The 224,894-nt window shown below is 56.8% G+C and carries 245 protein-coding genes, 3 tRNA genes and 1 pseudogene (2 of these 249 cut by a window edge); 129 read left to right on the top strand and 120 right to left on the bottom strand.

Annotated features, from left to right (window positions below):
- Together D6851_RS02085 and gltX are read right to left on the bottom strand one after the other, a co-directional pair.
- Window positions 1–132: the start of a citrate synthase gene (locus D6851_RS02085; RefSeq protein ID WP_120323193.1), read on the bottom strand. Its footprint begins 1,155 nt before the window's first position; only the first 132 of its 1,287 coding nucleotides appear in the window; the start codon lies at window positions 130–132; the stop codon falls past the left edge of the window.
- Between the two features lie 18 nt (window positions 133–150).
- Window positions 151–1,599, bottom strand: coding sequence for a glutamate--tRNA ligase (gene gltX / locus D6851_RS02090; RefSeq protein ID WP_120323194.1), 1,449 nt, complete (start codon window positions 1,597–1,599; stop codon window positions 151–153).
- Between the two features lie 122 nt (window positions 1,600–1,721).
- Between gltX and D6851_RS02095 the strand changes: the two genes are divergently transcribed.
- Complete coding sequence (locus tag D6851_RS02095) at window positions 1,722–3,839, top strand: ComEC/Rec2 family competence protein (protein WP_238473894.1); 2,118 nt, start codon at window positions 1,722–1,724, stop codon at window positions 3,837–3,839.
- A gap of 121 nt (window positions 3,840–3,960) precedes the next feature.
- On the opposite strand, the gene lexA is transcribed toward D6851_RS02095, so the two are convergent.
- The 8 genes from lexA to D6851_RS02135 all read right to left on the bottom strand — a co-directional run bounded on the left by lexA (window position 3,961) and on the right by D6851_RS02135 (window position 12,326).
- Entirely contained in the window at window positions 3,961–4,659 is a 699-nt protein-coding gene (gene lexA, locus D6851_RS02100) for a transcriptional repressor LexA (RefSeq protein WP_120323196.1), read from the bottom strand.
- An 89-nt stretch (window positions 4,660–4,748) separates the two neighbouring features.
- Window positions 4,749–5,948, bottom strand: coding sequence for a molybdopterin molybdotransferase MoeA (locus D6851_RS02105; protein WP_120323197.1), 1,200 nt, complete (start codon window positions 5,946–5,948; stop codon window positions 4,749–4,751).
- Window positions 5,945–6,418 carry a cyclic pyranopterin monophosphate synthase MoaC gene (moaC, locus tag D6851_RS02110; protein WP_120323198.1) on the bottom strand — a complete coding sequence of 158 codons (474 nt, stop codon included), beginning with the start codon at window positions 6,416–6,418 and terminating at the stop codon, window positions 5,945–5,947. Before moaC ends, D6851_RS02105 begins: the two co-directional genes overlap by 4 nt.
- A complete protein-coding gene (trpC, locus tag D6851_RS02115; RefSeq protein ID WP_120323199.1) occupies window positions 6,415–7,203 on the bottom strand; it encodes an indole-3-glycerol phosphate synthase TrpC in 789 nt (262 codons plus the stop codon). Before trpC ends, moaC begins: the two co-directional genes overlap by 4 nt.
- Before the next feature lie 2 nt (window positions 7,204–7,205).
- Complete coding sequence (trpD, locus tag D6851_RS02120; RefSeq protein ID WP_120323200.1) at window positions 7,206–8,195, bottom strand: anthranilate phosphoribosyltransferase; 990 nt, start codon at window positions 8,193–8,195, stop codon at window positions 7,206–7,208.
- Window positions 8,192–8,791: an anthranilate synthase component II gene (locus tag D6851_RS02125; protein ID WP_120323201.1), complete on the bottom strand. Its 600-nt coding sequence runs from the start codon at window positions 8,789–8,791 to the stop codon at window positions 8,192–8,194. The genes trpD and D6851_RS02125 overlap by 4 nt, the downstream gene beginning before the upstream one ends.
- A 46-nt stretch (window positions 8,792–8,837) precedes the next feature.
- Window positions 8,838–10,346, bottom strand: coding sequence for an anthranilate synthase component I (gene trpE, locus D6851_RS02130; RefSeq protein WP_120323202.1), 1,509 nt, complete (start codon window positions 10,344–10,346; stop codon window positions 8,838–8,840).
- A 36-nt stretch (window positions 10,347–10,382) separates the two neighbouring features.
- Entirely contained in the window at window positions 10,383–12,326 is a 1,944-nt protein-coding gene (locus D6851_RS02135) for a SurA N-terminal domain-containing protein (RefSeq protein WP_120323203.1), read from the bottom strand.
- Window positions 12,327–12,539: 213 nt separating this feature from the next.
- Here D6851_RS02135 and tpiA point away from each other — a divergent pair, with 213 nt between their 5' ends.
- From tpiA to D6851_RS02150, 3 genes are all read left to right on the top strand, one after another.
- Complete coding sequence (gene tpiA, locus D6851_RS02140; RefSeq protein WP_120323204.1) at window positions 12,540–13,298, top strand: triose-phosphate isomerase; 759 nt, start codon at window positions 12,540–12,542, stop codon at window positions 13,296–13,298.
- Between the two features lie 142 nt (window positions 13,299–13,440).
- Window positions 13,441–13,821 (top strand): preprotein translocase subunit SecG, encoded by a 381-nt coding sequence (secG, locus tag D6851_RS02145; RefSeq protein WP_120323495.1) that lies wholly within the window; start codon window positions 13,441–13,443, stop codon window positions 13,819–13,821.
- A 169-nt stretch (window positions 13,822–13,990) separates the two neighbouring features.
- On the top strand, window positions 13,991–15,628 hold the full coding sequence (locus tag D6851_RS02150) for a CTP synthase (RefSeq protein ID WP_120323205.1): 1,638 nt from the start codon (window positions 13,991–13,993) through the stop codon (window positions 15,626–15,628).
- A 367-nt stretch (window positions 15,629–15,995) separates the two neighbouring features.
- Here the strand turns inward: D6851_RS02150 and D6851_RS02155 are convergent, their stop codons facing one another.
- Complete coding sequence (locus D6851_RS02155; RefSeq protein ID WP_120323496.1) at window positions 15,996–16,484, bottom strand: Hsp20 family protein; 489 nt, start codon at window positions 16,482–16,484, stop codon at window positions 15,996–15,998.
- 162 nt (window positions 16,485–16,646) lie between these two features.
- Here D6851_RS02155 and grxC point away from each other — a divergent pair, with 162 nt between their 5' ends.
- The 4 genes from grxC to D6851_RS02175 all read left to right on the top strand — a co-directional run bounded on the left by grxC (window position 16,647) and on the right by D6851_RS02175 (window position 18,451).
- Window positions 16,647–16,910: a glutaredoxin 3 gene (grxC, locus tag D6851_RS02160; RefSeq protein ID WP_120323206.1), complete on the top strand. Its 264-nt coding sequence runs from the start codon at window positions 16,647–16,649 to the stop codon at window positions 16,908–16,910.
- Between the two features lie 13 nt (window positions 16,911–16,923).
- Window positions 16,924–17,775: a carbon-nitrogen hydrolase family protein gene (locus D6851_RS02165; RefSeq protein ID WP_274379032.1), complete on the top strand. Its 852-nt coding sequence runs from the start codon at window positions 16,924–16,926 to the stop codon at window positions 17,773–17,775.
- Complete coding sequence (locus D6851_RS02170; protein ID WP_120323208.1) at window positions 17,772–18,296, top strand: DUF1178 family protein; 525 nt, start codon at window positions 17,772–17,774, stop codon at window positions 18,294–18,296. The genes D6851_RS02165 and D6851_RS02170 overlap by 4 nt, the downstream gene beginning before the upstream one ends.
- A gap of 78 nt (window positions 18,297–18,374) precedes the next feature.
- Window positions 18,375–18,451: transfer RNA gene (locus D6851_RS02175), tRNA-Arg, on the top strand.
- A gap of 810 nt (window positions 18,452–19,261) precedes the next feature.
- Here D6851_RS02175 and D6851_RS02185 read toward each other — a convergent pair.
- The 15 genes from D6851_RS02185 to D6851_RS02255 all read right to left on the bottom strand — a co-directional run bounded on the left by D6851_RS02185 (window position 19,262) and on the right by D6851_RS02255 (window position 35,216).
- A complete protein-coding gene (locus D6851_RS02185; RefSeq protein WP_183029946.1) occupies window positions 19,262–21,547 on the bottom strand; it encodes a TonB-dependent receptor in 2,286 nt (761 codons plus the stop codon).
- Window positions 21,548–21,605: 58 nt separating this feature from the next.
- Entirely contained in the window at window positions 21,606–23,057 is a 1,452-nt protein-coding gene (locus D6851_RS02190; RefSeq protein ID WP_120323211.1) for a carotenoid oxygenase family protein, read from the bottom strand.
- A 3-nt stretch (window positions 23,058–23,060) separates the two neighbouring features.
- Window positions 23,061–23,945, bottom strand: coding sequence for an alpha/beta hydrolase (locus D6851_RS02195; RefSeq protein ID WP_120323212.1), 885 nt, complete (start codon window positions 23,943–23,945; stop codon window positions 23,061–23,063).
- Window positions 23,942–25,051, bottom strand: a complete 1,110-nt coding sequence (locus D6851_RS02200) for an NAD(P)-dependent alcohol dehydrogenase (protein WP_238473895.1) — start codon at window positions 25,049–25,051, stop codon at window positions 23,942–23,944. The genes D6851_RS02195 and D6851_RS02200 overlap by 4 nt, the downstream gene beginning before the upstream one ends.
- A 4-nt stretch (window positions 25,052–25,055) precedes the next feature.
- On the bottom strand, window positions 25,056–25,559 hold the full coding sequence (locus D6851_RS02205; RefSeq protein ID WP_183029947.1) for a nuclear transport factor 2 family protein: 504 nt from the start codon (window positions 25,557–25,559) through the stop codon (window positions 25,056–25,058).
- A 43-nt stretch (window positions 25,560–25,602) separates the two neighbouring features.
- A complete protein-coding gene (locus D6851_RS02210; RefSeq protein ID WP_120323214.1) occupies window positions 25,603–27,066 on the bottom strand; it encodes an aldehyde dehydrogenase family protein in 1,464 nt (487 codons plus the stop codon).
- A 202-nt stretch (window positions 27,067–27,268) separates the two neighbouring features.
- Window positions 27,269–28,246: a MarR family transcriptional regulator gene (locus D6851_RS02215; RefSeq protein ID WP_120323215.1), complete on the bottom strand. Its 978-nt coding sequence runs from the start codon at window positions 28,244–28,246 to the stop codon at window positions 27,269–27,271.
- Window positions 28,247–28,376: 130 nt separating this feature from the next.
- The gene (locus D6851_RS02220; protein WP_120323216.1) at window positions 28,377–29,126 is read right to left on the bottom strand and encodes an SDR family oxidoreductase; all 750 of its coding nucleotides are present in this window, start codon (window positions 29,124–29,126) and stop codon (window positions 28,377–28,379) included.
- Window positions 29,127–29,188: 62 nt separating this feature from the next.
- Window positions 29,189–30,592 carry an MFS transporter gene (locus tag D6851_RS02225; protein WP_120323217.1) on the bottom strand — a complete coding sequence of 468 codons (1,404 nt, stop codon included), beginning with the start codon at window positions 30,590–30,592 and terminating at the stop codon, window positions 29,189–29,191.
- Between the two features lie 73 nt (window positions 30,593–30,665).
- Window positions 30,666–31,415 (bottom strand): carboxymuconolactone decarboxylase family protein, encoded by a 750-nt coding sequence (locus tag D6851_RS02230; protein ID WP_120323218.1) that lies wholly within the window; start codon window positions 31,413–31,415, stop codon window positions 30,666–30,668.
- A gap of 125 nt (window positions 31,416–31,540) precedes the next feature.
- Complete coding sequence (locus D6851_RS02235) at window positions 31,541–31,777, bottom strand: tautomerase family protein (protein ID WP_120323219.1); 237 nt, start codon at window positions 31,775–31,777, stop codon at window positions 31,541–31,543.
- Window positions 31,778–31,804: 27 nt separating this feature from the next.
- Entirely contained in the window at window positions 31,805–32,578 is a 774-nt protein-coding gene (locus D6851_RS02240; RefSeq protein WP_238473896.1) for an SDR family NAD(P)-dependent oxidoreductase, read from the bottom strand.
- A 28-nt stretch (window positions 32,579–32,606) separates the two neighbouring features.
- Window positions 32,607–33,683 (bottom strand): NAD(P)-dependent alcohol dehydrogenase, encoded by a 1,077-nt coding sequence (locus D6851_RS02245; protein ID WP_420797075.1) that lies wholly within the window; start codon window positions 33,681–33,683, stop codon window positions 32,607–32,609.
- Window positions 33,684–33,797: 114 nt separating this feature from the next.
- Window positions 33,798–34,706: a LysR family transcriptional regulator gene (locus D6851_RS02250; RefSeq protein ID WP_120323221.1), complete on the bottom strand. Its 909-nt coding sequence runs from the start codon at window positions 34,704–34,706 to the stop codon at window positions 33,798–33,800.
- A gap of 48 nt (window positions 34,707–34,754) precedes the next feature.
- Window positions 34,755–35,216, bottom strand: a complete 462-nt coding sequence (locus D6851_RS02255; RefSeq protein ID WP_120323222.1) for a (R)-mandelonitrile lyase — start codon at window positions 35,214–35,216, stop codon at window positions 34,755–34,757.
- A 217-nt stretch (window positions 35,217–35,433) separates the two neighbouring features.
- On the opposite strand from D6851_RS02255, the gene D6851_RS02260 reads away from it, so the two are divergent.
- On the top strand, window positions 35,434–35,877 hold the full coding sequence (locus tag D6851_RS02260) for a (R)-mandelonitrile lyase (protein WP_120323223.1): 444 nt from the start codon (window positions 35,434–35,436) through the stop codon (window positions 35,875–35,877).
- Window positions 35,878–35,973: 96 nt separating this feature from the next.
- On the opposite strand, the gene D6851_RS02265 is transcribed toward D6851_RS02260, so the two are convergent.
- The 3 genes from D6851_RS02265 to D6851_RS02275 are packed head-to-tail and all read right to left on the bottom strand — an operon-like array spanning window position 35,974 to window position 41,903.
- Window positions 35,974–37,428, bottom strand: coding sequence for an efflux transporter outer membrane subunit (locus D6851_RS02265; RefSeq protein ID WP_120323224.1), 1,455 nt, complete (start codon window positions 37,426–37,428; stop codon window positions 35,974–35,976).
- On the bottom strand, window positions 37,425–40,691 hold the full coding sequence (locus D6851_RS02270; protein WP_120323225.1) for an efflux RND transporter permease subunit: 3,267 nt from the start codon (window positions 40,689–40,691) through the stop codon (window positions 37,425–37,427). The genes D6851_RS02265 and D6851_RS02270 overlap by 4 nt, the downstream gene beginning before the upstream one ends.
- 3 nt (window positions 40,692–40,694) lie before the next feature.
- Window positions 40,695–41,903, bottom strand: a complete 1,209-nt coding sequence (locus D6851_RS02275) for an efflux RND transporter periplasmic adaptor subunit (RefSeq protein WP_120323226.1) — start codon at window positions 41,901–41,903, stop codon at window positions 40,695–40,697.
- Window positions 41,904–41,980: 77 nt separating this feature from the next.
- Between D6851_RS02275 and D6851_RS02280 the strand changes: the two genes are divergently transcribed.
- Entirely contained in the window at window positions 41,981–42,589 is a 609-nt protein-coding gene (locus tag D6851_RS02280; protein WP_120323227.1) for a TetR/AcrR family transcriptional regulator, read from the top strand.
- 248 nt (window positions 42,590–42,837) lie between these two features.
- On the opposite strand, the gene D6851_RS02285 is transcribed toward D6851_RS02280, so the two are convergent.
- From D6851_RS02285 to D6851_RS17660, 3 genes are read right to left on the bottom strand one after another with little or no spacing between them, the layout of a single operon-like run.
- Window positions 42,838–43,290: an aconitase X swivel domain-containing protein gene (locus D6851_RS02285; RefSeq protein WP_238473897.1), complete on the bottom strand. Its 453-nt coding sequence runs from the start codon at window positions 43,288–43,290 to the stop codon at window positions 42,838–42,840.
- Window positions 43,287–44,285, bottom strand: a complete 999-nt coding sequence (locus D6851_RS02290; RefSeq protein WP_120323228.1) for an aconitase X — start codon at window positions 44,283–44,285, stop codon at window positions 43,287–43,289. Before D6851_RS02290 ends, D6851_RS02285 begins: the two co-directional genes overlap by 4 nt.
- 12 nt (window positions 44,286–44,297) lie before the next feature.
- A complete protein-coding gene (locus D6851_RS17660) occupies window positions 44,298–44,690 on the bottom strand; it encodes a hypothetical protein (protein WP_183029971.1) in 393 nt (130 codons plus the stop codon).
- Between D6851_RS17660 and D6851_RS02300 the strand changes: the two genes are divergently transcribed.
- Window positions 44,667–45,779, top strand: coding sequence for an FAD-dependent oxidoreductase (locus D6851_RS02300; protein WP_238473898.1), 1,113 nt, complete (start codon window positions 44,667–44,669; stop codon window positions 45,777–45,779). The genes D6851_RS17660 and D6851_RS02300 overlap by 24 nt on opposite strands.
- A gap of 4 nt (window positions 45,780–45,783) precedes the next feature.
- Window positions 45,784–45,990, top strand: a complete 207-nt coding sequence (locus D6851_RS02305) for a DUF2149 domain-containing protein (RefSeq protein ID WP_120323229.1) — start codon at window positions 45,784–45,786, stop codon at window positions 45,988–45,990.
- 203 nt (window positions 45,991–46,193) lie between these two features.
- Here the strand turns inward: D6851_RS02305 and D6851_RS02310 are convergent, their stop codons facing one another.
- Together D6851_RS02310 and D6851_RS02315 are read right to left on the bottom strand one after the other, a co-directional pair.
- Window positions 46,194–47,768: a S10 family peptidase gene (locus D6851_RS02310; protein WP_120323230.1), complete on the bottom strand. Its 1,575-nt coding sequence runs from the start codon at window positions 47,766–47,768 to the stop codon at window positions 46,194–46,196.
- A gap of 66 nt (window positions 47,769–47,834) precedes the next feature.
- Window positions 47,835–49,649 (bottom strand): DUF885 domain-containing protein, encoded by a 1,815-nt coding sequence (locus D6851_RS02315; RefSeq protein WP_120323231.1) that lies wholly within the window; start codon window positions 49,647–49,649, stop codon window positions 47,835–47,837.
- Between the two features lie 257 nt (window positions 49,650–49,906).
- Between D6851_RS02315 and D6851_RS02320 the strand changes: the two genes are divergently transcribed.
- Together D6851_RS02320 and D6851_RS02325 are read left to right on the top strand one after the other, a co-directional pair.
- Window positions 49,907–50,557, top strand: a complete 651-nt coding sequence (locus D6851_RS02320; RefSeq protein ID WP_120323232.1) for a GntR family transcriptional regulator — start codon at window positions 49,907–49,909, stop codon at window positions 50,555–50,557.
- A gap of 153 nt (window positions 50,558–50,710) precedes the next feature.
- Window positions 50,711–52,513: an amidohydrolase family protein gene (locus D6851_RS02325; RefSeq protein WP_120323233.1), complete on the top strand. Its 1,803-nt coding sequence runs from the start codon at window positions 50,711–50,713 to the stop codon at window positions 52,511–52,513.
- A 59-nt stretch (window positions 52,514–52,572) separates the two neighbouring features.
- On the opposite strand, the gene D6851_RS02330 is transcribed toward D6851_RS02325, so the two are convergent.
- From D6851_RS02330 to D6851_RS02340, 3 genes are all read right to left on the bottom strand, one after another.
- A complete protein-coding gene (locus tag D6851_RS02330) occupies window positions 52,573–53,661 on the bottom strand; it encodes a fatty acid desaturase family protein (RefSeq protein WP_120323234.1) in 1,089 nt (362 codons plus the stop codon).
- 306 nt (window positions 53,662–53,967) lie between these two features.
- A complete protein-coding gene (locus D6851_RS02335) occupies window positions 53,968–54,585 on the bottom strand; it encodes a hypothetical protein (protein ID WP_120323235.1) in 618 nt (205 codons plus the stop codon).
- A 135-nt stretch (window positions 54,586–54,720) separates the two neighbouring features.
- Window positions 54,721–55,638 carry a LysR substrate-binding domain-containing protein gene (locus D6851_RS02340; protein WP_120323236.1) on the bottom strand — a complete coding sequence of 306 codons (918 nt, stop codon included), beginning with the start codon at window positions 55,636–55,638 and terminating at the stop codon, window positions 54,721–54,723.
- A 139-nt stretch (window positions 55,639–55,777) separates the two neighbouring features.
- Between D6851_RS02340 and astD the strand changes: the two genes are divergently transcribed.
- Both astD and D6851_RS02350 read left to right on the top strand, forming a co-directional pair.
- Window positions 55,778–57,205 carry a succinylglutamate-semialdehyde dehydrogenase gene (gene astD / locus D6851_RS02345; RefSeq protein ID WP_210210308.1) on the top strand — a complete coding sequence of 476 codons (1,428 nt, stop codon included), beginning with the start codon at window positions 55,778–55,780 and terminating at the stop codon, window positions 57,203–57,205.
- A gap of 35 nt (window positions 57,206–57,240) precedes the next feature.
- Window positions 57,241–58,533, top strand: coding sequence for an N-succinylarginine dihydrolase (locus tag D6851_RS02350; protein WP_120323237.1), 1,293 nt, complete (start codon window positions 57,241–57,243; stop codon window positions 58,531–58,533).
- A gap of 61 nt (window positions 58,534–58,594) precedes the next feature.
- On the opposite strand, the gene D6851_RS02355 is transcribed toward D6851_RS02350, so the two are convergent.
- Both D6851_RS02355 and D6851_RS02360 read right to left on the bottom strand, forming a co-directional pair.
- Complete coding sequence (locus D6851_RS02355; RefSeq protein WP_120323238.1) at window positions 58,595–60,934, bottom strand: FAD-dependent oxidoreductase; 2,340 nt, start codon at window positions 60,932–60,934, stop codon at window positions 58,595–58,597.
- A 655-nt stretch (window positions 60,935–61,589) separates the two neighbouring features.
- Window positions 61,590–61,970 (bottom strand): VOC family protein, encoded by a 381-nt coding sequence (locus D6851_RS02360; RefSeq protein WP_120323239.1) that lies wholly within the window; start codon window positions 61,968–61,970, stop codon window positions 61,590–61,592.
- An 83-nt stretch (window positions 61,971–62,053) separates the two neighbouring features.
- Between D6851_RS02360 and D6851_RS18335 the strand changes: the two genes are divergently transcribed.
- Window positions 62,054–62,551, top strand: a complete 498-nt coding sequence (locus tag D6851_RS18335; RefSeq protein WP_420797084.1) for a winged helix-turn-helix transcriptional regulator — start codon at window positions 62,054–62,056, stop codon at window positions 62,549–62,551.
- A gap of 389 nt (window positions 62,552–62,940) precedes the next feature.
- Here the strand turns inward: D6851_RS18335 and D6851_RS02370 are convergent, their stop codons facing one another.
- The 17 genes from D6851_RS02370 to D6851_RS02440 form a co-directional block, all read right to left on the bottom strand.
- Window positions 62,941–63,213 (bottom strand): helix-turn-helix transcriptional regulator, encoded by a 273-nt coding sequence (locus D6851_RS02370; protein WP_338014722.1) that lies wholly within the window; start codon window positions 63,211–63,213, stop codon window positions 62,941–62,943.
- The gene (locus D6851_RS02375; RefSeq protein ID WP_120323242.1) at window positions 63,129–63,437 is read right to left on the bottom strand and encodes a hypothetical protein; all 309 of its coding nucleotides are present in this window, start codon (window positions 63,435–63,437) and stop codon (window positions 63,129–63,131) included. Before D6851_RS02375 ends, D6851_RS02370 begins: the two co-directional genes overlap by 85 nt.
- Window positions 63,434–63,748: a hypothetical protein gene (locus D6851_RS02380; RefSeq protein ID WP_120323243.1), complete on the bottom strand. Its 315-nt coding sequence runs from the start codon at window positions 63,746–63,748 to the stop codon at window positions 63,434–63,436. The genes D6851_RS02375 and D6851_RS02380 overlap by 4 nt, the downstream gene beginning before the upstream one ends.
- Window positions 63,735–63,962 (bottom strand): hypothetical protein, encoded by a 228-nt coding sequence (locus D6851_RS02385; protein ID WP_120323244.1) that lies wholly within the window; start codon window positions 63,960–63,962, stop codon window positions 63,735–63,737. The genes D6851_RS02380 and D6851_RS02385 overlap by 14 nt, the downstream gene beginning before the upstream one ends.
- On the bottom strand, window positions 63,959–64,177 hold the full coding sequence (locus D6851_RS02390; RefSeq protein ID WP_120323245.1) for a hypothetical protein: 219 nt from the start codon (window positions 64,175–64,177) through the stop codon (window positions 63,959–63,961). The genes D6851_RS02385 and D6851_RS02390 overlap by 4 nt, the downstream gene beginning before the upstream one ends.
- A 2-nt stretch (window positions 64,178–64,179) precedes the next feature.
- Window positions 64,180–64,335, bottom strand: a complete 156-nt coding sequence (locus tag D6851_RS17665) for a hypothetical protein (RefSeq protein ID WP_183029948.1) — start codon at window positions 64,333–64,335, stop codon at window positions 64,180–64,182.
- On the bottom strand, window positions 64,332–64,625 hold the full coding sequence (gene sciP, locus D6851_RS02395) for a CtrA inhibitor SciP (RefSeq protein WP_120323246.1): 294 nt from the start codon (window positions 64,623–64,625) through the stop codon (window positions 64,332–64,334). Before sciP ends, D6851_RS17665 begins: the two co-directional genes overlap by 4 nt.
- Window positions 64,622–64,837, bottom strand: a complete 216-nt coding sequence (locus D6851_RS02400; RefSeq protein ID WP_120323247.1) for a hypothetical protein — start codon at window positions 64,835–64,837, stop codon at window positions 64,622–64,624. The genes sciP and D6851_RS02400 overlap by 4 nt, the downstream gene beginning before the upstream one ends.
- Window positions 64,834–65,100: a hypothetical protein gene (locus tag D6851_RS02405; protein ID WP_120323248.1), complete on the bottom strand. Its 267-nt coding sequence runs from the start codon at window positions 65,098–65,100 to the stop codon at window positions 64,834–64,836. Before D6851_RS02405 ends, D6851_RS02400 begins: the two co-directional genes overlap by 4 nt.
- A complete protein-coding gene (locus tag D6851_RS02410; protein ID WP_147395406.1) occupies window positions 65,101–65,847 on the bottom strand; it encodes a nucleoside triphosphate pyrophosphohydrolase family protein in 747 nt (248 codons plus the stop codon). It lies immediately after the preceding gene.
- Complete coding sequence (locus D6851_RS02415; protein WP_147395407.1) at window positions 65,844–66,032, bottom strand: hypothetical protein; 189 nt, start codon at window positions 66,030–66,032, stop codon at window positions 65,844–65,846. Before D6851_RS02415 ends, D6851_RS02410 begins: the two co-directional genes overlap by 4 nt.
- On the bottom strand, window positions 66,029–66,466 hold the full coding sequence (locus D6851_RS02420; RefSeq protein ID WP_120323251.1) for a hypothetical protein: 438 nt from the start codon (window positions 66,464–66,466) through the stop codon (window positions 66,029–66,031). The genes D6851_RS02415 and D6851_RS02420 overlap by 4 nt, the downstream gene beginning before the upstream one ends.
- Window positions 66,463–67,050, bottom strand: coding sequence for an aldo-keto reductase family protein (locus tag D6851_RS02425; RefSeq protein ID WP_147395408.1), 588 nt, complete (start codon window positions 67,048–67,050; stop codon window positions 66,463–66,465). Before D6851_RS02425 ends, D6851_RS02420 begins: the two co-directional genes overlap by 4 nt.
- A 14-nt stretch (window positions 67,051–67,064) precedes the next feature.
- Entirely contained in the window at window positions 67,065–67,202 is a 138-nt protein-coding gene (locus D6851_RS17670) for a hypothetical protein (RefSeq protein WP_183029949.1), read from the bottom strand.
- A gap of 106 nt (window positions 67,203–67,308) precedes the next feature.
- Window positions 67,309–67,623, bottom strand: coding sequence for a LexA family protein (locus D6851_RS02430; protein ID WP_120323253.1), 315 nt, complete (start codon window positions 67,621–67,623; stop codon window positions 67,309–67,311).
- On the bottom strand, window positions 67,617–67,916 hold the full coding sequence (locus tag D6851_RS02435) for a hypothetical protein (protein WP_120323254.1): 300 nt from the start codon (window positions 67,914–67,916) through the stop codon (window positions 67,617–67,619). Before D6851_RS02435 ends, D6851_RS02430 begins: the two co-directional genes overlap by 7 nt.
- Window positions 67,913–68,188 carry a hypothetical protein gene (locus tag D6851_RS02440; RefSeq protein WP_120323255.1) on the bottom strand — a complete coding sequence of 92 codons (276 nt, stop codon included), beginning with the start codon at window positions 68,186–68,188 and terminating at the stop codon, window positions 67,913–67,915. Before D6851_RS02440 ends, D6851_RS02435 begins: the two co-directional genes overlap by 4 nt.
- 140 nt (window positions 68,189–68,328) lie before the next feature.
- Here D6851_RS02440 and D6851_RS17520 point away from each other — a divergent pair, with 140 nt between their 5' ends.
- Window positions 68,329–69,210: a hypothetical protein gene (locus tag D6851_RS17520; protein WP_147395409.1), complete on the top strand. Its 882-nt coding sequence runs from the start codon at window positions 68,329–68,331 to the stop codon at window positions 69,208–69,210.
- A 38-nt stretch (window positions 69,211–69,248) separates the two neighbouring features.
- Here the strand turns inward: D6851_RS17520 and D6851_RS02455 are convergent, their stop codons facing one another.
- From D6851_RS02455 to D6851_RS02465, 3 genes are read right to left on the bottom strand one after another with little or no spacing between them, the layout of a single operon-like run.
- Entirely contained in the window at window positions 69,249–69,758 is a 510-nt protein-coding gene (locus D6851_RS02455; protein WP_120323258.1) for an HIRAN domain-containing protein, read from the bottom strand.
- Window positions 69,759–69,767: 9 nt separating this feature from the next.
- Window positions 69,768–70,205, bottom strand: a complete 438-nt coding sequence (locus D6851_RS17900; protein ID WP_210210310.1) for a hypothetical protein — start codon at window positions 70,203–70,205, stop codon at window positions 69,768–69,770.
- 11 nt (window positions 70,206–70,216) lie between these two features.
- Complete coding sequence (locus D6851_RS02465) at window positions 70,217–70,645, bottom strand: helix-turn-helix domain-containing protein (RefSeq protein ID WP_120323259.1); 429 nt, start codon at window positions 70,643–70,645, stop codon at window positions 70,217–70,219.
- On the opposite strand from D6851_RS02465, the gene D6851_RS02470 reads away from it, so the two are divergent.
- Window positions 70,644–71,048, top strand: coding sequence for a helix-turn-helix transcriptional regulator (locus tag D6851_RS02470; protein ID WP_120323260.1), 405 nt, complete (start codon window positions 70,644–70,646; stop codon window positions 71,046–71,048). The two genes, D6851_RS02465 and D6851_RS02470, sit on opposite strands and share 2 nt — an antisense overlap.
- Before the next feature lie 123 nt (window positions 71,049–71,171).
- On the opposite strand, the gene D6851_RS02475 is transcribed toward D6851_RS02470, so the two are convergent.
- Window positions 71,172–71,465 (bottom strand): hypothetical protein, encoded by a 294-nt coding sequence (locus D6851_RS02475; RefSeq protein WP_120323261.1) that lies wholly within the window; start codon window positions 71,463–71,465, stop codon window positions 71,172–71,174.
- Between the two features lie 270 nt (window positions 71,466–71,735).
- On the opposite strand from D6851_RS02475, the gene D6851_RS02480 reads away from it, so the two are divergent.
- From D6851_RS02480 to D6851_RS18160, 36 genes are all read left to right on the top strand, one after another.
- Window positions 71,736–72,179, top strand: a complete 444-nt coding sequence (locus tag D6851_RS02480; RefSeq protein WP_120323262.1) for a hypothetical protein — start codon at window positions 71,736–71,738, stop codon at window positions 72,177–72,179.
- A gap of 95 nt (window positions 72,180–72,274) precedes the next feature.
- Window positions 72,275–72,694, top strand: a complete 420-nt coding sequence (locus D6851_RS02485; RefSeq protein WP_120323263.1) for a hypothetical protein — start codon at window positions 72,275–72,277, stop codon at window positions 72,692–72,694.
- Between the two features lie 30 nt (window positions 72,695–72,724).
- The gene (locus D6851_RS02490) at window positions 72,725–73,645 is read left to right on the top strand and encodes a DUF2303 family protein (RefSeq protein WP_120323264.1); all 921 of its coding nucleotides are present in this window, start codon (window positions 72,725–72,727) and stop codon (window positions 73,643–73,645) included.
- Window positions 73,646–73,647: 2 nt separating this feature from the next.
- Window positions 73,648–73,848 (top strand): hypothetical protein, encoded by a 201-nt coding sequence (locus D6851_RS02495; RefSeq protein WP_120323265.1) that lies wholly within the window; start codon window positions 73,648–73,650, stop codon window positions 73,846–73,848.
- Window positions 73,845–74,270 (top strand): hypothetical protein, encoded by a 426-nt coding sequence (locus D6851_RS02500; RefSeq protein WP_120323266.1) that lies wholly within the window; start codon window positions 73,845–73,847, stop codon window positions 74,268–74,270. The genes D6851_RS02495 and D6851_RS02500 overlap by 4 nt, the downstream gene beginning before the upstream one ends.
- Window positions 74,267–74,767: a hypothetical protein gene (locus D6851_RS02505; RefSeq protein ID WP_210210311.1), complete on the top strand. Its 501-nt coding sequence runs from the start codon at window positions 74,267–74,269 to the stop codon at window positions 74,765–74,767. Before D6851_RS02500 ends, D6851_RS02505 begins: the two co-directional genes overlap by 4 nt.
- Window positions 74,764–74,898 carry a hypothetical protein gene (locus D6851_RS18155; RefSeq protein ID WP_274379034.1) on the top strand — a complete coding sequence of 45 codons (135 nt, stop codon included), beginning with the start codon at window positions 74,764–74,766 and terminating at the stop codon, window positions 74,896–74,898. The genes D6851_RS02505 and D6851_RS18155 overlap by 4 nt, the downstream gene beginning before the upstream one ends.
- Entirely contained in the window at window positions 74,895–75,986 is a 1,092-nt protein-coding gene (locus tag D6851_RS02510) for a DnaA N-terminal domain-containing protein (RefSeq protein WP_120323267.1), read from the top strand. The genes D6851_RS18155 and D6851_RS02510 overlap by 4 nt, the downstream gene beginning before the upstream one ends.
- 61 nt (window positions 75,987–76,047) lie before the next feature.
- The gene (locus D6851_RS02515; protein ID WP_147395410.1) at window positions 76,048–76,527 is read left to right on the top strand and encodes a hypothetical protein; all 480 of its coding nucleotides are present in this window, start codon (window positions 76,048–76,050) and stop codon (window positions 76,525–76,527) included.
- 267 nt (window positions 76,528–76,794) lie between these two features.
- Window positions 76,795–77,004, top strand: a complete 210-nt coding sequence (locus D6851_RS02520) for an HNH endonuclease (RefSeq protein WP_238473899.1) — start codon at window positions 76,795–76,797, stop codon at window positions 77,002–77,004.
- A gap of 118 nt (window positions 77,005–77,122) precedes the next feature.
- Window positions 77,123–77,539, top strand: coding sequence for a hypothetical protein (locus tag D6851_RS02525; protein ID WP_120323270.1), 417 nt, complete (start codon window positions 77,123–77,125; stop codon window positions 77,537–77,539).
- Window positions 77,487–79,301, top strand: coding sequence for a terminase large subunit (locus D6851_RS02530; RefSeq protein WP_120323271.1), 1,815 nt, complete (start codon window positions 77,487–77,489; stop codon window positions 79,299–79,301). Before D6851_RS02525 ends, D6851_RS02530 begins: the two co-directional genes overlap by 53 nt.
- Window positions 79,301–80,665: a phage portal protein gene (locus D6851_RS02535; protein WP_120323272.1), complete on the top strand. Its 1,365-nt coding sequence runs from the start codon at window positions 79,301–79,303 to the stop codon at window positions 80,663–80,665. Before D6851_RS02530 ends, D6851_RS02535 begins: the two co-directional genes overlap by 1 nt.
- A 2-nt stretch (window positions 80,666–80,667) precedes the next feature.
- Window positions 80,668–81,363, top strand: coding sequence for an HK97 family phage prohead protease (locus tag D6851_RS02540; protein ID WP_120323273.1), 696 nt, complete (start codon window positions 80,668–80,670; stop codon window positions 81,361–81,363).
- A gap of 11 nt (window positions 81,364–81,374) precedes the next feature.
- On the top strand, window positions 81,375–82,607 hold the full coding sequence (locus tag D6851_RS02545) for a phage major capsid protein (protein WP_120323274.1): 1,233 nt from the start codon (window positions 81,375–81,377) through the stop codon (window positions 82,605–82,607).
- Between the two features lie 61 nt (window positions 82,608–82,668).
- Window positions 82,669–82,884: a hypothetical protein gene (locus D6851_RS02550; protein ID WP_120323275.1), complete on the top strand. Its 216-nt coding sequence runs from the start codon at window positions 82,669–82,671 to the stop codon at window positions 82,882–82,884.
- A gap of 2 nt (window positions 82,885–82,886) precedes the next feature.
- Window positions 82,887–83,177: a hypothetical protein gene (locus D6851_RS02555; RefSeq protein WP_120323276.1), complete on the top strand. Its 291-nt coding sequence runs from the start codon at window positions 82,887–82,889 to the stop codon at window positions 83,175–83,177.
- Window positions 83,177–83,737, top strand: a complete 561-nt coding sequence (locus D6851_RS02560; RefSeq protein ID WP_120323277.1) for a head-tail connector protein — start codon at window positions 83,177–83,179, stop codon at window positions 83,735–83,737. The genes D6851_RS02555 and D6851_RS02560 overlap by 1 nt, the downstream gene beginning before the upstream one ends.
- The gene (locus tag D6851_RS02565) at window positions 83,737–84,072 is read left to right on the top strand and encodes a phage head closure protein (protein ID WP_120323278.1); all 336 of its coding nucleotides are present in this window, start codon (window positions 83,737–83,739) and stop codon (window positions 84,070–84,072) included. The genes D6851_RS02560 and D6851_RS02565 overlap by 1 nt, the downstream gene beginning before the upstream one ends.
- Window positions 84,072–84,527 (top strand): HK97-gp10 family putative phage morphogenesis protein, encoded by a 456-nt coding sequence (locus D6851_RS02570; RefSeq protein WP_120323279.1) that lies wholly within the window; start codon window positions 84,072–84,074, stop codon window positions 84,525–84,527. Before D6851_RS02565 ends, D6851_RS02570 begins: the two co-directional genes overlap by 1 nt.
- Complete coding sequence (locus D6851_RS02575) at window positions 84,527–84,931, top strand: hypothetical protein (protein WP_120323280.1); 405 nt, start codon at window positions 84,527–84,529, stop codon at window positions 84,929–84,931. Before D6851_RS02570 ends, D6851_RS02575 begins: the two co-directional genes overlap by 1 nt.
- A gap of 1 nt (window position 84,932) precedes the next feature.
- Complete coding sequence (locus D6851_RS02580) at window positions 84,933–85,400, top strand: phage tail protein (protein WP_120323281.1); 468 nt, start codon at window positions 84,933–84,935, stop codon at window positions 85,398–85,400.
- The gene (locus D6851_RS02585; protein ID WP_120323282.1) at window positions 85,397–85,726 is read left to right on the top strand and encodes a hypothetical protein; all 330 of its coding nucleotides are present in this window, start codon (window positions 85,397–85,399) and stop codon (window positions 85,724–85,726) included. Before D6851_RS02580 ends, D6851_RS02585 begins: the two co-directional genes overlap by 4 nt.
- 330 nt (window positions 85,727–86,056) lie before the next feature.
- A complete protein-coding gene (locus D6851_RS18250; protein WP_120323283.1) occupies window positions 86,057–88,075 on the top strand; it encodes a phage tail tape measure protein in 2,019 nt (672 codons plus the stop codon).
- Window positions 88,075–88,665 carry a hypothetical protein gene (locus tag D6851_RS02595; RefSeq protein WP_120323284.1) on the top strand — a complete coding sequence of 197 codons (591 nt, stop codon included), beginning with the start codon at window positions 88,075–88,077 and terminating at the stop codon, window positions 88,663–88,665. Before D6851_RS18250 ends, D6851_RS02595 begins: the two co-directional genes overlap by 1 nt.
- A complete protein-coding gene (locus D6851_RS02600; RefSeq protein ID WP_120323285.1) occupies window positions 88,666–89,286 on the top strand; it encodes a hypothetical protein in 621 nt (206 codons plus the stop codon).
- A 5-nt stretch (window positions 89,287–89,291) separates the two neighbouring features.
- Window positions 89,292–89,717 (top strand): DUF6950 family protein, encoded by a 426-nt coding sequence (locus tag D6851_RS02605; RefSeq protein WP_120323286.1) that lies wholly within the window; start codon window positions 89,292–89,294, stop codon window positions 89,715–89,717.
- 1 nt (window position 89,718) lies between these two features.
- Window positions 89,719–91,362 (top strand): phage tail protein, encoded by a 1,644-nt coding sequence (locus D6851_RS02610; RefSeq protein ID WP_183029950.1) that lies wholly within the window; start codon window positions 89,719–89,721, stop codon window positions 91,360–91,362.
- Entirely contained in the window at window positions 91,362–91,631 is a 270-nt protein-coding gene (locus D6851_RS02615) for a hypothetical protein (protein ID WP_120323288.1), read from the top strand. The genes D6851_RS02610 and D6851_RS02615 overlap by 1 nt, the downstream gene beginning before the upstream one ends.
- Window positions 91,632–91,655: 24 nt before the next feature.
- A complete protein-coding gene (locus tag D6851_RS02620) occupies window positions 91,656–92,042 on the top strand; it encodes a hypothetical protein (RefSeq protein WP_120323289.1) in 387 nt (128 codons plus the stop codon).
- Between the two features lie 40 nt (window positions 92,043–92,082).
- The gene (locus D6851_RS02625) at window positions 92,083–95,115 is read left to right on the top strand and encodes an SGNH/GDSL hydrolase family protein (RefSeq protein WP_120323290.1); all 3,033 of its coding nucleotides are present in this window, start codon (window positions 92,083–92,085) and stop codon (window positions 95,113–95,115) included.
- Window positions 95,108–95,476 carry a hypothetical protein gene (locus tag D6851_RS02630; protein WP_147395411.1) on the top strand — a complete coding sequence of 123 codons (369 nt, stop codon included), beginning with the start codon at window positions 95,108–95,110 and terminating at the stop codon, window positions 95,474–95,476. Before D6851_RS02625 ends, D6851_RS02630 begins: the two co-directional genes overlap by 8 nt.
- On the top strand, window positions 95,473–96,081 hold the full coding sequence (locus D6851_RS02635) for a lysozyme (RefSeq protein WP_238473900.1): 609 nt from the start codon (window positions 95,473–95,475) through the stop codon (window positions 96,079–96,081). The genes D6851_RS02630 and D6851_RS02635 overlap by 4 nt, the downstream gene beginning before the upstream one ends.
- Window positions 96,078–96,311 carry a hypothetical protein gene (locus D6851_RS02640; RefSeq protein ID WP_120323292.1) on the top strand — a complete coding sequence of 78 codons (234 nt, stop codon included), beginning with the start codon at window positions 96,078–96,080 and terminating at the stop codon, window positions 96,309–96,311. Before D6851_RS02635 ends, D6851_RS02640 begins: the two co-directional genes overlap by 4 nt.
- Window positions 96,308–96,655: a hypothetical protein gene (locus D6851_RS02645; RefSeq protein ID WP_120323293.1), complete on the top strand. Its 348-nt coding sequence runs from the start codon at window positions 96,308–96,310 to the stop codon at window positions 96,653–96,655. The genes D6851_RS02640 and D6851_RS02645 overlap by 4 nt, the downstream gene beginning before the upstream one ends.
- A complete protein-coding gene (locus D6851_RS18160) occupies window positions 96,648–96,779 on the top strand; it encodes a hypothetical protein (protein WP_274379035.1) in 132 nt (43 codons plus the stop codon). Before D6851_RS02645 ends, D6851_RS18160 begins: the two co-directional genes overlap by 8 nt.
- 216 nt (window positions 96,780–96,995) lie before the next feature.
- Here the strand turns inward: D6851_RS18160 and D6851_RS02650 are convergent, their stop codons facing one another.
- Together D6851_RS02650 and D6851_RS02655 are read right to left on the bottom strand one after the other, a co-directional pair.
- On the bottom strand, window positions 96,996–97,313 hold the full coding sequence (locus tag D6851_RS02650; RefSeq protein ID WP_120323294.1) for a helix-turn-helix domain-containing protein: 318 nt from the start codon (window positions 97,311–97,313) through the stop codon (window positions 96,996–96,998).
- Between the two features lie 43 nt (window positions 97,314–97,356).
- Window positions 97,357–97,536 (bottom strand): hypothetical protein, encoded by a 180-nt coding sequence (locus D6851_RS02655; protein ID WP_120323295.1) that lies wholly within the window; start codon window positions 97,534–97,536, stop codon window positions 97,357–97,359.
- Window positions 97,537–97,702: 166 nt separating this feature from the next.
- Between D6851_RS02655 and D6851_RS02660 the strand changes: the two genes are divergently transcribed.
- Window positions 97,703–98,608, top strand: coding sequence for an IS1595 family transposase (locus D6851_RS02660; RefSeq protein ID WP_120323296.1), 906 nt, complete (start codon window positions 97,703–97,705; stop codon window positions 98,606–98,608).
- A gap of 80 nt (window positions 98,609–98,688) precedes the next feature.
- Here the strand turns inward: D6851_RS02660 and D6851_RS02665 are convergent, their stop codons facing one another.
- Together D6851_RS02665 and D6851_RS02670 are read right to left on the bottom strand one after the other, a co-directional pair.
- Window positions 98,689–99,204: a hypothetical protein gene (locus D6851_RS02665; RefSeq protein ID WP_120323297.1), complete on the bottom strand. Its 516-nt coding sequence runs from the start codon at window positions 99,202–99,204 to the stop codon at window positions 98,689–98,691.
- 5 nt (window positions 99,205–99,209) lie between these two features.
- Entirely contained in the window at window positions 99,210–100,325 is a 1,116-nt protein-coding gene (locus D6851_RS02670) for a hypothetical protein (protein WP_120323298.1), read from the bottom strand.
- 503 nt (window positions 100,326–100,828) lie between these two features.
- Here D6851_RS02670 and D6851_RS02675 point away from each other — a divergent pair.
- Complete coding sequence (locus D6851_RS02675) at window positions 100,829–101,653, top strand: DNA adenine methylase (protein ID WP_120323299.1); 825 nt, start codon at window positions 100,829–100,831, stop codon at window positions 101,651–101,653.
- A gap of 22 nt (window positions 101,654–101,675) precedes the next feature.
- Here D6851_RS02675 and D6851_RS02680 read toward each other — a convergent pair whose 3' ends face one another.
- The 3 genes from D6851_RS02680 to D6851_RS02690 all read right to left on the bottom strand — a co-directional run bounded on the left by D6851_RS02680 (window position 101,676) and on the right by D6851_RS02690 (window position 103,872).
- Window positions 101,676–102,167 carry a hypothetical protein gene (locus D6851_RS02680; protein WP_120323300.1) on the bottom strand — a complete coding sequence of 164 codons (492 nt, stop codon included), beginning with the start codon at window positions 102,165–102,167 and terminating at the stop codon, window positions 101,676–101,678.
- Between the two features lie 170 nt (window positions 102,168–102,337).
- Window positions 102,338–103,627: a tyrosine-type recombinase/integrase gene (locus tag D6851_RS02685; protein WP_238473901.1), complete on the bottom strand. Its 1,290-nt coding sequence runs from the start codon at window positions 103,625–103,627 to the stop codon at window positions 102,338–102,340.
- 155 nt (window positions 103,628–103,782) lie between these two features.
- A tRNA-Ser gene (locus tag D6851_RS02690) sits at window positions 103,783–103,872 on the bottom strand.
- A gap of 180 nt (window positions 103,873–104,052) precedes the next feature.
- Here D6851_RS02690 and D6851_RS02695 point away from each other — a divergent pair.
- The 10 genes from D6851_RS02695 (at window position 104,053) to mazG (ending at window position 113,004) form a co-directional block, all read left to right on the top strand.
- Window positions 104,053–105,087 (top strand): lytic murein transglycosylase, encoded by a 1,035-nt coding sequence (locus tag D6851_RS02695; RefSeq protein ID WP_120323302.1) that lies wholly within the window; start codon window positions 104,053–104,055, stop codon window positions 105,085–105,087.
- Between the two features lie 130 nt (window positions 105,088–105,217).
- A complete protein-coding gene (locus tag D6851_RS02700) occupies window positions 105,218–106,147 on the top strand; it encodes an SPOR domain-containing protein (protein ID WP_183029951.1) in 930 nt (309 codons plus the stop codon).
- Window positions 106,148–106,182: 35 nt separating this feature from the next.
- Window positions 106,183–107,340 carry a D-alanyl-D-alanine carboxypeptidase family protein gene (locus D6851_RS02705; RefSeq protein WP_238473902.1) on the top strand — a complete coding sequence of 386 codons (1,158 nt, stop codon included), beginning with the start codon at window positions 106,183–106,185 and terminating at the stop codon, window positions 107,338–107,340.
- Window positions 107,337–107,972, top strand: coding sequence for a dTMP kinase (gene tmk / locus D6851_RS02710; protein WP_120323304.1), 636 nt, complete (start codon window positions 107,337–107,339; stop codon window positions 107,970–107,972). The genes D6851_RS02705 and tmk overlap by 4 nt, the downstream gene beginning before the upstream one ends.
- Window positions 107,969–108,934 (top strand): DNA polymerase III subunit delta', encoded by a 966-nt coding sequence (locus tag D6851_RS02715; RefSeq protein WP_120323305.1) that lies wholly within the window; start codon window positions 107,969–107,971, stop codon window positions 108,932–108,934. Before tmk ends, D6851_RS02715 begins: the two co-directional genes overlap by 4 nt.
- Window positions 108,927–110,477 carry a methionine--tRNA ligase gene (gene metG / locus D6851_RS02720; RefSeq protein WP_120323306.1) on the top strand — a complete coding sequence of 517 codons (1,551 nt, stop codon included), beginning with the start codon at window positions 108,927–108,929 and terminating at the stop codon, window positions 110,475–110,477. The genes D6851_RS02715 and metG overlap by 8 nt, the downstream gene beginning before the upstream one ends.
- Window positions 110,477–111,253 (top strand): TatD family hydrolase, encoded by a 777-nt coding sequence (locus D6851_RS02725; RefSeq protein ID WP_120323307.1) that lies wholly within the window; start codon window positions 110,477–110,479, stop codon window positions 111,251–111,253. Before metG ends, D6851_RS02725 begins: the two co-directional genes overlap by 1 nt.
- Window positions 111,250–112,017 (top strand): MBL fold metallo-hydrolase, encoded by a 768-nt coding sequence (locus D6851_RS02730; RefSeq protein ID WP_120323308.1) that lies wholly within the window; start codon window positions 111,250–111,252, stop codon window positions 112,015–112,017. The genes D6851_RS02725 and D6851_RS02730 overlap by 4 nt, the downstream gene beginning before the upstream one ends.
- Window positions 112,017–112,181, top strand: coding sequence for a hypothetical protein (locus D6851_RS17675; RefSeq protein WP_183029952.1), 165 nt, complete (start codon window positions 112,017–112,019; stop codon window positions 112,179–112,181). Before D6851_RS02730 ends, D6851_RS17675 begins: the two co-directional genes overlap by 1 nt.
- Before the next feature lie 55 nt (window positions 112,182–112,236).
- Entirely contained in the window at window positions 112,237–113,004 is a 768-nt protein-coding gene (gene mazG / locus D6851_RS02735; RefSeq protein WP_238473903.1) for a nucleoside triphosphate pyrophosphohydrolase, read from the top strand.
- Here mazG and hflX read toward each other — a convergent pair.
- The 7 genes from hflX to dusB form a co-directional block, all read right to left on the bottom strand.
- Complete coding sequence (hflX, locus tag D6851_RS02740; RefSeq protein ID WP_183029968.1) at window positions 113,001–114,326, bottom strand: GTPase HflX; 1,326 nt, start codon at window positions 114,324–114,326, stop codon at window positions 113,001–113,003. The genes mazG and hflX overlap by 4 nt on opposite strands.
- Window positions 114,326–114,916 carry an RNA chaperone Hfq gene (hfq, locus tag D6851_RS02745; RefSeq protein WP_120323506.1) on the bottom strand — a complete coding sequence of 197 codons (591 nt, stop codon included), beginning with the start codon at window positions 114,914–114,916 and terminating at the stop codon, window positions 114,326–114,328. The genes hflX and hfq overlap by 1 nt, the downstream gene beginning before the upstream one ends.
- A 123-nt stretch (window positions 114,917–115,039) precedes the next feature.
- Window positions 115,040–116,419: a nitrogen assimilation response regulator NtrX gene (gene ntrX, locus D6851_RS02750; protein ID WP_120323311.1), complete on the bottom strand. Its 1,380-nt coding sequence runs from the start codon at window positions 116,417–116,419 to the stop codon at window positions 115,040–115,042.
- 22 nt (window positions 116,420–116,441) lie between these two features.
- Window positions 116,442–118,589: a sensor histidine kinase gene (locus D6851_RS02755; protein ID WP_238473905.1), complete on the bottom strand. Its 2,148-nt coding sequence runs from the start codon at window positions 118,587–118,589 to the stop codon at window positions 116,442–116,444.
- A gap of 191 nt (window positions 118,590–118,780) precedes the next feature.
- A complete protein-coding gene (locus tag D6851_RS02760; RefSeq protein WP_120323313.1) occupies window positions 118,781–120,193 on the bottom strand; it encodes a sigma-54-dependent transcriptional regulator in 1,413 nt (470 codons plus the stop codon).
- A 14-nt stretch (window positions 120,194–120,207) separates the two neighbouring features.
- A complete protein-coding gene (locus D6851_RS02765; protein ID WP_238473906.1) occupies window positions 120,208–121,278 on the bottom strand; it encodes a two-component system sensor histidine kinase NtrB in 1,071 nt (356 codons plus the stop codon).
- Window positions 121,275–122,291 carry a tRNA dihydrouridine synthase DusB gene (dusB, locus tag D6851_RS02770; protein ID WP_120323314.1) on the bottom strand — a complete coding sequence of 339 codons (1,017 nt, stop codon included), beginning with the start codon at window positions 122,289–122,291 and terminating at the stop codon, window positions 121,275–121,277. The genes D6851_RS02765 and dusB overlap by 4 nt, the downstream gene beginning before the upstream one ends.
- A 77-nt stretch (window positions 122,292–122,368) precedes the next feature.
- On the opposite strand from dusB, the gene D6851_RS02775 reads away from it, so the two are divergent.
- The 3 genes from D6851_RS02775 to D6851_RS02785 are packed head-to-tail and all read left to right on the top strand — an operon-like array spanning window position 122,369 to window position 124,559.
- Window positions 122,369–123,520 carry a bifunctional 2-C-methyl-D-erythritol 4-phosphate cytidylyltransferase/2-C-methyl-D-erythritol 2,4-cyclodiphosphate synthase gene (locus tag D6851_RS02775; protein WP_120323508.1) on the top strand — a complete coding sequence of 384 codons (1,152 nt, stop codon included), beginning with the start codon at window positions 122,369–122,371 and terminating at the stop codon, window positions 123,518–123,520.
- Window positions 123,521–123,528: 8 nt separating this feature from the next.
- Window positions 123,529–124,065, top strand: a complete 537-nt coding sequence (locus tag D6851_RS02780) for a hypothetical protein (protein ID WP_120323315.1) — start codon at window positions 123,529–123,531, stop codon at window positions 124,063–124,065.
- Window positions 124,062–124,559, top strand: a complete 498-nt coding sequence (locus D6851_RS02785; protein ID WP_120323316.1) for a CinA family protein — start codon at window positions 124,062–124,064, stop codon at window positions 124,557–124,559. Before D6851_RS02780 ends, D6851_RS02785 begins: the two co-directional genes overlap by 4 nt.
- Here the strand turns inward: D6851_RS02785 and D6851_RS02790 are convergent.
- Together D6851_RS02790 and lipA are read right to left on the bottom strand one after the other, a co-directional pair.
- Window positions 124,520–124,981: a type II toxin-antitoxin system RatA family toxin gene (locus D6851_RS02790; protein ID WP_120323317.1), complete on the bottom strand. Its 462-nt coding sequence runs from the start codon at window positions 124,979–124,981 to the stop codon at window positions 124,520–124,522. The two genes, D6851_RS02785 and D6851_RS02790, sit on opposite strands and share 40 nt — an antisense overlap.
- On the bottom strand, window positions 124,981–125,928 hold the full coding sequence (lipA, locus tag D6851_RS02795; RefSeq protein WP_120323318.1) for a lipoyl synthase: 948 nt from the start codon (window positions 125,926–125,928) through the stop codon (window positions 124,981–124,983). The genes D6851_RS02790 and lipA overlap by 1 nt, the downstream gene beginning before the upstream one ends.
- Before the next feature lie 58 nt (window positions 125,929–125,986).
- On the opposite strand from lipA, the gene D6851_RS02800 reads away from it, so the two are divergent.
- The 4 genes from D6851_RS02800 (at window position 125,987) to D6851_RS02815 (ending at window position 129,022) form a co-directional block, all read left to right on the top strand.
- On the top strand, window positions 125,987–126,640 hold the full coding sequence (locus D6851_RS02800; RefSeq protein ID WP_120323319.1) for a carbonic anhydrase: 654 nt from the start codon (window positions 125,987–125,989) through the stop codon (window positions 126,638–126,640).
- Between the two features lie 54 nt (window positions 126,641–126,694).
- On the top strand, window positions 126,695–127,399 hold the full coding sequence (locus D6851_RS02805; protein ID WP_120323320.1) for an NYN domain-containing protein: 705 nt from the start codon (window positions 126,695–126,697) through the stop codon (window positions 127,397–127,399).
- Between the two features lie 71 nt (window positions 127,400–127,470).
- Window positions 127,471–128,268, top strand: coding sequence for a DUF1206 domain-containing protein (locus D6851_RS02810; RefSeq protein WP_120323321.1), 798 nt, complete (start codon window positions 127,471–127,473; stop codon window positions 128,266–128,268).
- Between the two features lies 1 nt (window position 128,269).
- The gene (locus tag D6851_RS02815; RefSeq protein ID WP_120323322.1) at window positions 128,270–129,022 is read left to right on the top strand and encodes a MauE/DoxX family redox-associated membrane protein; all 753 of its coding nucleotides are present in this window, start codon (window positions 128,270–128,272) and stop codon (window positions 129,020–129,022) included.
- Between the two features lie 11 nt (window positions 129,023–129,033).
- Here the strand turns inward: D6851_RS02815 and D6851_RS02820 are convergent, their stop codons facing one another.
- Window positions 129,034–129,534 carry a hypothetical protein gene (locus tag D6851_RS02820; protein WP_120323323.1) on the bottom strand — a complete coding sequence of 167 codons (501 nt, stop codon included), beginning with the start codon at window positions 129,532–129,534 and terminating at the stop codon, window positions 129,034–129,036.
- Window positions 129,534–131,411 (bottom strand): DNA mismatch repair endonuclease MutL, encoded by a 1,878-nt coding sequence (mutL, locus tag D6851_RS02825; protein ID WP_120323324.1) that lies wholly within the window; start codon window positions 131,409–131,411, stop codon window positions 129,534–129,536. Before mutL ends, D6851_RS02820 begins: the two co-directional genes overlap by 1 nt.
- 178 nt (window positions 131,412–131,589) lie before the next feature.
- Here mutL and D6851_RS02830 point away from each other — a divergent pair, with 178 nt between their 5' ends.
- The 6 genes from D6851_RS02830 to D6851_RS02855 all read left to right on the top strand — a co-directional run bounded on the left by D6851_RS02830 (window position 131,590) and on the right by D6851_RS02855 (window position 137,481).
- Entirely contained in the window at window positions 131,590–132,636 is a 1,047-nt protein-coding gene (locus D6851_RS02830) for a rod shape-determining protein (RefSeq protein WP_120323325.1), read from the top strand.
- Between the two features lie 31 nt (window positions 132,637–132,667).
- Complete coding sequence (gene mreC, locus D6851_RS02835) at window positions 132,668–133,597, top strand: rod shape-determining protein MreC (protein WP_120323326.1); 930 nt, start codon at window positions 132,668–132,670, stop codon at window positions 133,595–133,597.
- 92 nt (window positions 133,598–133,689) lie between these two features.
- Window positions 133,690–134,151, top strand: a complete 462-nt coding sequence (gene mreD, locus D6851_RS02840; RefSeq protein WP_238473907.1) for a rod shape-determining protein MreD — start codon at window positions 133,690–133,692, stop codon at window positions 134,149–134,151.
- Window positions 134,152–134,160: 9 nt separating this feature from the next.
- The gene (mrdA, locus tag D6851_RS02845; RefSeq protein ID WP_120323328.1) at window positions 134,161–136,194 is read left to right on the top strand and encodes a penicillin-binding protein 2; all 2,034 of its coding nucleotides are present in this window, start codon (window positions 134,161–134,163) and stop codon (window positions 136,192–136,194) included.
- Window positions 136,191–137,309 (top strand): rod shape-determining protein RodA, encoded by a 1,119-nt coding sequence (rodA, locus tag D6851_RS02850; protein ID WP_120323329.1) that lies wholly within the window; start codon window positions 136,191–136,193, stop codon window positions 137,307–137,309. The genes mrdA and rodA overlap by 4 nt, the downstream gene beginning before the upstream one ends.
- Window positions 137,310–137,405: 96 nt before the next feature.
- Window positions 137,406–137,481: transfer RNA gene (locus tag D6851_RS02855), tRNA-Lys, on the top strand.
- A 162-nt stretch (window positions 137,482–137,643) separates the two neighbouring features.
- Here the strand turns inward: D6851_RS02855 and D6851_RS02860 are convergent.
- Window positions 137,644–138,705 (bottom strand): hypothetical protein, encoded by a 1,062-nt coding sequence (locus tag D6851_RS02860; protein WP_120323330.1) that lies wholly within the window; start codon window positions 138,703–138,705, stop codon window positions 137,644–137,646.
- A gap of 168 nt (window positions 138,706–138,873) precedes the next feature.
- On the opposite strand from D6851_RS02860, the gene D6851_RS02865 reads away from it, so the two are divergent.
- The 18 genes and pseudogenes from D6851_RS02865 to D6851_RS02945 all read left to right on the top strand — a co-directional run bounded on the left by D6851_RS02865 (window position 138,874) and on the right by D6851_RS02945 (window position 157,172).
- Window positions 138,874–139,923, top strand: a complete 1,050-nt coding sequence (locus D6851_RS02865) for a hypothetical protein (protein WP_120323331.1) — start codon at window positions 138,874–138,876, stop codon at window positions 139,921–139,923.
- A gap of 81 nt (window positions 139,924–140,004) precedes the next feature.
- Window positions 140,005–140,199, top strand: a complete 195-nt coding sequence (locus tag D6851_RS02870) for a helix-turn-helix transcriptional regulator (protein ID WP_210210312.1) — start codon at window positions 140,005–140,007, stop codon at window positions 140,197–140,199.
- A gap of 90 nt (window positions 140,200–140,289) precedes the next feature.
- Complete coding sequence (locus D6851_RS02875; protein ID WP_120323332.1) at window positions 140,290–140,799, top strand: hypothetical protein; 510 nt, start codon at window positions 140,290–140,292, stop codon at window positions 140,797–140,799.
- Between the two features lie 231 nt (window positions 140,800–141,030).
- The gene (locus D6851_RS02880; protein WP_147395412.1) at window positions 141,031–141,411 is read left to right on the top strand and encodes a hypothetical protein; all 381 of its coding nucleotides are present in this window, start codon (window positions 141,031–141,033) and stop codon (window positions 141,409–141,411) included.
- Window positions 141,408–143,228: a type IV secretion system DNA-binding domain-containing protein gene (locus D6851_RS02885; protein ID WP_120323334.1), complete on the top strand. Its 1,821-nt coding sequence runs from the start codon at window positions 141,408–141,410 to the stop codon at window positions 143,226–143,228. Before D6851_RS02880 ends, D6851_RS02885 begins: the two co-directional genes overlap by 4 nt.
- A pseudogene (gene mobF / locus D6851_RS02890) lies at window positions 143,228–145,066 on the top strand (MobF family relaxase); the annotation flags it as partial. The gene D6851_RS02885 and the pseudogene mobF, both read left to right, overlap by 1 nt.
- Window positions 145,067–145,342: 276 nt before the next feature.
- Complete coding sequence (locus D6851_RS17980) at window positions 145,343–145,978, top strand: hypothetical protein (RefSeq protein WP_238473923.1); 636 nt, start codon at window positions 145,343–145,345, stop codon at window positions 145,976–145,978.
- Between the two features lie 63 nt (window positions 145,979–146,041).
- On the top strand, window positions 146,042–146,911 hold the full coding sequence (locus tag D6851_RS02895; protein ID WP_120323335.1) for a DUF4747 family protein: 870 nt from the start codon (window positions 146,042–146,044) through the stop codon (window positions 146,909–146,911).
- A 2-nt stretch (window positions 146,912–146,913) separates the two neighbouring features.
- Entirely contained in the window at window positions 146,914–147,471 is a 558-nt protein-coding gene (locus D6851_RS02900; protein WP_120323336.1) for a hypothetical protein, read from the top strand.
- A gap of 28 nt (window positions 147,472–147,499) precedes the next feature.
- Window positions 147,500–148,150: an N-6 DNA methylase gene (locus tag D6851_RS02905; protein ID WP_120323337.1), complete on the top strand. Its 651-nt coding sequence runs from the start codon at window positions 147,500–147,502 to the stop codon at window positions 148,148–148,150.
- On the top strand, window positions 148,147–149,727 hold the full coding sequence (locus D6851_RS02910) for an Eco57I restriction-modification methylase domain-containing protein (protein WP_120323338.1): 1,581 nt from the start codon (window positions 148,147–148,149) through the stop codon (window positions 149,725–149,727). The genes D6851_RS02905 and D6851_RS02910 overlap by 4 nt, the downstream gene beginning before the upstream one ends.
- Window positions 149,720–152,278, top strand: a complete 2,559-nt coding sequence (locus D6851_RS02915; protein WP_120323339.1) for a GIY-YIG nuclease family protein — start codon at window positions 149,720–149,722, stop codon at window positions 152,276–152,278. The genes D6851_RS02910 and D6851_RS02915 overlap by 8 nt, the downstream gene beginning before the upstream one ends.
- A gap of 55 nt (window positions 152,279–152,333) precedes the next feature.
- Window positions 152,334–154,085 carry a DUF262 domain-containing protein gene (locus D6851_RS02920; RefSeq protein WP_120323340.1) on the top strand — a complete coding sequence of 584 codons (1,752 nt, stop codon included), beginning with the start codon at window positions 152,334–152,336 and terminating at the stop codon, window positions 154,083–154,085.
- A gap of 84 nt (window positions 154,086–154,169) precedes the next feature.
- A complete protein-coding gene (locus D6851_RS02925) occupies window positions 154,170–154,817 on the top strand; it encodes a hypothetical protein (protein WP_147395413.1) in 648 nt (215 codons plus the stop codon).
- Between the two features lie 2 nt (window positions 154,818–154,819).
- Window positions 154,820–155,872, top strand: a complete 1,053-nt coding sequence (locus D6851_RS02930; protein WP_120323342.1) for a helix-turn-helix domain-containing protein — start codon at window positions 154,820–154,822, stop codon at window positions 155,870–155,872.
- Window positions 155,873–156,395: 523 nt separating this feature from the next.
- Window positions 156,396–156,584 carry a hypothetical protein gene (locus D6851_RS02935; RefSeq protein ID WP_147395414.1) on the top strand — a complete coding sequence of 63 codons (189 nt, stop codon included), beginning with the start codon at window positions 156,396–156,398 and terminating at the stop codon, window positions 156,582–156,584.
- Complete coding sequence (locus D6851_RS02940; RefSeq protein ID WP_120323344.1) at window positions 156,581–156,964, top strand: DUF3768 domain-containing protein; 384 nt, start codon at window positions 156,581–156,583, stop codon at window positions 156,962–156,964. The genes D6851_RS02935 and D6851_RS02940 overlap by 4 nt, the downstream gene beginning before the upstream one ends.
- Before the next feature lie 13 nt (window positions 156,965–156,977).
- Window positions 156,978–157,172, top strand: coding sequence for a hypothetical protein (locus D6851_RS02945; RefSeq protein ID WP_120323345.1), 195 nt, complete (start codon window positions 156,978–156,980; stop codon window positions 157,170–157,172).
- A gap of 66 nt (window positions 157,173–157,238) precedes the next feature.
- Here D6851_RS02945 and D6851_RS02950 read toward each other — a convergent pair whose 3' ends face one another.
- Window positions 157,239–157,802, bottom strand: coding sequence for a nucleotidyltransferase family protein (locus D6851_RS02950; protein WP_238473908.1), 564 nt, complete (start codon window positions 157,800–157,802; stop codon window positions 157,239–157,241).
- 57 nt (window positions 157,803–157,859) lie between these two features.
- The gene (locus D6851_RS02955) at window positions 157,860–158,513 is read right to left on the bottom strand and encodes a pyridoxamine 5'-phosphate oxidase family protein (protein WP_210210313.1); all 654 of its coding nucleotides are present in this window, start codon (window positions 158,511–158,513) and stop codon (window positions 157,860–157,862) included.
- Window positions 158,514–158,764: 251 nt separating this feature from the next.
- Between D6851_RS02955 and D6851_RS02960 the strand changes: the two genes are divergently transcribed.
- Window positions 158,765–159,103, top strand: a complete 339-nt coding sequence (locus tag D6851_RS02960; RefSeq protein WP_120323347.1) for a single-stranded DNA-binding protein — start codon at window positions 158,765–158,767, stop codon at window positions 159,101–159,103.
- Window positions 159,104–159,146: 43 nt separating this feature from the next.
- Here the strand turns inward: D6851_RS02960 and D6851_RS02965 are convergent, their stop codons facing one another.
- The 5 genes from D6851_RS02965 to D6851_RS17525 form a co-directional block, all read right to left on the bottom strand.
- Window positions 159,147–159,650 carry a GNAT family N-acetyltransferase gene (locus D6851_RS02965; RefSeq protein WP_120323348.1) on the bottom strand — a complete coding sequence of 168 codons (504 nt, stop codon included), beginning with the start codon at window positions 159,648–159,650 and terminating at the stop codon, window positions 159,147–159,149.
- 9 nt (window positions 159,651–159,659) lie between these two features.
- On the bottom strand, window positions 159,660–159,956 hold the full coding sequence (locus D6851_RS02970; RefSeq protein ID WP_120323349.1) for a type II toxin-antitoxin system TacA family antitoxin: 297 nt from the start codon (window positions 159,954–159,956) through the stop codon (window positions 159,660–159,662).
- 76 nt (window positions 159,957–160,032) lie between these two features.
- Window positions 160,033–160,485, bottom strand: a complete 453-nt coding sequence (locus D6851_RS02975) for a GNAT family N-acetyltransferase (protein ID WP_120323511.1) — start codon at window positions 160,483–160,485, stop codon at window positions 160,033–160,035.
- A gap of 95 nt (window positions 160,486–160,580) precedes the next feature.
- Entirely contained in the window at window positions 160,581–162,074 is a 1,494-nt protein-coding gene (locus D6851_RS02980; protein ID WP_238473909.1) for a tyrosine-type recombinase/integrase, read from the bottom strand.
- A gap of 87 nt (window positions 162,075–162,161) precedes the next feature.
- Window positions 162,162–162,347 (bottom strand): hypothetical protein, encoded by a 186-nt coding sequence (locus D6851_RS17525; RefSeq protein WP_147395416.1) that lies wholly within the window; start codon window positions 162,345–162,347, stop codon window positions 162,162–162,164.
- Between D6851_RS17525 and D6851_RS17680 the strand changes: the two genes are divergently transcribed.
- The 6 genes from D6851_RS17680 (at window position 162,346) to D6851_RS03005 (ending at window position 167,654) form a co-directional block, all read left to right on the top strand.
- Window positions 162,346–162,486 carry a hypothetical protein gene (locus D6851_RS17680; protein WP_183029953.1) on the top strand — a complete coding sequence of 47 codons (141 nt, stop codon included), beginning with the start codon at window positions 162,346–162,348 and terminating at the stop codon, window positions 162,484–162,486. The two genes, D6851_RS17525 and D6851_RS17680, sit on opposite strands and share 2 nt — an antisense overlap.
- A gap of 59 nt (window positions 162,487–162,545) precedes the next feature.
- Window positions 162,546–162,764, top strand: a complete 219-nt coding sequence (locus D6851_RS17530; protein ID WP_147395417.1) for a hypothetical protein — start codon at window positions 162,546–162,548, stop codon at window positions 162,762–162,764.
- A 172-nt stretch (window positions 162,765–162,936) separates the two neighbouring features.
- On the top strand, window positions 162,937–163,446 hold the full coding sequence (locus D6851_RS02990; RefSeq protein WP_210210314.1) for an RNA polymerase sigma factor: 510 nt from the start codon (window positions 162,937–162,939) through the stop codon (window positions 163,444–163,446).
- A gap of 128 nt (window positions 163,447–163,574) precedes the next feature.
- Window positions 163,575–164,573: a FecR family protein gene (locus D6851_RS02995; RefSeq protein ID WP_120323353.1), complete on the top strand. Its 999-nt coding sequence runs from the start codon at window positions 163,575–163,577 to the stop codon at window positions 164,571–164,573.
- Between the two features lie 124 nt (window positions 164,574–164,697).
- A complete protein-coding gene (locus D6851_RS03000) occupies window positions 164,698–167,142 on the top strand; it encodes a TonB-dependent siderophore receptor (RefSeq protein WP_120323354.1) in 2,445 nt (814 codons plus the stop codon).
- A 92-nt stretch (window positions 167,143–167,234) separates the two neighbouring features.
- Window positions 167,235–167,654, top strand: a complete 420-nt coding sequence (locus D6851_RS03005; RefSeq protein WP_120323355.1) for a PepSY domain-containing protein — start codon at window positions 167,235–167,237, stop codon at window positions 167,652–167,654.
- 27 nt (window positions 167,655–167,681) lie between these two features.
- On the opposite strand, the gene D6851_RS03010 is transcribed toward D6851_RS03005, so the two are convergent.
- Entirely contained in the window at window positions 167,682–169,070 is a 1,389-nt protein-coding gene (locus D6851_RS03010) for an aminotransferase-like domain-containing protein (RefSeq protein ID WP_120323356.1), read from the bottom strand.
- Window positions 169,071–169,157: 87 nt separating this feature from the next.
- Between D6851_RS03010 and D6851_RS03015 the strand changes: the two genes are divergently transcribed.
- From D6851_RS03015 to D6851_RS18260, 4 genes are all read left to right on the top strand, one after another.
- On the top strand, window positions 169,158–169,751 hold the full coding sequence (locus D6851_RS03015; RefSeq protein ID WP_120323357.1) for a LysE family translocator: 594 nt from the start codon (window positions 169,158–169,160) through the stop codon (window positions 169,749–169,751).
- A 257-nt stretch (window positions 169,752–170,008) separates the two neighbouring features.
- Entirely contained in the window at window positions 170,009–170,725 is a 717-nt protein-coding gene (locus tag D6851_RS03025; protein WP_120323359.1) for a 2OG-Fe dioxygenase family protein, read from the top strand.
- A 96-nt stretch (window positions 170,726–170,821) separates the two neighbouring features.
- Window positions 170,822–171,121: an AAA family ATPase gene (locus D6851_RS18255; RefSeq protein ID WP_338014724.1), complete on the top strand. Its 300-nt coding sequence runs from the start codon at window positions 170,822–170,824 to the stop codon at window positions 171,119–171,121.
- Window positions 171,042–171,284, top strand: a complete 243-nt coding sequence (locus D6851_RS18260; protein ID WP_338014727.1) for an AAA family ATPase — start codon at window positions 171,042–171,044, stop codon at window positions 171,282–171,284. The genes D6851_RS18255 and D6851_RS18260 overlap by 80 nt, the downstream gene beginning before the upstream one ends.
- Window positions 171,285–171,599: 315 nt before the next feature.
- Here the strand turns inward: D6851_RS18260 and D6851_RS18265 are convergent, their stop codons facing one another.
- The 7 genes from D6851_RS18265 to D6851_RS03065 all read right to left on the bottom strand — a co-directional run bounded on the left by D6851_RS18265 (window position 171,600) and on the right by D6851_RS03065 (window position 181,445).
- Window positions 171,600–171,869: a YbaN family protein gene (locus tag D6851_RS18265; RefSeq protein ID WP_338014725.1), complete on the bottom strand. Its 270-nt coding sequence runs from the start codon at window positions 171,867–171,869 to the stop codon at window positions 171,600–171,602.
- A gap of 181 nt (window positions 171,870–172,050) precedes the next feature.
- Window positions 172,051–172,368, bottom strand: a complete 318-nt coding sequence (locus D6851_RS03040) for a 2Fe-2S iron-sulfur cluster-binding protein (protein WP_120323360.1) — start codon at window positions 172,366–172,368, stop codon at window positions 172,051–172,053.
- A gap of 66 nt (window positions 172,369–172,434) precedes the next feature.
- Window positions 172,435–174,690, bottom strand: a complete 2,256-nt coding sequence (locus D6851_RS03045; RefSeq protein WP_183029954.1) for an arylsulfatase — start codon at window positions 174,688–174,690, stop codon at window positions 172,435–172,437.
- A gap of 90 nt (window positions 174,691–174,780) precedes the next feature.
- Window positions 174,781–177,123, bottom strand: a complete 2,343-nt coding sequence (locus D6851_RS03050) for a TonB-dependent receptor (protein WP_183029955.1) — start codon at window positions 177,121–177,123, stop codon at window positions 174,781–174,783.
- A 79-nt stretch (window positions 177,124–177,202) separates the two neighbouring features.
- The gene (dhaL, locus tag D6851_RS03055) at window positions 177,203–178,918 is read right to left on the bottom strand and encodes a dihydroxyacetone kinase subunit DhaL (protein ID WP_120323363.1); all 1,716 of its coding nucleotides are present in this window, start codon (window positions 178,916–178,918) and stop codon (window positions 177,203–177,205) included.
- Window positions 178,915–180,246 carry a spinster family MFS transporter gene (locus D6851_RS03060; RefSeq protein ID WP_120323364.1) on the bottom strand — a complete coding sequence of 444 codons (1,332 nt, stop codon included), beginning with the start codon at window positions 180,244–180,246 and terminating at the stop codon, window positions 178,915–178,917. The genes dhaL and D6851_RS03060 overlap by 4 nt, the downstream gene beginning before the upstream one ends.
- Window positions 180,243–181,445, bottom strand: a complete 1,203-nt coding sequence (locus D6851_RS03065) for a cytochrome P450 (RefSeq protein ID WP_120323365.1) — start codon at window positions 181,443–181,445, stop codon at window positions 180,243–180,245. The genes D6851_RS03060 and D6851_RS03065 overlap by 4 nt, the downstream gene beginning before the upstream one ends.
- A 145-nt stretch (window positions 181,446–181,590) precedes the next feature.
- Between D6851_RS03065 and D6851_RS03070 the strand changes: the two genes are divergently transcribed.
- Together D6851_RS03070 and D6851_RS17535 are read left to right on the top strand one after the other, a co-directional pair.
- Window positions 181,591–182,091, top strand: coding sequence for a MarR family winged helix-turn-helix transcriptional regulator (locus D6851_RS03070; RefSeq protein WP_183029956.1), 501 nt, complete (start codon window positions 181,591–181,593; stop codon window positions 182,089–182,091).
- A gap of 220 nt (window positions 182,092–182,311) precedes the next feature.
- Window positions 182,312–182,512 (top strand): hypothetical protein, encoded by a 201-nt coding sequence (locus D6851_RS17535; RefSeq protein ID WP_147395418.1) that lies wholly within the window; start codon window positions 182,312–182,314, stop codon window positions 182,510–182,512.
- A 182-nt stretch (window positions 182,513–182,694) separates the two neighbouring features.
- Here D6851_RS17535 and D6851_RS03080 read toward each other — a convergent pair whose 3' ends face one another.
- Entirely contained in the window at window positions 182,695–183,636 is a 942-nt protein-coding gene (locus tag D6851_RS03080) for an alpha/beta fold hydrolase (RefSeq protein WP_120323368.1), read from the bottom strand.
- 93 nt (window positions 183,637–183,729) lie between these two features.
- Window positions 183,730–184,344 carry a TetR/AcrR family transcriptional regulator gene (locus D6851_RS03085; protein WP_183029957.1) on the bottom strand — a complete coding sequence of 205 codons (615 nt, stop codon included), beginning with the start codon at window positions 184,342–184,344 and terminating at the stop codon, window positions 183,730–183,732.
- A gap of 196 nt (window positions 184,345–184,540) precedes the next feature.
- Here D6851_RS03085 and D6851_RS03090 point away from each other — a divergent pair, with 196 nt between their 5' ends.
- Entirely contained in the window at window positions 184,541–185,884 is a 1,344-nt protein-coding gene (locus D6851_RS03090; protein WP_120323370.1) for an anti-phage deoxyguanosine triphosphatase, read from the top strand.
- A 215-nt stretch (window positions 185,885–186,099) separates the two neighbouring features.
- Window positions 186,100–187,593, top strand: a complete 1,494-nt coding sequence (locus D6851_RS03095; protein WP_120323371.1) for an acetyl-CoA hydrolase/transferase family protein — start codon at window positions 186,100–186,102, stop codon at window positions 187,591–187,593.
- 88 nt (window positions 187,594–187,681) lie between these two features.
- Here the strand turns inward: D6851_RS03095 and lpdA are convergent, their stop codons facing one another.
- The 4 genes from lpdA to D6851_RS03115 form a co-directional block, all read right to left on the bottom strand.
- Window positions 187,682–189,091, bottom strand: coding sequence for a dihydrolipoyl dehydrogenase (gene lpdA, locus D6851_RS03100; RefSeq protein ID WP_120323372.1), 1,410 nt, complete (start codon window positions 189,089–189,091; stop codon window positions 187,682–187,684).
- Window positions 189,092–189,153: 62 nt separating this feature from the next.
- On the bottom strand, window positions 189,154–189,534 hold the full coding sequence (locus D6851_RS03105) for an acyl-CoA thioesterase (protein ID WP_120323373.1): 381 nt from the start codon (window positions 189,532–189,534) through the stop codon (window positions 189,154–189,156).
- 4 nt (window positions 189,535–189,538) lie between these two features.
- Window positions 189,539–189,979, bottom strand: coding sequence for a hypothetical protein (locus tag D6851_RS03110; protein ID WP_120323374.1), 441 nt, complete (start codon window positions 189,977–189,979; stop codon window positions 189,539–189,541).
- A gap of 1 nt (window position 189,980) precedes the next feature.
- A complete protein-coding gene (locus D6851_RS03115; protein ID WP_120323375.1) occupies window positions 189,981–191,288 on the bottom strand; it encodes a pyruvate dehydrogenase complex dihydrolipoamide acetyltransferase in 1,308 nt (435 codons plus the stop codon).
- A 134-nt stretch (window positions 191,289–191,422) separates the two neighbouring features.
- Here D6851_RS03115 and D6851_RS03120 point away from each other — a divergent pair, with 134 nt between their 5' ends.
- Together D6851_RS03120 and D6851_RS03125 are read left to right on the top strand one after the other, a co-directional pair.
- A complete protein-coding gene (locus D6851_RS03120; RefSeq protein WP_120323512.1) occupies window positions 191,423–191,875 on the top strand; it encodes a universal stress protein in 453 nt (150 codons plus the stop codon).
- A gap of 28 nt (window positions 191,876–191,903) precedes the next feature.
- Window positions 191,904–192,545: a GNAT family N-acetyltransferase gene (locus tag D6851_RS03125; protein WP_183029958.1), complete on the top strand. Its 642-nt coding sequence runs from the start codon at window positions 191,904–191,906 to the stop codon at window positions 192,543–192,545.
- A gap of 52 nt (window positions 192,546–192,597) precedes the next feature.
- Here the strand turns inward: D6851_RS03125 and rnr are convergent, their stop codons facing one another.
- The 11 genes from rnr to dnaK all read right to left on the bottom strand — a co-directional run bounded on the left by rnr (window position 192,598) and on the right by dnaK (window position 204,398).
- Window positions 192,598–194,874 (bottom strand): ribonuclease R, encoded by a 2,277-nt coding sequence (rnr, locus tag D6851_RS03130; RefSeq protein WP_420797079.1) that lies wholly within the window; start codon window positions 194,872–194,874, stop codon window positions 192,598–192,600.
- Between the two features lie 37 nt (window positions 194,875–194,911).
- Entirely contained in the window at window positions 194,912–196,453 is a 1,542-nt protein-coding gene (gene proS, locus D6851_RS03135; RefSeq protein WP_120323378.1) for a proline--tRNA ligase, read from the bottom strand.
- Window positions 196,454–196,509: 56 nt separating this feature from the next.
- Complete coding sequence (phaR, locus tag D6851_RS03140; protein ID WP_120323513.1) at window positions 196,510–197,073, bottom strand: polyhydroxyalkanoate synthesis repressor PhaR; 564 nt, start codon at window positions 197,071–197,073, stop codon at window positions 196,510–196,512.
- 79 nt (window positions 197,074–197,152) lie between these two features.
- Window positions 197,153–198,199: an alanine racemase gene (gene alr, locus D6851_RS03145; RefSeq protein WP_120323379.1), complete on the bottom strand. Its 1,047-nt coding sequence runs from the start codon at window positions 198,197–198,199 to the stop codon at window positions 197,153–197,155.
- Window positions 198,200–198,284: 85 nt separating this feature from the next.
- The gene (locus D6851_RS03150) at window positions 198,285–198,740 is read right to left on the bottom strand and encodes an iron-sulfur cluster assembly scaffold protein (RefSeq protein ID WP_238473910.1); all 456 of its coding nucleotides are present in this window, start codon (window positions 198,738–198,740) and stop codon (window positions 198,285–198,287) included.
- Window positions 198,712–199,251 (bottom strand): CvpA family protein, encoded by a 540-nt coding sequence (locus D6851_RS03155; protein ID WP_120323381.1) that lies wholly within the window; start codon window positions 199,249–199,251, stop codon window positions 198,712–198,714. The genes D6851_RS03150 and D6851_RS03155 overlap by 29 nt, the downstream gene beginning before the upstream one ends.
- A gap of 12 nt (window positions 199,252–199,263) precedes the next feature.
- Window positions 199,264–200,631, bottom strand: coding sequence for a DNA repair protein RadA (radA, locus tag D6851_RS03160; RefSeq protein WP_120323382.1), 1,368 nt, complete (start codon window positions 200,629–200,631; stop codon window positions 199,264–199,266).
- Window positions 200,632–200,715: 84 nt separating this feature from the next.
- Window positions 200,716–200,805 (bottom strand): fructosamine kinase family protein, encoded by a 90-nt coding sequence (locus D6851_RS18340; RefSeq protein ID WP_120323383.1) that lies wholly within the window; start codon window positions 200,803–200,805, stop codon window positions 200,716–200,718.
- Window positions 200,805–201,215, bottom strand: a complete 411-nt coding sequence (locus D6851_RS03170; protein WP_238473911.1) for a low molecular weight protein-tyrosine-phosphatase — start codon at window positions 201,213–201,215, stop codon at window positions 200,805–200,807. Before D6851_RS03170 ends, D6851_RS18340 begins: the two co-directional genes overlap by 1 nt.
- Before the next feature lie 50 nt (window positions 201,216–201,265).
- Window positions 201,266–202,399 carry a molecular chaperone DnaJ gene (dnaJ, locus tag D6851_RS03175; RefSeq protein ID WP_120323385.1) on the bottom strand — a complete coding sequence of 378 codons (1,134 nt, stop codon included), beginning with the start codon at window positions 202,397–202,399 and terminating at the stop codon, window positions 201,266–201,268.
- Window positions 202,400–202,472: 73 nt separating this feature from the next.
- Window positions 202,473–204,398 (bottom strand): molecular chaperone DnaK, encoded by a 1,926-nt coding sequence (dnaK, locus tag D6851_RS03180; protein ID WP_120323386.1) that lies wholly within the window; start codon window positions 204,396–204,398, stop codon window positions 202,473–202,475.
- Between the two features lie 178 nt (window positions 204,399–204,576).
- Here dnaK and D6851_RS03190 point away from each other — a divergent pair, with 178 nt between their 5' ends.
- Together D6851_RS03190 and D6851_RS03195 are read left to right on the top strand one after the other, a co-directional pair.
- On the top strand, window positions 204,577–205,074 hold the full coding sequence (locus D6851_RS03190) for a copper chaperone PCu(A)C (RefSeq protein ID WP_120323387.1): 498 nt from the start codon (window positions 204,577–204,579) through the stop codon (window positions 205,072–205,074).
- A complete protein-coding gene (locus D6851_RS03195; RefSeq protein ID WP_238473912.1) occupies window positions 205,052–205,579 on the top strand; it encodes a vgr related protein in 528 nt (175 codons plus the stop codon). Before D6851_RS03190 ends, D6851_RS03195 begins: the two co-directional genes overlap by 23 nt.
- Window positions 205,580–205,609: 30 nt before the next feature.
- On the opposite strand, the gene D6851_RS17685 is transcribed toward D6851_RS03195, so the two are convergent.
- From D6851_RS17685 to hrcA, 3 genes are all read right to left on the bottom strand, one after another.
- Window positions 205,610–205,876, bottom strand: a complete 267-nt coding sequence (locus D6851_RS17685; protein ID WP_238473913.1) for a glycine zipper domain-containing protein — start codon at window positions 205,874–205,876, stop codon at window positions 205,610–205,612.
- 88 nt (window positions 205,877–205,964) lie between these two features.
- Window positions 205,965–206,558 (bottom strand): nucleotide exchange factor GrpE, encoded by a 594-nt coding sequence (grpE, locus tag D6851_RS03205; RefSeq protein WP_120323388.1) that lies wholly within the window; start codon window positions 206,556–206,558, stop codon window positions 205,965–205,967.
- 17 nt (window positions 206,559–206,575) lie between these two features.
- The gene (gene hrcA / locus D6851_RS03210; protein ID WP_120323389.1) at window positions 206,576–207,619 is read right to left on the bottom strand and encodes a heat-inducible transcriptional repressor HrcA; all 1,044 of its coding nucleotides are present in this window, start codon (window positions 207,617–207,619) and stop codon (window positions 206,576–206,578) included.
- 83 nt (window positions 207,620–207,702) lie between these two features.
- Between hrcA and rph the strand changes: the two genes are divergently transcribed.
- Both rph and rdgB read left to right on the top strand, forming a co-directional pair.
- Window positions 207,703–208,416, top strand: coding sequence for a ribonuclease PH (gene rph / locus D6851_RS03215; RefSeq protein ID WP_120323390.1), 714 nt, complete (start codon window positions 207,703–207,705; stop codon window positions 208,414–208,416).
- Window positions 208,413–209,042: an RdgB/HAM1 family non-canonical purine NTP pyrophosphatase gene (gene rdgB / locus D6851_RS03220; protein WP_120323391.1), complete on the top strand. Its 630-nt coding sequence runs from the start codon at window positions 208,413–208,415 to the stop codon at window positions 209,040–209,042. Before rph ends, rdgB begins: the two co-directional genes overlap by 4 nt.
- On the opposite strand, the gene D6851_RS03225 is transcribed toward rdgB, so the two are convergent.
- Window positions 209,017–209,550, bottom strand: coding sequence for a CAP domain-containing protein (locus D6851_RS03225; protein ID WP_183029959.1), 534 nt, complete (start codon window positions 209,548–209,550; stop codon window positions 209,017–209,019). The genes rdgB and D6851_RS03225 overlap by 26 nt on opposite strands.
- Window positions 209,551–209,626: 76 nt before the next feature.
- On the opposite strand from D6851_RS03225, the gene hemW reads away from it, so the two are divergent.
- From hemW to D6851_RS03240, 3 genes are all read left to right on the top strand, one after another.
- Window positions 209,627–210,778, top strand: a complete 1,152-nt coding sequence (hemW, locus tag D6851_RS03230; RefSeq protein WP_120323393.1) for a radical SAM family heme chaperone HemW — start codon at window positions 209,627–209,629, stop codon at window positions 210,776–210,778.
- The gene (locus D6851_RS03235; protein WP_120323394.1) at window positions 210,775–211,671 is read left to right on the top strand and encodes a tyrosine recombinase XerC; all 897 of its coding nucleotides are present in this window, start codon (window positions 210,775–210,777) and stop codon (window positions 211,669–211,671) included. Before hemW ends, D6851_RS03235 begins: the two co-directional genes overlap by 4 nt.
- A 111-nt stretch (window positions 211,672–211,782) precedes the next feature.
- A complete protein-coding gene (locus D6851_RS03240; protein WP_120323395.1) occupies window positions 211,783–212,520 on the top strand; it encodes a glutathione S-transferase family protein in 738 nt (245 codons plus the stop codon).
- A 157-nt stretch (window positions 212,521–212,677) separates the two neighbouring features.
- On the opposite strand, the gene D6851_RS03245 is transcribed toward D6851_RS03240, so the two are convergent.
- The 3 genes from D6851_RS03245 to D6851_RS03255 all read right to left on the bottom strand — a co-directional run bounded on the left by D6851_RS03245 (window position 212,678) and on the right by D6851_RS03255 (window position 217,239).
- Entirely contained in the window at window positions 212,678–213,997 is a 1,320-nt protein-coding gene (locus D6851_RS03245) for a serine hydrolase (RefSeq protein ID WP_147395419.1), read from the bottom strand.
- Window positions 213,998–214,018: 21 nt separating this feature from the next.
- The gene (gene parE, locus D6851_RS03250; RefSeq protein ID WP_120323397.1) at window positions 214,019–216,010 is read right to left on the bottom strand and encodes a DNA topoisomerase IV subunit B; all 1,992 of its coding nucleotides are present in this window, start codon (window positions 216,008–216,010) and stop codon (window positions 214,019–214,021) included.
- A gap of 71 nt (window positions 216,011–216,081) precedes the next feature.
- Window positions 216,082–217,239: a penicillin-binding protein activator gene (locus tag D6851_RS03255; RefSeq protein ID WP_120323398.1), complete on the bottom strand. Its 1,158-nt coding sequence runs from the start codon at window positions 217,237–217,239 to the stop codon at window positions 216,082–216,084.
- A 39-nt stretch (window positions 217,240–217,278) separates the two neighbouring features.
- On the opposite strand from D6851_RS03255, the gene rsmI reads away from it, so the two are divergent.
- The 4 genes from rsmI (at window position 217,279) to D6851_RS03275 (ending at window position 220,204) form a co-directional block, all read left to right on the top strand.
- Window positions 217,279–218,130 (top strand): 16S rRNA (cytidine(1402)-2'-O)-methyltransferase, encoded by an 852-nt coding sequence (rsmI, locus tag D6851_RS03260; protein WP_238473914.1) that lies wholly within the window; start codon window positions 217,279–217,281, stop codon window positions 218,128–218,130.
- Window positions 218,127–218,492 carry a YraN family protein gene (locus tag D6851_RS03265; protein WP_120323400.1) on the top strand — a complete coding sequence of 122 codons (366 nt, stop codon included), beginning with the start codon at window positions 218,127–218,129 and terminating at the stop codon, window positions 218,490–218,492. The genes rsmI and D6851_RS03265 overlap by 4 nt, the downstream gene beginning before the upstream one ends.
- 13 nt (window positions 218,493–218,505) lie before the next feature.
- Window positions 218,506–219,477 (top strand): glutathione synthase, encoded by a 972-nt coding sequence (gshB, locus tag D6851_RS03270; protein WP_120323516.1) that lies wholly within the window; start codon window positions 218,506–218,508, stop codon window positions 219,475–219,477.
- 106 nt (window positions 219,478–219,583) lie between these two features.
- Entirely contained in the window at window positions 219,584–220,204 is a 621-nt protein-coding gene (locus D6851_RS03275; RefSeq protein ID WP_120323401.1) for a DedA family protein, read from the top strand.
- Window positions 220,205–220,230: 26 nt separating this feature from the next.
- On the opposite strand, the gene D6851_RS03280 is transcribed toward D6851_RS03275, so the two are convergent.
- Together D6851_RS03280 and D6851_RS03285 are read right to left on the bottom strand one after the other, a co-directional pair.
- Complete coding sequence (locus D6851_RS03280) at window positions 220,231–221,442, bottom strand: exo-beta-N-acetylmuramidase NamZ family protein (protein WP_120323402.1); 1,212 nt, start codon at window positions 221,440–221,442, stop codon at window positions 220,231–220,233.
- The gene (locus D6851_RS03285) at window positions 221,439–221,975 is read right to left on the bottom strand and encodes a DOMON-like domain-containing protein (protein ID WP_120323403.1); all 537 of its coding nucleotides are present in this window, start codon (window positions 221,973–221,975) and stop codon (window positions 221,439–221,441) included. The genes D6851_RS03280 and D6851_RS03285 overlap by 4 nt, the downstream gene beginning before the upstream one ends.
- A gap of 64 nt (window positions 221,976–222,039) precedes the next feature.
- Between D6851_RS03285 and tyrS the strand changes: the two genes are divergently transcribed.
- The 3 genes from tyrS to D6851_RS03300 form a co-directional block, all read left to right on the top strand.
- Complete coding sequence (gene tyrS, locus D6851_RS03290) at window positions 222,040–223,269, top strand: tyrosine--tRNA ligase (protein WP_120323404.1); 1,230 nt, start codon at window positions 222,040–222,042, stop codon at window positions 223,267–223,269.
- An 83-nt stretch (window positions 223,270–223,352) separates the two neighbouring features.
- On the top strand, window positions 223,353–223,694 hold the full coding sequence (locus D6851_RS03295) for a PilZ domain-containing protein (protein WP_120323405.1): 342 nt from the start codon (window positions 223,353–223,355) through the stop codon (window positions 223,692–223,694).
- Window positions 223,695–223,774: 80 nt separating this feature from the next.
- On the top strand, window positions 223,775–224,894 hold the 5' portion of the coding sequence (locus D6851_RS03300; RefSeq protein WP_120323406.1) for an MFS transporter. The gene runs 161 nt beyond the window's last position; 1,120 of the gene's 1,281 nt are visible here — the first part of the coding sequence; it begins with the start codon at window positions 223,775–223,777; its stop codon lies off the right edge, out of view.

Consider the following 224,894-nt stretch of genomic DNA (forward strand, 5'->3'; position numbering starts at 1 on the left):
GTCGAAAGTGAATTTACCGGTGCTGCCGTAGAGCTTGCGAATATCGATCACATCGGGCCCGGTGCTTCCCTGCAGGACAGGAAATTCCACATCGTTACCGTCTACGTTCAGCGTTGCCTGTTTGTCAGCCAAAGCGCGTCTCCTTGTTCATTAAATATTGCTGGCAGAATCCGCCTGCGCGTCGATCCGCGCAAGGCTTTCTTCCTTTCCCAGAAGGGCCAGCACATCGAAAATGCCGGGCGAGGTTGTCTGGCCCGTCAGCGCCGCCCGTAATGGTTGTGCGAGCTTGCCAAGTCCCAGCCCGAGATCTTCGGAATGCTGTTTAAGATTGGCTTCGAGAGCCTCCGTTGTCCAGTCCGATTCACCCTTGAGCCGGGCTGAAATCACGGCGAGCCGCTCGCGTGCTTCTTCATCCAACAAGCTGGCGGCTTTTTCCGTCATTTCAAGCGGCCTTTCCTTGAACAGGAAAGCCGCTCCGTCAGCCAGTTCGATGATGGTGCGTGCGCGGGTTTTGAGAACCGGCATCGCTTCGGTGAGGAGATCGATATCGGCCTTCTCACCAATTCGTTCGGCTACCAATTTCGCCAGTCGGGCGTCGTCAGCTTCACGAATATAGTGACCGTTGAGGTTGTTGAGCTTCTTCAGATCGAAGCGCGACGGGCTGCGGCCCACGCCTTCGAGATCGAACAGCGCAATCGCTTCCTCGCGGGTGAATTCTTCCTTGTCGCCGTGGCCCCAGCCAAGGCGCAGCAGATAGTTGAACAGCGCCTCCGGCAAAATGCCCAGCTCGTCCCGATAAGCGCGCACGCCCAGTGCGCCGTGTCGTTTGGAGAGCTTGGCTCCATCATTGCCGTGAATCAGCGGGATATGCGCGTAAACCGGATCTTCCCAGCCATCTTCGATACCCTGCATGGCATGAATAATCTGCAGCTGGCGAAAGGCATTGTTCAGATGATCGTCGCCGCGGATAATATGGGTGCAGCCCATATCGATATCGTCAACCACCACAGCGAGCATATAAGTCGGTGTGCCATCGGCGCGCAGCAGGATGAAATCGTCGATTTCCGAATTGTTGACCTTCACGCGGCCCTGAACGGCATCTTCGATCACGGTTTCACCCCGTTCGGGTGTCTTGATACGGATCGTGAAAGGCGCGCCTTCGGGGGCCTCGGCAGGATCACGATCGCGCCAGCGGCCATCGTAACGCAGCGGTTTTTTGGCAGCGCGCTGTTCTTCGCGCATCTGGGCCAGTTCTTCCGATGTCGCGAAGCACTTATAGGCTTTCCCGGCATCAAGCAGCTTTTGAGCCACTGCAGCATGACGTTCGGCGCGTTCGGACTGAAAAACCGGCTCATTGTCGAATTCGAGACCGAGCCAGTCGAGCCCGTCGAAAATGACATCGATGGCTTCTTTGGTAGAGCGCGCTTTATCCGTATCCTCGATACGAAGTAGTGCCTTGCCACCATTATGCCGGGCGTAGAGCCAGGAAAAAAGCCCCGTGCGAGCATTGCCGATATGCAGAAAGCCGGTGGGTGAGGGGGCAAAGCGCGTGACGACCGGACGTTTTCCGTCTGCCGATGCTACGCTATCGCTTGCCATATTAACCTTATTCCTATCCTATAGTTATCATGGGCAGGGGGCAGCAGACACCAATCGTCCCGATGGGGGAACGGCTGACAGATGCTGCACTGCCGCGCACGCATTGGCGAAAGCGGGCGCAATTGTCCAGCTTGGGGGACTATGCTGACACATTTTTGGCCAATGCGGGCTTTGATCGCGCGCCTTGGCTTGTGGTCGCTTTCGCGGCCGGAATCGCGCTCTGGTTCGGGCTTTCCGGGCCAGTCGCGTGGGTTTGCGCTACTCTGATCGCTTTCATTTGTGCTTCGGCAGGATGGCTTGTCTGGGCAAAAAAAATTGCGCGCAACCATTTGCGTCTTGCTGTCACGACTCTGCTGCTGTGTTTCATTTTCGGAGTCGCGTGGATCTGGATACGGTCTGAAATGGTCGGTGCAGAAGCGTTGAAAAACCCTCAAATCGCTACCGTTAAGGCGCGGATTCTCGAAAGAATCGAGCAACCGGCAGCGGACCGGCTGCGTCTGGTTCTGGCTACGCGCGATCTGGGGGATGGGCAGGCCAGCAAGATCCGGGTGAATGTACCGCTCGACAAGGACGATCCGGCCCTGCGCGAAGGGGCCGTCATTCGGGCACAGGTCCGGCTTATGCCGCCTGCGCCGCCTGCCTTGCCGGGGGGATACGATTTCGCTCGCACAGCCTGGTTTCAGCGGTTTGTAGCAACAGGCAGCGTGCTGGGCGATGTGACCGTGCTCAAAAACAGCCGCAAACTTTCTTTTTTCAAGGGTTTACAGCGATTTATTTCCGGTCATGTCAGGAGTCGTCTGGAGGGGGCACCCGGCCATATTGCCGCGGCTTTTGCCAGCGGAGATCGCGGCGCGATCAGCGAAGCGGATGAAGATGCCATGCGCGATGCCGGGCTGACCCATCTCCTTTCGATCAGCGGTTTACATGTCAGTGCCATTATCGCTGCAACCTATTTTCTGGCGCTCAAGCTCCTTGGCCTCGTGCCATGGCTTGCTTTGCGCTGTCGTTTGCCTTTGCTGGCGGCCGCCATTTCTGCGCTGGCCGGCATCGGCTATACCCTCCTTACAGGAGCAGAAGTGCCCACGGTCCGCAGTTGCATCGGTGCGGTGCTGGTTTTGCTGGCACTGGCTATCGGGCGGGAACCGCTCTCCTTCCGGATGGTGGCGGTTGCCGCTTTCGTGGTGCTGTTGCTCTGGCCCGAAACGCTGGTGGGGCCGAGTTTCCAGATGAGCTTTTCCGCTGTGATGGCGATTATAGCCCTGCATAGCGCGGCCCCTATACGGCGCTTTCTGGCGCCACGGGAAGAAAGCTGGCCGGTCTGGATGGGGCGCCGTGTCGCTATGCTGTTGTTGACCGGGATCGTCATCGAACTGGCACTAATGCCGATTGTACTGTTCCATTTTCATCGCGCCGGTGTTTACGGTGCTTTAGCTAATGTCATCGCTATCCCTCTGGTAACATTCATTTCTATGCCGCTTATCGCACTGGCCTTGCTGTTCGATCTGGTCGGGCTGGGCGGTCCGGTTTGGTGGTGCGCGGGCCTTTCGCTCGACGTGCTGCTCGCCATTGCGCATTTTACGGCCGGGCAACCGGGGGCGGTGAAAATGCTGCCGGTTATGGGGACAGGTACTTTTGCGCTGTTCATTTTGGGTGGTCTGTGGCTCGGCCTGTGGCGCGGCCGGGTGCGGCTGCTGGGAAGCGCTCCGATTGCTGTCGCGACAATCATGGTGCTCTCCACGCCGAGGCCGGACTTGCTGATAACCGGCGATGGACGGCATGTCGCGATTACGGGCGAAGGAGAGCATTTGCTCAGTCTGCGCGATACGCGCAGCGATTATACGCGCGACAATCTGCTGGAACTGTCGGGTATGGATGGCGGTTTACGGCCTCTGGCGAACTGGCCGGGCAGTGAATGCAGCCGGGACTTCTGTGTCGTTAGTCTGCGCCGCGGGGATCGCGACTGGCATATTCTGATGGCACGCAATCGCGAGCAGGTTAGCGAAAGAGGTCTCGCGGCAGCCTGCGAACGTGCCGATATCGTCATCGCCAGCCGGTTTCTGCCGCGCAGTTGCCGTCCGCGATGGCTGAAAGCCGACCGGCGCATGTTGTTGCAGACGGGTGGGTTATCCATTTCACTGGATGATCGGACAATTCGTAGCGTTGCCGATATGCAGGGTCAGCATGGCTGGTCTCCCTATCGCTCCCATGCCGAAAGACCTGTCATGAAATCGTTATTTTGAAAGATAATCTAATAAAACACTTATTTACCAGTCTAATATGCTGACTTTCTATCAGGACGTATAAGGCCGGGTCTGTCCGGTTCCAGCCTGCTGGCGACGGAAAGCCGGAGAGCAGCCGTTATCAGTGATAACGGCGCAGAAGCCCTGCCAGTTTACCCTGAACATGTACTTCATCGGGCATATAGATCTGCGCTTCATAAGCAGCGTTGGCCGGGTCGAGCCGGATCTTGCCGCCGTCGCGCCGCAAATATTTCAGCGTTGCTTCTTCATTGCGCACCAGTGCCACCACGATTTCCCCGTCGCGCGCCGTATCGGTGCGCTTGATAAGAGCAAAATCGCCGTCGAGAATTCCCGCCTCGATCATGGAGTCCCCAGATACTTCCAGCGCATAATGATCGCCGCTTCCCAGCAACGCTGCCGGAACGGGAAGGGTCTGCGTATCTTCCAGCGCTTCGATCGGCATGCCCGCTGCAATGCGGCCGTGCAGTGGAATTTCGATCACGTCATTCGCAGGTTGAGGCGGTGGAGGCGCATCTGCGACATTTGTCAGAGCACTATGGCTGCCGATCGCTTTCGAAGAAGCGCTGCTGCGGGCGGCACCTGCTTCATCGAGGGGACGCAAAACCTCAAGCGCGCGGGCCCGGTTGGGCAGGCGACGAATGAAGCCGCGTTCCTCGAGCGCTGAAATCAGGCGATGCACACCCGATTTGGATTTCAGTTCCAGCGCATCCTTCATTTCCTCGAAGCTGGGCGAGATCCCCGTTTCATCGAGGCGGTGCTGGATGAAACGCAGCAATTCGTGTTGCTTGGCGGTCAGCATGAATACCGTCTCCTCATGTCGCTCATCATGTTCCAATGCGTGAACGAATGAAGAACAATTAGGCAACTTATCAGGAGCGGTCAAGCCATTCAGAGTGTATCGAGGGGAAATACCTGCACAATATCGCCGATTTTGGCCGGTTCAGCCATGGCGGGGCGTTCGATCAGCGCATCCGACCGGCTCAGTGCTAGCAAAGCGCTGCTGTCCTGCATGCCATCGACCGGCGAAATCCCCCTATCGCCATATGAACCGCGAAGAAACTCCAGGCGTTTGCCCCCTGCAGGCAGGTTCTCGGCAAGACGCATCGGCCAGCTTTGCATAAAAGGTTGCCGCGCGCCGGCCATGGCGCGTAGTAAAGGCAGAAGGAAGAAATAGGCCGTGACATAGCTCGAAACCGGATTGCCGGGCAGGCCGAGCACAATCTGGCGGCCTTTTTGGCCTACCATCAAAGGTTTGCCGGGCTTCATGGCAACGCGCCAGAAAGATAAGGTGAAGCCTGCGGCCTCCATGGCCGGTTTCAGCAGATCGTGATCGCCCACCGATGCACCTCCGCTGGTGACGATAATATCGGCCTCACCTGCCTGTTCCAGCGCGGTTTTTAGCAGATCGAGATCGTCAGGGATCGGGCCATGATAAGCGATTCGCGACGTATAGGGGCGGGCCATAGCCTGGAGCATAGCGCCATTGCTGGCTGGAATCTGGCCGGGCCCGCACTGATCGGGGCGGGCTGCAAGCTCATCTCCCGTATCCATAATCGCAACTTGCGGGAAGACATGGACCGGCAGGGTGGCGTGACCGCCCGCCAGCGCCAGAGCGATCTGCGGGGCGCCAAGCACTGTGCCTTTCTCGAGAATCAGATCGTCCTCGTAAAAATCGAAACCGGCGCGCCGGATATGGCGGGGTGTGGCAAGGCCGCCGGGAACTACATGAACGTATCCTTCAGTGATTTCGGCTTCTTCCTGCAACAATATGGCACCGGCCATGCGCGGCAGGATCGCACCGGTCGATATGCGAATGGCTTCTCCGGCCTGAAGACTGTCTGCGAAAGGGTGTCCGGCAGCGCTTTCGCCCACAAGCTTCCAGGGGCCCACGACATCGCCTGCGCGCATGGCATAACCATCCATAGCGGAAAGATCGGCCGGGGGCTGCGTCCGGCGGGCAAGAAGGGGATCGGCAAGGTAATGGCCGACAGCTTCTGCAGGGGAACGATGCTCTACAGACATCGTCTGCGCCAGTTTGATCAGTTTTGCTTGTGCTTCAGCAAGCGGAAGAGGTTGGGGCAGGCTCATCCCGAAAAATGCCAGTCACCCGATTTGCCGCCGGTCTTTTCCTGACAGAAGACCTGTTCGATAACCATCTGCTTATCGAGCGCTTTAACCATATCGTAAATTGTCAGGAGTGAGATGGAAGCCGCTGTAATAGCTTCCATTTCCACTCCAGTTTTTCCCGTAAGGGAGGCTTTCGCCGTAGCCCGTACGGCATTATCTTCAAATGTGAAATCGATTGTGACAGCATCGAGCGCGAGCGGGTGGCACAAAGGGATCAGCTCGCCGGTTTTTTTGGCTGCCATGATTCCGGCCACCCGTGCCACGGCCAGCACATCGCCTTTGGGAGTATCGCCATCGCGGATTGCAGACAATGCTTCGGCGGACATGCAAATCCGCCCTGTGGCCGTCGCACTGCGGGAAGTGGCGGTTTTGCCGCCAATATCCACCATATGGGCCTGACCCTGCTCATCGAGATGGGTAAGTTTGCTCATGCGTTCAGCAATTCCCTCGTCGCCGCTGTCACATCATTTTGCCGCATCAGGCTTTCACCGACAAGAAAACAACGTACGCCATGCTGTGCCAGACGTTCGAGATCGGCATGAGTAGCAATTCCGCTTTCACCGACCAGCAGCGAACCTTCTGGAGCCAGCGGCGCAAGCCTTTCGGTGATCGACAGATCGGTGACGAAACGGCGTAAATCACGATTATTCACACCGATCAGCCGCGATTTAAGAGTTGCAGCGCGGTCCATCTCGCTTTCATCATGGACTTCGACCAGCACATCCATGCCACGTTCCATGGCAGCGGCTTCGATTTCGGCCATCTGGCTGTCTTCGAGCGCTGCGACGATGACCAGAATAGCATCAGCTCCGATGGAGCGGGCTTCAGCAACCTGCCAGGGATCGACCATGAAATCCTTGCGCAGGACGGGCAGCGAACAGGCCGCTCGCGCGTCGATCAAATAATCCTCATGACCCTGAAAATAGGGCGCATCGGTTAGAACAGACAGGCAGGCCGCTCCGCCATCAGCATAGGCTCTGGCATGTTCTGCGGGACGAAAATCATTTCGAATCAGTCCTTTGGAGGGGCTTGCTTTCTTGATTTCTGCAATCAGGCCGAAGCCGTTCTTTGCTTTGTTCTCCAGCGCTTTGCGAAAGCCGCGAGGGGGTGAGGCTATAGCGGCCTTGCGGTCGAGATCTTCCAGTGTAGTCTGAGCCTTGCGTGTGGCGACTTCACCCCGCTTGGTGTCGCAAATTTCGATGAGTTTGTTGGTCATGGTCATTTCACCGCGTCGATCCAGCAATCCAGCAGCGCCTTGGCGAGCCCTTTATCGATCGCTTCGGCGGCTTCCTCCACACCTTCGGTCCAGCTTTCGACTTCGCCGGCAACGATAAGAGCGCCCGCTGTGTTGAACAGAACGGCATCGCGATAAGCCCCCGGCTCGCCCATGAGCAGCCTGCGCAGCGCATCTGCGTTGAAAGCGGCGTCTCCGCCCCGAATAGCTGTGATCGGATGGCAGGGTAACCCTGCATCGCGCGGTTGGATGCGTTTCATCGATACCTGATCGAGCCGTGTTTCGGCCAGTTCATTGCCACCGGCAAGGCTCAGTTCGTCCAGTCCTTCATCGCCCGAAACGACCAGTGAATGTTCGGTACCGAGGCGGCGCAGCGCTTCGGCATAGATCGGAACATAAGCAGGGCGGGCGATACCGACGAGCTGGCGCTTTACACTTGCAGGGTTGGCCAGCGGTCCCATCAGATTGAAGATCGTCCGGCGTCCAATGGCTTTGCGGATCGGCATGATCCGGCCCATCGCCGGATGGTATCTGGCGGCGAACAGGAAACAAATCCCGATATCTTCCAATGTTTCAGCCGCAGTTTCTGCGGCGCGATCGAGATCGAGCCCCAGTGCTTCCAGTGTATCGGCAGCCCCTGCCTTGGAGCTCGCCGCGCGATTGCCGTGTTTCGCGACCGGCACGCCGCATGCCGCGACCACCAGCGAAACGGCGGTCGAGACATTCAATGTATGATGGCCGTCTCCGCCGGTTCCGCAAACATCGATAGCATTGCTGGGCGCGTTCACAGGGATCATTCGTGCCCGCATCGCTTTCGCAGCTCCGGCAATTTCGCTCGCTGTTTCACCGCGATCGGACAAGGCTGTCAGAAAGGCTGCAATGTCTTCATCGGCCGGACCGCCATCGAGAATGGTTCCGAAAGCCTCTTCGGCAGCGGTTTCGTTCAGCGGAGTTGCGACAGAAGGCAAGCTCATGCCGCAGTCTCATTTGACGAGCGGCAGATATCGAGGAAATTGCGCAACAAATCGTGTCCATGCTCTGTGGCGATGCTTTCGGGATGGAACTGCACACCATGGATCGGTAAATCGCGATGACGAAAGCCCATGACTGATGTGCCGTCGAGACCAGGTGTTTCGCTGGTGGCGTTAACAGCCAGCACCTCGGGAATGTCCTCGACGATCAGAGAATGATAGCGCGTGGCCGTAAAGGGTGAAGGGATGCCTTTGAACACACCGCTGCCATCATGCGTTACGGGTGAGGTTTTGCCATGCATCAGCGCCCCCTGTTTCACTGTTGCCCCGAAATACTGGCCGATAGACTGATGGCCGAGGCAAACACCGAGCAGCGGACGTCTTGCTTGTGCACAGGCGGCCACAAGGTCGAGGCTGATGCCGGCTTCGGTGGGCGTGCAGGGGCCGGGGGAAATAAGAAAGCCTTCTGCTCCGCTGGCCAGTGCTTCGGCGGCCGTGAGGGCATCGTTGCGCACCACTTTCACTTCGGCGCCCAGTTCCATCACATAATGGACCAGATTCCAGGTAAAACTGTCGTAATTGTCGATGACGAGGATCATGGCTGTGCTGTTGTCCGTTTTGAAGCGACAATCAAGGGGTGCGGCGTCACTGACCGAAGCCCGGTTCGCCGGCAATACGTGCGGCTTCGCGGGCGGCGGCGATCAGCGCTCCGGCCTTGTGGCGGCATTCGCGCTGTTCGTAATCCGGGTCGCTGTCTGCCACGATACCGGCTCCGGCCTGAACATGCATTACACCGTCTTTCACCATGGCAGTGCGCAAGACAATACAGCTGTCCACGGAGCCATCGGGTGAAAAATAGCCAACCCCGCCAGCATAAGGCCCGCGCGTTTCGGGTTCCAGCTCCGCGATAATCTCGCAGGCACGAATCTTGGGGGAGCCAGAGACCGTGCCCGCCGGAAAACCCGCAAACAGTGCATCGATAGCATCATGATCGGGACTGAGTTTGCCCACTACGTTGCTCACAATGTGCATTACATGGCTGTATCGCTCAATCGTGAAGCTGGCCGTCACTTTTACGCTGCCTGCGGAAGAAACCCGGCCCACATCGTTGCGTCCGAGATCGAGCAGCATCAGATGTTCGGCCCGTTCCTTGGCATCGGCCAGCAGGCTTTCCTCATTGGCCAGATCTTCCTCGGTTGTCGCGCCGCGCGGGCGAGTGCCGGCAATCGGGCGAATGGTCACTTCACCATTGCGCACGCGGACGAGGATTTCGGGGCTGGAGCCTACGGCTGCAAAATCGGGCAGATCGAGGAAATAGAGAAACGGTGATGGATTGACCCGGCGCAGGGCACGGTAAAGCGCGAGCGGCGGGAGCGGGAAGGGGCATGTAAAGCGCTGCGAAAGCACAACCTGGAAAATATCGCCCGCCGTTATGTATTCCTTCGCCCGGTTGACCATGCCGGCATAATCTTCGGGCGCAATCCGTGAAATCAGCTCCATAGCAGGCAAATCGGTGCTTTGCGGGAGATCCGGCACCGGACCGGTGAGCCGTGCCAGTGTAGCATCGATCCGCTCTTCAGCGCGGGCGAGGGCTGCATCCGCAGGTGTGTCGCTGACCCAGAGCGGAGCGATGCAGAACAATTCGTCTGATAGTCCGTCCATCACCAGAAGCACGGTCGGCCGGACGAACAGCATATCCGGTACGTTGAGATCGCTTTGCGCCGCGCGCGGCAGTTTTTCGACCAGGCCAATCGTTTCATAGCCGAAATATCCCACCAGACAGGCCAGTGCCGGCGGCAATGCGGCAGGGACATCGATCCGGCAAGCCTGAGCGAGAGCGCGCAATTCGCTCAGGCTGTCGCCCGGTAAAGGCTCGAAACCGCTCTGGTCATAGGTCCAGTGACGATTGACTTCGCAGCTTGTGCCGGTGGCGCGGAAAACCAGATCGGGAGCGATGCCGAGCAGACTATATCGCCCGCGCTGATCGCCGCCCTCGACGGATTCGAGCAGGAAATCGCCGCGGCCGGGCTCGATCAGCTTGAGTGCGGCCCCGATCGGCGTCTCCGTATCCGCAACGATCTTGCGCCAGACAAGCGCCGGCTTGCCTTGAGCGATCAGATCACGGGCGGAGGCGGCGTTTTCCAGTTCTGTCATTATCGTTTTCTCGGGCCGGTCCGGCCCCGTTTATCCTCAATTGAGACGGTTATTCGCGCCGGTGAGCTGGTCTTTCACAGCTTTGATCGCCGCGGAATTACGCTCGGTCCCGATCTGTTTTTCCACGGCTTTGACGAATTGTTCGAGATATTCGTCACCGACAAGCTGACCGAGCTGGGTACGGACTTGCCCGATAGAGGGATCGTCATCATCCAGTTTGCCCGGCGTAATTGTATCGAGCTGCGCCACGAACCAGCCATTATCACCCGGTGCTTCAAGCCGCTTGGTGGTATCCTCGGCCATGCTGAAGAACAGAGCAAGGATCGGGGGCACCTGACCGCCGCGGGCAATCTCGTCGCGTGACATATCGATGGAATCGGCAGGGGGCAGAGTGGTCTTTTCGGCTGCCATAGCTTCCCTGAAGCTCTTGCCATCGGCCAGACGCTTCATAATACGCTGCGAGGCTTCCTTGGCTTTCACCGAACCTTCATGGCGACGCCATGCAGCCACGACCTGTTCGCGAATATCCTTGAGCGGAGCGGCAGCCGAAGGTGTGATTTCCTGTGCTTCGAAGATCAGGAACGTCTTGCCCGGGTCCACTTCGGCGAGCTGCGGTTTGCCTTCCTGCATCTGGAACGCCGTTGTCAGTGCGCGATTGAGCACTTCCGGAGCCTTTTCACCGGGCGTGCCATACACGTTGCCTTCAGCCGTCAGTGGCTTTGTGCTTTGCAAGGTTAAGTCGCGTTCCTTGGCGATTTCCGCAAGGCTGCGCCCGCTATCCACTTCATCTTCGATCTTCGTACTCAGATCGACCAGAGCGGCACGCTGCTGCTCTGCAGCGAGAGTGTCGCTGATTTCTCCGCGCACCTGATCGAGGCTCCGGGCCGGTGTGCTCTTCACCGAATCGACGCGCAGCAGATACCAGCCAAGACCGCCCCGGGCAGGCTTGGCAATCGTGCCCCGATCCACGGCGAAAGCGGCCTGGGCCACAGCTGCCGAGGCGTTTTGGGCCAGTTCCGACTGGGTCACAGGGCCGACAGAGGTCGTTTCAAGACCTTTGGACTTCGCTGCAGCGGCAAGCGAGCTGCCATTATTCACTTCATCGAGTACCGCTTTGGCTGCGGCTTCGGTAGGCAGAACGAGCTGCGTGAATTCGCGACTTTCGGAGGCCGCATATTGGTCTGCATCGCGTTCGTAGCGTGCCTTGATCTGCGCATCGGTGGGCGCGGGGACATCGCCCACAGCATCCGGACCGAAGGTTGTATAACGGATCACACGGCGCTCGGGGCGGATATAATTCTGTTTGTTCTGTGAATAATATTCCTGCACCTGCTTATCGGTCGGATCATCCTTGGGAGCAAAAGCCATGCTCGGAATGATGGCAATCGTTCCCTTGCGGCTTTCCCCCTGAAGCGCAGCATAGCGCTGAGCGATAGAGCGCGGCATAGTTGCGCCAAAGCCGACCGGGCGAGTCAGCTGCTGGGCAAGGAGGCCGGCCGCCAGATCGCTGCGAACAGCCGCTTCGGTCAGCCCCTGTCGCTGGAGAACTGCACGGAACATATCCTGATCGAACGATCCGTCAGGCCCGTTGAAGCTGCCGCTTTGAATGATTTCGCTATCCACCAAGCGCTGTCCGGCGCGCAATCCGTATTTGCGGGCATATTCTGCCACGGCGGTGCGCTGAAGCATTTGTTCAAACACCTGGTCGGCGCCGCCCTGCGAGACGAAAGCGTCCATAGTCAATGTCGGATTCTGCTGACGCATATTGTTGAATGCATTGGTGACATTCATCGAATATTCCGCTGTGCCGATTTTTGTGTCGCCCACGACGGCCACGCGGTCACCGCCCGAAACACCGCCGAAGGAGCCGCTACTGGCAACATCCGAACTGGCAAAGGCGATAGCAATCAGCGCAAGGAAGCCGAGCGTAAAGGCGATTCCGAGCTTGGACTTGAAAAAATTGCGGAACAGCTGAAGCATATTGGGTATATATCTTCCAAATAACACACGCAGAACGGTACGCGCCGATATGAAAAGGCGCTTTATCCGGCCTGCGGCTTGCCCGCAACAGTCCAGCGCGTCAATCTTGTGATCCGGGAGTCCGACTTTGACAAAACGTGTTTGCCGGATTAGCGCGCCTTCACTTTCGCCTTAGAGGCAGTTTTCTGGAAATAGAGGGATCAGGGATACCCGATGGCCAAGCGCCCCTATATTGTCGGCAACTGGAAAATGCATGGCACTCGCTCCATGCTGTCCGAGGCGCGCGCGATAGATCGCGCTGCCGAGCGCCTTATGAAGGCTGAAGTGGCGTTGGCTCCGCCATTCACGCTGCTCCATGCCGCGCGTAAGGAAGCCGATTTGATCGGTATCGGCGCACAGGATTGTCATGCTGCCGAAGGCGGTGCGCATACCGGTGATATTTCTGCCGCCATGATCAGGGATGCGGGCGCAGGATTCGTGATTCTGGGTCACAGTGAACGTCGTGCCGATCACGGCGAGAGCGATGCCGATATTCAGGCCAAGGCGCAGGCCGCTCTTGCAGCAGGCCTCAATATCATCGTTTGCGTCGGAGAAACCGAGCAGGAACGCGATGCCGGCAAGGCGGAAGAAATCGTGACGGATCAGCTTGTTGGATCGCTTCCGCCATGCGCCGAATCTGGCGAGAAAGTAACCGTCGCTTACGAGCCTGTCTGGGCGATCGGTACGGGGCGGACTCCGACAGTGGAAGATATTGCCGCAATGCATGGAACGATCCGGGGGAAGCTGGCAGAAATATATGGCGATGCGGCCGAAGAAATCCGGATTCTTTATGGCGGTTCGGTAAAACCGGACAATGCGGCAGAATTGCTGGCCGTCGCTGATGTCGGCGGTGCACTTGTCGGTGGTGCGAGTCTCACGGCAGATAGTTTTCTTGGTATCGTGGTGGCTGCGGCGGAAAGCGTCGAGCATTAAAAAAATGCGTCTGGCACCTGATCGGGTGCCAGACGGAATGCGCGGCTTTGCCTCATCTGCAGCCGCGCCTTGCGAATGCCGCAGCACATCGCTATCTGCGCGGCAGGTCTGATTTATTGTTTAGAGTGGTTGCTTCATGTCCCTGTTCCTCTTCCTCACCGTTGTTCAGGCGATTGTCGCCGCAGCGCTTGTCGCTCTTGTGCTGATGCAGCGGTCTGAAGGTGGTGGTCTGGGCATTGGTGGCGGCGGCAGCCCCGGTGGTCTGATGTCGGCGCGCGGTGCGGCGGATTTCCTGACCCGGATGACGAAATATACTGCAGCTCTGTTTGTCGTCCTCTCGATCGTGCTTGCTGCTCTGGCTGTGAATGTGACCTCGGGTGACGATATTGACGATACGCTTGACCGGTCGGTCGCTCCTGCCGCTCAGCAGCAGGATCCGCTGAACGCAGCCGACAGCGCCGAATCCGATGAACAGACAGCAGCACCGGCCAGCGATGATCCGCTGGCAGATGTTTCCCAGTAAAATGCAATAGCCCGGCACACAGTGGCCGGGCTTCTCTCCTTCGCCCGGTTGGAAGCCTTCGTTTTGAGGGCAGGCAGCGCTTTTGTGCTTACTCCGACTGAAAAGCCTGTGGAATGAACCATTCCGGGGCTTGCCTCGAATCCATTTATCAAAGTAAGGCCACACTCCCATGGCGCGGTACATTTTTATAACCGGCGGCGTGGTCTCCTCGCTCGGCAAAGGTCTTATGGCAGCAAGTCTTGCTGCCCTTTTGCAGGCGCGCGGCTACAAGGTCCGCATTCGTAAGTTCGATCCCTATCTCAATGTAGATCCAGGGACGATGAGCCCCTATCAACATGGTGAAGTCTATGTGACCGATGACGGGGCTGAGACCGATCTCGATCTCGGGCATTATGAGCGCTTTACCGGCGTATCTGCCCGCCAGAGCGATAATATTACATCGGGCCGGATATATCAGCAGATCATCGCCAAAGAACGGCGCGGTGATTATCTTGGCGCAACAGTGCAGGTGATTCCGCATGTAACCGATGCGATCAAGGAATTCGCCAAAGCCGATACGGAAGATCTCGATTTCGTCCTGTGTGAAATCGGCGGAACGGTAGGCGATATCGAAAGCCTGCCTTTTATCGAAGCCATCCGCCAGCTGCGCAATGAGCTGGGGCGCGATCAGACCGCGCTTATCCATGTCACGCTTGTGCCTTACATTTCTGCTGCGGGTGAGCTGAAAACCAAACCGACCCAGCATTCGGTCCGCGAATTGACCAGTCTGGGTGTGCAGCCCGATGTTTTGCTGTGTCGCTGCGAACATCCCCTGCCTGAAAGCGTACGGGCCAAGATCGCCTTATTCTGCAATGTTCGTCCGCAAGCGGTTATTCAGGCGCTCGATGCGCCAAGCATTTACGGCGTGCCATTGCAATATCATGCCGAAGGTCTGGACGCCGAAGTTCTGCGCCACTTCCGCATTGAGGATGCACGGCTTCCCGATCTGTCGCGCTGGGATGATATTATCGACCGTTATCACAACCCTGAAGGTGAAGTGACGATCGGTGTGGTGGGCAAATATGTCGGCCTGCCCGATGCCTATAAATCGCTCAATGAAGCGCTGGTGCATGGCGGTATGGCCAATCGGGTGAAGGTCAATATTCAGTGGATCGATGCCGAATTGTTCGAGAAGGACGATTCGGAAATCGTCTCCCAGCTCGAACCGATGCATGGTATTCTCGTACCCGGCGGTTTTGGTGAACGCGGTTCTGAGGGCAAAATCGCCAGCGTGCGCTTTGCTCGTGAGCGGAATGTTCCTTTTTTCGGGATATGTCTCGGTATGCAGATGAGTTGCGTGGAAGGCGCGCGTAATACGGCAGGCGTTGCGGCAGCTTCTTCAACCGAATTTGGCGAAACAACTGAGCCGGTGGTGGGCATCATTACCGAATGGATGACCGCAGAAGGGCTCGAGAAGCGGGCGGCCGGTGGCGATCTGGGTGGGACGATGCGACTCGGAGCCTATGAGGCGAAGCTGAAAACCGGCAGTAAGGTTTCCGAAATTTATGGCGGCGCAACGAATATTTCCGAACGCCATCGCCATCGTTATGAAGTGAACGGAGCCTATATCGAGCCATTGGAAAAGGGCGGTTTGATTTTTTCGGGTATGTCACCCGATGGCCTGTTACCGGAAATTGTCGAGCGCCCCGACCATCCGTGGTTTGTAGGCGTCCAGTTCCATCCGGAGCTGAAGAGCAAGCCCTTCGATCCGCATCCCCTTTTCGCCAGCTTCATTGCCGCAGCAGTGCAGCAATCGCGGCTTGTGTGATAAGGAGATGAGGTTCAGCTTTTTCAGATGCTTGCGACTATTTCGCAAAAACAACTTGCATCACAACCCCTCAACACCTTACCGGTCTTGGCTATTGTAAATTTATCGTATCAATTTCCGTTCGTGCCGCGTCAGTTTTCTTCCCTTTGAAGGAAGAGCAGTTCGGGAATCTGAGGCGTAACCGGAGCACCTGTCGGTTCCGACTTACTTTTCGGGAATGGCCATCTTCTGCGACCCGGATGGACGTTCTTGAAAGGTAAATCGGCGCGCAGCGTCGAGGGGGCGAAACCTTCTAACAGGTTTCGCCCCCGAATATGTATCACCGAATATAATGAGCGATTAGACGTCGTTTAGCGTCGATAACCAATCAGGCTGCGTTAGCCTGATCGCTATCGGAGCGATTGCTCGTATTTGTATCGACAACTTCAAGCGAGTGCTGGCCATTAAGTGGAATTTTCTTCGGCTTCATAGCTTCAGGCACTTCGCGAACAAGGTCAATCATGAGCAGGCCATCCTGCAGGTCTGCGCTATCCACCCGTACGAAATCAGCCAGTTCGAAACGGCGCTCGAAACCGCGATTGGCGATGCCGACATGGAGTAGCTCGCCTTCGGGCTGTTCGTCACGTTTTTTGCCCTGAACAACGAGCAAATTCTGCTGAGCGGTTATATCGATATCCTGCGGGCGGAAACCGGCCACGGCAAGCGTAATGCGATAGGCATCTTCACTACGCCGTTCGATATTGAAAGGGGGGTAATTGTCGCCACTATTGTTGCGGACCTGATTTTCGAGCAGATCAAACAAACGGTCAAAACCGACAGTGGAACGACGATAAGGGGTGAAATCAAGACGGTTCATGATGAAACAAATCCTCTTCTGAGCAATTTGAACAATATTGGGTCCGGTCCATCCGGCACCCTTTGCCTTCAGCCCTTTCGGCGCTGGCAAGCTGTACTTAGATAAGGGTTTGGAACAAGCTTTCAAGCACCCTTCATTTTGACGTTAAGCAAAGGAATATTCATGAGTGCGCCCAAAGTAGAAATTTACACAAAATTCGGCTGCGGTTTCTGCGTTCGGGCCAAACAACTGCTCGATAGCAAGGGGGTCGATTATGAGGAATATGACATCACGATGGGTGGCCCCAAACGCGATGAAATGCTTGAGCGAAAACCCGATGCCATGACCGTGCCGCAGATTTTTATCGATGACAAAGCCGTTGGCGGTTCGGACGAGCTTGCCTCGCTGGACCGTGAAGGCAAGCTCGACTCTATGCTGGGTATGTGAGGATAAGAGTATCGTGACGCTTGCCGAAACAACTTCCACAACACGAATTGCTCTGTTGCAGATGACCAGCGGGATTGATCCACTGGCCAATGCTCGCATCATGGCCGATGCGGCAAGCGATGCGGCCAGGGACGGTGCATCGATTTTGTTCACGCCTGAAATGTGCGGTTTACTCGACCGCCAGCGGGAGAGGGCAGATCAGCATATCGTTGAAGAGGCGCAGGACCCGGTCCTGGCCGAAATGCGTAATGTTGCAGCGAGGCACGGTATTTGGGTAGCCCTCGGCTCGCTTGCCATCCGGCGTTTTGACGGGCGCTGGGCCAACCGTTCGCTATTGCTCACACCCGAAGGCAATATCGCGGCACGTTATGACAAGATCCATATGTTCGATGTGGAACTGGCCAGTGGCGAAACCTGGCGTGAATCGGCTGCCTATGTGCCGGGTGAAGAAGTCGTGACAGCCGAAACACCGGTAGGCAGGTTAGGGCTGTCGATCTGTTATGATATTCGTTTTCCGGCTTTGTACGATGAGCTGGGGCGGCAGCATTGCGATGCGATTGCCGTTCCTGCGGCCTTTACCGTGCCCACCGGTAAAGCGCACTGGCATCTTATGCAGCGCGCTCGCGCGGTCGAGGCCAGCGCCTATGTCATCGCTGCTGCACAGGTTGGCATACATGCAGATGGACGCGAAACCTATGGTCATTCTCTGGTAGTTGATCCCTGGGGAGAAATAGTCCTCGATATGGGAGGAGACGGTCCTGGACTTGGATTTGCCGAGATTGACCCGAAACGGATCACAGACATTCGCGAACAGCTTCCGAGCCTTGCCAATCGTCGCATCCTGTCTAAAGCGATGACATCATGATTGTTTTTGATCTCGTTTGTTCCTCGGGCCACCGTTTTGAAGGCTGGTTCGGGTCGTCACAGGATTATGCCAGTCAGCAGGAGCGAGAGTTGCTGAGCTGCCCGCAATGCGGTTCTGCACAAATCGAAAAGGCACCTATGGCACCTGCTGTCCCGCGCAAGGGTAACCAGCAAAGCCATCCTATACCGCGCGAACATGCTCCAGGCGATGAAACGAAACACGCCGAAAAAGAGGGCGACGCTCTGCACGGACCATCGCAGGATGTAACGGCAGGAGAAATGCCGCCACAGGTTGCACAGGCGCTCGAAAAACTGGCCCAGGTGCAGGCCGAGGCGCTCAAAGAATCGACATGGGTTGGCAGCCGTTTTTCCGAAGAAGCGCGGGCCATGCATTATGGCGAAAAGAAAAGCGACGCCATTCATGGTCGGGCTTCGGCGGAAGAAACACGCGAATTGCTGGAAGAAGGTATTACCGTTTCGCCTTTACTTTTCCCTATTTCTCCGCCCGACGAAATGAACTGAACGCCTGCGTTCCATGATCGGGCTTTGTGATTGACGGCAGCCCATGCTGAAACTATCGCTTTCCACGAAATCCGGCACGCGCCCGTAGCTCAGCAGGATAGAGCACCAGATTCCTAATCTGGGGGCCACAGGTTCGAATCCTGTCGGGCGCACCAGTTTTTCATTAAATATCAAAGAAAAAAGCTATCAGTCGCTTACGGCAAAGTCATGCGATTTCTGTTGAGCTTATTTCTACCAAATCGACTGTCCTTTATCCTGTATGTTGCGAAGCCGAGGGGTTAGGAGACCGTGGCCGTGACACTCGCGGAGATCATGGCGGACAGCGGTCACTACAGCATCGATAGCACTACCGTTTGCGCCCACATCTCGGCAGCGGGCGGAAAAAAGGGGGCTCATTAGCGCGTTCTTGACCGCTCGCGGGATGGGTTCACCAGTAGCTTCACCGCCTGGCTGATGCTCTCCGACGACCGCTCGCCTTCCATCTTACGGTCGGCGAGGCGGCAGATCGCAAAGCCTATGAAGCCATGATGGATATACTGTTCGTGTGCGGCTCTCAAAGCCTGTGAGGCGATGCATGCAGAGGCAGATATCGCGGCAATTATTGCGGTGATTGGAAAATAGCCACCTTTTAGCGAAGCCCCGTCTGCCAAATCCGATTGCCGCTAACAGGTCTGCCACGTCCCATTTTCCTCACAGCAACGTAGGCACATGATGACAACGGGTAGGTCGCGCGGATTGAGCAGTCCCACAGCCTGTTGGGCAGCGCAGTATTCCTTGAACGTAGCGAACGCGGCGAACGCCTGTACGAACGGCGAGTAGCTGTGCCGCCCTTGTTCCAGCCGCGCTACGAGCAGCAGCATGAAGTGCAGCGAACCGGCACAAAATCGGTGCAAGTCCCGTTCAGTATCTTTCAGCCCCGGCAGAAATTGGCCGGGGCTGAAAGCCGGGTAAGCCGGAGCTGTTCTTTAGAAACGGAACTTCACCGTGCCGCCATATGTTCGCGGGGCGCGGATATTGGCGTAGAACAGCGTCGGATCCCCTCCGGCAGCGAGCGGGCGGGAGAAGGCATAGCGCCCGCCACCCGTATAGATTGCTTCATTGGTCAGATTTCGGCCCCATATCTTGATCGACAGACCCGATTGCAGCTCAAGCGTTACATCTGCATTGATCGAAAGGTAACCGTTATCCCGGCCGCTTTCGATGAAATCGGGCGAGAGATACTGACTGGAAGAAAACTGCCCGTCGGCTCCGGCGATGATGACCGTTCCGCCGCCCAGTTCGAATGTATGCTGATAGCCCATGGAGCCCGTCCATTTCGGCGCACGTACCAACGGCTTACCTGAACAATCGACCGATTGGGTGGAGTCATATTGCAAAGGGGGAATAGCGTCATTGGCGGTGTAGGGCTCAACCGGGCCGAGCGAGCATGATGTAGCATTCTCGGGATAGCTGTTGATGATCGGTGCCGTGCTGGACGGGTTATAGACCTGGTAGAGGAAGCGGTCATATTTGGTGTGAAGATATTCCACAGCGAAGTGAAAAATGTCGTTCCGCGTCGGCTTGAACTGCATATCCATGCTGGCACCATAGAGCGTTGCCTTGCCGGCATTGGTGGTCAGCAGACCGGTTGTTCCGCCTGGTGTCGCTCCCAGAAAACGTTCCTGCTTATTGTCGTATTTCCAGTAGAAGCCCTCCAGATTGAGCTGCAATGTCCGGTCGAGGAACTGGTTGCGGCTGCCCAGAGTGAAAGCCGTGAGCTGTTCGGGTTCATAGCTGTTATCGGGGTAGGGCACGCTGGGGAAGAAACCGCCCGCTTTGTAGCCCGTCGCCGCTGTACCGAAGAGCATGTTCTCAGGCCCGACATCATATTCAAAACCGGCGCGCCAGCTAACATCTTCGAAATCGCGCTCGGCAAAGTTATCGGTCTGACCCGGTGTCGGCAAGATCGCATTGGAAAGGCCCGACTGGCTTTTTTCGTCGCGAGACCAGCGTAACCCGCCGATTAGGCGAAATTCAGGGCTTATGCTGTATGTAGCTTCACCGAATAGAGCATAGGCCCGCGTGCCCAGTTCGGTCGATACGGTGCTTTGCTGGATGGGGATGGCGCGCAATTCATAATTCTGCGTCTGATCTTCATCGAAGAAATAGCCGCCCACAACCCATGTCAGCGCCTCTCCGTCATTGGCGAGCCGCAACTCTATGCTGGTTTGTTTCGAGGTTTCCGCGGTATTATAGTAAAATCCAGGCGTATAGGTGAGATAGGCTGCATCCGTATCGCGATAGGCAGGCAGGAATGTGACTGTGGCACCGCCCAGATCGACATTCAGCTCCGCGCTGACGGCCTTGACTTTCGTGTCGTTAAAGCCGTCATCCTCGATACGTGTCCCGCCCGGAATGAAAGCCGTTGGCGGCTGCTGTATGTTGCCTATGGATGGGCCTTCCCAGTGGTCTTCGGGGACAGGGGTGAACATGGAGCGTTTGATCGTTGCGGCGCCTTGGCTGTCCATATCCAGATATTCGCCCATCACGGTCAGATCGATTGTTTCCGACGGGCGGACACGCGCAATGAGCCGCCCGGCGATGCTGTCCGCGTCATTATAACCATCACTGAGATAGCCATCATGCTTGTTATACTGGATGGCTCCGCGAACAGCGAAAGTCTCGGTTCCGCCACCCGCTGCTGCGCTGATTTTCCGGGCATTGTAATTGCCGATTTCCGCGCTGACTTCTCCGGAGAACCCTGCTTCGGGCTTGCGGGTTATCAGGTTGATCGCGCCCCCTGTGGCATTGCGGCCATAGAGCGTACCCTGCGGACCTTTGAGCACTTCCACACGTTCCAGATCGAAAAAGATCGGCCCGATGCCGTTGGGGCGTGAAATATAGACCCCGTCAATATTATAGGCGATGGCGCTTTCCGCATTGGCATTGGTGGCAAAATCCCCCACACCGCGCATATAGGTCTGCACCACGCCGCCGCCCAGGCTGACGGTGAGGCCCGGCACGACCGACCCCAGGTCGGTCGCTTCGCTGACGCCTGCATCGGCCAGATCGTCTCCGCCAATCACGGCGATGGATAGCGAGGAATCCTGCACGGATTCCGATCGCCGGTTGGCGGTAACGACAATCGTATCGATTTGGCCACGATCCTGCTCAAGAGCGGCGTGATCCGTTGTGTTAGCCCGGTCCTGCGCCTGGACTTGTCCAGCTATGACAAGCGAGCCGAGGCTTGCCCCCCAAAGTAAAGTCTTCATCTCTCCCTCCATTGTATTTTATTTTTGATTTCCCGCCCCTTTTTGGGGTCTGGGAAGGTCAGGCTGAGCCTAATTCATAGGAATATTGCCCTGATTTGAGTGTTTCAGCCGGCACCCATGTGCCATGAAATGTCGAACGCACCCGCACCGGCAGTTTGATCGTCGCGACAGGGCCCGCTGCCAGATCCTGTGCATCCAGCACCACGAGATCGCTGCGATGTTCGGATATGCGGGCCACGGGAACCAGCAGCCAGCCATCCCCTTCGGGGGCATCGGGGCGACGCGGAACGAACTGGCATTCCTGCACCGTATTGCCCGGACCGGGTGAATAAGTATCCAGCCTGCCCGTTTCGAAGTCGATCCGCCCGGTAGAGCTGGACCCGTCTTTCGAGCGATAGACAATCACGAAGCCATGCTTGTAAGGCCGGCCCTGATACCGGTCATCGGTACGGGGCATTTCGCAACTCACATCGAGCAAACGATCCTTTTCGAATGTACCGTCATTACGGCTGAGATCCATCGTCAGGCGAGTGAGAAAGGGTGGTACGGGTGCCGCCTGTTCGCCTGCCGGAGAGGGGAAAAAGGGAAAGCAATTCCCTTCATACAGAACTACATCGAGATGTACCTTGTTCCCTTCATGCACTGCATTCAGCATATGGCCTGCGCTGGTGGCCGGCCCTTTGAACCATTTAATGTCTCTGGCATCGCCATAACGCGGCACCAGCGCGATATGAGTTTCCTCATCGGGCTGCCACTGGAAGTAATTGCCGCCCGCTTTCACGACATCCATGTCGGTGATGAGCGGGAAGAAGGGGAAAACGATCCATTCATCTGTAACGGCAAAATCGTGAACGCAGGCCGCGTACGGCATTTTGAACCAGACTTCGTTGATTTTTCGCCCGTTTTTGTCGAACAGATAAAAGCAGATATCCTTCGTGCCGTCGCCTTTGGCCTGATAAGCAAAAGCCAGTAATTCATTGGTGATCGGATCGACCTTGGGATGGGCGGTGAAAGTCTGCGCCGTGATCTGCCCATCCATATCGGTGCGCCCGATGGTCTCCAGCGTATCCGGGTTCAGCTCATAGGGAAGATCGTCTTCCTTCAGCGCATACAGATGCCCGGCATGGAACATCGCTGTCGTATTGGCTGTCCCCATATTGGCGTCGCGCGCTTCGGGGGCGTTGGTATAACGGTTGCGATAGCGGCCGAACAGCGCGCGGCGGGCTTCGGCCTGCATGGCATACCGTTCGGTATGGACCCAGCGACTGCGGTAGCTGACCTGTCCATTCTCGAAGCGGAACATGTGATACATTCCTTCGCCATCGATAAAGATGTCGTCGTCCCTGCCGGAAGGATACTGCCAGTCCGCACCATTTCGGTATAATGTGCCTTCCAGTCCCTCGGGAATGGAGCCTTGGATAATTTCCAGCCCCTCGATCGTCGTTTCCGTCCGCATGGGTTCGCCCCAGCCCTTGAACAGAGCGTTGTCGGAAAAACGGATAGGTTCCATGCCTTACTCTCCTTGGTTTGCGGTCTGCGCCACAAAATTGCTGATGATCGGTTCGAGCGTGGAATTCGGCGAGCCGATTTCCAGCACAGGCGAGAGGTGGTTATGTCCGGCCAGCCAGTGCATCCGGGGGAAGCGCTGTTGCTGCTCCGCATAGGCCGCGACATAAGACGCTGCCTGTTTCTGGAAATCGGTCACATCGAATTCCGAAACGGTCGCCAGCACGGGCACTTTGCTTTCGATAAGACCGTCTGTTGTCGAACAGGCCGGATAGGCTGCCGTATCGTCACCGTAATAGGCCTTGTGAAACGGATTGGCATCGGCGGCGGCGATGTCGTAAATGCAGGATATCAGCAAGGCACCGGCCAGTCCCGGTCCCGATGGCTGGTGAAAGCGTGGCTGGGCGACATAGCTGGCCACATGTACCGCGCCTGCCGACTGGCCCATCAGATAGATCTTCGCGGGATCGCCGCCATATCGGGCGATATTGGATTGTAGCCAAGCGATAAGCGTAGCCATATCTTCCGGGCCGGCGGGCCAGCGGTGATCGGGGGCGAGCCGGTAAGTCACGGTTACGCCGATCATGCCGTTACGGGCAGCGAAATCGCTTACATTATCGTAGAAAGGCAGGCCTTCCGGGGAGCGTTTGTCCCCCATGACGAAACCGCCGCCATGAATATACACCAATACGGGTGCGCTTTGCGTTTCTTCCTGCCGGACAATATCTAGCCGGTGCCTTTCATCAGGTCCGTAAGAGAGATCTCGCCGGGTCTGCGTTAGGGCGGAAAAACCAGTAAAACTGGCGGCAAAAAGTGCCTGCGTACCCTGCATCATTGTGGGTGAAAGGTCGGAGCCGAACGCTTCTATCCGTGTGCGAAGATCTGGCGTCATGCGCTTTCCCCATGTGGCATAAGCAGCACAGGCTTGATGACTTTACCGGCTTTCAGATCGGCAAAGGCCTGCCCGATCTGCTCAAAGGGATAGGTCTGGATCAGACGGTGGAAAGGAAACCGGCCCTGCTGCCAGTAGGCGATGAGCTTGGGAAGAAACAGGCGCGGTGCAGCGTCACCACCCAGAATGCCGCGCAATTGCCGCCCCCCGGCCAGTATTTGAAACATAGGCGGTGTCCATTCACCACGCGGTGCGGAAACGAAACCTGCTGTGCCGTTCATGGCGAGGCAGTCCAGCGCCAGCGTATGGACTGCGGCCGCAGTCGTGGTGTTGAGAGTATAATCCATGCCACGCCCGGTGACCTGACGAATCTTATCCGCCAGATCGTCTTCATCGGCGAGGAAATAATCGGTTGCGCCCATATCCCGTGCGAGGTCGAGCCGATCCGGTTTGATATCCACTGCCACAATCCGCAAGGCACCTGTCAGCCGGGCGGCCATAATGGCGGATAGTCCCACCGCACCCGAGCCGAAGACCGCAATGCTGTCCCCAAATCCGGGTTTCAGAGCTTCAAGCACTGCGCCTGCACCGGTAATGACGCCGCAGCCAAGCGGGGCCAGGGTATCGAGTGGCAAATCTCTCGCTACTTTAAAGGCGGTACGCTGAGGGACTACCGCATAAGTGGCGAAGCTCGACTGGCCGAAGAAATGGGAATGCACGGCTTCGCCGCCGCAGCATAAAGCAGTGGAGCCGTCAGGACGCTGTCCGCCGAAGGTTAAGGGCATCGCCCGATCGCAATAAGTGGGGTGGTTATTGAGGCAATTCGGGCACTCGCCGCAGGAACTGCCGCTCAGCAACACGTGGTCGCCGGGTTCGAAACCCTGAACCCCGTCTCCCAGCGCTTCCACCACACCCGCGCCTTCATGACCCAGGGCGATCGGAAGCGGCGCCAGCCGTCCTTCATGAGCATGAATATCGGTGTGGCAAATGCCCACGGCTGCAATGCGGATCAGCATTTCGCCGGGGCGGGGCGGTTCCAGCCGGACTGGCTCGAGGACGGGGGCTTCTGTGTCTGGCCGGCTGATGGCTGCGGTAATATCCATCATCGCCTCACTGTTCCCGCACCGGCCTGGGTGTATGTTTTGGCCGCTCCTTCATCAGAAACTCGCCTTTCCATGGCACCTGATCGGCCGCAGTCCAGGCATTCACGTGGAGAGACTGGAAACGCCAGGGGCCTTCCTTCTTCGTTACATGGTCCACTCTCGTGCCGATGCCGAAAACGAAATTGGTGTTATAGTCGGTCTGGAACTGGACGATCTGAAAGAAGCAGCGGACATCCACTTCGCCGTCTTCCGTGCGCGGTTCCATGATGAAGTGGTTCATCAGATGCTGGCGGCCATACCACCAGTGCTGCCGGTCGTTCCAAAGCGACTGGAGGTTTTCCAGAATGGCCTCATGGCCTTGCACCCGGCCTTGCCAGAGATGGTCGAACCAGGCATCTTGCGTGAAAGTGGATAAAGCCATGTCGGCATCGGCAAGATCGATACCCCAGGCATAGCGTGAATAAAGTTCCTGAATTTCGAGCCGGTCCAATGCCGTCAGTTGCCAGGTCAAATCGCTCTCCTCTCCGCGGATTGTCTTATATGCAGGTGATGTCTCAGGCCCGTTCAGGCCCATCCTTATGATAATCGTTCATAATGTCGGCGACATCGCCATGCTGGGTAAGCAGCGCTTTGCGGCGCACATATCGCAGGATTGCCTCGGGCCCGGTGCGTGAACCGCCACCAACCCCGGAGACGCCGAAACTGTTGCTGCCCACGGTGCGGTTCTTGGCGAAGGTGAGGAACGTGTCCTGCATGAAAACCGAGCCCGCATTGATGCGTTCGGCAATGGGAAGGGCTTCTTCCTCGCTGCCTGCAATTACGCTGGCGGTAAGGCCGAATTCGGTGTCATTGGCCAGCGCAATAGCTTCCTCGATTGTGCGGTAAGCCATGACCGGAAGGCAGGGGCCGAATGTTTCTTCGCGCATGATTGCCATGTCATGTGTCACGCCGGTAAGTACGGTCGGCCGCATATAGAGACCGCCATCGATATTCAGCACTTCACCGCCCGTATGGATGGTTGCGCCTCTGGCTTTGGCATCGGCCAGCTGACGGGCGACGATCTCTGCCTGCGGTGCGAAGGTAAAAGGATGAAGGTGCCCGGCGCGCGGATTATCTGCATTGAGCCTGACGTGTCCTGCTTTCTCTATCAGCAGCTTCACGAAAGCATCGTGAATGTCGTTCTGCACATAGATCCGTTCGACAGAAAAGCAGACCATGCCGTTGGCATGTGCCGCGCCGCGTAAAACAGCCGTAGCGGCGCGGTTCAGATCGGCGTTTTCGGTGACGATCACCGGGTCTTTGCCGCCCAGTTCCAGATAGCAGGGGATCAGACGCTGCGCGCATTGCACGGCAATTTTTCGTCCGGTTGGTACGCTGCCGGTGAAGCAGACGAGATCGGAAAGGTCGATCATAGTCTGGCCGGTGGCCCCATCGCCCTGCACATAGTCGAAAACGGCAGCGAGTTCGGGCACTCTGGCCACGGTTCCGAACAGGGTTTCGGCCCAGCGGGGTGTTACTTCGGACGGTTTTATAAGCACCGCACAGCCTGCAAAAAGCGCCGGAATCGCATCCAGCAACACGAGCATCATCGGTGCATTCCAGGGGCCGATTACGCTCACCAGCGGATAGGGCACGAATTGCGTACGTACATCCACCTGAGGCACGCTTCTGGATGCGCCGCAATAGCTCGCTTTTTCGAGCGCTGCTGCGGCATCCTCTATCCAGCCGCCAATATTGCCCATGGTTATAAAGCCCTGAAGATAGGATGTATGGCAGCCGCCCGTATCCTGCGCATCAGCTTCGGCAATTTCGTCTGCATGTGCGGCGACTTCGCGGAGCCAGCGCTGCATCACTTCGATCCGTTGTGACAGGCTGCGAGCGCTCCATTTTTCCTGATTTTTCCGCAGGCGAGCTGCCTTTGCAGCCACTTCTTCTTCAGATGTGACGAGTAAATTAAAGTCCACGCGGCCATTGCGCGGATTAGACACGGCTATCCTGCGCTGCTCGGCGTCAGCCATTTCTCTCTCCCTTGATCCGGCACCATTCAAACAGTGTCTCGGCTAATTGTCCGATGTCGTTGTATATTGCTTTTGATATGAGTCAAGAACTGCTTGATCGGGAGGTGATAGGCAGGAAAATGGGGACGTGTTTTATAGTTAAACGGAAGATACCTGCCTATTTTCAGGCAATTGAAAGTCCGCTCCTTAGGATTTCGAGGGCTTAAAGTGCACCAGGAAACCTTAGCAAATAGCTATATTCGCGAATAATGGCCTGTAATTGCCCGATGAAAACCGGGCGTATATTTTTCTGTTCAGTATCGAAGACAATATTCTCCGACCGGTCGACCACCGGATGCAGACTTTGCAGCACATTGCGACCTTCTTCGGTCAGATGGTAACGGCGCGCGCGTCTGTCTTGAGGGCATGGTTGCCCCGCCACCAGATTACGCCTGAGGGCGCCGCGGATAATGACGCCGCATGTCGCCGGATCCAGCCCGAAAATACGCGCAAATTCGATCTGGGTGAGGGTTTCGCGATGTTTCAGCAGATGCAGCAGAGAGAATTGCCGCAAGCTCAGATTATAGCCTTTTGTAGAGGTCAGGAACTGCGCCTGCATCAATTGCAGAACTCTCCGGCACAGAAAGCTTAGGGCCTGATCGAGCACACCTTCCTGTGGATCGCAAGCTGTGCGCCATACTGGTCCTGCGCTTTCGGGATTGGCTCCTAATCGACGTAGCATATCGATTAGCAGCGGTTTTCTGAGAGGATCGAGTGGTGCTTCCAGTTGCGTCTGCAGCGACACGAAGGACTCCGCTACCGCTGGAATCAGGGCCGAACCGGCATCCGTCAGGGCGATTAGCGAACTGCGCCGGTCTTCGGCCCGCACTTTGCGTTCGATCAGGCCGCGATTCTGAAGATTATCCAGAATGTAGGCTGTCGTGGATTTGTCCACACCTGCGGCTTCGGCAAGGGCGATCTGGATCATCGGACCGACCCGATCAAGCAACAGCAGAAATTCCGCCTGATTGAGCGTTACCGTGTCGCACAGATTGCCGAAGATGACCGTAGCGATCTGGTCGATCCGCGCCAGCAGAAAGCCCGGACGATCAAGAAACGGCCGCATCAGTTTCTTGTCGGAGACCGGATAAGGGCCTTGCAGCTCCTTGTTCCGGTCCCTTTTGCCGATGCTTTGCTTCATGTGCCTCGCCCTGCTTATCGTTCTGGCCGTATGGTTCTGCTGTATTTTGCGCAGTACTACCTGTCAAAGATAGGAGGAAAGAGTCCGTCCTTCAGGGATTTGGGCCGGCCGCATCGGTCCCGGTAGTGCTCTATCGCAATTCCAGTGCTCCGCCATCGACGCAGAGATTAGCGCCGGTGATGAAACTCGCTTCGTCGGAAGCGAGAAAGAGAACCGCACGGGCGACTTCTTCGGCTTTGCCCATGCGGCCCATCGGTACGGTATCGGTCAGCCGGTCGCGCAGCTTGTCGACATCGCTATCGGTGATGCCGGGATTGCGATAGAGCAACGGCGTATCAATCGGGCCGGGGCTGACGATATTCACCCGGATGCCTTCCGTCACCAGTTCACCGGCAATGACTTTGAGCCCGGCATGAAGGCCGCCCTTGGCCGCCGCATACATCGTGTTGCCATTCATCGCGATATGGCCGCCGATCGAGCCAGTCACGACAATCGAAGACCCTTTATCCAGCAAAGGAAGCGCTTTTTGGATAGTGAAGATGCAGCCTTTGAGATTAATGGAATGGATCTGATCCCACTGCTCTTCGGTAATATCGCGAAGGGAAGCGAACCCGCCGATACCGGCATTGATGAACAACACATCGAGTCGGCCTTCCTTGTCTTTGAGCGTCTGGAAGAGCTGCTCCATGGCCGGGCCGTCAGTCAGGTCAATCCGGTAACCGATGGCGCCGGGAACCTGCTCCATCGCTTTGTCGATTGTGGTCTGGTCGCGCCCCGTGAAATAAACCTTCGCGCCCTCCTCGGCAATAGCCGCAAGGCTCGCAAGGCCGATGCCGCTATTGCCGCCGATGACGAGGACGGTTTTTTTGCTGAAACGCATATCCATTCTCCTTCGATAAGGCAGACACATAGGATGACTACCCGTTCCTTATGCCAGACCGATCAGTTTTCTACCACCAGTGCAGGGGCTTTCATCAGGCCGCTGGCGATGATGCAGAGGGCACCGAGCAGGGACATAACGGCAGACAGGATTACAGCGGCATCCCATCCCATAAAGAGGCCTTCCCGCGTTTCTCCGCCATGCGCGATCAGGATGGCACCCAGAGTCAAGCCGACCGAGGAGCCGAGATAGCGTGCGGTATTGTTGGCACCGCTGCCCATGGCGGCCCGTTCAGCCGGGACGCTGGCAATGGCCTGTCGGCCAAGCGCTGCATTGAGGAAACCGTTGGCAGAACCTGCCAGTATCATGCCCGGCACGATGCGCAGAGCATGGCTGTCCGGGCCAAGGAAACCGATGGCTGTCTGTCCGATGGCGCAGGCTACCAGACCGATAATGATGACCCGGTGCGGAGTTGCCCAGGCAGGCAGATAGCGCGCGCCCAGCGCCGTCACCGCACTGGTGGCCGACCAGGCGAGCAGGAATATGGCCCCCATGACCGGAGAGATCCCGTAACCACGTTCGAGAACGGTAGGCACGATCGACATAATCGCCAGCACGCCTGCGCCTGAAAAGAAGGCACCTAGTGTGGCGCCGCTGAAATCGGGCCGCCGGAACAGTGCCATATCGAGCATGGGCTGGCTTTTGCGCTGTTCGACCAGTACGAAACCGGTCAGCAGTGCAGCACCGGCCAGCGCCAGAGCAATGGCGAGCGGGGCGAAGAGATTTTGTCGTGCTTCGGTCATGCCTGCCAGCAAGGTGGCCATCCCGCATCCGAGCAGCAGCGAGCCTGCCAGATCGACCGGGCGCGGTTTGTCGGCTTTCGATTCCGGAAGCAGAACGGCGCCTGTCAGCGCCAGAGCAATCGATACTGCGCCTTCCAGGCCATAGACAGCGCGCCAGCCGATGAAATGATCGATCAGCGAGGCGAAGATCGGCCCGACGGCCACACCTGCCCCCAGAGCCGCCGCCCAGATAGCCGTTGCATGAGTGCGTTCGGATATTTCGGGAAAAGCTTTGGCAATCAGCCCCAGTCCGCAGGCCATCACTGCCGCGCCGCCAACACCGTGAAGAATGCGCAGAATAGTGAGAGCCAGAGGGCTGGTGATGATAAGCCCGGCAATCAGAGTGAGCCCCATGACTGTGAGGCCCGCATTGAACACCAGCCGCCTGCCATGATCGTCTGCCATTGCGCCGCCGGGCAACAGGCCGATAGCACAGCCAAGAGGCATCGCACTGAGAATCCAGGCCTGATAGGCCGGACCTGCACTGAGCGCGGCGGAGGAACTGCCCAGAGTGGTCAGCGGGATGGTAAAGACCACCAGCACCAGAGCCGTGGCCAGAGCGACGACCGTCAGAACGGCACCCTTCCTGGGTGTTTCAGGCAGGGCATGGGAAGAAGCGGGCATTCAGTCTCATTTCTTTCAGAAAAAAAGGGCAGGGGCAGAAAACAAAGCGGGGGCACCGGGCCCCCGCAAATGGTTACTGATCCAGCTTGCCGAGCGCATTGGCGCCGGAAAAGGCTTTTGGCCACCCGGCATAAAAAGCGATATGGCCCATTACTTCACCCAGTTCCTTACGGGTCAGCCCATTTTCGAGCCCGCGCTGAACATGGAATCCGAGCTGGTCGGCATCGCCATTGGCGGTCAGCGCTACGATGGTCACAAGGCTCCGGTCGCGCGGGGCGAGATCGGGGCGACGCCACAGATCGTCAAACAGCACGCCATTGGTGAAATCGGTGAGCGAGGGTGAAATGGGGCGCATATTCTTTTCGACCGCAGAGGCGCGGGATTCGTCATTCTCGGGCGGCGGGAGCAGGTCGACTTTCGCCTGTTGCAGCTCACTTTCGGGAATGGCGCGATCACGGAACACGCCATCGGCGACTTCCACGGCCGAAACCGCATTGGGCCAGCCCGAATAGAAAGCGAGATGGGTAATGATCCCGCCGATCTCCGCAGGCGTTACGCCATTATCGAGAGCGCGTTCGAGATGGAAGCGCAATTGCGCACTCTTCCCGGTGGCGATCAGTGTGGTCACGGTTACGATCGAACGGTCGCGGGGGGAAAGATCAGAGCGTTTCCACAGATCGCTGAACAGGGTTTTCCCGGTATATTCAGCCAGGGCAGGGGCGGCGTGCTGCATGGCGGGCGGCGCGCTCACTTCACCGGCCTGTGCGGTTCCTGAAAGGGGCATGGAAGCCATGCTGGCTGCTGCGACAATACGCTTTTTCATGGACAGTCTCCTGAGATTGGCATGGGCGACGGATTTGAAGCCGCATGGCGCCGGATAACATGCGGGAAAACGGGAGCGGCGAAGCACGGTTCCGGCAAGGGCTATGCCGCTCTCCTGCCCGGCATCTAACGGGCGAGAGGTCCGTAACCGGGCCGCTTGAAAAGCGTATCTTCTTTCGGGCGGATGTCGGTTGCATAGACCTTTTCCATCCAGTCCGAAGGCGAGACATCTTCAATGCCGACCGAGATCGATTCCGGGCCGTAGCCAAGCACATCGCGTACTGCCTCTGAGATACGGTCGCTCAGCTCCTGTTTCTCGGCATTGCTGCGACCGGCATACATTTTAACAGTCACATGGGGCATGGAGCGTTTCTCCTCTGCAACGAAATATCAGCGTGCGACATAGCCGCCATCGACGGCTATAACATGACCGGCGACGAAACTGGCACCCGGGCTGCACAGCCACATGACCGCGGCGGCGACTTCTTCGGGCTGGCCGAGACGGCGAATGGGCACATCGCGCATCATCTCATCCATCACTTCGGTTTCGCGTTGCTTCATTTCGGCGACCATCGGCGTATCGATAATGCCCGGTGCCACCGCATTGATGCGGATGCCGCGTTCGGCATATTCGATACCTGCCGTCTTGGTCAGTCCGTGAACGCCGTGCTTGGCTGCATGATAGGTCGCGCGTCCCGGTACACCGACAAAGCCGCCCAGAGACGAACAGTTGACGATGGCGCCATTGCCCTGTTCGCGCATCTGGAGCAGTTCGTATTTCATGCAAAGAAACACGCCGCGTAGATTGATCCCGGTCATATGGTCGTAAGCGTCCACTGCTATATCGGCCAGTTCGCTGGCATCGCTCTGGATGCCAGCATTATTGAAGGCCATGTCGAGCCGCCCGAAAGTGTCCACCACTGTGTCGATAGCGGCTTTGACCTGCACTTCATCGGTGACATCGCAACGAATGGCCAAGGTATGGTAGCCCTTTGCGCCAAGATCTTCGGCGGCTTTGATCACCGCCTGTTCGTCAATATCCAGGAGCGCGACCTTGGCCCCGGCTTCGGCAAAGGCGGTAGTGGCTGCCAGACCCATGCCCGAAGCCGCGCCCGTTACCAGCGCAACCTGGTTGCTGAAATCATATGTTGGATTCATCATCATTCTCCCGTTTTCGGGGGAGGGAAGGCGCTCAGGCGCCCATAGTCGAATTGTCGATCACGAAGCGATATTTGACATCGCTGCGCTGCATCCGGTCGAAGGCTTCTTCAATCTCGTCGGCGCGGATCATTTCAATATCGGCCACGATGCCGTGCTCGGCGCAGAAATCGAGCATTTCCTGCGTTTCGGGAATGCCGCCGATCAGCGATCCGGCAATCGCGCGCCGACCCATGATGAGATTGCCGATATTAGGGGAAGGGTGCGGCGTGGAGGGCAGGCCGACCAGCGCCAGCGTGCCGTCGAGTGTCAGTAAAGAGGTGTAATCGTCGAGCTGATGGCTCGCTGCCACCGTGTCGAGAATGAGATCGAAACTATGTGCATGGGCTGCCATTTCATCCGCATTCTTCGAAACCACGACTTCTGCCGCGCCCAGCGCTCTGGCATCTTCGCGTTTGCTCTCGGAGGTGGTGAAGGCCACGACATGCGCACCCATCGCACTGGCGAGCTTGATGCCCATATGGCCGAGACCGCCAATGCCTACAATGCCGACCTTCTTACCCGGTCCGGTTTTCCAGTGACGCAGCGGTGAATAGGTGGTGATGCCGGCGCAAAGAAGCGGCGCCACGGCCGCAAGCTGATCTTCCGAATGGGTGATTTTCAGTACGAATTTGTCGCTGACAACGATATTTTCGGCATAGCCGCCAAGCGTATGGCCGGGTGCATCTTCGCTCGCACCGTTATAGGTCGGCGTCATGCCGTTTTCGCAGAACTGTTCGAGCCCCTGTTCGCAAGGGTGGCAATGATGGCAACTATCGACCATGCAGCCTACACCCACCACATCGCCGACCTTAAAATCGGTTACTTCCGCGCCGACTGCCGTAACATGGCCGACAATTTCATGGCCAGGCACACAGGGAAACAGCGTTCCGGCCCATTCGCTGCGCACGGTATGCAGATCTGAATGACACACGCCGCAATACGCAATGTCGATTGCGACATCGCCTGCGCCGGGCGCGCGGCGGGTAATGGTCATCGGCTGGAGCGGTTGTTTGGCGGCGGTGGCGCCATAGGCATGAGTCATCGGATAATCCTCGCTTGGAAAGGGCATGCGCCCTGCATAGCATCAAGATAGGCTCTTATCCGATGGCGACTAGCGGCGCGGCATTGCATGGCCCGGTGAATGACATTCACTCATGGCGCGGACGGGTTTGTGAGGCCGTTTTCAGGCGTTTAGCGGATCGATTTCCTTGATGAGGTCGATCAGCACCCGCAGGCCGGTCGGCAATTGTCGGCGGCTTGGGAAGTAAATGGAGAAGCCGGGGCCGGTGGTGGCATAATTTTCCAGAACGAGCGTGAGCGATCCATCGGCCAGAGCGGGTTTGAACAGGGCTTCCGGCCCGAACATCAGCCCCGTGCCGTTAATGGCCATAATGAGCATGGAGCGGCTGTCATCAAGGGTGATGGGATTGGGCGTGGCGATATCGAACTCCCCGTCCGGCCCCCTAAACTCCCAACGATAGAGCCGGTCATCGCCCAGGCGGACACCAAGGCAGCGATGATCGGCCAGGTCGGCCGGTGTAGCGGGCGTGCCGAAATGCCGGAGATAAGCAGGGGAGGCGGCTACGACCCAGCGCATATCGGGCGAAAGGCGCCGGGCGATCATATCCTCGGGGATGGTGCCGCCATAGCGGATACCGGCATCGAAACCCGAGGCCACGATATCGACCAGACGGTTGGAAGCGACGATATCCAGCTCGACATCGGGGTAACGATCGACAAAGACCGGCATGACCGGTGCCAGCAGCAGAGCCACCGCATCGCTGGCGGCATTGATCCGAATGCGCCCGGTTGGCGTGTCGCGAAAACGATTGAGTGTTTCTCTGGCCCGGTCGATACGGGCAAAAGGCTCAACAATCGCATTATGCAGCTCTTCGCCTGCTGCGGTTAGCGTGATGGAGCGATTGGTGCGATTGAGAAGCCTGACGCCGAGCCGTGTTTCCAGCCCCCGAAGCGAATGGCTGACAGCGGATGGCGTGACACCCAGCTCCACTGCGGCACGGCGGAAATTGCCGTGCCGGACAATAGCGAGGAAATAGGAAAAATCGGCGATATCGTTGCGATTGGCAGACATGAGAAATTCATGCGCCTTTCATAGCTGCTGCGCAACTGCACAGATGGCTTATTGTTCAGGCCCTGAATATTGATCATCGCTCACCGGCTCCATCCATTCGACATTTTTGCCGTTGAGCGTTTCGGTAATGGCGAGATGGCTCATGACTTCCTTGTCGGTGGCGCCGTGCCAGTGGCGAATGCCGGGCTTGGCATAAACCGCATCGCCTGCGCAGATACGCTGCACGGGTTGGCCTTCTTCCTGCACCCAGCCGCAGCCTTTGGTGACATAGAGGGTTTGCCCGGCCGGATGCGTATGCCAGTTGCTCCGCGCGCCGGGCTGAAAGGTCACGACGGCAACGCCTGCCTGCCCAGGGGCCGTCGGGCTGGTGAGCGGAAGGATTTCAGCCCGACCGGTGAAGACCTCTTCAGGTCCCGGAATTGGCTCAACCGTGTCCGAATGTACAACATCCTGCGCTTGCCCTGCCGTGGCAAGACTTCCGACAAGAATAGCGAAAATCCATTGTTTCATGACGGGCCTCTTTAATTTTTCAAAGGGGAAATCGAGCCCCCGTTTATTCTGTCCGAAAGGCACTAACGTATTAGTGAGGAAATTGTTCGATGAATCTGGCTCATCGAGGTGTGCAGCGCGTGGCGGCTGTTCATTCACCGGGAAGGGTTCACCTTATCAGGAACGATTGGTGATCCCGATCATCATTTTCATATCACGACATCGGGTAGGAAAAATCATGAGCGATAGCGACACAGAACAGCAGGACATGCAGATCATCCGCAATGGTTCGAAAGAGGCCATTAAAGGGCCTGCGGAAATATTCACAGGCGATGTCCGGCTCGATCTCGTATTCAGTCCACCCGAACCCGGTCGCGCCAGCTTCGGTATTGTGAACTTCGCACCCGGCGCACGAACAAACTGGCATACTCACCCGCTCGGCCAGGTTCTGTATGTGACGCAGGGCGTCGGCTGGACGCAGTGTGAGGGTGGCCCCAAAACCGAAATTCGCGCTGGTGACACGATCTGGTGCAATTGTGGCCGCCGTCACTGGCATGGCGCCACTGATAAAACGGCTATGCAGCATATTGCGGTGACCGAAACGCTCGACGGTAAAAATGTCGAATGGATGGAACCGGTGAGCGACGAAGACTATCTGGCTGGTCCGGTCGAAAAGAACTGAGCAACGAACAGAACGGTGCCGGAAAGACGGTTTCACAAATGAAAAAGGCGGCGAAGGTTTTGTCCTTCGCCGCCTTTTTCGTGTGGGCTGTTTCGTTTATTCGCTATCAGCCGGAGGCGCACCGCCGCCCAGTGCGATAAACAGCGTTGCTGCATTCTGATACAGCGAGCGGCGGGTCGTCAGCAACGTCTGGCGCGCGCTGAACAGGCTCCGTTCAGCATCGAGCACTTCGAGATAGTCCGCCACCCCTTCACGATAACGCAGCCGGGCAATATGGGCGATCTGTTCCTGGGCTTCGACATTTTCTTCCAGCGAAAGCACCTGCTGAGCGAGCCAGCGGCGGCCCGCCAGCGCATCGGATACTTCGCGGAAAGCGGTCTGCACGGTCTTGTCGTAATTGGCCACCGCCTCGGTTTCACGTGCCTTGGCAAGGCCCAGATCGGCCTCGCGGGCACCCCAGTCAAAAATCGGCAGATTGATCGAAGGGCCGGCGCTCCAGGTGAAGGAATCGCCTTTGAACAATCCATCAAGTTCGCTCGATGCGAAACCGGCCGAGCCAGTCAGGCTGATCGAGGGAAAGAAGGCCGCCCGGGCCGCACCGATATTGGCTCTGGCCGCGCGCAGAGTTTCTTCTGCCGAAATGATATCGGGCCGTACCAGCATCAGATCAGATGGCAGACCGGCATCGAGATAGATGGTCGGCGCCTGCTCGGCGAGCTTCTGTCCTTCGGGCATATCCTCGGGAATGGTACCGCCGACCAGTACCTGCAACTGGTTGCGAAGCTGGGCCGATGAGAGCCTTTCTGCGGCTACCTGCTGTTCGGCTGTGGTCAGCAGCCCTTCCGCCTGACGATAGGGCAATGCGGAGGTGACGCCGGCATCGAGCCGTTTCCGAGCAATTTCCAGCCCTTCGCGGCGGCTTTGCGCAGTGGCTTCGGCCAGAGCGAGCTGCTCCTGACTCTCGATAAGCTGATAATAGGTCGAAGCGACATCGCCGATCAGCGAGAGATAGAACGCCCGCTGTGCTGCTACAGTGGAGAGGTAATCTGCCCGAGCCGCTTCGCTCAGATTGGCCAGACGGCCCCAAAAATCGAGCTCGAAAGACGTGATCCCGACCCCGACATCATACCGGTTATAGGTAATGGAGTTGGGGGCATCGCCCCCTCCGCCATCGCCACTGCCGGGAATTTGCTGGCCGGTATTGATCGTGTCGAGCGGTGTGCGGGTGCGGGTTCCGCTGGCCGAGGCATCCACATTGGGATAGCGATTGCTGTCCTGAATGCGGAATTGTGCACGGGCCTGCTCGACTTGTGCCGTCGCCACCATCAGATCGCGATTATTGACGAGCGCCGTTTTGATGAGCGCTTTGAGGCGATCGTCACGGAAATAGTCGGACCAGTCGATTTCGCTGGCGACGGCGGTTCCTTCCGGGCGATCGGCCGGAAGGTAGCTGGAGGGCACCGACAATGCCGGGCGCTCATGTTCCGGTGCCATATTGACGCAGCCGGATGCCAGCAGAAGGCTGGCCATTGCGGTCAGTCTTTTGCTCATGACTGATGCTCCTCCTCACCCGGCTCGATATAGTCATGTTCGTGCATTTCAGCTGGTTCCGGTTTGGCGCGGCTGATGTAACGGCGCACCAGGAGATAGAGCAGCGGGATGAAGAAGATCCCGAATGCGGTGGCAGCGATCATTCCGCCCATCACGCCCGTACCAACGGCGATCCGGCTCGCGGCACCGGCACCGGAGGACAGTGCCAGCGGAACCATGCCGAGAATAAAGGCGAGGGAGGTCATGATGATCGGTCGCAGACGCAGATGCGCCGCTTCCTTAACCGCATCGAGCGGCTTCTTGCCATGCCCTTCCGCCTCGATGGCGAATTCGACAATCAAAATGGCATTTTTCGCAGCCAGACCGATGATCGTGATGAGACCGACATTGAAATAAATATCCGCCGACAATCCCCGCAGCATGGTGAACAGCACCGCGCCGAGAATCCCCATCGGGACGATCAGCAGTACGGAGAAGGGTACCGCCCAGCTTTCATATAAAGCCGCGAGCAGCAGGAAGACGACAATGACTGAGAGGCCCAGAAGGGCGCCGACCTGGCCGCCGGCCTGTTTTTCCTCATAACTGATGCCGGTCCATTCATAATCGAGACCGTCGGGCAGGTTGGATGCAATTCGTTCCATCTCCTCCAGCGCAGCGCCCGAGGAATAGCCTGCAGCGGACTCACCCGAAATGGTCATGGCAGGATAGCCGTTATAACGGGCGAGCTGTATTGAGGCGGCATCCCATTCGGACTGGGCGAAAGCGCTGAAAGGCACCAGTTCGCCCTGATCGTTGGGAATGCGCAGCGACTTCAGATCTTCTGCCGTTTTGCGATAATCCTTATCGGCCTGCACCATAACACGCAGGACTCGCCCGTCGCGATCGAAATCGTTCACATAGGCCGAGCCGAAATTGATCGACAGGGCATTGTTCACGTCCGACATGGACAGGCCCAGCGCCCGGGCCTGAAGCCGGTCGATATTGAGCTTGAGCTGCGGCGCAGGCGGTTGATCTTCGGGGCGGACATTGGTCAGCACCTCGCTCTGCATAGCCTGACCGAGAATCTGGTCGCGCGCCCTGGTCAGCTCTTCCCGTCCGAGCCCGGCGCGGTCTTCCAGCTTGAACTGGAAACCGGTCGCATTGCCAAGCGCGGTAATCGGCGGGGGCTGGAAAGCATAGGCAATCGCATCGCTGAGCTGCCCAAAGCGGGCCGTGGCTTCGCCCATGATCGTCAGCGAGGAATGTTCGCTGCCGGGCCGTTCTTCCCAGGGCGTGAACGGTGCGAAGATCATGCCGTTATTTTCGCCCTGACCGAAGAAGTTGAAGCCGTGGATCGTGATGAGATGGGCTACTTCTTCTTTCGACTGCCAGAAGTCACCGACTTCGTTCAGCGCTTCATCGGTGCGTTCGGCAGAAGATCCCGGAGGTGTCTGCACCACGGTCAGGAGATAGCCCTGATCCTCATCGGGCAGGAAGCCGCCGGGAAGCCGGAGGAACAGTACAGCGGTAACGGCCACAAGAGCCAGAAAGACCGCAAGGCTGCGCATCGGGCGTGACAGGACCCTGGCATTGGCCCGGCCATATTTATCCGTGGTGCGGCTGAACCAGCGGTTGAAACCGCTGAAGAAGCGGGTCGAATAGCGGCTCGCTTTTGCCATCCATGCCCGGGGACCATTGCCTTCAATCGGCTCTTCCGCAGCAGGCGAAGGCGTATCGCCGTCGCTTCCCTCCGCACCCTCATTATGGGCGTGGCCGCCTTTGGTAACGGGTTTGAGGAAATGCGCGCACAGGGCCGGGGTCAGGATCAGCGCCATCAGGGCTGAGAAGAAGATCGAGACACTGAGCGTGGCTGAGAACTGCCGGTAAATGGCCCCGGTGGAGCCGGGGAAAAACACCATTGGCAGAAACACAGCGATCAGAACCAGCGTGATGCCGATAATGGCCCCGGTAATCTGATCCATTGCCTTGCGGGTTGCAGGGATCGGATCGAGCCCTTCCTCGCTCATGATACGTTCGACATTCTCGATCACCACAATGGCGTCATCGACCAGAATACCGATGGCGAGCACCATGCCGAACAAGGTCAGCACATTGATCGAGAAACCGAAGATCCACAGGCCGAGACAGGCTCCGGCAAGCGCAATCGGCACAACCAGCGTAGGGATGAGCGTAGCCCGCCAGTTCTGCAGGAACAGGAACATGACGAGGAAGACGAGCACCATGGCTTCGATCAGCGTCTTCACCACTTCGTGCACCGAGACTTCGATGAAGGGAGTGGTGTCGAAAGGGATGGACCACTGCACATCCTCGGGCAGGCTGCGTGCTACTTCTTCCATGCGCTGATTGACACCTTCGGCGGTATCGAGCGCATTGGCGCCGGTGGCGAGCTGCACGGCGAGGCCGGCCATCGGCTTGCCGTCCAGTTCCACGCTGGTAGCATAGGTTTCCGCGCCCAGTTCCACGCGGGCGACATCGCCGAGACGGACATTGGCCGTATCGGTATCGGAGCGCAGGATGATATCCTTGAATTCCTGCACAGTAGAGAAACGACCCTGCGTGCGGATCGTGGCAGTGATCTGCTGACCGTCGGGAGAGGGCATGGCGCCGATCGAGCCGCCGGCTGATGCGGCATTCTGCGCTTCGATTTCGGCCACGACCTGCGCCGGTGATATATTATAGGAAGCCAGCTTGTCGGGATCGAGCCAGATGCGCATCGCATAGGCCGAGCCGAACAGGCGTACATCGCCCACACCGGGCACGCGCCGCAATTCGTCGATTACCTGGCTATTGGCAACGTTACCGAGGTCGGTCGCGCTCATCGTCCCGCTTTTCGAGGTCAGCGCGACAATGGCAAGAAAGTTGGAATTGGCCTGACGGATCGAAATACCCTGCTGCCGGACCGATTCCGGCAAACGCGCTTCAATCGTGGAGAGGCGGTTCTGAATCTCGGTCTGCGCGATATCGATATCGGTCCCGCTTTCGAAAGTGACCGTGATTTCCGCTGTTCCGTTGGAGCGGTTAGCTGAAGCCATATAGAGGTAACCATCGACCCCGTTCAGCTCCTGCTCGATCACTTTCGTGACGTTGTTCTCTATCGTCTCCGCATCGGCACCGGGATAGGTGACACTGATCGTCACCGAAGGCGGGGCGACTTCGGGATATTGTTCGATGGGAAGGCTGCGCAGGGCGATAAGCCCCATCAGCAGGATGAATAAGGCCACCACCCAGGCAAAGACCGGGCGGTCGATGAAAAAGCGTGCCATGGCTTACTGCTTCTCGCTTGCGGTCTTGGACCTGGAGGACTGCTTCTCGCCGCTCTTGGCGGCGGCTTCCCGATCCCCTTGTGCGTCCGCGGCTTTGCCTTTGCCCTGCTGGACAGGCTTGACCGGCATATCGGGCTGCAGCTTCTGGATATTGTTCACGATGACCTGATCGCCGGGCTCAAGCCCTTTCTCGATCACCCAGGATTTATCGACCATGGTGCCGACTTCAACCTGGCGTACCTGCACGGTGCTATCTTTGGAAACCACGAAGACGCTGGCGTTGGTGGCGCTGATAACCACGGCTTTTTGCGGCACGAGAATTCCCGCCTTACGCTGTCCGGCGATCAGCCGGGCGCGGACGAATTCACCCGGCAGCAGCAATTTGTCAGGATTGGGGAAGGTCGCGCGCATAGCGACCGTTCCGGTATTTTCATCCACGCTGTAATCGAGGAAGTCGATCACACCTTTGATGGGATAATCGGTTCCGTCTGAGAACTTCAGCGAGACTTCCACCTTGTCATTATCGTTGAGCACCACCTTGCCTTCGGTGATCGCCCGGCGAATGGCGAGCATGTCGTCGGCAGCCTGCGAGAAAGTGACATAGATCGGGTCGAGCTGTTCGATCCGGGTCATCAGCGTGCCTTCGGGCTGGCTGACGAGCGCGCCTTCCGTCACCTGTGCGCGACCGGCACGACCGGAAATCGGTGCTTCCACGGTGGTGTAGCCGAGCTGGAGCGAAGCGGCCTGCAATTCCGCCTTGATCTGCGCCACATTGGCCTTGGCTTCGCGGGCCGCAGCTACGGCAGCGTCATATTCCTGCTGGCTGATGGCGTTTTCGCCGACCAGGGGTTTGTAACGGTCCACCACCGCCTGCGCATTGGTTGCCGTGGCTCGTGCGCGGGCCAGACTCGCTTCGCTCTGGGCGTAGCTGGCGCGCAATTCAGACGGATCGATGCGGAACAAGGGCTGTCCTGCGCCGACATCGACCCCTTCTTCGTATAGCCGCCTTTGCACAATACCGGTGACGCGGGCGCGCACTTCGGCAATCCGTACCGCTTCGGTCCGGCCTGGAAGTTCGACGATATTCGGAATCTGCTCTTCCTTAATCGTCACGGTTTCGACTGGCAGGGCTTGGGGCGCTTCCGATTCGGAATTGCCGCTACATCCGGCCAAAGCGCAGAGAACTGCGGCGAGTAGGGGTCTGAACTTCACGAGCGAACTTTCATTATTGTGCAGTTGCGAAAACGTGTAATAGGCATTACATTGACCTTCGACAAGAGGGAGTGGAGATGGTCGAAGTAAAAAATCATCGGTTGGGCGACAGGCGGCAGGCTTTCCTGCATGCCGCACGCGATCTGTTTGTCCGGCAGGGTTATGAAACAACGTCACTGGCAGATATTGTGGACGCTGCCGGAGGGTCTCTGGCGACCTTATACAAGCTTTTTGGAAATAAAGCAGGCCTTCTGAACGCGATTGTCCATGAGGAGAAAGCCATAGGAGTCGGCTTTATCCGCGATGCGGCGGCGGCCGATACCGACCCGGCGACAGCGCTCTATAATCTGGCAGAGGCGGCTTTCTCCTATTACACCGATCCTGAAGCGATCCGATTCATGCGGTTGATGATTGCTGTCAGCATTGCTCATCCCGAATGCGGACAGGAATATTTCGATTGTTCGATTTCCCAGTCTTATCAGGAGATGGAAGAGCTGTTCCGCAAATGGGAAATGCGGGGCATCGTGCTCAATTACAGCCCCAGAATGCTGGCTGAAATGTTCTTTTCGCTGATTGCCTACGATCTGCAAATACAGGCCATTTCCATGCGAAAGGAGCGGCAATTGACGGAGGAAAATCTACGCAAGAGAATAGATTTTTTTCTCAAAGGCGCCGGCCTTGCCTGACAGGAAGTCTCCTTTTTTCGCCGTGCAGCAGTGGATTTTGCCAGCTCTAACTTGCACCCGTCGGTTTCATAAAATGAAAGGTTTGTTTGACGGGTGATACAGCGAAGCGGTTAACGCAGGATCTCCGGTCTGGTACGTGCGCTGCTCTATTGAATTTAAAATAATCACTATTTTACAATTATATAATTACACATATTGATCTTAGCTTGAATATTTTACGTCTGTTAAAACAGTGTGGGGGGAGGCGCCTAGCGCCTGCCCCCTTTCCACACCTGAATTTCACCCGCATCGGCATCTATTCGTACCCAGTCACCGCTGGCGATATGTGCAATCGGGTTCAGATCGCAATCGGTCATGGCCGGGACGCGCAGCACCACCGAACCGAGCGCCGCCTTGGTAGTCATGATGTTGAAGATCAACGCAATCGGTGCTTTCTGGCGCAAACGGGCCATATGGAAAATGGCTGACCAACCGGACGATCCTTTCGCGCCTGGAAAGACCAGAATCTTGCCGGCAAAGCTTTGCCCGCGCAATTCGTGACGGCTTTCGATTACCTCCCCGGTCATCGGGCTGACACCGCCCCAGCCGGAAATGGTCTGGCTGGTGACAAGCGCTTCGCCTTCGGTCACACCGCCCACAACTTTACGCCCGTGAATGATGAGGTCGGGTTTGCTTGCCGTTACGCTGGTATCCGTCATCATGCCAGTCTCCCTTCCCAGCGCCCGGTGCAGGCTGCCTCGATACATTCGGCGGTGGTGCCGTACCATCCTTCGATCCCCATGATGGCGGGCAGATAATGGGTCTGCTTGGCGCTGTCGAAAGCGGCCACTTTCGTGCCTTTCGGTATGGCCTGACTGATGGCGGAACAGGTATCGGTCATCAGTAGCGCTCCGGCTTTGCGCAGCATTTCGGCGTAACCGCTGGCTTCCGCCGTAGCTTTGACGGCGCGGCTGGTGAAGATCCACAATGCACTGTTTTCATGAACTTTACGGCCTTCGATCAGGCGTGCCGCTTCGCCGATCTGGTCGAGCGAATAATGCGGACAACCGAGCATCACATAATCGACATCGTGGCTTTCGCCCATGCTATTGAGTTTTTCGTAGACTTCGCGTCGCGCGGCATCGTCATAGCAGAAATGCTCGCCCCGCTGTGCCCCGCCAAAGGCGGTTGCGAGATCGGGCGCTTCGGGCGTGATGCCGACCATATGATACATTTCTACGCCGCCCGACGAGGCAGCGGCGGCGCCGAAATGCTTGTGACGGATCAATGAAGGATCGTGGATCGGCCCATCCAGTACAGGAATAGAATCTTCCACAGCACCACCGACGAAATAGCCCAGCAGACCCCATTCGAAAATATCGTCCACCGGGCGGGCGACGTCGACCAGATGGTGCCCTTTACGGAAATCGTCCCGATGAAAGCCCCAGTCGGGAATGCGTTTTGCCAGCATGGCGGCACTGGTGGATTCGCGGCCTTCGCAATTGGTGCGCACTTCGAAAGGCACACCCCCGGCGGCGCGAATAGCCTCTTTCACCACTTTGGCCACGCCATCGAGATGGGCATAGCATACGGCCAGTTCGGACGAGGAATTGACCACGGCGATCTTGGGTTTGAGCATATCGTCCTCGCTCAGTCCCAGAGCGAGCCACTGGGCCCGGCGAGCGGCGGAATTGGCGGACAGGCTGCGCAAAGTCATGGAATAGTCTCCTTAGGAAGCAGGAACGGGATCGGGGAGCGGTGGTGTGGTATCGGGCCGTTTGCGGACAAAATGAGCGATACCCAGGGCACAAAGCGCCAGAGTGAGAGGGCAGATGGCCAGAATGGCGAAGCTGCGCACGATCGGCAGGCCGCTGGTCAGCACATAGCCGCCGATGATCGGCCCGGCGATACCGCCGATCTTGGCGACCGAAGTGGCCCAGCCAGCGCCATTGGCGCGGATGGCAGTAGCGTAATAGACACCGGCGATGGAGAGGATGCCGAAATGCGCCCCGCCGACAAAGCTGGTCGATATTACCGTTGCGATGTCGTTGTGATCGGCGGCCTTTCGACCGGCGGTCTCGTTATCTGGATCGACCGGATGACAGACTGGGAAGGCAACCATGTCATTCAGGGTTTCGCTCGCGAGTTTATCGACCGGATGCCCCCCGCCGGAGTGGCCGGGCCGCCCGTGACCGACTGGGGCTCGCACGATCCGGACAAGGCCGCTTACTGGCGTCTGCGCACCTCTGCATTTCATGGCATCGTGACATGGGCGCCCACGCTCGATCCCGAACGGATGAAGCTCAATGCACAGGAAATGATGATCGAAGCCGGGGTGAGGCTGGTGTTCCATGCGTGGGCGGAGGAAGGCCGGGTCAACGGTGTCATCTTCGAATCCAAACATGGGCGGCAGGCCGTGATGGCCGATGTGGTGGTGGACACCACCGGCGATGGCGATGTTTTTGCACGGGCCGGGGGATCTTTCGAAGACGATATCGAGCAGGGTGATGTGCACCATTCGATGAATACGAGTTTCCTGATAGGCGGGGTGGATATGCCGCGATGGCTCGCTTTCCGGGCCGAACAGCTCGAACAGTTCAATCAGTTCACCGCGCTGGGCCGCGAAAGGCTGGGTTTCTTCCAGACACCTTATGTCACCTGGCGCGATGACATCGCGGTCTTCATGGGGCCGCGCCAGTCAGGCCTGTCTGCGCTCGATGTCGATGATATGACCGAGGTGGAAATTCGTTCGCATCGCATGATGGCGATGCACTGCGAATTCTTCCGGGCGAATGCGCCGGGATTCGAAAATGCCTATATGATGCTCAGCGCCCCGCAGCTGGGCGTGCGCCATACGCGGCGGCTGGTCGGGACGGATCGGATCGAGCGGAGGAACTGGGGCAGGGGAGAGCCGTCGCCCGATGAGATCGGTGTCAGCCCTTCGGTCAGCCCAAAATTTCCGATTGTCTCAGTGCCTTACGGGGCGCTGGTACCGCGCGAACTGGACGGTCTGCTGGCGGCGGGCAGGCATATTTCCTGCGATGCCAACAGTCATGGTTTCATGCGCGAAATTCCGCAATGCTGGCTTACCGGGCAGGCTGCCGGGGTCGCCGCAGCGCTGGCTGCCGATCGGGGTATTGCGCCACGCGCTGTCGATCCGGTGGACATTCGCCGGGTGCTTCGTCAGCAGGGCGCCTATTTGCACGATTGACATAATGGCTCCGCGGAGAGCGAAAGGGCGTGCGAGTTTCGGGCGGTGCCGGAACTCCGGGGAAGAAAATATGACCATCACGATCAGGAACGGAGAAAAGCTGAAGCGTTACACATCTGGCGACCGGATAGGGGAAGGTGGCGGTATCAAAGCCGGTACTACCTATCGATTGCCCGAGGGAAATCTGGTTTATATTCCTGAATCAGAATAATTTTTTCAAAGGTGACGCCCGGTCTGCCTAAGGGGGCCAGAGCGGCACCGAACAGGGCCAGAAAGCGGCTGAACGGGGCCAGAAGGCAATCGGACAGAGCCATAAGCGCACCGCGCTGCCTTTTTTCACCGCAACCCTCTGCAAGGTCGGTCAGGGGCGGGTGGTGCTGCCTGTCCCGCCCCGGCTCCGAACGGTCTCTCCCTTCAGGGCGCGGCCTTTTTGTAGAAATCCACCAGATCGCGGCGCAGTGCTGTCATCGCTTCGGGGCGGATATAAATCATGTGCCCGGATTTATAATAACGGAAGGTCAGATTGCCCCGCAAGGAAGGATCGAGCTGCATGTGTTTGAGATCGTATTCGGCTCCGAAAAAGGGTGTGGCCATATCGTAATAACCGTTGAGCGAAAGCACCTGCAAATGCGGATTGATCCGCATGGCGCGGGCGAGGTCGAGTGCGGTATTGGCTGCCGTCATCCTGCCCCATCCGCCATCGGGCGGAGTATGGCTCTGATCCCATCGGGAGGATATTTCCCGATAGAAATTGGGCCGGTATTGCAGTTCGGTCTTATATCCCAGTGTACCGAACAGATAGCTGTTGATGGCGGCAGTATAGGCCCCGCTGATCGCGGTATCGGCGGGGTCGTATTGCGGCCCGTCTCCGGCTTCGTCGACATCGATGCCGGTAAAGCGCGAATCCAGCCTCCCGACCGTGCGGCTCTGATCGCGCATCAGCTCCTTGCGGAAGCGGTTGAGATCGACCCGCAGATCGTTGCGCAGCAGAAATTCGGGTGAGAGGCCGGTATAGGCGGCCATCCGGCTGGCAATCCGGTTGCGTTCGGCATCGCTCAGATCGTCTCCTTTGGCCAGCGCCGCGAGATAGGGACCGCGGGCGAATTCGCGCACTTCATCGAGGAAAGGTTCCAGCCTGGCCGGGCGGTCGGCCAGCCGGTTATGATACCAGGCGGTGGCGGCATAGCTGGGCAGATAGGTGACATAGAGCCGGTCGTAACCCGGATTGCGAATGCCGTAATTGAGGATCGAGGAGAGCAGGATGACGCCATTCATCTGCACACCGCGATTTTGCAATTCGTTGACCAGCCCGGCGGCGCGCAGAGTGCCGTAGCTTTCGCCCAGCAGAATCTTGGGTGAATTCCAGCGCCGGGTAATGGACAGATAGCGCTGAATACCCTTGGCAAATGCGTCGATATCCTGATCGACACCCCAGAATTCGGGGCCTTCCGCTTTCCCCAAAGGGCGTGACAGGCCCGTGCCGATCGCATCGAGAAAGACGAGATCGGTCGTGTCGATCAGGCTTTCGTGATTGGGCCCGAGAGAGAAAGGAGCGGGCGGCTGGGCGCGGTCGGTCGGCGTATCGACCCGCACCGGACCGAAAGAGCCCATATGCAGCCACATGCTCGAGGAACCGGGGCCGCCATTGAAAATGAAAGTGACCGGCCGGTCGGAAGCTTCACCGCGATTATCGGCGGTATAGGCCACATAGAACATGCTGGCGATTGGCTCGCCCGCATCGTTGCGCAATGTCAGAGTGCCGGGCGTAGCGGTATAATCGATCCGCTGCCCTTCCACCGTGACATGGCCTTTCGAAGGCTGAGCCTGTTCTTCGATGGGGGGACGGGCCGTGTTTTCCTCTGCGCGCCGGGCCGCTTCGCTTTTCTGATCTTCCTGTTCTGCGGCCAGAACGCTGGCAGGCAGTGCGGTAGAAAGGAGCAGCATGGCGCCAAGAGCATGGCCCAGCGGGCGGATAAAGGGTGCAGTCATCCAAGAGGTCCTGAGGATATGGAGAAGAGGGGAAGGGCGTAGGGAAAAGAGGCCGGCAACCCGCCTCTATTCGCTGGTGGTTGTTTGCTCTTTTTCTTCGGAAATCCGGGCTTTTTCGCTGGCAATGAAGCGGCGCATTTCCCGTTCCAGAGTGGGCAGCGGCACCGAGCCGAGCGTCAGCAGCGTGTCATGAAACGGGCGCTGGTCGAAATCGTCGCCCAGTTCCTCTTCCGCTTCGCTTCGCAGGCGGCGAATGGTCAGTTCGCCCAGCTTGTAAGCCAGCGCCTGACCCGGCCAGGCGATATAGCGGTCCACCTCGTTCTTGATATCGAGCGGGGCGAGGGCGGTGTGGTCGGTCAGATAATCGACGGCCTGCTGGCGTGACCAGCCCATCGAATGCATTCCCGTATCGATCACCAGCCGCGCTGCGCGCCACATTTCGAATGTCTCGCGGCCGAACTCCTCATAGGGTGTTTTGTAAATCCCCATTTTCGAGCCGAGCCATTCGCAATAGAGCCCCCAGCCTTCGCCATAGCCCGAGAAATAGGTCGATTTGCGGAAATCCGGGCGGTCGGGGGCTTCCAGCGCATAGGCCGCCTGAAAGCTGTGCCCCGGATTGCATTCATGCAGTGTCAGCGCAGGGATTGCATAAAGCGGCCTTTGCGGCAGATCGTATGTGTTCATCAGGCAGCTATCGAGCCCGCCGCGCCCCGAGGTGTAGATCGGGGCAATCTCATCCGGCACGGGCAGAATGGTGAAGCGATAGCGCGGCAGGCGATTGAATGTGTCTTTCAGCCGCCCGTCCATCTTCTTGGCCACATAAGCGGAAAGAGACAGCAACTCCTTGGGCGTCTCGGCATAGAATTGCGGATCGGTGCGCAGAAATTCGAGAAATTCGCTGAAGCTGCCGTCGAAACCGGCATCCCTGATCGTCTGCTTCATATCGGCATCGATCCGGGCGACTTCTTTCAGCCCGATAGCATGGATTTCTGCGGGGGTCAGGTCGAGTGTCGTATAATGGCGAATCTGGTCCTGATAGAAGGCTTTGCCATCGGGGAGCGAATAGGCATCGATCGTGTCGCGTGCGCCGGGAATATACTCCTCGCGCATGAAAGCGAGCAGCTTCGTATAAGCCGGTACGATGGTGTTATCGATGGTTTTCAGCGCTTCGGCCTGTAACGCTTCGCGCCGCTCCGGGGCAATATTGTCGGGCATTTCGGCGAAGGCTTTATAGAACGGATTATCCTTGCCCGGCCGGGTAAAGGGAACGATGGTTTCGTCGCGCCCCTGCAAAGATACTTTGGGCACCGTATAGCCGCGTGCCAGGCCGCGGCGCATATTGGCGATATTCTCGGCAAAGAAGCGCGGAATATCGCGCATCCGCCCCAGATAGAGCGTGTAATCATCGGCCCCGGAATAGGGTGTGCGCGGATTGATCCCGGCCCAGAAAAACGTGTCGCTGTTGAGCGGTGCTTCATAGGTCTTGTATTCTATGTCCGAGACCTGTTGCCATAGCCATGTGCGGAACACATCGGCATTGATCTGCTCTTCATGCGAGAGCTGGCCGGGCGGTATGGCGTCGATTTTCTCGATCAGGCCCGCCCAGTAATCATGGCGCCGCTGCTGGCTTTCGGGGGTGACGCTGGGCAAATGGTCCGAAGGGCCGCCGCGTGAATTGTCGGGCGTTTCGGGCAGGCGTGCCATTTCCTTCATGCGCCAGGGCCATTCTGCTTCGTAAAGCGCCTTCAGTTGAAGGTCGGCGGCGGAAGACGGCACCTCACTTTGGGCCGGGGTGGAATCCTGTGCCATGACGGCGACCGGAGCAGTGCTGGAAACCAGAGTGAGTGCCAGCGCGGCGAAAAAAGTGGATCGATGCGGCATTGGGTCCTCCTGTTGCCACGGGGTCTGTCGCCCGAAAGTGCCGGATGCCCGAATCCGGAGCGTGTTTCGTTTATATACATATAATGTATACGATGAACCTTATTCATTCAAGCGGGCTTCTCAGGGTCGAAAAGGCGCTGATAGTCACGCGGCAGAAGAGGAGAATTGACGACCTCAGATCCGCTGAAACGGCATAAAAGAGCCGATCCTGCTGAATAAAGCTGCAAAAACAGCGCGAATGATACTATCTGGACAATATGAGCATTATTATACGCAACCTGTCCGATCAGCTTGTGGACCTTGTCCGCGAACGTGTGCTTTCGGGCCTTGTCCCCAATGACAGAGCGATCCGTCAGGATTCCCTCGCCGCCGAACTCGGCATTTCCAAGATCCCTTTGCGTGAAGCGCTGGCCCGGCTGGAACAGGAAGGTCTGCTGTTTTCCAAAGCCAATCGCGGCTTTTTCGTGCGCCCTCTGAGCCGCCCCGAAGCTGAGGAGGTTTTCGCGCTGCGGATCAAGCTGGAGCCCGATGCGATGGCCAAAGGGGCCGAGCGGGCCAGCGAGGAAGAACAGCGCGCGGCGCAGAATGTCTTCGCGAAACTGCATCAGCTCACCGATGGACGCGGCGAAGGGGTGGGGGCGTTCAATCGCGCTTTTCATCTCGCCTTGCTGGCGCCCAGCGGGCTCGATCTCACGGTGGATATTCTCAGGCGGCTGCATGTCCTTTCGGAGCGCTATGTGCGCAAGCATCTGGAGCCTCTGGGGCGTGACGAGCGAGCGAATGAGGAACATCGCGAAATGCTTGAAGCATGGCTGGCGCGTGATGGTGTGCGCACACGCAGCCTGACCGAAGTGCATGTGCAAAAGACGATGGACGATCTTGCCCAGCAGCTCGACGTAGAGGAATAGGCGCGGCGCTCCGAACGGCGTTTGCATGGGGCCACTGCCTGCTGCCGGTTTCTGGATACATTTTTGTAAAGAAGGGCTGGAAAACACGCGATGGCGCGATAGAGTGCCGCGCGGCGCAGGCGCTGCGCGATATCCGGACAGGGGGAATATGGCATGAAACGGGTGCTCAAAACGGTTTTGATGAGCGGGCTGGTGATGACCGCTGGCGCACCTTCGATCGCGGCATCGGGTGAACGGCTTTCCGCTGCGCAGCCGCTCGTCATCACCGATGCGATGATCTTCGATGCGACAGGCCGCGATGCGTATAAAGGCACTGTCATTATTCGGGACGGGCGGATTGCCGCGGTGGGCTCCGATATTGCTGTGCCTGCGGGAATGAAACGGATCGATGCGCAGGGCGAAGCGCTGCTGCCCGGCTTTTTCGATGTGCACACGCACTGGTCCCCGGCGGGTAAACCCGGCACTTTGCCGCAGATCGCCTCTGCCTATATCCGCAAGGGCATCACCACGGTGAACGATTTCCATCAGCAGCCCGAAGCGTTCGCCCCCAAAAGGGCCTGGCTGGAGACGCTTGCCGCACCGCATGTCAATTTCGTGGCGCGGATGAGCACGCCGGGCGGCCATGGTGCCGACTGGGCCGATGTTCACACCACCAAATGGGTCGCCTCACCCCTGTCGGCCCGGCGTGAAGTGGATGCGCTGCAACCCTATAAGCCCGACTATATCAAGGCCTTCACCGATGGCTGGCGCTACGGCATGTCGCCCGAGGAAAGCTCGATGAATTTCGAGACGCTGGATGCGCTGACCGATGAAGCGCATAAGAATGGCGAACGCGTTCTGTCGCATACGGTGACCGTGGAGCGCGGCGTGCTGGCTGCGCGGGCGGGTGTGGACGTGATCGCGCACAGCCTTCAGGACCGGGCAATAGATGATGCCAGCGTTCAGGCTATCCGGCAGGATGGTACGTTCTACGCACCCACTCTGGCGATTTACGAACCGCGTGAATTGCTGGAGAAACCCTCTGGCGATCTGACCGAGGAAGACCGGCAGCGTCTGCGCAAATGGGAATTCGCCCAGAATAATCTGCGCAAACTCTACGCTGCGGGTGTGCCGGTAGCGCTGGGCACCGATGCCGGGATCGGTCATGCCGTGCATGGCGAATCCTCGCTGCACGAAATGGAGCTGATGGTGGAGGCAGGGCTTTCGCCAAAGGCCGCTCTGCTGGCCGGGACCGCAAACAGCGCCATGGCGCTCGGCCTGCTGGATGATCGCGGCACGATCGAGCCGGGCAAGCGCGCGGATATCGTCCTGCTTGCCGGGCGGCCGTGGGAAAATATCTCCGATATCCGCAAGGTGGAACGGGTCTTCGTCGATGGCAGGCCGGTAGTGGCACCGGGCCTTCCTTTGCCTGCCGCCAATGAGGCCGAATATCTCCCGCCTTTGCCGGCGGTCGATCTGGTCGACGATTTCGAACGTTCCGATGGCCGCAGCACACTCGATACGTTGCGTCTCGCCGATATGGATGGCGGGGTGGAGCGTTCCGCAGTGGTGACCAATCTGGTGCCGCGCAAAGAGGGCGGGCAGGCGCTGCTGCTGACTGCGCATATGTCGCCCGATGACGATGCCGAGGGCGGCGTTCTCATCCCGCTGAGCCGCGGTTCGGTGCAGCCGATGGAAGCGGGCGACCATGCCGGTATCCGCTTCGAGCTGAAAGGCGAAGGAACCTATTCGCTGGTGGTCAATACGCTGCACGGGCAATGGGTTGCGCAGGTGGAAGGCAAGCCCGAATGGACAAGCGTGCAGGTGCCCTTTTCGGCGCTGGAGTCTGCCCGCTCAGGTCGCTTCGCACCGGAAACGTGGACCGGCAAAGATCTAACTGAAATCGGCGTGATTGCGCATCGCCCGGCCGGGGCCAGCGCCTGGGCCGAAATCGACAATGTCGGCTTTTATCGCTGACCTGCGCCTTGCGGTGCAAAGCCGCCGGGGAGCCGCCGGGGCGCGGGCTGCGGTGCGGCTTAGCGCCGCGGCTTGCGCATGGTGTTGACGGCGAGGCGGGCGATGACCGCGCGCAGCGAAGGATAGCTCGCCGTTTCATAAACAGAATCCTGCGTCAGAGCGCCCGAAATCCGGCGATGCGCTTCGCCCAGCGAATGATAGGGCAGCCGCGGCAGCAGGTGATGCAGCGCGTGATAGCGCAGACCCACCGGCGCCCACAGATAGGGCAGGAAACCGTCGGGCACATTCACACTGTCGAGATATTGCGCAGTGATATTGAGCGTTTCGCCTTCATTCTCCCACAAATGGGCCGCCAGCGTACGCAACTGGTTGATAACCGCCACGCCCGAGATCACGCCCATATAGATGAGAAAGGCCTTGAGCGGGAGAATACCTGTCAGCGTGGTGACGATCAGCGCGATGGCCACGCAGCTTGCGCCCAGTTCCTGCCAGCGCCATTGCTTCGCGAAATCGCCTTCCGGATCGCGCCGTTCGAAGCGCGGATTGATCTGGAGGCCCGAGAAACGGCCCACCACCAGACGCCGCAGGCGGGGTGAAAACATCGATAGCGGGCCGAGAATGCCGAAACGCAGCAGCAGGCCCACCGGCATGAGAATCGCCGTCAGCAGAAATAGCGGCAAAGACCAGGGTTTCATCAGCGCCAGCGGCAGATATTCCGGGTCTTCCACCGTACCGTAGCGCGTGCGGGTGTGATGGATCATGTGAATGCCTTCATACATGAAGGAAGGCAGCATCATCGGCGCGCCGATCACCAGATTCCAGCCGAGCCGGAAGTGAGGCAGCCGCGAATGATCCAGATGGGTAATCTCATGAATGAACAGCGTTGCCCGATACAGCGCGAGCACCGAGAGAATAGCGCAGGCCACCGCCAGCCAGGGCGAGGATACCAGAATAGCCCCGGCCAGAGCCGCATAGCCGATCGCTGCCGAACCGAGAAAATCGGTCCAGTAAATCACCGGATTGGGCGTGCTCAGATCGCGTGTCAGCTTGGCAGCCATGCGCAGCATGTCCCGATCGTCGGTGATCTTAGACAGAGGAACTGTTGCTGTGACCTTGGTCATGGGCTTGGTGTTCAACAATGTATCCATAGGAATCTACCTGAAAGCTCTGCCCGAACGGCCGGACATTCTTTCCCTTTGTGATGCTTGGCACGCTTTTGGCATTTAATGCCTGTGCAGCATTGACAAGGATCAACGCATTCAAAGTCCTAACCGGTTCTTCCTTCATCTGCGATGAATAGACATTGCAGAAAAAGAGACAGGCCGGGACAATATTTGCACAAATAAGATCATCTCGGGCAAGTGCAAGCAGACATTCGGTCCTCCCCCCTGCTTTGCTGTCGCTTTTATTCACCTGCAAAGGGCAGAAAAGCTCCGGTTTTCCGGAGCCTTTCATTACATATGATATTCGACTTTCTTCAGCAATTCACGGCGCTGGCGGCGCTGGCGGATCTGCGCCGTGCTGATGGTGAGGGGCCGGACACGCGCCCCCTTCGGCGCGCCATGATCGAAGTGAAAACTGCGAACCGCGCCGACCGGCAGACGTTCGGGGGCATAGAATGCCACGACGACCAGATCGAGCTGATGGACATCCTTGATTGCCACATCGGTCTCTTCATTGGCCTGCAACATCGTGCTGGCGATATCTTCGAAATGGCCCATATCGAGATATTGCCCGGTGCTGAGGCTTCCCTGTCCCATTTTTGACCGTGGGTCCTGGCCCAGATCGTCGGGCAATTCGTGCAGATCGGTCAAAGGCAGTTCGATTTGTCGCTCACCGATATGCAGCGTCCCGATCAGGCTGGTGACGTAAAGCGGTTCGCTGCTCATATTGGTCACAAGACAGCGGCTGCGCATCCCCCGCCCGGCGGCACGCGTGATGAGGATTGAGGATCGTCTGGTCGCCCGGAACTGGATGAACAGCAACTGGAGATAGGTTATCCACACGATGAGCATCAGGAAACTCAGCACATTGCTGGTGATGCCGCTATTTAATGAAAGCCAGTGCAGCATGGGTTGATGTCTTATATCTATCCTTAGGGGGGTGGGGCGAGCAGCCAGAGCCATGCTCAATCCCGGTGCCATGCCTAAAGGTGTCGCAGGGGGCAAGTCTCCGCAAGCACACCCATGTCGATTTATGCGATTTTTTCAGGCGATTATGTCATTCGCTTTGCCTGCGCATTCTTCATGGAGCCATTCGCGAAACAATGCGAAGGCGCGTATTTTGTGACTGCTCTCGGGAAAAGCGAGCCAGTAACTGCGATCTTCGGGCAGAGGCCGGTTCACCGGGATAACCAGTTCACCCGCTTCCAGCTCCGGGGCGATCAGAAAACTCGGCAGCAGTGCCGCCCCGCCGCCCGCTTTGACCGATTGCGCGAGCATCAGGAAATGGCTGAGCGACGGAAGATTCTGCATGTCGGGCGCGGAAATACCCGATAGCGCAAACCACCGGGCCCATGCGTCACGCCGGCGGGATTGCACCAGCAACGGCACTTTCAGAAGATCTTCCGCCCGGCTTATGGCATGTTCAGCCTGTAAAGCGGGAGATATGACCGGCACCACCTCTTCATGAAACAGCAGATCGTGTTCGGCACCCGGCCAGTCCGGTTTGCCGACATGAATAGCGGCATGAAAAGGCTCGCGCGGGAAATCGAAAATATCGACACGGGCCGCAATATTGACGACCAGATCGGGATGTCTCTGTGTCAGACGCGGCAAACGAGGCGCGAGCCAGCGCATCCCGAAGCCGGGCAAGACGGCCAGTTCGATAATATGTTCGGGTTCCGGGTCGATCATCCGGCCGGTGGCCCGGCGGATCGCAGCAAGGGCCGGTCCGATCTCTTCCAGATAGAGGCGCCCCGTCTCGTTCAGGGCCACACGGCGCCCGTTCCGGTCGAATAGCGGCGCATCGAGCCATTGTTCCAGATTGGAAATATGGCGGCTGACCGCACTCTGGGTCAGTTGCAGCGCTGCACCGGCGCGCGTGAAAGAGCCGAGCTGGGCCGCCATTTCGAAACAATGCAGCATCGCCATGGGCGGCAATCCGCGCCGGTCATCGATCTTCATCTGAAAAGCTCATGAGTAAATGCCTATTCATGGGGTTTATAAGCCTTTCAAAATCGGAAATCATAACAAAAATAGATAAAGGTGAAGCGGGTGAGTATTCCCGCCATGCCCTTTGCGCCCGTCTGAAGGAGAAGTCCGCATGACATCGACAATGCAATCCACCTGCCCCGCCACCGGAGAGATCGTGTGGGAAGGCGTGGAAGACGATGCCGCCAGTGTGAACCGCCGGCTCAGCGCCGCGCGCCGGGCCTTCGAGGGCTGGGCTGACACGTCTCCTGATCGGCGTGTAGCGATCCTGCGCGCCTATGCCGAGAAATTGCGGGACCATGCAGAAGATGTGGCGAGAACTATCGCCCGGGAAACAGGAAAGCCCTTGTGGGAAGCCCGGCAGGAAGCCGGTTCCATGGCCGGGAAAGTGGATATTTCGATCCGGGCACAGGCGGAAAGGGCCGGGTTCCGGACCGATGAACAGCCTTTCGGGCAGGCGGTTCTGCGCCACCAGCCGCATGGTGTGATGGCAGTGCTCGGCCCCTATAACTTTCCGGGCCATCTGCCCAACGGCCATATCGTGCCGGCATTGCTGGCCGGCAATGCCATTGTTTTCAAGCCTTCCGAACAGACACCTGCAACGGGTGAGCTGATTCGCTCTCTGCTGAGCGAAGCCGGGCTGCCCGACAATGTTCTGTCCGTGGTGCAGGGCGGTCGTGAAACAGGCGCTGCGCTGATCGGCGGAGAGATTGACGGGTTGCTGTTCACCGGTTCGGCTGCGACCGGAATGGTTCTGCGACGGGCTATGGTGGAGCGTCCGCATGTTATCATGGCGCTCGAACTCGGTGGCAATAATCCGATTATCGCCTGGGATGGCGATCCGGTGGCGGCGGCTTCGATTATCGCTCAGTCAGCCTTTATCACGGCCGGGCAGCGCTGTTCCTGCGCGCGCCGTCTGATCGTGCCCGAAGGCCCGGCGGGGGAGCGTATCGTCGAAGCTGTTACCGCTCTTGCCGCGCGGATGCGCATGGAGCGATGGGATGCGGAGCCCGAACCGACATTCGGTTCGCTCATTTCCGCCGGGGCGGCTCGCTATGCGCGTGAAGAAGTGGCCAGACTGACCGGTCTCGGTGCCCGCACCCTGCTTGCCGAACAGCGCGACGATGGCCTGTCCGAAGCTTTCATGGCGCCGGTGATTCTCGATGTGACCGGGATAGATGTTCCGGATCGGGAAATTTTCGCGCCCGTGCTTCAGATACAGCGTGTGCCCGATTTTGCTGCTGCGATAAAGATGGCGAATGCAACCGCTTTCGGCCTCTCGGCAGGGCTGGTTTCCGAAGATGCGGCTTTGTGGCAGCATTATCTGTCACGGGCGAGGGCAGGGGTGATTAACTGGAACCGCCCGACTACGGGGGCCAGCGGAGCCATGCCCTTCGGCGGTCTGGGCAATTCGGGTAATCACCGTCCCAGCGCCTATTATGCAGCCGATTACTGCGCCTATCCGGTGGCCAGTTTCGAAGCGGGCGAACTGGCCGATCTGTCCGGCCAGATCAAAGGGCTGGCACCCGCCGCGTCCTGAAGTGCCTGCCATTCTGAAGAGGAGTTCGCTCGCTTATGCGTGAAATTAATTTCGACGGGCTGATAGGGCCGAGCCACAATTATGCCGGGCTGTCTCTGGGCAATATTGCATCGTCCAGAAATGCCGGGGAAGTTTCCGCACCGCGCGCCGCTGCTTTACAGGGGCTCGGCAAAATGCGGCACATGCTCTCTCTGGGCATTACGCAGGGTCTGTTCCTGCCCCATGATCGCCCGGATACGGACTGGCTGCGGCAACTCGGCTTTGCCGGCGATGACGATGCTGTCTGCCGTGAAACATGGGAGCGTGAGCCTGCTCTGCTGCGGAACGCCTTGTCCGCCTCGGCAATGTGGACAGCCAATGCCGCAACGGTTTCACCGGCGCCCGATACGGCGGATGGCCGGTGCCATCTGACGGTGGCCAATCTTTCCACCATGCTTCATCGCAGCATTGAACACGGCGAGACCCTGCGGCAATTGCAGCTGGCGTTTGGCGATGATCGCTATTTCGTGGTCCACCCCGCTTTACCGGCCGGTCTCGGCGATGAAGGCGCGGCGAATTTCATGCGGATGGGGAGCAGCCATGCCGACCGCAGCCTGGAACTTTTCGTTTATGGAGAGCGCCCGGCACAGCAGGCCTTTCCAGCCCGTCAGCACCGTGCGGCCAGCGCTGCTGTGGCGCGTCGCCATGGCGTAAGCGATGCGGATCTCGCGCTTGTCCGGCAAAGCGACGAAGCTGTGGCTGCGGGCGCGTTCCATAACGATGTGGTGGCTGTGGCCAATGAGAATGTGCTGTTCGCCCATGAACAGGCCTTTGCCGATCGCGATGCCGTTTATCGCCGGATTGCGGAGCGTGTCCCCGATGCCGTTATCGTCGAGGCGCCGCGCGAGCGGGTGAGCCTCGAAGCGGCGGTCGGCTCCTATCTCTTCAATTCGCAACTGGTGACGCTGGGCGAGGGGGGCATGGCGCTGATTCTGCCACAGGAAGCGCGCGATACACCCGAAGTCTGGGCATGGTTGCAGGAGGTGCAGGCAGCGGACAATCCTATCCGCCGGCTCGATATCGTCAATGTGCGCGAATCGATGCGCAATGGCGGCGGCCCTGCCTGTCTGCGCCTGCGTCTGGCTGTGAGTGAAGAAGCCTGCGCCGCAATAGACAGCCGTTTCCTGCTCGATGAGCGACGCTGCGACCGTATCGAAGCGGTGATCGAACGGCACTGGCCGGAACGCATCGCGCCGGACGATCTCGGCGAAGCGGATCTGTGGCATCAGTGCCGTGAAGCGCGCGAAACCTTGCTGGCAGCGCTGGATTTTCCGGCAGGCATCCTGTGATCGTGGCTGCGCAGCTTCTCTGTCTCAACAGCCAACAGAGCCGCTCGCTTGTGGGAATATCCTATTCGCGACGATCGTCATGCAATCCCGGTTCGGCATGCGCTTCCTGAACGGCAGCATAGCCTGCAGCTTGCAGTTTCCGAATATTTTTCAGGGAAAAATCGTAATCGGATGACGGGGATTCCTGCTTCTTTCGTGCAAATCGCGTGATGGTTGTCGCCCCCTCATCTCCCATAAGCTGAATATATCTGGGAATATTCCGCACCTTGGCAGCCTCGGCAGGATCGAGACGACTGACGAGGTGGCCGACCAGCTTTCGATAGGCCGCAATCGTTTCGCGATGGCGCAGGTCGCTTCTGATGCTTTCCGTATAAACGATTTCTTCCCGCCGCAGCAGGACTTCCATCATATTGGCGGGCAGCGGACTGTCCCCGGCGAACAGGTCGACCACAAACACCCGTTTCCCATCCGGTCCGCAACGCTCGATCAGAATGTCGAGGGGAGAATTGCTGACAATGCCGCCATCCCAATAGGCTTTGCCGTCGATATTCGTCCAGGGAAAGCCCGGTGGAAGGCTGCCGCTGGCGAGAATGTGATCCGGGGTAAGATCGTCCACATAGCTGTCGAACAAATCGAGCTCAGCCGTTGCCACATTCACGGCGCTGAGCAGCAGGCGGACCGGGCTGCGCTTCAAAGCGGCGAAATCGACATATTTTGCGAGAAGCTGTTTCACCGGTGCGGTGTCGTAAAAACTCGTCCAGTTGAAAGGCGGGCCGTTGAGCGCAGCGAAAGGCTGCATCCAGCGGGGCTGAAAGAAATTGGGCACGCCCAGTGTGAGAATTTGCAATGCGGACAAAGCCTGCTCGCCACCTGCGAACGGCACGTCCGGCGTGAGAACGGATAATTCGCTCCAGAACGCGTCGAGCGCCGATGCGGCATCGCGCGGGTGGCTGGCAATGATCGCTCCGTTAAAGGCGCCGATAGATACGCCGGCGACGATATCGGGAAATATCTCCATTTCTTCGAGTGCCTTGACCACGCCGCATTCGAAAGCGCCGAGCGCACCGCCTCCCTGAAGAACAAGCGCGGTCTGTGTCGGTGTATGGTCGAGCTTGAAGGTCGGGTCTTTCAGCCGGTCCCTGACCGAGCCGATATTGAACCGATGCCGGATCATGCTTTCGATACGGCGGGTTTCGTCGACAGGCCGGCCCATGGAAAGCAGGGCACGCGGAATATCGTTCCTGAGATAGAACAGGGCGAAAGATTTGCTTTCGATGGCTCCGCGGCTGATCCGGTCCTGTGTTTCCCTGGGCCAGCCGAGCATATTGAAGCCGATATCCCCGATTTCGCAGAAGAAATAGGAAACCTCATCATAAGGCAGACGTCGCCCGATCATATTCCTGGCCGCAAGGCGACCCTGTTTTCCGGCATTGTCCCAATGTTCGATATGGCGGCGGCTGGCAAAAACCGGATCGTAGAAAGCAACCACATCGCCTGCGGCGAATATTTCGGGCACATTGGTGTTGAGAAGCGCATCCACTACGATGCGCCCGTCTTTCAGAGCGATATTGCTGCCGCGCAAAAAGTCGCTCGCCGGTTCAACTCCGATGCTGACGATAGCGAGATCGCAGCGAAGCTTTCTCCCGGAAACGGTTTCGACGCCCTCAACGCATTCGGAACCGTGAAAGGCGGCCGCCCTATCGTTCAGCAAAACCGTGACGCCGCGACTTTCGACATAGGTCTGGAAATAATCGGAAAGTGCGGTGGATTCGATATAGGGCAGAAGCCGGGGGCCTTCCTCGACAATCGTGACGTCGATGCCCAGCTCGACCAGCGTCATGGCCGTTTCCATTCCCAGGAAGCTGCCGCCCAGAATTACGGCATGGCGAGTGCGGGCAGTGTCGCTTCGGATCGCACTGGCATCGTTGACATTGCGCAGCGTATGAATGCCGCTGAGATCCGCTCCGGGGATGAGAAGGCGTTTCGGGTTTGCTCCGGTTGCGATCAGGAGCTTGCCGTAATGAATCTGTTCACCCTTCGCGGTCGCCACGGTCCGGTTCTCCGTGTCGACCGAAACCACTGTTGTATCGAGCTGCAGATCGATCGCTTTGTCACGATAGAATTTTTCGGAATGGATGAAAATCCGCTCTTCAATATCGGCAAGCAGCATCTTTTTGGACAAAGGCGGCCGATGATACGGGCGAACCGATTCCTGAGATAATATAAGGACAGACCCCGCTGCGCCTTCCGCCCGCAGCGTTTCGGCGGCGAACGCACTGGCGATACCTCCGCCGATCAGCAGAAAATCGATATGCTGCGAGGTTGCCTGCAGCGTGTCGACAGAGCCTGCCTGTTCCGTGGAGGCGTTTTGACCCGATCTGCGCCTGTGTCCGGAAATCATGAGGCCAATTTACAGCTAGTCTGGAACTGCACCATGCGCGCTTTCTCCGTTATCGGCGGTGCTGGCAGCGCGACTTGACGGTTCTGATAGCCAAACTGCCGTTTGCCCGGTTTGTCCCCATAAAATGGATCACATATGGCAAAATCTTCTGCGGCCATCGGGTTCCACAAGCGGGAATTGCTTACGAACCATGCGCCGCAGGGGAGGACTATCCGCCATTACCTGACAACGCAGACACTCCAATACCTCCAACCCGAAGTACAGAGCATTTTCGAATTGGATCGAGCGTGAGGCCGCGAAGGTAAGTGGCGCGATCGTCGTGGGGCTGCGCGCCTGAACCCCTTAGTCGCCGCTATTCGCCGGTGGAGGTGTGGGCTGCCGGGCCGAAGACGGCGAAACCGAGAACTCTACCTACGCCATAGTCCTCTAAAATGGCCGACGCCTCATATCGCACACGCACGTGCTCAGCTGGTCAGCTGGGTTGCAGCGGAGATCAGTTCCAGTGCCTGAACCAGTCTCCGAAACAAGGTGCGGCGAGTGAGCGCCGCAGCCCCACTCGAAAGAACGCTGCGACGATCTTGAACGACGGCCGTTGGAGAAGTATTTTGCGACTAAGCCGCACAACACGCCCCGGGTCCGGTCAGAACCTCAAACCTTAGGCGGCGCCTCCGGTCAGATCCTCAGCCAGCATCAGCGCGTTGCCGTCAGCGTCGTAGAATGTTGCGGTTTTGACCATTCCCTCAACAACATCCGTTTCGCCATCAAATCGGACATCGGCCTGTTCCAGTTTCTGCCGAGAAGAATCCAGGTCTGCGACTCCGAAGACTGGTACGCAGTTGCCGGGCGCAGGCTTTGTGTGCTCGCCAAAGCCAATGGTAACACCGGGCGTGTTCGTCCGAAGTTCTGACCAGCCTGCGTCATCAGCATGGTAGAGCACCTCAAATCCCAGCATGGTTTTGTACCACTCCGCGCTCGCACGGCGATCTTTGACCGACATGGCAATCGTGATGGTGTGATCTACGGAAACGAGTGACATGGCTTTCCTTTCGATTGAAAATATACTAACTATACTTTATGGACATTAATTTGCTTGTCAACATCACTTCGCGGGCTTGGGCAATGCCCATACTATCGAGGCTGCATTCAGGCGTCGCCGGACGGCAAGCGCCGCTGCTGGCTGCGACCGGCGCAAGCAGGACCGCCTTCGCGCAAAGTATGGATCACTTGATTGACCTTGGCCTGATTGAGCGAAACCCTGGCTACGGTCATCCATTGCGCCCGGAATTCCGGCTCACACAGTTGGGGAGGGCAGTCGCAGTCATCGCCAATAAGATTGAGGATGTCTCTGCAGAGGACGATCAGCCCTTACTGCGTCGGTCATGGACTTTGCCGATTTTAACGTCGCTCCATACACCAAGCCATTTCAGCGACATCAAGCGAAACCTGCCCACGATAACAGATCGGGCATTGTCGCAGTCATTGAAGTCAATGGAAGCAAGAAGCTGGGTGTGTAGGCGCGTCGATGGAGCCGCTCGCCCGCCTAAGCCTGTCTATTGTGCTGTGAATACTGGAGGCCTGATAAGTCAGGTCACTGCGCCGGAAGTCAACTTCACTTAGCAGAACTGTTCGTTCTCAAAATAAGACCGGTGTCAGAAAAGTCCGCATAGTCGCCATCTCCGGAATCAGCTTCGAATGTCTCTTTGCCTTGGAGTGCCCATGACCGCTTCCCCACAGAATATTGTGGTTGTGGGCGATTGGCAATGAACGACGGCGGGCGGCTGCGGCCCAGTTTTCCGTGTAAATCCGGGGGCTTATGCGGTCAGTAACAAATGGCGGAGAGTTCGGGACGAAGTTCGAACTCGGAGCCGCGCGCTCAAGTAGCGCAGAGCGCGGTAGCGCAGAAAGAGATGGCGGACAGGGTGTCCGTCGAAAAGGGCTCTTTTACTGGCTTAATTGTAAGTTTCTTAAGGGTTTCGCTTGTGTCGATACCCCCATAAATACCCGCATCAGGCCGCGCCCCGCCATTCCAGAGGGTTTTCAATCCATCGGTCTATATCGCTCTGCCGCCATGCCACTGCGTTGGCACTGATCTGGACAGATCGCGGGAATTCACCGCAATCCATCTTCCGGTAAATTGTCCGTCTGGACAGGCCTGTGGTCTCTACGACAGAGGGTAGGCGAAGCAAGCGATCGCTCATTTCCCCTTCTCCAATTCTTTGATGACCTTGGCCCGGCGATATTCTTCCGGGCTGACTATCCTCCCATCCATCGCGTGCCATGTAAGGCACCCCTTCGCGTACCAATTGTCAGGCAGCTCCATAACCCCGCCGTTTAGAAATGGCTCAATATCTTCGGGATGCTCCGCGAGGTATGATATGATCCGGCCAGCGGTCTCCATACCTCCTATACCCGCAGCGTCTGCAAATCCTTGTGACAGCGTGGCTATGTGCTTGATGAGGTCTCGTGGAGACCAGTGGGCTAAGCGTTCATCTGCGCTCATCATCCGCACTCCCGGTTGCGGATGGCATCGGCTATTTTGTGACCTGTCTCTTGCGCGGTCTGAGTGTCCCAATCGCCTGTTAATGCGCTAACTTGCATCCAACCGTCCGCCACCTTCGCGCAGGCCTCGCGCTCTTCCTCCCGCGCCTTTTGTTCGCGCGCGGCGATGTAGGGTTCTGCTGCGGCGAGTACGGATTGAGCTATCCCGCGATAAAAATCGTTATATTCCGGGTTTTCGAATGGGTTGAAATCCGCACCCCACAATGCAAAGGCAATTGCATCAGTCACTTTTTGTTCCATGTCAGCACTCTGCATCGTCTTCACCTTTCAGGATGGCGCGGAGGGTGGCGTGGCCTTTATCGGTCAGGTGTCGGGCACCAAGTTCATTGACGAATGCGTATCCGCGCTCGATCAGAAATAAACCATATTGCCCGAGGGCGAACTCTTCCGGCTGGCCATCTCCGATTGCGGCCAACTTACGCTTTTGCGCCTCACTCAGCCCGGCAGCTATTTCGCGGGGGTCGGTCATGCTTCGATCCCCTTCAATTCTTCGTGCCACCGCATCATTGCGATGACATCGCCCGAAGCAGCCGCTTTGATCGCTTCGTTGCAAGCGTGCTTCATCATGGCGATCGTCGGTTCGACCATCACGTTCGGCATTCCGCGCAGGCTTTCGTACAAAGGAATGACTTCCTCCTGCACGCGCTGGATCTGGCGGGGTAGTTCTGTTGCGAGACTGGCCATGCTTATCTCCCCAATATTCGCGCCAGAATGGACCGGCTTTCACGCGGGCGGTTCATCCATTCGGCGTTAGTGACGGCTTGCCTGCGGCGCTGTGTGGGCGTGTTGCAGGCCGGTTCGATGCGGTTGCCGCGTTGACGGGTGGCGATGGGTTTCGTCATTGGTCGCGCTCCCTGTGGCGGTAATGCTGGATACGGGTGACGTGCAGGCCGGCCATGCCGGAGCGCGCGAGCGCCCTTTGCCACTCCGCGAATTCATCCGGCGTGAGGCCATAGCGCTCAAGCGCCTCGACCAGCGTCAGAAGACCGCCATTCACGGCCGCGACGACTTCCGCTTTGCGCCGGGGAACCCAACGCCTGATATCCGGTGCGGGCAGATCCTCCATCGTAAGCGGCTTGCCCAGGGGGCCGGCGACTTGCGCGGGGCGCCCATCATCCTGACTGGCGATCATCTCTCATCATCCTCCAATCCGTCCGACCAGACGCTTTCCGCGCCGGCGATGAACTCTTCGGCCTCGGTGCTATCCAGATCGAAGCCGTGCTTCTCCATGGCCTCCTCGCTGGTCAGTCGGGCATAGGGACCCCGGTGCCGGCCCCATTCGCGGCCCATGCCGTATGGGGTCAGGTCCGTCTTCGGGATCGGGCGGCTGGCGGGGCGGGTCATTTCGAGCGCTCCCGTTCATTCATCATCTCGCGTGTTTCAAACATCGGGTGCCCAACATGAGGCTGCCAATTGGTTTGCCAATCACGCAGGTTGAAGTTGTCAAATTCGATGTCGCGGCGACAATCGGAGCAATACCAATGATTGCTGCCGTGATTATACCAATTGGCCGGCTCAGCCTGACATGATCGCCGGTTACACGCCCCGCCTTCCTTGCCTTTATTCGGCTTTTCGGGGGCGTCGAGTGGTAGATCCATGAAGGCCATCTACCCATTCCCTTCGAGTGCTGCGTTGTCGTGGTCACGGCGCTGCGAATGCTGAGGCCCAGGGGTTGTGTCGTAGACCTCCATGCTCATGAGGAAGCGAATGCACATCGCTGCCGTCTGCACCGCTTCGGTGTGAACGCCTTCCATAGTTTCCTTGTGCTTTTCGTAGGTGACTTGAAGGCAGGCTTTTGCAAGTTCGCCCGCCTCTTCGCTGACTACGTTGCCAGCGTCTATTATACGTGTCGGCCAAGTGGGAAATTTGGTGGTCGCCTTTGCGACTTCCTGAATTATCTCCGCAACAATCGGGTTAGCGACTGCATCCCGCAGCCTCTCATTCTCGGCTTGCAGGGCCTCGGTGTCTTCGCTCTGGCTGGATTGGGTGCCGAGGCAGGCAATCACCTTGCCTAAATCGACATACCTTGCAGGACTGCCTAGAATGACGACTGGCGGCGGGCTTTCGTCAATCCCGTCAGCCATTGGATTTCGCTTAAGGGAATAGGGGTTGTCGCAATCGTAGTGCGCTGTTTCGTCATCCCATACGGTTACAACGTGCCCTGCGAGTAACGGCGCGCAGCAACCGACGCATTTCCCCAAGTCTTCCGCCTGCGGATTTTCGCCACTTATTTGCTGGCCATTCCTTTCAAGATCGGCCTTCGAGAAGGTTTTCATACCGATTTCCTCCGTGCCGCTTTTGGGGCGTTGTCCCGCCATTTGTGCGGGTTCGGGGGTGATTTCCTTGCTGCTCACGCCGCATCATCCAGACCGAGTAGGCCGAACAGCGTCGGCACCGCTGCCTCACGTTCCGCTTCCGGACTATCCAGATCGTAGCCATGTGCTTCCATCGCCTCCTCGCAGGTCAGGCGGCGGTGCGGGCCTTTAAATCGAGCCCATTCACGGCCTTGCCCGTATGGGGTGAGGTCACTGGCCATCACACATGCTCCCTTTCGAAGATCGATGAAGGCGGCTGGCCAGAACGAGGCATGATGCTGAGATCGATATGTACTTCGGCGCTGGCTGTTATCGTGTAAGCCACGCGCCCGTGAGGCTTTAAAGCGGGCTGATCGTGCCAATGGCCCCAGCCTGTTTCGTCATGCACTGCTCTGGCGATTGCATTCAGCAAACGCTCCGTATTCGTAGCCTCTTCAGTCCATGGAATTGCAACGATATCGAGATCGCGCTGCTGCGAACCGTGGATAGCGAGCGCATAACCGCATTCGCGTGCCGCAGCCCGCACGGCTGGCAAGGCACGCTCGCAAAAGATGCTGATTTCGGCAGTGCGAACTGCATGCGTATAATGGCAGGCAGCATCGGTATAGTGATCGGGAAAAGTCCAGCCATTGAGACAGGGGGAGGGTGGCTGTCTCATGCCGCGTGCTCCCCAACGCCATCGCACAGCTTTGCGAGGCGCTCGATTGTGTCGAGCACTTCGGGGCCGTGGGTTTCGATCAGGGCGATGGCGCGTTGCTTTGCGGCGCTGGTTGGGGCTTTAGTGGATTCTGCCTTCCCGCTTCGGAGGCCGGCTTCCTGATAGGCCGACACCACCGGCAGCAAGTGCCTTGCCAGCAAAACTCTTTGCTCTTCGGACATGCCGGACAGGATCCAGGCAGTATCATCCTCAGTCTCGATCTTCGCTTTACGCAGTGCCTCTTCCAGATCGCCAATCGCGCTGTTCTGGCCTCCTCTGGTACGCAGATCGGCATCGGTCCATAGGTCAAGGTGGCGACATTCTGCGATCAGCGCCTTTGCGATATCTTCCCGCGCTGGATGATCTTTCATGAGCCACCATGCCGATCTGTTTTCTTCACTGAAAACCGCAGATAGCCATGATACACTGACTGTATCCTGCAACTGCTTTACGATCACGCCGCTTGGTTTGCGAAAGACGCAGCGTTGTTCCTGCAAGGTGACACCCAGCGGCTGCAACGGGCAGTTTTTCAGTATGGGGTTCATAATTCCGCCTCCGTTTACAGGGAGAGCCAGAAGGCGCGGGCGCCTGTGGCGAGGATGATGAGGACGATGGCGGCAATCGCGGCCAGCCAGCGGCGGGCGGCGCGCTTTTCCTTTGCGTCCCAGTATGGATCGGGCGGGGTGCCGTGCTGCATCACAGGGTTCCTTCCGAAATATGGGCCAGCCATTCGGCCAGCGCGAAAACCACACCGGCGGCACTGGCGCCGAGTGCGAGGCCAATGGCCGGGGCGATGCGGGCGATCATGCGGCATCCTCTCTCTTTTCCGCGCCACAGGACGGCTGGATGAAATAGAGCGGTTCGCCAGTGGCAGGGGCACGGGGTATGGCGACCGGGTGGCACAGTGCGATGGCCCGTTTGCGCATTGGCAGGCGGCGGATATGGCCTTGCTGTTCGAGCTGATCGAGAATCGGGCCTACAGAGGCCCGGCGGTGCAGACCGCAGGCATCGGCAATTTCCTGCCAGCTCGGCGGCATGCTGCCATGGGCTTCACAATAGCCAGCGATATAGGTGAGCACGCGCTGTTCGCGGCTGGCCTTTTGGGCTGGGCTCAGCATGGCGCCGCTTCCGGCTGGCGTTTCAGCAGGCGGATCGTTTCAGCGTCTTCGGCATCGGGGGCATGAGGCCGGATTTTGCGGAAGCTCTTCGCCGGATATCCGTCACAGGGGCGATCACCGGGATAATCTTCAAACCAGAGGCCGATCACGCCCGCGGGATCAGATCCAACGCGGCGAACCGTGTTTATCTCGCCTGCGTTTGGGCCTTCCGCATCGGTGCCATCGAGCAGGTTCCATCCACCATCGTGAACGCAGAGCGCCATATCGCCCGCTTTCCAGTTATGATCGCTCATGCCGCGCGACCTTTGGGGCGGGCATGGGCTTTCCCGAAGGCGCGGATATCGGCGAGGGCGCGGGCCAGAGCGGCAGCGTCTTTGTTTGCCACGATATCGATCAGCGAGGGCGGGCACGGCTGGCCGCGCCGGGCATAGGCCTTGCGGGTTTCAATCCGGCTCACCGCCGCGTGAAGGCTCAGAGACGGATGACGCTGCAGTTCGGCCGCTATCTCCTCTTCGCTGACGCCGAAGCATGGTGCGCGAGGCGGCCTTCCAGAATTGAGTGACATGATGCCTCCAGTTCGTTTCTGGAGGCTAGATAATCACAATATGTGAACTTCTGTCAACTTGAAATATTCACAAAATGTGATTATCGATTTCTGACGATTAGGCCGCAGCCCCTGCTGCGCGGGAATTTGTGAGGTTAGTGATGGTGGGTTGGTTGTTAGCGAGTATGCTGGCTGTTTCAGGTGTCTTTGGGCATGTCAGCGCAGATGTGTGGAGTGGCGGAATATTCTCTCATCGTCATAGCGCTCGAGAACTCGCTCAGGCGTCTAACCTGACAGCAAAAATACGTGGTGAAGGCGGTATTTGTCAGAGTTTCATATTTGAAAAAACCCATGATAAAAAACGGAAAGTCCGGTATTTGCTGAATGGGTATCCGTATGTTGTCGACCAATTCTCCGACAGGAATGAATTTAGTCGTGTAAAAGCAGGACTCGCAGTCTCCGAAGACTGGCCCATTTCCTATGTCCCAGCCTATTTCTACCAGAGTGGCACTGCTCCTTCCCCGATTGATTACAGTCAGTTCAAACTCCCAGTCGACGGAGAGATGATCGACAGTGTTTTGCTGAAAAACAAATTCTTGCAATCGTACGATGGCACGTTCGGCATTGAGGAACGCGAGGTGCGTTTCGGCAGCGGTCTGCGCACTCTTCATAGCGGCTTCGCTGCCCTTTCTGGTGTGTTGAGCCGCCCGGCCAGCGAAGCCGGCAGCGGCTATGGCGGAAAGCAGCGTGCCGAAGCCCAGCCATATTCCATACACAGCCGCGTTAGCGGAACGGATGGCGGCCTTCGCGCTTTCTTCTGCGGACTGCTCGGCAGTCCAATTTACAGCAGTATCTGGTTCCTCGGCCTGCCGGGATTGTGGGTTGTGTTCATTCTCCTCAGCGGCAATTACTTCAGTGACAGATCCGCGAAAGGGACTTGGACCCGCCTCACCACCGTTCAGGCTATCAGCGCTTTGTATTTCGCTCTGGGCGGCATGATGCTCATTTCCCTGCCCCTGCACCCCGGCTGGAAGTGCTATTAGGACTAGCACGCAGGCGGTAAGGAAAAGGCGAGGTATCGTCATAAAGGCCAATTGGTGGCGATCAGGGCGGTGCTGGTTAGAAAAGCGGCCGGAAGGATCATCCCGAGGCAGCCAGTGCTTGAGGTTTTTAACCGTTTTTTTACCTGCGCTTTGCGCCATGCGGCCTGATCCTCTTGCAAGGGCCGATGGCGGTGGGGTTTCTGGCCTTCCCATGCGAGAGAGATTTCACAGCCCATCGTGGGATAGTTCCGCAAGCCGCCGGTGATCTGGTGGATTTTGGCGCGCGGTATGTCGCCGCTATCGAGCAAAGGTGCCAGAATGGCCGCGTCCTCTGCGGCGATATGGGCCAGTTGCCGGTCGAGCGCGTCGAGCACTGCAATTGCGTTAGGGTCTTTAGGGTTATCCGGGTCACGCCTGAGATAAGCGGGTTCCCCCGGATCGGTGGAGAGAAGGATAGTCTGGCGGCTGGTGCCGTCGGGATTATCGAAGCTTTCGCCCACCAGCTGGAAGATCTTCTTGCGAGGGCGTTTCAGTTGCGTAGCAGCCATGAGCGGGCCTTACTTCAAGCCGAACTGGGATTTCTGGATCAGTTTGCCATCCTGAAACATGGCATTAGCATTGGCACCAAATCCGTTTTCACCATCCCACTGAACCATAATAGTGCGGATGCCGCCCAGTTCATTTTCGCTGATAACTTCGCCGGGTGAGCCCACGATGGCTTCCACCTCAGAAGGCGTCATCCCGGTTTTGATGGCAGTGAATTCAGCCGCGCTGATCCCCGGATCGTTTCGGCGGGCGGCGGGGGCAGATTGTTCGGGCGCCCCGGCGATCCGGCTATCACCAGCGCTGACGCCCGGCTGGCCGGTTTGTGCCGGCGGATCTCCGAAAAGCGCGCCGATCACGCCCAGTGCGAAAATGACACCGATGCCGACCAGCCCCCAGAACATGCAGCCGCGCTTTTTCGGCTGGCCGTTCCCGCCCAGAGATTCCGTCATATCTTCCCCCGTTATCCAACAGTTCCATTTTTGCGAACCAACGCCTGCGCTACGCTAATAAGTTGTTTGCGTTCTTCTGCAGATGCGTTGACCCAAATTTCGATAATATCGGTAGGTAAAGTGGAAGGGTCGTGTTCCAGAATGAAGCCTGGCTGGGTCTTCAATGCCGGCGCTAGGCGCCTCAACCATTTGGCTGACAATCCCCGCTCACCGCTCTCCAGATACCCTATCATGTTCTGGTTAGTGCCGACTGCTTCCGCCAGCTCCGCTTGAGACATATGGCGAAACTCTCGCCACGCGCGAAGATAGTTGGGCCCGCCATTTTTATCGTCGCGCTCTTGCATCTCCTTATTATCGCAGATTGTGAACTCAATCGCGCCACACAGATTGTGATATTTTTCAGTTGCACTTAAAATCACATTATGTGATGTTTGCGGCATGGAAAAGTTGACCTCCAGAGAAATCCGCAAAGCGACGGGGATTAGCCAGTCCTATGCGAGCATGATTGCTAACGGGAGACGAACTCCTCCCCGAGCACTGGCAATATACCTTCTTCGTCAGACCGGCTGGCGTCATCCGTCCATTGCCGACCTCACCGACAAACAAATCGATGTATTAGAATCGGTCGAGCCTTGGCAGCTATCCAAGCCGGACGATGACGACGTAGCCGCTGCCCGGTCAAAGCCCGACTGGGCGCTGAGCGATGCTGAAATAGAGGCGCTGCCGGAAAACCGGACCGTGCTGTGCGCGGTGTGCGAAACCCGGCTGGACAGCGCCGCCGCCCAAGCCTGCACCTTCGTCGATTGCCCGCATGCCTCCCTGACAGCGGAGGAGGCGGCGTGAGCGCTCCCCGGATCATCAAGAAACAGGCTATCCATACGTGGGTGGAGCGTCGACGGGATGCGCGGGAGGTTTATGCCCACCGCAAGATGCTGAACGCAATCCGCCGCAGCTTCGGCAAAGGGCCTATAGCTTTCCTTCCCTCTCTGCTCGCTTCTGAACGAGATCTTCAACCATCGCCCAGAAGTACTCCGTGTGATGGAGGAGAAGTTGAGTAGCTGGATGATAAGCCTCATTAGCCGTTTCGGCTCTCTTTTCGGCATAAGTGTCCAACTCACTGAGACTTCCGCGTGCGCACTCTTGTGCGCTTTTGACGGGATCAGGCTGAGAAGACAGGATGTTTGCCCACAAATGCAGGGTGAGATGTTCGAGCATGAGAATGTGCATGCTCGTATCAAGTTTCTTAAGCGGTTCGTCCATTTCATTCGCCTTTCGGTTGTTTCTGACATTGCAACCGTGACCGAAGCGGGGGCGGCGTCAATCCGTCCCCGTGGAGGTGTCCCACCGCAGGGCATAGCCGCCAGCCGGACGCCGCCCCATGACTGACCCGTTAGCCCTGAGAACGCCGCATAAGCGCGTTCCGGGTCGCCTGCCCGGCGGGGAACTCCCCCCTGTCCGTCTCCGCCGGGCACTTCATTCCATCCGTGTTTTGCCATGCCGACTTATTGTGCGGCGCAGCGGGGTTTGCCCATGGAAATGATGCCGGAATATTCCATCCCCAGCGTAAAACGGCTGGTTGCCGATACGTTACGCATGTTTGTGGGCCATGGCCGCCGCATTAGCTGGGCCGATCTGGCCGCGGCGACCGGCGATAAAGAGCGCAAGTTGCGATCCTATGTCGAGACGGACGGCCCGGAAATGCCGCTGGACGTGTTTATGCGGGTCTTTGCGATCCTGCCACCCGAAGCCTTTGCCCGTGTGGCCCGGCATATGGGGTTCAGCGCGGCCCCGCTGGATCTGTGCCCGGATGCAACGATGCTGCGGGCGCTGGCGCAATCAGCCCGGCTGGTCGCCGAGGGCAACGAATTTCTGGAAGATGGCGTGATCGACCACAGCGAGCGGGCCATGCTCGCCAAAAGGGCCGGTGACCTTCTTCCGATCCTGCAATCCATCGCCGGGAACGGTTCCACCTGACCGGACCGGCTGGCGGTGCGTGACGCCCTGCCAGCACCTCCGCCGATGCATCGAAGCCGCGCCGATGGGCGGGGCGGCCATAAGGAGTGAGTATCATGAACGAAAAGGCAGAAAGGCCCGATGCAACCATCGATCAGCCATCCGTGGCGGCCGATGGCGGGCATGTTCCCGGCGCGTGCAACACGCTGGGCGAGTTTGTCCGCTCTCTGGAAGACGGGCAGTTCGATGCCGATTGCTATGACGCGATCAAGGATCTGGCTGCAACCATGCAGGAACATGCGTGGAGGTCTGGCGGCAAGTCCAAGGGCAAGATCACTATCACGCTGGACTTCGTTCAGGAAGGCGGCGTCACCGAAATCAAGGCGAAGTTCAAGGCGGCCAAACCTGAGGCCAGCCGCGCCAAATCGATCATGTGGGCGACCGAAGATCATCGCATGACGCGCACGCGCCCCGGCCAGAAGCAGCTGTTCGGCATTCGTGACGTGTCAGGCAGCGCGCCGATGCGCGACGCCTGACCCCTTTACCCCTGACGAAAGGAGATCGGCATGTCCGACTTTGCACAACAGCGCGGCACGGCCGCGGAAGTCCGTGAAATCATTGAAACCTATAAAAGGCCCGAGATCGAAACGCTTGTTGAGCCGGGTACAGGCGTTGAAGCGATTGTTCAGATCAGCTCGCACGGCACGAAGGTGATCCCCAGCGAAGTGTTCGACGAATATCGCCGTGCACCGTCTCAGCGGTATGGCACGGCTTCACTGACAGCGATCGAGAGCCTGATCGACCATGTGAACCGCTTCAAGGACGCTGACAGCGTGCTGTTCGCCATCGATGATCGCACAAAGCCCTCCATCACCGCCGTACTGGATTATCACCGGGCTGGCGCAGAATCCGATCCGCGTTACGGCCTGCACCGGTCGCTGTTCCAATTCCCGCTGTCGGATGAATGGAAAGCCTGGACGAAGTATGACGGCGAGCCTTTCAAGATGGCAGAGTTTGCCGCCTTTCTGGAAGACAGGATTATTGACGTTCTGGACCTGATCCCCGGTGAGGACAGCCTGCCGGAAGATATGCAGCGTTTCGTCAATACGGTGGGCGGTTCCATTGCCAGCCCTTCCAAGCTGATCGAACTTTCCGTCGGTCTGAAAGTCAATGAACGCTCTGCGGTGAAAGAGGCGATCAACCTTTCTTCTGGCGAAGGGCAGGTTCAGTTCGTAGCAGAGCATGTGGACGATGTGGGTGCACCGCTGCGCGTGCCGGGCCTGTTCCTGATCGGGATTCCGGTGTTCAATAAGGGGCCGATTTACCGGCTGGCGGCGCGGCTGCGTTATCGCAAGACGGCGGAAGGGCTGGTGTTCTACTATCAGCTCTGGCGGGCAGACCGGACATTCGACCACAGTTTCCGCGAAGCGTGCGAGCGGGTGCAGGTTGAAACCGAATTACCCATGATGTTCGGCACGCCTGAATAATCATGGTCCAGCCGGGCACGCATGAACTGGGCCTGTTCCGATCAGAAGGAACACGGAAACAGCCGCGCGATGCGCGGGGCCGGTTCGTGCGTGTCCATTACAGTCCGGCGCGGCTGAAAATCCTAGAAACCACACGCCAGATGCGGGCCGATATGGGCCTGCCGCCCAGCCCATGGCTGGAACCTTTCGGGAAAGACAAATGAGCTATGGAACATACAGATTGCGGCGTTGTGTCGTCACGCCGGTGCAGATGCAGCGGCTGCAAGAGGTGCATGCCGCGCTGAAAAACGGCGAAGGGCTGGAAGAGCTTGCCAGCCGCACGGGCGTGAAACCGAACACTATCCGAACATCGCTGGTAAACATACTGGGCAGCAGTGCATGGCCACCCCCGATTGAAGCTGTGGAAGAGGCGTTAAAGCTGCCTGCCTGCAACCCGTATGAAAAGACCGCAAACCGGTTCGATGGCGTCGCGGTGGATTTCGATGCGGAAGAACGCGAGCTGGAGCAGCGCCGCTTCGCCGTGGAAGAGGCCCGGCTGGAACGGGAAAGGCGGTTGCTGGCCGAGGAACAGCGCAAATATGGGCTGAAAAAGCCCGGCAAGCCGATTTCGGAAATGCCTATATGAGCGCGAACCGAAAACCCATCTTCTCAGGCGGCTGGCGTCCGAAGGCTTCAAAGAGAAAAAAGAAACCCCCGCGCCCGCGCCCCGCACCGAGGCCCATTGACGATATCACCGACCTTCCGGCTGGGCCGCGCGTGATCGTGCCGTTCCCGCCGGTCGAGTTGTCACCAAACTTCCGGGGCCACTGGACCGTTAAATCGCGGGCCAAGAAGGATTATCGCCGGGCATGCTGGGCGCTGGCGCTTGAAGCCGGGCTGCAAGTACCTGGCTATGCCGGAACGGATGGCAAGATCGCTATCCGGCTGGATTTCTTTCCCCCGGACCGGGCCAGCCGCGATGATGACAATGTACCGGCGAGCTTCAAGGCCGGGCGGGACGGCATCGCCGATGCTCTGAAATGCGATGATGCGCGGTTTGTAACCACGGTTGAGATGCGCAGCGAGACGCGTTGCTGTGTGGTCGTGACGCTGATCCAGCCAGCCGACGGGAGGGCCGCATGATGCGCCAGCCCGATACCTATCTGCTCATCTATCGCGACGGCACGCGCCGGCTGGTTAAGCCGCAATCCTTCGAACGGCTGGTGAGAGGGCCGAACATTTCCGGATTCTGGCGTGTGTGGAGGCGCAAATGAGCTGGGAAACCCAGAGCTGGGCCGCCAAGCAACGCCCCGGTTCGTCTTCGGCGAAACTGGTTTTGCTGGGGCTCGCATCCTGCGCGGATGCCAATCACTGCTCTTTTCCTTCAGTTCAATGGCTCTGTGACTTCAGCGACCTTAATCGAAAAACAGTGATAACCGCTTTGCAGCGGCTGGAAGACGGTATGTTTCCCCTGATTGAAGACACCGGGGAGCGCCGGGGCCGAACCTCTCAGGTGAAGGTCTATCGGCTGGCGGCCGGAAGGGAAGGCACGCAGTCCGATCCGCCGTCTGAAACAGTACCGAAAGCGGAACAGTACCGAAAACGGAACAGTTCCGTTTTTTCCCGTAAAGAGTCCCAAAAACGGGACACGGAACCTTTTAGGGAACCTATACCCCCCTTATCAGCTAAAGCTGATAAGGCCCCCACTGCCGATTTTGATGATCGTTTGGAGAAGGGAAAACCCGCCAAGTCTGGGCGGAGTGGAAAACGGCCCTCCCGTGGAACCCGATTGCCCAGTGACTGGTCGCCACCGCCTGTCGATCAACTGCCGCCCACAGCCGGAAAGCTGGTCGAGCAATGGCCGAGCGGGGCGTATGAGGCGGTTTGCGAGACGTTTCGATGCCATTGGCACTCCGAGACCCGAGCCGTGGGCTGCAAGCGTGACTGGGATGCTGCGCTGACCAAGTGGCTGATCAGCGATCATGCAAAGATCATGCGGGATGCCAAGGCTGGCGTGAGCTTTGCTTACCTCACAACGCAGCGGTCAGCCGGCGGCAAGGGCAAGGATGTTCTTCCGCCACCCGTGGCCAAAGCAGACGAAGATGATCGGTCGGCGGCCATTCATAACGTTCTGAGGACGGAACTTGGCCAAACAGCGTATGAGACATGGATCGAACGATGCGCTCTGATTTGGGATGCTCCGGGCGTTGTGGTGGTCACGTCCAGCGAGTTTCAGCGGTCGTGGATTGAGGATCACTTCCAATCGAAAATTATGGCGGCTGCGAGGGCAGCCATCGGGTCTGGCGTACGCTGGACACGCTTCCAAGTCGAACAGCCGATAAGAAGGGCAGCTAATGGCTAGATCAGGTCGCAAAAGGAAAAACGTTAAGCGGGAGCGCAATGGGCGGGCAATTCGAGCCGGGTTGCCTCGTTATGACAAGGGCACAGAGCGGGCGCAGGCGATGCAGGCGCTATACGGTCAGGATGGATGCGACGCCATTGGCCGCGCTTATCGTGCCGGATTGCTGGGGGCAGGGTCGGAGGCAAAGGCCTTGCTCGATACTGCGCGGGCGATCAGCAATGCCTATTGGGCAGCCTATTCGACCGGCAGCTACAAGAGCCCGCTGGCAGGATCATCCTCAGGCAGTGTGATTGCCATCGATCATGCCAAGGTTTTGAAGCGGGAAGAGTGGCTGAATGAAAGCCTGTGCATGGTTCACACTCTTGGCCCGCAGATCCGCAGAGCGTTCTATCAGCTGGTCATCGATGTGCATCCAGACTGCGGCCCTGACTGGCTCGACCGGCTGCTGTTCGCTGATCGCAGAGCAGGCATACGCGCCGATGAAGACGATGTGCGTATGATACGATATGCATTGGAAGGCCTTGCGGAGATAGCGGCTTGACACATAGAACAAAAGGTGAAATGGTCATAAATAGAAAGTCCGGAGATGTGTCCGGCGAGGCCTTCGGCAACAGAGCCGCAATCATTGCCGACCAGTTTCAAGGCCATCGTCTTCGGGCGGTGGCCTTTTTGATTTCGGGAGGTCCGGCCTGTGCCTAAATCACCTCCCACAGTTACTCTCGGCATGCGGCGCAGTAAGCCTAAGCCGTGGGCAACCAGCGCTCGGGCGAGCAGACAGGCGCGTGGATATGGCCGCGCGCATGAACAGATGCGCGAACGTGTGCTTGTTGAAGAGCCGCTGTGCAGAGAATGTCAGGCGCATGGCCGTGTGTCTGCAACAGAGATCGCGGATCATATCATTCCGCTTTCTGAGGGCGGCTGCGGCGAACGCAGCAACTATCAGGGCCTGTGTAGGGATTGCAGCAATGCCAAGACCGCAAAAGAGGCTCAGAGAGCCCGCAAGCGCCGAAGGGGGTAGGGGCGGGTCGAAAGTCAGGGGGAATCCGCCGTAGGACCGGCGGGGTCCCACTTTTTTTGCGCGTGCGATTTAAGTTTTTTGGGTTGAATAAAATTTCGGCCCCGTTGCGGAGGCCAGAATGAAGCGAGGAAGGAAGGCTGAGCCGCCAGCCAGCAAGGCGGCGCGTGGCACGCTTCAGCCCTGCCGCGATGATTCCAAAATCGAGATCATTGTTGCCGATGATCCTTTGCGGATGCCGGACTATCTTACGGCGGAAGCGGAGCTGGTCTGGGAAGAAGAGCACGGGCGCGTGATGGCGACCGGGAACAGTGAGACGGACAGCAGTTTGTTTGCCCGATATTGTTCGCTGGAAGCGATGATCCGGAAGGCCTTTGCCAGCGGTGAGCCGCCCCCGGCTGCGTATCTGACCGAAGCGCGGCGGATGGCCGAACTGCTCGGCATTGCCGGGCGAAAAAGCCGTGTTGCGAGTGGAGGTGTGGTTGATGGCGGCAAAACGTCCAACCCCTTCAAGCGCAACGGAAACCGGCCACGCTAGAGATTATGCCGCCATCGCGCTCGACTATGCGCGCAAGGCGGCGAAGGACAAAAAGCAGCGCAGGCACTGCAAATATACGCGGCTGGCTGCGCAGCGCCATCTGGACGATCTGAAACGATCACGGAAGAAGGAGTTTCGATACAAGTTTTCCGCCTGGCACGCCAATGACGTGTGCGACTTCATCGAGAAGCTGCCGCATATTGAGGGCGTGTGGGACACTCCTACCATCACGCTCGAGCCAGCGCAGATATTCGTTCTCGCCGTCGTGTTCGGCTGGCGTCGGAAGGAAAACGGGCTGCGCCGATTCACGGTGGTATATGAAGAGGTAGCCCGTAAGAACGCGAAGTCGACCAAGACGGCCGGGGTATCGCTTTATTGCCTGTGCTGCGAAGATGAGGTCGGGCCGCAGGTTCTCACCGTTGCCACTACCTTCGATCAGGCGAAAAAGGTGTTTCATCCGGCCAAGCGGATGGTTGAAAAGACGCCAGATCTGCAGGAAGCTTTCCTGATTACGCCTTGGGCAAAGTCGATAACGTGTGATGAAAACGGCGGATATATGCAGCCGCTGCATGCGAAATCGAAATCGCAGGATGGCCATAATCCGCATCTTGTAACGCTGGACGAGTTCCACGCTCACAAGGATCGTAGCTTATATGACGTGATGCGGTCTGCCTTCGGGGCGCGCAAGCAACCGTTGATGTGGGCGATCACCACAGCAGGGCCGAACATTCACGGCCCTTGCTACGAAGAACGGACCTTCGCGACGAAGGTGCTGGAAGGATCGGTTGAGGCGGAGCACTATTTCGCATGTATCTGGACGCTCGACAGGGCGGAAGATTACGACGATGGCCGCAAGGTCGGTGACGATCCGTTCGATCCGGATCTGTGGTGCAAGGCAAATCCGCTGCTCGGCGCATCGGTTCAGCTTGAAGAGCTGCGACAGTATGCGCTGGAAGCGAAAGAAAATCCGGCGGCTGAAAACGAGTTTAAAACCAAGCGCCTGAATATCTGGTCGGGCGCGGCATCGGCATGGCTGAGTGTGGCGAAGTGGCAGGCGTGCGGCGATGAAACGCTGAGCATTGAAGACTTTCGCGGTCTCGATTGCTGGATTGGCGCCGACCTGTCCAATGTGGATGACTTATCCGCCTTGGTTCTGGCCGCGCTCGATGCCGATGGCAGATTGCTGGTGAAGACGTGGTTTTTCCTGCCGGAAGCCCGGCTGGGCAGCACCGACAGCAAGGTGAAGCAGGTTACAGAGCTGTATAAGCGCTGGGTGGAAGACGGCGCGTTGATCAAGACCGAGGGCGATTTCATCGACCACCGGGTTATCGAAGACACAATAAGGTGGCTGAAAGAAGAACTGAGCGTCCACGGCACAACGTTCGACCAGTGGAATAGCGGCCTCGCAATGGCGGCCCGCCTGAATGAAGATTTTGACGATGGCGGCGAACCTTTCGCGGTGCAGATGGCCAAGAAGGCCGCGAACACAACAGACCCCGCGAAAGCCATTGAGGCGCGCGTAAAGTCTGGACCGGGCCGCCTGAGGCACGATGCCAACCCGGTGATGACATGGATGGTCGGCAATACATTTGTCGATCGCAGAGTGGATGGAAGCCTGCTCCCGAAAAAGGAGCTGCCCAACAGTGCGAACAAGATCGATGGAGTGGACGCGATGATCAATGCAACCGCTCCGATGCTGGTGCCCGAGGAAGAGGGCGGTGGCGTGGACAGCTTTATTCAGGCCATGCGGGCGGCCGCCTGATGGCTAACTGGCTTTCCACCGCATGGAGTTATGTTACCGGAGACAGTTCGGCGAAGCTGAGCGGTGCGCCTGAAGATGAGCCGTCCCGCATCATGTTCAATATTAGCGGCGGTGCGGGCGGGGACCGGGTGACGCCAAAGTCCACTCTCGGCCTCTCCACCGCATGGGCCTGCATTGCCCTTAAGTCCGAACTGGTCGGATCGATGGGTTGCGGTGTCTACAGCAAGAGTGAAAGCGGCGGTCGGCGGGCGCAAGATGGCCACTGGCTGTATGACTTGCTGCATGAAAGCCCGAATGCAGACCAGACACCCAGCGAGTTCTGGGCCGGGCAGGTCGCGGCTATGGATCTGTGGGGCAACGCCTATGCGGAAAAAAGCACGCTTGGTAATCGCGTTACATCGCTGACCCCTATGCGGCCCGATCTGACCGACGTGGTGCGCAGGAACGGGCAGCGTATTTATCGCTTTCGCGACCGTGGGAAACTGGAAGAGCTTCCGGCCGAGAAGGTGTTCCATCTCCGCGGTATGACGTTTGGCGGCGATGTTGGTCTGTCAGCCGTGGAATTCGGACGGCGGACCATCGGCAGTGCTCTTTCGGCCAATCGGACGGCAAGCAATGCATTTGCAAAAGGCCTGCAAATATCGGGTTTTATGGAAACCGGCACTACCAACCTCAAGCCGGAGCAACGGGCCGATCTGATCGATATATTCGCTGAGTTCATGAACAGCCCGGAGATGGCGGGCAAAGTCATGCCTCTGGAAAAGGATTTCAAATTCGTACCGCTGCAAATGAAGCCGGCGGATGCGCAGTTGCTGGAAAGCAGGCGCTGGGATGTTGAGGAAGTGTGCCGGTGGTTCGGGATGTTGCCCATTCTGATCGGCCATGCTGCGCAAGGACAGACGATGTGGGGCTCCGGCATCGAGCAATTGCTGCTCGGCTGGCAGACGCTCCGCCTCAACCCGCTGCTGAAGAAGATTGAACAGGCTGCGAAAAAGCAGTTGCTGCCCGTGGGCGAGCGGAAAAAGGTCTACGCAGAATTCAACCGTGAAGCGGTGATGGCGACCGATAGTGCCGGTCGCGCCGCACTATATTCCGCCTTTGGGCAGAACGGCGTGATGGATCGCAACGAAATGCGTTCGCGCGAAAATCTCGATCACCGTGAGGGCGGTGAATATCTCACTGTGCAGTCAAATCTGGTGCGGCTCGATCAGCTTGGCTCGGGCGGCGCGCATTCGTCGGAGCAGCAACTGCGCAATGCTCTGCAGGATCTGCTCGGCATGAAGGGCGGCGATATCGAAGCCATGATCGAGCGCAAGCTACATTCAATGATGGGCCACAATGTCGGGCCTGATCTCGAGGACTAACCATGTATCGCAAAAGCCAGCTCAAGGTGCGCGATTTCACGCTGAGCGTGAAAGCTGCGGACGTGAAAGACGACGGCAGCTTCTCCGGATACGGTTCGGTGTTCGGTGTGGAAGACAGCTATGGCGAGGTGGTCGCGCCCGGTGCCTTCAAGGACAGCCTCGCCGAACTGGCTGCCAAGGGCCGCAAGGTGCCGATTCTTTGGCAGCACCGCACCGCTGAGCCTATCGGCATTTATGACCTGCTGGAAGAAGATGACGTCGGCCTGAAGGTGGATGGCACGCTGGCCGTCGATTTCGACAATCTGGCCAAGCGAGCCCATGGCCACATGAAGATGGGTTCGGTGACCGGCCTGTCGATAGGTTACTGGGTGCGCGAGAGCAGCTTTGACGAGAAGACCGGTATCCGGACCCTGCGCAAGCTCGACCTGGTCGAGGTGTCGCTCGTGACGTTCCCCGCAAATGATGAAGCGCGGGTTGAAGCAGTGAAATTCAAGCTGGCGCATGGCCAGCTACCAAACCTTCCAGAATTCGAACGGATCCTGCGCGAGGCAGGGTTTTCGAAAAGTCAGGCTGCGGTGGTCGCCAACCGTGGCCTGCCTCATTTGCTCCAGAGCGAGTCTGAGAGCGCGGCGAAAGACAGCGAGGCCACCAAAGGCCTTTCGGACATTCTGGCGGGTTTCAGCCTGCCCCAGCTCTGAGGATAACAACCATGAATATGATGACGCGTGGCCGTGAATTCGGCCGCAAGGAAGAGGGCGGCCAGGAGCCGCGCGATGAAAAGACCATTCAGCAGGAACTGAAGGACACGCTCGATAAGGTGAAGGGTTTTGCCGAGAACTTCGAGAAGAAGGCGAAGGAAGGCGAGGACGTCAGCCGCGAGGCGAAAAACAACGCCGATGAAGCACTGACCAAGCTGACCGAACTGCGCGGCGAGATGACCGAACTGGCCCAGAAGCTGGATCAGCGCGGTGGCGGTGACGATGAGATGGAGCATAAATCGCTCGGCCAGAAGGTCGGCGCATCGGACGAATTCAAGTCCTATCTGGACAGCGGCTGCACAGGCACGATGCGGCTGGAAGTAAAGGCAGTGACCAGCGATCCCGCATCTGCAGGGCCTCTGATCCAGCCTGCGCGCCAGCCCGGCATTGTCGAGCTGCCTCGCCAGCGCCCGCGCATTCGCGATTTGCTGACACCCGGCCGGACTACCAGTAACTCCGTGGAATATGCAAAGCAGGTAACACGGACGAACAATGCGGATGTTGTGGCCGAGGGGGCACAGAAGCCTGAATCCGATTACGCATGGGAAGTCGATAGTGCGCCGGTTCGCACTATTGCGCACTGGGTTCCGGCATCACGACAAGCGATGGACGATATCCCGCAGCTCGAAAGCCTGATCGATGGCGAGCTGCGTTATGGTCTGGACGATGCAGAAGATGCCGAACTTTTGCTTGGCGATGGCACCGGGCAGCATCTCGAAGGCTTGTACACTGTGGCGAGCGCCTATGCCGATCCTATCGGCTATGCCGATCCGACGCGGATCGATCAGCTACGCCTTGCTGTATTGCAGGTGGAACTGGCCGATTATGCGCCGGACGGCATGGTGCTGCATCCCAGTGCATGGACCAGCATCGAACTGACCAAGACGACGGATGGTGCCTATGTCTTCGCCAATCCGCTCGGAATTGCCGGGCCGGTCCTGTGGGGACGCCCTGTCGTGCCGACCAAGCGGATCGGATCGGGCAATTTCATGGTTGGTGCATTCCGCATGGCAGGCCAGATCTTCGACCGCATGGAAACGGAAGTGCGCATTTCCGATCAGGATCGTGACAACTTCATCAAAAACATGCTGACCGTTCGCGCCGAAAAACGGCTGGCTCTCGCTATCCGTCGCCCTGCGGCGCTGGTGAAGGGTGCGCTGGTCGACCTGCCGGCGGCTGCATAACCAATCGATGCAAGATGTGGGCGGGGCCTTCGGGTTCCGCCCATTCAACGGAGGTACACACATGAAGAACGCCTATGTTCTGGAAGATCATCACGGTGATAACGGCACGGTTCGCACCGGCTGGATATTGCGCGAACTCACCGACACGCGCTTTTCCGCGCTCCAAAAGCGCGGCCTGATCCGTGAAGCTACCAAGAAAGAGCTGGATGGGAAAAAAGCGAATTCGCCACCCGCGAACAAGGAAGCGCAGTCACCTTCGAACAAGGGCAAAGCCTGATCATGCAGATCTGCACCTTCACCGGAGCAAGAATGCTGGGTGCGCCGAAAGGGTGGGATCAAAAGCTTGACGGCATGTGCGGAATATTACCGGTTGCAGATGAAGTGGACGTTCAGAGCGGCCATAATTTCATGTATAGCGTGTGGAAGCCGACGCCGGAGCAACTGGAAGCCCTGAATAATGGCGGCGCTATCCGGCTGGGCATCTGCGGAGAAAGCCACCCCGTTATCAATATGGGTGTGCTGACGCCAGAAACGTGCACTGCGGCCGGTGTTGAAGTGGCTGCAGGGTGATGCGCACAGTTGCCGTCAATGAGCCCGCGCCAGTGATTACACTGGCCGAGGCCAAAGAGCATCTGCGCGTCGATAGCGATGACGAGGACGCTTTGATAACTGGCATGGTGGCGGCTGCGACTGCCCATATTTCCGGGCCGGATGGTTATCTCAATCGGGTGATAGGTGTGCAGATGTTGCAGACCTATCTTGCTCGCTTTCCCGGCAGTGCTTTCCGTCTGCCTTATGGCCCGGTCAGGACGATTACCAGTGTCGAATATCGCAATGGTGAGGTGTGGCAAGCGATCGATCAAACCGATTATGAGCTGAATGGCAATATTCTGGAGCCTGTGCCGGGCGTGAGCTGGCCGAGCTTTAGTCTTACGCGGCGCGAACATGTCCGCGTGCTTTATGAGGCTGGGTACGAGACGGCACCCTTTCCGGTCAAGGCTGCGATTTTCTTGATGGTGGGCGATCTATACGCGAACAGGGAAACGGTGGTTACCGGCACGATAGCGAGCGAAGTGCCGATGCCAACGGCAGTGAAAACCCTGCTCGAACCTTACAGGGACTACAGATAATGCTGTCTGCAGGCCCAATCCATAAGCGCATTGAAATCCATACGCAGCAATTGCTGCGCGAGGACGATTTCGGCAGCGAGATTTATGACTGGGCCGAGGATAAAAAGCGCTGGGCGCGTATCATATATGGCACCGGGCAGGAGCGCCGACAGGCAGCGCAGGAAAGCGCCACGCAGCCTGCCACCATTGTCATGCGGCATGACAGCTACACTGCAGCGATCACAACGGATGCGCACAGGCTGTTTTTCGATGGGGTGGCCTGGGACATCGAAAGTATTGTGAAGCGGAAACGCGACGGTGAAGTTTCCATAACCGCTACGTCGAGGACGGGTTGATGAAAACAAGTGTTAAGCTCGAGGGCTTCAAGGAGCTCGAGGACAATCTGTACCGGCTGAAATACGGCACTGCCAAGAGTAATACGCGCCGCGCGATGAAAGAATCTCTCGAGCCCACGGCCCGGATGATGCGTGCGAAAGCGCCGGTATATAGCGGTACTCTCAAAGAGAGTATTGCAATCAGCTCACTACAGAAAAGCGGCCGGCAGAGAGAGTTCACCAAACAATCGGGCAGCGGACTGACGATGTATATCGGACCATCAAGAGAAGGCGCGCTACAAGGGCAGATGCAGGAATTCGGAACATATAAGGAGCCCGCGCAGCCGTTTGCCCGGCCTGCATGGGAGTCCGACAAAATGAATGTGCTGGACCGGTTTTCTGTTTTTCTGTGGGATAATGTGGTGAAAGCACTGGGGCGGCAGGCCAGAAAACTGGCGCGGGCAGCAAAAAAATAATGTTGCGAGCGATGATGATCGCCGATCTGCGATCAGAGCCATCTCTTGCCCCGCTGCTATCATCTTACAAAGGTTATCCTGCAATATTCTGGATGTCACGCCCGGCGCGGTCGCAACTGCCCGGCGTGACATTGCAAAGCATATCGTCGGGCACTTTATATTCTCAAGAGGGCGCTGCAAAGCTGCGTTCGCGCAGGGTGCAGGTCGATGCATGGAGTCTGAACGTTTCGAGCGAAGCGCCTGTCGCATTCGACGCTGTTCGCAAAGTTATTGAACGCGGTTTCACTGACCGCTGGCGCGGATTCTCGCTCGATGATGAGCGGGATACCTATGAAGACCTCGATGCGGACAGGCGCATCTTCCGAACATCTGGCGATTTTATGATTTGGTATCAGGAGACTTGATATGCCTACCGATGCTGTTCTCGGTTCAGGACCCAATGGTGAGGGAACCGAGCTTTGGCTTACCAACGATCAGGGCGAACCGAAAAAGGTGGACGGTCTGATTACTGTCAATCGCCCGAATCTGACAGTGGCAAGCGAATCCAAGACCAGTCACGATTCCGGCGGCGTAAATGAATATATGGCAGGTATGATGGACCCCGGCGAGATGTCCGGATCTATGTATCATGTGCCGGACAGCGATGACGACAAGCTATTCATAGAACATATTGCGAGCAAGCAAACCAGACCAGGTTACATCAAGGAAGTGAAGAAAGATGGCACTGCGGTATGGACCACATTCGCCATTTTCCTGACACAGTACGAACCTGATGATGCGCCGGTAAACAGCCCCCGTGAAGCTGAATTTACGGCGCAGGTGACCGGCATGCCTGACTATGCCGGTAACGCACCGGCTGGATACGGCGCATGATCGGAGAAAGGCGCATCGGCGGCTATACGCTGTTTTACGATTTCGACGCTCTGTGCGAAGCTGAAAAGCTGGTCGGGCCGATGGGAGCAGCCATGGCTCTGCTGGAGCAGGGCAGCCTTACCACTATTCGGGCGCTCGCCTGGGCGGGGTTGCGACGCCATCATGCCGAAATCACCCCTGAAAAAACCGGCGAAATCATCATCAAGGTAGGCTTCCATCCATTGGCAGAGGCCATCGGTGAGGCGATGAAAGAAGTGTTCCCGGACGATAGTGGCGAGGAGAAGCCGGCGGGAAAGCCGAAAGGCCGCAAAAAACAGACTGGCTAAAGCTGTTATCAGACTGGTGTGCGGCCGGTTATCAGCCTGCCGATTTCTGGCAACAGACACCGGCAAGTTTTCATGCTGCGGTCGAAGGCGCGCAGAGGCGTATCGATTCTGAATTCCGCGCGCGGCTGGCTGTGGCGGTACAACAGGTTCGCTGGAGCGCAAGCGATCCGAAAAAGTTACCCAAGCTCACCAGTATTCTGACAGGTGGCAAAAAGGCGAAAGCTTCACCGGCCGACCGGTCGAGCAATCTCAGTACATGGGCCGCGCTTCTGCGCGCACAAGGCGAGCGGGCGGCTAGAGCAAACGGAAAATCGGTAAAGGGAGGGTGAAATGGCAAGTGTTGTCATTGGTGCCCTGCGCGCCATTTTCGGTGCTGATACCGCGGCTTTTGAAAAAGGGACAGATCGCGTTCAGCGCGAAATGTCTTCGACACAAAAGAGTCTCAACAATCTGAGCAATAAGTTCAGTAGCACCGGGAAAAAGCTGTCTCTCGGCCTCACCGCGCCCTTGGCGGGATTGGGCGCCGCGCTGACGACATCCGCCATGCGTATGGCCGATAATGTGCCCGAACTTGAACGCATGGCGATAACTGCCGGTACCAGCGTGGCGGAAATGCAAAAGCTGGCCCATGCTTCGAAATCGGTGGGCATCGAGCAGGATAAACTGGGCGATATCTATAAGGACACACAGGACAAAATAGGCGATTTCATTGCTACGGGCGGCGGTGAAATGGCGGATTTCTTCACCAATATCGCGCCGAAAGTCGGTCTGACAGCCGAGCAGTTTCAGAAGCTATCCGGCCCTGAAGCTCTGCAAGCCTACTACAATGCATTGCAGGAAGCAGGCGTCAGTCAGTCCCAACAGATTTTCTACATGGAATCCATCGCTGATGAGGCAAGCGGGCTGATCCCGCTGCTCAAAGACGGCGGTGCAGGCTTCCGGGAACTCGGCGAGGGTGCCGCAACGCTGAGTGATGAACAGGTCCAGAAGCTTAAGGATTATAAGCGCGCAACAGCGCAACTGAGTTCATCATTCCAGAGCCTGACCATATCGCTGGTCGATAGCGGTTTGCTGGAAATGGTAACGACGCTGGTGAAGCGGATAGCGGATGGAACGAGCACTTTTGCTAAAGCGCATCCGGAACTGTTTAAATTTGGCGTGGTGGCCGGTGGTATTGCTGCCGCCATCGGCCCGTCTCTGATCGGCATTGGATCGTTGGTAAAAACGTTTTCCACGCTATTGCCGATTCTGTTAAAACTGGGGCCAGCGATCAAGATTGTACGCATTGCTATGCTGGCCCTGCTTGGTAACCCAATTTTGCTGAGCGCTGCTGCTGTGATCGCCGGGATATATCTGGCCTGGAAGAACTGGGATAAGATCGAGCCCTATATCACCGCTGTAAAAGATGCGGTTGTCGGTTTCTGGAACACATACGTGTCCCCCATATTCACAGCCATAGGCGACGGTGTGAAAGCCATCGTGCGGATATTCAGCGACTATTTCCGCGACCAGCTCGGCAATATCATCTCTCTGGTTTCCAGCCTGCTAAAAGGTGATTTCGCCGGAGCATGGCAGGCGGCAAAGGATATCGTGATCCGCGCCATTGCTGCTTTGTTTGAAGTGATCGCCACGATTGCTCCGACTGTGATCCGCAATGTGAAAGCGATGTATGAAGGCGTAAAGCTGTGGGTGCAGGACAAGTTGATGAGCGTGTTCAACTGGCTGCAAGGCAAGCTTGAAGCTGTAGGCGGCTGGTTTTTCGATCTTTATGATAAGGTTGTCGGTCATTCTTACATTCCCGATATGGTCGATAAGATCGGCCAGCATATCGGGCGGCTGCAAGGCAATATGGTCGATCCGATAGAAGCGGCTAACGACAATGCGGCGCAGAGCTTTGCCAATATGGCGAATGATGTGAGCAGCAGCCTTAGTGGCCTGATCCAGAATATAAAAAGCGGCGGTGTGCTCGATATTATGGATAGCGTTTTGCGTGTGGCAGGACAGCTTGGATTTTTGGGTGGGGGAAGCAAGACAGGCCCAATCGACCTTTTGGCCGGTCTCGATTTTCGTGCCAATGGCGGGCCTGTGAGTGCCGGGCGTTCCTATATCGTCGGTGAGCGCGGCCCCGAACTGTTCACACCCCGAACGGCTGGAACGGTCATATCAAACGATAATTTCAGCGTTAACGCAACGGCTGGCGGCGAAGTTGTTGTGCGGATTGTCGACACTACGGGCCTGTTCGAAACAAAGGTGGATGGACGTATCGCTGCCGCCGCACCGGGCATTGCCTCTGCCGGCGCGGGCGGCGGGTATAATATGATGGTGCGGGCGAACGGGAAAAAGTTCTGATGGCTATTCTTCTGCCCTCGAAACCCGGCCCCGGCCCGTTCGAGCCGCAATATCGAGATTTTGGCGGGGTGATGCAGGGTGCGCTTGGCGGGGCCGCGCAGCGCAATAACAGGCTCGGCAATCGCTGGCGGATCGATGTGACCATGCCGGCGATGCAACCCATTGAAGCGGCGGAATGGTCGGTTATGCTGCCGCGTGCCGTGCGTCTCGGTGCGCGCTATCCGATCCGGCAACCGGGCCTTGCGCTGGGTTCGCCCGGTGCGGTGCGAGTGGCGGGCGCGGGGCAGGCTGGTGACAGTTTGACGCTGGATGGTTTTACCGTGGGCCATGCGATCCGTGCGGGGCAGTGGGTTTCGCTGGTCACCAATGGCCAGCGCTATCTGTACAAGTTTGCCGAAAATGCGCGGATCGGTGTGGGCGGCATGGCAAAGCTGGCCATTGAGCCGCTGCTGCGCGTGATCCCGCAGGACAACGATATCGCCGAAATTACTCAGCCTTATATCGAAGGCAATCTGACTTTCGAAGGTGGCAGTTTCGACACGGATGCACTGACGCGCGGATTTAAATTTACAATCGATGAGGCGCGATAGATGGCGGCGACCGATCCGATTATCACCACAGCCTATTTTCTGAAACTGGAAGCACCGGATGGCGATGTTCGGCTGTGCGATGGCGGCGTGCTGATGTTCGGCGGCGAGCTGTATGAAAGCCATCATCCGATTTTCGGCGCGCTGATCGAACCGGATGCACCGGAAGACGGCTTCGGCGATATGGCCGAGGACGGGCAGATCGTTTTGGGGCCCAACCCGCCCGCATCGGTGCAGGCATGGTATCGCGCGGATCTGGAAGGCTGCCGTCTCCGCATATGGGAATCCGATATCGATAGTGACGGATTAACCGCGATCAATGTGAAACAGCGCCGCGATATGCTGGTGGACACGGTGGGGCGGCGGCAGGCGGCAAACGGGCAGGATCAATTGATCCTGAGCCTGATAGGCCGCCCGGAAAAGCTGTTTCTGAAAAATGAAGGCAATGTGTGTTCGCAGCGTTTCCACCAGTCTGTTTTTGCCGGTGAGCGGGGTTTCGAAAACTGCACCGATCTGCGCGGATTCGTGGCGTGGGGTGCCGAAACACCGCCGCGCAGTGCGGGCTATACGGGGGGCAGCTATGCGGGCGGCGGCGGTTATTCGTCCAGCCAGTATAGCCGGTAAAAGCAATGGATCTGGCGACGCGCGCGATAGCAACCGAAAGGGTGCTGGAGCGCTATCGCGACAAACCGTTTAGCTGGTTCGGCGCAAACTGCATCCGCCTGGCACGGATGCAGGCGCAGGAAATGGGCCATGATGTGCCGCCCGTGCCGAATTTTCGCACCGCGCTTGGCGCGAAGCGGGCGTTAAAGAAGATGGGGGCGGGCAGCGTGGCAGGATTGCTGGACCTTTATTTTCCGCGATTGCCCGCCCCGGCATTTGGCATTGTCGGCGATCTGGCCGTTTTGCGCGGCGATGAGGATAGTGGCGGGCTGGAAGCCGTTTGCATCGTCGATGGATATGGCAATCTGTTCGGGTGGCATACGATAGTACCGGATGGGCTTTCGACCATCAAACAGGCGCAGAGCGCCATTCTGGCCTGTTGGAGATTGTAAGGTGAGCAAGGTTTCGCGCTTTGTCGGGCAGGTGGCCGGTGTGGTTGCCGGGGCGGCGCTGATCGGCAGCGGTATCGGGGCGGCGGTTGGTGCGCCGCTTGCGATATCGGGCATCGGCTCCGCTGCATCGATCGCGCAGGTGGCCGGTGCAGTGAGCGCGGTGGCCAGCATCGGCACCGCGCTGACCAGCGAGCCTGCGCGGGCGCAGGGGCAGGTGAATGACCGAATCATCGGCGCGAATAATCCGCAGCCTTATCTGATCGGGCGGACCTATTCGGGCGGAGTGCAGGTCCACGATGTGGGCTATGGCGGCAATGTCGATGATGTCGACAATCCGTATCGGTTTATCCCGGTGGTTTATAGCTGTTGCGGGCCGGTGCAGGGGCTGGAATCGGTGCAGCTCGATTTCGAAGCGGTGAGTTTCAGCGGCACGTCGGCGCTGGGATATTATTCTGATTATTTCTGGCGCGATTATCAACTTGGAGCGCGGCCCGAAGCCGATGCATTGGCGCCGCATTTTGCCGGTGCGCCGGACTGGGGCAGTGCGCATAAGCTGAGCAGTTTTGCGGCCATCGGCTATTCGCTGAAATGGAGCAAAAAGGGCAAGCGGTTCGCGGGTGGGCAATTGCCTGTGATCGGCGCGATCTGGCAGGGCGTGAAGGTTTACGATCCGCGCCTCGACAGCACCTTTCCGGGCGGCTCCGGCACGTGCAGGGCGGGTGATGAAAGTACTTATGTCTATCAGGCCAATCCGGCGACGCATTCGGGCACATATGCCTATGGCCGTTATGTCAATGGCGTGAAGGTTTTCGGGGTCGATCTGGGGGCGGCGGGCGTCAATTTTGCCGATGTCGCGGCATGGGCCAATGTGTGCGATGCCAATGGCTGGACGGTGAACGGCACGATCTACGAACCTGGCGATAAGTGGAATAATCTGAAACGCATTGCCGAAGCGGGGGCTGGTTTTCCCGTGCTGGTGGGCGGCAAGCTGGGCTTCGATTATCGCGCGCCCCGCGCAAGCCTATATACGATTACGCGCGACGATCTGGCCGATGGGGTCATATCGAGCCAGCTCAATAAGGAGTGGAAGAGCCGGCACAATGTGCTGGTGCCGAAATATCGCAGCGAAGCGCATCAATGGAGTTTCCAGCAGGCCGGGGCCGCGCGGGTGGCCGCCTTTGTAACAGCGGATGGCGAAGAAAAGTCAGACGAGAAGCAATGGGATCTGGTGACCGATGTGGATCAGGTCACCCAGCTTGCCTATTATGAACTCTATCAGCGGCGAGAAGGCGGGCCTTTTACGCTGCCGTTAAAGCCGCATATGCGCGATTATGAGCCGGGCGATTGCCTGACGCTGGGTGCGGATCTGGGCGTGCATCCATCTGGTGCGATCAAGGCCGTGGTGCGCAGCACAAGCGGCGATCCGGGCAGCGGCATCGTGACGCTGGAATTCGAACAGGAAACCGATGCCAAGCATCCGGCCGCACTTTCGGCCACCGGGGTTGCCCCGGCGGCTTTCGTCCCGCCGACCAGCGAAGAGCTGGATGGCACTTACTATTACAACAATCTCGATCCGGCTTCGGTCACTGTCGACAGCGCGACGCTGACCTGTGACACGACCGGCGAAACTGTGGATGCGCGATAATGGCCAGACAGATTATCGATACAGGATCGGTGGCGAATGACGGCACCGGCGATCCTCTGCGGGACGCGATGGATAAGGCAAACGCCAATTTCAGCGAGTTGTACGCTGATATCGTATCGCTCAACAGCGTGAAACAAACGGCCAGTGCCTCTGCACCGGCCAGCGCGACGGCGCCCGGCACGGCGGGGCAGATCGCTCACGATGCCGATTATTTTTATGTTTGCACCGCCGCCAACACATGGAAACGCGTGGCACTCGCCACCTGGTAAAACCCCGAAGCTGAAAGGAACCCCATGGCCAGCCAATGGGACGAATGGCTGCAGCGCCTGCGCGCTGCGGGCAAGGGAGGCGTGTCTTTACCGCCTGCCTTTCGCGGCGATGTCTATTCGACGCCGGTAACGATTGCCGGCGACTGGACGGGCGCCAGCCTGCGCGGCGATGTGAGCGCATCGCCCGATGCCGCAGCGCCGCTGGTGAGCTTCACGGTTTCGGAGCCGGTTTTCGATCAGGGCTATACGATTTTCACACTTTTTCTAACCGGCACCCAGACCGGCGATCTTCCGGCGGATTCCGACCTGACCGGGGCAGAGGATTTTCCTTTCACACTCTGGCTTACGCCGGATGGCGAGGCGGAAGAGGTGTTTTTCGGCGGATTACTACCACTCATGGGGAAGGCTTGAACATGGCAGGTGAATTGCAGGCTCTGGGGAAGGCTTGAACATGGCAGGTGAATTGCAGGCTCTGGTAGGCGGCCAGTATGTCGAAGTGCGGCTTGGTGAGAGCACGGCAGAGGCGAAGCGGCAGGCTGATGCGGCCCGCGCCGCAGCCGAGCAAGCGGAGGCAGCGCGTGACGAAGCCGAAGATATTATCGAAAGCGTTGTGGCAGATACGTCCACGTTTGCCTTAGTCACTGATGTGATTTCGGAAACCGGTTATTTTTATAACACTGTCGGCTCAAAAATTGCCCATCCGGACTATCAATATCGCAAAGCTAATATTTCTTCGACCGATACGATTCGATATTCGACTTTTACGCGGGGCATTTCTGCTGCTGCCGTAACATTCTTGGATGTTGATGAAAATGTGATTTCGATATTCGAAATTGGCAGTGGGGCCGAGTCTTATAGCTCAGGAATTTTACCCGCTCCGGATGGTACAGATAGTGTTGCTATCAATGGTATAGCCGGTAAATCATGCGTGCTTGAAATTCAGGTAACAGCCAATCTCCCCGATTTTATAACAAAAATAGATTACGATGTAGAGAATTTGCGGGAATGGTACGCTCCTGATGCACAATCTGTAGAGAATGGTTATTACAGCAATAATAACGGCCAGTTTATTAGTAATTCATCTTACGGAGGCATTAGGTTTGCGGTTAAGCCCGGCGATACGATAAAGGTGAGTGGAAGCACCAGTGGCGAAGAAACAAATCTTATTACATTATTTGATATCAATGGAGACTATTTGTTGTCGGTGCCGGAAACCGTAGGCACTGGATCTAACTTTATCTATAACAATTACAAATATAAAATTCCAGAATTTTGTTATGAAGCAGCCATAATAAGCCGCGTCAATGTAGCGCCATCGCAGGCAGTAATATTTGGTGTTAATCCTGATCTGCTTGAGAAAATATATAACGCATTTGATGCAGTACTCAATTGGTCTGGACAATCATCTGTATTCGACAGCGGTAATTTTTACGGTAGCGATGGCGTTTATCGTGCGAATAGTAGTATGGCCAACAGGGTGTACGAAATACCCGCTGGCACAACTAAATTAAGATGCGTCACCACAACGAGGGGAAGTGTGCAGCCGATGGCTGCGTACTACCTAGATGATCCAGACTTTGGAGCTGGCGAAGCTACATTTTTGTCAGCGGTGAATGTCAACGGTACGAATGATGCTTATCAATGGACGTACGACACGTCTGAAACTGAAGTACCTGGGACCGCAAAGTTTGTCGTCATTAATGGGCTTAAAGATGAGGCCATCGAGGCCGAATTTTTGCGTCCTAGCACAGAGCTGGTTCCCAAATCGGACTTTGCCGAATTATCGAACACGCATTTTTTGAATATGCAAAATTCAGAGAACAAGTTGCTCATCATCGGCGATAGCACATCGATGATGACCTACTATCTCAAAGGGCAGGGCTGGCTCCAACGGGCGCAGGCTGAAACGGATTTTGTGATCTATAATTATGCAGTATCGGGCGATAATGCAGCCGACCAACTTGAAGACCTGCGTAACAAAGCATCCAAATACGGTTCCATCGCAGCGAGCGACGTGGGTTCCACCCTTGCTTTAATTATTCTCGGCATAAATGACCGCAATGATTACGAGGAAGCAGTTTTTACGCAGAATATGATTGCGCTGTGCGAAACGCTGAAAGCGATGGGCATCCAGCCAATTATAAGCACACCATGGTTTAACGGCTACTCTGCCGACGGGTCTGAACGGCGCGAAACACCAGCACATCTCTATAAACAAATTGCGGAGAGCACGGGGGCGTATTTCGTAGATATATACGCAAATGTTAGGCGGATGCTGGACCCTGTCACAATTCGCAATGCAGTTGATGATCTTGATGAACGCTTTTTTTATCGAGGACATTGTGGAACTCGCACAGGTTCCATGATGACTGCACCTGTGGTTGAATTTCTGAACACACTGCAAAAACCCAAAACCGGGCTGAAATTCTATCGGGCGCGATCCGCCTTGAGTATAACGAATGCAGAAGATTTGAGATTCAATACTGATGTTCAGCGCGATCAATTGTTTTCCGAACTACTCGTTGGTGGTCGCTATATTGCTGATGCAGATGCAGGCTATTATGACGATCTCACGCCGGAAGAAGACTGGTCTACGCAAGAGGTGTTGGGGGAATATGATCTCTTGCAAAGCGGCGGAAGTGTCCAAATGGGAGACTGGTCGCTAATCGAGATAGTTGTCGATTGCATGGTGTCTGAGTGCAGCAGCATTTCCGTTGACCTCGGGGTTTCCGGGCTGTCTGCATATATCTGTGATGTCCAAAGTGGCACATATCCTCCCACCAGTGAGCCACAAGGTGAGATGGTTGCCGCTACGGTTGCGGGCAACGAAATTTCTGTTTCCGGTGATATTCTAAAGACATGCGGCAACCTTGATACGCTTTATGTCTGGGTAAATAAAACCGGCGGATTTTCTCTACAAAATCCGGAAATAACATGGGTCAGCGCGAAACGCGGCAAGCCTTACATGTATCGTAACAGGGTTTTACCGCGAGCGCGGGGAACGGAGATTTTGACCCAAACGGACGGCGGCACTGCTACCGGATGGACATCCTCTGGCACGCCTTATGTTGGACTGTCAGATGTAACACATCTCGCCTTCGGCAGCACGGGTGTTACTCGGGTCACCGATACGGCATCAATTTCGCAATCCTTCACCTATTTAACTGATGGTTACGAAGATCAGCATGCCATCCTCAGCATCGTTGCTGCGTGGGCTCCGGCACCATTCGTGCAAGGTGTCGACATATTCCCTGAAGACAGCGCGATTACATTAGATAGCTGGCCCAAAAGCTTCTTGCGTCTAACCGTGACATTGGATGCCATCGAAACGGTGCGCATGGTGCCGGTTGCTGCTTACAGCACCGAAATACGCGTCCCAATCGAGCTGCCTGTCTTGGTTACAGAGGGCGAAATAAAGCTAGAAGGCGTCGATAGCACCGGAATTGAAGTTGCCCGTGTCAGCCTGCGTTATGCCCATGCCTGAGATATTCACCCCGACATCAGACGATCAGATGGGCCGCCTCGCGCTGATCGAGGCGATCCGGGCTAATACGGATGCGGTCAATCGCCTGTCACGCCACAGCGAAATGCAGGACCGCAAGTTCGAGGAAATCACCACGGCACTGGCGCGGATCGATACGCGTCTTGCGCTTTTGGAGCGCGACGATCTGCGCAGCGATGTTGAGGATTTGCAGAGCCGTATCAAGCCGCTCGAAGATGACCGGCAACAGCGCAAAGGTGCGATGGGCCTGCTCGAATGGTGGTTCAAAAACTGGCCGGCCGTCGTCGGCTTTGTCGGCATGATTATGGTGGTTTTGATTGCCACCGGGAAGGTGGATGTATGAATGATCCGCGTAAAGTAATGTTCGATTGTGCGCGTGCCGCAGGTGGCGGAAGGCTCGACAAGCGCGATGTGGCCATGATCCATGCCGCCCTCGATTGTGCCGGGGTGCCCCGCGCTCCGGAAGTTGAGGCGCGGCGCATCGGGCCGAAAGGCATCGCACTGATTAAGCAATTCGAAGGCTGCGAGAAGAAGCGGCCGGATGGAAAGCTGGAAGCCTATCCCGATCCCGCCACCGGCGGCGATCCCTGGACGATCGGATGGGGTGCGACAGGGCCGGGCATCGGGCCGGGCATCGGGCCGGGCACTGTCTGGACACAGGCGCAGGCCGATGCCCGGTTAGAGAGTGACCTGGTCAAATATGCCAATGATGTGAGCAAGGCGCTGGGCGACGCAGATACAACTCAGGCTCAGTTCGATGCGCTGGTGAGTTTTCACTATAATACGGGGGCCATTGCCCGCGCCACGCTGACTAAAAAGCATAAGGCCGGTGATTATGCGGGCGCAGCGGCCGAGTTCGGCAAGTGGATCAATGCGGGCAGCCGGGTGATGCAGGGTCTTGTTCGCCGCCGTGAAGCAGAGGCCGATTTGTATCGGAGCGGATCGTGAAGGGCTGGGCACTCGATAAGCTGCGCGCGCGGGCGATTGCCGGTGGCGGTGTGTTTCTGCTCTCGCAGGAAATCCTTTTGATGATTTTCTTCAAGCCGGAGCTGGCGGAAAGCGATCTGTTCAAGACCATTGCGCAGGCCATCGTGGTGCAGGGGCTGATCGGTCTCGCCATGGCGTTTTATTTCACGGCCAAGGAGCGGGATCATCCGCATCGTGAAGGGGATGAATGATGGGTGCATTTCTTACAGCAAGTGGTCTGCTGGGCCTGAAGAACTGGATCTGGATTGCGATTGTCGCGGCCCTGATCGCTACCGCGTTCGTCATCGTAGCGATCGCGGATAATGCGCTCGATGGCGCTCACGCCACAGGCGTTACCCAAGGAGCTACACAGCAGCGCGAAGGCGATTTGCGCGAAACACTTGAACGAACAGAGCGAGGTAATGATGCGCGTGAGAAAGTGGAACGGGAAGCCGCTCGCGGTAGCGGCAATGCTCTTTATGACCAGTGCCTGCGCAGCAACCGCGGAGCGGCCGAAAACTGTCTCAGATTTTTGCCTGAACGCGAAGGTGATTAGGCCGAATGTTGCCCCGACATCGAGCGTGGATGATCCGGGCAATCTCTATGACAGCGATGCAACTGTAATGCAGGTGTTTTCGCATAATGCGGTTTACGATCGGCTTTGCGCGCCGGTGGGTTAAAGCCAGTCCGGAGCCAGCGCCGAAAGTGGCGGCGCCGAAGGTGCTGACAGACCCCGTGCGCTGCCCAAGCTGGATGGAGTGCTAGTCCCACCCGAGGATGTAAGGATATGCACCGAAAACACAGTCCGGCTTATCGCTGCGCAGGACTGGGCCGAGGGACTGAGCGATATTACTCAGCCTTAACATACATCAACTTCCATTTTTCAGCCAATAATGTTATTGAGGAATAGGCGCGTTATCATCCCAGTGGCCGCCTAGGATAAAGTCGGCTAATCCCAAAAGAGCAACGTCGCTGTCCCATTTGGCTGATATTTCTTTAGGCTCGCCAGCGTCTTCCCACAATTCGCGGATGGTTTCAGCTCGCTCGATAATTAGATCCTCACGCTGTCGCAGATCATCCCACGCGCCTTCCGGGACTGGCCGCCGCCCTGTGGCCCATGAATTAATTGTGTCGATACGGACACCGTGGAGTTTAGCGGCCTCTGACCGAGATAGTCCGAGGCGGGAAAGGCAGGCGGAGTAAAGAGTCTTCATTCGCAAAACTTCCCGGTTCTAACTATTGGATCAATTGGTGACATCAGATTGAGAACGCGTGCGGTGCACCAGTCTTTGTATGCAGGCCGCGAACTTCAAAATGCAAATCATCCTCATCAGCTTCTTCGAGAAGCCCGGCAGCGTATAGCTCAGGAAGGAAGTCAGCTTTCAGAACTGGGGCAATCTCAGAAATGATGGCAGCTATTTTTTCGTTGTAAGTCATTTTAAGGTCTCCTTACCTATCGCGGTTGGCCATTCCATCCGCTCTTGATGCAATCACTATGTACAAGTTTATTGTACTTGTCAACTGCTATCTGCAATTTCTGTGACGCAAATTGTGGGGGTTTATCCCCTTGCCATACGTAACGAGATATGGCATACAATGAGGCATGACAACGAAGCCTCTCACCACCGCGCAGTTCTTTCGCAAGTTTCCTAACGACGAAACCTGCCTTCAGCATCTGTTCGACGTTCGCTTTGGCGAAGGCTTCACCTGCCCCAAGTGCGAGCGGCCTTCGAAGTGGTTTCGCATCAAGGCGGAACGCGCCTATTCGTGCCAGTGGTGCGGCCATCACCTGCACCCGACCGTGGGCACCCCGTTCGAAAAGACCCGCACTCCGCTGCAACTCTGGTTCTATGCAATCCACCTGTTCACGACCACGCGCCACGGCGTCAGCGGCAAGGAATTGCAGCGCCAGCTTGGCGTGACCTACAAAACCGCATGGCGCATGGCTTCGCTGATAGGCGAACACATGGCGGACGTTGACGGTGATCGCCCCATCGGCGGCCCCGGCACAGATGTCGAAATTGACGAAACGCTCATGGGCGGCGTCAAGAAGGGCAAGCACAATCGTGGTAGTGCCGCTAAGACGGTTGTAGTGGGCGCTCTGGAGCGCGGCGGCGATGTGGTGGCCCAAGTGGTGCCGAACCAGCGCCGCGCTACTCTGGAGCCGTTCGTGACTGCTAACGTCAAGATCGGCGGCAACGTCCACACCGACGAACTGCGCAGCTACGCGAACCTTGCCGATGCCGGTTACCGCCACGCTCGCGTGAACCATGGCGCGGAAGAGTATGCCTATTACGATTACCGCCTAGCGGAGACTGTGACGGTCAACGGGATCGAGAATTTCTGGCGGCACCTCAAGTGCTCGATCAGCGGCACCCACACCAGCGTGAGCGCCAAGCACCTGAACCGTTACGTAAAGGAATTCGAGTATCGCTTCAATCGTCGGAACCGTCCGGAGACGATGCTTCCGGAGCTTCTTTCGACTTTCCGGCCATTGAGCGAAGCGTAGCTTCGAAGGCCTCACGGTCGCCAATCTCGCCTTCGCGTTCGGCGATGAACTGAGTCAGATTCCCGCTCTCTAGAGCTTCTCTAAGAGTGACCATAAATCCGCTGCCGCGCTTCCGCGATCATCACCGTCCGATTCTCCATCAAAGTGAAACGGGCCTTTGATGTTTGTAGCGCAGCACTCCTGCCATCCGTATCGTCGACCATCAGTCGGAGGGTGGCTAACCCCTTCATGTACTCTGCCACATTGCCTTTCCCCATCAATGGAGCAAGGGCCTGTGTGGCGGCGACATGCGCAGCAATGGCCTGTCTAGCCTCTCGGCGGGCTTGAGCGACCTCTTGGCCATCAAGCACATTATCGGCGAGTTCAGTGATTGCGGCATCAACCTTCGCGCCTGTCGAATTGAAATCCTGCACCGCTACAAGATATTGCTGCTGAAGGGCCGCTTCATTGTTAAGTTTGGCCGTTGCGTAGTATGTGAAAACAGCGGCGAAAAAGCCGCCGACTAGAGCGGTCGCAAGACCGCCTGCAGCAAGCTTGATCCAATTGATCAACTGCGCACGGGTCACATGTGCAAAAGGTGGCGCGGCTGTAGTCATGATAGTTATTTGCGCGCTTTCGGCACGGTTTTCAAGCTTGCTGCTGTCGTCACCTTGGCATCCTTTCCCGCTCGGGCGCACAAATCGCTCGCTTGATCGAGGCGAGCCTCGCCTAAAGCTACAGCCATATCGTTAATGCATTCCTCTATGGCAGTTCCCGCCGCATTCGAGCCGACCCCTACAGTCTTGAGTTCCACCGTTACACCGTTGTCCACGACAGTTTTGCTGTCACAACCCGATAGGGCAAACATTCCCACGAGGGCCAAGGCGAAGCCGCCCGGAGATTTCAGGACGTATGCCCCCGGCGAATTCACGTTAATCGTGAGGTCTGCAGCTTGATCGTCCGGAACCTGAGATAGACCCATCTCGTAGAACGAGGCAGGCAGCGCCCCACCACCTCCCAATCGAGATTGAAGATAGTCAAATCCGTTGAGCCAGGCGGATAGCACCGCACTATCCTCTGAGGTAAAGCGCGCCTTGCCTGTATGGAACTCGGCGACGAAATTGCCGCGGTAGACGAAATTTCGATAGGCGAGACGGTACACCTCTTCGTGCAAACTCCGCCCAATCTGGAAGACAGCGGTTTGAGTGTGCAACGCCTTGATCATTTCGCCGCTGAAGAAGCGTTTGGACTGAGCAGCTTTCCACTTCACACGTCGCCCAATGTAGGTGAATTCACCATCTTCTCCGTCCTGAGCCACAATGGTCTTGGTGTCCCAAGGCTCGTCGAGCAACTCACCAATCAAAACGTCTTTTGCATACCCCTCTACAGGAACGACGACCAAATCGCCCTTCTGCGCCTCTCCTAGCAACGCTTTCAGAAATCCAAGTCGAGTTCGGTCAGTCCGATTAATGGCTTTTGATCCCTTCGGATCATTCCCGCGAGCCCGACTTTTCAATTCCCGATCCCATCTATCGGTTGCGATCGCCTTTGCTATTGCCTGATCGGACCATGTATTCGGATGCCCGTCCAAATGGTCCAAGCCGCGCACATCCAAAAAAATCGCATTGGACCGCTTCACCTCTTTGTAGAAGCGGTATGTCTTTCCCGGCGAAACTTTGAAAATGCGATGATCGTCGGGCAAAACATAGGCATCCAATGACACGACTGGCTTAGGCATTTGATCCCCCTCGGTGATGCGGGAGGATTAAGGCTGTGTCTTCAGGGAGTCAATTCACGTATGCGAAGGGGATACACCCCAAATTGTGACATCATTGTGCCGCACTGTGCCTCAGGTTGCCGCTCTGTTCCGTTTTCGATTGACGCCCAGGCCTGCTGAAACTATCGGAAATCTCGCATTTCCTAATGCGCGCCCGTAGCTCAGCAGGATAGAGCACCAGATTCCTAATCTGGTGCACCGCACCGCTAATGGAGTAAATTTGCGCTGGCCTAATGCCTTTCACAAATGTGTCCGCCAGTTGGCAGTCGCAAGAAGGATGGCTTACGTCAGGCCATCATCATCCTTGAACATTCAAAAACAGATCATCCGCCCAGAGAGGCGGGGGATCAGGGCGCGCCAACGCCCCAATACCGACGAAGATGCGTCGTCATGTCCCAATCAGGCCCCAATTGGGTCCATCCCGCCTGCCGACTCGGCGTGTGAACAAATAGGGAACAAATGCGATGCTGTCGAATCCACAGCCACACTTTCAAGCCGTTTCACCTTGCCGCCCACCGGCGGCTTACATTGGAGGGAAGCGCAATCTCGCCAAGCGCCTATGTAGTTTGATCGAGAACACGCCGCACAAAGCCTATGCTGAGGTATTTGTAGGGATGGGAGGCATATTCTTCCGGCGGAGATCACGCCCGACGGTGGAGGTGATCAACGATTGGAGCGAAGATGTTTCTACGCTCTTTCGCGTTCTGCAGCGGCATTACGTTGCCTTCATGGATATGCTGCGTTTCCAGATCACTAGCAGAACTGGATTTGAAAAGTTAATTGCGCTCGATCCGGCTGGCTTAACCGATCTCGAGCGATCGGCCCGGTTCCTGTATCTGCAGCGGACTGCTTTTGGCGGAAAGGTGAGAGGCCGTAACTTCGGTGTGTCACCGGAAAATGCGGCTCGCTTCGATGTCATGAAATTAGGGCCGATGCTGGAAGACGTGCATGAACGACTGGCATCGGTAACGGTGGAGCGGTTGCCCTGGAGTGAATTTATCGACCGGTATGATCGTGCCGGCACTCTCTTTTATCTCGACCCTCCGTATTTCGGGAATGAAGGCGATTATGGAGCAGGGATGTTCGCCCGTGATCAGTTCGAGTGCATGGCCGAGCAACTCAAGGGAATTAAAGGACAATTCTTCCTGTCGCTGAATGATCATCCAGAAGTGCGTCGTATTTTCTCCGGATTTCGGTTTCGCGAAGAAGATGTGCGCTGGACGGTTGGCGGCAATTCAAATGCAAAGGTGGCGAAGGAAGTCATTATATCGAACACAGGTTCCGGTTGATCCCGGAGAGGCATAACGATCTTCAGGAGTTGATGTGTGCGGCCATTTTCCAGTGTCGTATCGACGAACTGAACGAGGTGCTGCGGATGTACTCCTTGTGCGTATCGGCAGGGTAGGGGTCATTGCCCAGCAGATGCCAGAACTTATCGGCTTGCCAGCTTAAGGCGATCCCACAACTGACCAGCCAGCCCAAGGCCAACCGGTGCGCGTCTGTTCGTTCGATAGGAGATGCGCTGGCTTTCTCCGCAGCATCCTCGAGCACAGAAATTGCTGAGTACGTCAGCACACTTCGGGGCGGCAGAGGGGCTCTATTCGCTCTTTTGGGATCTGGCCGATATGTTGGATGGTGCTGACGTTCAGCTATAGCGCGTGCAAAAACGAGAGCCGACTGGGCATGACGCATTGTCCACGGCTTGTATTCACCTTCTTCATAATCTCCGCCCCGCCTCAACCAAGCGATGATCGCTGCGACCTCATCGACAAATTCAACTGTTTGAAACGACTCATCTGCCATGAGTCGTTTGTTCTTCTAATGTTCTGTTTTCGTCAACTGGATTCTGCCGGTTGAGGGCAGCTGATGAAGTTTACGCATAACAGTTAAGTATTGGAAATATGAGGGTTTTTGGGAAAGAGTTTACAAGAAAATGGCTATAAATCAGCGAGAAGGCAGGAATCATAATCTGATTACCTCCGAGCCACCGTCAACAGCTCTGCTGCAGGACGCGCTCCTTCCATCAGCATATCGGCCCACTTATTAGCGAGCTGCCTGCGGCGCGGCATGAACTGGGCACGGTTGTAAGCGGCCTCCACTTTTTCCTTCGGCAGGTGGGCAAGCATCAGATCAATCACGGCTCGGTCATCGGCCCGGCCATGCTCCTTTGCCCACTCATTCATAATGGTCGAAAATGCAGCGCGCCACCCATGTGGCACGTGCCGGCCGTGCCATCCAACACGGTTATAGAGATAGCCGATAGCATTCTCTGACAGCGGCTTGTGAGCATGGCGCTGGCTAGGAAATGTGAGGGCACCGCGCCCGGTCAGCCTGTGGACGGCCCTGATCGTCTCGACTGCGGTCGGGGCGAGGGGCACAAGGTGATCGAACTCCCCTTCATCTTTGCGGGTAAGGGCCAGCTTCATCCGCTCGGCCGGGATGGTCCACAGAGCTTCAGGCGCTTCCTCATCTCCTTCCATGTCGAAACCTGAGAACTCCGACCATTGCGCGCCACGAATGACGCCAGGACGAACGGCGGTAAGTGCCAATAAGCGCGAGGCCAGCAGGGTGACGGGATAAGCGCCGCTGCCTTCGCTTTTTCTGAGCAGTTCTTGCAGCTCACTGAGATCGGTCACAGCAGCTTGCCGCCTGCTTTTTGGTTTTGGTTTAAGCGCGCTGATAACTGCTTCGGCTGGATTGTCGCGCACGATACCCAATGACTGTGCGTAGAAGAATACCCCGGATAATCGTTGGCGTACCCTCTTTGCGGTCTCGATTGCGCCGCGACGCTCAATCTTTCGCAAAACCTCTATCAAGAGGGCCTGATCAAGATCCGCGATCGGCAAGCTACCGACATGCGAGAAGACGTCGCGTTCAAGGCTATGGATGACGTCATTTGAATGGACGGGCGTCCAGCGCCCTTTGTTCAGTTCAAACCATTCGCGAGAGACGCGCTCCACACTATAGCCAGAGCTTTGGGCCACAGAGAGCGCGCGGCGCTTCTTTTCAAGCGATGGGTCAACTCCGTCACGAACTAACTTGCGGGCCTGATCGCGCTTCTCTCTTGCTTCGGCCAACGACACTTCCGGGTAAGGCCCGAACGAGAGGAGCTTTTCCTTTCCTGCGAACCGGTAGCGCATCCTCCAAAGCTTCGATCCGTTCGGTCTGACCAAAACAAACAGGCCTTTACCATCGGTGATCTTATAATCACTCGCCTTGGCCGCTGCCTTGCGCACACGTGTGTCAGATAGGTTTTCAGCCACGATACCCTCAAATCTCGAATCGATACCCCGAAATATACTCGCAGGTACCCGCATTGAGTGGCACGGCATTGCACACGATGACAATAGCGGGGTAGCGCGAATCGCGCTCTATTGGCGCTTTATGGCTTCGGCTGGCGTGTTGTGGCGTGGTGAGATGGCGGACAGGGTGGGATTCGAACCCACGGTGGGCTTGCACCCACGCCGGTTTTCAAGACCGGTGCATTCAACCACTCTGCCACCTGTCCGCTTCGGAAAAGCCCGCTAACGCCTTATGCACGGTTTGTCACGTCAAACCGTTGCAGAAACTCTTCGAGATCCGTTGTGCCGAGCGTTCTGACCCGAAAATGCCCCCGTTCCCACAGCTTTTGCGCAAATCGGAAGGATCGGGAATTCACAAGGATGTTCTGGCGTGCAAGGGTAATGCTATGCAGATTTCCAGTTTTCTTTCCCGGACCTTCCTTGCCATGAGTGCAGCACTTGGCCTGTCCACTGCTTCATGCGCGCAGGAACCGGCGGATATGTCGTTCGATTCTTATGTCCAGTCTCTCAAGGCAAAAGCGCGTGCGGAAGGCGTCAGCGATACGACTATTCGGCGCATGACTGACGGGCTTTCGATCAATCAGCGGGTGCTGGCGCTGGATACGGACAATGTTTCCTCTCCGTCGGGCGGAGGCTTCCCCTCTATGGCAAACTATATTGCCAGACATAATACAGCTTCACGGATTGCGGGAGGCAGGCGCAAATATGCGCAGATCCAGCCTCTCGCACAGCAGGTGGAGCAGCGTTATGGCGTTCCGGCCGAGATCTTGATTGCCATTTGGGGGCATGAAACCGCTTACGGCGCGGTGAAGGGCAGTTTCGATCTTTCTCAGGCGCTTGCAACGCTCGCCTGGCATGGCCGCCGTCGGACTCTGTTTGAACAGGAATTCCTCGATCTTCTGAAAATTGCCGATACCGGTATACCCCGGTCCACTTTAGTGGGGAGCTGGGCGGGCGCTTTCGGCAATTCCCAGTTTCTGCCGAGCATCTATCTGCGTCTGGCAGTGGATGGCGATGGTGACGGCACTCGGGATATCTGGAACAGCGATGCCGATACACTCTATTCGATAGCCAATTACTTTCATGACGCCGGGTGGCGGCGCGGGCAGCCCTGGGCAGTACGCGCCTATACGCCGAACAGTGTAGACCGCATGGCCATTACCACGAAAATGGATTCCCCGGTCTGCGAACGTGTCCATGGCCGCCACAGCCGCTGGCTGACAGTGGCCGAATGGAAGAAGCTGGGCGTGACGCCGCAGCAGCCGCTGGCTGACGACGTTATGGCGAGCCTGTTCGAACCCGATGGACCGGCGGCACCGAGCTATCTCTTAACTCAGAATTATAGAGTGATCCTCGAATATAACTGCTCGAACTATTACGCGATGAGTGTGGGGTTATTGGCAGATGAAATTGCGAAATAATGGCCGTTGCAGGCACCTGATAGGGTTTACGGCGGCTATCGCATTAACAGGATGTGCTCACAGCGGAACAGGCAGCCAGCCTGTTTCGACGGCAGAGTCGGCCAGAACCGGGCCAGCTGCAGACTATCCGATGCTGATCGGAGAGCCCTATCAGATCAATGGTACAACTTATCGTCCTTCGGACGCTTTGAACTACGATCATGTGGGCTATGCGGCGCTGGATAGTGTCGGCGGCACGGCGATCAGCGCTGCACATCATACATTGCCTGTCCCAAGCTATGCGGAAGTAACCTCGCTGGATAGCGGGCGGACCATTCTCGTGCGGGTTGAGCGGCGCGGTCCTATGGAGGGTAACGATCTGATTGCCCTGTCAGCGGGGGCGTTCGATCAACTGGGGGCGCAACCCGGCGTTGCCGTTCGTGTTCGCCGGGTCAATCCGCCAGAAGATCAGCGTGCTTTGCTGCGTAGCGGCCAACAGGCGCCCCTCCGCATGGATACGCCGAAGTCCCTTATTGAAGTATTGCGTCGCCGCTTGCCGCAGAATGGCTCCGCATCGCTTCAGGCTTCGGTTGAAAAAACGCCTGCCGGCTCGCAACCCTCTCCATCCGAACAGAATGCGGTTGCACCGGAGCGATCTGCTTCAGTAGCAACCAACAAGAGCACGACTTCGGCAACAAATCCGCCGCCCCTTCCTCCAGTGGCGGAAAGGCGTGCCCATCCCGATCCTGCAGAGCCGGTCGGGTCTTCCAAGGAAGGCCGTCACTTTGCTGAAGCGTTTCCTGCTGAAAAATCCGAAACTGCGGCTCAAAACATCCCGGCACCGCGGCAGCCTGTACAGAAAGATGCGGGAGGGCATTTCATGGTTCAGGCCGCCACTTTTTCAACGCAGGAACGAGCGCAGAAAGCATCGGAACCATTACAGGCCCATGTCACACCTTCGGGTCGATACTACCTGATGCAAATGGGGCCGTTCAGATCGCGTGCAGAGGCGCAGGCATCTCTCGCCAAGGTCAAAGCCGCAGGGTATAGCGACGCTCGAATCTTTACTCTTAGCAAGTAAGACCGGGCTCCTGCGGTCCGGCTATGGGAACAGCCTTGAACCGTCCAGCGCAATTTCTGGCTATGATCGGTGCAGTCACGTTGACTGTTTCACCGATCCCTTCGGTCGCGATAACTCCTGCACCGGTGCCGCGGGATATTCCGGTAGGCTTGCTGATCGATCTTTCCTCGGGGCAAACACTGTTCAAGCGCGACCCGGAAAGACGCTTCATGCCCGCTTCAACCACCAAAATTATGACCGTTTATACGGCCTTCGAACTCATTTCCCATGGCAAGCTGAAACTTGACGAAACGATCGAGATCAGCCCGGAAATTGCAGAAGAATGGTCGGGCGAAGGGTCCTCCATGTTTCTGAAGGCCGGAGATCATGTCACTATCGCTCAGCTGATGACGGGTATTACGACCGTTTCCGGTAACGATGCCTGTGTGGCGCTGGCTGTTCATGCTGCCGGCTCGCTCGATAAATGGCTCGCCATGATGAATGAGAATGCAGCCTTTCTCGGTATGAAAGACAGCCATTTTGGGTCTCCCAACGGCTATCCCGATGAAGGCAAAACCTTCACCAGCGCACAGGATCTGGCGATCCTGGCGAGTGCGCTGGTGAAGCGACACCCTGATCTGTATCAACGTTTTTTCGGTCATCACGGCATGGTCTATAATGGTATAGCGCAGAGCAATCATGATCCCATAACCGGCAAGGTGCCCGGAGCTGACGGGATCAAGACCGGTTATACCCGGCAGGCTGGTTATAATTTCGTCGGTTCAGCATTTAGGTCGGGGCGCCGGCTCATTATGGTACTGGCAGGATCTCCCACTTCGCGAATGCGCGACGAGACAGCACGCAAACTGATTAACTGGGGTTATGACGACTTCGAAAATCGGCTGCTGGTGCCGGCTCGAGCCGAGATCGGCACAGCTCGTGTGCAAGACGGGGCGTTGAACAGTGTTACATTGCGTCCGCGTGACGATGTCGTAGCCACCGTACCTGTTGGCGGAACGGTTTCACCAAAGCTCACGATCCGATATCGTGGACCGGTCAAAGCTCCGATTGCAAAAGGACAGGAAGTGGCACGTCTGCATATCGAGATTCCCGGGCAGACACCGCATGAAGTTCCTCTGGTTGCGAGCCATGCTGTGGCCAGGGCCAATATGCTGCAACGCCTGGTCAATGGTGTGGAAGGGTTCTGGTCTTGAGCAGAGGAATCTTCATTTCGCTCGAGGGTGGAGAAGGAGTAGGTAAATCTACGCAGGCTCATTTGCTGGCTGAAAAGCTGGAATCCATGGGTCATCAAACCGTGCTGACCCGCGAACCGGGAGGTACGCCGGGGGCCGAAGCCATTCGGTCTCTGTTGCTCGATCCAACTGGAGAGGGGTGGGGCAGAGAAGCTGAAGTACTGCTTTTCGCGGCGGCTCGCGCCGACCATATTGAACGACTGATACGTCCTGCCTTACAAGCCGGGAAATGGGTGATTTGCGATCGGTTTATCGATTCTACTCGAGCCTATCAGGGTGGCGGAGGCGGAATGAACGATAGGGATATTCTCGATCTGCATCGGATCGGTTGTGCTGGGCTTCTGCCCGATGCAACGCTGCTGATTGAAGTGTCGCCAGAGGAGAGTGCGCAGCGACTGGAAAAGCGCGATAAGGGACAGAGCGACCGGATCGGGGGCAGGGCAGCCGAGTATCATTCCCGTGTACATGCTGCCTTCAACGTACTGGCGAGTGCTGAGCCCAAACGCTTCCATCGCATTGATGGTATGGGCGAACCACAAGACATACATCAGCAAATCATGGTCGCTCTTTCTTCCGTGATGCGTTCTGCATGATTGAACATATCGGTCACGATTTCGCCTGGCGCGAATGGTATGCGGCGCTTGCAGGTCCTCGTATGCACCATGCCTGGTTGCTTACCGGACAGCGCGGGATTGGTAAGATGGGCTTTGCTTTGCAAGCTGCGCGTGAACTGGTGAAAGAAGAGGGGGTCCCGCAACCTGCCGCTGACCATCCCGATATTCTGATTCTCACCCATGCACCGGCCAATGCCGATGAGGAGAAGAAGCGTGCGGACGGGAAGCCCTATCAGACCAAACGTAATATTTCGGTAGACCAGATTCGTACGATGCAGCACAGGCTGAATACGCGGCCAACACTCGGATCGCGTCGTGCCATCATCGTCGATCCGGCGGACGATATGGAAAAGAGCGCATCTAACGCACTTCTCAAAAGCTTGGAAGAACCGCCTGTCGGGAGCTATTTCTTGCTGGTTTCGCACCGGCCGGGCCGTCTTCTGCCGACCATCCGGTCACGCTGTCGTATATTGCGTTTTCCAACGCTTTCCACCGCTGAGATCGATAATATATTACGCCGCGAAGCGCCCAATGCTGACGAGACAGCCCGCTCTGCAGCCGTGGCCGCCAGTGCCGGATCACCTGGTGCAGCGCTGGATTTTGTTGAACTCGAGTTGGGTAAGCTTCATCAGTTGATGGCCGATATCGCGCAGCACGGCGATCCCGATTTCACCTTACGTGGTAAACTGGCTGACTCCATGGGAGCACGACCGGACCGAAAGCGGCAGCTTGCTGCGATTGATCTTGCCCGCTCAGTAATCGGTAATCAGATGGAGAGCACAATACCACGGGCCATTCCGCGTCTGACGGAAGCTTATGCAGATCTCAACCACCTTGCCAATCAGGCGCCAACCTATAATTTTGACCCGGGATTGCTGATTATGGAAATCGGGACCTTGCTCGCATCTCTCGCGGCTCCTAGGGACATGCCCCATGGCTGAGCCCTTCTATATCACAACCGCAATTCATTATCCCAACGGCAAACCGCATATCGGCCATGCCTATGAAACCATAGCTGCCGATGTGCTGGCACGCTTCCAGAGACTGATGGGGCGCGAAGTACGCTTCCAGACCGGAACGGATGAGCATGGCCTTAAAATGGCCCAGAAAGCCCGCGATCTGGATATAACGCCACGCGCTCTTGCAGACGAAATGTCAGGTTATTTCAGAGATTTGTTTGATAAACTGAACATCTCTTATGACCGATATATTCGGACGACCGAAGATGTGCATCATCGCGCCAGCCAGGCCATCTGGCAGGCGATGGAAGCCAATGGCGATCTCTATCTTGATCGCTATGAAGGCTGGTACTCGATCCGCGATGAAGCCTATTATGATGAAAGCGAACTGATCGAGGGTGAGGGTAATGAGAAGCTCTCTCCTCAAGGGACTCCGGTAGAATGGACTGTGGAAGAAAGCTGGTTTTTCCGCCTGTCCAGATATCAGAAGCGATTGCTGGCATTATATAATGACAATCCTGACTTCATCCGTCCGGAAAGCCGTCGTAATGAAGTGATGCGCTTTGTTGAGGGTGGTTTGCGTGATTTGTCCGTTTCACGAACCAGTTTCGACTGGGGCGTAAAAGTACCCGGTGCAGATAATCATGTTATGTATGTCTGGGTCGATGCGCTGACCAACTATCTGACCGGACTGGGCTATCCTGACGAGACCGAGGATTTCAAAAAATTCTGGCCGGCAGATATTCACCTCATTGGTAAAGACATCATACGGTTCCATACGGTCTACTGGCCTGCATTTCTGATGAGCGCCAATCTAGCTCTGCCCAAGCAGGTCTTCGGCCATGGTTTCCTGCTCAATCGTGGACAGAAAGAATCGAAGTCGCTGGGAAATGTCACCGACCCGGGAGAACTGGTCGATACATTCGGTGTCGATGTTCTGCGTTATTTTCTGTTGCGCGAATTCGCTTTTGGTCAGGATGGCAGTTATTCGCCCGAAGCGATCGTAACGCGATCCAATGCCGAACTGGCTAACAGCTATGGCAACCTCGCACAGCGCGTAATGAGCTTTATTTCCAAGAATTGTGATGGCTGTTTTACCGCGAGCGCTCCGGTAGAGCCTGTTGATCAGGCATTGCGGAACAAAGTGCAGACTGCCTGCCGCGAAGAGTTGCCTGCGGCGTTCGAACGGTTGGCTTTTTCCTCAGGACTTGAAGCATGGATGCAGGCTGTTTTCGCGTGTAATGCCTATATCGATGAACAGGCACCCTGGGCATTACGCAAAACCGATCCCGAACGGATGCAGCGCGTTCTGGCAACGCTTTGTGCCTGTATCCGCGACCTCAGCATTGCTGTTTCTCCTGTAATTCCAGAAGCTTCTTCAAAAATACTCGACGCACTATGTATTCCTTCAGCTGCTCGTGACTTTGCTGCATTGGCTGAAGACCTTGCGCTTGGCGAAGTCAGAGTCGAAAATCCGAAACCAGCATTTCCTCGACTTGAACTGCCGGTGCAGGAGGAGGGTTAATGCTGATCGATAGCCATTGTCACCTCGAATATGAGGGGCTGGTGGAAGATCAGTCAGCCGTTCTGGATCGTGCGCGAGAAAGAGGCGTTGATGGTTTTCTGAATATTTCGACACGGCAGAGCGAATGGAGCCGGGTAGTAGCCACAGCCGAACGTGAGAGAGACGTCTGGGCTAGTGTTGGTATTCATCCGCATGAAGCCGATAATCATGCAGATCTCGGTGCTTCCGCTCTGCTTGAAGCAACCCGCCATCCAAAAGTCATCGCAATCGGTGAAACGGGCCTCGATTATTATTACGACAAGTCAGACCGTGCTGTTCAGCAGGCTTTGTTTCGCATGCATATCGACGTTTGTCGTGAAACACAGCTTCCGCTAGTCATTCATACGCGGGAAGCGGAGGAAGATACCGCTGCCATACTTGAAGAGGAACTGGGGAAGGGCGGTTTTCCCGCGCTGATCCATTGTTTTACTGCTTCGGCCGATTTTGGCGAAAAAATGCTGGAACTCGGGCTCACCATTTCGCTTTCCGGTATTGTGACGTTCAAGAATGCCAAGGAGCTACAGCAATTTGCTCCGTCCGTTCCGGAGGATCGACTGCTGGTAGAAACAGACAGCCCGTTCCTTGCGCCTGTGCCGCATCGAGGTAAGTCCTGTGAACCTGCCTTCGTACGTGACACGGCAGAATTTATTGCCGGATTGCGAAATGTTACGGTTGAAGAGTTAGGCGAAAAAACCTCAAATAACTTTCGGAATTTGTTCAGGAAAGCTTTTTCGTGAAGGTCCTGCTTCTTGGTTCCGGTACGTCCACAGGTGTTCCCCGTATTGGCAATGACTGGGGTGAATGCGATCCTCATGAGCCTAAGAACCGGCGCAGCCGTGTATCGATTATTGTCGAAAATGAAAATGGCGGGCGCTTGCTCGTGGACACATCGCCGGACCTGCGCAACCAGCTTCTGACGCATGATATCGATCGGTTGGACGGGATCTTCTGGACGCATGATCACGCCGATCATTGCCACGGAATCGATGATCTGCGGGTTATGCGCTATGGACGCGGAGGCCCGATGCCGGGCTTTGCTGCCGGCGAAACCGTTCGTCGCCTCCGCCAGCGTTTCGGCTATGTTTTTGCCGGTCAATACGGCTATCAGACGATTGTTCAGCTGGATACGCTGGAGCGAATGCGGATTATTGCCGGTTTCTCGGTGGGATCGACACAAATGCCGCATGGGCCGGCACAAAGCACAGCTTATTTGTTCGAAGCTGACGGTAAAACAATTGGTTACGCCACGGACTTCAACGAAATTACAGACGGCATGCTCGACCTTTTCCATCATGTCGATATTCTGGTTTGCGATTGCCTGCGCCGCCAACCGCATCCCACGCATGCACATCTTGGGATGGCGCTGGAACTCGCCGAAAAGGTCAAAGCTGGCAGAACCATTCTAACGCATCTCGATAAGAGTATGGATTACGCCACATTATCGCGTGAAGTCCCGGAGAATGTTTTTGTGGGATATGACGGGATGGAGATGATAGCCTGATGTCCGGAAGCTGGGTTTCGATAATCTGGCTCGCTGGCGCGCTGGTTTTGGCGATGAGCGCCTTGCGTTCGCACCGCATGAATGCGCGCAAGGGCATTACGATGGCATTGATCTGGGTGGCCATCTTTTTCGTTGCAGCAGCGTTCTTCGGAGCATTGGGCTGAACAATAGCATCATTAATTTAACATAATATATATTATCGATCTCATTGAGTGCTACATGAGGAACCTCGACTTCATGCCGGACCAGCTTAACCGCCTGCTCGCCATTATGGCGCAACTGCGAGATCCTGAAGATGGCTGCGAGTGGGATATTGCGCAAAACTTTGAATCGATTGCTCCTTACACAATCGAAGAGGCTTACGAAGTTGCCGACGCCATTGCTCGTAAGGATATGGATGACCTACGCGGCGAACTTGGAGATCTTTTGCTTCAGGTCGTGTTCCATTCGCGGATGGCTGAAGAAAAAGAGCATTTCGATTTCAATGATGTCGCAAGAGCTATCGCTGACAAAATGGAAGCGAGGCATCCGCATATCTTCACTTCGACCCAGCAGCGTAATGCATGGGAAGATATCAAGGCCGGAGAGCGCGAAGCCCGCGGCGAAACCAGCGCTATGGACGGTGTTGCCCGTGCTCTTCCGGCTTTACTTCGCGCAGAAAAGCTTCAGAAACGTGCAGCACGTCATGGTTTCGGCTGGCCCGACCCTTCAGGCCCCGAGGCAAAAGTGCAGGAAGAAATCACCGAGCTCGCCGAAGCCTGCAATGAAACCGAAAAGCAGGAAGAAGCTGGTGACTTGCTTTTCGCCGTAGTTAACCTGGTACGGGCTTATGGCATTGGCGCTGAAGATGCCCTGCGTGCAGCCAACGATAAATTCGAACGCCGCTACAGGGCCATGGAAGATATGGCGAAAGGGCGTTTCGACACCCTCTCGCTGGAAGATCAGGAACGGCTCTGGCAAGCTGTAAAGAAAACCGAGAAGCTTTAATCGAGCGCTTCGAAACGACCATATTCCTTGTCGGTCAGCCGTACATCAATACGCCGCAACGGGCCCTGCTGCCCTTCCCCTGCATCCTCGTCAGTCAACACATCTCCATGAGCATGCAGCCAGGCAATGCGCAGACCATCTGCTGCAGGTAAGGTGATGTGGTGAATTTGTGCTCCTGTTGTGAGCGTTTCACCTAATTTTTCAATAAGTTCATCGACACCGTAACCGGTCTGCGCTGATATCGGAACGGCATCATCACTATGGCGAGAAAGGCCAAGCAATTCCTCACGCCGTTCATCATCTATCAGATCAAACTTGTTCCAGACCTCGATAATCGGCATGGCGGATTCCCCGCCTTCTCCATCGAGAACGTCCAGATCTGTCAGAACGTCTAGCACTTGCTGCTTTTGCATAGCATTGGCGGGGTTAGCCATGTCGCGGACATGCAGAATAATTTCGGCTGCTGTAACTTCTTCCAGCGTCGCCCGAAATGCGGCGACGAGCTGAGTCGGAAGGTCGGAAATAAACCCGACGGTATCCGACAGGATCGCCTTTTCGACACCCGGCAAGCGGATGGATCGCATGGTCGGATCGAGTGTGGCGAAAAGCAGGTCTTCGGCCATCACATCAGAGCCGGTCAAGCGATTAAAAAGCGTTGATTTTCCGGCATTGGTATAACCAACTAGCGCGATTACCGGCCAGGGCGCGCGCCCTCGCCGCTTGCGATGCAATTCTCGTGTCTTGCGGACTTGTTCAAGATCACGACGCAATTTGCCCATTCGACTGCGGATCATCCGGCGGTCCGCTTCGATCTGTGTTTCACCAGGTCCGCCGAGAAAGCCGAAGCCGCCCCGTTGACGTTCAAGGTGGGTCCAGCTTCTCACCAGACGACTTGCCTGATAATCGAGATGAGCAAGCTCGACTTGTAAACGGCCTTCGGCTGTGGCTGCTCGTTCACCAAAAATTTCGAGGATCAGACCGGTTCGGTCGATCACCTTGCGCTTTAGACGCTCTTCGAGATTACGCTGCTGAATGGCCGAAAGACTGGCATCCACAATAACCAACTCTGCCTCTTCCTGCAGGCAGGTGGTCTCGATCCGTTGTATTTGCCCTTCCCCGAACAATGTAGCCGGGCGTACTTCGCGAATAGGCAACACAAAAGCTTCCGCAACGACAATGCCGATTGCGAGAGCCAGACCACAGGCTTCTTCGAGTCTGTTCTCCGGGTCCTCGCTCCGGCGCTGTCCGCGGATATCCGGGCAGATGACGAGGGCACGCGCACCGCGGGTGACCTCGCCCTCTATATCGTCATTATCAAAAATCAGGTGTCATCACCTTCTTCATCCATATCACCCGTAAGATCGACATGGGTGGCAGGCTGGATTGTTGACACGGCATGCTTATAGGCAAGCTGCACAAAGCCTTCGCGTTCCAGCAACATGCAGAACAGGTCATAAGAGGCAATTCGGCCTTGCAACATGACGCCATTGACCAGGAACATTGTCACCTGAACTTCGGCTTCCCGTACGCGAGCCAGAAAAATGTCCTGCAACAGTCGCTGCTTTTTCTGGCCATCTGCAACAACAAATTGCTCGGCATCAACCGGCTGCCCGGGCATGATCGTCGAGATAGCATGCTTGTAAACAAGCTGCGTCTGTCCATCACGGCGCAACAAAATAGAAAAGTTATCGAACCAGGTTATGATCCCCTGAAGTTTCACGCCTTTGACGAGAAACATGGTCACAGGAATCTTTTCTTTACGCAAAAAATTCAGAAACACATCCTGAAGATTTTGTGATCGGCCGGAAGATGGCGCAGGTTTGGAAGCCGGGGCGGGGGTCGGTTTGGGACGAGCGGACAAGGTGCCTTTTGTCACTGGGGCTAACTCCTTCTGTTTTTGGCGGCGGTCCATATGATGCCGCATACTGGACTCGGCTTGTTACAAACCACTGAATCCGGATGGTCGAATATGTATGACTAATGCGTTATCAGCATTCAGCGCAAATAGTTTTTTCCGCAACCTCTTCAAGCCTGTTTATTCGTCGTCCTTATTGCGCTCACCCATACCGAGCAGTTTGAGCTTCCGATGCAACGCAGAGCGTTCCATGCCGATGAAACCTGCCGTCTTGGAAATATTTCCCGAAAACCGCCGAATCTGAATACGCAGATATTCGCGTTCGAAATTTTCCCTCGCTTCGCGCAGCGGTATCCCCATCAATGAGGGGATAATTGCGGCGCTATCGGAAGAACCGCCCGTTACCTCTTCGGGCAACATATCGGGTTCGATGCTGTCCAGGCGATCGCGCGGCGCAAGGATAACGGTGCGTTCTACGACATTGCGTAACTGGCGAACATTACCTGGCCAGTCATAGGCTTGGAGCGCGGCCATAGCCTCAGTCGCGATTTCAGGCGCTTCAATCCCTTGTTCACGAGCGAACCGGGTGAAGAAATGGTCAGCCAATGCCGGAATATCGTCACGCCTTTCTGCCAGGGAGGGAATCGAAACCGGCACCACATTCAAGCGATAGAACAAATCTTCCCGGAAACGTTTTTCCGCAATTTCCTTTTCGAGGTCGCGCGATGTGGATGATACGACGCGCACATCGACACCGATCTGACGATTACCCCCGGCCCTCACAAAACTCTGATCGGTCAGGACGCGCAATATGCGCGCTTGTGTGCTGGCCGGCATATCTGCGACTTCATCGAGATAGAGCGTGCCGCCATCGGCTTTTTCCAGCAAACCGGGCAAAATGAGTTTGCCGTCCTGCTCTTCGCCAAACAGCTCCTGCTCGAAACGCTCTGGTGTAATCCGGGCCGAACTGACGGTGACAAAGGCTTTGCCAGCGCGCGGACTCCAGGCATGGAGCAGCCGGGCAGCCACTTCCTTACCCGCTCCTGCCGGGCCGGTAATCAGCACACGGCTTCCCGTCCCGGCGACTCTTTTCAACGTTGCGCGGACCTGATTGATAACAGCGGAATTTCCGGTAAACTCCTCGGTATTGACCAGGCCTTCACGCAATTGCGCATTTTCTCGGCGTAACCTCTCTGTTTCGGTTGCCTTTTCCACCAGCAAAAGAAGCCGTTCAGCTTCGAAAGGTTTTTCAAGAAAATCGACAGCTCCCCGGCTGACTGCCGACACGGCTGTATCTATGTTGCCGTGCCCGGAGAAGATTACCACGGGCAGCTCCGGCTCACGCTGTTTAATTTCGTCCAGCACTTCGAGACCGTCCATCGCGCTGCCATGGAGCCACACATCGAGCAAAACGAGACTTGGCCGCTTTTCATCAATCAGTTCCAGCGCACGGGTGCTATCCCCTGCCGTACGGCATTCATAGCCTTCATCAGACAGGACGCCGGCAACCAGTTCGCGGATGTCCTGCTCGTCATCCACAATGAGGATATCGAGCGCCATTATTGATACTCCTTGATGTTCATCATTCGGCCGCCTCCGATCCGCGCGATACAGCGGACGGATCCAGAGCGAACTGGAGGATGACACAGGTTCCGCCGCCTTCAGCAGGCAGGAAAGTCATTTCTCCGCCATGTTCTTCTACAATCTTCTTCACAATGGCCAGACCAAGGCCGGTCCCCTTTTCACGGGTCGTGACATAGGGTTCGACAATTCGCTCGCCTCCTTGCGGCAGACCCACACCGTTATCACCGATTTTCACTTCTACCCTGTCATCCACCAATCCCATATGAACGGCGATGCGTCCTCGATAGTCGTCCCCTTCCCTCTCAGCCCGGCTTTCCACTGCTTCTGTGGCGTTTTTGAGGATATTGGTCATCGCCTGCCCAAACTGATGACGGTCACATTCGATGCTCGGAATTTCGCCATCGGTCTCGAAGGAGAATTGAATATCTGGTCGGGCAACTTCCTGCAGGAAGACAGCCTGACGTGCCAGATCCAGAGGATCTTCCGAACGGAAAACAGGTTTGGGCAGGCGGGCGAAAGATGAAAACTCATCGACCATCTTGCGCAAATCACCCACCTGACGGATGATCGTGCGCGTTAGCTCGTCGAACAACTCACCGTCCTGACTGATCTGTTTGCGATAGCGACGCTTGAGCCGCTCTGTTGCGAGCTGGATCGGAGTCAGTGGATTCTTGATTTCGTGGGCGATGCGGCGAGCCACATCGGACCATGCTGCCTGTCGCTGATCAAGCAATTGCTGCGTAATATCTTCAAGCGTGATTACACATCCATTGGGGGCTGAAAAGATCTTGACCGCAAGCGTCAGCAATTCGCCCTGATGGTTATATTGCACAATTCCCGCTTTATGCCCTGCTTCGACCATTCTGGCGAATTGTGGGGCAACGTCTTTGAGTGGCATGCCGACGGGAGTTTCTTCCTCAGTCCCCTCTTCAAGCAAAAGCACCTGCGCAGAACTGTTCATGAGCTGAATCTGTAATTGACGATCAACCGAGATAATTCCGGCTGTAATTGATTCCAGCACTGCCTCGATAAAGGCCCGCCGCTCATCAAGCTGGTGGTTGGCACTGACCAGAGCTGTCGTTTGCTGTTCAATTTGCGCTGTCATGCGATTGAATGCGCGATTGAGTAAACCGATCTCATCGGGGCCGGTGCGGCCTTCCACCCGCAAGGCGTAATTACCTTCACCCACCCGTCGGGCAGCTCCGACCAGTTCGGTCAAAGGCTGCACCTGTCGGTCAGCAAATCGTAAGGCGAACCAGACGGCCAGACCGACCAGGGCCAGAGAGACGCCGAAGAGAGCCAGATTGAAACGTAACTGCAACGAACGGACGCGCCCGGTGAGCGTATCATAGGATTGTAATACGCTTTGTGCCTGGTTCCACTGACTGAGCGCCATCGTCCCGGTGTCACGGGCGTTATAAAGATAAATACCGCTTTCCTGATCGATTGGTGTCACGGCTTCAAGCAATCGCTGGCTGGCTTTCACCACAACCATTTCCCCCGCCTTGAGGCGGTCGATGGTTTCCTGAGTAACACGTTGGGGTTCGGGATTATCGTCAGGATCGACAATGGCCACCACCTGCATATCGCCATTATCGCTCTGTTGCAGGATTGAGCTGCGGTTCAGTTTGCGGCTGACAACCTGATAGGAATACCCCTCGGCAAATTCGGGACTGGCAAGCGAATCCTGCTGCAAATAATATCGCAAGTCGCTTGCCATCGCGACGGTTTCATCGCTCAGATCCTTCTGGTTCTGTTCGTAATATCCTTCCGCCAGCCGGTTGGCGTTTTCGAGAATGCCGCGCGAATTGTCTGAGAACCAGAATTCTACTCCTGACTGGAAAAGGAAGCTCGCAAAAATAACGACCAGCAATGTGGGAATTGCTGCCACCAGTGAGAAGAAAAAGACCAGCTTGACATGGAGCCTGCCGCTGGTCCCCCCTGCCCGCCTGATCGCTATGCGTCTGCCGATCAGAACAATCAGTGCAAGAGCGGGAATGAGTGTGCCGACGAGTAAAGCCGCCGCTTGTCCGGAAGGGAGCAATTCACCCGATTGCGGCTTACCGGAGAAAGCTATGAAAGACACAATCAGCATGGTTACCAGCAGCGCCACTGCGGCCAGTTCAAGCCATGCGAAAATATTCATTCGTCGCGACGCCACGAGCGTGCGTCGCCACCAGCGCGGTGTCGACCTTGTTTTATCACCGCTCTTCAAGACATTTTTCTCTGGCATCGTTGCTGACTTACAACGATCCTGTTGCTCTTTTGCAAGTGGATATTACGCAGTTATGCCCTGCAAGAGACAAAATGCGTCAAAAACTGGACGGAATTCCTGCCTCATTCTTTATGGCTGAAGCGTTCGGGATCAATTTTCAGGTCACCGAGCCGCTTGCGCAAAGTGTTTCGATTGATTCCCAGCAACTGCGCCGCCTGAAGCTGGTTACCTTCGGTTTCCGACAAAGCATGTTCGAATAGCGGCTTTTCAAAAGCCGCCAGCGCAGCGTGGTAGAGCGTTCCACGGGCCGGATTGTTTGCCAGCAGCCAGTTCTGCAAAGCATTCGGAAAGTCGGCTTCTTCGACAGGCCGGCTCTCATTTTTACGTTCTTCGGTTAGCGACCGGATCGCCGGAACATCTATTTCCTCTTCACGCGATAGCAGGGCCGCGCGATAGATGAAATTACGTAATTCGCGAACATTTCCTCGCCATGGCATCTGCGCCAGCAGATGGGCAGCGGATGAAGAAAGGCGGCGCTGTGGAAGGCCTTCGCGCGCCGCTACGCCAAGGAAATGGGTGGCCAGCGGCTCAATATCGTCACTCCTGTCACGCAGAGGAGGAAGCTGAATCGGCACCACATTGAGGCGGTAGTAAAGATCTTCCCGGAAGCGGCCATCGGCTATCAGTGGTTCCAGATCGCGATTGGTTGCCGCCACGATCCGCACATCGATGGTGATTTCTTCTTTCCCCCCTACTCTGCGAATGCGCCCCGATTGGAGCGCACGAAGCAAGCGGGTCTGGGCTTCTGCCGGCATGTCCCCGATTTCGTCGAGAAACAGTGTGCCACCGTCGGCCTGCTCGAACTTGCCCATGTTACGGGCTGTAGCACCGGTAAAAGCCCCTTTTTCATGGCCGAATAGCTCACTTTCGATCAGTTCCTTGGGAATGGCCGCGGTGTTGACCGCCACGAACGGTCCACTCTTGCGATGGCCGAGCTGGTGAATGGCTTCTGCCACGAGTTCTTTTCCGGTACCGGATTCGCCAAGGATCAGCACCGTCAGATCATTACGCAAAACGCGTGTGATCATTCGATAAACATCCTGCATGGCCTGACTGCGGCCTATGAGCGGTAGCCCGTCCCCCTGCTGATCGGCCGTGATACCGGACGCTTTACGGGATTCGGCAGCTTGCCGCGCTGCCCGGACAAGCTCGTCCAGATCGAACGGCTTGGGAAAATACTCGAAGGCTCCCGTATCGGCTGCGCGCACGGCCGTATCCAGCGTATTCTGTGCAGACAGAATAATGATTGCCAGATCAGGAAAACCTTTAAACACATTGCCGAGACTTTCAATCCCGTCGCCATCGGTCAGCAGAACATCACTGAGCATGACGTCATATTGCGTGCTGGCGAGCAGCCTGTCGCGCTCCCCAATGCTTTCACACTGATCCACTTCGAACCCGTCATCGATTAGCGCTGCCTTGATAACAGTCGCAATCGACAGGTCGTCTTCCACCAACAATACACGGCGCTTCATGGCGCTCTTTCCCCTTACCCGAATTTGGCCATCGGTAAGTGGATGCGGAAATGCGTCCACCCTTCGGCCTCGTCCCTTTCGTGGCTTATCCGGCCATTCATGTCCCGCACCAGCTTGTTCACCAGTGCCAGGCCAAGCCCCTGACCATTTTTTTTGCTACTCACGAAAGGTTCGAAAATATGATCTCTCAGAGCCGGATCGATCCCCGATCCATTATCACTTACTCGCACTTCGATTGGCAGTCGGATCGGACGGCCGAGACGAATGGCGTTAAGAACAAGCCCGCTCACGAAGCGGGTGCGCAGTACGATCCGTGCATCCTCCCTGTCCTTGCAGGCATCTCTTGCGTTGGAAATGAGATTAATGAGGACTTGTACAAGTGAATCTTCATGAGCGAGCACAGGTGGCAGGGATGGATCGAATTCTTCGATCAGCCGGACACCTTTCATGCCAGCCGCTTCCGCTACTTCCGCTGCGCGGCGAATAATCGCATGGAGATTACACGGGGCAACTGGTTCAGGCTGCTCCCGGCCAAGACGCTGCATCCGGTCGATCAGCTTGGCAATGCGATCCACTTCGCCAGTGATAAGTGCTGTAAGTGGTTTATCCTGATCGCCAATCTTACGCGCGATAAGCTGGGCTGCACCGCGAATAGCGGAAAGCGGGTTTTTGATTTCGTGGGCCAGAATAGCCGGCGCTCGCAAAGGCGGTTCCTCGCCATCGCGCAAAGCCTCGCCCGTGCCCAGTTCCTGCATGGTCAGCAATTGCCAGCCATTATGGCCAGTGACGGGCGAAAGCATGATGTCGAGCCGCATCGGTGTGCCATCCAGAAACCGAGTTGTGACCGAATGGGCGGAAAGCTGGGCATCCCCCTGCGCCAGCAAGCCTGTGAGGCGCTCGCCTTCAAAAGTAACGATATCACCAAGTTTGCGCCCCACCAGACGCCGCACGCTGAGACCGATCAGCTGTTCGGCTGCCGGATTGCTCTGGGCAATAGTAAGATCAGGCTCCAGCAGAAGCACCGCTATCCCCAGGCTGTTGAGAAGGAGACGCGGCTCTATCGGATTGCCCGGATTGGGAATCACGCGGCGCGGCGCTTTAGAAATGGCTCATAGAAACGCGCGATTTCGCCAAGAACCTGCTCCGGATCCTCGATAAAATTGGCGTGATTTCGAAATTCCGCCGAGCCATGCATGCCTTTGGTATACCAGCCCAGATGTTTGCGGGCTATCTTTACACCGACCTGCGGACCGTAATGGTCCAGCATCGCACGGTAATGTTCGACCAGAACATTATATTGCTCATCAAAAGACGGGCTCGGAATAATCTCACCGGTCCGCCACCAATGCATCACCTGCCCCAGAAGCCAGGGTTTGCCATAGGCGCCGCGACCGATCATGATGCCATCTGCCCCGCTTTGTTCGAGCGCATTTGCAGCATCTTCCACTCCGCAAATATCGCCATTGGCAATGACCGGAATGGAAACGGCTTCCTTGACCTTGCGGATATATTCCCAATCCGCTTCACCCTTATACATCTGGTTCCGGGTCCGGCCGTGAACGGTAATCATCTGGGCGCCGATATCCTCGGCAATGCGCGCAAGTTCGGGCGCATTCAGTGAGGCATGATCCCAGCCCATACGCATTTTGACAGTCACCGGAACTTTAACCGCTTTTACGGTTGCTTCGATCAGTCTGGTCGCCAGCGGGACTTCACGCATCAGAGCCGATCCGGCATAGCCATTGGTGACCTTGCGCACCGGACAGCCCATATTGATATCAATAATTGCGGCCCCGCGATCTTCATTGAGTTTGGCCGCTTCGCCCATTTCTTCTGGAAGACACCCAACAAGCTGCATAGACACCGGATTTTCGGTTTCATGCCAGGCCGCTTTCTGAAGCGACTGACGGGTTTCCCGAATAGCGGCAGGCGATGCGATCATCTCGGTGACATTGAGGCCGGAGCCATATCGTCGCACCAGCGTACGGAACGGCATATCCGTCACCCCCGTCATAGGGGCCAGGATTACCGGACAGTCGATTTCGACATTCCCGATACGGATCGGCTTCAGGGCCGGAGGAGTTGGTGCTGCGGTCATATTAATCTTGTGCCTAATTTATAGGCAGGCGCATAGTGGATTGCAGCGAAGGCCGCAAGGAGCTAGCGCCGCCGGCCATGGCACAGGAAGCACCCTTTTCAGCAATCATCGTTGCAGCCGGTAAAGGTCTGCGCGCTGCGCAGGCTGTGCCTAAGCAATTCGCCTTATGGCGCGGAAAACCAGTTTTGCGCCATTCCGCAGAAAAGCTGGCTCTTTGCGGTGCCTGGCCGATAGTTGTTGCAGTTCCTTCCGACTATCGCGATGGGGCTGAAAAAATACTGGCAGGAATTTCCGGCATTTCTTTCGTTAATGGCGGCGAATCGCGACAGGATTCGGTTCGTATAGCTCTCGAATCAATGGCGGAACTTGGATCAACACCGGATCGGGTCCTAATTCACGATGCGGCGCGTCCTGATTTGCCGCGTTCCGTGATTGATCGCCTGCTGACTGTGCTTGAAAAAGAAGCAGGTGCAATTCCGGTTTTGCCTGTGGTGGACAGCCTCGTTATTGATAAAAACGGTCTGATGGCAGGCAGTGCGCGACGAGAGGATTTGCGTCGGGTACAAACTCCGCAGGCTTTTCGTTTTGAAGATATACTGGCCGCCCATCGAAGCTGGCAGGAAGATAGTATGGCAGGCGACGATGCGCAGGTGCTGCGAGCCGCCGGTGGCGCTGTCGGGCTGGTCGACGGCGATGAAAGGCTTCATAAGCTGACTTTTGCCAAGGATTTCATGGACCATATGCCAGCCATTCGGACCGGGCTCGGTTTCGATGTTCATCGCCTCGCTGTCGGCGAGGAATTGTGGCTTTGCGGCCTTCCGATCGCGCATGATCGTGGACTTGCGGGTCATAGCGATGCCGATGTCGGCCTGCACGCGCTTGTCGATGCCCTGCTCGGCGCAGTTGCAGCAGGCGATATCGGACAACATTTTCCACCAAGCGATCCACAATGGAAAGGGGCACCTTCATCTCGCTTTGTCGAACATGCGGTATCGCTTGTAGCGAGTGCGGGTTACCGCGTCGGCAATGTTGATCTTACACTGATGTGCGAAGCCCCCAAGATCGGGCCTCACCGTGAAGCCATGCGCCGGAAACTTGCTGAACTGCTGGGCGTTGATATCGCACAGGTTAGCGTGAAAGCCACTACAACCGAACGTCTGGGCTTTACCGGGCGCGAGGAAGGCATCGCCGCTCAGGCAATAACCACGGTGATCCGTAACGGAGAATGATAAGCCCAATGTCTAAACGCAAATGCCTTGCCGGCCTGCTGGCCATAACGGGCCTTCTGAGCAGTTCCACCGCCTTTGCGCAAAGCTGTATCAAAGAACAGGAAGTCAAGTCGCTGACTCTCTATGCGCTGCCAACGGTTATTCAGGCTGCGCAAACGCGATGCACCGCTTCGCTTTCTTCCAATGGTTTCATGGCCACCGGCGCAGCCGAACTGGCCTCTCGCTATCAGGCTCTGAAAGATGATAACTGGCCTGTCGCTCGAGACGTTCTGATTCGTATGACGGCAAAGGGCGATCAGCCACAGGATCGGCGTATGGGCCTGATCCTGGAACAGATGCCACCCGACACCGTAAGGGAGTTGCTGGATTCGATTATTCTTCAGAAGCTCAGCGAAGAAATCCAGCCAGACAAATGCACGACCATTGAGCACGGGCTTGAAATCGCCGCCCCGCTCGAACCTGAAGAAACCGCCAGTATTTTCGCTTTTGTCCTGACGCTTGCCGCGCCGGACGACATGAATATCTGCCCAGTGGATGAAAAATGACCGATAGCCTTCTTCCAGACGAGATCGTCAAACTCGCCCGCCGCGTGATTGAGGAAAATGCCGTTGCCGGGCGCAAGATCAGTCTTGCCGAAAGCTGTACCGGCGGCCTCGTTGCTGCTGCCCTGACTGAAATTCCGGGTTCTTCTGCAGTGTTCGATCGCGGCTTTGTGACCTATTCCAATGAAGCGAAGGAACAGGAGCTCGATGTCAAAAGCGACATTATAGAGACCTTCGGCGCTGTCTCGATTGCCTGTGTCTATGCTATGGCGCAGGGGGCGCTCGAACATAGTGAGGCCGATGTATCCGTCGCGATCAGTGGTGTGGCCGGGCCCGATGGAGGGACCGACCAGAAGCCTGTGGGCACGGTGGTATTTGCCCGCGCAGTGCGCGGCGTGGATGAACCGGAAGCCGAACTGCGTAACTTCGAAGCGTCCAGCCGCTCCGATGTACGCCGTCAGGCTGCGCTATGCGCACTGGAACTACTGTTGCCGTAAAGCTCGTCGGCGCGCTGTTCGAATGCGTTGACCATCTTGCGAAAGGCACGATCGAAATACTGACCGGCAAGAGCTTCGAACATACGGCTTTTGAACGCGAAATCGACTGTGAAATCGATTTCGCAGCCCCCGCCCTCTACATCCCGGAAAACCCAGTGATTGTCGAGATCCCGTAAAGGGCCATCGACATATTGCACACGCAGATTTCCGGGGCGTTCCTTGTGGACCCGCGAGGTAAATTTTTCCCGCAGGGCTTTGAAACCAACCAGCATATCAGCCACCATTTCTTCGCCATCGTCGGAACGAATACGCGTGGCGACGACCCAGGGAAGAAATTCCGGATAGCTGGCGACATCGGCCACCAGATCGAACATTTGCTCTGCCGAATAAGGCAGGCGACGGGTTTCTTTAATTCCGGGCATCAGGCTTTTTTCACGACCGGCCTGGTCTTTCCCTTGTCGAGCTTGGCGGCGCGTGCAGCCTGCATTTCCGCAAAATCTTCACCGGCATGATAGCTCGAACGTGTCAGCGGGCTCGATGCCACCTGAAGGAAACCTTTTGCTCTTGCGATCGAACCGTAAGCGTCAAACACTTTCGGGCTGACGAAATCCACCACTTTGGCATGTTTCGGCGTCGGCTGGAGATACTGGCCGAGAGTGACGAAATCGATCTGGGCAGAACGCATATCATCCATCACCTGATGGACCTCAAGGCGCTGCTCGCCAAGCCCTAGCATCATACCTGATTTCGTGAAAATCAACGGATCATGCGCTTTCACTTCTTCGAGCAGACGCAATGAGGCATAATAGCGAGCACCGGGACGGATCGTTGGATAAAGGCGAGGGACCGTTTCCAGATTGTGATTAAAAACATCCGGCCCCGCTTCGCAGATCGCCTCGATCGATGGGCGCATTTTGCCGCGAAAATCAGGCGTTAGAATTTCGATTGTCGTATTCGGTGCTTCACGGCGTAGCGCATTGATTACCTTTACGAACTGGCCAGCTCCGCCATCGGGAAGATCGTCCCGGTCAACGGATGTGATCACAATATGTTCGAGGCCCATTTTGGCGGCAGCAATGGCGACATGCTCGGGCTCAAGCGGATCGACTTTGCGAGGCATACCCGTTTTGACATTACAAAAAGCACAGGCGCGGGTGCAGACATCACCGAGGATCATCACGGTAGCGTGTTTCTTGGTCCAGCACTCACCGATATTGGGGCACGCAGCCTCTTCACACACGGTGTTGAGGTTGAGATCACGCATCAATTTGCGCGTTTCATGGTAGCCCTTGGTGACAGGGGCCTTGACGCGGATCCAATCGGGCTTGCGCTGGCGTTCCGGGCGCGGCGCTGCAGACATGTCGTTCATAAGGCCCACTTAGTCATCCCTCTTGCCAGTGGCAATGGCAGGGTGCATCAGCAACGTCATGTCGAACGAAATTTCTCCTGAACTCGAAGAGCTTCTTGCCGGCTACCGCCGGTTTCGCGAAAAAGGCTGGCAACCGGAACGTGAACGCTGGGCCACATTGCAGGAGGGGCAGGAACCGCGCGTGATGGTCATCGCCTGTTCTGACAGCCGAGTCGATCCTTCGCAGATATTCGACGTCAGTCCGGGCGAAATCTTCGTCGTGCGTAATGTGGCAGCCATGGTGCCACCGTTCGAAACCAATCCCGGCCATCATGGTGTTTCAGCTGCGCTGGAATTCGCTGTTCAGGTCCTGAAAGTGAGTGAAGTGGTCGTGATGGGTCATGGAATGTGCGGAGGCTGCAAAGCTGCCCTCACCCAGGAACTGCATGGCGCCGAACCGGGTCGAGGCGGCTTCATTGCCAACTGGATTTCCATGCTGGATGAAGCGCGCGCGCCTATCGCTGAACAACTCGGGACAGCGAGCCGGGAGGCTGAACGGGCCATGGAACTGGCCGGTGTTAAAGTCAGCCTCGACCATCTGCGCACATTTCCTTGCGTGCAGACCAAGGAAGGCAGCGGCAAGCTCAAATTGCGCGGCGCCTATTTTGCTATTTCGGACGGGCTTCTGCATTTGCTGGACGAAGAAACAGGTGAATTTTCCCCCATAAGCTGATCTGTCTGCTTATGGCTTGCCAGCTCCATATGGCCTTGCGACAAGCGGCGAATCATGTCTGAACCTTTGCTCAAAAATATCGCCCTGCTGATCGACGCTGACAATGCCAGCCATCATGGTATCGATCCTGTCCTTACGGTTCTTGCTGAACTGGGACAGGTCAATATTCGGCGCGCTTATGGTAACTGGGCAAAGCCCGCCCTGCATAAATGGAATACGATCACCCATCGTTTTGGACTTCAGCCGCAACAGCAATTCGATCTGACTAAAGGCAAGAATGCCACCGATATGGCGATGACTATCGATGCCATCGACCTGCTTTATGCAGGCAAGGTCGATGGCTTCGGTATTATGAGTTCGGATAGTGATTTCACACCGCTTGTGACCAGATTGCGACAGGACGGGCTGATCGTTTACGGCTTTGGTAGCGCCAAGGCTCCGGAAGCCTTCAAGACCGCCTGCACGCGCTATATCGATGTCGACAAACTGATCGATACGACGAAAGAAGGCTATGAACAGGATGCAAAACCGGTCGATGAGGATCTGATCGACTTGCTTGGCGATGCCTGGCGAGCCGCCAGTCGTGACGATGATGGTTTCGCCAAATTGCAGGAAGTGGGACAGATTGCCGGCAACCGTTCCAGTTTTGATGTGCGAAACCATGGTTACAAGCGATTGTCCGAACTGGTTCGTGCCAATGATCGCTTTAAACTGGAGCGCCGGGCGGATGGTCAGCTTTATATGAAGCGCTTGCGCTAACTGCCGATAACAGACTTTCGGGCACAAATTCCCGCCCCTTCCGTTGCAGCAACAGCAATGAAGGGGCATTTATGGTTGATAAATCAGAGAAATTTCGCTGGTTAATACGGCTTGGCTTTGCATCACGAGGTGTGGTCTACGCGCTGATCGGCTACCTTGCCCTGTCCGGTCCGGGGCAAAATGACGGGCCGTCGGGCTCTTTCTCTTACCTTCAGGATATGCCGGCAGGTACTCCTTTATTATACGTCGCCGCGCTGGGGCTGTTAGGTTACGGATTATATCGCCTGTGTTCACCTGTATTCGATATTGAAAATTACGGCCATGACAAAACCGGCATTGCTCACCGTGTAGGACATGCAGGGAGCGCATTTGCGCATTTCGTGCTGGCCTATACCGCTCTCCAATTTGCCATGGGAAGTCACCAGTCAGGTAGTGGCAGTACCGCTGAGCAGGCGGCTGACACCGTTCTCAGCGTGAGCTTTGGCGGTTTTGTACTCGGTCTTCTGGGCCTGGCATTTTTGCTGGCCGGGCTGGCTCAGGCCAAGAAGGGGCTGACGGCCAGTTTCATGCAACGCATTTCGGCACAGGCTCCTGCCTTTGTCGAATGGCTCGGTCGCGCAGGCTTCTTTGCAAGGACGGTGGTTTTCGTCATTATCGGGTGGTCGCTTATCCAGTCCGCCTGGTTTTCGAGTAGTGAGCGAGTGAAAACCCTTGGAGAGGCGATCACTTCACTGGCAGATAGTGGAGCGTTGTACAATTTGGTCGCGATCGGCCTGCTGCTCTTCGGTATCTTCAGTATTTTCATGGCTCGATACCGGATCGTGCCCGACCTTGATTCAAGCGGACTTAAACCGGCATTTCGAGGGTAATATGGCCCAGAAACAGCAAAAAACCGCAAACCTTTATCGCATGGTAATGGAAAAGCACATTTGTCCTTTCGGGCTTAAATCCCGATGGTTGCTGGAGAGCAATGGCTATGAAGTGGAAGATCATCATCTGACCACGCGCAAGGAAACGGACGCCTTTCAAGAAAAGCACGATGTTGAAACCACGCCGCAAACCTTTATTGATGGTGAGCGGATCGGGGGGTACGATGAACTGCGCGCCTATTTCGGTAATCAGCCGCAAGATGCGGATGAAACAAGCTATCAACCGGTTCTGGCTGTCTTTACGGTTGCACTCGGCCTTGCTCTGTCGCTTAGCATATGGCTGTTTGGAACACCGCTAACCGTTCGTGCCATGGAATGGTTCATCACTTTTTCCATGGCCATGCTCGCTATGCTCAAACTACAGGATGTCGAGCAGTTTTCGACCATGTTCCTGAGCTATGATTTGCTCGCTCAGCGTCACGTCCCTTATGCCTATATTTACCCCTTCGCGGAGGCATCAGCAGCCATCTTAATGGCTGGGCGGCTTTTGCCTTTTCTTTCTATTCCGATTGCTTTCTTCATCGGAACGATCGGCGCCATTTCCGTCTTTTATGCGGTTTATATCCAGAAGCGCGAGATTAAATGCGCCTGCGTGGGCGGTGGAAGCAATGTGCCGCTAGGCTTTGTTTCGCTCACGGAGAATCTGGCCATGATCGCCATGGCTCTGTGGATGTCAGGCCGTATGATCTTTTAAATGAATGTGGATCAGGCACTGCACTGTACGAGGCCCGAACCGTCATACACCACCCTGTTAAAGGCATCGCGCAAAATCACGCTGCCATCATAATTGGTGGTTTTGTTACCTGCTGGGCGCCCCTCGCCCGAAATCTTGAGACGCAGAGAATATTCGAGTCCGTCATATTTTGACCAGGTCCCCAACGGCAGCTCACGTGCGCCTATATCTCTGGCGAAACGCGTCATTTTTCCATCGATCTTCATATAGGCCACTTCGGGCTGAGCGATCACGCGCGTGCCGAGGCTCGTTCCCGGAGCATAATTGCACCCTGAACCGGAAAGATCGTGCTCTTCTATATCGACATATGTGATCGAATCGGGCGTGATTTCGGTTAAAGGTGGTCTGGCACTTTGCTGTGCTTTTTCGATCATGGCGATATCGCGCCGATCTTTGTCAGCCTGTTCCTCTGGTGTCAGTTCCTTGTGGCACCCTGCCAGCAGGATTACAGCCCCCAGTAATGCAACGCGCATCAATGCCTCCCGAACAGCTTTTCCACATCCCCCATAGAAAGCTTCACCCAGGTTGGCCGGCCGTGATTGCACTGACCTGATCGTGGTGTTCTTTCCATTTCGCGTAAAAGAGCGTTCATTTCAGTTACATTCAGCGTCCGGCCAGCGCGAACCGAGCCATGACAAGCCATTGTAGCCAATACATAATCCAATTTTTCGCCCAGTAGCAGTGCCTCGCCATGTTCGGCAAGATCGTCAGCGATGTCCTGTAACAATTTCTGGGGATCGGCCTTTTTAAGGGAACCTGGCATGGCTCTGACCAGCATGGCTGCGGGGCCGAACCGCTCGATCGTCAATCCCAGTTCAGCGAATTTGCCGGCATTATCTTCCAGGCGGTCACAAGCCAGTTCGTCCAGTTCGACAACTTCGGGCATCAGCAAAGCCTGACTGGCTGCTACTTTATCACTGGCACCCCCAGCTTTCAGCCTTTCCAGAACCAGCCGTTCATGCGCCGCATGCTGATCGACAATTACGAGTCCGTCTGCTGCTTCAGCAACAATATAGGTATTCGCTATCTGACCGCGGGCGATACCAAGAGGGTATTCGTCCAGATCGTCCGGCGCTTCTGTCGCTTCTTCTGCTCTGCCTTGTGGCGCGGCCCAATCGCCTGCTGGTTTGTTGGCCATCATGGCAGGCATAGCGGCTGTCGGAGAAGACAGACCGGCAAAATCCGATTTGTTCTCACGCACAGAGTGAGAAGAGCCGCTCCAGTCGCGCCCCTGGAAAATCGAGCGCATGACCGGAGAGGGTTCATCACGTAAGGCGTCGGAACGCACTGGTTCAGATTGCCAGCGAGCCATTGCTTCGGCGGAGGGTTCCTGCGCGCTACGCTTATCGCCGGTTGCCAATGCCTGCCGTAATCCGGACACCAGAAAGCCACGCACGGCCGGAGCATCACGAAATCGCACTTCCGTTTTTGCTGGATGCACATTCACATCCACGTCTTCCACTGGAAGTGTCAGAAAAAGGGCCAGCACTGCATGACGGTCACGTGCCAGCATATCGGCATAAGCTCCGCGAACTGCACCAGTCAGCAACCGATCTTTGACCGGGCGGCCATTGACGAAGAGATATTGATGGTCAGCAACGCCACGATTGTATGTCGGCAAGCCTGCCACCCCCGTTAATCGCATAGAATCGCGCTGGAAATCGAGGAGCACACCATTATCGGCCAGTTCGCGTGCAATGATCTGTGCCACACGATTTTCAACCGATTCTCCGGCCTGCAGGTTTAGAATGCGTCGCCCGCCATGCTCAAAACTGAATGCAATGTCAGGCCGGGCCATGGCGAGTCGCCGGACAATATCGAGGCACGCCGCATATTCACTGCGAGGCGTGCGAAGGAATTTTCGTCTGGCCGGAACCTTCCCGAACAGATTTTCCACCCGCACACGCGTTCCGGGCGGCAAGGCAGCCGGGCCCTCCTCTGTAACGACACCGTGATCGACAACACGCTTCCAGCCGGTTTCGGCGCCGCGCACCCGGCTCTCCAGCGTCAGTCGCGCGACACTTGCGATCGAGGGCAACGCTTCTCCGCGAAAGCCAAGCGTAGCGACACGCTCGATCGCCCCTTCGGCCCCTACCAGACTTTCGGGCAATTTTGATGTCGCATGGCGTTCAAGCGCAAGAGCCATCTCATCGGCGCTCATCCCGCAACCATCATCGGTCACTTCGATCCGGGTGAGGCCGCCTTCGACAATCGAAACGGCAATGCGGGTCGCTCCCGAATCCACTGCATTTTCGATCAATTCCTTAAGAGCGGATGCTGGCCTTTCGACCACTTCGCCTGCAGCAATGCGGTTGACGAGGTTTTCCGGAAGCCTTCTAATGGTAGCCATAAAACCATCCTAGCGGTGAAGTAGCGTGAATTCGAGTTGGGCGGTGTAAAACTCCACCGTTTTGGTCACAAATTTTTGGCCTTTCTAAACTGGTTGCGTTAAGGAGCCGCTTCCCACAGGCCAAACCGGCATTCTGAAGCAGTTTTGTGCATCTTGCCGGGATCAGACGGATTAATCGATGAGTTCTTTCTTTTCCAAGTTCTTCAAGTTCGGCTCGCAGAACATGGCAATCGACCTCGGCACAGCCAATACTCTTGTTTATGTGCAGGATCGCGGGATAGTCCTCAATGAACCCTCCGTTGTGGCCATCGAAACATTGAACGGAATCAAGCGCGTTAAGGCCGTTGGTGATGATGCGAAACTGATGATGGGCAAGACGCCTGACAGTATCGAAGCTATTCGTCCGATGCGCGATGGTGTGATCGCCGATATTGAAATTGCGGAAGAAATGATCAAGCATTTCATCCGCAAGGTACACGGTAAGAAGAGCCTGTTCCGTTATCCTGAAATCGTGATCTGCGTTCCCTCGGGCTCGACTTCGGTCGAACGCCGCGCCATCCGGGATGCTGCATCGAATGCAGGTGCCTCTGAAGTCTTTCTGATTCTCGAACCAATGGCAGCAGCTATCGGTGCCGATATGCCGGTAACGGAACCGGTTGGCTCCATGGTGGTCGATATTGGTGGGGGCACAACCGAAGTCGCGGTTCTCTCACTACGCGGTCTGGCCTACACAACCAGCGTTCGCACCGGTGGTGACAAGATGGATGAAGCCATCGTTTCTTATGTCCGCCGACATCACAACCTGCTTATCGGAGATGCTACGGCTGAACGCATCAAAAAGGGATATGGCATTGCCACCGCTCCCGAAGATGGCGTCGGGGAAACGATCAATATCAAAGGGCGCGACCTTGTGAACGGCGTGCCCAAGGAAATCACTATCAATCAGGCGCATGTTGCCGATGCCTTGTCTGAGCCCATCGGGGCAATCGTTGAAGGTGTGCGGATTGCGCTGGAAAACACGGCGCCCGAACTTGCTGCCGATATTGTCGATCAGGGTATAGTGCTAACTGGCGGTGGAGCGCTTATTCGCGGGCTTGACGAATATTTGCGAGAAGAAACGGGCTTGCCTGTCAGTATTGCGGAAGATCCGCTGTCTTGCGTCGCTTTGGGCACCGGACGCGCCATGGAGGATCCGATGTATCGTGGTGTACTGATGACCGCATAAGACGTAATTTCTTAAGTAGAAAGGGGCGGTTATGGCGCCGCCGACGATACGGCGATCGGCCTTTAGGTCCGGAATGAACAAGAAGGCGCGTTTTAGCGCCTTCACTGGCTATCTTGTTGCTTCATTCGGTATGCTGATCGGGGTTATTTTGCTGGCAGTGTCCATCTGGCAGCCACACCTATTTTCGAATCTGCGCACACAGGCTAGCGATATCGTCTCGCCAGCCGCAAATGCTGGTGCTGTCGCACGGGATGACAGCCGCTCCTTCTTGCAGGTCGTAGCAGGCTATTACCGGGCGGGCAGCAAGAATGCTCAGTTAAAACGCGAAATGGAAATTGCGCGTGTAAAACTGGCCGAAGCGGAGGCAGTAAAGCAGGAAAATAAACGTCTTAAGGCCATCCTTGGTCTTAGAGATCGTGATCCAGAGCCTGTTGCAATGGCTCGCCTGATCGGTTCGACCAGCGCCAGTGCAAGACGCTTTGCCTATTTATCCCGCGGACGCAGTGATGGTGTCCAGCCAGGTATGCCAGTTGTTGCTGCAAAAGGTCTGGTCGGACGAGTACTCGAGTCAGGCGATCACAGTTCACGCATCATGCTGTTAACCGATACGGAAAGTATGGTGCCGGTCCGTCGGTCGACCGATAATATCGTGGCTTTCGCTGAGGGGCGCGCCAACGGATCCTTGCGTATACGTTTGATTGATCTGGGGATTAACCCTCTCAAAACCGGTGATGTTTTTGTTACATCAGGTGCCGGTGGTCTTTTCCCTCCCGGCGTTGCTGTGGCCGTGGTGAGTAAAATCACGAAGGATGGCGCAATTGCCAACCTGCTTGCTAATCCCGCCGCGACCGATTTTGTGGCTATCGAACCGCAATGGCATGGTAATATAAAAGACTTGGAAGCGCCATCACAACAAGAGGATGCAAACACAAGCGGCACATCCTCTGAGCCAAACGAATGATTTCTCCCTTCAATCCGCGAGCACGCAGTGATGCTTATGGCAGTAAGATCAATCGGGATCATTCCTCGATACTGGTTTACGGTGTGCCATGGGTGACAATTATTCTGGCATGTCTTGCGCCGATGGTCCCATTTATTGCTCTGGCGCCTCTCATACCTCCGTTAGGCTATCTTTTCCTGCTCACCTGGCGATTGGTTCGCCCTGGCCTCCTTCCTTTATGGGCAGGTCTTCCTCTGGGGGCATTGGATGACCTGTTTTCCGGTCAGCCTTTCGGTAATGGAATTTTTCTCTTTTCAATCACGCTGCTGACGCTGGAAACCGTAGAAATGCGCTTTCCCTGGCGCAGCTTCCTGCTCGACTGGCTGACAGCTTCTATTGCTCTGGCGATTTATCTTTACGCTGGTTTTCTTTTTTCAGGCGCCGAGCTGACATCCATACAGCTTAGACTCATCCTTCCTCAGCTATTGCTCTCTATCGTGCTGTTTCCCATTATCGCCCGCATGGTGGCCTTACTAGATCGTTTCCGTCTGATGCGTATCCGCAGAGTCGGATAGGCTTCTGATATGAAAAAGAAATTTTCTACTGGTAGTTTGCGCAACAGCTTCGAACGGCGAAGCTTTATTATCGGTTCATTGCAAGGCGGGATCGGGCTGCTGCTGGCTGCCCGAATGGGCTACATTGCTGTAGCCGAAAATAAAAAATACAAGATGGAATCGGAAAGTAACCGGGTCAATCTTAGTCTGATACCCCCTCGCAGAGGCTGGATACTCGATCGTAATGGAGCTCCTCTCGCATCCAACAAAGCCGATTTTCGCGTCGATATTATTCCCGACCGGCTGAACGATCCTGCCACAGCAATCGATACTCTGGGTGAATTGCTTGATCTCAGTGCTGTTCAGGTAAAGGATCTGAAGGCCAAGCTTGAAAATGTGCATGGCTTTCAGCCAATCGAAGTGGCCAGCGGTCTCGATTACGATGCTTTTGCTGCGATTAGTGTACGTCTGCCGGACCTGCCCGGGGTTGTGCCGCAACGCGGTTTTTCTCGATACTATCGCACTGGTCCATCGGTTGGTCATCTCATTGGCTTTGTCGGCCCGGCTTCGGCGGAAGAATATGAGAAGGAGCCCAGTCAACTTCTTGTCACACCCGGATTTAAGCTCGGCAAGGATGGGTTGGAAAAAGAATTTGAACAAACATTGCGCGGAAAACCGGGTGCGCGCCGGGTGGAAGTGACCGCCAGTGGCCGAGTTGTGCGTGATCTTAATACCCGCGAAGATACGCAAGGTCAGTCCATCAGACTGACGATAGACGGCCCGTTACAAGACTATGCAGCGAGGCGGATTGGACTCGAATCCGGCTCGGTTGTTGTGATCGATTGCCTGACTGGTGATCTCATGTGCATGGCATCCATGCCCAGCTTCGACCCGAACAGCTTTTCCGATGGCATTGGCCGGGTTGAATATAAAATGCTGAGTGAAGACGAACGGGTTCCGTTGCGAAACAAGGTTCTAAAAGGTCTCTATCCGCCAGGATCAACTGTAAAGCCCATGGTTGCCATGTCCTTTCTCGAGGCAGGACTTGACCCGAATGAAAGCACAATCTGCAATGGCGGTTTGCGGGTTGGTAACCGGGTTTTCCACTGCTGGAACCGACGGGGCCATGGCCGGGTCGACATGTCAAAGGGTATCTATCAGAGCTGCGACGTCTATTTTTATTATTTCGCTCAAAAACTGGGCATGAATATCATCGCCGATATGGCGCGCCGCTGTGGTCTCGGCCAAACCTTTCCACTGCCGGTAACCAGCCAGTTTTATGGCACCGTTCCCGATCCAGAATGGAAACTTAAAAAATACGGTCGCGAATGGCAGGCCTATGACACGGTGAACGCTACAATCGGTCAAGGGTATATGCTGTTTAATCCCTTACAATTGGCTGTGTATGCGTCCCGCATTGCCACTGGTAACAAGATCATGCCCCGTTTACTTCTGAATGGATCGAAACCCAGTTTTGACGGCATGAATTTCCATGGCGACCATGTTCAGGTAATCCAGCAGGCAATGAGCGATGTGATCAACGGCCCCGGCACTGCCGGTCGCGCCCGCTTGCCGATTGACGGGATCAAAATGGCCGGCAAAACCGGAACCGCACAAGTCGTCAGCCTTAACGTGTCGAGCGGCAAAGGTGGGCCATGGAAATATCGCGATCACGGCCTGTTCATCTGTTTCGCTCCCTTTGATAATCCGCGCTATGCGACTGCGGTCGTCATCGAACATGGTGGCGGCTCAGGGTCAGCCTATCCTATTGCCCGCGACGTCATGACATTCTTGTTTGATCCCGAAAAGGGGCTTGAGGCGTTACACGCTCTGGAGAAACAGTGGGGTGGCACTGCTCAGGAAAGGCTGGCCGCTCGTTATGCCGCCTATGCTGCCGAAGCCGGGGTCGACATTCCCCCTGCTCCGAACGATCCTGCTGATATTGCCCGTAAGGTCGATGCCGAGGCACGCGCAGCTGCCGCACAGCCACAGGAAGTGGCTACAGGTGCCGTGACACCGGGGCCTGAACCCGTGGATGACAGACAGGGAGGGTCTCCTGAATGAGGAGTAGCTTGCTTCCCGGGCCGATCGCCGCGCAACCTTGGCGGGTCATCATTCCGTTAACATTGCTAACATTTTTTGGCGCAACGGTATTATACTCGGCTGCAGGCGGTTCTTTTGAGCCTTTTGCCTCCTCGCAATTGCTTCGTTATGGCATCTTCCTGCTTCTGGCACTGGTCATGTCTTATATGCCGCAAGAGCTGGTGCGGTGGGCGGCTTTCCCAGTTTACGGTGTAGTTGTATTACTTCTGATAGGCGTCGAAACTATCGGTGCAATCGGAGGCGGTAGTCAGCGCTGGCTCAATATTGGCCCGCTCGTTTTGCAGCCATCCGAACTGATGAAGCCGGCGATCGTGCTGGCTCTGGCGCAATTCTATCATTCGCTGCCCCCTGGCCTGACAGGAAGCTGGCGCGCTTTAATTCCTGCAGGCGTCCTGATCGCCGTACCGATGGGGCTTGTTCTCATGCAGCCCGATCTCGGTACATCGCTGGCAATCGCTTTTGGCGGTGCTGTGGTAATGTTTCTTGCCGGATTGCCGATGAAATGGTTTGTTGGCGGCGGCATAGCGGGTTTGATTGCTGTTCCATTAGCCTTCTTCTTTGGCCTTGAGGAATATCAGCAAAGACGGGTTACCACTTTTCTCGATCCGGAAAGTGATCCGCTTGGTGCCGGTTATCATATTACACAGTCCAAGATTGCTATTGGGTCGGGCGGTTTGTTTGGCAAAGGGTTTGGCAATGGTTCGCAAAGCCATCTCAACTATTTGCCAGAGCCCCATACGGATTTCGTCTTCGCAACCATGGCGGAGGAATGGGGGCTATTGGGCGGACTTGCTGTTCTCCTGATTTTCGGCCTTGTCTTGCGCTGGGGCCTCACAGTAGCACGCCGTGCGCCTGACCGTTTTTCGGGCTTGCTGGCAGGCGGAATGACAGCGACAATCTTTTTTTATGTCGCCATCAACCTTATGATGGTGATGGGGCTTGCTCCGGTTGTCGGTATTCCCTTGCCATGGATGAGCCATGGTGGCTCATCCATGATGACGAATATGATCTGTATCGGCACAATTATGATGGTCGATCGCTGGAACAAATCGCGGCGTTCGAGCAGCTTGCAATAAAAATTTCAAAACAGGCAAATTAACCCTTTCCATCTGAAAAATGATCTGTATATCCGCCCCTCACCGGCGGAAGCCGGAGCGGCAAATTGCCCGAGTGGACGCATAGCTCAGTTGGCAGAGCAGCTGACTCTTAATCAGCGGGTCCTAGGTTCGAGCCCTAGTGCGTCCACCATTTTTCCTCTTTGAAATTTGATATTTACGGGTTTTCCAGCTCGCTGCGTGGCGGCGTATGGAGCCTAGACTTCGCTATAGGCTCCCTATAGGCTCCAGCCTATCCCATTTCAGAGTAAGCCTGCCGTGGGCGACAATCGTCGGCACAGACAGGAGCACGAGCTTAGTCATCATAGAGGAGTTTTGCGTTGCCGTCGCACTGACTGCAACCGTGAAGCCCGGACATCTCCATGTCCCCGTTGTCGTATTCACCGCACCAACCACAACATTCAAGCTCGTCAGTAAAGTGGATGCAAGCTAGGCAAACGAACCCTCCCTGCCAATCGATTACGGTATGATATCCATCACAAGATGAGCAGTTTGCAGGCGTTTTCGCTTCGAAGTAGTTGTCTTTGGTCACAATCTCTTCGTTGAGCTCATTGACCAATTCCTCCACCGAGAATTTGGTGCCGCACTCGCTACATTGCGCTCCGTCATCCCCTTCGTTCACAAGTTCTTGATTGCAAGCTGGGCATGGCGTGACCATCCACCACCTAGGATAGCTGGCGCATACCGAACAGCGTGACCAAAAGATGCTGTCGGTCTCCTGATGGCATTCAGCTGCTTTGAACGAACAAGATGGACAATCGACTAGCTTTCCACCACCCTCTTCGATTGCTTTGAAACGTTCGGCCAAGCTTTCGAATTTGGCCTTCGCATAAAGCCTATGCTCAGCGAATCCGTCATCTATTGCCGTGATGTCGAATGCGCTGTCTGCAAATGTCGCTTGCCATTGGTTTTCCATAAGGCCTGCCAAGGCGCGCCAGCCAAGCAGTTGTTCAAGAGCAATGTTTTCGAGCACGTCGTTGTCCGCCTGGCCCTCGTGATAAAAGTGAACCATCTTGTTGCGGTGCTTGCGGAGGCTATTGAAAATCGACCGTGCTGTATCTGGAAGTGGACTGCCGACGACATTCTGCAAACGGACGCACGCTTCATCGAAGTTTACCGAAACAAAATCCCCCTTGGCGAAATTGCTCTTTTCGGCATTTTTTGAAACCACCAATGTCCAGTGTTCCGCCATCAGGCGCGCCTTCAGAATTAATTCGACAGCGGAATAGAATGCGATCACCGAATGTTTCGGTCGCTTCGTCAGGTCCGCCGTGGCTGATTTCAGGAAGTCAGTGGCGTTTGCAACCAGATCGTCCACACTCGGGAAGCTGGCTTTGTCTGGCTTGCTGCCGATCATACTACTCTAACCTTTCCCGCACAGTCGCACGCAGGCCATCTCTGGTTGCCGCCGCAGTGCGACAAACGTCCAGTGGAAGCTGTAGCAAGGCAATACAGGTGCTCGGGTGCCTGACAATGGATTAGTCGCTCCATTGTCCCACATTGATCTGATTGCTAGCCAATTTGGATGGCCAAGCCGCGTACCACCAAACTGATCGAAATCGATCTCAACGCATACGTTGAGCAACGCATTAGCGAACTCGGCCTGCCCGCAACGATCGGTGAGATTGAAGCATCAGCCGACACGTTCGAAGCGAAAATCGAGTGGGTGAACCACGAGGCCAATGCCCTTCTGGTCTTGGGTGCATCGGCTCTTCTTCTCGCAGGTGGAACGGCGCTAATCGCGCGTTCACCGTTGAGCCTCTTGGATATTGCGTTGATGATTCTGGCCGGAACCTTGGCGTTCGTCTTTTTCTTGTTTGGCTTCCGACGGCGGAGCTGGTCGCGATACCTCGGAAAATGGGGCTTAAAGCCGGTTCACTGCGAGGTTCAGTCCGCCATCGACGATGTCTTGGACAAGGTTGATTCAGGCAACCATACAATCATGCGCATCGCCGCAAGTGGCACTGGAACGACTGCAACGCCTATATCGCATCGGCCCGTCGATCTTGTTCACGGCAAAGGATGCCTCGCCAATCCATGGTTGATCGCGGAACTGTTTGGCAGATCAAATTCGAGCCGGGAATTCGTGGCAATCACGCCCGAAGCGACTGGCGTATGGTTCAACTTCTATCTCTGGAATCCCTCAGTCGCGGCGCATTTGCCAGACCTGTTCGACCGTACACCGGAAATTTACGCGGGCGACAAGATCAAGCGGATCAAGGTGCGAACCGCTCTACGCGAGATTGCAGATTACGTGGCCACGCAAAAGCAATCGGGCAAGCCTACGACGAGGAAGGACCTTGTCGTTTCGGCTTTCGAGAAAGCGCTTAAGATTGAAGCCGCACGACTGCGCACGGCTGGAGAGATCGACGATCTTGAAGAACGCCAGCTTTGTCGCCTGAACATTACCGGCGAAGCGCCGTCGAACGATCCTGCCGAAACATCCGGAAATCGCGGACGCAAGCCTGAAAGCTGGTTTCTTAATCTGATGAGCGGCCAGTATGCTCCGGTCACGCGCCCGTTGTCCGAGACGATCCGGAACGAATTGAACGTATTGCCGGGTTTCATCGTCTGAGTTTCTTGCCAATTGGCGGCCAATCCGTAGGCGGCGTAATCGGAATATGCATGCTGGGGAACCTCTCGAAAGGAGGTTCGCATGACCGACCCTGATATTGTTCTCTTAAATATGCGGCAGGTTCAAGCCGCCCTTAAAATCCGCTCGCGTTCGACAATCTATGACATGGTGGCGCGCAAGGCATTGCCTCCACCTTGCGTCATCAACCGACGCGGCCTGCGTTGGCGCGAAAGCGATATTCGCGAATGGATCGATAATCTGCAAACGCGCAATTGACCTGATCCTGCGCACCTGTCGCGCCCAGTTAGCCACCCCTCGCCTCACACCTTTCGAGCCGGACGGCCCAGTTCCGGCTGGAGAATTCCCATGCCCATTTTCCACCGTGGTTCCCGTAAACATCGCTTCATTTCGCACACTATCCATGTCCGGAAATGTATCGCTCCCCAACTCGTTTCGCTGGCGGACCGGCTCTTTGCCGACGACGCAGACGGTGACGCATTTCAGACCGCGTTGCGCCCGTTCTTCCTAGCCGAACGCCCTCGTATCGCGATCCTGAAAGGTGACGAAATCTGGTTCCATGTCGAGGGTCCTCTGCATGATTGTGGTGGCAGGACTTTCCCGCTCGGCGCTCAGGTTTTCGTTGATCACCGTGGCTGGCTCCAGCTTGGTCCGGTCGATGCAGCAGACCTCCATGCAAGGCTGCGCGAAGCCATAGATGCAGCAGCCTTCAACTGGTTGATCGAACACGATCTGCTCAACCAGTGCGAACCCCTCCGATCCCGTTGCAACAGGCCTATCGATGACGAGGTCGCACTTCGCCAGATGGCCGACGCAGCGGCGTTGATCTACCCGGAAGCGGAGCCGAGCAATGCTTGAACGTCACTCGGCAAGACTGGTTAGGAAAGGCTGCGATGCTGCGCATCGAGCCAGCAAATCAGATACATACATACATACATACATACATACACACCCTACGCACGGTTGCATGCCTGATTTCCGCCGTTTTCATGGGGGGCTATGCGCGCGCTCTTTGCGAGCTCGCCTCTCAATCCCCGCAATTCAGCCGAAAACGCAGCGCGCGCATGGCGCGCTGCGGGAGGCGTTCCCATGAACCGCATCAAACTCTCGATCCGCATACCGGCGGAGCAGGAAGCCCTGATCCGGCACATCGCCAAGGCACGCGGTCTCTCGCGCTATCAGGCTCTGCTGCGGGTCATCGAAACCGGGCTCTCATCGATCACTGGCGGGGCGCAGATACGCTCGCAAATGGCCAGCGAAGAGGCATTGGCCGCAATTGAATCTCGTCTTTCCATCATCGAATCCCTGACTGACCGGAGCCTGTTCACGGCCAGCGCCGCCTACGCCTATTCACGGCGGGCGGCTCTGCGAAACGACAGCGATGCCGACCGCGTCGATGCCGTCACCAGCGATGCCGCACAGGCTGCCTATCGCCGGCAAAAGGCGCTCGCAGCGGAGGTACTGCCATGAGCTACGATCACGACAATCTGCTGCGCGGACAAGGCCTGTTCCGTCAGGCCATATCGGGCTTCGCCACACGCTGGAAAGCCTACGCTTGGACGGTTGGCGGCGCTGCCATCCTTGGCGGCTTTGGCCTGCCCATGCAGACGGTCGAACCATGGCAATTCACCTGCGCCTATCAGCACGGCCAGGGGAGCCTCGTGAACATCGTTTCAGGCGGCAAAACCGACCCCGAAGTCACGGTCAATTTCGATGGCAGAACGGGTCGCATACCTGCGAGTGTCCTCGCCAACGATCCGATGTGGATTGCGTGCTGGGAAGACATCCAAAACAGGGCGATCCTCGGCGGTTTGGCGGGTGGTTTGTTCGGGCTTGTCGCGTGCCTTGGACTTGCGGTTTGGATGCGCGACAAGGGTCGCACAGCCGCACAGGACCGCATCGTTTCGGGAACCGAAATCGTGTCCGAACGGGAACTACGCAAACTGACCAAACGAGCGACGGATGAGTACTCCTTGCGTATCGCCACGGTCGGCATTCCGGCATGGCTCGAAACCCGTCACTTCGCCTTCCTAGGAACGACCGGTGCAGGCAAAACGACCGTTCTGCGGCAGATGCTCGATGCGGTGGAAGCGCGGGGAGAACCCGCCCTCGTTTACGACACAAGCGGCGAGTTCGTTGCGCACTATTACCGGCCCGAACGTGGCGACGTCATTTTCAATCCGTTCGATGCCCGGTCGGCCTATTGGTCCCCGTTCCTTGAGATAGCGCACCCTGCCGATGCCGACCGCATCGCTCGCCAGCTTGTTTCTGAAACCGGCGAGCGTGATGACGATGTCTGGCTGGAAACCAGTCGCATCCTGGTCGCCAATGTGCTGCGCGTCCTGAGCGTCGAGGGAAAGACCACCCTGCCCGACCTGCTCAATGCCTTGCAGGCCAAGACCAAGGAAGAAATGAAGGCGTGGCTTGCTGGAACATCGTCGGCCCGCACATTCGAAGATGATGCCGACCGGGCGACCGGCTCGGTCCTGTTCATGCTCGCCAAGGCATCCAATCTCCTGCAGTTCCTCTGGCGCGAACCGGGCGATGCGAAGAGCTTTTCCTTCCGTGATTATTTCGCCGGGATCGACCGGCATGAGGGACCGAGACCATGGATCTTCGTGCCGCGTAAGGAGGACTATTTCGAGGCGATGAAGCCCCTGCTGGCCTGCTGGCTCGAATGTGCGGCCAGTGCCACCCTGGGGCTGGTACCCTCTTCCGAACGCCGCCTGTGGTTCTTCCTTGACGAGTTGGCCGACCTGCCCCGCGTGGACAACCTCACCCGACTCTTGCCCGAAGGCCGCAAGTTCGGTGCGAGCGTGACACTGACCTTCCAGGCCATCGGCCAGATGCATCGACGCTATGGCCGTGACAGCGCCGAGGCGATCCTGGGGTGCTGCAATTCCAAGCTCTATCTCCAGATCATCGACCGCGAGACCCGCGAGTGGGCATCGCGCAACATCGGCGATGTCGAGGTGGAGGTGCGCAGCTCATCCGACAGCTTCGAGTATGGGCCGAATAGTGGCCGTTCGTCAGTAGGCAGCTCCCGGCACGTTCGCGCCGCCGTGATCGAAAGCAGCATGCGGCTCGAACCGCATCAGGGCTTCCTGCAACTGCCCGATGCCCTTCCGGTGGCAAAGATCAGGCTTACGCGTGACCATATCGACGCGCGCGGCGCACCAGAGCACCGAGGGTTCGTTCCGGTAGATGTCAGTCGTTCGCTGTGGGGGAAACTTCCGATCAAGGGTGCGAAGGCCGAAGCGACGATCAAGACCGCTGGACCGGTCTGATGGTCGCCACGATCAGTGCAATCGGCTCATCGGCACAGGCATCGAGCTACTACGAGGCCGATGACTATTATGCCGATGGCGGGCTTTCGCCGAGCGAATGGCAGGGTGAAGGCGCGAAGGAGCTTGGTCTTGCAGGTGAGGTCGAGCGTGACGCTTTCCGCGACATGCTTGACGGGAGGTTGCCCGATAACCAGCAGCTTGGCACCACCCGCGACGGCAAGCTCGAACATCGCCCCGGTTGGGATGTGACCATGAGCGCCCCCAAGTCCGTATCGATCATGGCCGAGGTCGCGGGCGACCGCCGCCTGGTCAGTGCGCATGACCGGGCTGTGAAAGCGGCATTGGCTTTCGCCGAACGTCACGCCTCCGCCACCCGTATCAGGGAGGATGGCAAGGTCGAACGGCACCAGACCGGCAACCTTGTTGTTGCCAGCTTCCGGCATGACACCAGCCGGGCGCAAGACCCGCAGCTTCACACCCACAACGTCATTATGAACATGACGCGTGACGCGGATGGAAACTGGCGCAGTCTTGAGCCGCGCGCCTTCTACCAACTGCAGAAGGCTATCGGTGCGATCTACCGGCAGGAACTGGCAGTTGGGGTGCGGGAGCTTGGCTACGAGATCGAAACCGGGAAGGATTCGTTGTTCGAGATCAAGGGTGTTTCGACCGATGTCATCCGCGCTTTCAGCGAACGCGCGGCGCAGGTCGAGGCGCGTTTGGCGGAACGCGGCCAGACCCGTTCGACGGCATCGGCAGAGGAAAAGCAGATCGCTGCGCTCGACACGCGAGACGCGAAGCAGACCGCCAACAGGACAGAACTGGTCGGCGAATGGCGAACCACTGCCGACATTGCCGGGTTCGGGCAGGCTGAACGCCAGCAGTTGGTGGGAAACGCCAAAGCCAATGCCGCCGATACGGATCACCGCTTGGCCATTCATGCAGAGGGTGATTTGGCCGCGCATCGTGCCGTCACCTTCGCCGCCGAGAACCTTGGCGAACGGCAATCTGTGTTTTCCGCCGCCGATCTGGAAAGGGAGGCAGGGCGGTATGGCATGGGCAAGGTAACCGTCGCCCAGATCGGCCAGGCAATCGCTCGTGCGAGCAGCGATGGCGTTCTGGTGCCCCGCCCCTATCTCGACAAGCGCGGCGCGGAATCTGCCGGGTTCGCAACGGCGACGAACATCGAAAACGAGCGCCGCCTGTTGCGTGCCGAAGTTGACGGACGCGGCGCGGTCAGGCCGATCCATTCGTTGCGGCAAGCGGCCAGCGCTGTAGCGAAGGCAGAACTGCGATCCGACCATCGCTGGAATAGCGGCCAACGCGACGCGACGCGGGCGCTGCTGACCAGCACCAACCGCGTGATTGCTGTGCAAGGCTTTGCCGGAACAGCCAAGACCACCACCGTTCTTGCGACCTTTGCCGCCGAGGCAAAGACCAGGGGCCTCTCCGTCACACCACTCGCGCCAACTGCATCGGCGGCGCGAACGCTGAGCGATGCCTTGGGCATGCGCGGCGCAACCGTTGCGAAGCACTTGCTTGGCAATCCGGACAAAACTCGGGGCGGCATCTAGATCGTTGACGAGGCTTCGATGCTGTCCGCCCGCGACATGGCTTCGCTTCTGGAGCTTGGCGAAAAGGCCAATGCCCGGATCGTCCTTGTCGGCGATGTGAAGCAGCTCGGATCGGTCGATGCCGGTGCCGCATTCAAGCAGTTGCAGGATGCAGGGATGCAAACCGCCATGCTTGATGAGATTGTTCGCCAAACCAATGTCGCAACGAAAGACGCGGTGCAGGCCTCCATCGAAGGCGATGCCCGCAAGGCCTTGTCCGCGCTTGATCGCGGCGGCGGCACCATCATCGAGCACGATAATCGCGAAGACCGGTTTGCTGCCATTGCCAAGGCCTATGCCTCTCTCGACGAAAAGGCGCGCGCGCGAACATTGGTCATCGAGCCTTCACGCGAAGGTCGCGATGCCCTCACCGCAGAAATCCGAAGTGAACTTGCGAAGATTAAGGCTCTGTCAGGCCCAGCAATCACCATGCAAAGTCTGGTCAACAAGGGCTTGTCCCGCGCCGAGGCACGCGACCCCGCTAGCTACGAACGCGGCGACATGGTGCGCTTCACCCGCGACTATGCCGACAAAGGCGTGGCATGCACTCAATCCTATCGCGTTGAGCAAATCGATCCGGCCAAAGCCGCAATCACCCTCAAGGCAGAGGATGGCCGCGAGATTGACTGGCGCTTGCGGCAATGGGGCGCGAGCAAGGCCCAGGCATTCTCGCCGCAGCCGCTCGAATTGAAAGCAGGTGACCGTATCCAGTTTACCCGCAACGACCGCGAGCTTGGACGGATCAACGGTGGGCGCGGCACCGTTTCAGCAATCGACCAGCAGTCTCGCACCGCGACCATCCGCAATCCGCGTGGCCAGACCGAAACGCTGAATCTGGAAGATGCCCGAGATCAGCATATCCGCCACGCCTACGTCGAAACTGCCTACGCCGCCCAGGGCCGCACGGCAGACCGCGTCATGATCCACGCTGACAGCAAGGCGACCAATCTGGTCGATCAGAAGTCTTTCTATGTCAGCCTTTCGCGGGCGAAGGAATCGGTGGCAGTCTACACCAACGACCGTGCAAAGCTGGTTTCGGCGATCAACGAGAGGGCGGGATTGGAACAAACGGCCAGCGAGCAGGTGGCCTTACCCTCGTTATCCGCAGGGAAGTCGGCCAGTGCCGGATTGGGCTGAGCAATCTATTGAGAACATTCATCCAACGCGATAAAGGCCTATGCGTGAAGGGGAGCTTGAAGCATGGCTCGTAAGATTAAAATCTCTGCTGGCGTTCTTAATATCCGGCTTCATCCGCATACACCTGAGCGATATGCCGAATTTCTACATGACGTATACAAACTAAAAAAACCGGTGAAATTGCGTGGTGATAGGCATGCCATGATTTCTCTGCTGAACCGGTCTGAAGCAGATGATGGAATATTCACCGGCGTAATTACCACGTTCTTGGATATCGACTTTGATGGAACGTGGTTCAACACCGCAGAACTGAAGGAAGCAACCGACGAGCAGGTTTCCAAGGTAACCATCCCTGAAAATCTTCATCCGAATTCGGCGCAGTTCTATTTTCAGTTCGATGCGAATAAGCACAAGCTGTATTTTCAGACCTATTCATCGGGCAAGGTTCTCAGCGAAAAATCGGCCCTCTCGCTCTTTCAGGGATTGTCCGATGACTTGGGAATTTCCCAGAAATATGGTGACGCGAAAATCACTGTCATTCAGAGCAAGGAAGGGTTGGCGAAGATTTTCGCAATCCCCGTCATAAAAGAAATCAAGATCACCATCGTAAAGCCGAATGCTGACATATTTGCGGACGACTTCGAAGCGCAGATCGAAGCTCACTTGGCTGGTGCGCACAGTAAGAAGCTAACGATAAGCTATGAAGCAGAATCGGGCAGTTCGGTGACCCCGACTGACGAGATCAAGGCAATCAGTGCGGTCGCGCTCGAAAATGGCAATGTAAAGGTCAATGGCCGCGACGATAGCGGAGCCGTAAAGCGTTCCACCGATGACCACCCGATGCAGTATCAGGACAAATACGATCCTGATGCAATGTCAGAAAACCAAGCGTTTCGGAGCATCATCCCTCAGGGCAATGCCGAAGGCGATTAAGGATGGCTTCGCAGATCAAGCCATTCCTATCGCGTCTCAGGCGATACTTCTGTGCCTATGGCGGGTGGGGAGCGATTTTGCGCTCCCCGCTGTTCTTGCTGGCTATCCTGTTGACCGGCCTAGGATATGGTAGCTGGTCCGACGGTGACAGGTGGTCTGACCTTTCCCAATCGCTCATCCCCAATTTGTTGGGTTTCAGTCTCGGAACCTACGCGATCCTGTTCAGTCTGATGACAGGGCGCTTGAAGCGGGCATTGAAGGCGGTGAAAAACGAGCGCGGCGTCACCTTCCTCGAAGAGATCAATGCGACGTTCTTTCACTTCATTTTCGTTCAGGTTGTCGCTCTCTTGTGGGCATTCCTCTATCAAGGCTCGGCCTTGGCGGATTTGGCCCAAGCGGCCAAACCATATTGGCCATGCGCGCCAACTGTGTTCCATATTGCACAAGCAGCAGGTGGCGCAGTCGGCTTTGCTCTGCTTGTCTATTCCATTTCGTTGATCGTGGCGTCTGCACTCGCCGTCTATCGGTTGGCACTAATCGTTGATCCGGCAGACGAATGAACAGCGCTAACGACAGACAGGCACCACGATGAACCTAATCAAGTCCAAGCAGCGCGTTGCCGATCACGGGGAGGTATTCACACCCCCCTGGCTGGTCGAAAAGATGCTCGACCTTGTGAAGGGTGAGACGGAGCGGATTGATTCCCGTTTCCTTGAACCTGCCTGTGGTAGTGGCAATTTCCTCGTGCCGATCCTGCAGCGCAAGCTGGCCGCCGTGGAATTGAAATTCGGCAAGTCCGAGTTCGACAAGCGGCATCATGCGTTGCTGGGCCTGATGTGCTGCTACGGCATTGAATTGCTGGCCGACAATATCGCGGAATGCCGCGCCAATATGCTGGAGGTTTTCGCGGACTATCTGGCGATGGATGCGGACGACGATCTATATCGCGCCGCCTCTCACGTTCTTTCGCTCAATCTCGTTCACGGCGATGCGATGACGATGCGCGCGATTGATGACTCGCCGATCCGCGTGGTTGAATGGGGCTATCTCGGCAAAGGGAAATTCCAGCGCCGCGATTTCCGGCTTGATGTGCTGACCGGCATGGCGAGTTTCAGCGCCGAGGATTCCCTGTTTTCGACATTGGGCAAGCACGAGATATTCACGCCTTCACAGACCTATCCGCCCATGAGCGTGCGCGATCTTGCGGCGGCGAATGATGGAATGGGGGCGAGCGCATGATTGAACAGGCCAGCTTTGCCCTGCGCGGGCGCAACCCCGATGTGCTGACCTGCATCGCCAACCTGTCAAACGACGAGGTGTTCACACCGCCGGAGTTCGCCAATCGGATGCTGGACACGCTGGCAGAGGCATGGGCGGCGGACAATGACGGCGCGAGCATCTGGGCGAACAGTTCGGTCAGGTTTCTGGACCCGTTCACGAAATCCGGCGTTTTTCTGCGGGAAATCGCCAAGCGGCTGATCGCCGGCCTTGAAGCGGAAATCCCGGATTTGCAGACCCGCGTTGACCATATCCTGACACAGCAGGTTTTCGGCATCGGCATCACCCGGCTGACCAGCCTGCTGGCGCGCCGCAGCCTGTATTGCTCCAAGAACGCAACAGGGGAGCATTCGGTCGCCACAGGATTTGCCGATGACGATGGCAATATCTGGTTCGAGCGCATTGAGCATTCGTGGGATAATGACAAATGCGAATTTTGTGGTGCTCCCCGTGCGATCTTTGACCGAGGGCTGGAGTTGGAAAACCACGCCTATGCCTTCATCCATACCAACGACATCAAGGCTCGCCTCGGCGAGTTGTTTGGAGCCGATATGCAGTTCGATGTGATCATTGGAAATCCGCCATATCAATTGAAGGGTGGTGGGGGCGGATCGAATGACTCGTCGATTTATCAATTGTTCGCCGAGCAGGCGATGGACTTGGAACCTCGATTTCTTGTCATGGTTATTCCATCCCGCTGGCTAGCTGGCGGTAGGGACATGGGTGCCTTTAGGCAGCGTATGTTCACTGATGGCCATGTGCGCGAACTTGTTGATTATACGAAGATGAGCACGGCCTTCCCCGGTGTCGATTTTGAGGGTGGTGTTGGCTATTTTCTTTGGAATCGAGAAAATTCCGGCCCCTGTCGTTACACTTTGTTTCAAGGGGAGGAGCAACTTCCTACCGTCGAACGTAAGTTGGACGAGCACGATATTTTTGTCCGTGATACGCGCGCACTGGCAATCTTGAATAAGGTGCTATCCAAAGATGAAGGCACCATTGAAACGATTGTGAGCGGCGACACTCCATTCGGGCTTGCGACGAATTTTGCAGATTATTCAATGTCCGAAACAGACGGCGCACTGTCGATTTACCTGACAGTGAAAGGACGGCGAACTCAAGGCTGGGTAGATGGCGGCGTCATCAGGAAGAACCGCCAACTCATAAATGGTTGGAAAGTACTGCTCCCGGAAGCATACGGCGAACGCGGAGCAATTCCCGCAATGGTGCTTGGTCCACCCATCGTGGCTGTTCCCAACTCTGTGTGCACGCAGACGTATCTGGTGGCTGGTCTATTTGAATCTGATTCTGAGGCCCGAAACTTCAAAAGCTACTATTGCACCCGGCTATTCCGATTTCTGGTCTCGCTTCGGAAGATCACACAACACGCATTGCGATCAACATATTCTTGGGTACCGCTCCAGACTTGGGATCGAGCATGGACCGACGAAATGCTGTATCAGAAGTATGGCATAGATCAGGATGAAATCGCCTACATCGAAAGCATGATCCGTCCGATGGCGGCTGCTGATGAATAGGCCTTCAATCGAGGAAATCCTTACCCCAAAACCCGATGCGCGCCCGCGCATCTATGCTTATTCCATCGCGGATAAGGCGCACGACGGGTTGCTCAAGGTTGGGCAGACCACGCGCAATGTGAAGCAGCGCGTTGCCGAGCAGTTAAAGACGGCGGCGATTGCCAATTACACCATCGAACTCGACGAACCCGGCGAGGCCGATGACGGTTCGATTATTACCGATCATGCGGTGCGCGATGCGCTCAAGCGCAAGGGCTTTGCCAATCCGCAACTTGAATGGATGCGATGCTCGCTGGCCGATGTGAAAACCGTGCTGGCCGAACTGCGCAGCGGGCAGCAATTCACCGGTACGCACCACGAAGACTTTCCGCCGCGCAAGGAGCAGTTGGAAGCGGTCGACCAGACTTATGCCTATTATCATTCACGCTGGCAGCAGGATGCCAATGCCGTTCCCCGCTTTCTGTGGAACGCCAAGATGCGTTTCGGCAAGACCTTCACCAGCTACCAGCTTGCCAAGAAACTCGGCGCGAAGCGGGTGCTGGTGCTGACCTTCAAGCCTGCTGTTGAGGATGCGTGGCAGACTGACCTTGAATCCCATGTCGATTTTGACGGGTGGCAGTATCTCTCCCGCAATTCCGGGCGCGATCCAAGCCAGATCGATGGTGATAAGCCAGTGGTCTATTTCGGCTCGTTCCAAGACCTGCTGGGGCGGGACAAGGCCGGGAACATCAAGGCCCGCAACGAATGGCTTCACACGATCAACTGGGATTTGGTCGTGTTCGATGAATACCATTTCGGCGCATGGCGCGAGACGGCGAAGGAGCTTTTCGAGGGCGAGGATGCTTCGATTGCCAAGGAAGCGGCCAAGACGGAATATGCCAATGGTCTGGACGATGTGAACGAAGACCTTGGCGTTATGTCGGAAAGTGAAACCGACTTTCTGCCGATCACCACGCGGGCTTACCTCTACCTGTCCGGCACCCCCTTCAAGGCGCTGGCCACGGGCGAGTTCATCGAAGAGCAGATATTCAACTGGACCTACACGGACGAGCAGAGGGCCAAGGAGGAATTTGCCGCGCAGCATCCGGGGCAGCGCAATCCCTACGGCGCATTGCCGCAAATGCGCCTGCTTACTTACCAGATGCCGCCGGAAATCACCCATATCGCCAGCGGCGGCGAGCTGGACGAATTTGACCTCAACGAGTTTTTCGCGGCGAACGGCACGGGCGTCCTCGCGCAGTTCAAGCACAAGGACGAGGTGCAGAAATGGCTCAATGTCATTCGCAATTCGCCCGATGCGCCGCGATCATTCGACAGCATCAAGACCGGCGTAGTCCCGCCATGGCCCTATTCGGACACGCGGCTTCTTCCTCACTTGCAGCACAGTTTCTGGTTCCTGCCCAACGTCGCGGCCTGCCACGCAATGGCGAACTTGCTGGAAGAGAAGCACAACACGTTCTGGCACGATTATCAGGTGATCGTGGCGGCAGGCGCATCGGCGGGGATAGGTCTTGATGCCTTGCCGCCCGTTCGGGACAAGGTTGGCAGCGGGTTCGACACCAAGACCATTACGCTTTCCTGCGGCAAGCTGACCACCGGGGTTACGGTCAAGCAATGGTCATCGATCCTGATGCTCCGCAATCTCCAATCGCCGGAGACGTATTTTCAGGCCGCGTTCCGGGTGCAGTCGCCCTGGTCGATCAAGAATCCCAACGGTGACAATCCGAACGAGGAAGAGATCATCAAGCCGGTCTGCTTCGTGTTCGACTTCGCCCCAACTAGGGCGCTGCGGCAATTGTCGGAATACGGCATCGGCCTTTCACCGGGGGAGGCGAACCCGGAAAACGCGGTGAAGGAGCTTGTCTCTTTCCTGCCCGTGCTGGCCTATGATGGCGCGAAGATGATGCAGATCGACGCGGGCGGCATCCTTGACATTGCGATGGCGGGCACGTCCGCGACCCTGCTGGCCCGCAAATGGGAATCGGCCATGCTGGTGAACGTGGACAACGACACGTTGCGCCGCGTTCTCGAAAACCCCGAAGCAATGGCTGCTGTTGAGCGGATCGAAGGTTGGCGCGCCTTGGGCGACAACATCATCGAGACGATCATCAACAAGAGCGAGAAGATCAAGGACATCAAGGACAAGGCCAAAGCCAATGACGGGGAGCTGACCCCGAAAGATAAGAAGGAACTGACCGCCGAGGAAAAGGAGTTCAAATCCAAGCGCAAGCTGGTTCAGGAAAAGCTGATAAAGTTCGCGACCCGCATCCCGGCATTCATGTATCTCACCGATTTTCGCGAGAACAAGCTACAGGACGTGATTACCAAGTTGGAACCGGACCTGTTCCATGCGGTCACTGGCCTGACGGTGGCGGATTTCCACCTGCTTGTCCGCCTTCGTGTATTCAACACGGAGCGAATGAACGAAGCGGTGTTCGCGTTTCGCCGCTACGAGGATGCTTCGCTTCGCTATACCGGCATCGAGAGCCATGAAGGGCTGACCCATTATGGCCTGTATGACACCGTGGTGGCGAAAGAATCTGACGGCTAATCGGAAATGGCTGGGAGCGCAGGATGCAACGTCCGGCGAGGATTGGGGAAAATGAATGTATAAGCCCGGGGGCACGATTGCTACAGCGCTGGAGAAAATCCAGCAGAAATCCTACGTGCTTCCGGCGATCCAGCGCGAATTCGTGTGGAAGCCCGAGCAGATCGAACGTCTGTTTGACAGCCTTATGCAAGGCTACCCTTTCGGCACCTTTCTGTTCTGGACTGTGAAGCCTGAGACGAGCGGCAGCTTCAAATTCTACGACTTCGTGCTGAACTACCATCAACGTGATGCCGCCCATTGCCCGGAACTGCCGACATTGCATGACCAGACGGTCACCGCCGTTCTGGACGGGCAGCAGCGGCTGACCGCGCTCAACATTGGCCTGCGCGGTTCGATGGCGATGAAGCTGCCGAGTAAATGGTGGACCAACCCTGACGCATTCCCGAAAAGGACATTGCGCCTCAATCTCTTAGCTCCATTAGAACCCGACGAAGAAGGAGCGGTTTACGATTTCCGTTTCCTCGATGACGCACAGGTCGAGCGCGACGAAGGCGCCTTGTGGTTTCCCGTGACCGAGATTCTCGGGATGAAAGGCGGCCCGCCGATGCTTGCATGGCTGGTCGCCAAAAAGCTCGAAGGCGATGCACTCAATAGCGCCTACACAATCCTTGATCGGCTGCATCAGGTTGTCCACGTGGATCAGAGGGTCTTCTACTATGAGGAAGAAAGCCAGGACGTTGAGCGGGTGCTCAACATCTTCATTCGCCTCAATTCCGGTGGCACAGTGCTTTCCTATTCCGACCTGCTGCTCAGTATCGCAGTTGCGCAATGGAAGAAGGTGGATGCCCGATCCGAAATCCACAGCCTCGTCGATGAGATCAACAGAATTGGCACCGGCTTCTCGCTGAGCCAGGACTTCGTGTTGAAGGCAGGCCTGATGCTGTCTGACATCGCCAGTGTCGGCTTCAAGGTCGAGAACTTCACGCAAGCCAACATGGAGAAGCTGGAAGCCAACTGGCCGCAAATTCGTGCTGCCTTGGTTCGGACTGTGGAATTGGCGGCGAGCTTCGGCCTCAACGGCCAGACACTTCGTGCAGACAGCGCCCTGCTGCCTATCGCCTACTACCTTTATCACCGGAAAGCCCCAGCGAACTATGCCGTCAGCAACCAGTTCGCCGCCGACCGGAATGTCATTCATTCCTGGCTGACCCGCTCGTTGCTGAAAGCATCGGGGATCTGGGGCAGCGGCCTTGATACGTTCCTCACCGCATTGCGCGAAGTGATTCAGCAGAAGGGTGAAACGTCCTTCCCGGCGCGGGAACTCGAACAAGTCATGGATGCACGAGGAAAGTCGCTCGCATTCTCGCCTGCGGAAGTCGAAGACATGCTGACGATGCAGTATGGCGACAAACGCATGTTCGCATTGCTCTCAATGCTGTTTCCGTTCGTCGATCTGCGAAACCAGTTCCACATGGACCACGTATTTCCCATCTCGCGGTTCACGGCCGCCAAGCTCCGCAAAGCAGGCATTGACGAAGACAGGATCGAGAATCTCTCCCGAATGGCAAACGAGCTTCCAAATCTGCAACTGCTCGAAGGCACAGCGAATACAGAGAAGCGCGACAGGTTGCCCGGCGAATGGCTCGCGGATCACTATCCAAACGCTGGTGACCGAGCGCATTATTGCACCATCCACGACCTTGGCGATGTGCCCGAAGCGCTCGAAGGCTTTGAACAATTTCATTCGGAGCGCCGCGAGCGCCTACGAACTCGCATCCAAGGGGTGCTTACGATTGAGCAGGAATAATCATCGAGTTGGGCAGCGCGGGACTAGACGGCGATAATTTTTTCTGCCACGTTTGTGGTTGAAAATCTTATCGAGGGTCGGATCATGGACGTTGCGCGTATCTTTGACGAGGAATGGTCGGCTGATGGCCGCCTCAGCGAAACCTTTGGTGTGACCCGCGACCAATTGATTCAAATCGTCAAGGAAGTGGTGGGTGCACGTGCCGACGCGGTCGAGAATGATCCACTCACAGCCGCAGGCCAGTTTGCCTATATCCACGGAACGCGCAATGTCCGCGCCCTCTTTCGCACACGCGGCTGGCATCTGGATCGCAAAGACAACATCGAACTGGTGCGCCATCCCGAACGCGGCCTGACCATCAGTTATCAGAGCGTCGATCTTGCAGCTTCCGTTGATCACTCGCCTCTGGCCATTTCAGGCAAGGGCGCTGGCGCGGAACGTGCGATTGAAGAAGCGCAGCTTTCCCTTTTCAGAAAGGAAGAACTGGACCGCTCGGCCACTCCGAAAGTGGGGCCGATCAATACAGGAATGTGGTTCTTCTGTGTCTCGGTCAACGGCGATGACGTTCGTGCCGAACTTTCGCTGGCCTCCGGCGTCTCCGGTGGCAATTTCAAGGGTTTTATTGAGCGAATTTTCATCGTGAAGAAGGGCGAGTGGGAACGCATTCGGCTTGGAACCCACGACGATTCCGATGCTGTGGATTTCGAGCCTGTCGTCATTCGCAAACGGTAGTTATGTTCAATATCGAACGGCTCGAACTGGCCCGCAAGCGGCGCCGGTACACTGCAAAGGTGCTCGCCGAACGTGCGGGCATCGCGCCCGTGACGTATTCTCGCATCGTCAACAGGCAACAAGTGCCGGATGAAGCGACGGTTGCCGCTCTTGTGGCGGCACTCGACTACCCCCGTGAATTTTTCGAACAGGATGATTTCGATCCAATCGATAAGTCAGCGGCCAGCTTTCGCAGTCTGACCGGCATGACAGCTCGCGAGCGCGATGCTGCATTGGCGGCTGGCTCTTTGGCATTCGAGGTCATGGATTGGGTTCATTCGCATTTCACGCTTCCAGAACCGGATATCCTCGACCTGGGGCACGAGCGCAGTCCAGCCTCTGCGGCGCGCATGCTGCGACAACATTGGGCTATGGGTGAAAAGCCGGTTGCCCATATGATCAAACTGCTGGAATCTAAGGGCGTTCGCGTATTTTCTCTTGCCGAGGATACCAAGAATGTCGATGCATTTTCATGCTGGCGTGGCAACGAGCCATTTGTCTTTCTGAACACTTACAAGTCGAGCGAGCGAAGCCGTTTCGATGCCGCGCATGAATTAGGTCACCTCGTTCTGCACCGGCACGGCGCGCCCCAAGGCCGTGAAGCGGAGGCGGAAGCTAACAATTTTGCTTCTGCCTTTCTGATGCCGCAAGCAGACCTCCTGTCTACTATTCCGTATGTTTCCCGCGTTGAGCAGATCGTTAGTGCGAAGAAGCGCTGGGGTGTGGCCGCCGTCGCCCTCGCCTACCGGCTCAACAAACTCGGCCTAATGACTGAATGGCAGTATATTCAGGTCAATCGACTCTATCGGTCGTCGGAGCCAGACGGGATTGCACCGGAAAGATCAGTGGTCTGGCAAATGGTGCTCACAGACCTTTGGAAAGATGGCTTGTCCCGTTCGCATATTGCCAAGGAGCTTCTACTTCCGGGCAGTGAGCTTGAGAGCCTGCTTTTTGGCCTGGTCGGTTCGACTTCGCCTCCATCGAGACAATCGCCTGCCCTGCGTTCGGTGGAATGAGTTAGCCGGAGTGGAAATCTTGCGATGAGATTCGCGCTACCCTGCCGGGCAACCTGCTCTATCCGCTGGCGCAGACCGGGCCTGTAGTCCCGGCCCATCCGGGTAACGATCAGGAGCAGTTCGAAACGGAGCGGGAATTTCTGATGGACGCGCTCTGTCCCGCATGTCCTGCGGTCATGCTCCTGAGGGCGCGGCATTCCTGAGCTAACCCGCAGGCTCTCTTGTCTCTTTCATTGCCGGACGCCCGCTGGCGCACTGATCGCGCGCGCAGGACCTCCGTCGGCTTCGCGCCGTTGCAAGGGTGCCGATCTTGCTGGATCGCTGGGCGATCCTTGGACGGGAACACCAAAGGCTTTGCCCTCTCGTTCCCGAAACCGGAAATAGACGCCCCCGTGTGGCGGGCTTCGCCCGCTGGCCCGCGCCAGGGCATCGATTCCGGTTTTCCCTCCCCCTCCCATCCTCGCCGGAAGGCAGGCCGCATGCCGCGTGTCGGATGCGGCTTTCAGCCGAAGGAGGGCAGAGAATGGGTGACCCGATCTTGAACTACCGTGCTTGCGGAGCCGAGTGCCGCGAGGACTGGTTGCGGATGTTGGCCAACGAAAACGGCTTGCCGTTTGGGACGGTGCGTCGGCTTGCCGAGGAACTTGGCGAGCGTGAGGACTTCGGCGAGCTGGTCGATATCTGTGAGCGTGGCGGGAGGGCAGTGCAATGACCACTGATACCCTTTCCCGCAGCGAGCGGATAGCACAGCTCAATGACCGGGCACGGCAGGCGATGGGGCTTGCCTGTGTTGCCGTGGCGACCGAAGGCTTTCGGGCCTTGTCTGGAGAAGATCAGTCGCGGGTGCGCGAGCTGGTCGAGACATTCGACGCCTTCACGTCGGACAACGATCCTTATGGTGAGCGCGATTTCGGGGCGATCTATCGGGACAGCGAAGGCCGCTGGTCGACGACGCAACCGGCGCGGCCTGCCGAAACCGTGTTCTGGAAGATCGATGCCTACGACCGCGATTTGCGGTTCGGCAGTGAGGACCCTGCCAATCCCGCCGTTACGCGGCGCGTGCTGACCATAATGCTGGCCAGCGAATATTGAGGGAGGCAGAACTATGGCCAGGCGAAAGAAGCCGGTTCACATCGCCGAACCCGACCCGAACCAGATCACCATGCCCGGTGTGCGGCCCGTCAGTCTTGCCGAGCGGCTGCAATGCCGGGCGGATACGCCCATGCTGCCGCGCCGGATGCAAAAGCCGATGGACATCGGATTCTGGGATCCGATGCGCGATCAGCTGGAGATGTTCTGATTGAAGAGTTGAAAATGCGGCCCGCCCACGGGCGGGCCGTCATTTTGGCTGACAGGAAGGCAGAGCCTATCGGTCGAAAATCTCCAGATTGGGCCAGCTGCGCATCCACGCTTTGGCCTTAACTCGCTGGTCAAAGATTTCCCGCTTTTCAGAAACGAACCTGCTTGTTGGCCGCAGAGCGAGTTGTAGCAAATCGTCCAATCCCAAGGGAGCAGCGATCACACATTCATGGAGGCCTTGCCGTCGAGCAGCAACTGCCGTTGCTGTCTCTGGCCAATAACGCATCGCATCTGCCGCCGAACGGTAAGGCGCATCGCCGTTACGCAGATGCATTCGCGCCTGATTCTTCACCGACCAGTGTATCGATGGGACTGACAGCCGTAGCTGCTCCTCATACTCCCGGTCCACTCCTGGGCTTAGGCTGTCTGGATCAAACCAAATGACATCGACGTCACCTTGTGGCGGATTTGCCTTCCTGCCATGCAAAGCATCCCATACCGCATTTCTCACGAAACCTGCGGCGATCCAGCAGTCAGGCAGGTCCAGTTCCGCGACGACCCCAAGAAGATGCCATCGAGCTGGGTCCTTTCGGAGTACATCACGAACGAAGGATTCGCCCTGCATTTTCATAGGCTATCGCTATGCTGCCTCTTTGGAAATGCGCACCATCGGCCTTCACCGATTTCATCACCACATCCGTTCCTTGGCATATTCGCCATAGCCGTTGTCATAGGCGTCGGCATCAAACTCCGATTTCAGTTCCTTGATGAACTGGCCCGCCGTTGGAACGCTGGCGCTCAGGTCTTCGCCCGACCAGAGGCCCGAACGCATCAGGGCCTTGGCGCACTGGAAATAGACCTCTTTCACCGTGAAGACGATCACTGTGCGCGGACACTTGCCATCGCGCTCGAATGATCGGGTGAGATCGCCGTCCGCCGTGAGAATGGCCGTGCCGTTGACCCGAACGACATTCGGGCAACCGGGCACCATGAACATCAGGCTGGTCCGGCCATCGGCGATGATGTTCCGCAGCGAGTCCAGACGGTTGTTCCCGCGCCAGTCGGGAAGCAGGATGGTCTGGTCATCGGCAATGCGCACGACCGGTTCGATATCGCCGCGCGGGCTGGCGTCGGTGCCTTCCGGTCCGACCGTCGAGAGAACAACAAACCGCGACGCGCCGATCCATTCTCGATAGCGCGGCGTCAGCCGGGGCGAAACCTTGGCCAGTGCACCCGGCACGACCGCCTCGTAAAGCGTTTCAAGTTCGGGAATGGTCTTGATCGCCTGCCCCCTGCCCTCCGTGCCGGTTGGTCTGCGCCAGATATACAAGGTTGAACGCAAATTGCATTCTGTTCCGCGTGGCTGTGAGGCCGTGTTTCGTTTTGCGTGCGTTCCAGATCGCGTGCGCCCTGCCCTTGATCGACGGACCTTTGGCCGCTGTGCGCCGCCTTTGTGCGCGCAAACAAAAAGCCGACGCGTTGCGCCTACGGTTTCCATGAATGGAGCCTCCGTCTTTTGGCTTGCGCGCGGGCAGCGCGCGGCCCCTCCAAGTCCGTCAGGACAGATTGCCTGACACGATCAGGAGAAGCACCATGCAGAACATCGCAGAATTCCACATCATCGGACGCATCGGCAGGATCGATGCCACCAAGGAGGTCACCCATCTTTCGGTCGCAGCCAACTATAACCGCCGTGATGGCAACGAGTGGAGGACCGATCCGCACTGGAACCGCGTCACCCTGTTCGGCAAGCTTCGTGAACGTCTAGCCAAGGCCGCGACTGGCGACCTCGTGCGGATCACCGGGCGGGTTCGCCAATCCAGTTACGAAGCCGAGGGCGAAACCCGCTACGCCGTTGACATGATCGCCGATGGCTTCGCTACCCTCGCCAAAGCGAACGGGAAGCCTTCCGACGAAGACGCCGGGGAGTAGTCCGCCTGCTGGGCGGCGGCGCAAGTCGCCGCCTCGCTTTCACTCAACTCGCTTCGAGCGAAGCGGCGATGTCGAGAATGGAGCGTGCCAGCACCATTGGATCATCTTTTGATGGCAAGAACCCGCGCCTGCGCCAGAAATCCGCTGCTTCGTCATCAACCGCATTTACGATGAGCGCCCTGCCCCCAATCAGCGTTGCGCCCTCTACGCACCGTTGCAAGGCATGCTTGAGCAGGCCGGTGCCGATGCCCTGCCCTCGCCATTCCTCGTCAGTCGCCAACTGCCCCAACAATAGACAGGGCAATGGGTCTGGGGATTGTCCCGTGCGGATTGAACGCGGCAAGCTGGCAGGAACCACGGCAGTCGGGGCCAGGCCGTAATAGCCTACCACCCGGCCTGCATCATGGACGACCATGACTGCCGTGAAGCCCTTCTTCTGGTTTGAAAGCGCTCGGGTCCGCAGCCAGGTATCGAGCGACGCCTTGCCGCACGAAAATTGGGAAAGGTCGTGCGCTTCGTTCAGCGTTTCGGGAGCTGAAATTGCCACTTTGCTGGCTTATTCGGATGCAGCGTTGGTTTCCCAAGGCGCAGGCCGCTTCAGCAGCTCGACCATTTCAGGCACCGGCTTGGCCGGACGGTCCAGCATGTCGACAAATGCGGCAAAGCCATCGGGCGACATGCGAATGACCGTGTTTTCCATGATAACTTCTTCTGCCGTGCGCACCGCCGCATCGCGCATGAATTCCGTGCGCGAACGACCGCGCAGGCTGGCGGCGCGATCAATGATCGCGATATCTGCATCAGGAAGCCGCATCGAAAGCGGGTGATCTTTGCGCAACGTCGAGCGAGCCATGGTTATTCTCCTTGGCTCAACCCTTACCCCATTGTAGCGCATTTTGCAATACAAATCTAAATGGGGGCGCGCTTCCCTAGAGCGGACGAACCATGTGAACGGCTACCGTTCCTTGGTCATGGAATGTCTCCTTCTCGAAGCGATATCCCAACCGTTCATAAAGAGCGATATTCTCGCACATCAATTTGTTGGTGTAGAGCCGAGTGCCCTTGAGATCAGCTTCGTGAGCGAGCCTCTCGGCGTGGCGCATCAGGCGGACGCCATGGCCTCGCCCCTGATACGCTGGATGAACAGCGACATTTACCACCATAAGCTCGTCATCCTGAGCCACCGTTTCGAGAAGCCCGATCAAGACGCCATCGCAACTTAGGCAATCAAACCGGTGTTCACTGAATGCGGCCTGATAATCCGCAGTCATAGGGCGCGGCTTGCGCGGTGTGACACCAACCCACTTTGCGTACGCTCTCAGCGTCAAATCACGAATATCGTCGATCTGATCGCTGGTCGCCTGCCGAATTTCCAACGCCATTTTCATGCGCGCAAAATACTCGGATCACCGGAAGTTGCCAGTTCCGTTCACAGTCAGGTCTCTCTTGGTAATCTGCATGCTCACCGTTCACGCTGCTATTTGGAGCCAACCTTGGTCGCGCGAGCCGCGATTTCCCGCTCAAGCATCTCCGCCCAAGCAATCATCACCCGTTTTCGCGGTTCAAACAGCTCGGACTTGTTATAGACGCGCATAATCTTGGAGGTCGTGGCGGTGGCGACGTGGTTCAGGATGCGGTCCACCACGGCAATGTCTGCACCAAGAACTTCGCACGCCAAGGTGCTGAAAGTGGTCCGCAGATCATGGATAGTCCAGTGCTCCATTTCCTCCGCTTCGCACCCGGCCTCAGCAGCGGCCTTTTCGCGACGCTCGCGGATGATCTTGTCGAGCCGACGCTTGGCCTTTGCATATCCGGATACCGAGGTGTCTCCCGTCATACTGAACACAAAAGGGCTGTCCTTTGGGCGATCAGATGCCGCAAGCCCCTCGTTGATTAGCGCAACGGCCAAGGGTGATAGTGGAACACGCAAGGAATTGCCGCGCTTGGTTCGGCTGGCGGGCAGCGTCCAGACCGCCTCATCCGGATTTCCGCCCGGTGCCAGTTCCAGCTCCGCAACCGACATGGCTGCGACTTCCTCGCGGCGCATGGGCACCACGATCAGCAACCGGAACAGCGGCCCGAAAGGATAGCCCAGTGCGCCCATTGCATCCCATATCTCCAGCAACTCATCGAGCGTGTGAAAGCGATCGCGGGTGCGCTCTTTGGAAGGCTTCCTTACCGTCGCAGCAGGATTCTCCTCCAGAACTTCCTGATCGACGCACCAGTTCATGAACGCCTTGACGTAAGCCAGGTAGCGGTTGGCGGCCATTGGGGACGTTTCGGCATGTTTTCGAACGGCATCAACAATGTCGCTGCGAGCAATCGACGCGATGTCTTTCGAAGCGAACTTCCGCAAAAGGCCGCACTTGCCGTCAATTCCACGTCGGCACTGCGCACCACTCCGTAGCTGCGACAGCTTTACCCGTTCATAGTCGTCGAGCACATCGCTCAACCTGCGTTGTGTCCGCGCCGCCCGTTCGGCTTCACGTTGCGCCTCGCGCTTCTCTTCATTGGGATCGGCACCCTCGATCACTTCGATATGCTTTGCGCGAGCAGCATCTCTTGCGTCGGACAGACCCATGGCGGGCCATGAACCAAGTTTGATCCGGGTGCGCTTGCCGTTGTGCAGACGGGCACACAGAAGCCAGGTCGTAGAGCGTTCACCTGCGCGAATTCGCAACCCGGCCACCCGATTGTCGGCCAGTTCGAATTGCTTGCCCTTGACCGACCGGGCTTGTGAGATCAGACCTTCAATTGCCTGCCTGTTGAGTGGTTTCACCATATTCCGCGCTGGAGCCTTTTCGCTATAGGCTCCATATAGGCTCCACCTTGCGGAAGGACAACGGCAGTCACTGCCGATATGGATCGAACATTCTTGAACAGGACGCTTTGACAATAAACATCGTAATAGCAGATGGTTATTGAGGATATCTTGGGACGTTTCTGGACCGATTTGGACGACCTTGGACACGCCCAAAAAGGCCCCCTGAAAATTCTCTTAATCAGCGGGTCCTAGGTTCGAGCCCTAGTGCGTCCACCACTTTTCTTTCCTTCGTAATCAAGAACTTACATTGAGTGCGGCGACAAGCTTGTGCTGCGAACGGCTATCGCTGTGACCATTTTTGTGACCTGAGCTTTCCAGTTTTTCCGGGCAATTGGACTTTTTCGTGTCTATGACCCGGTTAATCAGGGGGTCTGTACCTGGTAAAATCAGCCAGTCAGCATAAGGCTGAAGATGTATCATGGCCCAGTCCATCAAGCTTGGCGACGACATCGAGACAATCAACCTCACCGCAGAGGAAAAGGATGTCTGGCTCGACAACTTTGTCAAAAAAACGGGTCGATCCGGCCCCGGCGAAGATGCTTTCTTTGCCCTACGGTGACAGCTTACGAGGATGCGAGAATCGCGTCTTCTCGCATCCTTCAAAGTTTGAACTGATTGATGAAACGCTTACCAAAAGGCTTCACCATTGCCGTGATGCATGTCGGTATCGAGAATCAAGATCTCTCCATCGCGCGCGTCTGTACGCGCGTCGGGGAGGCGAACATTATTGTTTTCGAAGACAAGATTCGTGCCCAATATGCGCGCAGTGCCCCGTTCATCCGGTCTGCGGTCCACAAAGCAGATCTGGGGCATGGTCTTCGACAGCGCCAGTCATAGCCCAAAGCAACCACCCTAGCCTTTAAGCCTGGCCGACAAGCTTTTTCTTGCCAATGCGCTAGTTGCGAATTAGTCGCAATTTAGCCGGCGCGCGGATTCGGAAGGCGTCGCTCTTCATAATGGGGATCGGCCGAAGGACCGTGCCCCGCAGGGCAGGACGGGAATGGAATGCATGGTCTCTCGCCTTATCGCGAGCTTTCAGGAGCATTATGAACAGTTGTTGCGCTTCCTCACGCGCCGCACGGGTGATGTCGATCGCGCCGCCGATGTCGCACAGGAAACCTATTTCAAGCTGGCGGCCATCGAGGTTGAGGATCAGCCCATCGAAAACCGGCAGGCCTATATTTACCGCGTGGCGGGCAATCTCGCCATCGACATGATGCGGCGCGAGGGACGCGAGACGAAGTGGATCGCTGGCGGTGAACCTGACGAGACCGTCACCGATCCCAGCCCGTCGCCTGAACGCATCGCCATCAGCCGCGACCGGTTGCGCTGTTTCGACGAAGCGCTCAACACCTTGCCGCCCAAGGCGAGGCTTGCGCTGCTGATGTTCCGCGTCGACGGCCTATCCCATGCCGAAATCGCCGAGCGGCTGAATGTGTCGAAAAGCATGGTTGCGAAATATCTCGCCCAGGCGTTGCGCCATTGCCGCGACCGCTTGTGGGAACTCGATCAGAAATAATATCGCTTTTACTTGCAAACCGGCACGCCTAAATTCGTCCTTGTCTTTGAAAGGAAAAAACTATCGCGAGGCGAGCCCTGACATTGCGGATGCGCTGCTTGCTTGACCCGACCGGAGGAAGCTGACCGATGGACGATAGCCCCCCTCGCACCGACAAGCTGGCGCCGCGAAACGCCGCCCTGAGCGACGAGGCTATTGCGTGGATCGTTCATCTCGGCTCCGGCGACGCCGACGACCGCGACCGCGCCGATTTCGACGACTGGTGCCGGCGCTCGCCCGCCCATGCCGCTGCCGCTGCCGAAGCTGCATCGATGCTCGACCGGGTCGGCGCCACGCAGGCGGCTGAGACACATCGCGAACTGGGCCAGGCGTTTCGTGCGCCGGAAGCACGGCACCTGTCTCGCATCCCGCGCCGCGCCGTGCTGACCGGCGGTGCCGCCGCCGCTGTCGCCGCGGGTGTGGTGGGCAGCAGCGTCTTCGGCCCCGCCTCGGGATGGATCGCCGACCATGCCACCGGCGTCGGGGAGCGCAGGAAAATCGCGCTCAACGACGGCTCCACTGTCTGGCTGAACACCGCATCGGCGCTGTCGGTCGACTTTTCGGCCCGCGAGCGGCGGCTGACGCTGCATGACGGCGAGGCCTTATTCGATGTTGCCAGCGATGAGACACGGCCCTTCACCGTGCTGTCGGGCGAAGGCCGCGCGCGCGCGATGGGCACCGTCTATTCGGTCCGGCGGCGCGGCGCGGTGAGTGATGTCGTGGTCAAGGAAGGCGTGGTCGATGTGCATAACGGACGCGACGGGGGCCACGACTGGGCGCGCGTGACCGCCGGGCACCATATCGCCTATGGCCGTGACATATTGAGCGCGGCGCAGCCCATCGATGCAGACTCCGCCACGGGATGGGTGCGCGGAAAGCTGATCTTCAACCGCCGCCGTCTCGCCGAGGTCGCGCAGGAGATCGAGCGATACCAACACGGCAAGGTGATGGTGCTGGGCGACCGGCTTCGCCAGTTGCAGGTCACGGGCGTCTTCGAACTGGCCGACATGGATGCGTTGCTGCGCGCCATTTCGGCAACAACCCATGCACGGATCACCACGCTCCCGCTGCTCACGATCATCCACTGACCACCCCTGCGTCGAAAAAATTCGCATCGCCACTGCAAACCGGCGCCCCTTTCAGCGTCAAGGCTATTGAGAGGTGTTCGCAAAAGCGAATGCCGGCAATCCATATAAGGGGGTAATCACGTCAATGTTTTCTCGTTCGCTCGCACCGTGGCTGCGCAAAAATCATCTGCACGGCATGTTGCTGTCCTCGGCCATGATTGCGGTCAGCGCTATGCCCGTTGCAGCGCAGGCCCAGAGGCCAGTCGAGGCCGAGGCGGCGAAGACGCACTTCTCCGTTCCCGCGCAGGAACTGGACTCGGCGCTGACCAGCATTGCCGATCGGGGCGGCATCCGGATTTTCTTCGCCTCGGCCGAGCTGGACGGCGCGCGCTCGGCCCCAGTGTCCGGCACGATGTCTGTCGAGCAGGCGCTGTCGACCGCGCTGACCGGCACCGGTTTCACATGGCGTTATCGCGAGCCGGGCACGGTGGTGATCGAAAAGGCGCCGGAGACCGCCGACGGAGCGATCCAGCTCGGTCCCGTGCGCGTGCAGGGCGCCGGCAGCGGCGGCGGCGACTATCGCATGCTGGCCGGTGACGGGTCCGCCGAGAGCGGCTATCGCGTCGAAAATGCCGAGGTCGGCGCGCTCGGCTCGCGATCGATCCAGGACACGCCGTTCAGCATCGACGTCTATTCGCAGGAGCTGATCGAGAACCTGCAGATCAGTTCGGTCGCCGACCTCGCCAAGGTCGACGCCTCGATCAATCCGTCGCGCTCGAGTATCTACGGCGAGAACAACCTGTTCGCGATCCGCGGGCTCCAGCCCGACTCCTATTCGGGCATACGGATCGACGGGCTTGCCATCCGCAGCCGCGCGTTCGACCTGCCCTTCGAGCATTTCGAGTCGGTGTCGGTGCTGAAGGGCGCGGGGGGCTTCCTCTACGGTTTCGGCAGCCCCGGCGGCACGGTGAACTACCAGACCAAGCGCGCCGGCAAAGAGCCGGTGCGCAGCGTCACGGCGGGCTTCACCAACGATAGCCTGTGGCGCGTTCACGGCGACCTCGGCGCGCGCATCGGCGCAAACGATGCCTTCGGATACCGCGTCAATATCGTGCATGAGGAAGGCGACACACCGGTCGACGGCGTGGAATCGGAGCGCACCTCCGGCTCGCTGGCGCTCGACTGGCGCGTGACGCCCGAACTGACCGTATCGTTCGACGGACTGAAGACACAGCATGTCCGCACCGGCCTGCACTGGAGCATCATCCCCAACCAGTCGGGCGCCTATAACGGCTATACACTGGGCGAGCCGCCCGAGCCGATCGACGGGTCGACACGGCTGGCGCCCGGCTGGACGCGCTACGGATCGCGCACCGATAGCTATTCGGGCGCGGCCGAATGGGAATTCACCCCTGGATGGACAATCAGCGCGCGCCACCGCTGGACCGACAATGTCAGGCAATTTTTCGCGCCGAGCATCTTCGCCAATGCCGACGGCGACTATGGAGCTGGCATCTGGCGCTACAACAACAAGTTTGAATCGAAGCAGACCGAGGCCATGCTGCGCGGCGGCTTTGCGACCGGTGCGATCACTCACAATCTGACGCTGGGCGGATCGCTGGTCCGCACGAGCGATGCCAACACGCCCTCGACATCGGTGGTGCTGGGGACGGGCAACCTGTCGGACCCGACACTGTTCGATCAGCCGGCAGGCTTCGACTTCCTCGACTTCGACACGGCGACGTCCGAATATAACCGCACCCGGCGGCAGGAGGTTTTCCTGTCCGACACGGTCGGCATCGGCGAAAGCGTCGACCTGATCCTCGGCGTGCGCCACGGGGAGATCAAGGACTATACAAGCGATTATGCGGAGACGGCGACCACGCCCAGCTTCGCTGCCATCTGGCGCCCCGTTTCTTGGCTTTCGGCCTACGCCACCTATGTCGAATCGCTGGAGAGGGGCTCCGTCGCCGGGGCGACCTATGTCAATGCGGGAGAGGTTTTCTCGCCGACGCGCAGCGAACAGTACGAGTTCGGCGTTAAGGCCGTGCGCGGCGACTGGACCGCCGAACTGGCACTGTTCCGGCTCGACCGGGCTCTCACCTATGTCACCTCGGCCAACGAATTCACGCAGGACGGCCGCGCGCGTTATCAGGGCGTCGAGCTTTCCGGCGCGAAACGGTTCGGCGAACGGCTGCTCGTGCTGGGCGGCGTCACCTATCTCGATGCCGTCAACCGCAAGACGACCGACCCGACGCTGGAGCACGAGGCCATTCGCGGCATCGCCGAATGGCAGGGCAATCTGCGCGCCGAATATGAACTCGCCGCGCTGCCCCTGACGATGACAGGCGGCATGCAATATATCGGCGAGCGGCCGGTCGATTTCGGCGGCCAGTGGGATTTCGACGACGTCGCGATCTTTGACCTCGGCGCGCGTTACGAGACCGGGGCCGAGGACGTGCCGCTGACGCTGCGCCTCACCGTCGACAATCTTTTCGACGCCAAATATTGGAACAGCCAGGCGAACGGATATTCCACCGAACCGGGCGAGCCGCGCACTTTCCGCTTCAGCATCGAAGCCGACTTTTGAGATGGGGCCCGAACCGGGCCGCAGGGACCATAGCATGTAAGCGAGAAGGGGGACGGCCCGCAGGGCTGTCCCCCGATGCCGGGAAAGAGGCCATGAAGGAAAGCTTCCGCCAGTCCATAGCTTGGCTGCACAACTGGGCCGGACTGCTTGTCGGATGGGTGCTGTTCTTCGTCTTCTTCAACGGCACCTTCGGCTATGTAAACCATGAGGTCGACCGATGGATAATGCTAGAACGGCCCCCGACCTCGCAGGCGGTTCCCGCTGACTGGGCGCTTTTTGTCGCCGAAGCCTATATAATCAGGCAGGTACCGGTGCCCGACGATTTCGCGCCCGCAGCTCCGATGCTACCGCTCGTCTCGCTCATAGAACGCGCCGAAGCGCTGTCGGTCGGGCAATCCTTCAATCGGCTATCGGTCGATAATAGGCCGCGCCTGGGCAGAGCTGTGTTGCCTTACTGCCGCGGCCTACGACTTGCTTCCCTGCTCAACGCGCTGGCTATCGCCCCTCCGTAGTCTCGCGCATGATTGGTCTTCCGCATTTCAGACCAGACCGTGCGCCGCACTGCTGTCGGCAGAAAACTGCATGGCGGCAATGTCACGAAGCGTTTGTTCGAGAGCATCGCGCGAGCGAATGCCGCCGAGACACAGGCGGACGCCGGATGGTGCCACGGCATCGACAATCGGTCCGTCGGGCGGCGTCAGCGCGATAGAGGCTCGCAAGGCCCGCGCGCTCAGCCGTTCGGCGTCCAGCATCGGCATCGGCATCCAGACATGCAGGCTGCGCCCTGCCCCCGGCATCGCCATGGCATTGCCGAGAATCGACGCTGCCATCCGGGTTCTCGTTTCGCTTTCCGCGATCACATCGTCGGCGATCCTGTCCGCTGTTCCGTCCTGTTCCCACTGGCTGAAGACCAGGCCACTTAGTGAAGGCGGGCTGTAACCAAAAGCACGAACGCCCAACAGAAGCCGGTCGCGAACCTCCTCGTCATCGGGCGGCAACAGGAAGCCGAGCCGCAAACCGGGCGCAACCGCCTTGGAAACACCAGCGACCATCAACGTCCGTTCCGGCGCAAGATCGGCAAAACAATGCGGCGTCCCGGCATCGGCGAAGACGCGATAGGCATCGTCTTCTACGATCATCAAGTCGTTGGCGCGGGTGACTTCAATGATTTCAGCCCGGCGCGCGGCATCGAGGGTTATCGTGGTCGGATTCTGCAAGGTCGGGATGGCGACAAGCACTTTGGCGCCGGTCTCGTGGGCACAGCGGGCGAGTGCTTCGGGATCGATCCCGCGCTCATCCATGAAAACCCCCCGCAGGCGGTAGCCCGCATGATCGGCCAGTGTCCGGATGCCGGGATAGGTCGCGGCTTCGCACAGGATGGTGTCGCCGGGCCTCGCCAGCGCCGCGAAGGCGAGTGCAAGGCCATGCTGCCCGCCATTGCACTGAATGACCCGATCCGTCGTCGCGCGCGTCACGCTATGACGGCGCTTCAACCAGGATGCCCCGGCCTCGCGGATGGAAGGCAAGCCTTCGGGCGGTGCATAGTTAACCGCAGCCGCGAGATCGGCGCGCTGGCGCACGCGGATCAGGCCCTCCCCAATCCAGCGCTCGGCGGGATCGAGCGGCGGTATATTGTGGGCCATGTCTAACGGACCGCTATCCTGCATCGAAGAGTGCGGTTTCGCACGGTCGGCGATGAACGTTCCGCGGCCGACATGGCTGGAAATGAACCCGCGCCGCTCCGCCTCGACATAGGCCCGGCTTACGGTACCGACGCTGAGCGACAGGCGGTACGCAAGCTCACGCTGCGGGGGTAGCCGATCGCCGGGCGTAAGACGGCCTTCAAGTACATCGTTTTCCAGAGCGGAGACAATACGCTCGTACACCGGCGCGCTCCCCTTTGAAATATCCGGTTCCCAATCTTTCATGGTCGTTCCCACATGATATTGAACCGGTTCAATATCATGTTTGACTCATAGTTCAATAACGATCAATCAGCATCGCAGGAGAACATTATGGATACTAGCCTGCTTGTCCCGCTTGCGCTGTACAGTTTTGTCTGTACGGCGACGCCCGGCCCCAACAACATTATGCTCGCCTCGTCGGGGCTGGTTTTCGGATTCCGGCGGACCATTCCGCATATTTTCGGAATCAACTTCGGCTGTGCCGTCATGCTGGTGCTTAGCGGACTGGGCCTGGGGACGCTATTCGAAGCATGGCCGGTTCTGCGCTGGGCCGTGCGCATTTTTGGCGCCGCCTATCTTGGCTGGCTGGCGGTGAAGCTGTGGCAATCGGAAGGCGTTGAACGCCGCGAGGGCGCGCATCCGCTGACTTTCTGGCAGGCTGCGGCCTTTCAATTCGTTAATCCCAAGGCCTGGGCCATCACCATGCCCGCCATTGCCAGTTTCACTGTGCCCGATCGCCCACTCGGCTTTCAAATTGGCGTTCTCGTCGCGGCATTTGCGCTAATTGGCCTGCCCTCTATTTCAACCTGGGCGGCAATGGGAGCAAGTGCACGCGAATTGCTAGAAAGCCGCAAAGGGATGATAATATTCGTGCGCGTGATGGCGCTTCTGACCGCGCTCACCGCCTTGCTGTTTCTGATTTGAAGGAAAACGGGATGAACGGGACGCAGATACATTCCGGAGCGAATGGGAGGCTGCTGAAGCCTTATGCTCATCTGTTTGCTTGTTGATCGCCCTAATTGTATTGTTTCAATTATGAATGCATTCTTACCTCCTTTTGTTCATCTTGGCGTGCTGAACCTGCACGCGCAGAAGTGTGATGATCTTTATACGGCGCATATCGCATTGGCGGGCCATGTCTGGCATTATGCAGACGCGAACAGGTATCGGGTCGACGAGACATGACTGTACAGCTCGCCAACTCCTTGGTTGAATGCACTATCCCAAACACTGCCCTGCTCCTGCCGCCGGGCAAGCTGGTCGATCCTGCTAATCCCGACTGGTGCACGCTTGCGTGGAGCTGGGACAATCTGCCACACGACATGTGGATGGCCGACGGTGGCACCTATCGTCGCAGACGCTACGCTGCCTTTCATGTTTCAGGCGATCAATGCAAATGCCTGTCGCATCGGCCACATTTTCAGGAACGCGATCACAATCCGCTCAATGGTGGTGTCGAAAGATGGTTTGCCCCGATGGCCGAAGTTCAAACCGAATTGCCGCTGTTTCAGAAGCTGATATTCGATACCGCATCCCTCATTGCATGCATGAGTGAGCGGAGTCCGCAAGCATGGATGGTTGAAGCACATCAATTCCGCATCGAGGCGTTGATGGGGCAGGCCGGTCTGCCCACGCCAGAGGGCATGCATCATGACGGTCGCGAATGGGTGTTGATCCTGCTCATCGGCGGCAGCAATTACGCAGGTGGCGAGAGTCACGTCGAAAGTGTTTCCGGCGCTAGTCTTATTGAACACAGGCTTAGCCATCCCGGTGAAGCTCTGCTGCTAAATGACCGGAATGTCCGTCATGGTACGTCGCCTATCGAGGCCGTGATCCCGTATACCCCGGCTTGGCGGGATACGCTGGTCCTCACCTTTGCGCAGGCACAGAGAAATTGAGGAAACGGGAATGGATAGCTTCTTCGTCGTAACCGGCGGTCCCGGGCCGGAAAAAGCACTCTGCTCGCTGCACTGGCCAAACAAGGCTTGCCGCACATGCCTGAAGCCGGACGGGTCGTGATCCGTGAGCAGAGTGCCGTGGACGGCTCTGCTATGCCATGGAATAATCGCAATGTTTTTGCGGATAAGATGCTGGAGCAAGACCTGCGTTCCTATGAGGAAGCGCAGGCACAGGGCGGCATCGTATTCTTCGACCGAGGCATTCCCGATATCATCGGCTACCGCATCTTGTGCGGGCTGGACACCCCCCGGCAATCTGGCGCAGGCATCCAGGGAGTGCCCTTACAATCGGCATGTCTTCATCGCGCCGCCCTGGCAGGAGATTTACGCCAATGATGCCGAACGCAGGCAGGACTGGGCCGAAGCGGTGGCGACCCATGACGTAATGGTGCGTGTCTATGGGGAACTGGGATACACTCTGGTTTCCTGGCCTCGGGTGGCTCCGGACGATCGTGCGGCGTTTGTGCTGCGCTGGATCGGGAAGGAAGGGCAAGCCTGAGGATTGAACATTTTCGAGAACCCGCTCTTTCAAGCAAAAGAGTGGAAGATCGCCCAGCACGTTAGAGCATGGTCAGTGGTCATGAGAATGCATGATAAGCATTCCGGCAGATAGTTCATCATTCATTTCCTGGCATGCAGGCCGCATATCGTGAGGCAGTGCCTCCTGTCTCATGCCTCACAGACTTCAGGATCCGGGTGGTGCCAGATCCACACCGCTCGGAAACGCATAAAGAGTGCCACAGCTATGGACAATATCCAGTCGGCCGGACATGAACCCAGACTATCGCATATCAAAACGATATACCAATGCAGGCTAGGATCTTCGCCTGGCACGGCACTGCGCCAGGTTCTGAGCCCCGGACCTAAGGCTAGAATGATTGAGCAACCACGCCTCTAGCCTTGGTGACGACCTTGCGAAGCATGGCAGCACCAGCAACATAAAACCGGTAGCAGGCAGCAGCGGAACGAAAATGCCTGCGAAGCCCATCTCCACTAGCAATAGGCCCAGGGTCAGCCATCCCATCCGCGCAAACCGCCTACGCCGGAACAGGTTATCTGGAGAGCTGTCAGTCAATGTGCGCATTGACGTGAGCCTGAGCCAGTGGAGAATGCAGCGTCGGAGCCACCGCTATGACAAGACAGGCAGTGATTGCAACGCCGGTAATGGCAGCGATGATTGGTGACAGGTGGCGAAGGCGGTGAGGAAGACAATGCGCTTGCCACAGCCATCATTTTTTAGCGCTGATAACCAATCAGCTTAAAACCTAATCTTCCGGTGCGATATTGACTGTCATGCCATCAAGTTCCTCACGCAATTCGATTTGACATCCCAGCCGTGAAAATTCAGTCCTGCTTTCGGAACTGTCCAGCAAATCATCTTCATCTTCGCTCATTGACGGGAGCATCGATGAAAAGCCGGCATCGACATGAACATGGCAGGTGGCGCAGGAACAGCACCCGCCACACAAGGCAAGCATTTCATCGATGCCAGCATCTCTGATCGTTTCCATCACACTCTTGCCGGGTTCGAGAGGCAAGCTTATGCGTTCACCCTCACGGGTTATGACAAATATTTCAGCCATTGTTCCGTTTATCTTCCTGAAACAGATTCAAAAAACTAAGAGAAATTTCTGAATTCGGAACAAGCCCTATTCAGGAAAATCGATGACAACCTGATTGATCGTTCCCGGATAGATGAATGGCGCTTCATAAGATGGACTCAATGTTGTTCCGTAATCGCGTCCGATCGTGGCACCGCCTTCGCTGACAAAAAGGAAGCCTGGTGTGCGCGGTACCCTGCCTTGAGCTACGCTTTTCCCATCGATGCGCATATCTATGTCGGCCCCTTTGCCTTTACCGCCACCGTCATAATCGAAGACAATGGTGATTTTATGCCGACCGGCGGAAAGAGGAGCAGAGGCAGTTACAGTGGTTTTGTCACGATCCTCGATGGAGGCATTGTAACGGAATACCGGCACCCCGTTCTCGATTACCAGACCCCAGCCGCAAAGCCTGCTGCCTTGTGCAATGATGGCTCCATCGCCCTCACCTTCCGGCACCACTATATCCGCCGTTACAGTCCATGAGCGATTCATGATGGTCGGGAAGCCATAGCGCGAATAACGGTGCGGGCTGTTACGAAAAACGAAATGACGCTGGCCGTTACTGATAAAAGGCCGCTCCACACGCTTTTCATTCGGCGACACACCGATGTCATACTGCTTTGCCGTTGCGGCATATTCGGATTTCAGCTCTTCAAGCTTTTCCGGGAAACGTTTTGACAAGTCTTTTGACTGACTGAAGTCTTTCGAGAGATCGTAAAGCTCCCATTCAACAGGTGTACCTTCCGCAGGCGGAGCTTCCTTATCCCACGGCATAACCCGCGGCTTCGTCGAAGCCAGCCAGCCCTCATCATAAAAGGCGATATTGTCACGCAGTTCGAAATATTGCTGTTTATGTCGGCTATCTGCCTGAGGCTGGCGAAAACTATAGGCAAAGCTGGTGCCGGCAAGCGGCATCTGTTTGGCACCATTCACTTCCTCGGGCACTTCCACACCGGCTGCTTCATAAATGGTGGGGGCAATATCCGTAACATGGGTGAATTGCGATCTGACCTGCCCCTCCCCTGTGATGTGACCGGGCCAGGACACGACCAGACCATTGCGTACACCGCCCAGATGAGAGGCCACAGCCTTGCCCCACTGGAAAGGCGTATTCATCGACCAGGCCCAGCCGGCAGGATAATTATTCCACGAATACCGTGTACCGAAATCGTCAAGATGCGTTAGCTGATCCTGAAGGTCGTCGGGCATCCTGTTCTTGCCCCGCGCAATTTCGTCCACAGTGCCTTGAGGAGACCCTTCAAGGCTACCGCCATTATCCCCTTCTATGAAGATGATAAGCGTGTTGTCGAACTCTCCATTTTCCTTCAACTGAGAGATGATTCTGCCAAACTGGTAGTCACTATAGGCGAGCTGTGCCGCGTAGACTTCCATCATCCGGGCATAGACCTTCTTCTGGTCCGCATTGAGCGACGACCAGGCGGGAATTTCATCGGGACGCGGCGTCAATGCAGCACTTTGCGGAATGACGCCGAGTTTTTTCTGGCGGGCGAAGCTTTGTTCACGCATCTTGTCCCATCCCTGATCGAATTGCCCGCGGAATTTGGCAATCCATTCAGGCGGGGCCTGATGGGGAGAATGGGCAGAACCCGGCGCATAATACATCAGGAACGGCGTATCTGACCGGATCCCATGCTGCATATTGAGCCAGTCGATCGCACGATCGGCCATATCCTTATCGAGAATATAATCCGGATCGTCCTGCGGTGCTTCCAGGCCATTGCGATTTTCGTAAAGCGCGGGTGCGAACTGGTTCGTAGCACCGCCGATAAAGCCATAAAAATAGCCGAAACCGAGTCCGTTGGGCCAATGATCGAACGGGCCAACCGAAGTTATTTCCCACAGCGGTGTATTGTGATGCTTGCCCAGCATGGCCGTGTCATAACCATTCATGGACAAGACCTGCGCGAAAGTGGCCGCGGAATCCGGAATGACTGAATTATAACTGTCATGCGGAGACGCTTCCTCGCTGATGACGCCAAAGCCGACCGAATGGGAATTGCGTCCGGTTAGCAGTGCAGCCCGCGTTGGAGAACACATCGCCGTATTGTTGTAGTTGTTATATCGCAGCCCGTTAGCCGCAAGCGTATCGAGATTTGGGGTCGGGATGGGACCGCCAAACGCGCTGCTCGCAGCGAACCCGACATCATCGGTCATAACCACAAGAATATTAGGCGCATCGGCAGGCGGCTTCGGGCGCGACGGATAGGCAGGTGCCTGTTCCTGACTAACCGCAGGGGTGGTCAGTAATCCGTTTGCCATCAGCGCAGCCGCTACGCTCATCGGGACGCCTAAATAATTCCGGATCTTCTTACCCATCGCACCATCCTCCATCTTTATATGTCGGGGGACATGCCCCCGACTGTTTTATTGTTAAAAGCTCTTGCGAACGCTGATTTTCCATTCACGCGGCCGGGCCGGCGTGCCGGAAACAACCCCCAGCGGATATCTCAAGGCACTGATGTAGTAATATTTGTTGAAAATATTCGTGACATTGAGAGAGACCTGAAGATCTTCGTCGAAGTTTTTCCAGGTTATCCGCCCATTGGCGAGCGTGTAGCCATCAATCTTCGCCCGCGGATCGTTATCTACCTGAGGAAAGAAAGACGATTGGTAGCTGACATCGAGACGCGGCGTGAAATAACCGATGTCTTTGGTCTCGATTTCATACTGAACGCCCAGATTGGCCTTCCATTTGGGCGCGAAAGGTGCCCGGTTATCAAGCGTAATTCCTCTGATCGTGGCCCCTTCAGCTCCGATACTTTCAAACTCGAAACCAAGGTAACTGCCCGAAGCATCAATCGACAGGCCACGCAGTGGACGTAAATTAAGCTCCATCTCCGCGCCCCAAAATTTGGCGTCACCAGCGTTAATTGGCGTTGAGTTCAGAATGCTGTTTGGTGTGGGACTCTGATTGTTGAACAGAATATCGGTATATTTGTTCAGGAATACTGACCCGTTGAGACGGGCAGCACGCCCCAGTAAATCGGCTTTGAAACCGGCTTCATAAGCTTTGAGTTTTTCCGGTTCGAAAGACACAACCTGTTCGAGTACATAGGGTCGCGGGTTTACACCGCCTCCACGATAACCCGTCGAATATTGCAGATAAGTCATCACATCGGGGGACCAGCGATATTGGATATTAGCCCGATAATCGACGTTATCGCCCTTATATTCACCCGAGAGGCCATCAATTGCCCCGGCTGCCGTATAAGACGGCTTGCTGGGATCGAATGGATTACGCCGCCCGAAGAAATATTCCTTGTTATCGCGCGTGTAACGAATCCCGCCAATGACAGACAATTTATCGGTCAGATTGGCTGTTAAATGCGCGAAAACAGATTTGCTTTTAGAGGGGATCTTATCCTTCTGTGAATAGAGATTTTCGCGAGCGGTTCCCGGAAGCAATAGATTGCTGCCACCGAAACGAGCAGTTGATTTGAAGTAATAAGCACCAACTGTGTAATCGATCAGGTCATCGAGAACGGAGCCCCCCAAACGCAGCTCCTGGGTGAACTGCTCATATTCATATCTCAGCGCTACCGTGTTCAGCCCAAAGGGTGTCAGATCGATATCTGTGGCATTCGATCCGGTATAATGCTGATAGGCCGTGATCGAGGTAAGCTGCATATTATCAGTCAGATCCCAGTCGATCGTTCCCGAAACGCTCTGGGTACGCAGACGGAATTCAGGATCACGGGCTGTAGCCGGATGCTCGCCGGCACCTTCGACACCATCATAAGCCGCTGGATCGGTAAAACCTGGACTCATATATGTAGCATAGCTTGTCCGGCTTTTAGGGCCGGTGATGAAGATGGTCGGATCTATGCCTTCGGGGATATTGGCTGTCTGTGTGATGTCGAGCAGCTTTTGCGGGGTAACTTCGGAATTCTCGCTGCTGACCATGCCAATCAGGTTGATTTCCAAATTGTCGCTGGGCAGCACACGCAAAGCGAGACGACCGGCCTGGAAATCACGCCCCCCTTCCGTTCCGTTCTTGCAGCTTCCATCCGATGTGAATGATGGCACACCGCTATCCGGATAGAGACAACCATAATCGTAGCGCTGTAAATATCCGTCTACCTGTTTGGATACGCCGGAGATACGAGCCATTACCGTGTCAGGCACCAGGACGAAGTTAGCGGCTCCCTTAAGTTCGAGCCGTTTAAAACGGCCATAGCCAGCTTCTATATAACCGCTATTTTCATTATTCGGCTTGGTCGAAAAGAGTTTGACGGCGCCACCGATGGAATTTTTACCCGCGAGCGTCCCTTGCGGTCCGCGCAGCACCTCCACCCGGTCAAGATCCAGCAGATCAAAGATCGAGCCAAAAACGGTGCCATAATAGACATCGTCAATATACATGCCGACGCCGGGTTCGAACGCGAAGGAGGAGTCGGCCTGACCAACCCCGCGGACGAAGATCTGCGCAGCACCGCCATTGGCACCGCCCGCCTCACGCATCGTCACATTGGGAGCCGAAGCGGCAACGTCGAGCACAGTGGAAGCCCCTTTGGCTTCCAGCATCTCACTATTGACGGCGGTAATCGCAAGAGGTGTGTCTTGCAGATTCTGGGCCCGAAACTGGGCCGTGACCACAATTTCGGCAATTCCGTCATCACGGGTTGCAGCCCCTTCGCCCTGGCTGGCCGTATCGGTCCCTGAAGGCTCATCCTGCGCCAAAGCCGTGCCGGTCACAAAAGGGCTGATAACCATGGCAGCACCCGTGAGACAAAGCTGCTTAAACTTTCTATTCCTCATTTTTCTCTCCCATAATTTATGTTTATCTGATGTTTTACTGAAGTTTCTCACCTATCGCGGATAGCCAGATGGTTACTGCTTCAGCGCCCGGATCGACATGACCCGAAGCTCGCTCTCCTACGTAGCTTGACCTGCCGACACGTGGATTGAGATCGGCGGTGGAACGGCTTCCCTGCTGGGCCGCCGCAAGTGCCTCAGACAGCGCCTGCGCATTGCTCCAACCTTGCCGGCCAGAGTCGATCAGTGTTTGTGCAGCGGGGACCAGTGCATCCAGCATAGTACTGTCTCCCACTTTGGCTCCACCAAGTTGTGATATGGCATCACAGCCAGCCTTCATCGCGGCGGCCCAGTCTTGCAGATCAGGAACATCCGCAGCCTCTGCCAGCCTGGTTGAGACTGCCAGCGTAAATGCTGCATAAAGCGGACCTGAAGTTCCGCCGATACTCCGACGTAGAATGCGTGAAATATCTCTCATCGCTACACCCGGATGAGATCGGTCTATCTGGTCGAGCCCCTCAAGCACCGCCCTCGCACCACGTGCCAGACTGATACCGAGATCCCCGTCACCGACTTCGCGATCCAAAGTGGTGAGATGCTCTTTTGCTTCGATCAGTGCCGATGCAGTCACCTTTATAATCTGCAAAAGCTGCTCTTGCTGAGAGGCAGAAAGCTTCGCCGATATCGAAACCTCGTTATCGGTTTCGAGTTGTGGTTCTTCTACCAGTATGGGGCCGGAACCGGGTGAACTGGCACCTGGCCATGCCGGTGCTGAAGTTTCAGCATCGATGAAACCAACCAGATCATCATCGAGACGAGCAAGCGAAATGGATATACCGGCCATTTCAAGCGCGGTGAGAAGCGTTCCACTTGCCACTCTTTCCACATGAAGATCATGTTTTCGCGCTGCCTTGATCGCACTTCCCACCATGATGGCAATTTCCATGGGAGGAGTGCCGCCGAGACCGTTTACCAGCAAGATGACCCGATCGCCGCTTTGCAAATTTTTCTCGGCAACGATCGTATCCACCAATCGTGCGGCTATGGCATCAGCCTCGCTGATTTCTTCGCGAGCGACACCCTGTTCGCCATGAATGCCCAGACCATATTCGACTTCACTGCCGGCAAGTGTAAAACTCGCCTCTCCCGCAGAGGGGCTGATACAGGGTGACAATGCCACACCCATCGAGCCGATATCGGTAACAAAGCTCTTCAACATGGCCGCAATATCGGTCAGCCCCATACCTTCGGCAGCAGCCGCACCCGCAATCTTGTGAGCGAATACGGTCCCGGCAATTCCTCGCGCGCCAACGCGGCTCCCCCCTGTGCCAAGAGCAACGTCGTCCTCCACCAGAACCATCTCGACACTCAAACCTTCGCTACGTGCAATTGCCGCAGCGAGACCGAAATTGAGACGATCTCCGGTATAGTTTTTAACGATCAGGAGACAGCCTGCAGGCCCGGTCGTTAAACGAATGGCCGCCAGAACTGCATCGACGCTGGGTGAGGTGAAAACTGGCCCGACAACCGCGGCGGTCAGCATGCCCTCACCGATATAGCCGGCATGAGCTGGTTCATGCCCTGCCCCGCCGCCGGAAATCAGCGCGACATGCCTCTTTTCACGTAAAGCTTCATAGTCGGCACGAATAACGACGTTATATGCAGGTATCATGCATAGTCTGTCATCTGCGCTGACAAGGCCGTCGAGCATGTCGGACACCACAGTATCCGGCTGATTGATGAGCTTTTTCATGCGTAATTGTTCCGCTTCTGAATCCTCTGCGAAATAGACAGAGAGACAAAACTGAAGAGAGCTGCGCAGGAAGCGACGAGTGCCAGCGACTTGCCCACCGCATCAGCATCCTGGAAAAGATAATCCGTGCTCAGCGCGATTAATGTTGAGCCGAGCATCATCCCGATCAGAGTTACGGAAAAGAGATAGCAAGCCGTGACCTGACCGCGGAACTGATTGGGTGTAATTGCATAAAGAGCGACGGGAGCGAGCCCAGTCGGTAAGCCGAGAACGAAACACGACCATCCCAGAGCAATAAGCGCATAGGTGGAGCTGGAAGCAAAACCGAATGCAGCGAGCGAAGGGATCATTAGCAGTGCCGAACCACGCATAACCAGCAGCACGCCCCCCTTTCCTATCCGCTTTACGAGCCAGTCGGACAATGCACCGCCAACCCAGATCCCGGCCGAACCGCAAACCATGAGCAAGGTGCCGTAAACCGCTCCGATTTCTCCGGCAGTCCAGTCAAAAACACGGATGAAAAACGTCGGCGCCCATCCCGCCAGAGCGAAATTGATCAGGCCATTCGCACCGAATGCCAGGATCATTGTGACCAGTGCCGGTGCCTTGCGCCGAAAAAATGCCAGCGTTTCACTGAGGCCGAGTCCCTCATCGCTCATCTCGCGGCGTACAGGCTCCCGGATTGTCATGATTAAAGCGGCGACCAGCAGGCCCGGCGCGCCAACTGCGAAAAAGGCCAGTTGCCAGGTTTCCATCGTACCAAGGATCGGCAATTCTTCGCCGGCCCATTGCTCCATGGCGTCAATCGCTGCACCGCCAGCTATCAGAGCAAGGCCGGATCCTGCGAAGACTCCCATGGAAAATACGCTGATTGCCCTGCCCCGTTTTTCAGGCGGGAAGTAATCCGCGATCATCGAAAAAGCTGCGGGTGAAAGTGTCGCCTCGCCAACCCCTACGAACATACGGGCTACGAACAAGCCGGCAAAGCTGCTCGCCAGGCCGCAAGCCATGGTAGCGAGACACCAAAGCACCATACCGAAAATGATAATGTTGCGGCGATTATGGCGATCGACAGCGCGCCCGATGGCAATCCCGAACAAAGTATAGAAGATCGCGAAGGCAAGACCGTGCAGCAGACTGATCTGCGTATCGTTAATATTGAGGCTCTGCTCGATCGGCACCACGAGCAGGCTCAGCACCTGCCGGTCTATCAGCGAAATCGTATAGGCCAGGAGTAGCAGGATGACGACGAACCACGACCGTGCCGCGCCATATTTCCAGCCAGTCTCTCCTCCGGCCTTCGATGGAGAAAAGGATGGCGCGGTCATGCCGGTTCTGCCCGCAGGGGCAAAGAGGAAAAGCCCCGCAACCAATTATTGATATGATAGGTCGGCTCGCCATCCAGCGTGATTGATTTCGCATGCCGCGCGAGGGCAGCCAGGGCGAGTTCAGCCTCGACCCGCGCAACCATCTGACCGATGCAGGCATGAATGCCGACTCCGAAAGCGACGTGGCCGCTCGTATCACGCGTCAAATCGAATTCATGAGGCCGGTCGAATTTGCGGGGATCGCGATTGGCGGCCGCTACCAACAGCAGCACTTTACTGTCAGCGGGAATTGTAACTCCGCCCACCTCGACATCGCACACGGTCGTTCGCCCGATATAAGGACTGGGAGACCGATAACGCAGACTTTCCTCGAAAGCCGCTTTGGCAAGATCGGGATCTTCCCTCAGCATGGCCCATTGCTCGGGCCGCTCAGCGAGTGCTTCAAGAGCGAAGCCCATACCGTTCATTGTTGTGTCCATGCTGGCCGAAAAGAATGTTCGCACCAGCGTGGCCGCGTCCTCGTCCGGCATTCCGGCGGCTGCGCATTTTTCGTAAATACGCGCGCCAAGCCCGTCATCAGACAGATACTTGCGCTGACACAACTCCATCACCGTTTCGATGATCGGATCGGCCTTTTCTTTCGACCGTTTCCAGATGTCGTTTTTGGGGCCCATCGAATTGAAATTGAGTTCGGAATAGACCAGCATCAGATCGCGTGCTTCCGCAGGCAATCCAAGCATGGTGGGGACGACGAGCAGCGGAAACGCCTCCGCCAGATCTTGCACACCGTCGAAATGTCCCCTGGCGACGATATCTGCAGCCATGCGGTCAGCGTCTTCAGCAAATCTGCGACGGATTTCCTTGAGTGTGGTGCCTGTCAGAATCGCGGCCATGATTTTACGATAGCGCCCATGATCGGGCGGATCGTTTTCAAGGATCAGGCTCGGACGCCGCCAGTTTTCCGATTTTCCGATATGGGTAAGGCCCGTACCAAACGCTGAGGAATATCGCCGCCAGTCGGTAAAGATCGCTTTGACATACTCATGCCTCGCCACTGCATAGAGATCGTATTTGGGCAAATAGATGACGGAATCGGCCGCCAGCGCTGCTTCATCGAATTCGCCGGGATTATGAAGTGTCGATTCCGCAAAGGGATCCACGCCCAAAGCGATGGGCATGCGACGTGCAGTGCCGCTCATTCCGATTCTCTCCCAATCTTATTCGTTTATGCCCAAACAATCAGTTTGGCTCTAAACTCACCGTGTAGACTTAAACTATGGACAGTCAACCCCTATTGGGCCATTTATGCTATCAAGCATTCAGGCCCGAAATTTCAGGAACGCGATGAAAGAGAAACCGACCGAACGGGATCCGTCAGAATATGACAATGAAGACTGTCTTCACAATGATCGATTTTTACCGCACGCCTTAACTGTAGCGAATAATAGTTACGTATGGCATGCATCGAAGCTGTACATCGAAACACTCGGAATTGGCATTAATGAAACACGTATAATTTCTATTCTTTATGAATATGATGAATTACAAGCGTGGAGAATTTGCGATATTCTTTGTATGAATAAAGCTACTGTCAGCCAAAGTCTGAAATCGCTTGAGAAGCAGGAATTGATTGAAATAGAGCGCCGGCGCGAAGGTCGCTTCGCCCGGCCTACAAAAAAATGCGAGCCGGTTCACCGCAAGATATTGCAAATGGCCCGCTCCAGAGAAGAAATACTTTTACAAGGCTTCACTGCGGAAGAGAGAGCCAAATTTATTGATTTCCTCAATAGGTTCCATAAAAATATACCAGCTACATTAGAATATACAAATAAACACTTCTTGTAGTTTCTGATAAATTCTTAGATTTTTATAAAAATTAGTTTTATTAATTCAATTTCATTCAGCGTAAATGAGGCCAATTAACGCCCACTCCGGAAAAATTAATCTTCAAAATGAGTTCTGGGTGTTTCGACAAACTGAAAGCACGCGTTGCTGGCGGCGATCCGCCTACTTCGCGTGCTTTCGCAGCTACAGCCTATTTCGCTCAGTAAGGACCTCTCCGGTCATGATCGTGTCTATCATCGCGATCATGTCGACGATCACGCCTGTCACGCCGATCGTATTCATCCTGGTCCTTCCAGTGTTCGTAACGGTCACGAAGCTCCCCACGCTGGTCACGATCATGATCTCGATGGTGATGACGCTCATAGCGGTCATCATGCCGATGGGGATGGTATCGTCCCGGCCGATCATCATAGCATCCTGAAAGCATCACACCTGCGATCAGTGCAGCTACTCCCAGTTTCAACGTCGTTCGCATATCGGACCTCCTTTTTCAGCATTCCGCGCGGGACAGGAGACAATAGGATAAGCGGTATGAACCGGCTGCAACGAAGAAGTCAGGCAGGCAGCCAATATATGGGGCCGTCCCTGCCTGAGATCAAACATCTAGCGGGAGAAGAAATCCAGCAAGGCAGCCGTCAGCGCTTCGGGTTGTTCTTCCGCCGGGAAATGACCGCATTCGGGAATGATGAGCGATTCCACGTCTGTTGCGAGCTGGCGCTGCTCATTCTCCACCATCGGGCCGCAGGCCAGCGCCCCTGAAAAGGCGAAGACCGGCACGGTGACTTTCGTTTGCATATGACGCCGCACTTGCGGGATCGTTTCGTCAATCGCCCGGTAATAGTTGAAACTCGCTTTCAGCGTACCCGGCACACGTCGCAGAATTTCGATATAGAAATCGCGCGCATATTGAGGCACCGCCTCGGCTGAGCCTGCCTTGGTGGCAAACTGATAGTTAAAATAAATATCTTCCCGGCCTTCGACCAGCCGTTCATTGACCTCTAGGGCGCGGTTGAAATTGAAATGCCACAGAAAATCGCTCATCCGCCGGTCATCGGGAATAAGTTCAGGCGATGGGGAAGCGCCGGGTATGGTTCCTTCACCAAGGGCGACACGACGAATTCTTTCGGGACGCATCGCTGCCATGGCATAGCCGACCATCACCCCGATATCATGCCCGGCCATCACGAAACGCTCATGGCCCAGCATATCCATCAGATCGAACATATCGTCCGCCAGCCTATCCACGTCGAAGCCGTCCGCCGGCCTGTCCGAAAGACCAAACCCTCTGGGATCGACGGCAATAACGGTGAACTGTTTGCTGAGCGCCAGCATCACGTAGCGCCAGGCGAACCAGTTCTGCGGCCAGCCCGAATGGAGAAGCAGCGGTTCACCTGTACCGCCAATCACCGCATGCAGTCTTATCTTGCCGGTATCGACACGCCAGCTTGAAAAAACATCCGCAAAGCCATCGGGCAGACGGGGAACATTCGTGACTGATCCAAATCCGCTTTCAGGCACAATATTGTCGGAGTCTGCAAAATCCATCGGAATATCCTTCCACACCTATTTTTATAATGCTCAGCACATAAATAGGCGTGGGCGATGCCGCAATAAATTATATGTCACCCTTTACATAATTCATCTTTCGTCGAACATCCGTAAACAGAACAGCTCCGCACTCTCTCGCAAGGCGGCTTTCTCCGCTCCGTCGACAGCCTCGATGGTCAGGCCGGCAAAAAAAGCCAGCACGCAATCAGCCAGTACCCACGGATCGTTATCAGGCCGGAAAGTACCCGCGTCGATCGCACGCTGCAGACATTTCACCAGCCGATCCCGGAAATGCTGCCGTTGTTCACGCAGGAAATCGCGTATCGTATCGTCCGCTCCGCCCAGCAGACCGGAGCCGAGTACGACAAGGCAACCTCTTTGCGGCCGGGTGGCAACAAAGGCTTCTATCGAACCGAGCAGCATGGTCCGGACGGCTTGCTGCACATCGGTTATTTCATCCAGCGCCTGCCATGCCGGTTCCACTTCCGTTGCGACATAGAGCCGAACCGCTTCACGAAAAAGGTCCTCCTTGGACCCGAAAGCAGCATAAATGCTGGGTGAAACAATCCCCATGGCTTCAACGAGCTGAGCCATGGAGGTGCCTTCATAGCCATTCTCCCAGAACAGCAGCATTGCTTCCCGCAAGGCCTTGTCACGATCAAAGCTGCGCGGACGTCCCCGGCGTATGGAGGGAGATTGTGTCATACCATGCTTCCTTGTCCGGCCCGCAATCGTCATAAGGGATAAATAGAAATGGCGCGGTACCACGAAAGCCGGACGGCACCATTAAAACAATATCTGTCGGTATAAAGCGGTCCATGCAAGAACCTCTATTGCATATATGGATAAGAAGGGTTCTTGCAGGTAATCGCTGCAATGAGGATGGAGACCTATAATTCCGATGACATGGCTTGATCGGCGCACGGCGGAGAAACCTAAAGATTTCGATGCACGCACTCCCGGCGATGTCGATTATGGCCGGGTGGTGCATTCGGCTTCCTTCCGCCGTCTGCAAGGCAAGACGCAAATTCTCAATCTGGGCGACAGTGACTTCTATCGCACCCGTCTGACCCATTCGCTCGAAGTAGCGCAGATTGCCGGCGGGATAGCGAGGCAGCTCGGTCATAAATATCCCGATCATGCCGCCCTGCCCTATCTGCCAGAAGGCAATCTTCTTCAGGCGATCGCCTGCACACATGATCTGGGCCATCCGCCATTCGGGCATGGCGGGGAAATTGCGCTTAACTATTGCATGCGCGACAATGGTGGTTTCGAAGGAAACGGGCAGACATTGCGCATTCTGTCCCGACTGGAGAAATTCTCCCGCTCATCGGGCTCCAATCTGACGCGCGAAACCTTGCTGGGTGTGCTTAAATATCCAGTGCCTCACAGTCAGGCTGTAAACAAAGGGATCAGGCCTGCGATGGTGCCCGATACGAGCGGGATCCCGCTGCTCGACCGTACTGCGTCCAAACCGCCCAAATGCTATCTCGACTGCGAGGAGGAGGTTGTGGACTGGATATTGGAACCACTCTCCAGGGCGGATCGCGAACAGTTTCAACTTTGCGAGAAAAGCGACAGCAAACATGCCAGATCGCTGCATAAAGCCTTTGCCTGCAGCATTATGGATCTGGCGGACGATATCAGCTTTGCCATTCACGATATGGAAGATGCACTGGCTTTGAAGCTGGTGGAACCGGCAGGCTTTTATAAACATATCCCGCCGGAAAAATGTGACGGATTGCTCGAATATCTCACCAGCCAGTATAGTGACGATTATGGCAATGACGCCTATGGCGGCCTGGTTGATCGCTTATTCGGCAGCGGAGACCGGCGCAAACACCAGATCAACCGGATCTTCAATTACATCATTCCGCGGATCGAAATCCGCAAAGATGACGGTTTTGCCGAACCGCGGCTGGCATACCGGGTCACCCTGCCCGATCCTGTTCTGCGTTTTGTGAAGGCTGCCAAGGATTTTATCTGGCACGAAGTCATTCAGAACCCCAGCGTGCAGCATCTCGAATTCAAGGGCCAGATGATGGTGATCGCGGTGTTCGAAGTGATGAAGTCAGACCCGGAACACTTCCTGCCACGCGATTTTTACGAAAAATGTCAGGCTCAGAATGCCGATCCTCTGCGGATTATCTGCGATTATGTAGCCGGGATGACCGACAGCTATCTTTTGCAGACCTATGAGCGATTGTTCGCTCCGCGTATGGGGTCTGTATTCGACAAATTATAGCCGTCAGCTTGCACCCCATCGAAAGTCTGCCGCTATAAGCGATGCCGCTCAGCGGGCTGATCTATTTCCAGCAAGTCTCGTCTGTTTAGTTGACCGCCCGGTACCGTTTGCGTAACCCATATTTGGCAGCCCTCACTGCCAGACCGGCCTGTGTGTCTTTCGGGATCTGCTCATGGCCGATCTTCGGACAAAAAAACAATCACAGGACGATATCGATGTATAAAGAGCGGGTCAGGAACGCCGCCTTATGGGACAGGGTTAGCAGCGCAGAGGATGCGGCAAAGCTCATCAAGGACGGTATGACCGTCGGGATGAGCGGCTTTACCCGAGCCGGCGAAGCCAAGGCCGTGCCGATGGCGCTTGCGGAACGGGCCAGAACCGATCCGCTCAAAATCACACTGATTACCGGGGCATCGCTCGGTAACGATCTCGACAAGACACTGGCCGAAGCGCATGTTTTGTCACGGCGTATGCCTTTTCAGGTCGATCCGGCCCTGCGGCGGGCGATCAATAATGGCGAAGTGATGTTCGTCGATCAGCATCTTTCCGAAACGGTGGAATTGCTCCGCACGCGTCAGATCGGCCCGGTCGATGTGGCTGTGATCGAAGCGGTTGCGATTACCGAACAGGGCGGCATTGTACCCACAACATCGGTCGGTAATTCCGCCAGTTTCGCCATTCTGGCCGAGAAGGTGATCGTCGAGATCAATCTGTCGCAATCGGATCAGCTCGAAGGCATTCACGACATTTACATTCCCAGCCACCGGCCAATGCGGACGCCGATCCCGGTGGTCACGCCCGAAAGCCGGGTCGGCCTGCCCTTCATTCCAATCGATCCCGACAAGATCGCCGCCATCGTCATTACCGAAAAGCTCGACAGTTCCTCGACCGTGCTGCCACCCGATGACGAGACACGCGGCATTGCCGGGCATCTGTGCGATTTTCTCCAGAATGAAGTGAAACGCGGAAGGCTCACCAACAGCCTGCAACCCCTGCAGGCCGGGATCGGGACGATTGCCAATGCAGTGATGCATGGGTTGCTCGATACGCCGTTCCACAATCTCAAAATGTATTCCGAGGTTTTGCAGGATTCGACTTTCGATCTGTTCGATGCCGGCAAGCTGGATTTCGCCTCCGGCTCGTCGATCACTTTGTCGAAGGAGAAGTATGACGATGTCTTCCCGCGCCTCTCCGACTATAAATCACGCCTGATTTTACGTCCGCAGGAAGTTTCCAACCACCCCGAAGTGGTGCGACGACTGGGAATTATCGGGATCAATACGGCGCTGGAATTCGACCTCTACGGCAATGTCAATTCCACCCATGTCGGCGGCACGCATATGATGAACGGGATCGGCGGCTCGGGCGATTTTGCGCGCAATGGCTATATGTCGATCTTCGTCACCAAATCGACTGCCAAGGGCGGGCTCGTTTCAAGCGTGGTCCCGATGGTCAGCCATGTCGATCATAATGAGCATGACGTGGATATTCTCGTCACCGAATGCGGTCTTGCCGATCTGCGCGGGCTGGCACCGCGTGAAAGGGCCGAACTGGTGATCGCCCATTGTGTGCATCCGACATTCCGCGACCAGCTGCGTGACTATTATCAGCGCGCCCTCGCACGTGGTGGCCATACACCGCATGTGATGGAAGAAGCGTTTGCCTGGCACACCCGCCTCGCGCAGACAGGCTCCATGCTGGAAGATTAGCGCCGTACAGTCGGGGGCCTGCCCTTCTGCAAAGAAAAGGCCGGGAAGACAGCACGTCTCCCGGTCTTTCTTCATAAGCAGCGATCAATCAGATATGCAGCGCGCGGCCATAAGCGCCGAGCACGCTTTCATGCATCATTTCAGACAGGGTCGGATGCGGGAAAACCGTCTGCATCAGTTCGGCTTCGGTCGTTTCCAGCGTCTTGCCCACCGTATAGCCCTGGATCAGTTCGGTCACTTCTGCACCGATCATATGAGCACCGAGCAATTCGCCGGTCTTTTCATCGAACACCGTCTTGATGAAGCCTTCGGCTTCGCCCAGCGCGATGGCCTTGCCGTTGCCGATGAAGGGGAAATTGCCGACCTTCACCTTATAACCGGCTTCCTTGGCTTTGGCTTCGGTCATGCCGACACTGGCGACCTGCGGATGGCAATAGGTGCAGGCCGGGATATTGTTTCGGTCAAGACCGTGCGGGTGGACGTCCTTATTGCCCAGTTCCTGCGCAATGGCTTCGGCGGCGGTCACGCCTTCATGGCTGGCTTTATGTGCCAGCCAGGGCCCCGGCACGCAATCGCCGATAGCCCACAGACCCTTGGTCTTGGTCCGGCCGTAATCGTCGATCTGAATGAAACCGCGATCCATTTCGACCAGCTTGTCGAGCCCGATATTCTCCGTATTGGGCTGAATGCCGATGGCAACGATCACGTGAGAAAATTCTTCTTCCGTGACCTTACCGTCCTTACCCTTGATCTTGGCTTTCACGCCCTTATCCGACACGTCGAGCCCTTCCAGGCCGGTCTTGGTGCGGATCGACATGCCCTGCTTGGTCAGCGACTTTTCGAGAAAAGCCGACACTTCGGCATCTTCCACCGGCACGATCCGGTCGAGCATTTCGACCACGGTCACATCGGCGCCCATATCGTTATAGAAGCTGGCAAATTCGATGCCGATGGCGCCCGAACCGATGACCAGCAGCTTTTTCGGCATTTCCTTCGGCGTCATCGCATGGCGATAGGTCCAGATGCGTTTGCCATCGGCCGGCGCGAAAGGCAGATCCCGCGCCCGTGCTCCGGTCGCAACGATGATATGTTTGGCACTGATCGTTTCGGTGCCCTTATCGCCCTTCACTTCGAGCGTATTGGCGCTTTTCAGTGTACCTTCGCCCATGTGAACAGCGATCTTGTTCTTCTTCATCAGATGCGTGACGCCCTGATTGAGCTGCTTGGCCACCCCGCGTGAACGCTTCACCACGGCGTCCAGATCGGCTTCGATCTCCTTGGCAGCCAGCCCGTAATCCTTGGCGTGCTGCATATAATGATAGATCTCCGCCGAACGGAGCAGCGCCTTGGTCGGAATACAGCCCCAGTTGAGGCAGATACCACCGAGATTTTCACGTTCGACAATCGCGGTCTTGAGGCCGAGCTGCGCACTGCGGATCGCAGCCACATAGCCACCGGGGCCCGAGCCGAGGACGATTACGTCATATTTATCTGCCATATCTTTCCTGCCAGTCATACTGAGCCCGGCGCCATAGAACCGGGCGAAGATTGAAAAGTCCGTCAGCCCTGAACGGGGCGCGGACGGCCATTGTCGTCAATGGCAACGAAGGTGAATGTGGCCTGTGTAACTTTTACGGCCGTTTCGCGATGGCGTTCACGACGCCAGGCTTCCACATCGATCGTCATGGAGCTGGTGCCGGTATTCACGATCTCTGTATAAACGGAGACTTCATCGCCGACTTTCACAGGCTGATGAAACTGCATGCCGTCCATCGCCACCGTAACGGCCCGGCCATGAGAATATCGCGCCGCGGTCAGACCCGCAGCACTGTCCATCATACTCATCAGCCAACCCCCGAAAATATCGCCATAGGCATTCGTATCGGATGGCATGGCGCTGATCCGGATGGCAGGATCACGTTTCTTGGGAGTTTCGTTCATCTATCTAGCCTGCGACCATAGTAATATTGCGTGCCGGGACCCAGCCATAAGCGCATGGCCCGGAATATGATTCAGGTTCGGCGACAGGGCTGCTCACCCGGCAATCACCGATCTCCTGCTTATCCGTTGAAGGATAGACGATGCCCTGCCACGAGCCCTCGACATCGCACAACCAGACCAGCGTGCCCTGTGTCATCCTTTCCGTTTCTTCCGTATCGGAAGACGGCCCGGCATAGACAGGAAGGCTGGTATCTTTCAGATCGATGAAACCGTCGCTCGCAGGCAGGCCCGTCAGCCTTCCGATGGCGGCGCAGGCATCGGCGTCCGGTCCTTCCAGACCGATCATCGGTGCGCGCGCGCCATCCTGAGCTGCGTATAAAGGCGCCGATGCCAGCAGCACGGCCGGCAGCAGTAAAACTGCTTTGGCACGTGCCACGAGGTGCATATCAGGCCACCAGCCCCAGCGGGTTTTCGACCATTTCCTTGAACACCTTCATCAACTGGGCTCCGTCGGCCCCGTCGATGGCACGGTGGTCGAAACTTCCCGTCGCACTCATCACCGTGGCGATCTGCAAGGCATCGTCCACCACATAGGGGCGTTTTTCACCGGCGCCGATAGCCATAATCATGGCCTGCGGCGGATTGATAACGGCTTCGAACTGCTTGATGCCGAACATGCCCATATTGGAAAGCGATGCGGTGCCGCCCTGATATTCTTCGGGCTTCAATTTGCCTTCGCGCGCCCGGCCGGCCAGATCCTTCATTTCGGTGGAAATGGCGGAAATAGCTTTGGAGCCGGCATCTTCGATAATCGGGGTAATCAGACCGTTATCGATCGAGACCGCTACCGAAATATCGGCGCGGTTGAATTTAAGCAGCGTATCGCCGGCAAACTGCACATTGCATTGCGGCACGGCGACCAGCGACTTGGCCAGCGCCTTGATAAGCAGATCGTTGACCGAAAGCTTCACGCCCTGCGGTTCAAGCGCCGCATTGAGCTGCGAACGCAGCTTGAGCAGTTCATCGAGGCGAATATCCACAGTGAGATAGATATGCGGAACCTGCTGCTTCGACTCGGTGAGGCGACGGGCAATGGTCTTGCGCATGCCGGAAAGCTTTTCTTTCTCATGCGGAATACCGAAGTCCTGTGCTTCGACCGGTGCCACCGGTGCTGCTGCACTGGCAGCAGGAGCAGCAGTTTCGGCCTTGGCCGGAGCCTTTTCGGCATTTTCGACATCGACCTTGATAATCCGGCCATGCGGGCCACTGCCTTTGACGGCAGAAAGGTCCACACCTTTCTGTTCGGCGATCCGGCGTGCAAGCGGTGAAGCGATGATTCGCTCACCCGAAGCAGCCGGAGCCGGTGTTGCAGCGGGTGCAGTGGCCGGAGCGGGCGACGGGCTGGGAGCAGGCGCTTCCTTTGCCGTTTCCTGCGCTTCTTCCTTGGCGGCGGGCGACGGTGCCGGGGCGGAATCGCCTTCGGTGATCGGCTCGACATCGGCCGGGTCTTCGCCCTCTTCGGCCAGTGTAGCGATGATCGCGCCGACCTTCACACCTTCAGAGCCTTCATCGACCTGAATATGGGCAATGGTTCCTTCATCCACGGCTTCGAATTCCATGGTGGCCTTATCGGTTTCGATTTCGGCCATAATGTCACCGGCGGAGACTTTATCGCCGACCTTCACCAACCATTTGGCGAGGGTGCCCTCTTCCATGGTTGGCGAGAGGGCGGGCATCTTAATGGCAATAGGCATGGCGGAGCATCTGTTCCTTGCGTTGCGACTTCACGTTGCGACTTTCAAATCTGTCTCTGGCCAATTTGCAGCCCGCCCGCAAGGTCTTGCGCGAAGAGATGATTGCTTCGATAGACAGATTTCAGGAGAGAACCATGCGAACATATCTGGCCATCATCGACGAAACCGAAGAAGCGCGGGTTGCTTTGCGCTTTGCCGCGCGCCGCGCTGCGGATACTGGCGGTGCCGTTCAGGTTCTCGCTCTGGTCCCGAAACAGGGCTTCAATGCCTTTGGCGGTGTGCAGGCGACAATCGAACAGGAAGCTTATGACAGAGCCGAAGTGCTGGCAACCAGTGCGGCGGGATCTCTCGCCGGCGAAATGCACAAGATGCCGCAAATCACCGTGCGGATGGGTGACGATAAGGTGATTATTCGCGAATATCTCGCTGAGCACCCCGAAGTTTCCGCCCTGGTGCTGGGGGCGGGACCGGATGGCAATCCCGGCCCGCTCGTTTCGCATTTCACCACCGGTGCGGGCAGCCTGCCCTGCCCGCTCTTCATCGTGCCGGGCTGTCTCAGTCAGGAAGATATCGAAAGGCTGGCTTGATCGGGTGGTTTCCCGAAGCCCGTGGAGAATGAACGATCGGGGTGTCGATCCGCAAATCCTGAAAGCCTGGCTTTCGGCGCGATCGATTGCCCGCGGTTTATCAGCGCCGGTTCCGGAATATGGCGGTTTTCGTGTGGATACGCGGTCGGACACCGAAGTCGCTCGTTGGGTATTTCCCCAGATAGTTTCTGGCCTCGAAACTCTGGCTCACTCCATCTGCAAGCCCCGCTATTTTCTAAAACTCTGCGGGAGTGCCGAAGATCTGCGGGCTTTATTGCCCGCGAACTGGACGCTGCATGCTCCCAGCTATTTCATGCAAGCCACCAGTTCGTCATGGCCGGTCAGGCATCTGCCTCGCGGCTATAGAATCGCGCTATCACGTGCCAACGCAGTGTCGGAGGTAAGGATATTCTCCGAGGCGGGCGATCTCGCGGCGAGCGGTTACGGGGCCGAGGCGGGGAACGTGTTCATCTATGATCGCATTGTGACACAGCCCGATCATCGCAGGAGGGGACTTGGCCGGATTCTCATGCAGAAATTGCATGAAACCAAAAGCCAGACATGCAACACGCAACTGCTCGTTGCGACCGAAGACGGCCGGTCTCTCTATGCGACTCTGGGATGGAAGACGATATCCCCTTATTCAACGGCTTCAATCGTCAGCGCGTAGCATTACTCTCCAGCCCTGACCGGATTGCCATCAAAACCGGATCTTGCCTGTTCTATTTTTTGCGCCCCTGATGGCGGATATTGCCGGGCCGTCCGCGCTTGCCCTGCATATATTTGCCCTTCTTGTCCTTCTTGTGCCCAGGCATACGCTCGCCACGTTTCTCGATCGGCGCACCATTGCTTTCGGGTGGCTCGAACTTGAGCGCACCTGTCAGCGGATTGGCTTCGGCCAGACGCAGTTCCAGCATATCGCCGGGCGCGAATGTTTCGCGCGTTTTCTCGCCGATCAGCGCCTGCGCCGCTTCGTCATAATGATAGAAGTCCGAACCGAGTGAAGAAACGGGCACCAGACCGTCTCCGCCAAGGCCGACAATAGTGGCAAAGAAACCGAAGCGCTGCACACCGGTAATCCGTGTCTGGAAGACTTCGCCTACCCGGCCCGAAAGCCAGGCGGCCATATAACGGTCAACCGTGTCGCGCTCGGCTGCCATGGCCCGGCGCTCGGTATCGCTGATCGCGTCGCTGATCTTGGAAAGATCGGCCCGGTCCTTGTCCGACAGGCCCGAATGCGGTGGCAGTCCGTTTTTCGGATCGGGTTGTTCCAGCCCGAAAGCATCGACCAGCGCGCGATGGACCAGCAGATCGGCATAACGCCGGATCGGTGAAGTGAAATGGGCGTAGCTGCCCAGTGCGAGCCCGAAATGCCCTGCATTGGCCGGGCCGTAATAAGCCTGTGTCTGGCTGCGAAGCACCGCCTCCATCACCTGCGCTTTTTCGGCCGGATCGGCGACATCCTTCAGCATTCTGTTGAACAGGCCCGGTGTAATCACCTGCCCCAGTGCCAGCTTGCGGCCGAAGGTTTCGAGATAATCGCGCAAAGCCACCAGCTTTTCACGCGAAGGCGTCTCATGAATACGGTAGACAACAGGTGCCGTCTTGCTTTCCAGCGCTTTGGCCGCTGCGACATTGGCCGCGATCATGAAATCCTCGACCACGCGATGCGCATCGAGTCTCTCGCGCACCGCCACTTCGGCAATCCGCCCCTGATCGTCGAGCACGACACGCCGCTCAGGCAGATCGAGTTCGAGCGGATCGCGCTTGTCGCGTGCGGTTTCAAGCGCCTGCCAGGCATCCCATAAGTGAGCCAGATTCTCCCCGGCCCGGTTTTCGTCGATCCGTGCCTGCGCTTCTTCATAAGCGATGACTTCGGCGATCCGAACGAGCGCGCGGGTAAAGCGCCATTTCGTGACCTGCCCGTTTTGCGCGATATGCAGGTGGCAGACCATCGCCGCACGATCTTCCCCCTCGCGCAGCGAACAGACATCGGCGCTGAGCACTTCGGGCAGCATCGGAACGACGCGGTCAGGGAAATAGACCGAGTTGCCCCGCTTCCTCGCTTCGCGGTCGAGCGCACCACCGGGGCGGACATAAAAGCTCACATCGGCAATGGCGACAATCGCGTTGAAACCCCCTTCCCCGTCGGGTTCGGCCCAGATCGCATCGTCATGATCGCGCGCATCAGCCGGATCGATTGCCACAATCGGAATATGGCGCAGGTCTTCGCGTTTCTGGCCCTGTACTGTTACGCTCGACGCCCGTTCTGCCTCGTTCAGCGCCTCTTCGGGAAATTCGAAAGGAATGCCGTATTTGTGGATCGCGATCAGGCTGTAAGCCTTGGGAGCCAGCGGATCTCCAAGCACTTCGACCACTTTGACACCCGCTCTTGGAGAGCGACCGGCAGGTTCGGCCAGAACCAGATTACCCTTCTCGGCATTACCCAGATCGGCAATAGGCGGCGAGTTGCGAATGCGTTTATCGACCGGCGAAAGCCAGCCTTTTCCCCGTCCATCGAGTTCCACGACACCCAGAATCGCTTCGAAACGATCGGGCAGTTTTTTCATCGGATGGGCGATCCAACCTGTTCCGGCCTGCTCGGTCCGGGCCAGAACCCGATCACCCTTGCGCAATGCCGCACCCTTCTTCTTCTCGATCATCCGCAGCCTTGGCGGCGGTGTCGCATCGTCAGGAGACCAGCTGTCCGGAATGGCGAAAGCCTCACCATCCTCTATCTCCATAACCCGCAAAACCGTGACTTTCGGCAGGCCTCCCATGCGATGATAGGCGGTCCTCCTTCCGTCGATCAGACCTTCCTCAGCCATATCCTTAAGCCGCTTTTTAAGAGCGATCTTCTCCTGCCCCTTCAGGCCGAAAGCCTTGGCGATTTCTCGCTTCCCGGCAGGTTTGTCGGAGGTCTGGATAAATTCAAGGATCTGCTCCCGGCTCGGCAAGCCGGGAGTTTTCTTGTGCGTTTGTGTCGGTTTAGGAGCCATTCGGCTCATCTATAGCATGGACAGGCTGCGGTCACGCTCAATAGGCACGAGCGACATAAATCCTTTCCACGGCCGGTCTGCCGGTGAAGATACAGGCGCCTTCAGCGGGAACCGCATTCACCGGAACATTTCGGAAAGTCAGCTTCAGGCCTTTCAGTTTCTCTACCACAGCATCCAGTTCTTCACCTGTCGGCCGGGCCCATTGCACCTCAACCCAGCCCGGATAGCGCGCTTCGCTTCTGAAGAAAGCCGTCAACTCTTCGAATGTATTGATATCCCGTGCAATCGCATTTTCACGACGCGCCAGAGCTTCATCATACAGCGCATCCTGAATGTCTTCGAGCAGACCGGAAATCTCAGCTACACAATCGAGACGGGAAGGACCGTGAAAAGCTGGCTTTGCATCTTCGCCCCAGAGCTGATCGCGGCGCAGCAAGGTCACCTTGCCCTGCTCAAGATCGCGCCCGCCAACCTCGATAATAACCGGCACACCTTTACGCACCCAGCCCCAGCGCTTGGGCGCGGGCTTACCCGGCTTCAGATCGAGCCGGACGCGGACGGGCTCACGCAAAGCGTCTTGTTTGCAAATAGCATCGCGCAATTCTTCGCAATATTCTATCAGCGCCGCATCACCGTCATTGCCCCGCAGCATCGGCAGGATCACCACCTGAACGGGCGCGATAGCAGGCGGTACGCGCAAACCATCATCATCACCATGTGTCATGATAACGCCGCCGATCAGGCGCGTGGAAACACCCCAGCTTGTCGTATGGGCAAGTTCCTGCTGGCCTTCCTTATTTTGAAAACGGATATTGGCCGCTTCGGCAAAACTGGTTCCAAGATAATGCGATGTACCGGCCTGCAACGCCTTACCGTCCTGCATCATAGCTTCGATCGACCAGGTTTCAAGAGCGCCGGGAAAGCGTTCATTCTCAGGCTTTTCACCCGCAATCACCGGAAGGGCGAGTTGCTCCTCGGCAAAAGCACGATAAACTTCAAGCATGCGCAGCGTGTGTTCCCTGGCGCTTTCTGTATCGGCATGCGCCGTATGCCCTTCCTGCCAAAGAAACTCACTGGTGCGCAGAAACATGCGGGTTCGCATTTCCCAGCGCATCACATTGGCCCATTGGTTAAGCTTGAGCGGCAGGTCCCGCCAACTCTGGATCCACCGGCTCATGGCATCGCCGAAAATAGTTTCCGAAGTCGGACGAATGACCAGAGGTTCTTCCAGCCTGGCTTCAGGATCGGGAACCAGCCCTCCCTTATCACTGGCGATCAGACGGTGGTGCGTCACCACAGCCATTTCCTTGGCGAAACCGTCCACATGTTCGGCCTCACGCTCGAAATTCGACAGCGGAATCAGCAAAGGGAAATAACAATTATCGTGACCGGTATCCTTGATACGCCGGTCCAGAAGCTGCTGCATCCTTTCCCATATGCCATAGCCCCATGGCTTAATCACCATGCAGCCGCGCACACCCGATTCTTCGGCAAGGTCGGCCGCTGTAATAACTTCCTGATACCATTGCGCGAAATCATCGTCGCGGCGGATCGGCAAGGCGTGGCGAATCTCTGACACTAAACGGGCTTTCGAATCACTGAATTGAACAAGGAGCCCGCATGACTTGCCGCGAGCTATTTGCCAAGCTGATCGAGCTTTTTCTGCATTTCCGCCATCTGTTTACGCAACGCATCCAGATCATTATCGGAATTCCGGGAAGACGAGGTGTCCGCACCCGCCGCACTTGCTGTCTTGGGCATAAATGCACTGGTTGCCGCTTCCAGCATGGCCATATTGGTTTCCGCCATCTTAGCCAGCGCATCGGGAGACATGCTTGTGGAAAAGGTGTCCTGCAACTTGCGCTGGTTGGCCTGAAAATTCTGCATCGATGCTTCAAGATAGAACGGCATGATCGATTGCATCGAATTTCCATACATGGCGATCAATTGGCGCAGGAAGCTAATCGGCAACATCTGTTCCCCATTTGCTTCTTCTTCCATGATGATCTGGGTCAGGATGGCATGGGTAATATCATTACCGGTTTTGGCATCAAGCACCTGAAAATCGATGCCTTCCCGCGTCATGCGAGCAAGATCGTCCAGCGTGATATAGCTTGAAGACTTGGTATTATACAGCCGGCGATTGGCGTATTTCTTAATAATCACCGGGTCTTGTTCGGTGTCTGATTTGTCGGTCACAGAACCATCTCCCACTGTTTAAGAAGATAGTAGCATTTTCCTGATGTGCAGCGCAACATAGTTACGACTCCCAACCAGATTAATCATGAAGCCTCTGCCCCAAAATTGTCAGCAGCTCATATTGAGATAATCCTGTAGCTGCCGAAGCTTCAGGAAGGCCATAAGCCAGTGTGACCCAGTCACCTTCAGAAATATCAGGCGCTGCACTACAATCGACGACAGCCATATCCATCGAGATTTTTCCAAGGAGCGGCAGAATCTTATTTTCAAACTGAAAACACCCTGCCTTAGCCCATAGACGCAAAAAACCATCTGCGTAACCGAGTGAAATGACTGCTGTACGCATCGGTCGAGGTGCTGTGAAAGTGGCATTATAGCCTATGCTTGCTCCGGCATCGACTTGCCTGATGGCTATGACGGCGGCTTGCGGGAAAGCAACCTGTTCGATCGCTTCAGCCATTTCAGACCGGGGAACACCCCCGTAAAGTGCAAGGCCCGGTCGTGTCACATCGAAGTGATAATCCGGCCCCAATGCTATCCCCGCACTGCTGGCAAGACTTTTGCCCGCAGAGGATATGGCGGCAAAGGCGTTATGTGCTTTTTCCAGTTGAATTAGGTTGAGCGGATGATCTTCATCCGCACAGGCAAGATGTGACAGGACAAGCTGAACATCGAGCTTGCGCAGTACCGGATCGTTCACTTCGCTCAAATCCAGACCGAGACGATTAATGCCGGTATCGACCATCACATCGCATGGCCCTGCACCGGCATTCAGCCAGAGATGAGCCTGTTCAAGGCTATTGATGACCGGTCGCAAACCTACCGATCTGGCAAAAGCGGCTTCTTCCGTATTACGCGGTCCGTGCAGGACCGAAATATTTCGAGGAGCAATATGATCTAATAATGTTGAGGCTTCGGACCAGTGAGCGATAAAGAAATCTTCAACTCCGCACCGATGAAGGATCGGCGCTACTCGCTCTGCGCCCAGCCCGTACGCATTCGCTTTAATAGCCGCACCTGCACGTGCTGTACCGGACAATGTGTCGAGCCTTTTCCAGTTCCTGCCCAGTGCTTCCTCATCAATATGCAGGTGAAGACTGGGAGCGGGATTGGCAGGAAGAGACATTGAGACATACTCATATCCGGTGACGGGGAGCCATCAACAGCAGGAAACATTATGGATGAGCGATAACCGGCTTACGTTTTTTGCGCTAGGGGCTGGTTGTCAGCGCTCTTTGAGCAGCCTGCCATGGCAAACGAATAGCCCCATGTCGGCCGGGAAAATCTCTCGCCGTAGCGATCAGCTCGATATCGGGCCAGTCAGGGAGCGCACCGTTATGCTCAAGCCAGCCATCGAGCTCTTTCTGCATCCTTTCGATATCTGCTAGTTTTTTTCCCTGAGCATGGCGTGCAAATATAGCGGCTGAAGCCTGACCAATTGCGCAAGCCTGAACTGCCATGCCCAAATCGCAAATATGTCCAGAAGCGTCCGTTTCCAGATTAAGAGTCAGCATGCTCCCGCAGCTTGGAGATCTGGCATCCCCGACAAAACTCAATGAAGTTTTTGCTGGATATTCAGCTAGTTCCACAGTCAAACCAAGCAATTCAGGTGTATAGAGTTTCTCTGGCGAACTCATATCAGAAAAAATCCGTTTCGCCTTTGTCATTCCCTGCACCATAGTCGAGAAGCTCCTGCCGTTCATCTATGATGTGAACAAGCTCATCTGTGCTGGCATTGACGAATGGATAGGTCCGCGCTGTCACAATCCACTCAGGACGCCCATTTTCTCCCCAGATCGTATCATAAATGAGCACGACCAGAGAGAAACACATGACGACAATAATAGCGCCTTTAATAGTTCCGAAGCCAAAGCCCAGAACACGATCAATCGGGCCCAGAACCGAAGCTCTCGATGTGCGACCGGCCCAGTTAGCCAGTACGCGCATCGCAGCATAAGGAATCAGCAAAAGCAAAGCGAAAGCCAGGACAGCCGCCGCTGACGGTGATTCGAGATAAGGAAAAAGAAAAGCTGTAAGATCCGTGTGAAGGTAATAGATCGCGACAATTGCCGCACCCCATGCTGCAAGTGACAGAACCTCCTGCACAAAACCGCGCATAAAACCGCGGACTGCACCAAGGCCGACAATCAGCAAAACTATGATATCAAAGCCGGTCATTCGAGTATCCGACTATGACGATGGCACAATCCGGTCAACGAGCTTGAACAATCCCGATAGATTTTCATAGGTAATGCCACTGATATCCTGACCGGTATCAGACGGCCCGAAACCATGCTCAAAACCCAGTTTGGCGGCTTCTCTCATACGCAGACCCGCATGGGCTACCGGCCGGATTTCTCCGGCCAGAGAAACCTCTCCGATCCAGACAGACTTTTTGATTAGCGGTCTATCCGCCAGTGCCGAGACCAGCGCCGCCGCCACAGCCAGATCTGCCGCAGGATCCTGCAAGCGATATCCACCGGACACGTTGAGATAAACTTCTGCTGTGGAAAAGTTCAGTCCGCAACGCGATTCCAATACAGCCAGCAGCATCGCCAGACGCCCACTATCCCAGCCGACAACAGCACGTCTGGGCGTAGCGCCGCTTTGCAGGCGGACAATCAGCGCCTGAATTTCTATCAGAACAGGACGAGTGCCTTCTATCGCTGGAAAGATAGCACTTCCGGCCACCGGCTGGTCCTGCCCCGACAAAAATAACAGCGAAGGATTGGCGACCTCCTCAAGTCCCTGCCCGGCCATGGCGAACACCCCGATTTCATCCACAGCACCGAAGCGATTTTTGAGCGCCCGCAATATACGATATTGATGGCTTCTTTCTCCTTCGAAGCTCATCACAACATCAACCATATGTTCAAGAACACGGGGCCCGGCGATGTTTCCGTCCTTGGTGACATGACCTACAAGGATCAGCGCAACGCCGCTCTCCTTTGCATAGCGGATCAATTCGAAAGCACAGCCACGCACCTGACTAACGGTTCCCGGCGCTCCTTCTATCGTGTCGGAATGCATCGTCTGGATAGAATCGATCACCAACAAAGCCGGCGGAGCCATGGCATTCAGTGTGGTCAGAATATCTCTTACTGAGGTGGCCGAGGCGAGCCGGATCGGGGCATCCTTGTGGCCAAGCCTTGCAGCACGCATCCGCACCTGTGCGGAAGCTTCCTCGCCGCTGACATAGACAACATCCTGTCCGGCATCAGCTATGGCAGCAGAAGCTTGCAACAATAATGTCGATTTCCCGATACCTGGATCGCCACCCATGAGAATTGCGGAACCAGGCACCAGCCCGCCACCTAAAGCACGATCGAACTCGGCGAGCCCAGTGCTGCGGCGTTCCAGTGTTTCACCTGGTGTATCAAGGGCCACGAATTCGATTTTCCGACCGCCGCTGGACAAATCGTGTTTTTGAGAAAAGACACTGGCCGGCGTATCCTCGACCAGAGTATTCCATTCCGCGCAGTCAGCACATTGTCCCTGCCAGCGATGCGAAACCGCTCCGCAAGCCTGACAGATATATCGCCTCTTCGTTTTTGCCATAACTCAGGAATATCGGGAACGTAAGGAGAACGCAATTATCAAAAAGAAGCTTTCGATTATGGACCGAAGCGAGTCAGACAGATTTCAATCTGAGTCGGATGGCGAATTACCGAAAAGATCGATCATTGCATAATCGACTTCCCGGTCGCCATAATAACAGGCCGGATCGATCATTATCGCCTGAACTTTGCCACCAGAGCATCGGCAGCAGCGCTCACATCTTCCCAGGTTCTGGCAAAACCATCCGCCCCACCAAAATAGGGGTCAGCTACTGGCTGTCCCTGACGCTCTTCCACCATATCCAGCAATAACATGATTTCCGCACTAGCATCGGATGGTGCACGTTGTCTGATGACTTCAAGATTATCGTCATCAAGCGCGAAGATATGTGTAAAACGCCGATAGTCCTCAGCATTGATCTGCCGGCCTTTTAAACCAGCGATGGAAACACCATGGCGCTTCATTTCATCCTGCGCCCGTGGATCGGGCGGCTCACCAATATGCCAACTTCCCGTTCCCACAGAATCCACGAAAACATCGATTCCAGCTTTGTCTGCCGCCGCACGCAAAGCGCCTTCGGCCATCGGCGAGCGGCAGATATTCCCGAGACAAACAAATAAAAGCGCCGGCCTGCTCACTCAGTGAGATCCGTCCAGGCCGATTTGATTTTATCGAAGAAACCGCGGCTTTCCGGGCATTCCTCCCCGGTTTCGGTTTCCTTGAATTCACGCAGTAACTCTTTCTGCTTGGCAGAAAGTTTGGTGGGTGTTTCTACAATGATTTCAACGACCATATCACCGCGCCCGCGCCCCTGCAGAACAGGCATCCCCGCTCCGCGCTTCCGGAGCTGCTTGCCCGACTGAATACCGGCAGGAATCGTAATCTCATGCGGTGTGCCATCCATACCCGGAATTTCAACCGAACCGCCAAGGGCAGCAACAGTGAAACTGACGGGAACGCGAGTAAAAAGCGCCGTTCCTTCTCGTTCGAAAACAGCATGTTTGCGAATGTGAAGGAAAATATAAAGATCGCCCGGAGGCGCCCCCATCGGCCCTGCTTCCCCTTTACCGGAAAGACGGATGCGCGTGCCATTATCAACGCCCGGTGGAATATTCACATCCAGTTGTTGCGCTTCATCGACGCGACCTTCTCCGCGGCAGGTCTTACAAGGATGCTCGATCACTTCTCCGCGACCGTGGCAGTTTGGACAAGGTTTTTCGATAACGAAAAGTCCCTGCTGCGCCCGAACCTTGCCAATACCATGGCACAGATTGCAGCCACGCTTGGCCGTACCCGGCTCGGCGCCGGTTCCCTGACACGTTCCGCAGGCCACCGATACTTCGACTTCAATCTGCGTATCCTTACCATGGAAAGCATCATCAAGACTGATTTCCATGTCGTAGCGCAGATCAGCACCGCGGCGGGGCCTCGCCCGACCACCGCCGCCGCCGAATGCGTTGCCGAAGATGGTCTCGAAAATGTCGCCAATATCGCCGAAATCGGCGTGCGCTCCGCCGTTGCCGCCCCCCATGCCCTGCTGAAAAGCCGCATGGCCATAACGGTCATAAGCAGCGCGTTTCTGCGGGTCTTTCAGACAATCATAGGCCTGACTGACAGCTTTGAATTTGGCTTCTGCCTCTGCATCCCCAGGATTGCGGTCCGGGTGATAACGCATGGCAAGTTTGCGATAAGCCGACTTGAGTGTTTTCTCGTCAGCCGTGCGCTCGACTTCGAGCAGTTCGTAAAAATCTATCTCGGTAGCAGACATGTCCCCACCTTAAAAAGAAGCCGCCCCCGATACGTGAATGTATCGGCGGCGGCGTCATTTTCCATCAGGACAATCAGCCCTTGTTGTTTTCGTCGTCGACTTCCGAGAATTCGGCATCGACTACATCTTCATCAGCATCAGAAGCCGATCCGGCAGCCGCACCGGCGTCACCGCCAGCAGCCTGCTCTTTCTCGTAAATCTGCTGCCCCATCTTCATTGCGACTTCGGTCAGAGCTTCACCCTTTGCCTTGATCGCATCGAGATCGTCGCCTTCCAGCGCGCTTTTCGCATCGGCGATAGCCGTTTCAACCTGGCTCTTAAGGTCGGCATCGACCTTATCGCCATTCTCGGAAAGCTGTTTTTCTGTCGCGTGGACAAGGCTTTCCGTATTGTTACGGGCTTCCGCAGATTCACGCCGCTTCTTATCCTCGTCAGCAAACTTTTCAGCGTCCTGCACCATCTGATCGATGTCGGCTTCCGAAAGACCACCAGAGGCCTGAATACGGATCTGCTGTTCCTTACCCGTACCTTTGTCCTTCGCCGAAACATTAACGATACCGTTAGCGTCGATATCGAATGTCACTTCGATTTGTGGCACGCCACGCGGTGCAGAAGGAATACCCACAAGATCAAACTGGCCCAGCAGCTTGTTATCCGCAGCCATTTCACGTTCGCCCTGGAACACCCGGATCGTCACGGCTTGCTGGTTGTCTTCAGCTGTAGAGTAGACCTGTGTCTTCTTGGTCGGGATCGTCGTGTTCCGGTCGATCATACGGGTAAAAACACCGCCCAGTGTTTCGATGCCCAAAGAAAGCGGAGTCACGTCAAGCAGGAGAACGTCTTTCACATCACCCTGAAGCACACCGGCCTGAATAGCAGCGCCCATGGCAACGACTTCATCCGGGTTTACGCCCGTATGCGGCTTTTTGCCGAAGAATTTCTCCACAACTTCGCGGACCTTCGGCATACGAGTCATGCCGCCAACCAGCACAACTTCGTCGACGCCGGCCTTATCAACACCCGCATCAGCCAGAGCCTTCTTACAAGGTTCAAGCGTGCGTTCGATGAGCTTCTCGACGAGCTTTTCAAGCTGCGAACGGCTAAGGGTTTCTACCAGATGCAACGGAGTGGACGATCCACCCTCCATGCGGGCCGTGATAAACGGCAGGTTGACTTCCGTCGTCTGCGAGCTGGACAGTTCGATCTTGGCCTTTTCAGCCGCCTCTTTCAAACGCTGCAGCGCAAGCTTATCCTTGCGCAGGTCCATATTTTCCTTCTTCTCGAACTGATCGGCGAGATATTCGACAATTGCCGTATCGAAATCTTCACCGCCGAGGAAAGTGTCACCATTGGTCGACTTCACTTCGAATACGCCATCGCCGATTTCGAGGATGGAAATATCGAAAGTGCCGCCACCAAGGTCGTAAACCGCAATCGTCTTACCATCTTCCTTGTCGAGACCATAAGCGAGCGCAGCTGCGGTCGGCTCGTTAATGATGCGAAGGACTTCAAGACCTGCAATCTGGCCGGCATCCTTGGTCGCCTGGCGCTGTGCGTCGTTGAAGTAAGCTGGAACGGTAATAACCGCTTGTGTCACTTCTTCGCCGAGATACCCTTCGGCTGTTTCCTTCATTTTCTGAAGGATGAAAGCGGAAATCTGTGAAGGGCTGTAATCATTGCCGCCTGCATTGACCCAGGCATCGCCATTCTTGCCTTTGACGATATTATAGGGGACGAGTTCCATATCCTTCTTGGTCATGGAATCATCGAAGCGGCGGCCGATGAGGCGTTTAATTGCAAAAAGCGTATTGTCAGGATTGGTAACGGCCTGCCGCTTTGCAGGCTGGCCGATCAGACGTTCATCATCCTTGGTGAAGGCAACAATAGAAGGCGTGGTACGTGCACCTTCGGAATTTTCTACGACCTTGGGCTTGCCCCCATCCATAACTGCCACGCAGCTATTCGTCGTTCCCAGATCGATACCGATAACTTTGGCCATGGTTTCCCCATTTCCTCTTGAAAAATTGGACACCGCGCATCTGACCTCCCTTCTAGAAGGCAAAGCCGGTCGGCGGCTCATTGACACTGGCGATATAGGTGCGCTTTCGGTTGGCACAAGGGATGGAGCCAGCTAGAAAACGGCAATTCCACAGGGAAATCAGTTTGGAGAGGTTTACGTGAAAAAGTTCTTGGTCAGCATGGCACTCGGCGCAACTATAATCGGCCTTTCGGCATGCAACGGCAATGACGCTGAAACTCCGGTCGAAAATGCCGATCCGGATGCACCGGCAGGTATCTCGGTCGAAAATGCGAGACTTATCCTTCCACCTGTATCGGGTAATCCGGCCGCTGCCTATTTCGACATTACCAATAATGGCGAGAAGACCATGGTCATTCGCGCTGTTTCAGTAGCAGGGGCAGAAAGTGCCGCAATGCATCAGGTGAGCAGCTGGGAAGGTAAAGAATCCATGGATGACATTTTTCAGCTCAACGTCCCTATCGGAGAAACCGTAAAGTTCACGCCGGGCGAGAGGCACGTGATGGTGATGGGCCTGGCCGATAACGCCAAAGCAGGCGATGAGATCGAAGTGACGCTAACCTTCGCCGGCGGTGACAAAATCAGCTTTCCAGCCGAAATACATGCTGCCGGAGATGATCGCGAAGCTGACGAATAATAGTATCATGGCTGAGGATCAGCAGCATTGTCCTCCCGGCGGCGCACGTCCGCTGACCCGAGGAGAAACAGGACTCGTTCGGTTTATTTTCGGATCATCGGTCGATTGCAGCCGCGTTACGATCAAGCGCCGCAAATGGTTTCCTCTGCAGCCGGTGCAGACGGTTATGGCGCCGCGGGGCCATTTACATTTCCATCCGGACTGCAGTTTATATGAAGAAGATTTTGCTGCAGCATCACTTTCACGCCAGGGGCTCTTCCTTCACGAAATGACGCATGTCTGGCAGACGCAGAAACAAGGAGAATGGCATCTGATCCTCCGCCGTCACCCATTCTGCCGCTATGATTACAGTTTAAAACCGGGCTGGTCGCTGGACCGATACGGGCTCGAACAGCAGGCTGAAATTATTCGCCACGCCTTTCTTATGCGGAAAGGCGTGGCGATAGCCGGTGTGGCGGACAAGACAGCCTATGACGTGCTCGTTCGCTTTCCCGGAGCGGGCTGAAACTTCAAGCCCGCCAATTTACTAAAGATATTAGCGCGGACAACGCACTTCGTAGCGGTCTCCGTAACGATCCCGACGATAGCACTTACCGTCCTTTTTAATTAGCGAACCGCCGGCAGCACCTGCTGCGGCACCAATGGCGGCCCCCGTTCCAACATCGCCACCGGTTGCAGCAGCCACACCAGCACCTGCTGCGGCCCCGGCAAGGCCGCCTTCTGCAGCATAATTATCTGCACAGGCTCCAAGCGAGAGGGCGGAACCCAAAAGCAGCGGGCCAAGGAAAATACGCATATTCATTGGAGTTAGCTCCCTGTCTGTTCATTTTCATTGAACAGGTTACGGTTGAAACGCCTCTGTAGTTCCCCTTGCCTCCCGGCTGTTACATTCAATCTGGCTTCTTTGCGACACCAACCATCGCAGGGCGAAGCAAGCGATCACGGATCATATAACCCGCCTGCATTTCCTGGACGACGGTGCCCGGTTCGACTTCGTCAGTTGGTATCTCCATCATGGCCTGATGCTGGTTGGGGTCAAGCGGCAGTCCTTTAGCTGCAATCCGGCTGATCCCGTTTTGTGAAAACACCTTATCGAGTTCGCGTTGCGTAGCTTCGATACCAGCGACAAGCCCTTTGAACTTCTCGTCTTCGCGCAATTCGGCGGGAACAGCGTCGATTGCGCGAATTAGGTTATCCGCTACCGATAAAATATCACGCGCAAAACCGGTCGCTGCATAACTGCGCGCATCGGCCACATCCTTCTCCATCCGCCGACGTACATTCTGTGTATCGGCCTTGGCATAAAGGACTTCCTGTTTGGTTGCCTCAAGCTCTTCCCGCAGACTTTCAAGCTCTTTCTTCACATCTGCAGGCAGTTCAGCATTGCCTTCTGCCTCACTGTCAGAATCGAGCATGTCCTCGGGAACACCTTTCAGTTCCTCGGCAATATCCTTATCCGTATGCTCGGTTTTGTTATCCGTCATATGCTTTAATCTTCCAGCTATCCGATGAGCTTGCCCAGGCTTCGGGCGGTAAAATCCACCATGGGGACGACCCTTGCATAATTCAACCGCGTCGGGCCGATTACACCCAGAACACCGACCACTCTGCCTTCGCGATCCCTGTATGGAGAAGCAATCACAGAAGAGCCGGATAGTGCAAAGAGCCGGTTTTCAGATCCGATGAAAATACGTGTCGATTTGGCCTCCCTTGCGCTATCCAGCAGAGAGGATACCGATTGCTTGTTTTCCAGATCGTCAATCAGCGAGCGGACGCGCTCAATATCGTTAAGTGCATCGTCATCGAGCAAATTGGCCTGTCCGCGAACGATCAAGACCGGCCTTTGCGAAGCATCCCTGCTCCATATGGCCAACCCGCGCGCAACCAGATCGCGGCTCGCCTCATCGAGAGCCGATTGTCCATTGGAGATTTCCGCTCCGATAAGGCGAGCGGCTTCTGACAGCGTCCTCCCGCCAAGCCGCGATGTGATATAGTTGGTCGCCTGCTGAAGTTCTGAAATCGAAGTTCCCTCAGCTATTTCCAGAAGGCGGTTTTCTACGCTACCATCTTCTCCCACCAGAACCACCAAGGCACGCCGTTCATCAAGTCTCACAAGATTCATCTGAGATAAGTGCGGATCACGACGCGGAACCATAACCACACCGGCAGCGGCAGAAATATCGGACAGAATAGCGCTTGTTGCTTCCAGAGCCTGCTCGATCGGGCCGTGCTCAGCAAGGCGCTGCTCAATCACAGCTCGCTCCTCAAGCGTCGGTTCAGCAACCTGCATCATCCCATCAACAAAGAGTCTTAGCCCGCTTTCCGTGGGCATTCGTCCGGCACTTGTGTGGGGAGCCGCAAGTAATCCCAGCGTTTCAAGATCGCTCAATACAGAGCGGATCGATGCGGGTGACAGATTGACTCTGCCATTTGCGGCGAGCGCCTTGGACCCCAGAGGAAGCCCGTTTTCAAGATAACCCTCGACAACGAGGCGAAAAATCTCGCGGGCACGGTCAGTCAGTTCGGTAACAGGAGGTGATGCCATGATGGGATCAATTTAATCACTCCCCTTGCAGCCTCAAGCGATAAGCGACTAGGGCGAGAGCGATTTCGCGACAGGAGAACCCAATGCGACCTTCCGGCCGTGCGCCCGACGAGATGCGTGCCATTGCAATTGAGACCGGTTTCACCAAACATGCCGAGGGATCGGTGCTGATCGGTTTTGGCGATACCAAAGTGCTGGTTACCGCCAGCATCGAAGAACGTGTTCCTCCTTTCCTGCGAGGTAAGGGAAGCGGCTGGGTGACCGGAGAATATTCCATGTTGCCCCGGGCCACTCATACGCGCGGCAGCCGGGAAGCCGCAAAAGGAAAACAGTCCGGACGAACGCAGGAAATTCAGCGCCTTATAGGACGATCTTTACGCTCTGTGACAAATCTTGAAAAGCTTGGCGAACGTCAGATCACCCTCGATTGCGATGTAATTCAAGCCGATGGCGGTACACGCACAGCATCGATTTCCGGGGCATGGGTTGCGCTGCGTCTGGCAGTGAACAAACTGCTGGCCGAAGGTGCAATCAAGGAAGATCCGATCGAAGCCAAAATCGCCGCCATAAGCTGCGGTATTTTCGAAGGTACGCCGGTGCTCGATCTCGATTATGCAGAAGACAGCAATGCTGATGCCGACGCGAATTTCGTTCTGATCGAGGGTGGCCGTATCGCTGAGGTACAGGCAACCGCTGAAGGTGCCACCTATGATGAGGAAGGACTGCTGCGCCTGCTTCGTCTGGCGCAAATTGGCTGTAATCAGATATTTACCGCCCAGGAGGCTGCCACGCAATGACTCGTCAGCTCGGTTCCGGAAAGCTCGTTATTGCCACGCATAATGCAGGCAAACTGAAAGAAATCGCCGCATTGCTCGAGCCTTACGGCCTCGAATGCATTTCGGCGGGCGCTTTGGGTCTGCCGGAACCGGCTGAAACCGGCACAACCTTTGTCGAAAATGCCCTTATTAAAGCACAGGCTGCAGCGGAAGCGTCCGGCCTGCCCGCTCTTGCTGACGACAGCGGTATTTCCGCAGCCGCGCTCGATGGTAAGCCGGGTGTTTATACAGCCGACTGGGCCGAACGACAATGGTTCGAAGGTGAGCCGGGGCGGGACTGGTATATGGCGATGGGCAAAGTGGAAGGCATGCTGGCCGCGCAAGGGCCGGATGTCTCCCGCGATGCCTGGTTTTCATGCGTTCTGGCAATTGCCTGGCCCGATGGAGACCACCTTGTTTATGAAGGGCGCTGCAACGGAAAACTGACATGGCCACCGCGCGGAACCATGGGTTTTGGCTATGACCCGGTTTTCGTTCCGAACGGTCATGACCGGACATTTGCCGAACTGGAGCCCGATGAAAAACGGGCGATGAGCCATCGCTCCGATGCTTTTGCCAAACTTACTGCGGATCAGTTTGGCGCCTGACATCAAGTGCCCAGTTTTGCGGGGTGAGGCGTTGCCCTATGATATTGCCGGCAGGCCAATAGCGGCAAACCAGAAAATCATAGCTTCGCCCCCTCGCCATTCCACAGCCCACCTGCTGCGTTTCGGGCCAGATGATCTGGGTGTAATGCCCGACATCCTGCCACCGGCCTGTACTGGCAATATCCGGAAAAACACCCGGTATAAAATATTGTTTTTCCTTTATAAAATCTCTGACAGCATCGCTTATACGATAGTAACCGATGGTTCCGGCCCACAAGTTTTCTCCGGTTCCGCCGCGCTGGCGTGACGTGCTGTGCCGCATCCGTCCCTCTTTCGCCAGTTGCTCCGCCCATTGCCAGGCTTCATAGGCTAGCTTGTCGCTCCACGAAAGTGGATGCAGACCGAGCCAGTCTCTTTCGCTATTATGCTCTGAAAGAAGCGCCGCGGCGAAATCGCGATTGTCTTGCCGGGCCGGAGCAGGCACCGCATATCCGAAGGAAGCAACCATCAGAAATATTGTGAAAAAACCAGCAATTCGCATCAGAAAAAAATGGCAAGAAACTGTTAAGATTCGTTAAAAAACCGTGGCACGCGCACTCTATATTCACTGGCCTTTCTGCTTAGCTAAATGCCCTTATTGCGACTTTAATTCGCACGTCCGCAATCAGGTTGATACGCAGCTTTGGGAAAACAGTCTGCTGGCTGATATGCGGCATGAAGCTGCATTTGGCGGCGGAGAGGCGTTACACTCGATCTTTTTCGGCGGCGGCACTCCTTCGCTGATGCCCCCTGCCCTTGTGGCTCGTCTTTTACAGGAAGCTGAACAATTATGGGGCTTTACGAGCGATATTGAAGTCACTCTCGAAGCTAACCCCTCTTCGGTGGAAGCAGCCAGTTTTGCCAGTCTGGCCGAAGCCGGCATCAATCGCCTATCGCTCGGCATACAGTCGCTCGACGATAGTGTTTTACGCTTTCTGGGCCGTTTGCATAACGGCCGGGAAGCACTTGCAGCACTGGACATTGCTCAGACGCATTTTCGCCGTGTCAGCTTCGATCTGATTTATGCCAGACCAGAACAAACCATTGAAAAATGGACAGAAGAACTGAAACAAGCGCTGTCTTTCGGGACCGAACATCTTTCCCTCTATCAGCTCACGATCGAGCCTGGCACGCGGTTTGCCACCGATGTCCGGCAGGCAAAATTCGCACCAATGGAAGACGATCCGGCAGCCGACCTGTTTGCTCTGACCCGTGAAATGACGGCAGCAGCAGGGCTCCCCGCCTATGAAATCAGCAACCACGCCAAGCCGGGCGCGGAAAGCCGACATAATCTGACATATTGGCGCTATCAGGACTATTGCGGCATTGGCCCCGGTGCTCATGGCCGGCGTAACGGTCAGGCCACACAGCGCCATCGCAAACCCGAAAACTGGCTCTCCGCTGTGGCCAGAAATGGCCATGGAACGGGCGCAGAGCGTAACCTAACAGGGCCAGAACAGGCTTCAGAAGCGCTTTTAATGGGCTTACGGCTCGCTGAAGGTGTCGACCTGCGAGAGCTGTCTGACCGTTTCGGCATCGCGCAAAGCGATCTTATTGTTCCATCCCGGCAAACCCTTTATCGTGACCTTGGATTTCTCGACACAACGGGAAGCCGTCTTCGCGTGACCGAAAAAGGCATGCCTCTGCTCGATGCCCTGCTGGGAGAACTGGTGCCCGACAAGCTGGTGGCTTCATGACCCGGCACGATCTGCTTGCAGCCTGGCGGAATTACCTTCAGCAATCGCGCCGTCGTTCGCCGCATACGGTGCGCGCTTATTGCTCGGCGGCACAACGTCTGCTCGAACATTTCGATCTCACCGAATGGCCGGCGGTTGCCACTATTCCTCCGGCCAGTCTCCGCACCTTTATGGCGAACAGGCGAAGCGATGGCATCGGCAATGTTTCTGCCGCGCGCGAATTATCCGCCATCAAGGGGTTTATGGCTTTTGCCCGGGAACAGGCCGGGATGGAAAATGCCGCCCCTCCCCGCATTCGCGGGCCGCGCATCAAGAAAGGCCTGCCTCGCCCCGTTACGCCCGACGATGCCAGCAATCTGGCCGATCTGGTGGGGCAGGACGCAAGGGAAGCATGGATCGGCGCAAGGGATCGCGCGGTTCTGCTGATGATGTATGGCGGCGGCATGCGAATTGCGGAGGTTCTGTCGCTTACCGGTGCCGATTATCCGCTTGGTGAAACGCTGAGAGTGACCGGCAAGGGCAATAAGCAGCGCGTGGTCCCTGTTTTGCCTGTCGTGCGGGAAGGCATTGCTGACTATGTCGCAAAATGCCCCTGGAAAATTGACTCCGACGGCCCGCTCTTTCTCGGCGCCAAAGGCGGGCCGCTAAGCGCGGGAATGGTCCGCAAGGCAATGGCTCGGGCGCGGATCGCCCTCGGCCTTCCTGCCACCGCCACACCGCACGCCCTGCGCCATTCCTTTGCCACGCATCTCCTCGGTGCAGGAGTGGATTTGCGCAGTTTACAGGAATTGCTCGGCCATGCTGGCCTCGGTTCGACGCAGATCTATACTAGGGTCGATGCAGCGACATTGCTGGAAACCTATCGCAAAGCCCATCCGCGCGGCAGCGACTAACCCTCTGCCTTTTCTTCTTCACCCATTTCATTGACTTTATCTTTTTTGGGCTTGCTCTTCCTGGCCTCGGGTGGTTAATCCGCAAACAAACCTAAAAGGAAGGATGCCTCTATGCTCAAACTCTACAGCTTCGGCCCCGGAGCTAATTCGCTGAAACCCATGCTTGCACTTTATGAAAAAGGCTCCGAATTCGAACAGGTGCTGCTCAACCCGGCCAAGTTCGAACATCACTCCGACTGGTTCAAGAAGATCAATCCGCGCGGTCAGGTGCCGGCACTGGAAGATCGTGGCAAGATCATCACCGAAAGCACGGTGATCTGCGAATATCTCGAGGATGAGCATCCGACCGATGTGAAACTGCGCCCCGGTAATTCCTATGACACCGCGCAAATGCGTGTGTGGACCAAATGGGTGGATGAATATTTCTGCTGGTGCGTTTCCACGATCGGCTGGCACCGGATGGTCAGCAAGATGGTTCAGGATCTCACCGATGAACAGTTCGAAGCGAAGCTGAAAGATATTCCGGTTTACGAACAGCAGGTTAAATGGCGCCGCGCGCGCGAAGGATTCCCGCAGGATCTGCTCGATGAGGAAATGCGCAAGATCGGCTATTCGGTGCGCCGTCTCGACGATCATCTGGCCGATCATGAATGGCTGGCCGGTGGTGTTTATTCGCTCGCCGATATCTGCAATTTCGCCATCGCCAACGGTATGCAGCATGGCTTTTCGGAACTGGTCAATACCAGCGATACACCTCACCTCGTCCGCTGGATCGAACAGATCAATGAGCGCCCGGCGGTGAAGAAGATGTTCGCCAGCGTACCGCACGAACTACGCAAAGACGACTAAGGGGCCGGATTTTCACGCTCGTTGCGGCGATGCACGCCTGCAACGAGCGTGAAAGAAATATACAGCAGCAGATACCAGGCACCGAATTTTCCGACCGAAACCATATGCCAGTCGGAATCGCGTCGAAATTCTCAACATGACGGCGGAAAGAGGCTCATTACCGGGTGTGGCCAACCAGACTGAGCGCGCGATTGGCCAGCATCATAAAGCCCGTTTCTTCGACAGCAGCGTCCGGATCGTTCCAGCTCATCGCCAGACTATACCATTCGCCATTCTCATCACGCAAAAGCCAGTTAAGGCTCAACACGCCGGTTTCGGACCCGCCCTTATAGCCGGCATAGCGCCATCGTGCCCGTTCCTCATCGGGTAATGAGGAATTGATGCCGAGAATATCGAGCGCAACCGGATCTTCGGTCTCAGCGATTTGTGCCAGCACGCGGATAATATCCGCCGGGGTAGCGAACCATTCCACGGTATCGATCGCTGTTGGCGCCTGCCCGAATATCCGTGCCAGATCGGCCTGACTGGCCTGTGCCGCTGCCTTGCCATCGAGCCGGTCGAGCATAGCCTGTCTGCCGACCGGACCGGCAGCATGATAGGTTTGCGCCGCCATTTCTCCCTGCTGTTTCAGAGCGAAAAATTCTGCCGTATCCATCATGGGCAGGATAGAAGACGGATCGGAATGGCCCGAAAGGCGCACTTCTGCTGCCAGTGCATCGCGCCCCAGCAGACGCACGAGAATATCGGTGGCCGTATTATCGCTGATCGAAATCATCAACGCGGCCAGCGTATGCAATGTGAGGGGCGAGCCCTCGGGCCAGCCGTATAAGGTGCCGCCGGCAAAACTCTTGCCCTCCAGCGGCACCACATCGTCCCACCGGCGTTTTCCCGCAGCGATTTCGCGCGACAAAGCCGCAAGAACATAGAGTTTGAAAGCCGAACCCACCGCAAATGGACGCTCGGCATGATAGGCGAAGAAAGGCTCCGATGAACCGATCTTCGTGAGCAGCATTCCGGCATCGCCATGGAGGGCTGCCAGATCCGCCGCCAGTTTTTCTTTCGTGTCGCCGAGCGGCTTCAGCACACCAATGCGGAAACCCGATACTTTATAGGGCGCCTGCGGCTGTAATTGCAGATCACCCTGCCCTGCACCGCCTTCGAAATGCACCGCCAGCCTGGCATAGCCCGTCGCCGGACCGGTTTCGACAACCTCCATAGAGTTCAGCGCACCATACTGGCTGCTTAGCTGGCGAAAAATCAGGGCAAAACGCTGCGGAGATACCGCCTGAAGAAACTGGTCTGTGAAGACATCCTCATAGGGTTTGTCCCCGTGAAGCGCTGCCACAATATCTTTCAGACGTTGTTCGCTCCGCTCTTCGGCCGACAGTGTGGAAAGATCGGTTTGTGCCTGCGCGCCGACCGGAGCCGACATGCTGATCGCAGCAATCAGAGCCGCCAGAGAGTACCGAAATGACACCAGCCAGCTCCTCCTGCAATATCAGGCGTCGATCAGATCCCTGTCCAGCTCCCCGGCGCGGTTCTGAATGAAGTTAAACCGATGTTCGGGATTGCGACCCATCAGATGATCGACAAGTTCCTTCACTGCGGCGCGCTGTTCGAATTCGGGCGGCAGTGTGATGCGGATCAGGCTGCGGCTGTCGGGATTCATTGTGGTTTCGCGCAATTGCTGCGGGTTCATCTCACCGAGGCCTTTAAAGCGGCCGACATCGACTTTCTTACCCTTGAAAACCGTTTCTTCCAGCGCCTGCCGATGGGCATCGTCACGCGCATAGCGGCTCTCTTTACCCGCTGTCAGGCGATAAAGCGGCGGCTGGGCGAGAAAGAGATGCCCCTTGCGAACGATATCGGGCATTTCCTGAAAGAAAAAGGTCATCAGCAATGTCGCGATATGCGCGCCGTCCACATCGGCATCGGTCATGATGACGACGCGGTCGTAGCGCAGATTTTCCGCATCGCAATCCTTGCGGATACCGCAACCCAGCGCGAGGATCAGATCGGCAATTTCCTGATTGGCGCGGATCTTGTCAGCACTGGCGCTGGCGACATTGAGGATTTTACCGCGGATCGGCAGAATAGCCTGCGTCTTGCGATTGCGCGCCTGTTTGGCACTGCCGCCGGCGCTGTCCCCTTCGACGATAAACAACTCGGTTTCACCGTCACCGTCGCCCGAACAATCGGTAAGCTTGCCTGGCAGGCGCAATTTCTTGGCATTGGTGGCCGTTTTGCGTTTGATTTCACGCTCGGCCTTGCGGCGCAAACGCTCATCCATCCGCTCCATCACCTGACCGAGCAAAGCCTTGCCACGGTCCATATTGCCAGTGAGGAACAGATCGAAATGATCGCGCACAGCATTTTCGACGAGGCGCGCAGCTTCGGGCGAAGTCAGCCGGTCCTTGGTCTGGCTCTGAAATTGCGGATCGCGGATAAAGACCGACAGCATCACTTCACTGCCGACCACCACATCGTCGGCGGTCAGATCCTTGGCCTTTTTCTGGCCGACCAGATCGCCGAAAGAACGCAGAGCCTTGGTCAGCGCGGCCCGGATACCCTGTTCATGCGTGCCACCATCGGGTGTGGGTACGGTGTTGCAATACCAGTCATAAGACCCGTCCGAATAAAGCGGCCAGGCGACGGCCCATTCGACACGGCCCTGATGGCGGCCTTCGTCATCCTCGGGGAAATCCTGACTTCCGGCAAAAGGTTCGCTCGTCACGCATTCGCGCCCGTCGAGCTGCTCCTTCAGATGATCGGCCAGACCGCCGGGAAACTGGAAAGTGGCTTCTGCCGGAACCTGATCGCTGGTGAGGCTTTCCGCGCATTTCCAGCGGATTTCGACACCGGCATAAAGATAGGCCTTGGAACGGGCCAGCCTGAACAGCCGCAACGGCTTGAAATTCTGCTTCCCGAAAATCTCTGCATCGGGTGTGAAAGTGACGCTTGTGCCGCGCCGGTTGGGTGCTGCCCCCACCTTCCCGATCGGGCCGAGCGTCTGCCCCCTGGAAAATTCCTGCGCGTAAAGTTCCTTGTTCCGCGCCACTTCCACCCGTGTGTGAGAGGAAAGCGCGTTGACCACGGACACGCCCACACCATGCAGCCCCCCGCTGGTCGCATAGGCTTTGCCGGAGAATTTGCCGCCCGAATGGAGCGTTGAAAGGATCACTTCCAGTGTCGATTTGCCGGGAAATTTGGGGTGTTCGTCAACCGGAATACCACGGCCATTATCGGTGATGGTCAGGCGATTGCCTTCTTCCAGCGTCACCTCGATACGGTTGGCATAGCCTGCCACCGCTTCGTCCATCGCATTATCGAGCACTTCGGCGGCAAGATGATGCAAAGCACGCTCATCCGTGCCGCCAATATACATGCCGGGCCGCCGGCGAACCGGCTCCAGCCCTTCAAGAACCTCGATGGAGGAACTGTCATAATCCGCGCTGCCATCGGGCAGCTTCTCGAAGAGATCGTCGGCCATAGGAACAGCTATAGAACGCGAAATCCCCGGGACACAAGCTGGCAGCGCGGTTTATCGTCAGTATGGATCGATCAGTTGGTGAAGCGCTCGGGTGCCGGGGCGACCACGGACACTGTGCCATTGCCGATCTGGCGCACTTCCATGGCGCGTTCACCCACACCGTCCCGGCCGAAACGGAATACGCCATCCAGCCCGATAAAACCGTCTCGGGCCATCAGGCGCGATGTCGGGAAAGCCTGACCCGGCTGCCATTCACGCGCGACACGCAAAGTCAGGAGGACCGAATCATAGCCGAGCGTGGCAATGCGGTAAGGCTGCTGGCCAAAACGCGATTCATAGCTGTCGACAAAGCGACGATACCGTGCATCGGGCACGGCGGAGAACCATGCACCGCGCAAGGCTTCGGCGTTAGCGATAGAAGCTTCCCCGCTCCACAATTCCGTACCCAGAATATGCGGCAGCGTGTCTCCGGCCTCTTTCAGCGCACTCGCGCCGATTGCGGAAAGCCGCGCGCCATCGGCAATCAGCACCGTATCGAAGCCACCTTGCGCGGTGAGCTTCTTCGCCGCGCTGATAATCAGGCTGTTACCGCGATCATAGCTTTGCGTAGCGACCATCTGGCCCCCGCGTGCGGCCACGGCTTCTTCCAGCGCTTTGGCGGCGCGGCGGCCATATTCGCCTCTCGGGGTCAGCACCGCGAACCGCTTCGATCCCTGCGACATGGCATAATCCACCGTGCGGGTGACCGATTGCTCTGGAATATGACCCATCACGAAAACGTCGGAAGAGGCAACCGACGCATCGTTGGAAAAGCTGATGAGCGGAATATCGGCAGGAGCTGCCGCAGCCAGCACAGCCGGTACATTATCGGCGAGAAGCGGGCCGAGGATCAGTCTGTTCCCATCGGTAATGGCACGGTCGGCGGCCGATTTGGCGCCTTTGGCAGTGTCATAAGTGGTAATACGCAGATTACCGGCATTGGTATCGAGCAAGGCCATGGTCGTGGCATTGGCAATCGACTGACCGACACCGGCATTATTGCCCGAAAGCGGCACGAGCAGCGCCACGCGATGGCGCGATTCATCCTGCGGCAGCGTGCTTTCACTGGGCTTGGTCTCGGGCACCGGCGTGGTTGCCGGACCGGTATCGCCATGAGGAATGATCTGACAGGCTGCCAGCAATGTGCTCAGCCCCGCAATCGCAAAAAACCGTTTAAAATTGTCGAACATGCTTGCCGCTCCCACCGCAACTGGTTCACAAGGCGCGGCGTGAGCGACGCGCCTGAAAATAATCAACTGAGTCCCGGCCTCTATATTGTAGCCACGCCAATTGGCAATCTTGGCGATATCACCATGCGGGCAGCCGATATTCTGGCACGGTGTGACGCCATCGCCTGCGAAGATACCCGGGTAACTCAGAAACTTATCCGCCATCTAGGCATTACACGTCCACTATGGCGCTATGACGATCATAGCGCGGAAAGCGACCGCGCGCACCTGCTGGAAAAGATGCGCGATCAGGCCATTGCCCTGGTCAGCGATGCAGGCACACCGCTGGTTTCCGATCCGGGCTATCGTCTTGTAAAAGAAGCGCAGGAGGCCGGAATCGCAGTCACCAGCCTTCCCGGCCCGAGCGCGCCGGTGATGGCGCTGACGCTTTCGGGTATGCCCAATGATCGCTTTCTTTTCGCCGGCTTTCTGCCGCCCAAAGAGAAAGCGCGGCGCGATATTCTCATCGAGTTATCCCCAGTTCGTGCAACGCTGGTCTTTTTCGAGACCGCTCCGCGCCTGCTGAAGTCGCTCGACACGATCGGCGATTCCTTGCCCGGCCGTGAAGTGGCCGTGGCGCGGGAACTGACCAAACGGTTCGAGGAATGCCGCCGCGGAACGGCCGAAGAATTGACGGCGTATTATACAGCCCATCCGCCCAAGGGAGAAATCGTGCTGCTGATCGGTCCGCCTTTACAGGACGATAAACCGGACGATACCGATATCGACGCTTTGCTGAGCGAAGCGATGGCAGAGATGAAGACCTCCCAGGCTGCCGGAAGCGTGGCCAAAGCGACAGGGCTCGATCGCAAGATGCTCTACACCCGCGCCATGGAACTGAAAGGCCGGTGACACGTCGCCCTGCCCGCCATGCGCAGGCCGAACGCAGCGGGCGACGCGGAGAGATATGGGCCGCGCTTTATTTGCAATTGCAGGGTTGGCGGATCGTCGGGCGGCGGGTCAGGACACCGCGCGGCGAAATCGATCTGATCGCCCGGCGCGGACACATTGTGAATTTTATCGAGGTAAAATATCGCCGCACCGCCCGACAACGCGATGAAGCGATTGATTTTTACCGGCTGAAACGGGTTGCCGCCGCGGTCGAGGCGATAGCCCATCTTTATTGCCGAAACGGAGAAACTGTCAGGATCGATGTCGTGATGCTTGCGCGATGGCGCTGGCCACGCCACATCACCAATGCCTGGCAGCCATGAAGGATTTTTGAAAATGGGTTTGCGCGTCGCGGTCCAGATGGACCCCATCGAACATGTCAATATCAGCGGCGATTCAAGCTTCGCCCTCATGCTGTCCGCCCAGGATCGCGGGGCACAGCTGTGGCATTACGATGTGCGCACTCTCGCATATGATACGATGGCCGGCGCCGGAGGGCGCATCACAGCCTGGGCTGCCCCCGTTTCGGTGAAGAAGGAAGCGGGCAACCATTTCACCAAGGGCGAATTGCGCAAGATCGATCTTGCCGCAGATATCGATGTGGTCCTGATGCGGCAGGATCCACCCTTCGATCTCGGCTATATCAGCGCCACGCATATTCTGGAGCGGCTGGCAGGTGAAACGCTGGTCGTCAACGATCCGGTAAGTGTTCGCAACGCACCCGAAAAGGTTTTCGTTCTCGATTATGCCCGTTTCATGCCGCCTACACTGATTGCGCGCGAGCTGGAGGATGTCCGCGAATTTCAGCAGAAGCATGGCGCATTGGTGGTAAAACCGCTGCACGGCAATGGCGGCAAGGCGATTTTTCGGGTCGAGGAAAACGGCACCAATCTCTCCGCTCTCACAGAGTTGTTCGGTCAGGTCTGGCCTGAACCTTTCATGGTCCAGCCCTTTTTGCCCGAAGTTTCGGAAGGCGACAAACGGATCGTTCTGATCGACGGTGAGTTTGCCGGGGCGATCAATCGCAAGCCGGGCGAAGGCGAATTCCGTTCCAACCTCGCTCGTGGCGGCTATGCCGAACCTTGCAGCCTGACCCAGCGCGAGGAGGAAATCTGCGCCGCCATGGGACCCGAGCTGAAAAAGCGCGGGCTGGTCTTTGTCGGTATCGATGTGATCGGCGGCCGCTGGCTGACCGAGATCAATGTGACATCGCCCACCGGCATCGTCTCTATCGACGAATTTAACGGCACCGACAGCAGCGCGAAAATCTGGGACGCCATCGACCGGCGTCTGGCGGAAATGGGATAATCGGAAACCTCATACCAGATAAAAATCAGACACTTTCTGCATCGCGCCTGCGAGTGAATAATATCAAAACTTTGAACCCTTTGCAGCGCGAACCGTTGGGGCCGCAATGCAGGATCTGATTATCGATATTATCCGGCAAGGCGGCTATCTCGGCATCCTTGTTCTGATGGCGCTGGAAAATATATTCCCGCCTGTCCCTTCCGAAGTGATTATGGGGATCGGTGGTGTTCTGATCGAGCGGAAAGAAATGCACTTCTGGCCGCTCTTCCTTGCGGGAACCGTCGGCTCCACGCTGGGCAATTATTGCTGGTTCTGGCTGGGCGACAAATGGGGTTATGAACGCCTTGGCCCGTTTATCAATCGCTGGGGCCGCTGGCTCACCGTGGAATGGGAAGATATCGAAAAAGCCAGTCATTATCTGCGTCATCGTGGAGACTGGGTTGTCCTGTTGCTACGCTTTTCCCCTTTCCTGCGTACGATCATATCGCTGCCCGCCGGCCTTGCCCATATGCCGCTCTGGCGCTTCCTGCTGTTCACCTTTCTCGGCACCGGCATCTGGAATGTGCTGCTGATCTATGGCGGCCAGTGGCTGGGCCGTTATTTCGAAAAATCGCAGGATGTGCTGAGCTGGATCGTGATCGGGTTTATCGCCCTGGGGCTGATTTTCTATATCTGGCGCATCATAAGCTGGAAACCGCGCGCCGCCCGCAAGCGCCGATCCGATTGAATGGCTGCGGGGCCGGTTTTTGTCCCTTACGCAGCCGGATAAATCAGATGATCCACCACCGTTTCATTCCATGCCTCCTCATCGCGAATGGCAAGCCGGTCGAGATCACCGGCATCGGCAGCCCTGTCATCGACCCATTCCCGTAAAGCCGGCCCGCCATTAATGACATCGATCGCCAGACGGTCGAACTCATATTCATAGGGAAAATCGCGCCAGATCGGATAGTCGGGATAAAGGCTGCGGATTGCTTTGAAGGTCAGCGCCTGAAGGCGCCACGGCCTGAAAGTTCGATGGTCGTAAAATTGTCCTTCTGCATGGATCATCAGGGCGTTGCACAAGACACCTTGATGTTTGTGGAAGGTCGGGGTGAACCAGCATTCGCGCAAAGCACAGCCTTCCAGCCATTCGGGGGCGAGCCGGTGCATTTCGCCGAGCACTGCTTTCTGGTCGAGATCGGGCGCGCCGAACAGCACTTCGAGCGGGCGCGTAGTACCGCGCCCTTCGGACAGGTTGGTCCCTTCGAGCATGACCGTTCCGGCATAGGCACGGGCCATATTGAGATTGGCCGCATTCGGACTGGGATTGATCCAGATCCGGCTGTCCGGCCAGCCGAAGCCCGACCCTTCCTCAGGATCATAACCTTCTATAGGGATCACCCGATAATCCACATCGAGACCGTAATGCTCGATAAACCAATAGCCCATTTCGCCCATCGTCAGGCCATGGCGCATCGGCATGGGTCCGGCGCCGACGAAGCTTTCCTGCCCCGGAAGAAGGCTCAGCCCTTCAACCGGACGTCCGGCGGGGTTGGGGCGATCCAGCACCCACACGCTCTTTCCGCTTTTAGACGCTTCTTCAAGCAGATAGAGCAATGTGGTGACAAAGGTGTAAATCCGGCAACCGAGATCCTGAAGGTCGAACAGAAAGATATCCGCACTGTCCATCATCGCCGATGCAGGACGGCGTACATCTCCATACAGGCTGTAAATCGGAATATTGTAGATCGGATCGATTTCGTCGGCCGTTTCAACCATATTATCCTGCTTGTCGCCTTTCAGCCCATGCTGCGGGCCGAAAGCGGATGTCAGGGTAATATCCTCACAGGATGCCAGCGCATCGAGCGAATGGATCAGCCCCTCCGTTACAGAGGCTGGATGAGCGATCAGCGAAACGCGCTTGCCAGTCAGCGGCTTACGCAGAGACGGATCGGCGAGCAGACAATCAATTCCGAATTTCATGCCGGTATGGCTGCGCCAAGCGGCAAAGCAAAGCAAGCGGGATCGTGAAAATCGGGCTTTTTCTCCGGATGCGCCAGTGCCCAGTAGGAAATATGGCCGCCCTCCTCCTCCAGCACGACGGAAAGACCGATTTTCTGCGCACCGGCCAGCTCTGATCCGGCCAGCATCACAGTAATAAAGGCATTGTCGTCAACAGCCATGCAATCGATTTCCGGCCATTCGACCGGCTCTACATCGCTTTGCCCTGCCCGATAGCTGTCAAAATGATAAGCAGCCCACTGGCCGGACGGACTAAAATTAAACTCCCGGTAGCTGCCGTCACCATGCCATAAAAACAGCTCGCAACAGGTTGTTTTCCAAAGGTTGTCACGCCTTCCCCTCCCTTTCCCGGAAGGCAGGATGAGCGCATTTGCCCGTTCGATTCGGTAGCGCAGCAGCAGTCTGCCATCGGGAAACAGGCCGCAATCGACACTCACATCGCGCACGCCTGAGGCAGGATGCAGCTCATGAAGCTGAAGATGATGCGTTTTCAACCGAGTCCCTCCATGCTACGCGCGCATTCCCTGAAACAGACGTCTGATAAAACGATAGCACAGCATGACCTATAAATCCGATCTTCTTCGCCTCCTCGATGAACGGGGTTACATTCATCAGCTTACCGATGCCGAAGGGCTCGATACGCTGGCGAGCAGGCAGATCGTTCCGGGTTATATCGGCTTCGACCCTACGGCGCCCTCGCTGCATGTCGGCTCGATGGTGCAGATCATGCTGTTGCGTCGTTTGCAGCAGGCCGGGCACAAGCCCATCGTGGTGATGGGTGGCGGCACCGGCAAGATCGGCGATCCCAGCTTCAAGGACGAAGCGCGCAAGCTCATGACCAATGAGATGATCGCCGAAAATGTCGCTTCGATCCGCAAGGTTTTCGAACGCTTTCTGACTTTTGGCGACGGACCGAGCGATGCGATCATGGTCGATAATGCCGACTGGCTCGACAATCTCGAATATATCCCGTTCCTGCGCGAAGTGGGTCAGCATTTTTCGGTAAACCGGATGCTGAGCTTCGAATCCGTGAAGCAGCGTCTGGGCCGTGAACAGTCGCTGTCCTTTCTCGAATTCAACTATATGATCCTTCAGGCCTACGACTTTCGCGAGCTAGGTCTGCGCCATGGCTGCCGCCTGCAAATGGGCGGTTCGGACCAGTGGGGCAATATTGTCAACGGGATCGAACTCGCCCGCCGGATGGATGGAGTCGAACTCTACGGCGTCACCACGCCGCTGCTCACCACGGCCGATGGCGGCAAGATGGGCAAGACTGCCAAGGGCGCGGTGTGGCTGAATGAAGATCAGCTTCCGGCGTATGATTTCTGGCAATATTGGCGCAATAGCGACGACCGCGATGTGGGCCGTTTCCTGCGCCTCTTCACCGATTTGCCACTTGATGAAATCGCCCGGCTGGAAGCGCTTGAAGGCAGCGCGATCAACGATGCCAAAGTGGTTCTCGCCAATGAAGTCACCGCACTTGTCCGCGGGCGCGAAGCGGCGGAACTGGCCGAAAAAACGGCCACTGCTACCTTCGCGGGCGGCGGTCTGGGTGACGATCTGCCGGTGCTCGCCGTGTCTTCCGAAGGTGTTCGCCTCGGCGCTGCCTGCACGGCCATCGGCTTCACCGCATCCAATGGCGAAGCCAAGCGCAAGATTGCCGAAGGCGCGGTCCGGCTGGACGATGAAGTGCAGAGCGACCCCGGGATGCTGATTACGATCACGTCCGGCGCGGAACGCAAGCTCAGTCTGGGCAAGAAAAAGCACGGAATCCTGCGCGCGGAATAATATCTTTGGAAAGTGTTAACCTTTTCTCCAGCTTTCACTGCCAAACGGACACGTTGTTGAATGGAAAGTTGGAGAAAGGGCACATGCCGTATCGTGCGCAATTGTCAGTGCCGGACCTCAGGCGATCTGCGCGCCACCCTGTCGATTCCGAGGTGATGGCCGAGCATTTTGAACAAGGCGAGATGACATTGCATCTGGCCAATGTCTCGACGAACGGTTTCATGATCGATCGTTCGCCCGGCTTTTCGCGCGGGGAACGGCTGATTATCCGTCTGCCCGAAGTGGGCCGGATCGAAGGCTATTGCATGTGGACCACCGGTGATCGCGCCGGTTTCCAGTTCGAACGGATTATCCGTCCCGACCAGTTCGAAAAAATGATCGTGGCGCTCCAGCCCAATCGGCGATTGTTGCGCAAAGGCGGATAATACCTCCACAGCAAAAATCTTTGTTCGCTGCCAAGCTGTATTAACTTGGCAAGCCGGAGCCGCTTTGCCATTGCGCGGATGTGACAGAACCAACCTCTCCGCTGCATATACGCGATTACCGCTTTTTCTGGCTGGCCCGTCTGGTGGCCATCTCCGCCACAGTCTCCATGGTCGTACTGATAGGCTATCAGGCCTATGATATTGCGCGTGACGATTACGGCATGGCCCGGAGCGAGGCAGCTTTCATTCTCGGATTGCTGGGTGTCGCCCAATTCATCCCGCTGATGTTGTTTACGCCCGTGGCCGGCTGGGCTGCCGACCGGTTCGACCGCCGCCGCGTAGCCGCAGGAGCCAATCTGGTCGATAGCGGTATCGCCGCCCTCCTCGCTTTTCTCACCTGGAACAATGCGGTCGACCTGCCGATCATTTTCGCACTGGCAGCAGCCCATGGTGCAGCGCGCATTTTCCTCGGCCCGGCACAAAGCGCTATCGCTCCCAATATCGTACCGCCCAAATTGCTTCCCAAGGCGATTGCGCTGGGCTCTATCGCCTTCACTATCGGCACGGTTTGCGGCCCGGCAGCCGGCGGGTTTCTGTATGATTACGATCCGGCTTTGCCCTACATCGTATCCTCTGTCCTGATCCTGTGTTCGGCAATCCTTATGTCGCTTATCAGGCCGATCCGCGCCAGGCAGAGCGAAAAGCGTGTGCATCCCATCCGGCAGATGATCGATGGCGGCAAATTCGTCTGGAACGATCGTTTTCTGCTCGGCTGTATTTCACTCGATCTGTTTGCCGTTTTACTGGGTGGAGCGACAGCGATGCTGCCGGTTTTCGCCCGCGATATTCTGGAAGTCGGCCCGCAGGGACTCGGCCTGATGCGCGGTGCTCCGGCGGCCGGTGCAGGGCTCGTCGCGCTGCTTTTCTCGTTCCGGCCGATCGAAACCAATGTCGGCACGAAAATGCTCTGGGGGGTGGCCTTTTTCGGCATTGCGACGGTCGGATTCGGCCTGTCGCGCGACCTGATGCTCTCGCTCTTTTTCCTCGCCCTGCTGGGCGCGGCAGATATGGTTTCGGTCTTTATCCGTAATTCGCTCGTCCAGCTCAATACACCGGATGAAATGCGCGGCCGGGTCTCCTCCATCTCCGGTCTCGCCATATCGGCCTCCAACGAATTGGGAGAAATGCAATCCGGCCTGG

Origin of the sequence: Altericroceibacterium spongiae (assembly GCF_003610805.1) — a bacterium.
Lineage (GTDB): Bacteria > Pseudomonadota > Alphaproteobacteria > Sphingomonadales > Sphingomonadaceae > Altericroceibacterium > Altericroceibacterium spongiae.

Coding starts and splice junctions, on each gene's coding strand:
- gltX (WP_120323194.1), bottom strand. CDS start 1,599: ATGGCAAGCGATAGCGTAGCATCGGCAGACGGAAAACGTCCGGTCGTC.
- lexA (WP_120323196.1), bottom strand. CDS start 4,659: ATGCTGACCGCCAAGCAACACGAATTGCTGCGTTTCATCCAGCACCGC.
- D6851_RS02105 (WP_120323197.1), bottom strand. CDS start 5,948: ATGAGCCTGCCCCAACCTCTTCCGCTTGCTGAAGCACAAGCAAAACTG.
- moaC (WP_120323198.1), bottom strand. CDS start 6,418: ATGAGCAAACTTACCCATCTCGATGAGCAGGGTCAGGCCCATATGGTG.
- trpC (WP_120323199.1), bottom strand. CDS start 7,203: ATGACCAACAAACTCATCGAAATTTGCGACACCAAGCGGGGTGAAGTC.
- trpD (WP_120323200.1), bottom strand. CDS start 8,195: ATGAGCTTGCCTTCTGTCGCAACTCCGCTGAACGAAACCGCTGCCGAA.
- D6851_RS02125 (WP_120323201.1), bottom strand. CDS start 8,791: ATGATCCTCGTCATCGACAATTACGACAGTTTTACCTGGAATCTGGTC.
- trpE (WP_120323202.1), bottom strand. CDS start 10,346: ATGACAGAACTGGAAAACGCCGCCTCCGCCCGTGATCTGATCGCTCAA.
- D6851_RS02135 (WP_120323203.1), bottom strand. CDS start 12,326: ATGCTTCAGCTGTTCCGCAATTTTTTCAAGTCCAAGCTCGGAATCGCC.
- tpiA (WP_120323204.1), top strand. CDS start 12,540: ATGGCCAAGCGCCCCTATATTGTCGGCAACTGGAAAATGCATGGCACT.
- D6851_RS02150 (WP_120323205.1), top strand. CDS start 13,991: ATGGCGCGGTACATTTTTATAACCGGCGGCGTGGTCTCCTCGCTCGGC.
- D6851_RS02155 (WP_120323496.1), bottom strand. CDS start 16,484: ATGAACCGTCTTGATTTCACCCCTTATCGTCGTTCCACTGTCGGTTTT.
- grxC (WP_120323206.1), top strand. CDS start 16,647: ATGAGTGCGCCCAAAGTAGAAATTTACACAAAATTCGGCTGCGGTTTC.
- D6851_RS02170 (WP_120323208.1), top strand. CDS start 17,772: ATGATTGTTTTTGATCTCGTTTGTTCCTCGGGCCACCGTTTTGAAGGC.
- D6851_RS02185 (WP_183029946.1), bottom strand. CDS start 21,547: ATGAAGACTTTACTTTGGGGGGCAAGCCTCGGCTCGCTTGTCATAGCT.
- D6851_RS02190 (WP_120323211.1), bottom strand. CDS start 23,057: ATGGAACCTATCCGTTTTTCCGACAACGCTCTGTTCAAGGGCTGGGGC.
- D6851_RS02195 (WP_120323212.1), bottom strand. CDS start 23,945: ATGACGCCAGATCTTCGCACACGGATAGAAGCGTTCGGCTCCGACCTT.
- D6851_RS02200 (WP_238473895.1), bottom strand. CDS start 25,051: ATGATGGATATTACCGCAGCCATCAGCCGGCCAGACACAGAAGCCCCC.
- D6851_RS02210 (WP_120323214.1), bottom strand. CDS start 27,066: ATGGCTGACGCCGAGCAGCGCAGGATAGCCGTGTCTAATCCGCGCAAT.
- D6851_RS02215 (WP_120323215.1), bottom strand. CDS start 28,246: ATGAAGCAAAGCATCGGCAAAAGGGACCGGAACAAGGAGCTGCAAGGC.
- D6851_RS02220 (WP_120323216.1), bottom strand. CDS start 29,126: ATGCGTTTCAGCAAAAAAACCGTCCTCGTCATCGGCGGCAATAGCGGC.
- D6851_RS02225 (WP_120323217.1), bottom strand. CDS start 30,592: ATGCCCGCTTCTTCCCATGCCCTGCCTGAAACACCCAGGAAGGGTGCC.
- D6851_RS02230 (WP_120323218.1), bottom strand. CDS start 31,415: ATGAAAAAGCGTATTGTCGCAGCAGCCAGCATGGCTTCCATGCCCCTT.
- D6851_RS02235 (WP_120323219.1), bottom strand. CDS start 31,777: ATGCCCCATGTGACTGTTAAAATGTATGCCGGTCGCAGCAATGCCGAG.
- D6851_RS02240 (WP_238473896.1), bottom strand. CDS start 32,578: ATGATGATGAATCCAACATATGATTTCAGCAACCAGGTTGCGCTGGTA.
- D6851_RS02245 (WP_420797075.1), bottom strand. CDS start 33,683: ATGCCCTTTCCAAGCGAGGATTATCCGATGACTCATGCCTATGGCGCC.
- D6851_RS02250 (WP_120323221.1), bottom strand. CDS start 34,706: ATGTCTGCCAATCGCAACGATATCGCCGATTTTTCCTATTTCCTCGCT.
- D6851_RS02255 (WP_120323222.1), bottom strand. CDS start 35,216: ATGAAACAATGGATTTTCGCTATTCTTGTCGGAAGTCTTGCCACGGCA.
- D6851_RS02260 (WP_120323223.1), top strand. CDS start 35,434: ATGAGCGATAGCGACACAGAACAGCAGGACATGCAGATCATCCGCAAT.
- D6851_RS02265 (WP_120323224.1), bottom strand. CDS start 37,428: ATGAGCAAAAGACTGACCGCAATGGCCAGCCTTCTGCTGGCATCCGGC.
- D6851_RS02270 (WP_120323225.1), bottom strand. CDS start 40,691: ATGGCACGCTTTTTCATCGACCGCCCGGTCTTTGCCTGGGTGGTGGCC.
- D6851_RS02280 (WP_120323227.1), top strand. CDS start 41,981: ATGGTCGAAGTAAAAAATCATCGGTTGGGCGACAGGCGGCAGGCTTTC.
- D6851_RS02285 (WP_238473897.1), bottom strand. CDS start 43,290: ATGATGACGGATACCAGCGTAACGGCAAGCAAACCCGACCTCATCATT.
- D6851_RS02290 (WP_120323228.1), bottom strand. CDS start 44,285: ATGACTTTGCGCAGCCTGTCCGCCAATTCCGCCGCTCGCCGGGCCCAG.
- D6851_RS02300 (WP_238473898.1), top strand. CDS start 44,667: ATGACAGACTGGGAAGGCAACCATGTCATTCAGGGTTTCGCTCGCGAG.
- D6851_RS17660 (WP_183029971.1), bottom strand. CDS start 44,690: ATGGTTGCCTTCCCAGTCTGTCATCCGGTCGATCCAGATAACGAGACC.
- D6851_RS02305 (WP_120323229.1), top strand. CDS start 45,784: ATGGCTCCGCGGAGAGCGAAAGGGCGTGCGAGTTTCGGGCGGTGCCGG.
- D6851_RS02310 (WP_120323230.1), bottom strand. CDS start 47,768: ATGACTGCACCCTTTATCCGCCCGCTGGGCCATGCTCTTGGCGCCATG.
- D6851_RS02315 (WP_120323231.1), bottom strand. CDS start 49,649: ATGCCGCATCGATCCACTTTTTTCGCCGCGCTGGCACTCACTCTGGTT.
- D6851_RS02320 (WP_120323232.1), top strand. CDS start 49,907: ATGAGCATTATTATACGCAACCTGTCCGATCAGCTTGTGGACCTTGTC.
- D6851_RS02325 (WP_120323233.1), top strand. CDS start 50,711: ATGAAACGGGTGCTCAAAACGGTTTTGATGAGCGGGCTGGTGATGACC.
- D6851_RS02330 (WP_120323234.1), bottom strand. CDS start 53,661: ATGGATACATTGTTGAACACCAAGCCCATGACCAAGGTCACAGCAACA.
- D6851_RS02335 (WP_120323235.1), bottom strand. CDS start 54,585: ATGCTGCACTGGCTTTCATTAAATAGCGGCATCACCAGCAATGTGCTG.
- D6851_RS02340 (WP_120323236.1), bottom strand. CDS start 55,638: ATGAAGATCGATGACCGGCGCGGATTGCCGCCCATGGCGATGCTGCAT.
- astD (WP_210210308.1), top strand. CDS start 55,778: ATGACATCGACAATGCAATCCACCTGCCCCGCCACCGGAGAGATCGTG.
- D6851_RS02350 (WP_120323237.1), top strand. CDS start 57,241: ATGCGTGAAATTAATTTCGACGGGCTGATAGGGCCGAGCCACAATTAT.
- D6851_RS02355 (WP_120323238.1), bottom strand. CDS start 60,934: ATGATTTCCGGACACAGGCGCAGATCGGGTCAAAACGCCTCCACGGAA.
- D6851_RS02360 (WP_120323239.1), bottom strand. CDS start 61,970: ATGTCACTCGTTTCCGTAGATCACACCATCACGATTGCCATGTCGGTC.
- D6851_RS18335 (WP_420797084.1), top strand. CDS start 62,054: ATGCCCATACTATCGAGGCTGCATTCAGGCGTCGCCGGACGGCAAGCG.
- D6851_RS02370 (WP_338014722.1), bottom strand. CDS start 63,213: ATGGCACGCGATGGATGGGAGGATAGTCAGCCCGGAAGAATATCGCCG.
- D6851_RS02375 (WP_120323242.1), bottom strand. CDS start 63,437: ATGATGAGCGCAGATGAACGCTTAGCCCACTGGTCTCCACGAGACCTC.
- D6851_RS02380 (WP_120323243.1), bottom strand. CDS start 63,748: ATGCAGAGTGCTGACATGGAACAAAAAGTGACTGATGCAATTGCCTTT.
- D6851_RS02385 (WP_120323244.1), bottom strand. CDS start 63,962: ATGACCGACCCCCGCGAAATAGCTGCCGGGCTGAGTGAGGCGCAAAAG.
- D6851_RS02390 (WP_120323245.1), bottom strand. CDS start 64,177: ATGGCCAGTCTCGCAACAGAACTACCCCGCCAGATCCAGCGCGTGCAG.
- D6851_RS17665 (WP_183029948.1), bottom strand. CDS start 64,335: ATGACGAAACCCATCGCCACCCGTCAACGCGGCAACCGCATCGAACCG.
- sciP (WP_120323246.1), bottom strand. CDS start 64,625: ATGATCGCCAGTCAGGATGATGGGCGCCCCGCGCAAGTCGCCGGCCCC.
- D6851_RS02400 (WP_120323247.1), bottom strand. CDS start 64,837: ATGACCCGCCCCGCCAGCCGCCCGATCCCGAAGACGGACCTGACCCCA.
- D6851_RS02405 (WP_120323248.1), bottom strand. CDS start 65,100: ATGGCCTTCATGGATCTACCACTCGACGCCCCCGAAAAGCCGAATAAA.
- D6851_RS02420 (WP_120323251.1), bottom strand. CDS start 66,466: ATGAGACAGCCACCCTCCCCCTGTCTCAATGGCTGGACTTTTCCCGAT.
- D6851_RS02425 (WP_147395408.1), bottom strand. CDS start 67,050: ATGAACCCCATACTGAAAAACTGCCCGTTGCAGCCGCTGGGTGTCACC.
- D6851_RS17670 (WP_183029949.1), bottom strand. CDS start 67,202: ATGCAGCACGGCACCCCGCCCGATCCATACTGGGACGCAAAGGAAAAG.
- D6851_RS02430 (WP_120323253.1), bottom strand. CDS start 67,623: ATGCTGAGCCCAGCCCAAAAGGCCAGCCGCGAACAGCGCGTGCTCACC.
- D6851_RS02435 (WP_120323254.1), bottom strand. CDS start 67,916: ATGAGCGATCATAACTGGAAAGCGGGCGATATGGCGCTCTGCGTTCAC.
- D6851_RS02440 (WP_120323255.1), bottom strand. CDS start 68,188: ATGTCACTCAATTCTGGAAGGCCGCCTCGCGCACCATGCTTCGGCGTC.
- D6851_RS17520 (WP_147395409.1), top strand. CDS start 68,329: ATGGTGGGTTGGTTGTTAGCGAGTATGCTGGCTGTTTCAGGTGTCTTT.
- D6851_RS02455 (WP_120323258.1), bottom strand. CDS start 69,758: ATGGCTGCTACGCAACTGAAACGCCCTCGCAAGAAGATCTTCCAGCTG.
- D6851_RS17900 (WP_210210310.1), bottom strand. CDS start 70,205: ATGACGGAATCTCTGGGCGGGAACGGCCAGCCGAAAAAGCGCGGCTGC.
- D6851_RS02470 (WP_120323260.1), top strand. CDS start 70,644: ATGGAAAAGTTGACCTCCAGAGAAATCCGCAAAGCGACGGGGATTAGC.
- D6851_RS02465 (WP_120323259.1), bottom strand. CDS start 70,645: ATGCCGCAAACATCACATAATGTGATTTTAAGTGCAACTGAAAAATAT.
- D6851_RS02475 (WP_120323261.1), bottom strand. CDS start 71,465: ATGGACGAACCGCTTAAGAAACTTGATACGAGCATGCACATTCTCATG.
- D6851_RS02480 (WP_120323262.1), top strand. CDS start 71,736: ATGGAAATGATGCCGGAATATTCCATCCCCAGCGTAAAACGGCTGGTT.
- D6851_RS02485 (WP_120323263.1), top strand. CDS start 72,275: ATGAACGAAAAGGCAGAAAGGCCCGATGCAACCATCGATCAGCCATCC.
- D6851_RS02490 (WP_120323264.1), top strand. CDS start 72,725: ATGTCCGACTTTGCACAACAGCGCGGCACGGCCGCGGAAGTCCGTGAA.
- D6851_RS02495 (WP_120323265.1), top strand. CDS start 73,648: ATGGTCCAGCCGGGCACGCATGAACTGGGCCTGTTCCGATCAGAAGGA.
- D6851_RS02500 (WP_120323266.1), top strand. CDS start 73,845: ATGAGCTATGGAACATACAGATTGCGGCGTTGTGTCGTCACGCCGGTG.
- D6851_RS02505 (WP_210210311.1), top strand. CDS start 74,267: ATGAGCGCGAACCGAAAACCCATCTTCTCAGGCGGCTGGCGTCCGAAG.
- D6851_RS18155 (WP_274379034.1), top strand. CDS start 74,764: ATGATGCGCCAGCCCGATACCTATCTGCTCATCTATCGCGACGGCACG.
- D6851_RS02510 (WP_120323267.1), top strand. CDS start 74,895: ATGAGCTGGGAAACCCAGAGCTGGGCCGCCAAGCAACGCCCCGGTTCG.
- D6851_RS02520 (WP_238473899.1), top strand. CDS start 76,795: ATGCGCGAACGTGTGCTTGTTGAAGAGCCGCTGTGCAGAGAATGTCAG.
- D6851_RS02525 (WP_120323270.1), top strand. CDS start 77,123: ATGAAGCGAGGAAGGAAGGCTGAGCCGCCAGCCAGCAAGGCGGCGCGT.
- D6851_RS02530 (WP_120323271.1), top strand. CDS start 77,487: ATGGCGGCAAAACGTCCAACCCCTTCAAGCGCAACGGAAACCGGCCAC.
- D6851_RS02535 (WP_120323272.1), top strand. CDS start 79,301: ATGGCTAACTGGCTTTCCACCGCATGGAGTTATGTTACCGGAGACAGT.
- D6851_RS02540 (WP_120323273.1), top strand. CDS start 80,668: ATGTATCGCAAAAGCCAGCTCAAGGTGCGCGATTTCACGCTGAGCGTG.
- D6851_RS02545 (WP_120323274.1), top strand. CDS start 81,375: ATGAATATGATGACGCGTGGCCGTGAATTCGGCCGCAAGGAAGAGGGC.
- D6851_RS02550 (WP_120323275.1), top strand. CDS start 82,669: ATGAAGAACGCCTATGTTCTGGAAGATCATCACGGTGATAACGGCACG.
- D6851_RS02555 (WP_120323276.1), top strand. CDS start 82,887: ATGCAGATCTGCACCTTCACCGGAGCAAGAATGCTGGGTGCGCCGAAA.
- D6851_RS02560 (WP_120323277.1), top strand. CDS start 83,177: ATGCGCACAGTTGCCGTCAATGAGCCCGCGCCAGTGATTACACTGGCC.
- D6851_RS02565 (WP_120323278.1), top strand. CDS start 83,737: ATGCTGTCTGCAGGCCCAATCCATAAGCGCATTGAAATCCATACGCAG.
- D6851_RS02570 (WP_120323279.1), top strand. CDS start 84,072: ATGAAAACAAGTGTTAAGCTCGAGGGCTTCAAGGAGCTCGAGGACAAT.
- D6851_RS02575 (WP_120323280.1), top strand. CDS start 84,527: ATGTTGCGAGCGATGATGATCGCCGATCTGCGATCAGAGCCATCTCTT.
- D6851_RS02580 (WP_120323281.1), top strand. CDS start 84,933: ATGCCTACCGATGCTGTTCTCGGTTCAGGACCCAATGGTGAGGGAACC.
- D6851_RS02585 (WP_120323282.1), top strand. CDS start 85,397: ATGATCGGAGAAAGGCGCATCGGCGGCTATACGCTGTTTTACGATTTC.
- D6851_RS18250 (WP_120323283.1), top strand. CDS start 86,057: ATGGCAAGTGTTGTCATTGGTGCCCTGCGCGCCATTTTCGGTGCTGAT.
- D6851_RS02595 (WP_120323284.1), top strand. CDS start 88,075: ATGGCTATTCTTCTGCCCTCGAAACCCGGCCCCGGCCCGTTCGAGCCG.
- D6851_RS02600 (WP_120323285.1), top strand. CDS start 88,666: ATGGCGGCGACCGATCCGATTATCACCACAGCCTATTTTCTGAAACTG.
- D6851_RS02605 (WP_120323286.1), top strand. CDS start 89,292: ATGGATCTGGCGACGCGCGCGATAGCAACCGAAAGGGTGCTGGAGCGC.
- D6851_RS02615 (WP_120323288.1), top strand. CDS start 91,362: ATGGCCAGACAGATTATCGATACAGGATCGGTGGCGAATGACGGCACC.
- D6851_RS02620 (WP_120323289.1), top strand. CDS start 91,656: ATGGCCAGCCAATGGGACGAATGGCTGCAGCGCCTGCGCGCTGCGGGC.
- D6851_RS02625 (WP_120323290.1), top strand. CDS start 92,083: ATGGCAGGTGAATTGCAGGCTCTGGTAGGCGGCCAGTATGTCGAAGTG.
- D6851_RS02630 (WP_147395411.1), top strand. CDS start 95,108: ATGCCTGAGATATTCACCCCGACATCAGACGATCAGATGGGCCGCCTC.
- D6851_RS02635 (WP_238473900.1), top strand. CDS start 95,473: ATGAATGATCCGCGTAAAGTAATGTTCGATTGTGCGCGTGCCGCAGGT.
- D6851_RS02645 (WP_120323293.1), top strand. CDS start 96,308: ATGATGGGTGCATTTCTTACAGCAAGTGGTCTGCTGGGCCTGAAGAAC.
- D6851_RS02650 (WP_120323294.1), bottom strand. CDS start 97,313: ATGAAGACTCTTTACTCCGCCTGCCTTTCCCGCCTCGGACTATCTCGG.
- D6851_RS02655 (WP_120323295.1), bottom strand. CDS start 97,536: ATGACTTACAACGAAAAAATAGCTGCCATCATTTCTGAGATTGCCCCA.
- D6851_RS02660 (WP_120323296.1), top strand. CDS start 97,703: ATGACAACGAAGCCTCTCACCACCGCGCAGTTCTTTCGCAAGTTTCCT.
- D6851_RS02665 (WP_120323297.1), bottom strand. CDS start 99,204: ATGACTACAGCCGCGCCACCTTTTGCACATGTGACCCGTGCGCAGTTG.
- D6851_RS02670 (WP_120323298.1), bottom strand. CDS start 100,325: ATGCCTAAGCCAGTCGTGTCATTGGATGCCTATGTTTTGCCCGACGAT.
- D6851_RS02675 (WP_120323299.1), top strand. CDS start 100,829: ATGCTGTCGAATCCACAGCCACACTTTCAAGCCGTTTCACCTTGCCGC.
- D6851_RS02680 (WP_120323300.1), bottom strand. CDS start 102,167: ATGGCAGATGAGTCGTTTCAAACAGTTGAATTTGTCGATGAGGTCGCA.
- D6851_RS02695 (WP_120323302.1), top strand. CDS start 104,053: ATGCAGATTTCCAGTTTTCTTTCCCGGACCTTCCTTGCCATGAGTGCA.
- D6851_RS02700 (WP_183029951.1), top strand. CDS start 105,218: ATGCTGATCGGAGAGCCCTATCAGATCAATGGTACAACTTATCGTCCT.
- D6851_RS02715 (WP_120323305.1), top strand. CDS start 107,969: ATGATTGAACATATCGGTCACGATTTCGCCTGGCGCGAATGGTATGCG.
- metG (WP_120323306.1), top strand. CDS start 108,927: ATGGCTGAGCCCTTCTATATCACAACCGCAATTCATTATCCCAACGGC.
- D6851_RS02725 (WP_120323307.1), top strand. CDS start 110,477: ATGCTGATCGATAGCCATTGTCACCTCGAATATGAGGGGCTGGTGGAA.
- D6851_RS17675 (WP_183029952.1), top strand. CDS start 112,017: ATGTCCGGAAGCTGGGTTTCGATAATCTGGCTCGCTGGCGCGCTGGTT.
- mazG (WP_238473903.1), top strand. CDS start 112,237: ATGAGGAACCTCGACTTCATGCCGGACCAGCTTAACCGCCTGCTCGCC.
- hfq (WP_120323506.1), bottom strand. CDS start 114,916: ATGGACCGCCGCCAAAAACAGAAGGAGTTAGCCCCAGTGACAAAAGGC.
- ntrX (WP_120323311.1), bottom strand. CDS start 116,419: ATGGCGCTCGATATCCTCATTGTGGATGACGAGCAGGACATCCGCGAA.
- D6851_RS02755 (WP_238473905.1), bottom strand. CDS start 118,589: ATGAATATTTTCGCATGGCTTGAACTGGCCGCAGTGGCGCTGCTGGTA.
- D6851_RS02760 (WP_120323313.1), bottom strand. CDS start 120,193: ATGAAGCGCCGTGTATTGTTGGTGGAAGACGACCTGTCGATTGCGACT.
- dusB (WP_120323314.1), bottom strand. CDS start 122,291: ATGACCGCAGCACCAACTCCTCCGGCCCTGAAGCCGATCCGTATCGGG.
- D6851_RS02775 (WP_120323508.1), top strand. CDS start 122,369: ATGGCACAGGAAGCACCCTTTTCAGCAATCATCGTTGCAGCCGGTAAA.
- D6851_RS02780 (WP_120323315.1), top strand. CDS start 123,529: ATGTCTAAACGCAAATGCCTTGCCGGCCTGCTGGCCATAACGGGCCTT.
- D6851_RS02785 (WP_120323316.1), top strand. CDS start 124,062: ATGACCGATAGCCTTCTTCCAGACGAGATCGTCAAACTCGCCCGCCGC.
- D6851_RS02790 (WP_120323317.1), bottom strand. CDS start 124,981: ATGCCCGGAATTAAAGAAACCCGTCGCCTGCCTTATTCGGCAGAGCAA.
- lipA (WP_120323318.1), bottom strand. CDS start 125,928: ATGAACGACATGTCTGCAGCGCCGCGCCCGGAACGCCAGCGCAAGCCC.
- D6851_RS02800 (WP_120323319.1), top strand. CDS start 125,987: ATGTCGAACGAAATTTCTCCTGAACTCGAAGAGCTTCTTGCCGGCTAC.
- D6851_RS02805 (WP_120323320.1), top strand. CDS start 126,695: ATGTCTGAACCTTTGCTCAAAAATATCGCCCTGCTGATCGACGCTGAC.
- D6851_RS02810 (WP_120323321.1), top strand. CDS start 127,471: ATGGTTGATAAATCAGAGAAATTTCGCTGGTTAATACGGCTTGGCTTT.
- D6851_RS02815 (WP_120323322.1), top strand. CDS start 128,270: ATGGCCCAGAAACAGCAAAAAACCGCAAACCTTTATCGCATGGTAATG.
- D6851_RS02820 (WP_120323323.1), bottom strand. CDS start 129,534: ATGCGCGTTGCATTACTGGGGGCTGTAATCCTGCTGGCAGGGTGCCAC.
- mutL (WP_120323324.1), bottom strand. CDS start 131,411: ATGGCTACCATTAGAAGGCTTCCGGAAAACCTCGTCAACCGCATTGCT.
- D6851_RS02830 (WP_120323325.1), top strand. CDS start 131,590: ATGAGTTCTTTCTTTTCCAAGTTCTTCAAGTTCGGCTCGCAGAACATG.
- mreC (WP_120323326.1), top strand. CDS start 132,668: ATGGCGCCGCCGACGATACGGCGATCGGCCTTTAGGTCCGGAATGAAC.
- mrdA (WP_120323328.1), top strand. CDS start 134,161: ATGAAAAAGAAATTTTCTACTGGTAGTTTGCGCAACAGCTTCGAACGG.
- rodA (WP_120323329.1), top strand. CDS start 136,191: ATGAGGAGTAGCTTGCTTCCCGGGCCGATCGCCGCGCAACCTTGGCGG.
- D6851_RS02860 (WP_120323330.1), bottom strand. CDS start 138,705: ATGATCGGCAGCAAGCCAGACAAAGCCAGCTTCCCGAGTGTGGACGAT.
- D6851_RS02865 (WP_120323331.1), top strand. CDS start 138,874: ATGGCCAAGCCGCGTACCACCAAACTGATCGAAATCGATCTCAACGCA.
- D6851_RS02870 (WP_210210312.1), top strand. CDS start 140,005: ATGACCGACCCTGATATTGTTCTCTTAAATATGCGGCAGGTTCAAGCC.
- D6851_RS02875 (WP_120323332.1), top strand. CDS start 140,290: ATGCCCATTTTCCACCGTGGTTCCCGTAAACATCGCTTCATTTCGCAC.
- D6851_RS02880 (WP_147395412.1), top strand. CDS start 141,031: ATGAACCGCATCAAACTCTCGATCCGCATACCGGCGGAGCAGGAAGCC.
- D6851_RS02885 (WP_120323334.1), top strand. CDS start 141,408: ATGAGCTACGATCACGACAATCTGCTGCGCGGACAAGGCCTGTTCCGT.
- D6851_RS17980 (WP_238473923.1), top strand. CDS start 145,343: ATGGTGCGCTTCACCCGCGACTATGCCGACAAAGGCGTGGCATGCACT.
- D6851_RS02895 (WP_120323335.1), top strand. CDS start 146,042: ATGGCTCGTAAGATTAAAATCTCTGCTGGCGTTCTTAATATCCGGCTT.
- D6851_RS02900 (WP_120323336.1), top strand. CDS start 146,914: ATGGCTTCGCAGATCAAGCCATTCCTATCGCGTCTCAGGCGATACTTC.
- D6851_RS02905 (WP_120323337.1), top strand. CDS start 147,500: ATGAACCTAATCAAGTCCAAGCAGCGCGTTGCCGATCACGGGGAGGTA.
- D6851_RS02910 (WP_120323338.1), top strand. CDS start 148,147: ATGATTGAACAGGCCAGCTTTGCCCTGCGCGGGCGCAACCCCGATGTG.
- D6851_RS02915 (WP_120323339.1), top strand. CDS start 149,720: ATGAATAGGCCTTCAATCGAGGAAATCCTTACCCCAAAACCCGATGCG.
- D6851_RS02920 (WP_120323340.1), top strand. CDS start 152,334: ATGTATAAGCCCGGGGGCACGATTGCTACAGCGCTGGAGAAAATCCAG.
- D6851_RS02925 (WP_147395413.1), top strand. CDS start 154,170: ATGGACGTTGCGCGTATCTTTGACGAGGAATGGTCGGCTGATGGCCGC.
- D6851_RS02930 (WP_120323342.1), top strand. CDS start 154,820: ATGTTCAATATCGAACGGCTCGAACTGGCCCGCAAGCGGCGCCGGTAC.
- D6851_RS02935 (WP_147395414.1), top strand. CDS start 156,396: ATGGGTGACCCGATCTTGAACTACCGTGCTTGCGGAGCCGAGTGCCGC.
- D6851_RS02940 (WP_120323344.1), top strand. CDS start 156,581: ATGACCACTGATACCCTTTCCCGCAGCGAGCGGATAGCACAGCTCAAT.
- D6851_RS02945 (WP_120323345.1), top strand. CDS start 156,978: ATGGCCAGGCGAAAGAAGCCGGTTCACATCGCCGAACCCGACCCGAAC.
- D6851_RS02950 (WP_238473908.1), bottom strand. CDS start 157,802: ATGAAAATGCAGGGCGAATCCTTCGTTCGTGATGTACTCCGAAAGGAC.
- D6851_RS02960 (WP_120323347.1), top strand. CDS start 158,765: ATGCAGAACATCGCAGAATTCCACATCATCGGACGCATCGGCAGGATC.
- D6851_RS02970 (WP_120323349.1), bottom strand. CDS start 159,956: ATGGCTCGCTCGACGTTGCGCAAAGATCACCCGCTTTCGATGCGGCTT.
- D6851_RS02975 (WP_120323511.1), bottom strand. CDS start 160,485: ATGGCGTTGGAAATTCGGCAGGCGACCAGCGATCAGATCGACGATATT.
- D6851_RS17680 (WP_183029953.1), top strand. CDS start 162,346: ATGGCCCAGTCCATCAAGCTTGGCGACGACATCGAGACAATCAACCTC.
- D6851_RS17525 (WP_147395416.1), bottom strand. CDS start 162,347: ATGATACATCTTCAGCCTTATGCTGACTGGCTGATTTTACCAGGTACA.
- D6851_RS17530 (WP_147395417.1), top strand. CDS start 162,546: ATGAAACGCTTACCAAAAGGCTTCACCATTGCCGTGATGCATGTCGGT.
- D6851_RS02990 (WP_210210314.1), top strand. CDS start 162,937: ATGGTCTCTCGCCTTATCGCGAGCTTTCAGGAGCATTATGAACAGTTG.
- D6851_RS02995 (WP_120323353.1), top strand. CDS start 163,575: ATGGACGATAGCCCCCCTCGCACCGACAAGCTGGCGCCGCGAAACGCC.
- D6851_RS03000 (WP_120323354.1), top strand. CDS start 164,698: ATGTTTTCTCGTTCGCTCGCACCGTGGCTGCGCAAAAATCATCTGCAC.
- D6851_RS03005 (WP_120323355.1), top strand. CDS start 167,235: ATGAAGGAAAGCTTCCGCCAGTCCATAGCTTGGCTGCACAACTGGGCC.
- D6851_RS03010 (WP_120323356.1), bottom strand. CDS start 169,070: ATGAAAGATTGGGAACCGGATATTTCAAAGGGGAGCGCGCCGGTGTAC.
- D6851_RS03015 (WP_120323357.1), top strand. CDS start 169,158: ATGGATACTAGCCTGCTTGTCCCGCTTGCGCTGTACAGTTTTGTCTGT.
- D6851_RS03025 (WP_120323359.1), top strand. CDS start 170,009: ATGACTGTACAGCTCGCCAACTCCTTGGTTGAATGCACTATCCCAAAC.
- D6851_RS18255 (WP_338014724.1), top strand. CDS start 170,822: ATGCCTGAAGCCGGACGGGTCGTGATCCGTGAGCAGAGTGCCGTGGAC.
- D6851_RS18265 (WP_338014725.1), bottom strand. CDS start 171,869: ATGCGCACATTGACTGACAGCTCTCCAGATAACCTGTTCCGGCGTAGG.
- D6851_RS03040 (WP_120323360.1), bottom strand. CDS start 172,368: ATGGCTGAAATATTTGTCATAACCCGTGAGGGTGAACGCATAAGCTTG.
- D6851_RS03045 (WP_183029954.1), bottom strand. CDS start 174,690: ATGAGCGTAGCGGCTGCGCTGATGGCAAACGGATTACTGACCACCCCT.
- D6851_RS03050 (WP_183029955.1), bottom strand. CDS start 177,123: ATGGTTATCAGCCCTTTTGTGACCGGCACGGCTTTGGCGCAGGATGAG.
- dhaL (WP_120323363.1), bottom strand. CDS start 178,918: ATGAAAAAGCTCATCAATCAGCCGGATACTGTGGTGTCCGACATGCTC.
- D6851_RS03060 (WP_120323364.1), bottom strand. CDS start 180,246: ATGACCGCGCCATCCTTTTCTCCATCGAAGGCCGGAGGAGAGACTGGC.
- D6851_RS03065 (WP_120323365.1), bottom strand. CDS start 181,445: ATGAGCGGCACTGCACGTCGCATGCCCATCGCTTTGGGCGTGGATCCC.
- D6851_RS03070 (WP_183029956.1), top strand. CDS start 181,591: ATGAAAGAGAAACCGACCGAACGGGATCCGTCAGAATATGACAATGAA.
- D6851_RS17535 (WP_147395418.1), top strand. CDS start 182,312: ATGATCGTGTCTATCATCGCGATCATGTCGACGATCACGCCTGTCACG.
- D6851_RS03080 (WP_120323368.1), bottom strand. CDS start 183,636: ATGGATTTTGCAGACTCCGACAATATTGTGCCTGAAAGCGGATTTGGA.
- D6851_RS03085 (WP_183029957.1), bottom strand. CDS start 184,344: ATGACACAATCTCCCTCCATACGCCGGGGACGTCCGCGCAGCTTTGAT.
- D6851_RS03090 (WP_120323370.1), top strand. CDS start 184,541: ATGACATGGCTTGATCGGCGCACGGCGGAGAAACCTAAAGATTTCGAT.
- D6851_RS03095 (WP_120323371.1), top strand. CDS start 186,100: ATGTATAAAGAGCGGGTCAGGAACGCCGCCTTATGGGACAGGGTTAGC.
- lpdA (WP_120323372.1), bottom strand. CDS start 189,091: ATGGCAGATAAATATGACGTAATCGTCCTCGGCTCGGGCCCCGGTGGC.
- D6851_RS03105 (WP_120323373.1), bottom strand. CDS start 189,534: ATGAACGAAACTCCCAAGAAACGTGATCCTGCCATCCGGATCAGCGCC.
- D6851_RS03110 (WP_120323374.1), bottom strand. CDS start 189,979: ATGCACCTCGTGGCACGTGCCAAAGCAGTTTTACTGCTGCCGGCCGTG.
- D6851_RS03115 (WP_120323375.1), bottom strand. CDS start 191,288: ATGCCTATTGCCATTAAGATGCCCGCCCTCTCGCCAACCATGGAAGAG.
- D6851_RS03120 (WP_120323512.1), top strand. CDS start 191,423: ATGCGAACATATCTGGCCATCATCGACGAAACCGAAGAAGCGCGGGTT.
- D6851_RS03125 (WP_183029958.1), top strand. CDS start 191,904: ATGAACGATCGGGGTGTCGATCCGCAAATCCTGAAAGCCTGGCTTTCG.
- rnr (WP_420797079.1), bottom strand. CDS start 194,874: ATGGCTCCTAAACCGACACAAACGCACAAGAAAACTCCCGGCTTGCCG.
- alr (WP_120323379.1), bottom strand. CDS start 198,199: ATGTCTCTTCCTGCCAATCCCGCTCCCAGTCTTCACCTGCATATTGAT.
- D6851_RS03150 (WP_238473910.1), bottom strand. CDS start 198,740: ATGACAAAGGCGAAACGGATTTTTTCTGATATGAGTTCGCCAGAGAAA.
- D6851_RS03155 (WP_120323381.1), bottom strand. CDS start 199,251: ATGACCGGCTTTGATATCATAGTTTTGCTGATTGTCGGCCTTGGTGCA.
- radA (WP_120323382.1), bottom strand. CDS start 200,631: ATGGCAAAAACGAAGAGGCGATATATCTGTCAGGCTTGCGGAGCGGTT.
- D6851_RS18340 (WP_120323383.1), bottom strand. CDS start 200,805: ATGATCGATCCGGCCTGTTATTATGGCGACCGGGAAGTCGATTATGCA.
- D6851_RS03170 (WP_238473911.1), bottom strand. CDS start 201,215: ATGGCCGAAGGCGCTTTGCGTGCGGCGGCAGACAAAGCTGGAATCGAT.
- dnaJ (WP_120323385.1), bottom strand. CDS start 202,399: ATGTCTGCTACCGAGATAGATTTTTACGAACTGCTCGAAGTCGAGCGC.
- dnaK (WP_120323386.1), bottom strand. CDS start 204,398: ATGGCCAAAGTTATCGGTATCGATCTGGGAACGACGAATAGCTGCGTG.
- D6851_RS03195 (WP_238473912.1), top strand. CDS start 205,052: ATGATCGCGAAGCTGACGAATAATAGTATCATGGCTGAGGATCAGCAG.
- D6851_RS17685 (WP_238473913.1), bottom strand. CDS start 205,876: ATGAATATGCGTATTTTCCTTGGCCCGCTGCTTTTGGGTTCCGCCCTC.
- grpE (WP_120323388.1), bottom strand. CDS start 206,558: ATGACGGATAACAAAACCGAGCATACGGATAAGGATATTGCCGAGGAA.
- hrcA (WP_120323389.1), bottom strand. CDS start 207,619: ATGGCATCACCTCCTGTTACCGAACTGACTGACCGTGCCCGCGAGATT.
- rph (WP_120323390.1), top strand. CDS start 207,703: ATGCGACCTTCCGGCCGTGCGCCCGACGAGATGCGTGCCATTGCAATT.
- rdgB (WP_120323391.1), top strand. CDS start 208,413: ATGACTCGTCAGCTCGGTTCCGGAAAGCTCGTTATTGCCACGCATAAT.
- D6851_RS03225 (WP_183029959.1), bottom strand. CDS start 209,550: ATGGTTGCTTCCTTCGGATATGCGGTGCCTGCTCCGGCCCGGCAAGAC.
- D6851_RS03235 (WP_120323394.1), top strand. CDS start 210,775: ATGACCCGGCACGATCTGCTTGCAGCCTGGCGGAATTACCTTCAGCAA.
- D6851_RS03240 (WP_120323395.1), top strand. CDS start 211,783: ATGCTCAAACTCTACAGCTTCGGCCCCGGAGCTAATTCGCTGAAACCC.
- parE (WP_120323397.1), bottom strand. CDS start 216,010: ATGGCCGACGATCTCTTCGAGAAGCTGCCCGATGGCAGCGCGGATTAT.
- D6851_RS03255 (WP_120323398.1), bottom strand. CDS start 217,239: ATGTTCGACAATTTTAAACGGTTTTTTGCGATTGCGGGGCTGAGCACA.
- gshB (WP_120323516.1), top strand. CDS start 218,506: ATGGGTTTGCGCGTCGCGGTCCAGATGGACCCCATCGAACATGTCAAT.
- D6851_RS03275 (WP_120323401.1), top strand. CDS start 219,584: ATGCAGGATCTGATTATCGATATTATCCGGCAAGGCGGCTATCTCGGC.
- D6851_RS03280 (WP_120323402.1), bottom strand. CDS start 221,442: ATGAAATTCGGAATTGATTGTCTGCTCGCCGATCCGTCTCTGCGTAAG.
- tyrS (WP_120323404.1), top strand. CDS start 222,040: ATGACCTATAAATCCGATCTTCTTCGCCTCCTCGATGAACGGGGTTAC.
- D6851_RS03295 (WP_120323405.1), top strand. CDS start 223,353: ATGCCGTATCGTGCGCAATTGTCAGTGCCGGACCTCAGGCGATCTGCG.